This window comes from Natrinema salifodinae, assembly GCF_900110455.1.
GTDB lineage: Archaea > Halobacteriota > Halobacteria > Halobacteriales > Natrialbaceae > Natrinema > Natrinema salifodinae.
The window spans coordinates 592,309-814,594 of the sequence record NZ_FOIS01000003.1 but is presented as its reverse complement, the minus strand read 5'-3'; the positions used below and the strand labels follow the sequence as shown (position 1 = coordinate 814,594).

The 222,286-nt window shown below is 65.3% G+C and carries 223 protein-coding genes, 1 tRNA gene and 3 pseudogenes (1 of these 227 cut by a window edge); 110 read left to right on the top strand and 117 right to left on the bottom strand.

All coding sequences use genetic code 11. The annotated features are described in order from the left end of the window. Nucleotides 1-361: 361 nt before the first annotated feature. The 9 genes from BMY29_RS20660 to BMY29_RS20650 form a co-directional block, all read right to left on the bottom strand. A complete protein-coding gene (locus tag BMY29_RS20660) occupies nt 362-1,459 on the bottom strand; it encodes a hypothetical protein (protein WP_143067706.1) in 1,098 nt (365 codons plus the stop codon). A 19-nt stretch (nt 1,460-1,478) separates the two neighbouring features. Beyond that, on the bottom strand, nt 1,479-1,922 hold the full coding sequence (locus BMY29_RS14000) for a hypothetical protein (RefSeq protein WP_049990956.1): 444 nt from the start codon (nt 1,920-1,922) through the stop codon (nt 1,479-1,481). After that, nucleotides 1,915-3,639, bottom strand: coding sequence for an SbcC/MukB-like Walker B domain-containing protein (locus BMY29_RS13995; protein WP_049990955.1), 1,725 nt, complete (start codon nt 3,637-3,639; stop codon nt 1,915-1,917). The genes BMY29_RS14000 and BMY29_RS13995 overlap by 8 nt, the downstream gene beginning before the upstream one ends. Then, a complete protein-coding gene (locus BMY29_RS13990) occupies nt 3,626-4,141 on the bottom strand; it encodes a hypothetical protein (protein WP_049990954.1) in 516 nt (171 codons plus the stop codon). The genes BMY29_RS13995 and BMY29_RS13990 overlap by 14 nt, the downstream gene beginning before the upstream one ends. Before the next feature lie 551 nt (nt 4,142-4,692). Continuing rightward, complete coding sequence (locus BMY29_RS13985) at nt 4,693-5,004, bottom strand: hypothetical protein (protein WP_143067705.1); 312 nt, start codon at nt 5,002-5,004, stop codon at nt 4,693-4,695. A 482-nt stretch (nt 5,005-5,486) separates the two neighbouring features. Continuing rightward, on the bottom strand, nt 5,487-5,756 hold the full coding sequence (locus tag BMY29_RS20655) for a DUF2080 family transposase-associated protein (RefSeq protein WP_143067713.1): 270 nt from the start codon (nt 5,754-5,756) through the stop codon (nt 5,487-5,489). Nucleotides 5,757-5,787: 31 nt separating this feature from the next. After that, on the bottom strand, nt 5,788-6,870 hold the full coding sequence (locus tag BMY29_RS13980; protein ID WP_081985485.1) for a type I restriction enzyme HsdR N-terminal domain-containing protein: 1,083 nt from the start codon (nt 6,868-6,870) through the stop codon (nt 5,788-5,790). Nucleotides 6,871-7,038: 168 nt separating this feature from the next. Beyond that, entirely contained in the window at nt 7,039-8,439 is a 1,401-nt protein-coding gene (locus BMY29_RS13975; RefSeq protein WP_049990951.1) for a hypothetical protein, read from the bottom strand. 169 nt (nt 8,440-8,608) lie between these two features. Beyond that, nucleotides 8,609-9,040 carry a hypothetical protein gene (locus BMY29_RS20650; RefSeq protein WP_143067704.1) on the bottom strand — a complete coding sequence of 144 codons (432 nt, stop codon included), beginning with the start codon at nt 9,038-9,040 and terminating at the stop codon, nt 8,609-8,611. A 138-nt stretch (nt 9,041-9,178) separates the two neighbouring features. Here BMY29_RS20650 and BMY29_RS13965 point away from each other — a divergent pair, with 138 nt between their 5' ends. Further along, nucleotides 9,179-9,715, top strand: coding sequence for a hypothetical protein (locus BMY29_RS13965; RefSeq protein ID WP_143067703.1), 537 nt, complete (start codon nt 9,179-9,181; stop codon nt 9,713-9,715). Here BMY29_RS13965 and BMY29_RS13960 read toward each other — a convergent pair. After that, nucleotides 9,712-10,188 (bottom strand): hypothetical protein, encoded by a 477-nt coding sequence (locus BMY29_RS13960; protein ID WP_049990948.1) that lies wholly within the window; start codon nt 10,186-10,188, stop codon nt 9,712-9,714. The two genes, BMY29_RS13965 and BMY29_RS13960, sit on opposite strands and share 4 nt — an antisense overlap. A 995-nt stretch (nt 10,189-11,183) precedes the next feature. Between BMY29_RS13960 and BMY29_RS13950 the strand changes: the two genes are divergently transcribed. The 3 genes and pseudogenes from BMY29_RS13950 (at nt 11,184) to BMY29_RS20430 (ending at nt 14,477) form a co-directional block, all read left to right on the top strand. Then, nucleotides 11,184-11,924, top strand: a complete 741-nt coding sequence (locus BMY29_RS13950) for a chlorite dismutase family protein (protein ID WP_081985484.1) — start codon at nt 11,184-11,186, stop codon at nt 11,922-11,924. A gap of 434 nt (nt 11,925-12,358) precedes the next feature. Further along, complete coding sequence (locus BMY29_RS13945) at nt 12,359-13,450, top strand: glycolaldehyde reductase (protein ID WP_074854795.1); 1,092 nt, start codon at nt 12,359-12,361, stop codon at nt 13,448-13,450. Nucleotides 13,451-13,769: 319 nt separating this feature from the next. Beyond that, nucleotides 13,770-14,477 (top strand): annotated as a pseudogene (locus BMY29_RS20430) (IS6 family transposase). Here BMY29_RS20430 and BMY29_RS13930 read toward each other — a convergent pair. Together BMY29_RS13930 and BMY29_RS13925 are read right to left on the bottom strand one after the other, a co-directional pair. Beyond that, nucleotides 14,432-16,222: an ArnT family glycosyltransferase gene (locus BMY29_RS13930; protein WP_143067702.1), complete on the bottom strand. Its 1,791-nt coding sequence runs from the start codon at nt 16,220-16,222 to the stop codon at nt 14,432-14,434. The pseudogene BMY29_RS20430 and the gene BMY29_RS13930 overlap by 46 nt on opposite strands. A 377-nt stretch (nt 16,223-16,599) precedes the next feature. Continuing rightward, nucleotides 16,600-18,369, bottom strand: a complete 1,770-nt coding sequence (locus BMY29_RS13925; RefSeq protein ID WP_173424929.1) for a Na+/H+ antiporter NhaC family protein — start codon at nt 18,367-18,369, stop codon at nt 16,600-16,602. A gap of 719 nt (nt 18,370-19,088) precedes the next feature. Between BMY29_RS13925 and BMY29_RS21335 the strand changes: the two are divergent. Together BMY29_RS21335 and BMY29_RS13915 are read left to right on the top strand one after the other, a co-directional pair. Continuing rightward, nucleotides 19,089-20,157: pseudogene (locus BMY29_RS21335) on the top strand (RNA-guided endonuclease InsQ/TnpB family protein). 995 nt (nt 20,158-21,152) lie between these two features. Continuing rightward, on the top strand, nt 21,153-21,560 hold the full coding sequence (locus tag BMY29_RS13915) for a DUF5518 domain-containing protein (RefSeq protein ID WP_049990942.1): 408 nt from the start codon (nt 21,153-21,155) through the stop codon (nt 21,558-21,560). A gap of 42 nt (nt 21,561-21,602) precedes the next feature. Here the strand turns inward: BMY29_RS13915 and BMY29_RS13910 are convergent, their stop codons facing one another. Then, nucleotides 21,603-22,580 carry an LEA/WHy family protein gene (locus BMY29_RS13910; protein ID WP_049990941.1) on the bottom strand — a complete coding sequence of 326 codons (978 nt, stop codon included), beginning with the start codon at nt 22,578-22,580 and terminating at the stop codon, nt 21,603-21,605. Between the two features lie 373 nt (nt 22,581-22,953). Between BMY29_RS13910 and BMY29_RS13905 the strand changes: the two genes are divergently transcribed. From BMY29_RS13905 to BMY29_RS13895, 3 genes are all read left to right on the top strand, one after another. Continuing rightward, entirely contained in the window at nt 22,954-24,345 is a 1,392-nt protein-coding gene (locus BMY29_RS13905; RefSeq protein WP_049990940.1) for a sodium:calcium antiporter, read from the top strand. A gap of 12 nt (nt 24,346-24,357) precedes the next feature. Then, entirely contained in the window at nt 24,358-25,101 is a 744-nt protein-coding gene (locus tag BMY29_RS13900; protein WP_049990939.1) for a hypothetical protein, read from the top strand. Between the two features lie 94 nt (nt 25,102-25,195). Then, nucleotides 25,196-25,663, top strand: coding sequence for a DUF2391 family protein (locus BMY29_RS13895; RefSeq protein ID WP_049990938.1), 468 nt, complete (start codon nt 25,196-25,198; stop codon nt 25,661-25,663). Here the strand turns inward: BMY29_RS13895 and BMY29_RS13890 are convergent. The 3 genes from BMY29_RS13890 to BMY29_RS13880 form a co-directional block, all read right to left on the bottom strand. Then, nucleotides 25,660-26,481, bottom strand: coding sequence for a GNAT family N-acetyltransferase (locus BMY29_RS13890; protein WP_049990937.1), 822 nt, complete (start codon nt 26,479-26,481; stop codon nt 25,660-25,662). The genes BMY29_RS13895 and BMY29_RS13890 overlap by 4 nt on opposite strands. A 132-nt stretch (nt 26,482-26,613) precedes the next feature. Continuing rightward, entirely contained in the window at nt 26,614-27,033 is a 420-nt protein-coding gene (locus BMY29_RS13885; protein ID WP_049990936.1) for a universal stress protein, read from the bottom strand. Between the two features lie 155 nt (nt 27,034-27,188). Continuing rightward, nucleotides 27,189-27,422, bottom strand: coding sequence for a hypothetical protein (locus tag BMY29_RS13880; RefSeq protein WP_049990935.1), 234 nt, complete (start codon nt 27,420-27,422; stop codon nt 27,189-27,191). A 143-nt stretch (nt 27,423-27,565) separates the two neighbouring features. Between BMY29_RS13880 and BMY29_RS13875 the strand changes: the two genes are divergently transcribed. Together BMY29_RS13875 and BMY29_RS13870 are read left to right on the top strand one after the other, a co-directional pair. Further along, entirely contained in the window at nt 27,566-28,117 is a 552-nt protein-coding gene (locus tag BMY29_RS13875; protein ID WP_049990934.1) for a Rieske (2Fe-2S) protein, read from the top strand. An 87-nt stretch (nt 28,118-28,204) separates the two neighbouring features. Beyond that, entirely contained in the window at nt 28,205-28,660 is a 456-nt protein-coding gene (locus BMY29_RS13870) for a response regulator (RefSeq protein ID WP_049990933.1), read from the top strand. A 51-nt stretch (nt 28,661-28,711) separates the two neighbouring features. On the opposite strand, the gene BMY29_RS13865 is transcribed toward BMY29_RS13870, so the two are convergent. Together BMY29_RS13865 and BMY29_RS13860 are read right to left on the bottom strand one after the other, a co-directional pair. Then, complete coding sequence (locus BMY29_RS13865) at nt 28,712-29,593, bottom strand: TIGR01548 family HAD-type hydrolase (RefSeq protein WP_049990932.1); 882 nt, start codon at nt 29,591-29,593, stop codon at nt 28,712-28,714. A gap of 96 nt (nt 29,594-29,689) precedes the next feature. Then, on the bottom strand, nt 29,690-30,094 hold the full coding sequence (locus BMY29_RS13860) for a UPF0146 family protein (protein WP_173424928.1): 405 nt from the start codon (nt 30,092-30,094) through the stop codon (nt 29,690-29,692). A 39-nt stretch (nt 30,095-30,133) separates the two neighbouring features. Between BMY29_RS13860 and BMY29_RS13855 the strand changes: the two genes are divergently transcribed. Further along, the gene (locus tag BMY29_RS13855) at nt 30,134-30,655 is read left to right on the top strand and encodes an archaemetzincin family Zn-dependent metalloprotease (RefSeq protein ID WP_049990931.1); all 522 of its coding nucleotides are present in this window, start codon (nt 30,134-30,136) and stop codon (nt 30,653-30,655) included. Nucleotides 30,656-30,797: 142 nt separating this feature from the next. Here BMY29_RS13855 and BMY29_RS13850 read toward each other — a convergent pair whose 3' ends face one another. The 5 genes from BMY29_RS13850 to BMY29_RS13830 all read right to left on the bottom strand — a co-directional run bounded on the left by BMY29_RS13850 (nt 30,798) and on the right by BMY29_RS13830 (nt 37,782). After that, nucleotides 30,798-32,612, bottom strand: coding sequence for a ribosome biogenesis/translation initiation ATPase RLI (locus BMY29_RS13850; RefSeq protein ID WP_049990930.1), 1,815 nt, complete (start codon nt 32,610-32,612; stop codon nt 30,798-30,800). 1 nt (nt 32,613) lies between these two features. After that, a complete protein-coding gene (locus BMY29_RS13845) occupies nt 32,614-32,931 on the bottom strand; it encodes an EMC6-like membrane protein (protein ID WP_049990929.1) in 318 nt (105 codons plus the stop codon). A 109-nt stretch (nt 32,932-33,040) separates the two neighbouring features. After that, a complete protein-coding gene (locus BMY29_RS13840; RefSeq protein ID WP_160290110.1) occupies nt 33,041-33,865 on the bottom strand; it encodes a hypothetical protein in 825 nt (274 codons plus the stop codon). A 4-nt stretch (nt 33,866-33,869) separates the two neighbouring features. Then, nucleotides 33,870-34,442, bottom strand: a complete 573-nt coding sequence (locus tag BMY29_RS13835) for a DUF7344 domain-containing protein (RefSeq protein ID WP_049990927.1) — start codon at nt 34,440-34,442, stop codon at nt 33,870-33,872. 238 nt (nt 34,443-34,680) lie between these two features. Then, on the bottom strand, nt 34,681-37,782 hold the full coding sequence (locus tag BMY29_RS13830) for a DUF7289 family protein (RefSeq protein ID WP_241471306.1): 3,102 nt from the start codon (nt 37,780-37,782) through the stop codon (nt 34,681-34,683). A 443-nt stretch (nt 37,783-38,225) separates the two neighbouring features. Between BMY29_RS13830 and BMY29_RS13825 the strand changes: the two genes are divergently transcribed. The 6 genes from BMY29_RS13825 (at nt 38,226) to BMY29_RS13800 (ending at nt 43,867) form a co-directional block, all read left to right on the top strand. Further along, a complete protein-coding gene (locus BMY29_RS13825) occupies nt 38,226-38,861 on the top strand; it encodes a hypothetical protein (RefSeq protein ID WP_143067700.1) in 636 nt (211 codons plus the stop codon). Nucleotides 38,862-38,909: 48 nt separating this feature from the next. After that, complete coding sequence (locus tag BMY29_RS13820; RefSeq protein ID WP_049990925.1) at nt 38,910-40,052, top strand: CARDB domain-containing protein; 1,143 nt, start codon at nt 38,910-38,912, stop codon at nt 40,050-40,052. Between the two features lie 111 nt (nt 40,053-40,163). Beyond that, a complete protein-coding gene (locus BMY29_RS13815) occupies nt 40,164-41,357 on the top strand; it encodes a signal peptidase I (RefSeq protein ID WP_049990977.1) in 1,194 nt (397 codons plus the stop codon). A 157-nt stretch (nt 41,358-41,514) separates the two neighbouring features. After that, a complete protein-coding gene (locus BMY29_RS13810) occupies nt 41,515-42,699 on the top strand; it encodes a DUF5305 domain-containing protein (RefSeq protein WP_049990924.1) in 1,185 nt (394 codons plus the stop codon). Between the two features lie 387 nt (nt 42,700-43,086). After that, the gene (locus BMY29_RS13805) at nt 43,087-43,386 is read left to right on the top strand and encodes a MarR family transcriptional regulator (protein WP_049990923.1); all 300 of its coding nucleotides are present in this window, start codon (nt 43,087-43,089) and stop codon (nt 43,384-43,386) included. A 70-nt stretch (nt 43,387-43,456) separates the two neighbouring features. After that, nucleotides 43,457-43,867 carry a hypothetical protein gene (locus BMY29_RS13800; RefSeq protein ID WP_049990922.1) on the top strand — a complete coding sequence of 137 codons (411 nt, stop codon included), beginning with the start codon at nt 43,457-43,459 and terminating at the stop codon, nt 43,865-43,867. A 116-nt stretch (nt 43,868-43,983) separates the two neighbouring features. On the opposite strand, the gene BMY29_RS13795 is transcribed toward BMY29_RS13800, so the two are convergent. Next, nucleotides 43,984-44,901, bottom strand: a complete 918-nt coding sequence (locus tag BMY29_RS13795; RefSeq protein ID WP_049990921.1) for an NAD+ synthase — start codon at nt 44,899-44,901, stop codon at nt 43,984-43,986. Between the two features lie 192 nt (nt 44,902-45,093). Further along, nucleotides 45,094-46,974 carry a PINc/VapC family ATPase gene (locus BMY29_RS13790; RefSeq protein WP_049990920.1) on the bottom strand — a complete coding sequence of 627 codons (1,881 nt, stop codon included), beginning with the start codon at nt 46,972-46,974 and terminating at the stop codon, nt 45,094-45,096. Nucleotides 46,975-47,121: 147 nt separating this feature from the next. On the opposite strand from BMY29_RS13790, the gene BMY29_RS13785 reads away from it, so the two are divergent. Then, the gene (locus tag BMY29_RS13785; protein WP_049990976.1) at nt 47,122-48,243 is read left to right on the top strand and encodes a M20 family metallopeptidase; all 1,122 of its coding nucleotides are present in this window, start codon (nt 47,122-47,124) and stop codon (nt 48,241-48,243) included. 52 nt (nt 48,244-48,295) lie between these two features. On the opposite strand, the gene BMY29_RS13780 is transcribed toward BMY29_RS13785, so the two are convergent. Next, complete coding sequence (locus BMY29_RS13780) at nt 48,296-48,664, bottom strand: hypothetical protein (protein WP_049990919.1); 369 nt, start codon at nt 48,662-48,664, stop codon at nt 48,296-48,298. 322 nt (nt 48,665-48,986) lie between these two features. Between BMY29_RS13780 and BMY29_RS13770 the strand changes: the two genes are divergently transcribed. The 5 genes from BMY29_RS13770 (at nt 48,987) to BMY29_RS13750 (ending at nt 53,362) form a co-directional block, all read left to right on the top strand. Next, nucleotides 48,987-50,519, top strand: a complete 1,533-nt coding sequence (locus tag BMY29_RS13770; RefSeq protein WP_049990917.1) for a carboxypeptidase M32 — start codon at nt 48,987-48,989, stop codon at nt 50,517-50,519. A 114-nt stretch (nt 50,520-50,633) separates the two neighbouring features. After that, nucleotides 50,634-51,377, top strand: coding sequence for an SDR family oxidoreductase (locus BMY29_RS13765; protein ID WP_049990916.1), 744 nt, complete (start codon nt 50,634-50,636; stop codon nt 51,375-51,377). Nucleotides 51,378-51,496: 119 nt separating this feature from the next. Beyond that, the gene (locus tag BMY29_RS13760; protein ID WP_049990915.1) at nt 51,497-52,021 is read left to right on the top strand and encodes a hypothetical protein; all 525 of its coding nucleotides are present in this window, start codon (nt 51,497-51,499) and stop codon (nt 52,019-52,021) included. A 137-nt stretch (nt 52,022-52,158) separates the two neighbouring features. Then, on the top strand, nt 52,159-53,031 hold the full coding sequence (gene truA / locus BMY29_RS13755; RefSeq protein WP_049990914.1) for a tRNA pseudouridine(38-40) synthase TruA: 873 nt from the start codon (nt 52,159-52,161) through the stop codon (nt 53,029-53,031). Between the two features lie 94 nt (nt 53,032-53,125). Continuing rightward, complete coding sequence (locus tag BMY29_RS13750; RefSeq protein ID WP_049990913.1) at nt 53,126-53,362, top strand: hypothetical protein; 237 nt, start codon at nt 53,126-53,128, stop codon at nt 53,360-53,362. A gap of 17 nt (nt 53,363-53,379) precedes the next feature. Here the strand turns inward: BMY29_RS13750 and BMY29_RS13745 are convergent, their stop codons facing one another. Beyond that, on the bottom strand, nt 53,380-54,792 hold the full coding sequence (locus tag BMY29_RS13745; protein WP_049990912.1) for a M28 family metallopeptidase: 1,413 nt from the start codon (nt 54,790-54,792) through the stop codon (nt 53,380-53,382). 79 nt (nt 54,793-54,871) lie between these two features. Beyond that, nucleotides 54,872-55,987: an oxidoreductase gene (locus BMY29_RS13740; protein WP_049990911.1), complete on the bottom strand. Its 1,116-nt coding sequence runs from the start codon at nt 55,985-55,987 to the stop codon at nt 54,872-54,874. A gap of 201 nt (nt 55,988-56,188) precedes the next feature. Between BMY29_RS13740 and pepF the strand changes: the two genes are divergently transcribed. The 4 genes from pepF (at nt 56,189) to BMY29_RS13720 (ending at nt 60,467) form a co-directional block, all read left to right on the top strand. Further along, nucleotides 56,189-57,982: an oligoendopeptidase F gene (gene pepF / locus BMY29_RS13735; RefSeq protein WP_049990910.1), complete on the top strand. Its 1,794-nt coding sequence runs from the start codon at nt 56,189-56,191 to the stop codon at nt 57,980-57,982. Nucleotides 57,983-58,168: 186 nt separating this feature from the next. Next, complete coding sequence (pan2, locus tag BMY29_RS13730; protein WP_074854765.1) at nt 58,169-59,401, top strand: proteasome-activating nucleotidase Pan2; 1,233 nt, start codon at nt 58,169-58,171, stop codon at nt 59,399-59,401. A 99-nt stretch (nt 59,402-59,500) separates the two neighbouring features. After that, a complete protein-coding gene (locus BMY29_RS13725) occupies nt 59,501-59,980 on the top strand; it encodes a pyruvoyl-dependent arginine decarboxylase (protein ID WP_049991367.1) in 480 nt (159 codons plus the stop codon). A gap of 91 nt (nt 59,981-60,071) precedes the next feature. Beyond that, the gene (locus tag BMY29_RS13720) at nt 60,072-60,467 is read left to right on the top strand and encodes a DUF5811 family protein (protein WP_049991366.1); all 396 of its coding nucleotides are present in this window, start codon (nt 60,072-60,074) and stop codon (nt 60,465-60,467) included. Nucleotides 60,468-60,557: 90 nt separating this feature from the next. On the opposite strand, the gene BMY29_RS13715 is transcribed toward BMY29_RS13720, so the two are convergent. From BMY29_RS13715 to BMY29_RS13705, 3 genes are all read right to left on the bottom strand, one after another. After that, nucleotides 60,558-61,004, bottom strand: a complete 447-nt coding sequence (locus tag BMY29_RS13715; RefSeq protein ID WP_049991365.1) for a DUF6276 family protein — start codon at nt 61,002-61,004, stop codon at nt 60,558-60,560. 39 nt (nt 61,005-61,043) lie between these two features. Further along, on the bottom strand, nt 61,044-61,793 hold the full coding sequence (locus tag BMY29_RS13710; RefSeq protein WP_049991364.1) for a V-type ATP synthase subunit D: 750 nt from the start codon (nt 61,791-61,793) through the stop codon (nt 61,044-61,046). A 162-nt stretch (nt 61,794-61,955) separates the two neighbouring features. Further along, nucleotides 61,956-62,159, bottom strand: coding sequence for a zinc ribbon domain-containing protein (locus tag BMY29_RS13705; RefSeq protein ID WP_049991363.1), 204 nt, complete (start codon nt 62,157-62,159; stop codon nt 61,956-61,958). A 62-nt stretch (nt 62,160-62,221) separates the two neighbouring features. On the opposite strand from BMY29_RS13705, the gene BMY29_RS13700 reads away from it, so the two are divergent. Next, the gene (locus BMY29_RS13700) at nt 62,222-62,512 is read left to right on the top strand and encodes a DUF8143 family protein (protein ID WP_049991362.1); all 291 of its coding nucleotides are present in this window, start codon (nt 62,222-62,224) and stop codon (nt 62,510-62,512) included. 19 nt (nt 62,513-62,531) lie between these two features. On the opposite strand, the gene BMY29_RS13695 is transcribed toward BMY29_RS13700, so the two are convergent. The 9 genes from BMY29_RS13695 to ahaH form a co-directional block, all read right to left on the bottom strand. After that, nucleotides 62,532-64,190: a long-chain-fatty-acid--CoA ligase gene (locus BMY29_RS13695; RefSeq protein ID WP_049991361.1), complete on the bottom strand. Its 1,659-nt coding sequence runs from the start codon at nt 64,188-64,190 to the stop codon at nt 62,532-62,534. A gap of 249 nt (nt 64,191-64,439) precedes the next feature. Then, the gene (locus tag BMY29_RS13690; RefSeq protein WP_049991360.1) at nt 64,440-65,858 is read right to left on the bottom strand and encodes an ATP synthase subunit B; all 1,419 of its coding nucleotides are present in this window, start codon (nt 65,856-65,858) and stop codon (nt 64,440-64,442) included. Between the two features lie 7 nt (nt 65,859-65,865). Beyond that, nucleotides 65,866-67,629: an ATP synthase subunit A gene (locus BMY29_RS13685; RefSeq protein WP_049991359.1), complete on the bottom strand. Its 1,764-nt coding sequence runs from the start codon at nt 67,627-67,629 to the stop codon at nt 65,866-65,868. Between the two features lie 4 nt (nt 67,630-67,633). Beyond that, nucleotides 67,634-67,966 carry a V-type ATP synthase subunit F gene (locus tag BMY29_RS13680; RefSeq protein WP_049991358.1) on the bottom strand — a complete coding sequence of 111 codons (333 nt, stop codon included), beginning with the start codon at nt 67,964-67,966 and terminating at the stop codon, nt 67,634-67,636. After that, the gene (locus BMY29_RS13675; RefSeq protein WP_049991357.1) at nt 67,963-69,015 is read right to left on the bottom strand and encodes a V-type ATP synthase subunit C; all 1,053 of its coding nucleotides are present in this window, start codon (nt 69,013-69,015) and stop codon (nt 67,963-67,965) included. The genes BMY29_RS13680 and BMY29_RS13675 overlap by 4 nt, the downstream gene beginning before the upstream one ends. After that, nucleotides 69,012-69,593 (bottom strand): V-type ATP synthase subunit E, encoded by a 582-nt coding sequence (locus tag BMY29_RS13670; protein WP_049991356.1) that lies wholly within the window; start codon nt 69,591-69,593, stop codon nt 69,012-69,014. Before BMY29_RS13670 ends, BMY29_RS13675 begins: the two co-directional genes overlap by 4 nt. Before the next feature lie 21 nt (nt 69,594-69,614). After that, entirely contained in the window at nt 69,615-69,884 is a 270-nt protein-coding gene (locus BMY29_RS13665) for an ATP synthase subunit K (protein ID WP_049991355.1), read from the bottom strand. Then, complete coding sequence (locus BMY29_RS13660) at nt 69,884-72,154, bottom strand: V-type ATP synthase subunit I (RefSeq protein ID WP_049991354.1); 2,271 nt, start codon at nt 72,152-72,154, stop codon at nt 69,884-69,886. Before BMY29_RS13660 ends, BMY29_RS13665 begins: the two co-directional genes overlap by 1 nt. Next, nucleotides 72,141-72,473, bottom strand: a complete 333-nt coding sequence (gene ahaH / locus BMY29_RS13655) for an ATP synthase archaeal subunit H (protein ID WP_049991353.1) — start codon at nt 72,471-72,473, stop codon at nt 72,141-72,143. Before ahaH ends, BMY29_RS13660 begins: the two co-directional genes overlap by 14 nt. A 159-nt stretch (nt 72,474-72,632) precedes the next feature. Between ahaH and BMY29_RS13650 the strand changes: the two genes are divergently transcribed. Then, nucleotides 72,633-73,256, top strand: a complete 624-nt coding sequence (locus BMY29_RS13650; RefSeq protein ID WP_049991352.1) for a methyltransferase domain-containing protein — start codon at nt 72,633-72,635, stop codon at nt 73,254-73,256. A 41-nt stretch (nt 73,257-73,297) separates the two neighbouring features. Here the strand turns inward: BMY29_RS13650 and BMY29_RS13645 are convergent, their stop codons facing one another. Together BMY29_RS13645 and BMY29_RS13640 are read right to left on the bottom strand one after the other, a co-directional pair. Continuing rightward, on the bottom strand, nt 73,298-73,801 hold the full coding sequence (locus BMY29_RS13645; RefSeq protein ID WP_049991351.1) for a type IV pilin domain-containing protein: 504 nt from the start codon (nt 73,799-73,801) through the stop codon (nt 73,298-73,300). Between the two features lie 109 nt (nt 73,802-73,910). Further along, nucleotides 73,911-75,125: a DUF7096 domain-containing protein gene (locus BMY29_RS13640; RefSeq protein ID WP_049991350.1), complete on the bottom strand. Its 1,215-nt coding sequence runs from the start codon at nt 75,123-75,125 to the stop codon at nt 73,911-73,913. A 361-nt stretch (nt 75,126-75,486) separates the two neighbouring features. On the opposite strand from BMY29_RS13640, the gene BMY29_RS13635 reads away from it, so the two are divergent. Beyond that, a complete protein-coding gene (locus BMY29_RS13635) occupies nt 75,487-76,635 on the top strand; it encodes a helix-turn-helix transcriptional regulator (protein WP_049991373.1) in 1,149 nt (382 codons plus the stop codon). A 44-nt stretch (nt 76,636-76,679) separates the two neighbouring features. Here the strand turns inward: BMY29_RS13635 and BMY29_RS13630 are convergent, their stop codons facing one another. Together BMY29_RS13630 and BMY29_RS13625 are read right to left on the bottom strand one after the other, a co-directional pair. Beyond that, nucleotides 76,680-77,447: a hypothetical protein gene (locus BMY29_RS13630; protein ID WP_049991349.1), complete on the bottom strand. Its 768-nt coding sequence runs from the start codon at nt 77,445-77,447 to the stop codon at nt 76,680-76,682. A 277-nt stretch (nt 77,448-77,724) separates the two neighbouring features. Beyond that, entirely contained in the window at nt 77,725-78,720 is a 996-nt protein-coding gene (locus tag BMY29_RS13625) for a radical SAM protein (RefSeq protein ID WP_049991372.1), read from the bottom strand. A 183-nt stretch (nt 78,721-78,903) separates the two neighbouring features. Here BMY29_RS13625 and BMY29_RS13620 point away from each other — a divergent pair, with 183 nt between their 5' ends. Next, nucleotides 78,904-80,025: a DUF373 family protein gene (locus BMY29_RS13620; RefSeq protein ID WP_049991348.1), complete on the top strand. Its 1,122-nt coding sequence runs from the start codon at nt 78,904-78,906 to the stop codon at nt 80,023-80,025. Nucleotides 80,026-80,095: 70 nt separating this feature from the next. Next, entirely contained in the window at nt 80,096-81,208 is a 1,113-nt protein-coding gene (locus tag BMY29_RS13615; RefSeq protein WP_049991347.1) for an NAD(P)-dependent alcohol dehydrogenase, read from the top strand. Nucleotides 81,209-81,232: 24 nt separating this feature from the next. Here BMY29_RS13615 and BMY29_RS13610 read toward each other — a convergent pair whose 3' ends face one another. From BMY29_RS13610 to BMY29_RS13590, 5 genes are all read right to left on the bottom strand, one after another. Continuing rightward, nucleotides 81,233-82,075 carry a polyprenyl synthetase family protein gene (locus BMY29_RS13610; protein ID WP_049991346.1) on the bottom strand — a complete coding sequence of 281 codons (843 nt, stop codon included), beginning with the start codon at nt 82,073-82,075 and terminating at the stop codon, nt 81,233-81,235. Nucleotides 82,076-82,143: 68 nt separating this feature from the next. Continuing rightward, nucleotides 82,144-84,822 carry a methyl-accepting chemotaxis protein gene (locus tag BMY29_RS13605; protein WP_049991345.1) on the bottom strand — a complete coding sequence of 893 codons (2,679 nt, stop codon included), beginning with the start codon at nt 84,820-84,822 and terminating at the stop codon, nt 82,144-82,146. Beyond that, nucleotides 84,822-86,090 carry an ABC transporter substrate-binding protein gene (locus BMY29_RS13600; protein WP_049991344.1) on the bottom strand — a complete coding sequence of 423 codons (1,269 nt, stop codon included), beginning with the start codon at nt 86,088-86,090 and terminating at the stop codon, nt 84,822-84,824. Before BMY29_RS13600 ends, BMY29_RS13605 begins: the two co-directional genes overlap by 1 nt. Nucleotides 86,091-86,510: 420 nt before the next feature. Beyond that, nucleotides 86,511-87,467, bottom strand: coding sequence for an electron transfer flavoprotein subunit alpha/FixB family protein (locus BMY29_RS13595; RefSeq protein WP_049991343.1), 957 nt, complete (start codon nt 87,465-87,467; stop codon nt 86,511-86,513). Beyond that, on the bottom strand, nt 87,464-88,255 hold the full coding sequence (locus tag BMY29_RS13590; RefSeq protein ID WP_049991371.1) for an electron transfer flavoprotein subunit beta/FixA family protein: 792 nt from the start codon (nt 88,253-88,255) through the stop codon (nt 87,464-87,466). The genes BMY29_RS13595 and BMY29_RS13590 overlap by 4 nt, the downstream gene beginning before the upstream one ends. Before the next feature lie 206 nt (nt 88,256-88,461). Here BMY29_RS13590 and BMY29_RS13585 point away from each other — a divergent pair, with 206 nt between their 5' ends. The 6 genes from BMY29_RS13585 to BMY29_RS13560 all read left to right on the top strand — a co-directional run bounded on the left by BMY29_RS13585 (nt 88,462) and on the right by BMY29_RS13560 (nt 93,212). After that, nucleotides 88,462-88,929, top strand: coding sequence for a TRAM domain-containing protein (locus tag BMY29_RS13585; RefSeq protein WP_049991342.1), 468 nt, complete (start codon nt 88,462-88,464; stop codon nt 88,927-88,929). An 81-nt stretch (nt 88,930-89,010) separates the two neighbouring features. Then, entirely contained in the window at nt 89,011-90,003 is a 993-nt protein-coding gene (locus tag BMY29_RS13580) for an MBL fold metallo-hydrolase (RefSeq protein WP_049991341.1), read from the top strand. A 122-nt stretch (nt 90,004-90,125) separates the two neighbouring features. Further along, nucleotides 90,126-90,494, top strand: coding sequence for a hypothetical protein (locus BMY29_RS13575; protein WP_049991340.1), 369 nt, complete (start codon nt 90,126-90,128; stop codon nt 90,492-90,494). A 278-nt stretch (nt 90,495-90,772) separates the two neighbouring features. Beyond that, nucleotides 90,773-91,249 carry a Tfx family DNA-binding protein gene (locus BMY29_RS13570; protein WP_049991339.1) on the top strand — a complete coding sequence of 159 codons (477 nt, stop codon included), beginning with the start codon at nt 90,773-90,775 and terminating at the stop codon, nt 91,247-91,249. A gap of 97 nt (nt 91,250-91,346) precedes the next feature. Further along, the gene (locus tag BMY29_RS13565; protein WP_049991338.1) at nt 91,347-92,132 is read left to right on the top strand and encodes an SDR family oxidoreductase; all 786 of its coding nucleotides are present in this window, start codon (nt 91,347-91,349) and stop codon (nt 92,130-92,132) included. Nucleotides 92,133-92,246: 114 nt separating this feature from the next. Continuing rightward, the gene (locus tag BMY29_RS13560; protein WP_049991337.1) at nt 92,247-93,212 is read left to right on the top strand and encodes a hypothetical protein; all 966 of its coding nucleotides are present in this window, start codon (nt 92,247-92,249) and stop codon (nt 93,210-93,212) included. 14 nt (nt 93,213-93,226) lie between these two features. On the opposite strand, the gene ubaA is transcribed toward BMY29_RS13560, so the two are convergent. After that, nucleotides 93,227-94,063, bottom strand: coding sequence for an SAMP-activating enzyme E1 (ubaA, locus tag BMY29_RS13555; RefSeq protein ID WP_049991336.1), 837 nt, complete (start codon nt 94,061-94,063; stop codon nt 93,227-93,229). 143 nt (nt 94,064-94,206) lie between these two features. Between ubaA and BMY29_RS13550 the strand changes: the two genes are divergently transcribed. The 4 genes from BMY29_RS13550 to BMY29_RS13540 all read left to right on the top strand — a co-directional run bounded on the left by BMY29_RS13550 (nt 94,207) and on the right by BMY29_RS13540 (nt 97,969). After that, the gene (locus BMY29_RS13550) at nt 94,207-94,392 is read left to right on the top strand and encodes an HVO_0416 family zinc finger protein (protein ID WP_074854763.1); all 186 of its coding nucleotides are present in this window, start codon (nt 94,207-94,209) and stop codon (nt 94,390-94,392) included. A gap of 143 nt (nt 94,393-94,535) precedes the next feature. Beyond that, nucleotides 94,536-94,694: a DUF7563 family protein gene (locus tag BMY29_RS21790; protein WP_449289544.1), complete on the top strand. Its 159-nt coding sequence runs from the start codon at nt 94,536-94,538 to the stop codon at nt 94,692-94,694. 129 nt (nt 94,695-94,823) lie between these two features. Further along, nucleotides 94,824-96,704: a UvrD-helicase domain-containing protein gene (locus BMY29_RS13545; protein WP_049991335.1), complete on the top strand. Its 1,881-nt coding sequence runs from the start codon at nt 94,824-94,826 to the stop codon at nt 96,702-96,704. Further along, on the top strand, nt 96,701-97,969 hold the full coding sequence (locus tag BMY29_RS13540) for a M24 family metallopeptidase (RefSeq protein WP_394297066.1): 1,269 nt from the start codon (nt 96,701-96,703) through the stop codon (nt 97,967-97,969). The genes BMY29_RS13545 and BMY29_RS13540 overlap by 4 nt, the downstream gene beginning before the upstream one ends. A 2-nt stretch (nt 97,970-97,971) precedes the next feature. On the opposite strand, the gene BMY29_RS13535 is transcribed toward BMY29_RS13540, so the two are convergent. The 3 genes from BMY29_RS13535 to BMY29_RS13525 all read right to left on the bottom strand — a co-directional run bounded on the left by BMY29_RS13535 (nt 97,972) and on the right by BMY29_RS13525 (nt 99,741). Further along, complete coding sequence (locus BMY29_RS13535) at nt 97,972-99,066, bottom strand: DUF7972 family membrane protein (protein WP_049991334.1); 1,095 nt, start codon at nt 99,064-99,066, stop codon at nt 97,972-97,974. A gap of 115 nt (nt 99,067-99,181) precedes the next feature. Continuing rightward, complete coding sequence (locus tag BMY29_RS13530; RefSeq protein WP_049991333.1) at nt 99,182-99,361, bottom strand: hypothetical protein; 180 nt, start codon at nt 99,359-99,361, stop codon at nt 99,182-99,184. Between the two features lie 119 nt (nt 99,362-99,480). Then, nucleotides 99,481-99,741 carry a DUF7533 family protein gene (locus tag BMY29_RS13525; protein WP_049991332.1) on the bottom strand — a complete coding sequence of 87 codons (261 nt, stop codon included), beginning with the start codon at nt 99,739-99,741 and terminating at the stop codon, nt 99,481-99,483. A gap of 141 nt (nt 99,742-99,882) precedes the next feature. Between BMY29_RS13525 and BMY29_RS13520 the strand changes: the two genes are divergently transcribed. Beyond that, nucleotides 99,883-100,488 (top strand): riboflavin synthase, encoded by a 606-nt coding sequence (locus tag BMY29_RS13520; RefSeq protein ID WP_049991331.1) that lies wholly within the window; start codon nt 99,883-99,885, stop codon nt 100,486-100,488. Nucleotides 100,489-100,642: 154 nt separating this feature from the next. Here the strand turns inward: BMY29_RS13520 and BMY29_RS13515 are convergent, their stop codons facing one another. Together BMY29_RS13515 and BMY29_RS13510 are read right to left on the bottom strand one after the other, a co-directional pair. Beyond that, the gene (locus BMY29_RS13515; protein ID WP_049991330.1) at nt 100,643-101,665 is read right to left on the bottom strand and encodes a PrsW family intramembrane metalloprotease; all 1,023 of its coding nucleotides are present in this window, start codon (nt 101,663-101,665) and stop codon (nt 100,643-100,645) included. 81 nt (nt 101,666-101,746) lie between these two features. Further along, complete coding sequence (locus BMY29_RS13510; protein ID WP_049991329.1) at nt 101,747-103,054, bottom strand: dicarboxylate/amino acid:cation symporter; 1,308 nt, start codon at nt 103,052-103,054, stop codon at nt 101,747-101,749. Between the two features lie 361 nt (nt 103,055-103,415). On the opposite strand from BMY29_RS13510, the gene BMY29_RS13505 reads away from it, so the two are divergent. Continuing rightward, nucleotides 103,416-103,841 carry a DUF7532 family protein gene (locus tag BMY29_RS13505; protein WP_049991369.1) on the top strand — a complete coding sequence of 142 codons (426 nt, stop codon included), beginning with the start codon at nt 103,416-103,418 and terminating at the stop codon, nt 103,839-103,841. Between the two features lie 112 nt (nt 103,842-103,953). Next, a complete protein-coding gene (locus tag BMY29_RS13500) occupies nt 103,954-105,408 on the top strand; it encodes a ribonuclease FAU-1 family protein (protein WP_049991328.1) in 1,455 nt (484 codons plus the stop codon). A 68-nt stretch (nt 105,409-105,476) separates the two neighbouring features. Here the strand turns inward: BMY29_RS13500 and BMY29_RS13495 are convergent, their stop codons facing one another. The 4 genes from BMY29_RS13495 to BMY29_RS13480 all read right to left on the bottom strand — a co-directional run bounded on the left by BMY29_RS13495 (nt 105,477) and on the right by BMY29_RS13480 (nt 108,757). Beyond that, the gene (locus BMY29_RS13495; protein WP_049991327.1) at nt 105,477-106,478 is read right to left on the bottom strand and encodes a formate/nitrite transporter family protein; all 1,002 of its coding nucleotides are present in this window, start codon (nt 106,476-106,478) and stop codon (nt 105,477-105,479) included. A 265-nt stretch (nt 106,479-106,743) separates the two neighbouring features. Then, nucleotides 106,744-107,016, bottom strand: a complete 273-nt coding sequence (locus BMY29_RS13490; protein WP_049991326.1) for a hypothetical protein — start codon at nt 107,014-107,016, stop codon at nt 106,744-106,746. 151 nt (nt 107,017-107,167) lie between these two features. Then, nucleotides 107,168-107,635: an NUDIX hydrolase gene (locus tag BMY29_RS13485; protein WP_049991325.1), complete on the bottom strand. Its 468-nt coding sequence runs from the start codon at nt 107,633-107,635 to the stop codon at nt 107,168-107,170. 132 nt (nt 107,636-107,767) lie between these two features. Continuing rightward, nucleotides 107,768-108,757: a bile acid:sodium symporter family protein gene (locus tag BMY29_RS13480; RefSeq protein WP_049991368.1), complete on the bottom strand. Its 990-nt coding sequence runs from the start codon at nt 108,755-108,757 to the stop codon at nt 107,768-107,770. 151 nt (nt 108,758-108,908) lie between these two features. Between BMY29_RS13480 and BMY29_RS21460 the strand changes: the two are divergent. Both BMY29_RS21460 and BMY29_RS13470 read left to right on the top strand, forming a co-directional pair. Then, nucleotides 108,909-109,099: pseudogene (locus tag BMY29_RS21460) on the top strand (DUF7521 family protein). A gap of 102 nt (nt 109,100-109,201) precedes the next feature. Beyond that, nucleotides 109,202-109,471, top strand: a complete 270-nt coding sequence (locus BMY29_RS13470; RefSeq protein WP_049991324.1) for a hypothetical protein — start codon at nt 109,202-109,204, stop codon at nt 109,469-109,471. Nucleotides 109,472-109,568: 97 nt separating this feature from the next. Here BMY29_RS13470 and BMY29_RS13465 read toward each other — a convergent pair whose 3' ends face one another. Beyond that, nucleotides 109,569-110,720, bottom strand: a complete 1,152-nt coding sequence (locus BMY29_RS13465) for an aldo/keto reductase (protein ID WP_049991323.1) — start codon at nt 110,718-110,720, stop codon at nt 109,569-109,571. A 151-nt stretch (nt 110,721-110,871) separates the two neighbouring features. Between BMY29_RS13465 and BMY29_RS13460 the strand changes: the two genes are divergently transcribed. The 4 genes from BMY29_RS13460 (at nt 110,872) to BMY29_RS13445 (ending at nt 113,816) form a co-directional block, all read left to right on the top strand. Continuing rightward, entirely contained in the window at nt 110,872-111,081 is a 210-nt protein-coding gene (locus tag BMY29_RS13460) for a hypothetical protein (protein ID WP_049991322.1), read from the top strand. An 848-nt stretch (nt 111,082-111,929) separates the two neighbouring features. Next, on the top strand, nt 111,930-112,829 hold the full coding sequence (locus BMY29_RS13455) for an acyltransferase (protein WP_049991321.1): 900 nt from the start codon (nt 111,930-111,932) through the stop codon (nt 112,827-112,829). 104 nt (nt 112,830-112,933) lie between these two features. After that, nucleotides 112,934-113,266, top strand: coding sequence for a DUF7577 domain-containing protein (locus BMY29_RS13450; protein ID WP_049991320.1), 333 nt, complete (start codon nt 112,934-112,936; stop codon nt 113,264-113,266). A 235-nt stretch (nt 113,267-113,501) separates the two neighbouring features. Next, entirely contained in the window at nt 113,502-113,816 is a 315-nt protein-coding gene (locus tag BMY29_RS13445; RefSeq protein WP_049991319.1) for a HalOD1 output domain-containing protein, read from the top strand. Nucleotides 113,817-113,884: 68 nt separating this feature from the next. Here the strand turns inward: BMY29_RS13445 and BMY29_RS13440 are convergent, their stop codons facing one another. Further along, nucleotides 113,885-114,736 carry a TraB/GumN family protein gene (locus BMY29_RS13440; RefSeq protein ID WP_049991318.1) on the bottom strand — a complete coding sequence of 284 codons (852 nt, stop codon included), beginning with the start codon at nt 114,734-114,736 and terminating at the stop codon, nt 113,885-113,887. Nucleotides 114,737-115,150: 414 nt separating this feature from the next. On the opposite strand from BMY29_RS13440, the gene thsB reads away from it, so the two are divergent. Beyond that, entirely contained in the window at nt 115,151-116,815 is a 1,665-nt protein-coding gene (gene thsB / locus BMY29_RS13435; RefSeq protein ID WP_049991317.1) for a thermosome subunit beta, read from the top strand. A 217-nt stretch (nt 116,816-117,032) separates the two neighbouring features. Further along, complete coding sequence (locus BMY29_RS21135; protein ID WP_173424935.1) at nt 117,033-117,173, top strand: hypothetical protein; 141 nt, start codon at nt 117,033-117,035, stop codon at nt 117,171-117,173. A gap of 183 nt (nt 117,174-117,356) precedes the next feature. On the opposite strand, the gene lrp is transcribed toward BMY29_RS21135, so the two are convergent. Continuing rightward, a complete protein-coding gene (gene lrp, locus BMY29_RS13430) occupies nt 117,357-117,818 on the bottom strand; it encodes an HTH-type transcriptional regulator Lrp (protein WP_049991316.1) in 462 nt (153 codons plus the stop codon). A gap of 126 nt (nt 117,819-117,944) precedes the next feature. Between lrp and glnA the strand changes: the two genes are divergently transcribed. Further along, a complete protein-coding gene (glnA, locus tag BMY29_RS13425; RefSeq protein ID WP_074854761.1) occupies nt 117,945-119,300 on the top strand; it encodes a type I glutamate--ammonia ligase in 1,356 nt (451 codons plus the stop codon). Nucleotides 119,301-119,378: 78 nt separating this feature from the next. On the opposite strand, the gene BMY29_RS13420 is transcribed toward glnA, so the two are convergent. Further along, nucleotides 119,379-120,038 (bottom strand): metallophosphoesterase family protein, encoded by a 660-nt coding sequence (locus BMY29_RS13420; protein ID WP_049992092.1) that lies wholly within the window; start codon nt 120,036-120,038, stop codon nt 119,379-119,381. A gap of 155 nt (nt 120,039-120,193) precedes the next feature. On the opposite strand from BMY29_RS13420, the gene BMY29_RS13415 reads away from it, so the two are divergent. Beyond that, nucleotides 120,194-120,463: a hypothetical protein gene (locus BMY29_RS13415; RefSeq protein WP_049992093.1), complete on the top strand. Its 270-nt coding sequence runs from the start codon at nt 120,194-120,196 to the stop codon at nt 120,461-120,463. Nucleotides 120,464-120,584: 121 nt separating this feature from the next. Next, nucleotides 120,585-121,103, top strand: coding sequence for a gamma carbonic anhydrase family protein (locus BMY29_RS13410; protein ID WP_049992094.1), 519 nt, complete (start codon nt 120,585-120,587; stop codon nt 121,101-121,103). A gap of 43 nt (nt 121,104-121,146) precedes the next feature. Here the strand turns inward: BMY29_RS13410 and BMY29_RS13405 are convergent, their stop codons facing one another. From BMY29_RS13405 to BMY29_RS13390, 4 genes are all read right to left on the bottom strand, one after another. Continuing rightward, on the bottom strand, nt 121,147-121,635 hold the full coding sequence (locus BMY29_RS13405; RefSeq protein WP_049992095.1) for a hypothetical protein: 489 nt from the start codon (nt 121,633-121,635) through the stop codon (nt 121,147-121,149). Nucleotides 121,636-121,712: 77 nt separating this feature from the next. Beyond that, complete coding sequence (gene pdhA / locus BMY29_RS13400) at nt 121,713-122,867, bottom strand: pyruvate dehydrogenase (acetyl-transferring) E1 component subunit alpha (RefSeq protein ID WP_049992096.1); 1,155 nt, start codon at nt 122,865-122,867, stop codon at nt 121,713-121,715. 112 nt (nt 122,868-122,979) lie between these two features. Then, nucleotides 122,980-124,071 (bottom strand): CAF17-like 4Fe-4S cluster assembly/insertion protein YgfZ, encoded by a 1,092-nt coding sequence (ygfZ, locus tag BMY29_RS13395; RefSeq protein ID WP_049992097.1) that lies wholly within the window; start codon nt 124,069-124,071, stop codon nt 122,980-122,982. Nucleotides 124,072-124,110: 39 nt separating this feature from the next. Then, the gene (locus BMY29_RS13390; protein ID WP_049992098.1) at nt 124,111-124,407 is read right to left on the bottom strand and encodes a DUF6432 family protein; all 297 of its coding nucleotides are present in this window, start codon (nt 124,405-124,407) and stop codon (nt 124,111-124,113) included. Nucleotides 124,408-124,583: 176 nt separating this feature from the next. On the opposite strand from BMY29_RS13390, the gene BMY29_RS13385 reads away from it, so the two are divergent. The 4 genes from BMY29_RS13385 (at nt 124,584) to BMY29_RS21130 (ending at nt 128,373) form a co-directional block, all read left to right on the top strand. Continuing rightward, nucleotides 124,584-125,627 carry a DUF7093 family protein gene (locus BMY29_RS13385; RefSeq protein ID WP_049992099.1) on the top strand — a complete coding sequence of 348 codons (1,044 nt, stop codon included), beginning with the start codon at nt 124,584-124,586 and terminating at the stop codon, nt 125,625-125,627. Nucleotides 125,628-125,751: 124 nt separating this feature from the next. Further along, entirely contained in the window at nt 125,752-126,135 is a 384-nt protein-coding gene (locus BMY29_RS13380; RefSeq protein WP_049992100.1) for a DUF5611 family protein, read from the top strand. A gap of 322 nt (nt 126,136-126,457) precedes the next feature. Further along, complete coding sequence (locus tag BMY29_RS13375) at nt 126,458-128,128, top strand: S8 family serine peptidase (RefSeq protein ID WP_049992101.1); 1,671 nt, start codon at nt 126,458-126,460, stop codon at nt 128,126-128,128. A 68-nt stretch (nt 128,129-128,196) separates the two neighbouring features. Next, a complete protein-coding gene (locus tag BMY29_RS21130) occupies nt 128,197-128,373 on the top strand; it encodes a hypothetical protein (RefSeq protein WP_173424954.1) in 177 nt (58 codons plus the stop codon). Nucleotides 128,374-128,376: 3 nt separating this feature from the next. Here the strand turns inward: BMY29_RS21130 and BMY29_RS13370 are convergent, their stop codons facing one another. Beyond that, on the bottom strand, nt 128,377-129,702 hold the full coding sequence (locus BMY29_RS13370; protein ID WP_049992102.1) for a dicarboxylate/amino acid:cation symporter: 1,326 nt from the start codon (nt 129,700-129,702) through the stop codon (nt 128,377-128,379). Between the two features lie 88 nt (nt 129,703-129,790). Then, complete coding sequence (locus BMY29_RS13365; protein ID WP_049992103.1) at nt 129,791-131,353, bottom strand: heme-binding protein; 1,563 nt, start codon at nt 131,351-131,353, stop codon at nt 129,791-129,793. 164 nt (nt 131,354-131,517) lie between these two features. On the opposite strand from BMY29_RS13365, the gene BMY29_RS13360 reads away from it, so the two are divergent. Then, nucleotides 131,518-132,042 (top strand): PadR family transcriptional regulator, encoded by a 525-nt coding sequence (locus tag BMY29_RS13360; protein ID WP_049992104.1) that lies wholly within the window; start codon nt 131,518-131,520, stop codon nt 132,040-132,042. A 64-nt stretch (nt 132,043-132,106) separates the two neighbouring features. Here BMY29_RS13360 and BMY29_RS13355 read toward each other — a convergent pair whose 3' ends face one another. The 4 genes from BMY29_RS13355 to BMY29_RS13340 all read right to left on the bottom strand — a co-directional run bounded on the left by BMY29_RS13355 (nt 132,107) and on the right by BMY29_RS13340 (nt 137,626). After that, on the bottom strand, nt 132,107-133,945 hold the full coding sequence (locus tag BMY29_RS13355) for a site-2 protease family protein (protein ID WP_049992105.1): 1,839 nt from the start codon (nt 133,943-133,945) through the stop codon (nt 132,107-132,109). Nucleotides 133,946-134,031: 86 nt separating this feature from the next. After that, nucleotides 134,032-135,735, bottom strand: coding sequence for a lysine--tRNA ligase (lysS, locus tag BMY29_RS13350; protein ID WP_049992106.1), 1,704 nt, complete (start codon nt 135,733-135,735; stop codon nt 134,032-134,034). After that, nucleotides 135,732-136,457, bottom strand: coding sequence for a UMP kinase (pyrH, locus tag BMY29_RS13345; protein WP_049992107.1), 726 nt, complete (start codon nt 136,455-136,457; stop codon nt 135,732-135,734). Before pyrH ends, lysS begins: the two co-directional genes overlap by 4 nt. A 140-nt stretch (nt 136,458-136,597) precedes the next feature. Then, nucleotides 136,598-137,626, bottom strand: coding sequence for a CapA family protein (locus BMY29_RS13340; protein WP_049992108.1), 1,029 nt, complete (start codon nt 137,624-137,626; stop codon nt 136,598-136,600). A 162-nt stretch (nt 137,627-137,788) separates the two neighbouring features. On the opposite strand from BMY29_RS13340, the gene BMY29_RS13335 reads away from it, so the two are divergent. From BMY29_RS13335 to BMY29_RS13325, 3 genes are all read left to right on the top strand, one after another. Continuing rightward, nucleotides 137,789-138,622: a molybdopterin synthase gene (locus BMY29_RS13335; RefSeq protein WP_049992109.1), complete on the top strand. Its 834-nt coding sequence runs from the start codon at nt 137,789-137,791 to the stop codon at nt 138,620-138,622. Nucleotides 138,623-138,878: 256 nt separating this feature from the next. Then, nucleotides 138,879-139,118: a DUF7123 family protein gene (locus BMY29_RS13330; protein ID WP_049992110.1), complete on the top strand. Its 240-nt coding sequence runs from the start codon at nt 138,879-138,881 to the stop codon at nt 139,116-139,118. A 252-nt stretch (nt 139,119-139,370) separates the two neighbouring features. Then, nucleotides 139,371-140,528 carry a site-2 protease family protein gene (locus BMY29_RS13325; protein ID WP_049992111.1) on the top strand — a complete coding sequence of 386 codons (1,158 nt, stop codon included), beginning with the start codon at nt 139,371-139,373 and terminating at the stop codon, nt 140,526-140,528. Nucleotides 140,529-140,588: 60 nt separating this feature from the next. On the opposite strand, the gene thiL is transcribed toward BMY29_RS13325, so the two are convergent. Further along, complete coding sequence (gene thiL, locus BMY29_RS13320; protein ID WP_049992112.1) at nt 140,589-141,473, bottom strand: thiamine-phosphate kinase; 885 nt, start codon at nt 141,471-141,473, stop codon at nt 140,589-140,591. Between the two features lie 98 nt (nt 141,474-141,571). Between thiL and BMY29_RS13315 the strand changes: the two genes are divergently transcribed. From BMY29_RS13315 to hisS, 4 genes are all read left to right on the top strand, one after another. Further along, nucleotides 141,572-142,027, top strand: a complete 456-nt coding sequence (locus BMY29_RS13315) for a 30S ribosomal protein S19e (protein ID WP_049992113.1) — start codon at nt 141,572-141,574, stop codon at nt 142,025-142,027. Between the two features lie 105 nt (nt 142,028-142,132). Next, entirely contained in the window at nt 142,133-142,483 is a 351-nt protein-coding gene (locus tag BMY29_RS13310; protein WP_049992114.1) for a DNA-binding protein, read from the top strand. Beyond that, nucleotides 142,483-143,073, top strand: a complete 591-nt coding sequence (locus BMY29_RS13305; RefSeq protein ID WP_074854759.1) for a DUF7411 family protein — start codon at nt 142,483-142,485, stop codon at nt 143,071-143,073. Before BMY29_RS13310 ends, BMY29_RS13305 begins: the two co-directional genes overlap by 1 nt. Before the next feature lie 110 nt (nt 143,074-143,183). Beyond that, the gene (gene hisS, locus BMY29_RS13300) at nt 143,184-144,482 is read left to right on the top strand and encodes a histidine--tRNA ligase (protein WP_049992192.1); all 1,299 of its coding nucleotides are present in this window, start codon (nt 143,184-143,186) and stop codon (nt 144,480-144,482) included. 168 nt (nt 144,483-144,650) lie between these two features. Here the strand turns inward: hisS and BMY29_RS13295 are convergent, their stop codons facing one another. Beyond that, nucleotides 144,651-144,923 (bottom strand): hypothetical protein, encoded by a 273-nt coding sequence (locus BMY29_RS13295; protein WP_049992193.1) that lies wholly within the window; start codon nt 144,921-144,923, stop codon nt 144,651-144,653. 107 nt (nt 144,924-145,030) lie between these two features. Between BMY29_RS13295 and BMY29_RS13290 the strand changes: the two genes are divergently transcribed. From BMY29_RS13290 to BMY29_RS13280, 3 genes are all read left to right on the top strand, one after another. Further along, entirely contained in the window at nt 145,031-146,518 is a 1,488-nt protein-coding gene (locus BMY29_RS13290; RefSeq protein WP_049992194.1) for a sulfatase family protein, read from the top strand. A 297-nt stretch (nt 146,519-146,815) separates the two neighbouring features. Further along, nucleotides 146,816-147,232 carry a DoxX family protein gene (locus tag BMY29_RS13285; protein ID WP_049992195.1) on the top strand — a complete coding sequence of 139 codons (417 nt, stop codon included), beginning with the start codon at nt 146,816-146,818 and terminating at the stop codon, nt 147,230-147,232. 170 nt (nt 147,233-147,402) lie between these two features. After that, nucleotides 147,403-147,849, top strand: a complete 447-nt coding sequence (locus BMY29_RS13280; protein WP_049992196.1) for a hypothetical protein — start codon at nt 147,403-147,405, stop codon at nt 147,847-147,849. A 15-nt stretch (nt 147,850-147,864) separates the two neighbouring features. Here the strand turns inward: BMY29_RS13280 and BMY29_RS13275 are convergent, their stop codons facing one another. From BMY29_RS13275 to BMY29_RS13265, 3 genes are all read right to left on the bottom strand, one after another. Next, nucleotides 147,865-148,389 carry a desampylase gene (locus BMY29_RS13275; RefSeq protein WP_049992197.1) on the bottom strand — a complete coding sequence of 175 codons (525 nt, stop codon included), beginning with the start codon at nt 148,387-148,389 and terminating at the stop codon, nt 147,865-147,867. 2 nt (nt 148,390-148,391) lie between these two features. Then, nucleotides 148,392-149,375, bottom strand: a complete 984-nt coding sequence (locus tag BMY29_RS13270; protein WP_049992198.1) for a cobalamin-binding protein — start codon at nt 149,373-149,375, stop codon at nt 148,392-148,394. Between the two features lie 73 nt (nt 149,376-149,448). Further along, the gene (locus BMY29_RS13265; RefSeq protein WP_049992199.1) at nt 149,449-151,314 is read right to left on the bottom strand and encodes a molybdopterin biosynthesis protein; all 1,866 of its coding nucleotides are present in this window, start codon (nt 151,312-151,314) and stop codon (nt 149,449-149,451) included. Nucleotides 151,315-151,418: 104 nt separating this feature from the next. On the opposite strand from BMY29_RS13265, the gene BMY29_RS13260 reads away from it, so the two are divergent. Further along, nucleotides 151,419-152,546, top strand: coding sequence for a serine hydrolase domain-containing protein (locus BMY29_RS13260; protein WP_049992200.1), 1,128 nt, complete (start codon nt 151,419-151,421; stop codon nt 152,544-152,546). 66 nt (nt 152,547-152,612) lie between these two features. Here BMY29_RS13260 and BMY29_RS13255 read toward each other — a convergent pair whose 3' ends face one another. Beyond that, complete coding sequence (locus BMY29_RS13255; RefSeq protein WP_049992201.1) at nt 152,613-152,807, bottom strand: hypothetical protein; 195 nt, start codon at nt 152,805-152,807, stop codon at nt 152,613-152,615. Nucleotides 152,808-152,948: 141 nt separating this feature from the next. Between BMY29_RS13255 and BMY29_RS13250 the strand changes: the two genes are divergently transcribed. The 3 genes from BMY29_RS13250 (at nt 152,949) to BMY29_RS13240 (ending at nt 155,676) form a co-directional block, all read left to right on the top strand. Beyond that, nucleotides 152,949-153,362 carry a hypothetical protein gene (locus tag BMY29_RS13250; protein WP_049992207.1) on the top strand — a complete coding sequence of 138 codons (414 nt, stop codon included), beginning with the start codon at nt 152,949-152,951 and terminating at the stop codon, nt 153,360-153,362. Nucleotides 153,363-153,442: 80 nt separating this feature from the next. After that, entirely contained in the window at nt 153,443-154,789 is a 1,347-nt protein-coding gene (locus BMY29_RS13245; protein ID WP_049992202.1) for a TIGR00341 family protein, read from the top strand. A 323-nt stretch (nt 154,790-155,112) separates the two neighbouring features. Next, entirely contained in the window at nt 155,113-155,676 is a 564-nt protein-coding gene (locus BMY29_RS13240) for a DUF8173 domain-containing protein (RefSeq protein ID WP_049992203.1), read from the top strand. A gap of 10 nt (nt 155,677-155,686) precedes the next feature. Here the strand turns inward: BMY29_RS13240 and BMY29_RS13235 are convergent, their stop codons facing one another. Next, nucleotides 155,687-156,772: a geranylgeranyl reductase family protein gene (locus BMY29_RS13235; RefSeq protein ID WP_049992204.1), complete on the bottom strand. Its 1,086-nt coding sequence runs from the start codon at nt 156,770-156,772 to the stop codon at nt 155,687-155,689. 87 nt (nt 156,773-156,859) lie between these two features. Between BMY29_RS13235 and BMY29_RS20645 the strand changes: the two genes are divergently transcribed. Together BMY29_RS20645 and BMY29_RS13230 are read left to right on the top strand one after the other, a co-directional pair. Continuing rightward, entirely contained in the window at nt 156,860-157,096 is a 237-nt protein-coding gene (locus tag BMY29_RS20645; protein ID WP_143067699.1) for a hypothetical protein, read from the top strand. Then, nucleotides 157,093-158,088, top strand: a complete 996-nt coding sequence (locus BMY29_RS13230; RefSeq protein ID WP_049992205.1) for a fumarylacetoacetate hydrolase family protein — start codon at nt 157,093-157,095, stop codon at nt 158,086-158,088. Before BMY29_RS20645 ends, BMY29_RS13230 begins: the two co-directional genes overlap by 4 nt. 48 nt (nt 158,089-158,136) lie before the next feature. On the opposite strand, the gene BMY29_RS13225 is transcribed toward BMY29_RS13230, so the two are convergent. After that, nucleotides 158,137-158,874 (bottom strand): DUF5828 family protein, encoded by a 738-nt coding sequence (locus tag BMY29_RS13225; protein ID WP_049992206.1) that lies wholly within the window; start codon nt 158,872-158,874, stop codon nt 158,137-158,139. A gap of 415 nt (nt 158,875-159,289) precedes the next feature. Between BMY29_RS13225 and BMY29_RS21125 the strand changes: the two genes are divergently transcribed. Continuing rightward, nucleotides 159,290-159,460, top strand: coding sequence for a hypothetical protein (locus BMY29_RS21125; RefSeq protein WP_173424938.1), 171 nt, complete (start codon nt 159,290-159,292; stop codon nt 159,458-159,460). Between the two features lie 135 nt (nt 159,461-159,595). On the opposite strand, the gene BMY29_RS13220 is transcribed toward BMY29_RS21125, so the two are convergent. The 5 genes from BMY29_RS13220 to BMY29_RS13200 are packed head-to-tail and all read right to left on the bottom strand — an operon-like array spanning nt 159,596 to nt 162,621. Further along, complete coding sequence (locus BMY29_RS13220) at nt 159,596-160,198, bottom strand: GTP-dependent dephospho-CoA kinase family protein (RefSeq protein ID WP_049991374.1); 603 nt, start codon at nt 160,196-160,198, stop codon at nt 159,596-159,598. Nucleotides 160,199-160,203: 5 nt separating this feature from the next. Continuing rightward, complete coding sequence (spt4, locus tag BMY29_RS13215; protein WP_049991375.1) at nt 160,204-160,401, bottom strand: transcription elongation factor subunit Spt4; 198 nt, start codon at nt 160,399-160,401, stop codon at nt 160,204-160,206. Between the two features lie 2 nt (nt 160,402-160,403). Next, complete coding sequence (locus tag BMY29_RS13210; protein ID WP_049991376.1) at nt 160,404-160,973, bottom strand: DNA-directed RNA polymerase; 570 nt, start codon at nt 160,971-160,973, stop codon at nt 160,404-160,406. Then, nucleotides 160,974-161,363, bottom strand: a complete 390-nt coding sequence (locus tag BMY29_RS13205) for a type II toxin-antitoxin system VapC family toxin (protein ID WP_049991377.1) — start codon at nt 161,361-161,363, stop codon at nt 160,974-160,976. It abuts the gene before it with no gap. A gap of 28 nt (nt 161,364-161,391) precedes the next feature. Continuing rightward, entirely contained in the window at nt 161,392-162,621 is a 1,230-nt protein-coding gene (locus tag BMY29_RS13200) for a translation initiation factor IF-2 subunit gamma (RefSeq protein ID WP_049991378.1), read from the bottom strand. A 248-nt stretch (nt 162,622-162,869) separates the two neighbouring features. Here BMY29_RS13200 and BMY29_RS13195 point away from each other — a divergent pair, with 248 nt between their 5' ends. The 3 genes from BMY29_RS13195 to BMY29_RS13185 all read left to right on the top strand — a co-directional run bounded on the left by BMY29_RS13195 (nt 162,870) and on the right by BMY29_RS13185 (nt 165,324). Further along, a complete protein-coding gene (locus BMY29_RS13195; protein WP_049991379.1) occupies nt 162,870-163,778 on the top strand; it encodes a winged helix-turn-helix domain-containing protein in 909 nt (302 codons plus the stop codon). A 202-nt stretch (nt 163,779-163,980) separates the two neighbouring features. Continuing rightward, nucleotides 163,981-164,268 carry a hypothetical protein gene (locus BMY29_RS13190; protein WP_049991380.1) on the top strand — a complete coding sequence of 96 codons (288 nt, stop codon included), beginning with the start codon at nt 163,981-163,983 and terminating at the stop codon, nt 164,266-164,268. 39 nt (nt 164,269-164,307) lie between these two features. After that, the gene (locus tag BMY29_RS13185; protein WP_049991381.1) at nt 164,308-165,324 is read left to right on the top strand and encodes a DUF5787 family protein; all 1,017 of its coding nucleotides are present in this window, start codon (nt 164,308-164,310) and stop codon (nt 165,322-165,324) included. A gap of 33 nt (nt 165,325-165,357) precedes the next feature. Here BMY29_RS13185 and BMY29_RS13180 read toward each other — a convergent pair whose 3' ends face one another. From BMY29_RS13180 to BMY29_RS13160, 5 genes are all read right to left on the bottom strand, one after another. Beyond that, complete coding sequence (locus BMY29_RS13180; RefSeq protein WP_049991382.1) at nt 165,358-166,182, bottom strand: MBL fold metallo-hydrolase; 825 nt, start codon at nt 166,180-166,182, stop codon at nt 165,358-165,360. 36 nt (nt 166,183-166,218) lie between these two features. Continuing rightward, a complete protein-coding gene (locus BMY29_RS13175; RefSeq protein WP_049991383.1) occupies nt 166,219-166,566 on the bottom strand; it encodes a hypothetical protein in 348 nt (115 codons plus the stop codon). Between the two features lie 63 nt (nt 166,567-166,629). Further along, nucleotides 166,630-167,073 carry a DUF2237 family protein gene (locus tag BMY29_RS13170; protein WP_049991384.1) on the bottom strand — a complete coding sequence of 148 codons (444 nt, stop codon included), beginning with the start codon at nt 167,071-167,073 and terminating at the stop codon, nt 166,630-166,632. An 81-nt stretch (nt 167,074-167,154) separates the two neighbouring features. Continuing rightward, a complete protein-coding gene (locus BMY29_RS13165; RefSeq protein ID WP_049991385.1) occupies nt 167,155-168,165 on the bottom strand; it encodes an SDR family oxidoreductase in 1,011 nt (336 codons plus the stop codon). Between the two features lie 176 nt (nt 168,166-168,341). Next, nucleotides 168,342-169,793, bottom strand: a complete 1,452-nt coding sequence (locus BMY29_RS13160; RefSeq protein ID WP_049991386.1) for an ATP-binding protein — start codon at nt 169,791-169,793, stop codon at nt 168,342-168,344. A 189-nt stretch (nt 169,794-169,982) separates the two neighbouring features. Between BMY29_RS13160 and BMY29_RS13155 the strand changes: the two genes are divergently transcribed. Beyond that, nucleotides 169,983-170,354 carry a universal stress protein gene (locus BMY29_RS13155; RefSeq protein ID WP_049991387.1) on the top strand — a complete coding sequence of 124 codons (372 nt, stop codon included), beginning with the start codon at nt 169,983-169,985 and terminating at the stop codon, nt 170,352-170,354. A 2-nt stretch (nt 170,355-170,356) separates the two neighbouring features. Next, on the top strand, nt 170,357-170,932 hold the full coding sequence (locus BMY29_RS13150; RefSeq protein ID WP_049991388.1) for a GNAT family N-acetyltransferase: 576 nt from the start codon (nt 170,357-170,359) through the stop codon (nt 170,930-170,932). A gap of 46 nt (nt 170,933-170,978) precedes the next feature. On the opposite strand, the gene BMY29_RS13145 is transcribed toward BMY29_RS13150, so the two are convergent. Then, nucleotides 170,979-171,437, bottom strand: a complete 459-nt coding sequence (locus BMY29_RS13145) for a universal stress protein (RefSeq protein ID WP_049991389.1) — start codon at nt 171,435-171,437, stop codon at nt 170,979-170,981. Nucleotides 171,438-171,559: 122 nt separating this feature from the next. On the opposite strand from BMY29_RS13145, the gene BMY29_RS13140 reads away from it, so the two are divergent. Both BMY29_RS13140 and BMY29_RS13135 read left to right on the top strand, forming a co-directional pair. Next, nucleotides 171,560-172,036, top strand: coding sequence for a universal stress protein (locus BMY29_RS13140; protein WP_049991390.1), 477 nt, complete (start codon nt 171,560-171,562; stop codon nt 172,034-172,036). A 95-nt stretch (nt 172,037-172,131) separates the two neighbouring features. Next, on the top strand, nt 172,132-173,379 hold the full coding sequence (locus tag BMY29_RS13135; protein WP_049991391.1) for a DHH family phosphoesterase: 1,248 nt from the start codon (nt 172,132-172,134) through the stop codon (nt 173,377-173,379). 46 nt (nt 173,380-173,425) lie between these two features. Here BMY29_RS13135 and BMY29_RS13130 read toward each other — a convergent pair whose 3' ends face one another. From BMY29_RS13130 to BMY29_RS13115, 4 genes are all read right to left on the bottom strand, one after another. Next, nucleotides 173,426-174,121: a hypothetical protein gene (locus BMY29_RS13130; protein WP_049991392.1), complete on the bottom strand. Its 696-nt coding sequence runs from the start codon at nt 174,119-174,121 to the stop codon at nt 173,426-173,428. Between the two features lie 84 nt (nt 174,122-174,205). Beyond that, nucleotides 174,206-174,634 carry a DUF5807 family protein gene (locus tag BMY29_RS13125; RefSeq protein ID WP_049991393.1) on the bottom strand — a complete coding sequence of 143 codons (429 nt, stop codon included), beginning with the start codon at nt 174,632-174,634 and terminating at the stop codon, nt 174,206-174,208. Nucleotides 174,635-174,890: 256 nt separating this feature from the next. After that, nucleotides 174,891-175,328 (bottom strand): DUF7112 family protein, encoded by a 438-nt coding sequence (locus tag BMY29_RS13120; protein WP_049991394.1) that lies wholly within the window; start codon nt 175,326-175,328, stop codon nt 174,891-174,893. Between the two features lie 37 nt (nt 175,329-175,365). Further along, nucleotides 175,366-175,761: a 30S ribosomal protein S6e gene (locus BMY29_RS13115; RefSeq protein ID WP_049991395.1), complete on the bottom strand. Its 396-nt coding sequence runs from the start codon at nt 175,759-175,761 to the stop codon at nt 175,366-175,368. Nucleotides 175,762-175,955: 194 nt separating this feature from the next. Here BMY29_RS13115 and BMY29_RS13110 point away from each other — a divergent pair, with 194 nt between their 5' ends. The 6 genes from BMY29_RS13110 (at nt 175,956) to BMY29_RS13085 (ending at nt 181,741) form a co-directional block, all read left to right on the top strand. Next, nucleotides 175,956-176,234 carry a WNWW family protein gene (locus tag BMY29_RS13110; RefSeq protein WP_049991396.1) on the top strand — a complete coding sequence of 93 codons (279 nt, stop codon included), beginning with the start codon at nt 175,956-175,958 and terminating at the stop codon, nt 176,232-176,234. 53 nt (nt 176,235-176,287) lie between these two features. After that, nucleotides 176,288-176,632 carry a hypothetical protein gene (locus tag BMY29_RS13105; RefSeq protein ID WP_049991397.1) on the top strand — a complete coding sequence of 115 codons (345 nt, stop codon included), beginning with the start codon at nt 176,288-176,290 and terminating at the stop codon, nt 176,630-176,632. Between the two features lie 110 nt (nt 176,633-176,742). After that, nucleotides 176,743-177,177: an SHOCT domain-containing protein gene (locus BMY29_RS13100; RefSeq protein ID WP_049991398.1), complete on the top strand. Its 435-nt coding sequence runs from the start codon at nt 176,743-176,745 to the stop codon at nt 177,175-177,177. Between the two features lie 112 nt (nt 177,178-177,289). Beyond that, nucleotides 177,290-178,528 (top strand): MBL fold metallo-hydrolase, encoded by a 1,239-nt coding sequence (locus BMY29_RS13095; protein ID WP_049991399.1) that lies wholly within the window; start codon nt 177,290-177,292, stop codon nt 178,526-178,528. A gap of 188 nt (nt 178,529-178,716) precedes the next feature. Beyond that, nucleotides 178,717-181,227 (top strand): cation:proton antiporter domain-containing protein, encoded by a 2,511-nt coding sequence (locus BMY29_RS13090; RefSeq protein WP_074854757.1) that lies wholly within the window; start codon nt 178,717-178,719, stop codon nt 181,225-181,227. An 82-nt stretch (nt 181,228-181,309) separates the two neighbouring features. Further along, a complete protein-coding gene (locus BMY29_RS13085) occupies nt 181,310-181,741 on the top strand; it encodes a hypothetical protein (RefSeq protein WP_049991400.1) in 432 nt (143 codons plus the stop codon). A 74-nt stretch (nt 181,742-181,815) separates the two neighbouring features. Here BMY29_RS13085 and BMY29_RS13080 read toward each other — a convergent pair whose 3' ends face one another. Continuing rightward, complete coding sequence (locus BMY29_RS13080; protein ID WP_049991401.1) at nt 181,816-182,736, bottom strand: TIGR03571 family LLM class oxidoreductase; 921 nt, start codon at nt 182,734-182,736, stop codon at nt 181,816-181,818. Between the two features lie 272 nt (nt 182,737-183,008). Continuing rightward, nucleotides 183,009-184,982: an aconitate hydratase gene (locus BMY29_RS13075; protein ID WP_049991402.1), complete on the bottom strand. Its 1,974-nt coding sequence runs from the start codon at nt 184,980-184,982 to the stop codon at nt 183,009-183,011. A gap of 261 nt (nt 184,983-185,243) precedes the next feature. Here BMY29_RS13075 and BMY29_RS13070 point away from each other — a divergent pair, with 261 nt between their 5' ends. From BMY29_RS13070 to BMY29_RS13030, 9 genes are all read left to right on the top strand, one after another. Next, on the top strand, nt 185,244-185,726 hold the full coding sequence (locus BMY29_RS13070; protein ID WP_049991403.1) for a deoxyuridine 5'-triphosphate nucleotidohydrolase: 483 nt from the start codon (nt 185,244-185,246) through the stop codon (nt 185,724-185,726). 93 nt (nt 185,727-185,819) lie between these two features. Continuing rightward, nucleotides 185,820-186,374 carry a hypothetical protein gene (locus tag BMY29_RS13065; protein ID WP_049991404.1) on the top strand — a complete coding sequence of 185 codons (555 nt, stop codon included), beginning with the start codon at nt 185,820-185,822 and terminating at the stop codon, nt 186,372-186,374. Between the two features lie 100 nt (nt 186,375-186,474). Further along, on the top strand, nt 186,475-186,939 hold the full coding sequence (locus BMY29_RS13060) for a hypothetical protein (protein ID WP_049991405.1): 465 nt from the start codon (nt 186,475-186,477) through the stop codon (nt 186,937-186,939). Between the two features lie 83 nt (nt 186,940-187,022). Then, the gene (locus BMY29_RS13055) at nt 187,023-187,457 is read left to right on the top strand and encodes a hypothetical protein (protein WP_074854755.1); all 435 of its coding nucleotides are present in this window, start codon (nt 187,023-187,025) and stop codon (nt 187,455-187,457) included. Nucleotides 187,458-187,605: 148 nt separating this feature from the next. Beyond that, nucleotides 187,606-188,505 carry a phosphogluconate dehydrogenase (NAD(+)-dependent, decarboxylating) gene (gnd, locus tag BMY29_RS13050; RefSeq protein ID WP_049991407.1) on the top strand — a complete coding sequence of 300 codons (900 nt, stop codon included), beginning with the start codon at nt 187,606-187,608 and terminating at the stop codon, nt 188,503-188,505. A 169-nt stretch (nt 188,506-188,674) separates the two neighbouring features. Next, entirely contained in the window at nt 188,675-188,983 is a 309-nt protein-coding gene (locus BMY29_RS13045) for a HalOD1 output domain-containing protein (protein WP_074854752.1), read from the top strand. Between the two features lie 118 nt (nt 188,984-189,101). After that, nucleotides 189,102-189,174, top strand: a tRNA-Arg gene (locus BMY29_RS13040). A gap of 683 nt (nt 189,175-189,857) precedes the next feature. Then, nucleotides 189,858-191,084: an orc1/cdc6 family replication initiation protein gene (locus tag BMY29_RS13035; protein WP_049991408.1), complete on the top strand. Its 1,227-nt coding sequence runs from the start codon at nt 189,858-189,860 to the stop codon at nt 191,082-191,084. Between the two features lie 327 nt (nt 191,085-191,411). Continuing rightward, nucleotides 191,412-192,863: an HNH endonuclease gene (locus BMY29_RS13030; protein ID WP_049991409.1), complete on the top strand. Its 1,452-nt coding sequence runs from the start codon at nt 191,412-191,414 to the stop codon at nt 192,861-192,863. Nucleotides 192,864-192,973: 110 nt separating this feature from the next. Here BMY29_RS13030 and BMY29_RS13025 read toward each other — a convergent pair whose 3' ends face one another. Continuing rightward, nucleotides 192,974-193,417 (bottom strand): hypothetical protein, encoded by a 444-nt coding sequence (locus BMY29_RS13025; protein ID WP_049991410.1) that lies wholly within the window; start codon nt 193,415-193,417, stop codon nt 192,974-192,976. A gap of 277 nt (nt 193,418-193,694) precedes the next feature. Here BMY29_RS13025 and BMY29_RS13020 point away from each other — a divergent pair, with 277 nt between their 5' ends. Next, entirely contained in the window at nt 193,695-193,934 is a 240-nt protein-coding gene (locus tag BMY29_RS13020) for a helix-turn-helix domain-containing protein (protein ID WP_241471310.1), read from the top strand. 386 nt (nt 193,935-194,320) lie between these two features. Here the strand turns inward: BMY29_RS13020 and BMY29_RS13015 are convergent, their stop codons facing one another. The 3 genes from BMY29_RS13015 to BMY29_RS13005 all read right to left on the bottom strand — a co-directional run bounded on the left by BMY29_RS13015 (nt 194,321) and on the right by BMY29_RS13005 (nt 197,238). Further along, complete coding sequence (locus BMY29_RS13015; protein ID WP_049991412.1) at nt 194,321-195,586, bottom strand: hypothetical protein; 1,266 nt, start codon at nt 195,584-195,586, stop codon at nt 194,321-194,323. Nucleotides 195,587-195,695: 109 nt separating this feature from the next. Further along, nucleotides 195,696-196,931, bottom strand: a complete 1,236-nt coding sequence (locus tag BMY29_RS13010) for an ABC transporter substrate-binding protein (RefSeq protein ID WP_160290114.1) — start codon at nt 196,929-196,931, stop codon at nt 195,696-195,698. Nucleotides 196,932-197,043: 112 nt separating this feature from the next. Continuing rightward, a complete protein-coding gene (locus BMY29_RS13005; RefSeq protein WP_049991414.1) occupies nt 197,044-197,238 on the bottom strand; it encodes a hypothetical protein in 195 nt (64 codons plus the stop codon). Nucleotides 197,239-197,347: 109 nt separating this feature from the next. Between BMY29_RS13005 and BMY29_RS13000 the strand changes: the two genes are divergently transcribed. Continuing rightward, nucleotides 197,348-197,734 (top strand): DCC1-like thiol-disulfide oxidoreductase family protein, encoded by a 387-nt coding sequence (locus BMY29_RS13000; protein ID WP_049991415.1) that lies wholly within the window; start codon nt 197,348-197,350, stop codon nt 197,732-197,734. Nucleotides 197,735-197,759: 25 nt separating this feature from the next. Here the strand turns inward: BMY29_RS13000 and BMY29_RS12995 are convergent, their stop codons facing one another. Both BMY29_RS12995 and BMY29_RS12990 read right to left on the bottom strand, forming a co-directional pair. Continuing rightward, nucleotides 197,760-199,220, bottom strand: coding sequence for a lipase maturation factor family protein (locus tag BMY29_RS12995; RefSeq protein WP_049991416.1), 1,461 nt, complete (start codon nt 199,218-199,220; stop codon nt 197,760-197,762). A gap of 57 nt (nt 199,221-199,277) precedes the next feature. Beyond that, entirely contained in the window at nt 199,278-200,546 is a 1,269-nt protein-coding gene (locus BMY29_RS12990) for an MFS transporter (RefSeq protein ID WP_049991429.1), read from the bottom strand. Between the two features lie 167 nt (nt 200,547-200,713). Here BMY29_RS12990 and BMY29_RS12985 point away from each other — a divergent pair, with 167 nt between their 5' ends. Then, complete coding sequence (locus tag BMY29_RS12985; protein WP_049991417.1) at nt 200,714-201,259, top strand: TIGR03668 family PPOX class F420-dependent oxidoreductase; 546 nt, start codon at nt 200,714-200,716, stop codon at nt 201,257-201,259. Between the two features lie 14 nt (nt 201,260-201,273). Here BMY29_RS12985 and BMY29_RS12980 read toward each other — a convergent pair whose 3' ends face one another. From BMY29_RS12980 to BMY29_RS12955, 6 genes are all read right to left on the bottom strand, one after another. Beyond that, nucleotides 201,274-203,850, bottom strand: a complete 2,577-nt coding sequence (locus BMY29_RS12980) for a heavy metal translocating P-type ATPase (RefSeq protein WP_049991418.1) — start codon at nt 203,848-203,850, stop codon at nt 201,274-201,276. Between the two features lie 124 nt (nt 203,851-203,974). Beyond that, a complete protein-coding gene (locus tag BMY29_RS12975) occupies nt 203,975-205,135 on the bottom strand; it encodes a GNAT family N-acetyltransferase (protein ID WP_049991419.1) in 1,161 nt (386 codons plus the stop codon). A gap of 187 nt (nt 205,136-205,322) precedes the next feature. Beyond that, nucleotides 205,323-206,867: a WD40/YVTN/BNR-like repeat-containing protein gene (locus BMY29_RS12970; protein WP_049991420.1), complete on the bottom strand. Its 1,545-nt coding sequence runs from the start codon at nt 206,865-206,867 to the stop codon at nt 205,323-205,325. Between the two features lie 88 nt (nt 206,868-206,955). Continuing rightward, on the bottom strand, nt 206,956-207,243 hold the full coding sequence (locus BMY29_RS12965) for a hypothetical protein (protein ID WP_049991421.1): 288 nt from the start codon (nt 207,241-207,243) through the stop codon (nt 206,956-206,958). A gap of 204 nt (nt 207,244-207,447) precedes the next feature. Then, on the bottom strand, nt 207,448-207,762 hold the full coding sequence (locus BMY29_RS12960; RefSeq protein WP_049991430.1) for an Hsp20/alpha crystallin family protein: 315 nt from the start codon (nt 207,760-207,762) through the stop codon (nt 207,448-207,450). Between the two features lie 84 nt (nt 207,763-207,846). Continuing rightward, entirely contained in the window at nt 207,847-209,424 is a 1,578-nt protein-coding gene (locus BMY29_RS12955; RefSeq protein ID WP_049991422.1) for a sulfatase family protein, read from the bottom strand. 330 nt (nt 209,425-209,754) lie between these two features. On the opposite strand from BMY29_RS12955, the gene BMY29_RS12950 reads away from it, so the two are divergent. Continuing rightward, nucleotides 209,755-210,510 (top strand): prolipoprotein diacylglyceryl transferase, encoded by a 756-nt coding sequence (locus BMY29_RS12950; protein ID WP_049991423.1) that lies wholly within the window; start codon nt 209,755-209,757, stop codon nt 210,508-210,510. 120 nt (nt 210,511-210,630) lie between these two features. Here the strand turns inward: BMY29_RS12950 and BMY29_RS12945 are convergent, their stop codons facing one another. Beyond that, entirely contained in the window at nt 210,631-211,575 is a 945-nt protein-coding gene (locus BMY29_RS12945) for a phosphatase PAP2 family protein (protein ID WP_049991424.1), read from the bottom strand. A gap of 529 nt (nt 211,576-212,104) precedes the next feature. On the opposite strand from BMY29_RS12945, the gene BMY29_RS12940 reads away from it, so the two are divergent. From BMY29_RS12940 to BMY29_RS12930, 3 genes are all read left to right on the top strand, one after another. Beyond that, nucleotides 212,105-213,109 (top strand): eCIS core domain-containing protein, encoded by a 1,005-nt coding sequence (locus tag BMY29_RS12940; RefSeq protein ID WP_241471311.1) that lies wholly within the window; start codon nt 212,105-212,107, stop codon nt 213,107-213,109. A gap of 86 nt (nt 213,110-213,195) precedes the next feature. Beyond that, nucleotides 213,196-214,077 (top strand): DUF7958 family protein, encoded by an 882-nt coding sequence (locus tag BMY29_RS12935; RefSeq protein WP_241471312.1) that lies wholly within the window; start codon nt 213,196-213,198, stop codon nt 214,075-214,077. 615 nt (nt 214,078-214,692) lie between these two features. After that, entirely contained in the window at nt 214,693-216,384 is a 1,692-nt protein-coding gene (locus BMY29_RS12930; RefSeq protein ID WP_049991426.1) for an NADH-quinone oxidoreductase subunit D, read from the top strand. A 56-nt stretch (nt 216,385-216,440) separates the two neighbouring features. Here the strand turns inward: BMY29_RS12930 and BMY29_RS12925 are convergent, their stop codons facing one another. Beyond that, nucleotides 216,441-216,785 (bottom strand): DUF7553 family protein, encoded by a 345-nt coding sequence (locus BMY29_RS12925; protein WP_241471313.1) that lies wholly within the window; start codon nt 216,783-216,785, stop codon nt 216,441-216,443. 140 nt (nt 216,786-216,925) lie between these two features. On the opposite strand from BMY29_RS12925, the gene trpB reads away from it, so the two are divergent. After that, nucleotides 216,926-218,077: a tryptophan synthase subunit beta gene (trpB, locus tag BMY29_RS12920; RefSeq protein WP_074854751.1), complete on the top strand. Its 1,152-nt coding sequence runs from the start codon at nt 216,926-216,928 to the stop codon at nt 218,075-218,077. Between the two features lie 255 nt (nt 218,078-218,332). On the opposite strand, the gene BMY29_RS21120 is transcribed toward trpB, so the two are convergent. Then, nucleotides 218,333-218,509, bottom strand: a complete 177-nt coding sequence (locus BMY29_RS21120) for a hypothetical protein (RefSeq protein WP_173424962.1) — start codon at nt 218,507-218,509, stop codon at nt 218,333-218,335. Between the two features lie 107 nt (nt 218,510-218,616). Between BMY29_RS21120 and BMY29_RS12915 the strand changes: the two genes are divergently transcribed. After that, complete coding sequence (locus BMY29_RS12915; RefSeq protein WP_049992315.1) at nt 218,617-219,015, top strand: hypothetical protein; 399 nt, start codon at nt 218,617-218,619, stop codon at nt 219,013-219,015. Between the two features lie 338 nt (nt 219,016-219,353). Here the strand turns inward: BMY29_RS12915 and BMY29_RS12910 are convergent, their stop codons facing one another. The 4 genes in view from BMY29_RS12910 to BMY29_RS12895 are tightly spaced (at most 9 nt apart) and all read right to left on the bottom strand, a layout consistent with a single transcriptional unit that may run on beyond the window. Beyond that, entirely contained in the window at nt 219,354-220,400 is a 1,047-nt protein-coding gene (locus BMY29_RS12910) for a cytochrome b/b6 domain-containing protein (protein WP_049992316.1), read from the bottom strand. Continuing rightward, on the bottom strand, nt 220,397-220,807 hold the full coding sequence (locus BMY29_RS12905; protein WP_049992317.1) for a hypothetical protein: 411 nt from the start codon (nt 220,805-220,807) through the stop codon (nt 220,397-220,399). Before BMY29_RS12905 ends, BMY29_RS12910 begins: the two co-directional genes overlap by 4 nt. Then, nucleotides 220,804-221,478, bottom strand: coding sequence for a 4Fe-4S dicluster domain-containing protein (locus BMY29_RS12900; protein WP_049992318.1), 675 nt, complete (start codon nt 221,476-221,478; stop codon nt 220,804-220,806). Before BMY29_RS12900 ends, BMY29_RS12905 begins: the two co-directional genes overlap by 4 nt. Nucleotides 221,479-221,487: 9 nt before the next feature. Continuing rightward, on the bottom strand, nt 221,488-222,286 hold the 3' end of the coding sequence (locus BMY29_RS12895) for a molybdopterin oxidoreductase family protein (RefSeq protein ID WP_074854749.1). It continues 2,432 nt past the right edge of the window; 799 of the gene's 3,231 nt are visible here — the last part of the coding sequence; the start codon falls outside the window, past its right edge — the gene reads right to left on this strand; its stop codon occupies nt 221,488-221,490.

The following is a 222,286-nucleotide window of genomic DNA, read 5'->3' as shown; positions in this document are numbered from 1 at the left end:
GCCTCGTAATTAACCTTAGATATTTCGTAAGAAACGCCGATTCGGGCAAAACACGGTGCAAATTACCGGTTTCGCGTACGATTGCATTATTACAACGCGTGTGGTCTATTGTCATTGTGCGATGGCTCGGAGTTAGGGCCGATTTCGCGGTCTATGTCACCATAGGCCACGAATCCAACATTGGTTATCTCCCATTGACGGTATATCATTGTCTGATTACTAGCTGCTGATCACAACGCCGTATGCCACCCCATCACACGGCCAGCACAAAAATACTACCGGGAGAGGTTGATCCCAGAACTTCGAGCTGTTTCGTAGCCGGTTAAGTAGTACCACGTGACGGGGGTTCCAGAAAGAGCTGTTAGCGTTCTTTTCCGCACTCGGTACACACTGTTGTGAATCCGAGTTCCTCCCAGACATGGTCACACTTGGGGCGTCCGTCGTCTGGAGTAGCATCTACTGCGTGGTCAATTACGACACGGTCTAGCTCAAGCGTTATTGTTGCCTCGCACCCCGACCACGAACATGTACACCACTCTTCTTGCCTCCCATTGTAGTTCACTCGCCAGTCATGGCTGTGGATCGACGGCTCTTCGCCTCGTTCTTCAATTCGCCGAGGTGAAACTGGTTCTTCCACAGACTCTAAATCATAGAGGAGCTCCGCATCTGTCTCGGCTTCTGAGTGCGGTTTTGGTCGATAGAATTGCTGTCGCTGTGGATCAAACACTCGGTTCTCAGTGCAGAGATCACACCGGATACATCGCCGTCTTCCTCCTATGTCCACAAATGCGTGCGAACAGTCTGGAACTGGATCTTCCCGCGTAAATTGTGGTCGCTCCTTCCCATAGCTAATTTTGCCCGTCTGGTCCCTACTGGTGAGCGATGGCGGTTCATCTTGATACGGTGAATATGCGTCTTCATTCCCGGTGTTGAACGCTTCCTCCAGCTGGTCAATTAGAAATCGATCGTTCTGGAAATCATCCGGTGTTGCCCAGTACACGCTGAAGTTCTGCGAGAGATAGTCGTGAGTGGTCGCCTGTACGTCCTTTCCCTCGTTCCGGTACTGGACCTCAACGATTATTCCTCGGCCGAAGAACCGGTTTTCTTCGGTGAACTCGAGGAAAGCGTCGGCCTGCCGCTGCTCCGGCGCAGTCTCTGTCTGGCTAACGTCTATCGCAGCCTCTGGCACGCACCGCGTGTACTGACCGTCGTATTTCTGGCGAAGTGCGGACACCGCGAGTGATTTCAATTTTCGATGGGTGTCCGATTCACCCCCGGAAACACCGTTACAGTCGCCTGCATCGCTGCCCGCCAGATGGTAGAAGTGACGTGCCGTCCCATTCTCGAACGGTCCTCGTGCCCGCATTTGCTCAGAACAGGACGGGCAGATAACATCCTCACCATCACCCACCTCCTCTGGGATTACAGTCCGGTCGTCCTTTCGAGCGATGAACGGCATTTAATCGGATAGAATCAGACTACTTCAGGTCCTTCCGGAACGGATTATCTTTTGCTTCCTGGATGTTCTCCTCTTGGACCATCTCGTTTGCGCTCTTTTCACCGTGTTTTTTCACAGTCTCTGCTATCCGCTTCTTTGTTTGTCGGAACGTTTCATCAAGCCGCATCTTAGTTCGCTCGTACCCGCTCATATACCGCTCGCCTTTCTCCGTTTGGCGAATTTCGTGTGGTTCATCCTCTTCATCTACTTCGACGTGTCCCAAATCGATATACCGCTGCATCGCCTGAGACAGCCCTGGATCATATGGACCCCGTTCCTCCCTTACAAATGATAACTCTGAGTCCTCAGCTTCCTCATCGACGTAATTGTAGAGCAGTTTGTGGTACTTCGCCCGTCCTTCGATTTCCCCATCCGCTTCGTCTAATAGTAAGAGTCGCGGATGGTGGGCTTCGTCATCAGTCATCCGCAATCAACTCCTCCATATCGTCAAACGTGTATTGAACCTGAATCCGATCTAAGGATTTGACCTGCTGCGGATTGAAGTGAGACTCCAGATCCTCGTTTGAGGTCATGATGATAAACTGAATATCAGAATCGCGGATGTACTCGAGTGTCTCCTCTCGAATGTCTTCATCGATGTTTGCAAAGGGCTCGTCAAGAACGAGGATCTCCCAGTTGTGCCCGGCGTCCTCGGTTTCGGTTGCTTGTTCTGCTAGCGTATATGCAAACGACAAGTTCAGAAGCCAGATTTCTCCTGTACTTAGCTCATCATACTCCCGGGCCCCTTCATTTCCTGGAAGAATAATTGTTCCATCAGATTCTATGTCAATTTCGACAGCCAACTCAGGAGCCATTGCTTGGTAGTTCTCCGACCATGCGTCTCGGAACGATTGTATAATCTCTTCAAAGCTCTCCTGAGAGAGTTCGTCTATACGGTCATTTGTAGCGGTGAGTTCATCATCCAGATCAGCAAGTGTAGCCTCAACCTCTACAATTTCCGTCTCAAGCCGGTCTTTGCGTTCTCGCAATTTCTCAACATGCTCTCGGTGTTGATCCAGTTCCACTTGTGTTCGTTCTGCTACTGCATCGATGTCGTAGTCGTTATCCTCAAGCGTATGTTGCGTGAGATCGTTCAGGTCAGACAAATCCGGGACGGAATCTTGTAGTGACTCAATCTCGTCCTCGAGTTGGCCTTTCTCTTCTTGGAGTTCTTCGATTTCCGTTTCCAGCGCCTCGACATCATCATCCGCGCGTTCAACTTTGGAGCTGAGGTGGCTTTTCAACTCGTCCAAGTCACGCTTCCGACCACATTGCGGACAGCGGCCATTTTGGAGGCGTTGTTTTGCCGTTTCTTCGACGACGATCTGATCGCAAACGGCACAGGTCAATTCCTGGATTGCGTCGACAATGATGTTGTTGACCTGTTGCGTGTAGCGCTGTGCTTCTCGTAGTTGACGTCGTTTTTTCCGAAGTTCTTGGGTGACTACCCGTTTCCTACTGGTGAGTTCGTTCAGTTCCTCACGGATCTCCTCGTTATCCAAAAGCCGTTGTTTGATGGTTTCAATCCGTCCAGAGTCGATGAGCGATTGAAGATGTTCGATTTTCTCCAGTCGGCGTTCATACTGTCCGATGTTGATATCGTCCAGGTCTTCTTTCCGTGGTTGGAGTTCTGTCCGCTGAATTCGTTCAATCTCATACTCTAATTCTTCTCGTTGTTCGCGGAGTGCCTCGATTTCGTCTTGGAGATCGGTATCCCCAACACGCCGAATCACTGATAGCCGATCATCCCCCGAAAGCCGTGCAAGCGGTAACTCGTCCTTCTCCGAATGAAGGAACTGAAGGGTTACGAGTTCCGCTGGACCAATTCTCTCTTCGATTTTCTGATCTGCTTCTCCCTTTTCGTAGGTCCCGTCGCCATGCGAGTATTTTCGACCTCCACCTCCGCGTTCGACGATGTCATCATCGTCGAAATGGAATCGGACTGTGCTTTTGCGCCCCGGTGAAACCCCAAAGGTCGCTTGTGGACCGTATAGGCCGTATAGAAGCGCGTTGAATGTGAGGGTCTTGCCGGATCGATTGCCTCCCTTAATGAGGAGGTCATCACTGGACACATCGTCCTTAGTGAACTCGGGGAATTCGTCTCGTGCGAACTTCTCGATGTGGAGTCTACTGATTTTCATATTTTGCTTTGTATGGTTCGGCGATGTCCCGTGCCAGGGTGTTCATCTGGTCGATCGATCGACGGCTCAGCCACTGCACTGCACAGATTGCGATAACGAAACCAACTCCAGCGCCAGTGAGGTCGTGGAGGTAGAAGCCAAGAAATGGGGCTGTTACGGCGATGATGAAGCCGGTGAGGATAGAGATATTGTTTTGGTATGCGCGACGATCGAAGTCATCAACACTTGACTGAATATTCTCGTTCGCGGCGTGATAGAAATGGTCGTCCTCTGTGAATGTGTGTATATACTCGGTAGCGCGTTTGAGTTCGCCGCCTGCCCAAAAATCGACAAGGGTGGTACTGTACTGTTCTGCAAGAAACATTACAAGGAGAGTCGGTAAGACTGCAAACGATTTGTAGACATGGTTCTCGGGGAAAATCTGATGGATCGCGAGGAGAGTGTATATGGAGAGAAAGACAGCACCCCATCCGCTATCCCAGATTTTTATCGGAATCTGCATATCTGGTAAGGGTACCGAATGTTCCCACCAGGATAACATAAAAGCTAGGGATCAAATCAGGCTGATATGGCTGAAGAGCTAAAGAGAAGACCCATCACTCCTCGTCACCATTCCTTTAATCTTAGAAGTAATATCTCGGACTGTATGAAATATCATACTCAGCGCGCTTGTTGTCCCATATTCACACTCCGTGCAAACCCACAGATGGCCTTGCTCGAGGAACGGTCCTGAGAAGAACATTTCTGTGGGCTTCGGCATGACCGGGTAGACCCAATACACTTCGTTTAAATCTCTTCCTCATCAGTGTAGTCCATCATCTACCACCTGCTTCAGCGTTCTTTCCCTCTTTCTGTCCAAAGCCCTCTATCGCTCCGTAGATCACACCGGTAAGGCCGCCTGCTACATATGTCGATGAAATCAAACCTAATAGCCAGGCCGTGGATGCAAGTGGGTCTAAGCGGTTTGCGAATGAGTTGGTGATAAGGAAGTAAGCCATTGCCGCTGCCCATCCCGCAGCGACACACTGCATTCCGATGAAAAAGTTATCCCTGTTAATCACCACCACCCTTCTCTGAATTCTGAATATAGTCTAGGAAGTATCGGTCAGAGACCTCCTTTGCATCCTCAAGAACAGTTCGCCCGATCGTCAGTACCAGCAGCCCGTACACGAACACGAAACCAAAGAACGAGCCAACCAGTTTTTCCACCGTTAGATCACCCGTGATGCGGAACATGGATGACATGGCTCCGAAGAAGAACCCTAATACGAACCAGAAGGACATCATCCGCCGAAGCTCTTCGTGAATATCAGCCCATACTTCGGCAAGTCCCGTGATGTATGCTCTAACCCCCACCGGCACCACCGTTCTGGACGATTTCTTCGAGGGCAAAATCGGCGACTATCAGAATAGTTCCGATAACTCCTGGTATTCCGGCCAAGTTCCAATGGCCGTTATTAGCCATATGTGCCGCAATCGTCAGGAAAAACACTCCTGGTAGTACTCCGATTTTCATGAAGAGTCACCTGCTGCCTCAGCATTCTGGACGAAAACTCGGATAGTCACGGTAGCTCACCATGATACCGGGTCACGACACATGCTCGACGGATTTTTCCGGAAAATTTACCGCGTCTCCATCAGCGCAGGCCACCCATTCGAACGTTTCCCCTGTCCGTCCATCTTCACATCTGAACGTGTATGCGGTATCATAGCCATCCTTGAAGCAGTCTGGTCCAAAGGAAGTTCCATTGATCGTTTCTGTATAACGATCCAGCTGGGATTCATCTACCCTGACCGTAGTACAGCCAGCTAGCACGATTCCAGCGACCAACGCCCCGATCAGTATCTTATTCATCGTTCTCACCCTCTGAGGCAGGGTTCTGTTGCTCATCTCCGACCAGCTCTACGCGGAACGTTTTGCCACGGAATCGCTTCGGTACTAAGATGTGGGCGCTGTTGCCGCAGGCTTTGGCTTCCCGTGTTTCACGCCACTCCTCTTCTTCTGCTACCAGTTCTGCATGGAACGTTTTGCCGCGGAACCGTTTCGGCACCCGGATGTGAGCGCTGTTTCCGCATCGTTCTCCGTTTCGGGTCTCCACCCACTGCTCCGTCGCCATGAGTACATACTATGTAAGAATATTTAAATATCTAATCAGTGTCCGCCCATTCGCCTTCAAACTCTGCATCTAAGCCGCAAAAACCAGCGAATCGCTCCACATACCTCTTCTTGGAAATCTGGTTGAGCGCCACATACAGATAATAATCACCAGAGAGTTCGCGATACAACCGCATCTCTTCCCCAGACGGATGCCGCGGCTCTGAATTTAAAATCGCGTTCTTCTCTCCAGGCACGTACGGAAGCGGCGCTAACTCATCAATCAAATCAAATTCCTGGATGAGGAAGTCGATCGCATCGGCCATCGCATCTGCCTGCTGATCATCCGTGAAGACGTGGAATGTGTCCCCGTCCTCTAAAAGCGTGATTTTGTACCCCTCGTCAGCATCCACTTCCACGGGTTCGTTCGATTCCGATGCTGGTTCCGCAAGACGGACATCAGCCTCTCGATCCGTACCAAGTGATTCAATCAAACTGTCTACGAACTCTTTCGACTCCGCTTCGATTTCCTGAGCCAACGTATCACCGACTTCGTTTACAAGAACTTCGGCTACGCGCTCGGAGATATCCTCCTTCCCATTCTGCAGGATACGGACTGCCTGTTTTCGTGCCTCGATCCGCTGAGCGATCGTATCTGCCTCCCCCGACTGAACAAGGTCCTTTGATAGGAGGCGTATCACCGACCAGTTCTCATCCAACTCCTCGAGGTCGAATTGACCTAACGAGACCTCTTCTGGTCGATCGCTATCGGTCCGGCGTTTGAAGACTTCGAACTGCTTTCCATTGGTGAGAAGCCCCCAGTCCACACCTTTTTGCCGCATATAGCTTGCAAGCTGGCTTCGATCAGTGTCACTCAGCGAGGAATCGCTTCCTTTCGCCTCAATAAACACAACCGGCGCACCTTCCACCTGAAGTGCGTAGTCCGCCCGCGCACTTCCCTGCCCAATCTGCATCGGATACTCCAGATCAACCTCAGAGGAATAGACTTCCCATCCAAGAAGTTCGATCAGAGGCTGGATGATCTTCACTTTCGTGTTCTCTTCCCCCATCTGCGGAGAATCCTCGAGAAGCGACTGGGACCGTTCGATATACTCCGTGAGATCAGCCTCGTCCATTCCTATAGGGAAGCATAAGCAAGAGAGTACCAAATAATGATATGACTCAGTGAGAGAAAACGATATTCAGACCCCACTTCGGCGAACACTCTGTAGTCTTCTTAATTCAGAGCGCCCTCGACAGGCGGCGCGACCAATCCTGATAGTTTATCTCTGTTAAAAGAAGATTCATTCATCGTCAGATGTGAGAATATCCTTCCAATCAACGTCGATATCTTGTTCTATTTCATCCATCCAATGTGACGGGTCAGTTAAATCACTTGAAAACTCTTCCACAAAATTTCGGAAGAAGATCAGCTTCTTTGCAGAGTTGACTTCTGTATTGAAATCAGAGGAGTTGCCATGGAGGATCGGATTTCGTTCTTCAAATAACTCATTGGCGAAATACTCAACAACATCGCTGTACAGATGTTGATTCAATGCTGTTTGCGAGACCAATTGCTTTACACTATTGACGACCATCTCGTTCCCGTTCTCGTTGTATGCTGTGATCTCGTCATAGTCACGTGGATTGAAGTTCCAAAACCCGTCCTCTGAGACATCGATATCGACAAAGATCTCTTCAATACCTTTTTCGTCCAAGAACGCAGCATATACCCAGGTGAACGCTTCGATCTGCGGGAACAACACGCAGATTGAGGATGCATACCGGCCTTCTTTATGATTTTCTGCGGCTTCTTCGATAAAATCGGAGCGATCCTGGAAGAAGGGTAATTTCAGGGCTTCGTCGACAATAGCATTGAGATACTCCTCCGTGATCGGTTCGGTTAAGACAGAATCATCTAACGCATCATTTTTGAACTGTCTATAGTAATAGCGATGCTCGTACGTCGTGAGATGTGACATCCACCGAAGCGGGTATTCCTGGAACTCCGGTTCGTACGCAAAGATGCGCGTGTGATACTCTGGATCGCAGATCATCACTGCATAGTGCTTCTGATAGAAATGCTCATCGCCACTCACTGCCCCAAAATCCTCGTTGATCTCTCGAATGTCTTCGACGGTATACGGAAACTCATCTACCCGGTCTTTCCACCCCTCCAAGCGGTCGATCTCTTCGAACAGCTCATCGTTCTCTTCATTTTCTCGGAAAGGCTCTTTGATCGACTCAATAATCTCTTCCTTGTCCTCCTTTTCCGATTCTTGGATCTCGTGTATGTCCTCGAGAGTATCGCCGTATATCTTCCGTTTACGCATCTCGATAAGATCGTCGATTTTCTCGTGTACGGGTTCGGCTGCAGCAGCATGGTGAGCGACTAACTCGTCAGAGACGCGCTCCTCTTCAAAATCTTCGAGGACCTTCTGATACACGTCCGACGCGACCTCATTGTGCTCGATAAAATAATCGAGTTCGCTGAGCGAGACAACAGAAATCAGGTATAATGACCGCATGAGCGGTTCGACGAATTTCGGGTCGGATTCGACCAAATCCTGCGCTGCAGCATGTTTCAATGCCGAATTCAGCGATTCCTTGAGAATTGGCTGCTCCTCTGCCAGTTCCAAGAAGGCTTCCCATAGCTCTTCGGGATCAGCTCCCTCGAAATCCTCGGAGAACTCGTCTTCAGCCATGGACTACATTTGAGGGATCAATACAAGAACTCCTGGGTAGTTCGACGTCATCGACCTCACCCAATATCTGAAAACATTGCATTATGTCAATTTATTATCGATGGGTTAGTGCTAAGGCATCGGCGTTGGCTGATAGTAGAACCCTTTCGTATCAGGATCTTTGACATTACTACCAGGCCTTGACCGTCTTCCACTTTAACGAATCTAACGCCTTCTGTGAATACTCCGCGAAGTTATCTGCCAACTGGCTGTTATCGAGGCTCGTCGGATTATCACCTGCTCCATGAGAAATATAGCTAAACTGGTTTTCCACTTTGTCGATCTTCTTCCTCTGACCATCGCTCAAAAGATATGATGCTTCAAGACGTGCCTGCTTCAGCGCTTCCTCGAGCCTACGCAGATCGTCGTCCGACATCTCTGAATGACCATTATCCGCGTCCTCGAGTTGGTACTTGGATATACCACGTATCTCTTTCAGTACGGATCGGAGTCGGTCCAAGTGACGTTTCCGTCGACGGAGAAACGCCCATCCCTGGGCAACAGTACCACCGAAGATTCCACCAAGAAAACCAAGAACCGGAGCCGAACTCAAGTCTATCATAAAATTTCGTCGTCCTACCTTACAGATAAGTCTAACCGGTATCGGTTTTCTCGGAGTGCCTCGACAGGTGGTGCGATACTACCGCTATCCGGCGGCTGCTGCAGAAAACTGATAGGGTTTCCGAACAGTCATCCCAACATGGGTTTCCTCCAATCAATCCTCGGAACGCCTACGCCGCCAGAAGAACCGGATTCAGAACCAACGATCGACCTCCCGGAAGACGAATACGCTGTTGCATATCCCGTGTCAGTCCGTCAGTCACAGCTCAAAGCATTTCAATCCGTAATCGACGCTGAACGGGAAACACCGCATCTCGACGGTCCTGGCGCAGATCTCGTCAAAGATGCTCTCAAAGACACCTGGGAAGAGACGACGCCCGGTGACGAAACATTGGAGGAGAGTATCAAGGAAACACGATCCCGTGCAGAGAATCTCATCGCAGCGTGGCAGGAAACCCACTCTGGAGAACACGACGTGATTTTCCTGCCCGCCAGCGTTACCTTCCGACTCAGAGGTTTCCTCGTGAGCTGTGAAACCAGAGCAGATAACGATGAAGATCCATTTACACTGCCGGACGAGTTCGTTGACGCGGTTTCACTGCTCAAGACACTCCGTAAAGCGGAGGAGGAGAAAGATCCAGTTTTCGTCCACAAAGACCAGCTCCCTGAACGCTAGTCTTCCGTATTCTCAGTGGTCAGCTTCCAGCCCCAGCCGGGTTCGTACTCAACCTGGTCCTTACCGGCCATAACATACAATCCGCTCTCGATCTCTTTCCGTACTCGGTTATCTAATACACCACACTCCACGACCTCCTGCAAAATCTCGGGTAACGTCTTATACGTCTCTTCCAGGAACAACTCGATGTACTCTGGGTCGCTCAATTCCTTGCGGAAACGCGGCTTCCCCTGCTCGTTCTCAAGTCTCCGTTTCATCGCTTCGACCTGCGCCTCTAACTCCTCGATGCGTTCCTCACTGCTCCGATCGGCGAACACGCCGTGTTGCCGGTACGCCCGAGCTTCCTGGATCAGGATGTAGAGATATTTGGAACGGCTGCTGAACCCCTCCTTGGCAGCCTCTTTACTCCACATCTCACGCTCCTTCTTGCTACACGTGAGCGTGATCTGTGTCGATCCCTCTGCCAATCCCATCGATTCTTCCCATTGCGGTCGATCGGTCATCATACGCTATCTAGCGTGGCTAGACCTTGTATCAGTCATGCGAGTGACCATCGTATCGGTGATCCACTACAGGCGTGGTGATCAACTACCCCTATGCCGATCTACCATGAATGTGTCATCTAATGTTAATTTCGCGCGGTATGAATGCCGAGGCCCCATTACAACTCCGATTTGCGTAAAATCAATATTCTTCTTGAGATATAACTGTTTAACTGGAAAATATCGGACATTGGGCCCGGTATTTTATTTGATTGTAGCATTTCCGTGCTATAGCTGATATCAGTTCCGTGGCCTCGGCCACCCAAGGCCATATTCGTTCGCCGGCAGTCACGCTTGCAACTCATGATCTGATTAATGATCGCTTCTATGTGACAATCACTCGCACACCCAGCACAAAAATACGACCGGGAATCCGATCCGATCTTCTCCACCGCTCACTTCTTCGGGGATCACAGTTCAGTCGTCTTTCTGAGCGATGAACGCATATGGCTGGATAGAGCTAAACTACTTCAGGTCCTTCCGGAACGGATTCTCCTTCGCTTCCTGGATGCTCTCCTCTTGGACCATCCCATTGCGCTCTTGTCGCCGTGCTTTTTGACAGTCTCTGCTATCCGCTCCTTTGTTTGTCGGAAAGTTTCGTCAAGTCGCAGCTTGGTTCGCTCGTATCCGCTCATATACCGCTCGCCCTTCTCCGTCTGGCGGATTTCGTGTGGTTCGTCTTCGTCATCTACTTCAACATGTCCCAGATCGATATATCGTTGCATTGCCTGAGACAATCCCAGATCATACACATCGACGTCGCTGATTTCGGTCGCTGACGGAGCGCAGTTCGACGAGGACTTCTGAAGCCATTATCGTCCTGTAACCCTGCCAATACAGGGAAATCTGTCCCCTCGAGGGAGGCCGATCGGACCGACCCGAGGACCTCCACCAACGGTTTGTCCGTCGCCGTCGTGACACGAATCATGTCCAGTCACGGTGCACCGATGCTCGAGGAAACGGGCGTGTTCGGCGTGTTCGCCGCGTTCGCGCTCGACCCGACGTGGAGGAGCGGGCGGGCGGAATCACCGACGAAGGTTTCGGATGAGATCGCGGATCTCCTCGCCGACTACGAGGATCGAGTTCTCGTAGACGCCTACGTGACCGAGGGACTGACGAGCGGGACCGACTACCTGCTGCGGGTCCACGCTCGCGAACTGGCGACCGCGCAGGCGTTTCTGCGGACGTTTCGCCGGACGGCGCTCGGCGCGCACTCCCGGCGAACGTTTTGCTTCATCGGAATCGTCCGAGAGCCCGTGTACACGCCGGACGCGCCCGACCTCGAGGCGAAACTGGAGGCGGCGACGTACGACGGTCCAGAACCGCCGCAGTACGCGATCGTCATTCCGGCCCGGAAGACCGCCGACTGGTGGACGCTGTCGGACGAGGACCGGCTCGAACTGATGCGCGATCACGTCGAGCCGACGCTCGAGTACCTCGACCGCGTTCGGCGCCAGCTCTACCACGCCAGCGGCGTGGACGACGCGGATTTCATCACCTACTTCGAGACGGACGATCTCGTCTCGTTCACGGAGCTCTTTCGCGAACTGCAGTCGATTCCCGAGTATCAGTACGTTCGGTACGGCGACCCGACGCTGGTCGGCCGTATCCGCGAACCGATTACGGCGGTCGAACGACTGATCGGCCACCCGGTGGAGGAGACGTAACGGCGCCGCGGCGTATCGACTCCCCTCAATTCCTCCGGCCTCTGCAACCCGATATCATAGAGACAACTCAATCAGTCATACCTATGGCGATCGGCCACGGTCGTGACCGATAGTCAGGAACGTAACAACTAACCTTAGTTTCGTGTTTTCTGAGTGCCGAGGCCATCGGTTAACACGTACTATAGCTTGCTCTCTGTCGGTATATAAGCCAGGTAGCTGCAACAAATTCTGGCGTGAATGGTGAGCGGCCGCTACTAGCTCAGCCCCTTCGACATCCACTCTGAGTTCATAGACCAACCAGTAACAGGGAAAATTAGCTCCTTAAACTTTCAAATTGGCCGCACTGAAAACTGAGTGTACTGGGATCAAGAGCGTCGAACCGGGGTGTACTCTGCAAGCAGGCGCTTTTCCTCTTGGCAGGGAAAGGAGAAACCGTGATTCGATCGTTCAAATCCCCGATGGAGTACGTGCAAGGACGCGACGCACTGAGCCAGCTCGGCGACCGAGTCGCGCCGATCGCGGAGACGGCGCTGGTGCTCGGCGATTCGGACGTCCTCGAAATCGTCGGCGACCAGGCCGAAGCGAGCCTCGAGGGGAGCGACGTCGACGCGACGCTCGAGGAGTTCGGCGGGGAATCGTCCGAGACGGAGATCGATCGGATAACGGCGGTCGCCCGGGAGGTCGATGCGGACGTGATCGTCGGTGCTGGCGGCGGGAAAGCGCTCGATACGGCGAAAGCCGTCCGAGAGAACGTGGGTGGGGCGATGGTTTCGATGCCGACGATCGCCTCGACCGATTCGCCGACATCGAGCCTTTCCGTGATCTACTCCGATGACGGCGAATTCGAGCGGTACCGGTTCTACGAATCGCATCCGGACCTGGTTCTCGTCGACACGTCGATTATCGCCGGCGCTCCCGTTCGGTTCTTTGCGTCGGGGATCGGCGACGCGATGGCGACGTGGTTCGAGGCCGACGCGGTTCACAGAACCGACGGCGAGAACTTCTTCGACGAGGACCCCACCTATGCCGCACACTCGCTCTCGAGTCTCTGCTACGACCTCTTGCGGGATCACGGCGTGTCGTCGATACGGGCCGTCGAAAACGGCATCGTCACCGAGAGCGTCGAAGCGGTCACCGAGGCGAACACCCTTCTGAGCGGACTCGGGTTCGAAAACGGCGGCCTCGCGGCCGCACACTCGATCCACAACGGGCTTACGCAACTCGAGGAGACTCACCACGCGACCCACGGCGAGAAGGTGAACTTCGGGACGCTCACGCAACTCGTCCTCGAGGGGCGAAGCAACGCCTTCATCGCGGACGTGATCGACTTCTCGGTAGACGTCGGTCTTCCCGTGACGCTCGCCGGGCTCGGCGTCGAGGACCCCTCGCACGACGATCTCGACCGGGTCGCGCAGGCGACGGTCGCCGACGAGGAGACGATTCACAACGCGTTCGACGTCAGCAGTGACGAGGTCCGCGACGCGATGATCGCGGCCGACGAACTCGGTTCCGAACGGCTGTCGTAGTCCGGGTATGGAGAGCCGCTCGACCGGTTTCCTCAGTCACCGATGCGCTCGATCGTCACGTCAACGTCGAGTCGGCGTTCCGTGCGGCCACCATCGATAACTTCTCGCAGGCGAAGTAGCGCCCGGCCCGAGGCGGTTCGGATCCCGCAACTTCGATAGATTCCTGCACTGTGCGGCTTCTCAAACCAGACGCAGTTCCTCCCTATCTAAAATATGGCTAATATCCAGACCAATAATACAGCCGTCACAATAGGACGATCGGCACTGTCTAGTTAAGCCAGTTTGAGAAGTGAGCAGGTCGTGAAGTTGGATTGGATTGATGCTCGCAGACCTGCTCAGCGGGGGCTATACGGAGGATTTAGAAGAGTCTTGGAAGAACGAGCGGACGGCGACACCCGTCAGGGCGTTCGCCGTCCACCTCCATCAGACCGGTTGTTCACTTCGGGAGACAACAACGATTCTCGCTGAATTAGGCGTTGAACGCTCTCATGGAGCAGTTTGGAATTGGGTTCATCGGCTGGCTGGCAGCGGACGCGACCCGCCGACGTCCACGAGAGCGAAGCTCTCGTGCGGCCCATCAGAACGCTTCGCGTTCTGAGGACGGCGACGCCGTCGCGGGTCGCTGTCGACGACACTGCTGTCAAGATCAATGGCGAGTGGTCTTGTCTGCATGATACAATATAATTCGAGACAAAGTTGATTCTCGACGTTTTATTATTTAGTCGGCATGTTACTGATCCGTCGTCTGCGTTTCTGCAGAAAATCTGTGAGAGACACGATCTCTCCGAGGCTGAGTTTCTCGTTGATCAGTTCGGCTATCTGACTTCCCTCTCTCGGGTAGGACTGAACGGTCGGGTCAACTATACCAACCGAAACCTCATCGAAAAGCGGTTTCACACCCACAAAATGCGAATCGACCGCTTCCATAATTCATGGGTGGGCAGTCGGCGAGCGTCCAAGGGGGCTTGAACTGTTCGTGCATTACTCCAACCATCTGCCGTCGGGCGGCCCCAACTCGAGTACGTAGTACGTCTCGTCCTCGTCGTGGAGTGTGGCGACGACGCGGCGCTCCCGATCGAGGTCGGCTGCCGCTTCCTGGTGGACGAACAGATACCTGATTCGATCGTTCGATTCGGCCCGCGTCTCCTCGACCGGCTCGATCGACCGGTTAGAGTAGAACACCAGCGAGTGAAACCCACCAGCCCGCGTGGATTCGGGGACGACGAAGATCGTCGCGTCCGGGGGCGTCTGGTGGTCGATCAGCGTCCCCGCGGCTTCCTGTTGCTCGTCCAACGCCGAGCCGCCCATTTCGACCGGTGCGGCGGTTGTAGACACCAGAAGGAGCGCAAGGGCTACGAACGCGACGGTCCGAAGCCGCGAGACGTCGACGTCGCGCCACCGCCGCCGCAGCGTCGAGTCGAGCGGACGCTCGGCGATAACCGCGATCGCAGCGACGACGAGGACGAGCGCGAACGCGACGCCGCCGGGAACGTGGTCCTGCAGTCGGTACCGGACGAGTGAGGTCACGTCGAGTCGAAACGTAAAGACCAGCGTGAGGACACAGCCCGTGACGACGCCGCCGACCGCGAGGGAGCGGTCGATCGATCGGGGCGACGCGACCAGCGAGACCAGGCGACCGGCCAGCAGCCCCGCCGGCACGTACAGCGGCAGGATGTACCAGGCCTGGTTCCCGGTGACCGAAAAGAAGCTGAAGACGCTCGCGGCCCACCACAGCAGGAACGTCGTATCGCGCAGCGGTTGCGAGCGCCCCTCCGTAACCCGAACGCGAACCGCGACGACGGCGACGACGCCGACCGCCGGGAGCAGGAAGTACAGCCACGGATCGAAGTACGAGGGAAGGTACCGGAAGTACGGATAGGATATGAATCCGAACGTCGTCTCGTGGAACGGTGGGAACGAGCCGCCCGCCCGATTGATCACGTGCTTGAAAACGAGTTCCTCGAGGAACAGGTCACCGTGGCGGAGCCAGGCGAGGATCGGCCACGGCAACGCCAGTACGAGCGTTACCGTCGCGCCGATCGCCGCCTCTCGCGAGAGGAGCCGTCGACGCCCGAGCAGATCGAAGGGGACGAGCGCGAGGAGCGCCAGCGGGAAGGTACCGGCCGCCAGTCCCTTGACGAGGAGTGCGCCCGCCGCCGGGAACCCCGCGTACGCGAGGTATCGTCGATCGTCGGCGATGCCCTTCCAGACGAGGTAGACGAACAGGGTGCCGAAGAACACGAGCGCGGTGTCGGTTCCGCCGTTCCGACCGCCGTTCATCCCCGCGAACACCTGCGGCGTCGTCAGCCAGACCAGCCCGGCCACGAACCCCGCCCTGCGGTCGAAGAGGTCCCGGCCGAAAACGTAGGCGAGCACGCCGGTCGCGATCGCGAACGTCGCCGACGGAAAGCGGGCGCCGAACGCGGTGGCACCGAAGACGCGCATCGAGATCGCCTGCAGCCAGAACGCACCCGGGGGCTTTTGCAGGAAGAGCATCTCGGCGACGACGGCCCCGTCGGCGGCCCAGTCGACGCGAGGGACGAACCATGATCCGCCGCGGATCAGCCCCCGCGCGATCGACGCGTAGATCGCTTCGTCGTAGGACTGGAGCGTCGACCCGCCGAGGTCGACGTAGTAGACGTACACGCCGGCGGCGAGGAGGACGGTGATCGCGGTTCGGTCCCGATCGGTCGGGCGGAGGGTTCCGACCGAGTCGATCAGCATCGCTGCGGCGGTTCGAAGTCCGGTCCGCGCTCGAGTCGGTATCCTCACTTGCCGATAATCGCGATTCGATCGGAAAGACCCTGTCCCGGCCTATTCTCGGTCGTATCTCATGCTAGTTGTTCGCATATGCAGTATAATACTCTTCGTGCGATCACGAATATCGGAGAGAAGAGTGTCTGCCCGTAGCAGTAGTAGATCCTGAATTTGTGCCCGACCGAACTGTAGACGACGTTATGGTTTCCGAAAGTCGAGCGATCTATCACAGTTATTTGACTGCCAGATCATCGACGTGAGTAAGCCGGCCCCGTCGATGGACACCGACGGGTCCGAATGCTGATCGTGCGTAGTCTCGATTCTCGATGTGGCGATCCACCTGAGTTAGCGAACCCGAGTCCGAAACGGAGCGGACCGGAACGCGACGCCGTTCAGAAGCCGAGCGTCACGAACGCGAACACGAGACAGAGGTACGCGAGAACGACGCCGACCGCGATCAGGGGAATCGACGCGACGTAGTCGTACGTGCCGTTGATCCGCGACCCGTCGGTGGCGGTCCCGTTCTCGACCGCATCGACGTCGATCTCACCGTTGTCGATGGCGTCGGCGGTCGGCATGACTTCCGGGAGGCTCTTGCGACGAGCGTCCAGCTTGTTCAGCGCGACGACGGCGACCGCAGTGAGGACGATCGACAGCGGAAGCAACACCGCCGCCGACGTGATCCCGACCGCGTACAGGAGCAGCGCCAGCACCGTCACGCCGGCCGCGGTCATTGCGAACGGGGCCTGCGTCGTCACGTGGTCGATGTGGTCCGAGCCGGCGAAGATTGAAGACATGACGGTGGTATCGCTGATCGGCGAGACGTGATCGCCCCAGATCGCCCCGCCGAACAGAACGCCCATGAGGACCGGCAGGATCGACAGTCCGGACAGTTCGTAGCCCAGCGGAATCGCGAGCGGCGTCAGGATCGCCATGGTCCCCCAGGACGTCCCCGTCGTGAACGCGATGAACATCGCCGCGAGGAAGATGAGAAGCGGCAGGAACGAGCCGGGAATTCCGCTGTTGACCATGACGTCGACGATGTACTCGGCGGTCCCGACCTGCTCGGCGGCGTGGCCGATGCTCCAGGCGAGGACGATGATCGCGGCCGCGATCATCATCGTCTTGAAGCCGCTGATGACGGTGTCGCTCGCCTCCTCGAGATCCATCGTTCCGAAGCCGACGGCACCGAGCATCCCGACGGCCATGAACGCAAACGATCCGTACAGGAGCCCGAGCGCGACGTCGGTCTCCTGGAACGCGGTCGCGACGTCGACGCCAGGCTGGTGGCCGCCTCCGAGCCACCACATCGAGACGATCCCGACGACGAGCAGCGTCAGAATCGGCGCGAAGAAGTTGACCAGCGTCGGATTCTTCTCACTCGGCTCGCCGACGTCGGTCGTGATGTCAGAGAGCGGCGTCGCGTCGTCCCGGTGGGTCTTCTTCTCCTTGCGCGAGCGCCACTCAGCGTCTAGCATCGGGCCGTAGAACCGCTGCGTGATCGAAATGAACCCGACCATGAAAAACGCCAGGAAGCAGTAGATGTTCCACGGAATGCTCTGTAAGAAGAGCCCGAACGCGGTGATGCCGACTTCGTCGGCGGTGAACCGAGCGGCCTCGAAGCCGACGATGATCATCGACACCTGATAGCCGATCCAGTTCGAGACGGGACCGAACGTCGTGACCGGCGAGGTCGTCGAGTCAAGCACGTACGCGTGCATTTCGCGGGACGTGTTGTTCTTCTGGGAGAGCTCCCGGGTCGCGTTCCCGGTCACGATGGTGCTCGTGTACGAGTCGAAGAAGATGAAGATCCCGATGAGCCAGGTCAAGATCTGCGAGTCGCGGGCGGTGGTCACCCGATGGCCGATCCAGTTCTGGAGCGCGATGATCCCACCCGACTTGTAGATGAACGCGGCGCCGGCGCCCATGAACATGATCAGGATGAGGAACTTGGTATCGAACGGCGACCTGACGACTTCGACGATCCAGTCTAACGACAGCGCCGTCGCGGCGATCGGATTCCAGTCGGCGATCAGCAGCGCGCCGATCCAGACGCCGGCGAACAACGACACTAACACCTGCCGCGTGTACATCGCGAGCGCGATCGCGAGCAGCGGCGGTGCCAGCGAGAGCGCTGCGAACGGCAACGATTCGTATGACATCTATTCACTATCCAGTCCGATAACCCTATTTCAAACTTCTGGATATGGCTGGAGAAAAACAGTCATCTGCGATCGGCCAGCGCAGTTTACTGCCGGATGTTCAATACGAACGTCGATGAGGTCTCCGGATAGTACATTATCGAGGAACGGACTGGACCCCACAGTCGCCGACCGACCGCCGACCAACCGCCGACCGACCGCCGACGCGGTCACACCAGGCCTTACAAATCGAACTCCGGTTCGAAATCGGGGGCGACCAGGCGAAGAGTATCGGGGAACTCGTGGTGGGACGGCGTCGTCGATCCCGTCAGTGGTCGATGAGAATTTTTCGCGGTCGTCAAATAGCGCACCGATTACAGGTCTACCGGTGTAAATGACGCCGCGTCACCGACTAGATAGCTATCTTTCTGCGAGGAGAGAATCCCGCCGTTTACGGCGGGAGTGAATCCGACAACGCGGACACAAACCACCGTCGATGGCAGGTTGGACATTCAATGTCAATCCACACCATTACGTAGGTTTGTCTACATAGGCTATGTATGACGATTGAGGTCATTTGCACCTACGTTGGTTCCATCCAGAACCACCAACAGGTGTGTGATGGCCTCGATTCGCTCGGAGACTCCGCCTCAAAAATCTGGAACGCCGCACGCTAGACAGCCGACCGCATCTGGGACGCAACCGGCGAAATTCCAGATGAAGGCCCGCTGAAATCGTATATGACGAACCAGTCGTGCTGGAAAGACTTGAACGCGCAATCCAGTCAGAAAGTCATTGAAGAACTTTCTGACGCTTTCCAGTCGTGGTTCGACTTGCGACAGAAAGACCCGAAGGCGAATCCGCCCGGATACCGCAAACACGGCGACACCCGACCGCGTTCCACGGTGACGTTCAAAGCAGACGGATTCAAACACGACCCCGAGAACAACCGCGTCCGACTCAGCAAAGGCTCGAACCTCAAAGAATCGTGGTCAGACTTCATCCTCTGTGAGTACCAAACCCGCCCGGACGTTGACCTCGGTGAGGTCAACAAGGTGCAGAACGTTCGTGCGATTTGGAACGGGAATGAGTGGGAACTGCACTTCGTCTGCAAAGTCGAACTCGAAACCAACGACTCAGCAGGCGACGAAGTGGCAGGCATCGACCTCGGCATCACGAACATCGCCACGGTCGCGTTCCCCGACGAATACGTTCTGTACCCCGACAACTCGCTCAAGCAGGACAAGCACTACTTCACCCACACAGAGTACGACACGGAAGGCGAGAACGGCCCCTCGGAGAAGTCGATGTGGGCACGTCGAAAACTCGCAGACCGTGAAACCCACTTCTACCACGTTCTCACGGACACCATCATCACCGAGTGTGTTGAACGGTGTTAGCACGCTCGCGGTGAGTTGGCCTGAAGACGTGCGAGAATCTGACTGGGGCAAAACCGGCAACAAGAAGTTGCACTCGTGGGCGTTTGACCGCATCTACCAGTACCTCGAATACAAAGGAGAGATACGCGGTGTTGAAGTGCTGAAGGAGAACGAGTGGGACACCAGTAAGACCTGCTCACGGTGTGGTGACGACACGAAGTCGAACCGTGTCGAACGTGGCCTGTACGTTTGCTCGTCGTGCGAGTTGGTTGGGAACGCGGATTGTAACGGGGCGGAGAACATGCGACAGAAGATAACTCCGAGTCCTCATGGCGAGGATAGGAGTAACGGCTGTGTGGCACAGCCATCGGTACACCTGTTCGACCGCGAGAGCGGGGTGTTTCGCACGAGAGAACAGGTCGTGTCGTAGACCGGCAAATATCCCACCTGCGGTACGGGAAGCCCCGCTGTTTACGGCGGGGAGGATGTCACTTGCGTGTTAGCCGTCAATTCCATTATCCGCGGAGGGGGCCCGAATTCGCGAACGAGTGCCCCGATGCGGCTCTCAGAACGGAGCGTGAAGATCGTCATCCCGCTGACGACTGAACGGTCGACGCTCCCCTGTTGTACCGGTCTCCGTGGTCCTCTCAAAAACTAGTTCAAGTAGTATATGCGGTAGTTCGAGCCGGCGTTCGAATACGAATCGAGCCGTCGAATCCGAGGACCAGGCGAGGGCCGATTTGTCGATAGCTGGTCGCTAGCTCGTACCCTGCTCGATGCAAGTGAGATAAACTACTGGTAGAGGGGCTGAAGGCGTGCAACCCGGTAGAAGAGCTGTTCGTTCCCTTCACAGCTAGAAATTCGTTCGTGATCGATGAGTATGGGTGCGTAGAATCGGATGACATCGATTTCGCCGGTTCGTCGCTCGGTCAGCGCGTTCGTCGTCGACCGCTCGTCCACCGGGTCGAGCAGTCTGCTGCACGGTGCTCCTCCGAGAATACCTAGTATAAAAGAAATATACCCTACTATCAGATACTGTATGATATCTGTTCGGCCATCAACTCGATGCTGACCGGTCGCTTTCCAAGCGACCGGGTGATCGCGTACGGCCGCGTTCGTCCGACCAACTTCGTCCGAGCGTCGCGGTTCCGTCAGTGAGTCGTATCCCCGATCTGCAGGCCTCCCGAACACGTATTGCGGCAGGGACGACTACTCGTCCCTGTGCGCTCGGTGCGTCGGATCGATACGTGCAGTCCCATTCGGTTCGGGCGTTTCACTGACGAAATCGAGTGGACGCGTTCCGTGTGAGAACTACGCGACGAGAACGTTGCGTACAGCCGAACTCGTCATTAGCGCCGCCGATCGTCTCGCAGAAAACCAGAGGGATACCAATTATTTTCACTATTGTCTTAGTATGTCTCCGACATGGTCCCCGACACTGCTCCGACCGCGACGGTCGATTCCAAGCGGACGGCATCCGGCTCTCGTCGCCTCGTCAACGCGCTGCTCGGCGGAGGCGCCGGCATCATCCTCTCGTTTATCCCGCTGTCGACGCTGCTCGGCGGTGCTGTGGCGGGCTACCTCGAGGACGGGGCACCCGGAGACGGACTAAAAGTCGGGGCGATCGCCGGGTTCGTCATGCTCGTCCCGTTCCTGTTCTTCGGCCTGGCTGTCGCGTCGTTCTTCCCGTTCTTCCGCGGCGGCGGTGCCGGCGGGCCGGTCTTCGCGTTCGGTATGATGGGCCTCTTCGTACTGATCGGTAGCATCCTCTATACCGTCGGTGCAAGCGCCGTCGGGGGATATCTCGGTGTCTACGTCAGAAACGAGCTCTGAGAGTCACGACGCCGCCGACGCGGTCCCCTTCGCTCGGAGCGGTCAGGCCGCCAGCTCCGGGCTGTCGTTCGTTCCGTCTTCGACCGAATCGGTCGCGTTCGATCCCGCTCCGATCAGGTCCGTCTGGAACGTCCGCTCGTACGAGAGCACGTCCAGCGGCACTTCTCGCTCGACCCCGCCGTATTCGACGGTCGCCGTGAACGCAACCGACAGCGTCGACGTCTCGTTGTTTCGGACGTGTGTGGGCCACCACTCGTCGAGTTTTTCGGTATCGATCGCCGCATTGGCTTCGATCGTTCGGGTCTCGTCGGGCGGGAGCACGATCTGCTCCCCGGCGACGCCCTGACCGACGACGCGGTCGTTCAGCCGAACCGTGTAGCCGATTTCGGTGATCGGGATCGGAAGCGACGTCGGGTTGGTAACCGTCGCCGACGCGTCGATCGGCGTTCGATTCGGCGTGGCGTTACCCCATTGTGCGTCCGTTTCCTCGACGACGAACAGCGTCCGGCCGGCCGCCCGGTACTCTCGACTCCGATTCTCCTGCAACGGCGCGAGGAGGTCCGTCTGTACGGTTCCGGTCCGCGTCACTCCGTCCGCCGGAAGCCGAACGCCCGCGTACCTGACAGTGATGTCCGGATCGATCCGTACCGTGGTCGTCTCGCCGTTGTCGACGTGGGTCGCCCACCAGGCCGGAATCTCGTCGTTGTCGACCCACGTCGATACGGTGACGGTCCCGTCGTCGAACTGTGCCCGATTCTCGGTCTCCGTCGCGATCTCGACGTCGTTGAGCGAGACCGAGTACGAGACGTCCGCCGCGGCGTCGCCGACTCGGAGGAGGAACGGATCCTCGACGCCGATCCGCGTTTCGACCTCCGTCCGCTCGCTCGTGACGGTCCCCCACTCGCTGTCGACGGACTCGACCCGCGGACGGTCGATCGCGATGACGCCGTACGCTGCGGTCGCGACGATCAGAACGATCGCGACGAGGAGCACCGTTGCGGCTCGGCGGCCAGGCGGCATCTATCGAACGGGGGTCACGACCGTAGTTCGTCGCTCGCGTTACATGCACAGGCCGTTGATATCGTCGGCCGGCGGTCGCCGATATAATCGGCGCGAGAGTCTACGATAAATAACTATTTGACGGGGGCCGCCCAACGAAAGCGGGAGAGCAGACTGGGGCTTCGAGTACCGCGCCCGTCGACGAATTCGTCAGCGCGAACGAACCGAACGCGGCCGATAACTCCGTTCCGATCGCGCGTACCGGCCTGGCGGGGTCGTCGGCCGGCGGTTCGCGGAGCGCGGGCCGCGGTCCCGGTAGCAGTAGCAGGCACTACCCCCATCTCGACACGCCATCTATGATCCTTCAATCGGACTTTCGTCCACGACGATTCGCATGAGACGACGAGCACTCGGCGCGATTTCGGCCGCGGTCGCACTGACCCTCCCCTGGGTCGCCGTCTGGGGAGCCATCGACCTCCTTCCCTGGCTCACGACGGCCATCCTCCCGGGGCCGGTGTACGAAGCGCCGGCTGCGCTCCACGGGCTGTCGACGCTCGCGACGGTGATCGTGACCGGCCTGGCCGTCCTCGGGGCCGCGTTCCTGCTGGCGTGGGCCGCCGAGACCGCGGAGAAGGACGTCCCCCAGGCGTTCGCGATCGCGGTGCTCGCCGTTCTGGCGGTCGCGCCCGAGTACGCCGTCGACGCGCTCTACGCCTGGAACGCGGGCCAGTTCGCGGGGACGCCGCGCGGGGCCGAGGCGGGGAACCTGGCCGTCGCCAACATGACCGGCGCGAACCGCATCCTCATCGGTATCGGCTGGGCCGGCGTCGCCCTCTTTACGATCTTTCGGGCGGGCTCGTCGACGGATCCGGCAGTCGAGCGCCGGTCCGGATTCCTCTCCGACGTCGTCATCCTCGACCGAGAGATCGGACTCGAGGTCGTGTTCCTGCTGATCGCGACCCTCTGGGCGTTCCTCGTGCCGCTCAACGGCGGCATCGACCTCTTCGACATGCTGTTTCTGGTCGGGCTGTACGTCTGCTACATCGCGGTGATCCTCCGCGGCGAAGTGGAACCGGACATGGATCACGTCGGCGTGCCGGCATACCTCCAGAGCTTCTCGAAGTCTCGCCGGATCGCCACCGTCGTCCTGTTGTTCGCCTTCTCCGGCGCGATGATCTTCACGGCCGTCGAGCCGTTCGCTCACGGGCTCGAAGATCTGGGCGAGAGCGTCGGCATTCCCTCCTTCTTCATGATCCAGTGGATCGCGCCGCTGGCCTCCGAGGCACCGGAACTCATCGTCGTCGTCTACCTGGTGAACAAGGCGCGCTCGACGGCGGGCTTTAACGCGCTCATCTCCTCGAAGCTCAACCAGTGGACGCTGCTGATCGGGACGCTCGTGGTCGTTCACTCGCTCGCGCTGGGACGGTACGGCGTGCTCGCGTTCGACTTCAAGCAGTCGGCCGAGATCTGGCTGACCGCCGCCCAGTCCTTTTTCGCCATCGCCCTACTGATCCGGTTCGAGATCTCCGTGAAGGAAGCCGTGACGCTGCTTACGCTGTTTACCTCGCAAGTCTTCCTGGAGTTTCTCATCATCCGGGAGCTCGTCGCATTGCCGCTCTCGAGCACCGACATCCTGCTCGCCTACAGCGTGATCTACATCGTCCTGGGAACGGCGTTGTTCGTCCGCCGCCGCCGCGCGTTCGCCCGGCTCATCCGCCGGACGGCGGGGACGGTCGGCGACGCGATGCCGATCGGCGGTGACCGACCGCACAGCGTCGACGACTGAATTTGTCGCCGTATGCTCTCGATCGGCCCCGTCCCCGACACAGTGCTCCGCACCGCGCTCGCGCTCGGCCTGGCGCTGGCGCACCTCTTCGCGGGCCGTCTGGGCGTCGGCGGTCGGATCCCCCGGAGCCGGTGGCTGTCCGCCGCCGGCGGTACCTCGGTCGCGTACGTGTTCGTCCACCTTCTCCCCGAGGTCCACGAGGCCGCGACGACGCTCGAACGCCACGGGGCGGCGCTGGCCTTCGCCGACCGCCACGGCTATCTGATCGCCCTCCTCGGGTTCGTCGTCTTCTACGGTCTCGAGCAACTCGCCAGGCGGTCCGCGACGGATCCCCGCGACGTCGAGCGGGACGACTCGGCCGGGACCGCGGTCTTCTGGGTCCACGTCGGCGCGTTCGCCTTCTACAACGGGATCGTCGGATACCTCCTGTGGGACCGCGCGCTCGGCGGCCTGGTCACCTTCGCCGCCGCGATGGCGTTGCACTTCGTCGTCACCGACGACGGCCTCCGCGAGCACCACGGTCGGGTCTACCACCGGAGGGGGCGGTGGGTGCTGTCGGCCGCCGTGCTCGCCGGCTTCGGGAGCGGCTACGCGGTCGCGGACACCGAACTCCTCGTTGCGGTGTTCGTGCCGTTTCTGGCCGGCGGCGTCATCCTCAACGTAATCAAGGAGGAGTTGCCGTCCGACCGCGAGAGTCGGTTCTGGGCGTTCGCCGCCGGCGCGGCGGGCTACGCCGCGCTCTTGCTGTTCGTATGACGCCGCCTTCGAAACCGCCCGATCCGAGCGGGGACGCGAGCGATGCCGGTCGCTCGAACGGGAGCGTTTTATCGATCGACCGTAATCACCAGCCATGAAACTTCGGCGCCCGCGCCGGCCGCGGCAGTTTCGGCTCGCGGACTCGGCACAGCAGATCGTCGGCGGGTTCCTCCTCGCGGGCCCGTTCGTAGTCACCGAAGAAGTCTGGACGCTCGCGGGTAACATGAGCGACTGGCAAGCGCTCGGGACGGTAATCGTGGTGTTCGGCATCGGCTACGGGGCGCTGTACGCGGCGGACGCGACCCGCGATGCGGAGGACGAACAGGACGTCGCCGGCGTCCCGGTGCGCTTTATCTCGCTGATGATCGTCTCCTTCGGCTCCGTGGCGTTGCTCGCGCTGTTGTTGGACGCTCCCGATACCTTCCTCGGGGACGATCAGACGACTCGGACGGTCGCCGAGACCACGTTCAGGGCCGTGAGCGTGGGGTCGGTGTTCAGCGTCGTCGGCGCGGCGACGGCGGACAGCCTCTTCGCGAAGAACGGAGCGAGTAACGGCGATTAGAGGTACGAGTCGTCGTAGGATTCCCCGGAGCGGGACGCGTGGGAGTTCCCGCAGTCCCCGCACTCGATCCGGTCCATGTTGCCCAGTGAGGTGTCGAGCGAGCCGCAGTTCGCGCAGTAGAACCCGAACTGATCCGCATGGTCCTCGTCCTCGTAGGCGGTGTAGAACGACGCCGCGGTGCCAGACTCCTCCTCGTCGCGAGCGATGTAGACCGTCTCGCCGTCGTCCGTCGTCGCCGTTAGCTGTCCGTCCGTCGTCTCCGTTTCGGGGAACTCGTCCTCGTCGGCATCCTCCGCGGTCGACTCGTTCGGGAGGTCCGCGTCGACGTCCGGTTCCGTGTAGACGTACTTCACGAACGACTCCTCGGCGATCTCGACGCGCCGATCGCCGTCGTGCTCGAAGCCGAACCGCTCGACGAACTGGTGGCCCTCGGTGTTGGCTTCGAGGACGGTGACGCAGACGTGCTCGGCCCCCTGATCGCGGAGGGCCTCGGTCCCGGCCTCGTACAGTTCCGTTCCGATGCCGTGACCCCGGTGTTCCGGATCGACGAACAGCCAGGCGACCTCGCCCCAGTCACCCGCGAGTCGGCCCTCGACGAACCCGGCGACGGCGTCGCCCTCGATGTCTTCGCCCGTCTCGGCGACGAGCAGGAGCGTCTCGTCGTCGTCGATCTTCTCGGTGACGGTCTCCTCGCCCAACTGTTCGTCCGTGATCGCGTCGATCTGGCCCGGACTGAGCCTGAACGAAGTCGTCATCGAACTGTCGACGACCTCCTGGATCCGCGCGGCCTCGTCGGGTTCCGGTTCCCGGATCTCCATGCTCGAATATGCGGTCGCAACTCGGATAAGAAGGCTGCCGGCGCGAACAAGCGGCCGGCGGCCGGCCGCTACGCGTCGACCCCGTCCCGCCAGGCGAGTCGAGCAGTTCACGTCCCGCGGTCGCCGCTGCCGTTAGCTCTCGCTGCCGGTAACGACGACCGGACGCTCGGAGGTGAGAATGATGCCCTGGGTGACGCTGCCGAAGATCGCCTTCCCGACGGGCGAGCGCTTTCGGCCGCCGAGGACGATCGAATCGACGTCGTAGGCCGCGGCCTCGTCGAGGATGTCCACCTCGGTGTCGCCGCTGTCCTCGAGGACTGTCACCTCGACACCGGCCTCCTCGAGCCGTTCCGCGGCGCGGCGGACGGACGCGATCCGCGAGGCCGATTTGAACGTCTCGAACTCCTGCGGGAGGTCCTCACTGTCCTCGGTGAAGACGAACAGGACGTACGCTTCGACCGCGTCGGCGGCGTCGGGCAGCGACGCGACGTACTCGGCCTGGGCCAGCGCGCGGTCTTCCTCGGTGTCGACGGGCATCAACACGCGGTACATAGACACGCGTTCGCATGGACGGACAATAAAACCGACTCCGGGTCAGCCGTCTCCACGACGGGGCGACGGAACACCGGCCCGCGAGACGTCGAAACGAGAATATCGGAATACTCCGATCTCTACGCCGCGGTTCGAGGGATCGATCGAGGCGGCGGTTACTCTTCCGTATCCTCGTCTTCGTCCGTCGCTTCGTCGTCTCCGCTCGCCGCCTCCGCCTCTTCCTCCTCACCTTCGACTTCGACTTCCGCCTCGACTTCGATGGTCAGTCCGGGGGCCTCGAGTTCGCCCTCGAACTCGCGCTCGTCGCCGACCTCGATCTCGAGTTCGTCGGAGTCCACTTCGACTTCGACCTCGACGTCGACGGTGACTTCGGATTCGGAGTCAGTCATGGCCGATCGTTCGCCTGGCATCCCTAAAGGAGTACTGCGCGATTTCGCGGGGTGGGTTCGGCACGTCGGCCCGACGTCGCCTCTCGACCGTCGCCGCCGCGACGTCCGCAACGCATTTTTAGGCTGGCCGAAAAGGGTGGCTGATGACCGATCCCGTCCGCGTGACTCTCGAGGGGGACGACGACGCCGCGTCCGTTCGCGTCTACGACGACGAGGGCGACGTCTCGACCGGCGACGCGACCTTCCGGTTCAGCGTCGGCGGCGGCGACGGCGAGCGCGATTCGCACACCGACCGCGACGAAGACAACCGTGACCCCGACTCTCGCTGTATCGCCCCGCTTGCGGACGTCCCCACCGACGGAACGCTTCGGTGCGAAGCCCTGCGCGACCGCCGCGGAACCGAACTGATCCTCCATCGGGAGGGCGATGCAGTGTACGCCTGGCGAAACTCGTGTCCGCACGAACCCGACGTCCGGCTCGACCCCGGACCGGGCGCGATCATCCGCGACGGGCAGTTGGTGTGTCACGAACACGGCGCGCGCTTCGAGTGCGATGACGGGGCCGGCGTCTGTACGGCCGGGCCGTGTCGCGGCGACGCGCTCGAGCAGATCGCGGTCGCCGTCCGCGACGGGGTCGTTTACCTGATCGATGATCGGTTCGAGTCGTGCCGTCGCTTGGACGAGCCGACCGCGTGACGGCCGTGACTCGATATCGGGACGCGACTTCGGCCGTCTCCCCGCGATAACCGTGCGGTACTTCTACTACTCGCTCCAATCAGCGGTATGTCACCCCCGATCGAGGACGCCGTCACCATCCTGCTGGTCGAACCCAACCCGGGCGACGCGCGGCTGTTCTCCGAGTCGTTCGACGACGCGAGCATCGCGAGCGAGATCCACACCGCCACCGACGGCGAGGCGGCGCTCGACTTCGTCCACCAGCGCGGCGACCACGCGGACAGCCCGCGACCGGACATGATCCTGCTCGACTTCCAACTGCCCGGGGTCAGCGGCGCCGACGTCCTCTCGGAACTCAAGTCCGAACCGGTGTTGCGGTCGATCCCCGTGATCGTGATGACGAGTTCGGCCTCGGAGGAGGACATCGCCAAGTCCTACGAGCTCCACGCGAACGCGTACGTCCAGAAACCGGTCGAGCCCGACGAGTTCATCGAGCTCTGCCAGTCGTTCGAGGACTTCTGGCTGACGTTCGTCCGCCTGCCTCGTCCGGAGTCGGAATCGTAACGAACCGCTCGAAAAGCGACCTGCAACTCCCGCGGCGCGGCGACCGCCAGCTTACGAATCGAGCAGGTCGGGCACCGCGTTGACCGACTCGCAGACCGCCGCTGCGCCTTCGTTCTCGTACTTCCGGCGTCCCTCCTCGCCGGTCAGTCCGCCGGTCAGGACGCCGATGCCGTGATACTCCCTGTCGGAATCGGCCTCGGCGGCGTTGACCGCCGTCCGAATGTCGTCTAACGTGTCGCCGACGAAGGCGACCGCGTCGGCGTCGAACCGCTCCGCGAGCGTCGTCAGCGCCCGCGGGTGGGGTTTGCCCTCCTCCCAGTCGTCCATCGTGAAGCGGCGGTCGACGGGAATCGCGTCGTCGAGTCCGACGCGATCGAGGGCGATCTCGGCCTCGGCTTCCGGCCGGCCGGTCAGGATTCCCACGTCGTACGCCTCGAGCAGCCGGTCCCGGGCGTCGGCCGCGAGCAACACCGGCTCGTCGTGGATGAACCCGCGCGGCTCGCGGTCGACGTCCGGCTCGCCGCCCTCGAGCCCTCGGTAGAGTTCGTCGCCCAGATACAGCTGCTGGAAGACGTCCCGAAGCCGCTCGCGGTCCCACCGCTCTCGCACGCGCTGGGTCGCCTGCGCGCCGATCGCCTGGCGGACGACGGTCTCGGCCGCCTCGAGCCCGCCGCCCGCCGCGGCGATCTCGTCGGTGAACGCCGCGATCGAGTCGCCGTAGCCCTCCTCGGTCGCCAGCACGTAGAGCGCGGCCGCGTACGTTAGTTCCCAGTCGTTGTTGAACCCGCCCGCGTCCTTGAACTGCTGAATGTCGTCCGCGCGGATCGTCCGTTCGTAGACGTACTCGACGGATTCGACGATCGCCCGCCGGTAGGAGTCGGCGACGTCGACGAGCACTCCGTCGACGTCCAGCACGACGGCGTCTGCGTTCATACCCGTTCCCACGGGTCGATAGGGATAAAGCCGTCCGGATTCGGTCGCTCGGTCGACTCCGGCCCGCGCGACGAGCGGAAGCCACGCCGACTCCGGTCACTCCGGCCGCGACCGAGCGAGATACAGCGTCCCCGTTTCGACCGTCCGCTGTTCGACCGGAATCGCCGGCTGATCGCCACCTAGCGTCGTAAACAGGAAGTCTGCCGCGGCCTCGCGAGCGGTCTCGAGTGCCGGCCGGTGGAGCTCCGGCGGCAGATTCCGCGCGTAGATCGCGTCCGCATCGGCGTAGACCGATGGGTCGGGGTCGACGATATCGTCACGGACGAACCGCACGCCATCGGGAACGTCGCGCTCGTGAACGTCCGTCGCAGTGACGGACACCCCTCGATCGACGAGCGCGCTCGCCAGGCCGGTTCGGCGACCGATGCCGACCTCGACGATCCGTTCGTACTCGGTAAGGTAATCGATTATTACATCGGGATTCCGGTGTGAGCGGGCCACGGCGGGACGTTTATGCCACCCGCGGCCATAGCACTTGCTATGCTCGTGGATATCGTGCCGGTCGGCAACGTGCCCGCTAACGTCAAGCGGGCGGCCTCCGCCGCGTTGCGATCGGTCTACGACTGCGACGTGTCGATCACCGACTCGCAGTCGGTCCCCAACGGCGCTTACGACTCCGACCGGAACCAGTACTCCGCCGAAACGTTCATTCAACTCGCCGAGCGGGTCGGTCGCGGCGACAAGAACATCGCGATCACGCCGCACGATCTCTTCTACCGACGACGCAACTACGTCTTCGGCCTGGCCTACCTCGACGGCAGCGGCAGCGTCGTCTCCACCTACCGGCTCCAGACCTCGAGCGACGGCGGCTTCTCGAACCAGAGTGCGACCGACATCTTCGAGGACCGGGTCCGCAAGGAGATCGTCCACGAGATCGGCCACACCTACGGGCTCGAACACTGTGACAACAACCGCTGCGTGATGAACTTCTCGCCGACGGTCCGTGAGGTCGACATCAAGGAAGAGAACCTCTGTGGGACCTGCCAACGGATGATCTGTTAACGGCGTCTCGGACGCGGTTCGTTCCCCTCACTGCTCGGCGCTCGGACGTTCGAAAAACGACACGGACGGCCGCGTGAACTGCGGTCGCAGATCGGGTTTCGTCGCGTCTAGGGGATGCCTCGGGGCTCGACCCCGAGGCGATTCACGGCGCGTAGTAATATTCGCCCTCGCTCTTCTGCTGGCGGTCCAGCTGCGAGTCGGGCTTGTTGATCCGCGGACGCGCGGTGCGCTCGTCCCGGCGGAAGGTCACGTCCAAGTTCGCGAGGAACTCGTTCATGCCGTCGCGCATCGACTGGGGCTGTCCGGCGTGTCCCTCGACCGCGGGTTCGCCGTCGAAGACCATCAGCCGGTCCGCGAGCAGGTCGATCATGTAGATGTCGTGGTCGATGACCATCACGGTCGCGTCCTGCTGTTCGGCGTAGCGCCGGATCGCGCTGGTGGCCTGCACCCGCTGTTCGACGTCCAGGTGGGCGGAGGGTTCGTCGAGCAGGTACAGATCCGCCGAGTCGGAGAGACAGGCCGCGATGGCGACCCGCTGGCGCTCGCCGCCCGACAGGTCCGAGAGGTTCTGTTCCATGATCCGCTCGAGTTGGAGCGGCTGGGCGATCTCGGTGTTCCAGTACGAGGAGCCGAACTGGTCGGTGATCGACGAGAGGAACGCGTCGACCCGCATGTGCTGGTCGATGGTGACGTACTGGGGCTTGTAGGAGATGTCCAGATCGAGGTCGGCGTCACCCTCGTCCGGTTCGAGGTTGCCGGTCAGGAGCTTCGCGAAGGTGGACTTCCCGATCCCGTTGGGACCGACGATACCCAGCACCTCGTTCTCGTGGATCTCGCCGCCCTCGACCTCGAGGGAGAACTCGCCGTCGCCGTAGCTCTTGGTGAGGTCCGGGTACTCGACGAGCGTGTCGCCGTGGGTTGCGGCCCGCGGCGCGTGCTCCTCGAACTGGATGGGATCCGGCCGGATCCGCATGTTCTCGTTTTCGAGGTAGCCCGAGAGGTACTCGTTGATCCCGTTTCGGACCGACTTCGGCGCGGTGATGACACCGTAGGCGCCTGGCTCACCGTAGGCGACGTGCAGCGTGTCCGCCAGCAGGTCGAGGATCGCCAGGTCGTGCTCGACGACGAGCATCGACTTGTCCTCCTCCTCGGCGAGTTCACGGATCAGTCGCGCCGCGGTCACGCGCTGGCCGATGTCCAGGTACGGCGTGATCTCGTCGAGGAAGTAGAAGTCCGTGTCCCGCGCCAGGGTCGCCGCGAGCGCGACCCGCTGGAGCTCCCCGCCCGAGAGGTCGTCGATGGCTTGGTCCATGACGGGTTCGATCGAGAGGCGCTCGACCAGATCGTCGAGCGCGCCGCGCTCGTTGGTTCGTTCGAGCAGCTGGCGAGTGTTGCCGTCGAAGCTGTTCGGAATCTGGTCGACGTACTGGGGCTTGCGCGCGACCGTGACGTCGCCGTCTCGGACGTCCGCGATGTAGTCCTGCAGTTCCGTGCCGCGGTAGGCCTCGAGGACATCGTCCCAGTCGACGTCCTCCTCGTGGCGCCCGAGGTTGGGTTCGAGTTCGCCCGCGAGAATGCGGACGGCGGTCGTCTTCCCAATCCCGTTGGGGCCGAGAATACCGGTGACCTGGCCCTCCTGCGGTGCGGGCAGTCCGTACAGCGAGAAGGCGTTCTCGCCGTAACGGTGAGCGGGGTCGTCCTGCAGTTCCTTCGGGAGGTTGATGATCTCGATGGCGTCGAAGGGACACTTCTCGACGCAGATACCGCAGCTCTCGCCCAGACAGATCTCCTCGGAGATGTGGATCTGCTCGGGTTGGCCCTCGTCGGCCTCCTCGCCGCGGAGGGTGATACACTCCTTCCCGGTGCGGTTCGGCGGGCAGTAGTTCTTGCACTCGTAGCTACACCGATCCGGCTGGCACCGGTCTAAGTCTACGACGGCGATGCTGTCGTCGGCCATGTTAGCCCGACGCCTCCGCGGTCAGTAGGATCCCCCACGTCACGAACCACAGCGAGAAGGTCATGAACGCGACGAACAGGTAGTGTTTCGTCCCGAACTCGTCCTCGCCGTAGATCCCCGAGACGTTGATGAGGATGTATTGGACGAGGATCGCGCCGAGCACGAACGTGAGTGCCTGCGTGTTCTGGGCCGCCGCATTGGACACCCCGACCCAGGTCGCGGAGGCCACCGCCGCGCCGACGCCCAGCAGCGCGGACATGGCGGTCACGCTGACCGAGCGGATGTGCTCGCGCCGGTCACTGATCGATTCGGTCGACATAGAAAGAGATCCGTCGTCGGATGTGAAAAGGGGTTCGGGTTTCGATCAGACGCGACCAGGCGAAGCGGACGGTACTCGCATCACGAGTACCCATGGGACGTCGAGTCCGTTAGCCGCAATCGAACCCCCCATCGGAGAGGCTGATGAACTCATCGTTTTGGCTCACCTCCCCGACGCAGCGTTCGATTTCGGAGCCATCGTCCGGATCAGAGGCAGTAACATCCACCTGAACCGGGTTGGTATTTCCGTTCCAACTGATGGTGCGCGCGTATTCCTGCCGGGGTTCAACGCCGGTGACCGTTTCCGATCCGAGCTCACCGCTACCGTCGGACGCCCGAATAGCGACGTCGACGGTCTGCGTCGTCTCAAACGTCACACCGACCTCTTTGATGTTGCCCTGGCCCGCTTCGGCTTCGAGCCGTTCGAAGACGGCTGAATCGCTCGGTTCCGTCGTACCGCCGTCCTCACAGTCGAATACGAGTTCCATCTCCGCGTCCCGAACTCCGACGCCGGGGCCTGCGGCTTCGGTGATCGCGACGGTCATCGTTACCATATTGCTCTCTCTTTGGCCGCTACTCGCGCAGTCTAGCTCGATCTCTTTGAAAGTGGAAATCGTCGTCGTACCGGTGAGCTCACCGTAGCTTTCGTCGCCGTCGAATCGCAATCCGACCGCGGTATCGCTGACAGAAATAGTGTAGTCGACCGTTACGTCCCCGTCGATATTATTTTCGACCGAAGCGGCCGTTACAAACTCGTTATTCGGAAATTCCGCCGGACTCTCATCCATCAGTGCGATGAGAGCGTTGTTATTTTCAGCGATTGAAACCGTGGTACCTCGATCGCTCGCGACGGAACTGAATCCGAACGTCGGAGCTCCGGATACCGCTACTCCGACGACGATGAACGCAACTGCGAATTTGGTGAGTGTACGCATGAATTCACGGTGGTCGTTCCAGTTCCCCGAGTCGCATCCGTCGAGTTTGGACATCGTGGACGACTGCAGAAACGGCGAACAGCGCGAACACCAGCGTCGCCCACCCGAGTTCCGGAATCACCTCGGTCGGGACCGCTTCGAGCCACACGCCCGCCATCACAATCGTCCCGACGCCGGTCAACCCCAGATAATAGGTACTCCACGGGATCGTGTCTGCGGGCACGATATCGAGATACACGTCGAGTTCCGTCGCCTCACTGGTCAGTTCGATCGTTCGATCGTCGAACTCGATCACGTCGGCTCGCTCGAGCGTCGGGACGTGCGTTTGCTGTAGCGAGGTGTAGACCCGTTTTCGTTCGGCTGCGGTGATCTCTTCGACCTCCTTGTCGAGTTCCCAGGCGGCGACGTGTTCGGCGAGATCGCCCAGCGTGACCGGTTCGCCCTCTCGTTTGCAGTAGTGGATGGCATAGCGACGACGCCGGTTGCTCAGCAGGTCGAAAATCTCGCCCTGTCTCGATTGGTCGTCCTGACGCGTTGTCCCCTCCGTGGCTGATTGGCTCTCAGTGGTCGTTGCCATTCCCCTAGTTAGTGTGAATAACATCACTATTGATAGATAACACTTGTTGCCGAGCGAGACGGATCGCATCTTCGGGAGCGGGAAGAGACTCCGACCGCAACGGGATTCCCGCTCTTTCGGTTACCCGTACCGCCATCTCGGGTAGTGGCGTCGCGAGAGCCGTTCGAGTTTCGGCTCGTCAGCGCGTCAATTCAGTCGAAATACCACAGTGAACCGCGACGGTACCGGAGATCGAGTATTATCCGATCACGATGTGATCCGTGTCGATGTCGATTCCGGTATCGACGGTCACGTCCTCCGCTCTGGTCCCGTCAGACTCGCCGGTTCCGAGACTTGGCGCGTTCCCTTCGTCAGTGCCCCCTTCGAGTTCCGGGCTCACGTCACTGCCACCGCCCGTGTTCTGACCGAACCCGTGCCCGACATCGGTCGAATCGCCGCCGCCAGGCTGGATCGTAATGCTGGGTGTTTTCGGATCGACACCCGCTCGTTCGACCTGAACGTAGACGACCAAATCGTTAAAGTTCGGGTCGTGAGTCCGGTCCGGATTTCGTTCATAGGTGTTGATTGCGTTGTTCCAGAGCGCGTCGATATCGTCGGGGTCACACCCCACGCTCCCACAGTCTTCAGTATTCTCGAAGAGAAACACGAACTCACCCGGTCCGAGATCGAGTTCGTCCCCGTCGGCCGTCACGAGTCCCCGTTCCTCGAGGGTTTCCGTCGCGCTGAGCTGTTGCTCGGTCCCCGCGGGAAGCGCCGGAATCGTATCGTTTTCGGCGCTCCGGACTCGAACGTTCTGCAGGTTTTGGTCTTGTGACGCGTCGATCGGCCCGAACGCGGTATCGCTCGGGACGTTATTACACCAGACGAAGTCCTGATCGGTCGGACCCGAATAGTGCGGGAGATCGTTCGGATCAGTGCGTTCGTCCGCACAGGTCGAAAAGCGCCCCCAGAACCTCGAATCAGTCGATGAGTATCTCGTATTCCGTAAAGTCAGCTCCGTTTCGTCCTTTACCGTGAATTCGTACCGGTAGCTATCGTCGTTCTTGTCCTGCCACGACGGACCGATATTGATGTTATCTCCACCGTTCGGGTTTCGGAAGGAGTGTTGCGTTTCGCTGTTCGCGACGACGTCGAGCGTCATCGGGGCGAGTTGGTGATCGCCGTTGAGTCTGTTTCCGGAGACCTGCGAACCGACGACTTCGACGGTCACGTTCGCGTCTTCGACGTCACCGAGGCCGACGCGACCCGGATCGAGTCCGGCGGTGACGGCGAACGTCGTCGTCACCGACTCGTCCGCCGTCCGGATCGTCGCCTCGTACTCTCCGTCGAGGAGATTGCTCTCGTTGAGCTCCAGTTCGACGGCGTCCGACGCGCCGAACGATCGGTCGATCTCCTGCTCGAAGATCGCTCCATACGGATTCTCGTCTTTGAGTTCGGGCGGCATATCATCTTGGTATTCCAGCTCGAGTGCCACATCTTGGGAGCCGTTTTTGACGCCGGTATTCGCCAAGTCGGCAGCGATCACCACACTGTCGTCGGTGACGGTCGCAGTCTCGTTCGACAGGTCGAAGTACGTCCCGTGTTTGCCGACGTAGAACGATCCGGTTTCGCTCAGGCCGTCGCCGTCGGCGACAATGTCGTACTCGTAGACCCTACCGGCGTCGAACCCATCGTCGGGATCGAGTTCGAACGCGACCGTCTCACGTCCGCCACTGTCGAGCGTCACCGACTCGGTCTCGGAAACGCCGGTGTCCGGAATCTGCAACTTGATTTCGCCCGTGACACCGTCACGAGCGTAGGTGCTCGCGATTTCACCTTCGACGGTGAACGGACCGTCATCGGTGACGAGCTGGTCACCTCCGACGCCCTTGTCTTCGACGACCACGAAAGTCTCTTCGCCGCTTCCCTGACCAACGACGGTTCCGTGTGCACTTTCATCGTCGGTTTCCGTTTCGATCGTAAACCCGGTGGGACTCGACGGCAGGGCGCTCTCGTTGACCGTCCAGTTGACCGTCCCGGTCGCGCCGTAGTCGAGCGTGACCGTCTCGGTTGCACTAACGTCGAGTTCCTCGAAGTCGATAGTTACCTGCTGCGTCCCGGGTTGGACCCCCTGATTCCGGACCGCAGCGCTGATGGTAACGTTCCCGTCACCGGTCGGTTCAGTTTTGATGTCGTCGTCGGTTATGTTGAAGTGGTCGCCTGATTTACCGAGATAGAACTCTCCTGGTTTGTCGAGTGTATCGTCGACCTGTCCGGAATCATTGAGCGTCTGGATCGTGTACTCATACGTTCGTCCGGGGGTGAGTACCTCTTTGTACGAGTCGATCTTGACCGATCGCTGTTTCGTCTTCTCGGCGGGAACGGCCGCACTGCCGCTGTCCTCTCCTTGTATTGTTCCGCCATCGATAACGACACGCATCGTCGGTGGTTTGACCGTGTCGCCACCAGTGTTGTTCAGTGTTGCTTGGAATCGGAGGTTATCCCCGAATTCGACTCGTTGGTCGCTCGAACCGACTGTCTTTTTGATGCCATCATCGGATTCGATGAGTAACGTCGCTTCTTCAGTAGGTTCTCTGATACCTTCGATCCGAACTTCGACGGATTCGTTCGTCGGGTCGGACTTAACGTCGACGTTGTCATAGTCGTCCTCGCCGACAGCATCCTCGAGATATCGATGCCACCCGTCGTAGTATGTACTCTCGTTAATCCGGAGTTCAACATCGGTCGCGTCGGGACAGCGATTCGCAGCGTCGTTGATCTCCCCGGTCAGTGCCGACGCCTTGCCGTGGTCGGCTCGCGCGACCGGTTCGGCCGCGTTGAAATCCCCCTCTTCGAGTTGAAGGATCTGTAATTGGAGCGATTCACCGTCGTACCCGATATTGGGCTCCGAGATGACGGACGTCGTCCCGTCATTGTACTCCCAGATTCCACCGCCTTGATGGGCGACCGTCCGATCCTCGAGTTCGAATTCGAGCGCGCGGAGCGTGCCGTTGGCGGAACAGTGACTGCCGGTCGTCTCGTTGTACCAGGCGACTTCGATTCGACCGTCGTCTACCACTGTCACCTGTGCCGCTGACAGTTCGTCGATCGGGAGCGGCTGCTCCTGGCCCGTCTCTGTAACCGTCGCGATTCTGTGATCGGTTTCGCTTACGAATTGCCTGGTCTGTTCTCGATTAGCCTCCGATTCGAGCGCATCGAACATCGACGAACCGACGGCGAATACCAGCAGTGCTCCGACCATAACGAGCGCGAAGAGAATGACGAGCCCGATAACCGGACTCGCACCCCGCGTCTCGCTATCGCCCGTCTGCTGTCGCAGATCTATTTCTTTACCGGCCATTGAACGTCGGTACTCAAGAATGACTATAAAAACATGCACGGCCGTACATACATATCTGATGCCCGATAATCGGCTCAAGTAACCCTTGATGGCCGTCGTACGCGCCTCTCTTCGGGAATAGCTATCTGACGAACACTATGAATTCCGGGATCGTTGTATTGCTACGTCGGGAATCTGGTCTCTGCGGAGTCAGAAGTGAATGGCTCGCTCGCCTGGTTCGCCTCAGTGGCGAGCCAGCGACCGCGAACGCGATTTCAGCGACCACTTGCGCGTTCTGACGGCCGACGAACTGCCTTCAAGACCGTCTTGAACGGCCGTATGGCCGGTCTTTCAGCGGTTCTGGCTACTCAATACAAAGTGGGTGACGGTCGTGAAGACGAGTAAGAACTGCGTTCCGGACCCGTCGCGGACCGGTGCTGGAACGCGGTACGGAGATTACAATCATGAGACTGAATCGACGCAACGTGGTGCTTGGACTCGGGACGATCGTCGCGGGCGGTGGAACCGCACTCGGGACGGGCGCGTTTAGTACCGTGGAAGCCGATCGGACGATCACCGTTTCGACGGCCGGTGACGCAAGCGCACTCCTCTCGCTCGACGACACCGCTAGCGGATACGCGTCCAGCTCGAACGGAACGATAACGATCAATTTGGATGGCTCCGCCGGAACGGGGAACGCCGACGGGCTGAACATAGACGCCACGACGGTCATCGATCCGCTGATCAACGTCGCAAACGAGGGAGACGCCGGCGTCGGCCTGTACGTTAGTTCGCCCGACATCGGGGACTCCGTCACGAGTGCTACCGATTCCGACGGTGATCAGGTTCTCCGGGTGGACGTCACGACGAGTGATAACACCTCCGCTGGGACGGTAGACCTGAAGTTCTTCGGCGGCACCACTAGCAGTATCGTTGACGACGAAACCAGCGCTCCGCCACACACCAGTATCGGTAGCGGGAGTAACGAGGACATCGGACTGGAGATCGACACGACGAGCGTCGACGGGTCCGCGGGAGACATTTCCGCTTACAGCGTCGACATCGATAGCGTCACGTTCGTTGCGGAGTCGTCGCTGTAACGATCGGCTTTCGACGGACACGAAGCATATCGGCTCGAGGACCCCACGATGTCGTCTACGCCACTGCTCACTGCGACCGGTGTTTGCTTTCTCGTCGTCCTTGTCGTTCCGACAGCGGCAGTGACGTTCGGCGAAGACGAGGTCGTCCACGGCGAAGATGGGGTCGTCCTCAAACCGACCGATACCCGATACGCGACGGTCGACGACGAACTCCGACTCGACCTCGAGTCCCTCAACGACCGCGCGATCACGCGCGTAGATAACGTCTTCACGATCGTGGTCACCGGCTCCGATGTCGACCGCGTTTGGATCGATCACGACGTCGCCGGGATCGCGTTCTACCGGGGTGACGATCCGTCCGCCACGATCAGCGAATCGAATCCCCTCGAGCTGTCCGCCGGCGATACCGCGACTGTCGGCGTCGCGGTCGATACTCACGTCGCCCAGAACCGACCGGAGACGTTCTCGGTCGTCGCACGATACGAAGACGGGTCGAACGATCGCAGCGCTCCCTCGTCGGCAATCCAGCGTTCGGAGTTGAACGTCTCGCCGACGACGGTCGAAACTGGAGAGACGGTGACGGCGACCGCGACGTACCGAAATTACGGCAAAGCCCCGGGCGAGACGACCGCCTCGCTGACCGTCGACGGCATCGTCGTCGACCAGCGGACGGTCGCGGTCGAACCAGGCGAGACGGAATCGGTCACGTTCGAGCGGCCAATGGAGTGGCCGGGGACGTACGCGGTCGGGATCGACGGGGATGCGAGCGAACCGGTGACCGTCGATGGACCGCCGATCGACGTCGTCGATGCGACGGTCGACGACGCGACAATCACCGCCGGCGAGTCGACCACCGTCCGGGCGACGGTTCGAAATCCGTCCGACGAGGGAGTCGAGCGCACGCTCGAACTCGCGGTCGACGGCATCGTCGTCGACAGTCGGGCCGTCTCGGTCCCGGCGAACGGCGAGCGGATGGTGACGTTCGAGCGGACGTTCGACGAGCCAGGAACTTCCGACGTCGCTGTCAGCGGGGTGCCCGCGGGGACGGTGTCGGTCGACGAGCCGGGCGCGTTCTCGATCCGGGACCGCGAACTCGCGGCGTCGACGGCCGCAGCGCTGGCACCACCGGCGACGGCGGGCCTGGTAGCGCTGCTGGTCGCCGCGAATCGCCGGCGGGTGGTCGTTCGATGACCGGCCCCTCGAGTCCGCGTCTCGTCTCTTCTCCCGATCGGCATCCCATTGGCTCCGAAATAGCGGCCGTCCGAACTGGTACCCGACTATGATTCACCCACTCACGTGCCGATGACGACTGCCGCGCTCGCTAAGCGAGGTCTCGGATTCGGTGTCGCGCTGGCGATCATCCTGCTGCTCGTCGGCCAGGCGCTCGGCCAACCGATTTTGCTCGGCTACGTCGCGACCGGCAGCATGGAGCCGACGATCGACGCCGGCGACGGGTTCGTCGCGATTCCCGATCTCGTGGCCGGCGACGTCGAGGAGGGCGACGTCGTCGTCTACCAGGCCAGGGACCTCCACGACGGCGGGCTGACGACCCACCGCGTAGTCGACGAGACCGAGGAGGGGTACGTGACGAAGGGCGACGCGAACCCGTTTACCGACCAGGACGGCGGGGAACCCCACGTCACGGACGGCCAGATCGTCGCCGAGGCCTGGCGGGTCGACGGCGAGGTCGTGACGATCCCCCACCTCGGCACCGCGGTGATGGGCATTCAGGGGCTCGCCGAGCGGGCGTCCGGGACCGCCGCGTCGATCGTCGGCGTGACGACGACGGCGTCCGCGGACGACCTCGGTGCGCTGCTGGTCGCGATCGGCGTCGCCACGCTCGGGTTCGGCACCGTCCTCGATCGACTCGGTCCCGCCAGGCGCGAGACGACCAGGTCCCGCTCGCGCGAGAACGTGATCGCGTTCCGGACCGCGCTCGGACTCGTCTTGCTCGTGTTCGTCACGTTCGCGACCGCGGCGATGGTAGTTCCGTCGGGCACCTACGAGTACGAACTCGTCAGCGCCGAGTCGCCGAGCGACGATCCGCAGGTCGTCGCGCCTGGCGGGCGAACGGAACTTACCCGCACCGTCGACAACGCCGGGTACCTGCCCGTCGTCGTCGTTCACGAGGCCGAGAGCGGCGGTATCGACCCCAGTTCAGAGTGGCAGATGATCGGCATCCGTGACAGCAGTGAGACGTCGGTGACGCTGTCCGCGCCCGACGAGACGGGCGAGTACACGCGTCACCTCGGGGAGTATCGCTACCTCGCCGTGTTGCCGCCGCCCGTGCTCGTCTGGCTACACGGCGTCACCCCGCTGGCCGCCATCGCGGCGGTCAATGGGGTTATCGTCGTGATTGCGATCACGACCGTGCTCGCGGCCGTCGGCACGGGGGACGTCCGCTTCCGGACTGCGGGCGATCACGTTCCGTTGTCGACCCGGTGGAACCGGACGCTGCGGAAGTGGCGTCGGGACCGAGAGCGTGATCGTGAGTAGCTCGCGCACGCGGTGTGGCCACTATCCTTATGTGAGTACATTCTGTTCGGTTGTACATGAATCGTCCCGATTTCCAACCAGTTCCGGATCGAACTGATCGAGTCACTGGGACGTTCGAATCGGTGTGGGTGGCGGACCGATCGGGGGATGTTGACGGATGATCGGCAATCCGCGGATCGATCTGTTGCTCGCGGAACACGGCCGCTCGATCGCGATCGCACTGGCCGTTCTCGGCGTGCTCTCGATCGGCGCGACCGGCTGGGCCGTCGCGAATCCGGAGACGACGACCGCACCGCAGTTCGGCGAGGAGCGGGTCAAGTCCCAAGCGCATACGAGCGCCGTCGTCACCGAGAACGGGACGCTCTGGACGGAGGGCGACCGGATCACCGACAGCTCCGTCTACTTGCTCGACGCCTCGCCGGCGCTGACGGTCGAACCCGAGACGCGCCTGCGAAACGAGACCGGGGAAACGCTGATCGAAGACGGGGATGTCACGCACGAACTCGTGCTCCGGTTCGAGGCGGTCCGCGACGGGGCCGCGTTCTGGAACGAGACCCACCGGGTCCTGCGCGAGTCGCCGACCGTCGAGAACGGGGTCGCGACGTCGGCAGCGACGATCGACGTCGAGGCCCACCGCGAGCGCCAGCGGGAACTCGAGCGCGAGATCGCCGGCGTCGGTTCGGTCGACCTGGTGATGGAACTCCGGACCGAGTACGATACCGGACACCATCAGGGAACGATCACGACCGAAACACCGGTGGTGATAACGGACGAGGCCTACTGGTTCGAGGGATCGCTCTCCGAGTCGGCCCTTCACAGCCACCGGAGCGGCACGGCGCGAACGACCGAGTCCCGGAGCCCGGCGCTGATCGGCGGCCTGTCGCTGTTGGGGACGCTCTCGCTCGCCGGCGCGGCCCTCGTCGCCCGCCGCTCGCCGACCGACGCCGACGCCGCTCGTCGGCGAGTCCACGAACAGCGGTACGCCGAGTGGATCTCGGAGGGCTCGATCCCGATGTGGATCGGCGACTACCACGTCTCGCTGGACACGCTGGAGGACGTCGTCGACGTCGCGATCGACACGAACGAGCGCGTCGTCCACGACCGACAACGCGGCCTGTTCGCGGTCGTCAACGACAGCGTCGTCTACTACTACAGCGACCGCGGCCGCTGGGCGGAGACCGCCTGGCCGGAACTGGATCTGGAGGATCAGTCGGCAGTCGTCGACGCCGGCGGAACGCTGTCCGCCGACGAACTCTCGGAACTCGACGGGAGCGACGAGTTCGCGGCCCCCGACGATCCGGACGGGTTCGAGGACGACGAGGAGGTCTGGGAACAGCTGTGAACTGTGACGGTGCCCGCAGTCTCTCACGGTCGCGGACGACCGACTGCGAGGGCAGCACTCAGATGCCGGAAGTTGTCGGCACCACAGCTTTGAGCGCGGCGCTCGGAGCAAGCGACGAGTGACCGTCAGCGTGCCGGCCGCGGGACGAGCGGCCACCGATCCGACCGTCGTGTCCGATAGCCGTCGGCTTCGACGGCCGCCGACCGACGCCGGTGACGTGTTCGCTGCCGCGACTGTATCCGCGGGCCAACCTGTTCGGCACGCTGCTCATATCCCGCCGTTCGATGCCGCTGCCAGCACTTTGTCGTGGAAAGTCCATTGCAATCTTTTATGATCGCTCCTCGTAAGGCTCAACTTTTATACTGCTGGGGCCTTTCGATTCGTAATATGGCAGAGACCGACGGGGAGGAGATCGAAGACTTGCCACCGAGCGCGAAACTCGTCTTCAAGGTCCTCGAGTACGACGGGCCGCTGACGCAGAAGCAGATCGTCGAGGAATCGATGCTTTCGGCCCGGACGGTTCGGTACGCGCTCGAGCGCCTCGAAGAGATCGGTATCGTCGACGAGGACATCTACTTCGCTGACGCCCGTCAGAGCCTCTATCGGCTGGAAGAACCGGTCGCGGCCGACGGCAACGGCGTCGACGAATCCCAGACCCCGAAGAAAGACGCCTGCTGTGCGGAATAACGGCTTCTCGAGAGACTAGCAGAAGCGAAGAGAACGGCACTATTATTTTCCAGCGGTGAGCGTCCTCAGCATGGACAGAGAGCGGTTACCGCGATGGGGCTGGCTGCTGGTCGGCCTCTTTGTGGCTGCGTTGAGCGCGAACCTGCTCAATCTGGTTCTGGTGCCCACGGTTCTTCCCGACGCGTACCGAACGATCACGGTCATCACCGCGATGGCCCCGGTGTTGATCTACATCGGCGTCTGGTACGACGAGGACCGCCGACACTACTGGGAGCAGTCGCGGGCGCGCATCGTCGGTGACGTCCTGTACGTGGTGTCGGGCGCCGCGCTCGGCTCCGCGCTCGCGCTCGTCGCGGTCGTCGACCTGGGAATTTCGCAGTTCCTTCAGGAGGTCACCGCGATGGCCACCGGCTTCCTGCTGGCCTGGGGGCTGTTCTGGTGGCGCAATCCGGACATGTACGGCGAGACGGTCGAGCGCTGACGCCGAGTCGGGGCGGACACGTGTAGTACCGTCGCCACCGCGGCCACGGCCAGGCGACGCCGAGACCGACTCCGGATCGGTCGCCGCTGCACTGACGGGGCCGCTACGGCCGCCGATCAATCGAGCGAATCGGCGCCGTCGACGGCGGTTCCACCGTCGCGCCCGCCGATCCCCGGCGTCGGCGGGAGCGCACGTTTGTGCGCGGTATCGGCGTGCAGCGACGCGATCTCGACGGCCGTCTCGCGATCGAGTCGCAACTCGGCGACGGCGTCGTCGATCGACCGGTCCTCGTCGACGAGTCGGGACAGCAGCGGGTCGATGACGTCGTACCGCGCGCCGAGCTCGTCGGCATCAGTCTGGGTGGCCCAGAAGCCCGCCGTCGGTTCCTTGCTGACGATCCGGCGGGGCAGCCCCATCTGCTTCGCGAGCGCCCGGACCTCCGTCTTGTAGAGGTCCCCGATCGGATAGGCGTCGGCCGCGCCATCCCCGTGTTTGGTGATGTAGCCGAGCAACAGCTCCGACCGGTTCGCGGTGCCGAGCACGACCCGCGCCTGGCGGTTGGCCGCGTAGTAGGCCGCAACCATTCGGAGCCGCGCGGTGACGTTTCCGATCTCACGGTTCCGCTCGATCGGCCGCTCGTCGGCGTCCGGTTCCGGTTCGAGCGCGGTTGCGACGGTGTCCTCGAAGGCGTCGAGGATCGGTCGTAATTGGATCTCCTCGAAGTCGATTCCCAGTCCCGCCGCGATCGTGCGGGCGTCACTGACGTCCGCCTGGTCGGTCTTGTGAGAGGGGAGGCCGAGCCCGAGCACGCTGTCGGCGCCGACAGCCTCGACCGCCAAAGCTGCCGTCAGCGTCGAGTCGATGCCGCCGCTCATCGCGACGACGACGCCGTCCGCGTCCGCGTCGGCGACGGTCGCCCGAACGTCGGCGACGATCCGCTCGCGGACCGCCGCGAGCGAGTGCTGGTCAGTGAAAAACGGCCCGTTCGTATGTTCGATGCTCTCGTAGACGAACGTTTTGCTATCTGCGCCCATATGTTCGGATCACTTCGTGTTGGCTGGTTTGACCGGACGATTGTCTCGCATATCAAGCTAGTCCTTAAACAACTAGTAGACGTGGCCGTGGTTCGAATCCGCACAGGAGGTCTGTTGAATAATTACTGACTGTTCGTCCAATTATGCCCCTCGAAAAAAGTTCTTCCCGCCCGTTCGTTCCGGTTCGGCGCCCTACGACGGCACGATCGTGATCGGATCCGTCCGATCGATCGCCCGCTCGAGTTCCTCCGCGATCGCGCTCCCGCGCGAAACCTGAATCTCGCCGCCGCGGCTCACCGTCGCCGTAAAGAGGTAGTCGCCGGCGGCCTGCACCTCGACGGTCTCGCCGTGGTTCCCGTCTACCGGGATGACGATGTGCCGGGAGGTGATTTCGGGCTGGACGATCTGGCCGGCCTGGCCGCCGGTACCGCCGCCGCCGTTCGCGCTGGTGCCGCCGGGACCGGCGCCGCCCGCGCCGTAGTTGGGATTCTCGTCGTGGGTGCGGACGTCGATGTCGATCCCCAGGCGGTTCTCGATGTCGGTGATGCGACCGCCGCCCTTGCCGATGACGCTCGAGATGTCGTCCTCCTCGACGTAGGCGACCGCCTTGTCCTGGCTCTTGAGTTGGACGTCGACGTAGCCGCGGGCGACCGAGCGGATCTCGCGCTCGATCTCCTGTTTGGCGATGCGGTCGACGCCGGACTCGTTGGCCGGGCCGCCCTCCTCGTCTTTGAGCGGAACGGTGACGACCTGGCGGTTGAACGTGTAGATCTCGTACTCGGGTTCGTCGGTCCGGAAGTTCGTGACCTGGATGACCGGACGGGCCAGGTCCTCCTCGGTGAGTCCCGCGGGGACCTTGACCTCGGTTTTGACGTCGTAGACGGTCTCGACCTCCCCGGCCTCGATGTAGACGACGGTGTCGACGACCTGCGGAATCATCCCGAGTTCGACCCGGCCGACCAGGCGCTGGAGCGCGTCGATCGGGCGGGTCGCGTGGACGACGCCGATCATGCCGACGCCGGCCAGGCGCATGTCCGCGAAGACCTCGAAGTCGTCGGTCTTGCGGACCTCGTCGTAGATGGTGTAGTCCGGCCGGACCATCAGCAGGGCGTCGGCGGTGTTGGCCATCTCGCCTGCCAGTTCCGTGTACTGGGTGATGTCCGGGCCGACCTGAAGGTCGCGGGGCTTCTCCATGGTCTTGACCGAGTAGTCGTGATCGGAGATGTAGCGGGCGACCGCCTGGGCGAACGTCGACTTCCCGGCCCCGGGCGCGCCCGAGATGAGGACGCCGCGCTGGCGCTCGAGTAGTCGTTCCTTGAGTTCGTCGGCGTGCTCGTAGTCTTCGATGTCGGTCTGGGCGATCGGCCGGACGGCGGTGATCTCGATGCCGTCGGAAAAGGGCGGGCGACCGATCGCGATCCGGTAGTCTCGGAACTGGACGATCTTCATCCCGGGCTCGGAGAGTTCGATGAAGCCGCCCGACGCCTCCTTGGCGGCGTCGACGATCTCGCGGGCGTACTCGTCCATCGTCGCCTCGTCGAGGGGTTCGTCGGCGATCGCCTCGTAGCGCATCTCGCCGAGGTCGCCGCGCTTGGCCTTCGGGACCGCGTCCGTCTTGAGGTGGACGCTCATCGTGCTCTCGTCGAAGTAGTTCTCGACGGTGAGTGTCCCCACCTCGCGCGTCTCGGGGGAGACGTGCTCGACGTCGAGGCCCTTCGCCCGGGCGACCTCCGCCTGGACGACGTCGCTCGTGAGGAACGTGGCCCCGAGGTCCTCCGCGAGGTCGCGGATCAGGGCGTCGATTTCGCCCTCGGAGGCGTGGCCCCGCTCGATGGCGTTGGGCCGCTCGCCGACGTACTCGAGTTCGATGACGCCCTCGTCGGCGAGGTCGGCGAGACGCTGGAGTTCCTCCAGTCCGTCCCAGCCGGTGTCGATCCCGTCGTTGGCCTGCGCTTCGAGTTCCGCGACGACGGCTTCCGGCACCGAAATCGTCGCTCCCTCGAACTGCCCGTCGTCGACTGTCGCCGAGACGCGGCCGTCGATGACCACGCTCGTATCCGGCACGACGTTCATACCGGGGCTTGGGTCCCCGCGCCATTAAGGATGTCCTCGCAATGGCAGCCGTCGCGGGCTCGCGGTTCGCGCTCGACGCCGCGGGTCCCGCCCTCGGCGACGACCCACACCGGTGGGATCAACACCCTGCCGCTCGAAGTCGCCGCCATGTCCGTCGTCGAACTGACGCGCGACCTGGTCTCGATCCCGAGCCACGAGGACGAGACCGCCGCCGGCGATTTCGTCGAGGCCTGGCTTCGCCGTGAGACCGACGCCGAGGTACGCCGGGACGAGGCAGGGAACGTGATCGCTCGCAAGGGAACGGGAGCGGACGCAGAGACGCTCGCGCTCGTAGGCCACCACGATGTCGTCGAGCCGGCCGAGTCACAGGTCGTCAACGCGGGCGATGACGCGGCCAGGACCGGCGACGGCGCGACCGAGTACGTCGTCGCGGAACGCGACGGCCGCCTCTACGGGCGCGGCGCGGCGGACATGAAAGGGGCGCTGGCGGCCGCCATGCTCGCGTTCCGCGACGCGACCCCTGCGGGAGAACTCGTCTTCGCGAGCTTCGTGGGCGAGGAGGTCGGCGGCGTCGGCGCGCGACACGCGATCGAATCGGGATTCGCGCCCGACTACGCCGTCGTCGGCGAGGGATCGACCAACTACTCGGGGCCGGACGTCACCGACGTCGCCGTCGCGCACAAGGGTCGTCGGGGGAGCACGATCACCGCCCGCGGCCAGGCGGCCCACGCCAGCGAGGCCGACGCCGGGGAGAACGCCATCTACCGCGCCACCGCGGCCGTTGACCTGGTTCGCGACCTCGAGCCGCCGTCGGTCAAGGTGGCCGGTGAGCGACTCGACGGCCGGCTCACCGTCACGGAGATCGAGGGCGGCTCGGCGATGAACGTCGTTCCCGCCCGGTGCGAGTTCACCGTCGACGAGCGGACGGTTCCGGGCGAGCGGGCGCCGCTCGGGCGCGTCGAGGAACTCGAGGACGTCGAGTGGCGTGTCGATCAGGATCTGCCGCCGATGCGTTGTGACGACCGAGCGTTCGCCGAAGCCGTGTTGGCGGCCGCCGACGGCGCGCAGGACGGCGAGCCCGAACTGGTGACGAAACCCCACGCAACCGACGCGGGCTGGCTCGCCGAGGCCGGGACGGAGTGCGTGATCTACGGCCCCTCCGAGCCGGGCGAGGCCCACACCGACGACGAGAGCGTCTCGATCGCCGTTCTCGAGCGGTGTCGCGAGACCTACCGGCGGGTCGCGGAAGAATGGCCGACGGCGCGGTAACGCCGCCGCGGTGTGCTCGATCTCGACCGGTTCGTCGGTTGATTCCAGTGCGTCAGACGCCCGGCACGCCGACCGCACCGAAGCTCGTAATTCCGAGCGCGGCTATGGCGTACAGCACGATCAGGACGGTGACCCAGGCGACCAGGCCGATCATCGCCGCGGCGGTCCAGTCGCCGGGGTACCGGAAATTGATCACCGCGATGTAGGCGAGCAGGGCTAGTAACGGCCCTACGAGCGGGATCCAGCCGACGACGAAACCGACGATTGCCCAGACGATCGCCCCGATCAACGCGGTGACGATGGCGTGGTCGTAGTCCGCTCGGCCGACGATGACGCGTGCGCCGATGTAGATACCGAGCGCACCGATCAGTAGGCTCACGACGAACACGATGGCTGACGCGATTGGTGATGCAACGGCCATTGTAGTTGTCTATTCGTCAGCTTGGCCGAACAGCCCGTTGCTTGCAAGTTCTACACGGCGAGGACGGCGTTTCGGTATCGCCTGGTACGGACGCGGACGCCGGGACCGAGCCGGCGGATGGATCGTCTCCGAACTCGACAGATACAGCGATCGCTATCGGGATCGGCTCCGCGATACGGCATTACCATCGGGATCGCGGCGCCGTTCGACCGGTCGCGAGCGACGCAGCCGTACGCCCACACATCTGCGCAACCGGGGCCCGGCCGCGTTCGAAATGCCCGGAACCCGGACGTTGATACCGCTTCCGAGCGAACGGTCGGCCATGGCGACCGATCAGGCCCGGAGCGACGCCGACGAGGCCGACACGTACGACCGGCTCGAACGGCGAGTCGAACGGATCTCGAACGTCGGCAACGCCGCCGGCATCCTCCAGTGGGACCAGGAAGTCGTAATGCCCGACGAAGGGACGCCCGCCCGCGCACAGCAGCTCTCGACGCTGTCATCGATCAGTCACGAGCTTCTGACAGCCGACGAGACGGGCGACCTCCTCGACGAACTCGAAGAAGGCGAGTTAGCGGACGACCAGGCCGCGGTCGTCCGGGAGCTCCGCCGGCAGTACGACCGCGAGACGAGCGTCCCGCAGGAACTCGTCGAGGAAATCTCCGCGACGGCGTCGAACGCCCATCCGAAGTGGAAGCGGGCCAAGGAGGAGGACGACTTCGAGCGCTTCGCGCCGACGCTCGAGAAGCTGGTCGAACTCCGACGGGAGTACGCCGAACAGATCGATCCCGACGCCGAGCCCTACGCCGTGCTCTTCTCGGAGTACGAGCCCTACATCGATCTCGAGACCGCGGAGCGAGTTCTCGAGCGGCTCCGCGAGGAACTCGTCCCGCTGATCGACGCGATCCAGGAGAGCGACGCCGACCTCGAGACGGACGCCTTCGCGGGCGAGTTCGAGGACGACGATCAGGAGGCGCTGGCCCGCGACGTCCTCGACTCGCTGGGTTACGACTGGGATCGTGGCCGCCTGGATACGGCTCCCCATCCGTTCTCCTCGGGGACGCAGTTCGACGCCCGCGTGACGACCAGATTCGAGGAGGACGACCTGCTGGGCTCGATCACCTCGACGATCCACGAGTTCGGCCACGCCAACTACACGCTCGGGCTGCCCGACGACGGCTACGGCACGCCGCTGGGCGAGGCGCGGGACCTCTCGGTCCACGAGTCCCAGTCCCGGCTCTGGGAGAACCACGTCGGCCGTTCGCGGCCCTTCTGGGAGCATTTCCTGCCGATCGCCCGCGAGCGGTTCCCCGAACTCGCAGACGTCTCTCCCGAGGCGGCCTACGAGGCGGCCAACCAGGTCTACGACGACAACCTCATTCGGGTCGAGGCGGACGAGCTCACCTACCACCTCCACATCGTGATCCGCTTCGAGATCGAGCGCGCCCTGATCAACGGCGAGCTCGAGGTCTCCGAGGTGCCCGAGGTCTGGAACGACAAGTACGAGGCGTACCTCGGCGTGCGCCCCGAGACGGACGCGGAAGGCTGTCTCCAGGACATCCACTGGTCCCACGGTGACTTCGGCTACTTCCCGACCTACTCGCTGGGCTCGGTGCTCGCGGCCCAGCTGTACGCCGCCGCGGCGGACGACCTCGGGGAATTCGACGCGCAGATCCGCGAGGGCGAGTTCGACGAACTCAACGGTTGGCTCCGCGAGAACGTGCATCGGCACGGCAAGCGCTACGTCACGCCCGACCTGATCGAGCGCGCCACCGGCGAGGGGCTGACCGCCGATCACTTCCTCGAGTACGTCACGTCGAAGTACGGCGACCTGTACGACCTCGAGGACTACTGACCGCGACCCCGTTTTCCCGTCTCCCGCGCGACGACCACGCCGGCCGCCGGCGATCGCCGTCGATACCGCCGCGACCCCCGTTTTTAGGGTCGCGGCTCGCCTACCCTTCGGACGATGTCCGACGCACTCGATCAGCAGACGGCGATCGTAACCGGTGCGAGTTCCGGCATCGGCGCAGCGACCTGCCGCGAACTCGCGGCCGCCGGCGCGAACGTCGTCCTCGCGGCCCGCAGCGAGGACCGACTGACAGAGCTTGCGGACGAGATCGAGACGACCCACGAAGTCGAGACGCTGGTTGTCCCGACGAACGTCCGCGAGGAGGACGACGTCGACGCGCTCATCGAGGCCGCCGTCGACGAGTTCGGCGGCATCGACGTGCTGGTGAACAACGCGGGCCTGGCCCGCGGCGGCGAGGTCGAATCGCTGTCGACCGAGGCGTACGAGACGATGCAGGAGACCAACGTCGACGGCGTCTTCTACGCCTCCCAGGCAGCGATTCCCCACGTCCGAGAGCGCAACGGCCACCTGATCTTCGTCGCTAGTTTCGCCGGTCGACACCCGCGACCGGCCAATCCGGTTTACGCCGCCTCGAAGTGGTGGGTTCGCGGGTTCGCCAAGAGCCTGGCGGCCCAGATCGGCGACGGCGGCGTCGGCGTCACGATCGTCAATCCGGCCGAGGTCCGCACCGAGTTCGAGACGCCGGACGGCGAGACCTTCGCCAAGCGCTACGACGAGGACGAGGCCAGCGCCCCCTCGGAGGTCGCCGCGGCGATCCGCTTCGCCGCGAGTCAGGACCATTCGAGCGTGAGCGAACTCGACATCAACCGGCGGGACAAGTTCGCCGACACCTTCAACTGACGGCGGTGGGGCCGGCTGCGGGAGACGGGTCACCCGGCGCAACCGCGGCTAGTGCCCTATAAAACCGGGTTGGCACTGCCGGGTGTAGACTCACCCGTCCCTGACCCCCTCGCTCGAATATGCGACTCTCGATTCCGGGCGTTCCCGGCGTCTACTTCGACACCGACGCGGAGTCAACGGCGATCAACGTCGCCCTGACCGCCGCCGGCCGGCGCGCACCGAAACCCCAGGGGTACGCCATCCAACTGCTGCCGTACCTCTGGTCGTTCGATGTCGACCTGCAGGAAGTCCCGAACGAGCACCCGATCCAGTACCTCCATCCGGAGGGCGCCAAGAGCCTTGGCGAGCTCTCGCCTCAGCGCGGCGTCCGCGAGGTCGGCACCGAACTCGAGTCAGTACTGCGATTCGTCTGGTCGGTCAACGAGGAACTCGAGTCGACGACGACCAGGCTGCTCGCCGGACGCGATCCCGACGAGGGTGTCACGATCGAGATCGAGGACGGCGCCGTCAGCGTCGACGGGTCGGAACTCGAGACCGACGAGTTCGACATCGACGGCGACGCCGACCGCGTCGGGCCCGGGACCGACGAGTTCGATTTCGACGAGTCCGACCCCGATCGGTTCGATACCGGCGACGAGTTCTGAGGGACCCGGTTCCGGTCGGCGCGCGACGCCTGGTTTCGTTCTCGGGTTCAGCTCTGGTTCCGACCCCGATCCAGATTGATCCGAGTCGCGGTCGATACCCCTAACACCTTCGACCCGCTGGATCGACTCGAGAACCGATGGAACGCCGCGCGTTTCGGATCGCCTACGACGGGACGGAGTATCACGGCTTCCAGCGCCAGCCCGACGTTCCGACCGTCGAGGACGCCATTTTCGACGCCCTTCGCGGCCACAGGATTCTCGCTCCCGACGCCGATAAGCCCGCGGGCTACGCCGCCGCCGGCCGCACCGATGCGGGCGTCTCGGCGCTCGCTCAAACAGTCGCCTTCGATGCGCCCGACTGGCTCTCGCCGCGGGCGCTGAACGCCGAACTCCCCGCCGACGTCCGCGCCTGGTCGGCCGCAGACGCGCCGGCCGAATTCCACGCGACCCACCACGCGAGCCGCCGGGAGTACGCGTATCACCTGTACGCGCCGCCCGCGGCCTCGTCCGATCCAGGGTCGGACGCGTCGGATCGGAACCGAGCCGGCGCCGCGCCGACCGTCGACGACGACCGCTTCCACGCGGCCTGTCGGGCGCTGTCAGGTACGCACGACTTCCACAACCTGACGCCGGACGACCGCAACACCGAGCGCTCGCCGACGCTCGAAACGACCCGCGACGGCGACTACCTCGTCGTCACCGTCAGCGCGGGCGGCTTCGCGCGCGAACTCGTCCGTCGCCTGGTCTCGCTGGCTCGCGCGATCGGCGCCGGGGACGCGCCCCGCGAGAAGATCGACCGCGCGCTCGGGTCCGAGCCGCTGCCTGGTCACGAGGGCATCGCCCCCGCGCCGCCGGAGCCGCTGGTCCTAACCGACGTGGCCTATCCCGACCTCACGTTCGAGGTCGACGAGGAAGCGGCCGAGCGGGCGCGAGCGATCTTCGAGCGTCGCCGCATCGACCGGCGGACGGGCGCGCGGGTCGCCGGCCGGGTGGCCGACGGGCTACGGTGACGAGCGGATCGGCCTGATCCGTGCGGCGCGGGTCGCAGTCCGCGGTTCGGAGCGTGTACGAGCGTTTTTCACGGCCGAGCACACACGTCGGCGCATGGAACTGTCGCCGGAAGAGTACGGCGCCTACTGGCGCGCGTCGATTCGGGTCGCCGCGGGCGGTCTCGTGGCCTTCTTCGGTATCCGCCTTACGGCGGCGCTGCGGACCCATCCTGAAATCGGCGCCTCCGCGCTAGGTGTCATCCTGCTCATCGTACTCGTGCTCGTCGGAACGTTCGTCGCGATGCTGGGCCTGGCCCGCGTCGTCCGGACCGCAGTCGACGCGGAGACGTAGCGATCCTCGGCCGTCGCTCACGACCAGGCGTCGGGCCAAATCTCGGCCGCGCGCATACCGGGTTCGTAGTCCTGCTCCTGCAGCCGATCGCGGAGGTCGTCCGTTTCGATCCGCGGGACGTCCCGCTCGGCGAGTTCACGGACGAGCAGCGCCGTCAGAATCGCGTGCTCCCGGAGATTGCGGGGATCGACCTTGTCGCGGGTGTCCGCCGCCGTGTGTCCCCAGCCGCGGCCGCGCTCGCCGCCCTCGGACGGCTCGCTGTGGAGCTGCAGCGCCGGCACGCCGGCCCGCAGGAACGGCCAGTGATCGCTAAACGGGTGCGGCTCCGGGACGTGGACGACCGGCTGGCCGACCGCGTCGGTCACGTCGTCGGCCAGGTCCGCGAGCGGGTCCGAGCCGTGGGACAGCGCCCGCAGGTTCCGGAACCGCCCCGCGCCGTCGACGTTGACGACCGCGCGGATCGATTCGAGGGATAGGTCGTCAGCCAGCGCCTCGGCGCCCAAGAGCCCCAACTCCTCGGAGCCGACGCCGACGATCCGGACCGTGCACTCGAGTTCGTCTTCGATCGCCGCCAAAATTCCAGTCGCGCCGACGACGGTCGCGATCCCGCAGCCGTTGTCCAGCGCGCCCTCGGCGAGGTCGTGGGCGTCGTAGTGTGCGAGAACGAGCACCGCCTCGTCCGCGTCCGGGCCGAGGGTTCCGGAGACGTTTTGACTCGATCCGTCGCGGGTCGTCGCGTCGACGCGGAGTCTCGCCCGCGCGCTGCGGTCGGCGTACTCCGTCAGCCAGTCGCGGGTCTCGGCGCTGACGCCGACGCCAGGTACGGCCGCTTCGCCGTCGAACCGGAGCGCGCCGGTCGGCGGCAGTTGCCCGGGAACGTGGTTGCCGAAGACGAACGCATCCGCGCCCGCCGCAACGGCGTGGCCGAACTTCTCCATCCGGTGGACGAACCGCTGGCCGGGCGGTGTCGTCGTGCTCGCGACGGCGATCGCGCCCTGTAGGTCTGCGTTCGCGTCCTCGATTTCGGCGGGCGTGCCGTACCCGACGTCGACCAGCGGTCCTTCGACGTCGCCTGGCGGCGAATAGGGCAGCGCGATCGCGTCGAAGAAGCGGTCGATTCGCTCGGCGCCGGCCGTCGCTCCCTCGTCTCGTCCCCGTCGCGTTTCGGGCTCGCCCTCGAGGACCGCGAGCTCGGTCGTCCCCCGCTCCCAGTACTGCATCGGGAACGACTCGATTCGGGCGTTCTCGAGGCCCGCGTCCGTGAGACGCTCTCGGACGATCTCGGCGGCGCGGCGCTCGCCGCCGGAGCCGCCCATCCGGTGGGGGAGTTCGGTCAGTCGGGTCAGCAGCTCCCAGGGTCGGTCGTCGGACCAGGCGCGGCCGATCGCGCGCTCGAGGGCGACGTCCGGGTCCGGAGCACCGTCTTCCATACGCTCCTTTCCGGGGCGATCGAGAAAAGAGACGGGGCGCCACCGGTCGCGAGTCGTCGAATCGGCGTCCGTGCCGCGCTCAGTCGTCCGCGGGTTCCGGCACTTCGGTCTCGTCGATGCTGGCGTCCGGCTGGAGGATTCGCTGGAAGTCGAAGTCGTCGAGCGGACGGCCCTCGGCGACGCGTTGTGGCCAGTCGGGGTTGGCGAGCGCGCCCTTCGCGAGCGTGATCAGGTCCGCGCCCGCCGCGACGGTCGCACGCGCCGTGTCGGGGTCCTCGAGCGCGCCGTTGGCGATCACGGGCGCGTCGCCGTATCGGTCGGCGAGTTCCGTCAGCGTCGGCCCCGATTCGAACGCGGGCGTCGTGACGTCCTCCTCGGTAACGTGGAGGTAGTCCGCCCCGGCGTCGGTGAGCGTCTCGAAGATCACTTCGGCGTCGTCCTCGCCGCCGGGCCAGCGGTAGTCGGGGTCGTTGACCTTGCTCTGGGAGATCCTGATCCCGACGACGAAGTCCTCGGGCGTCGCGGCCTGCACCGCCTCGAGGACCTCCGCGGCCAGGCGGACTCGATTCTCGACGTCGCCGCCGTACTCGTCGTCGCGCTGATTCGTGTACGTCGTGAGGAACTGGTCGAGCAGGTAGCCGTTCGCGCCGTGAACCTCGACGCCGTCGAAGTCCGCCTCGACCGCGCGCTCGGCGGCGGCGACGAACCCGTCGATCGCGTCGTCGATCTCGTCGGTCGTCAGCGCCTTCGGCTCGGGGAACTCACCCTCGCCGCCGTACATCTCGAGTTGTTCGCCCTTCGGTCGGACGACCGAGGGGGCGCCCGTCTCGTCGGCGTAGCGGTTCCCCTGGGAGAGCGCGCCGGCGTGCATCAACTGGGCGACGATCGGCGCGCCTTCCTCGTGGACGGCGTCGGTCACCCGCCGCCACGCGTCGACGTGGTCGTCGTTCGCGAGGCCGGGCTGCTGGTCGTACCCCTGACTGTACGCCTCGTCCGGGTAGGTGCCCTCGGTGATGAGGAAGGAGAAGCCGCCGCTGGCGAACTTCGCGTAGTACCGGGCCATCTCGGCCGTCGCGCGGCCGTCCTCGGCGGCGCTGGTTCGCGTCATCGGCGCGAGCCCGACGCGGTTCGCCAGGCGTTCGTCGCCGAGGTCGACCGAGTCGAATAGGACGTCGTCGGCGTCGGAGTCCGTCATCGGCGACGCTAGTCCGCCGATCGGTAAAAGCGGCGAGCGGTCATGTGCCCGCCGCGAACTACCGATCATAAATTCATACAAATCGGTCGTCTGCGAACTATCGTCCGGAATCGAATTCGCCACCGCCGGCTCGATACGCCCGAGATGCCCGAGATGCGAGCAAAGACAAGCCTTACCTCCGGGGATCGCCTCGTACGGAGTATGAGTTCGGTATCCGAGCGCTCGGAGATAGACACCGAGTACAAGTGGGATCTCGAGAGTATCTACGCGACCGACGACGACTGGGAGGCGGCCTACGAGGCCGTCGCCGAGCGCGTCGACGAACTCGAGGCCTACGAGGGGCGGGTTGCCGACGACGCCGGGACCCTCCTCGAAGTGCTCGAACTGCGCGACGAGCTTCTACGCGAGGTCTCGACGGTCACGGCCTACGCCCGGATGCGCCGAGACGAGGACACGACCGACCAGTACTATCAGGGGCTGACCGCCCGCGCGCAGTCGCTGGCGGCCGACGCCCAGTCCGCGGCTTCCTTCATCGACCCCGAAATCCAGGAGTTGACTCGCGACGAGTTCGACGAGATGGTCGCCGAGGAATCCGAGTTGGAGACCTACGACCACTACGTCGACGACGTCCTCCGGATGAAACCCCACACGCGCTCGGCCGAGGTCGAGGCGCTGCTTGCGGATCTGAGCGAGGTGACCGGCGCGACGGGCGAGGTCTACAACATGCTCTCGAACGCGGACATGGCGTTTCCCACCGTCGAGGATCCCGACGGCGAGGCCGTCGAGATCACCCAGAGCAATTTCACGAATCTGCTCAAGCGCCCCGATCGAGACTTCCGCCGGCGCGTCTACGAGGGCTACTTCGACGAGTGGGAATCCGTCCGGAACACCGTCGCGTCCGCCTACAAGAACAGCGTCAAGGCCGACGTCAAGACCGCCCGCGCGCGAAACTACGACACCGCACGCCAGGCCGCTCTCGACGGCCCGAACGTCCCCGTCGAGGTCTACGATACCCTCGTCGACACCGTCCGCGACAACCTCGACAACCTCCACCGCCACGCCGAACTCAAACGACAGGCGTTAGACGTCGAGGAGCTTCAGATGTGGGACCTCTACATGCCGCTGACCGGCGACGAGGGCCCCGATCTGGCGTACGACCGGGCAACCGAGTACGTCGTCGACGCGCTCACACCGCTGGGCGAGGAGTACCAGTCTCGGGTTCAGGAGGGACTGGACTCCCGCTGGGTCGACGTCTACGAGAACGAGGGGAAACAGTCCGGCGCCTACTCTGGCGGGACCTACGACACCCAGCCGTTCATCCTGCTGAACTACCAGCAGGACATCGCCTCGATGTACACGCTGGCCCACGAGCTCGGCCACTCGATGCACTCCGAACTCACCACGGAGGAACAGCCGTTCGTCTACTCGGGCTACGAGATCTTCGTGGCCGAGGTCGCCAGCACGGTCAACGAGGCGTTGCTGACCCACCACTTGCTCGAGACGGTCGACGACCCCGAGTTCCGGAAGCACGTCTTAAACGAATTCCTCGAACGCGTCCGCTCGACGCTGTACCGACAGACCCTCTTCGCGGAGTTCGAGCACGAGGCCCACCGCCTCGAGGAGGAGAGCGAGCCGCTCACGGCCGACCGCCTGGACGAGCTCTACCGCGGGCTGAAGGCCGACTACTACGAGCCCGCCGTGATCGACGACCGCATCGCCCGCGAATGGATGCGCATTCCGCACTTCTACCGCGCGTTCTACGTCTACCAGTACGCGACCGGTATCTCCGCCGCCCTGGCGATCGTCGACGACGTGCTCGAGCGGGGGCAACCCGCCGCCGAGGACTACCTCGACTTCCTCCGGCGGGGCTCCCGGGAGTACCCCCTCGAACTGCTGCGGATCGCCGGCGTTGACATGAGTTCCTCGGCTCCCATCGACCGCGCGCTCGAGACGTACGGCCAGCGCCTCGACGAATTCGAGTCACTGCTCGACTAACCGACCCGGCCGTCGGCTGGCGATTCGTCTTTTCGGCGCGACCGCGGGTCTGCGAGCCGAGCGAAATTCGCGGTCCGATCCGGCCGCCCCCATCAGTCGCAGGGCGTGCATTGATAGCTCGTGACAGAAATCCCTCCGGGACCCAAAGGCACATTTACTGTCGAAATCTTATCGGCGTACGTCAGGATGTCTCGAAGCCCCTCTATTCCCGACCGACCTCACCGCGATATCGATCCGGATCTTCCCGACGACGAGCGGCTCGAGGCGCTCCGCGGTCACTACGAAGATCTCGTCGACGTCAACGACCAGCTGTCCGACCAGCTCGACGAGGCCGAGGACCGCCGCCAGCGCCTCCAGGAGAAAGTCGACCGCGTCGAACGCGAAAACGAGTCGCTGAAGAGTTCGTCGCTGTACATCGCGACCGTCGAGGACGTCCTCGACGACGAGGAAGTCGTCGTCAAGCAACACGGCAACAACCAGGAGGTCCTCACCGAGGTTTCCTCGCGAATGGTCGACCGCGTCGAGGCCGGCGACCGCGTCGCCGTCAACGACTCCTTCGCGATCCAGACGGTGCTCGACGCCGAGACCGACGCGCGGGCCCAGTCGATGGAGATCACCGAGAAGCCCGCAGTCAGCTACGAGGACATCGGCGGCATCGACGAGCAGGTCCGCGAGGTCCGCGAGGCCGTCGAACAGCCCCTAGCTGAGCCCGAACTGTTCGACGAGGTCGGGATCGAGCCCCCGAGCGGCGTCCTGCTGTACGGGCCGCCGGGCACCGGCAAGACGATGCTGGCGAAGGCCGTTGCCAACCACACCGACGCCACCTTCATCAAGATGGCCGGCTCCGAACTCGTCCGCAAGTTCATCGGCGAGGGGTCCCGGCTCGTCCGCGACCTCTTCGAGATGGCCCGCGAGCGCGAACCCGCCATCATCTTCATCGACGAGATCGACGCCATCGCGACCCGACGCACCGAGTCCAAGACCTCCGGCGACGCCGAGGTCCAGCGGACGATGATGCAGCTCCTCTCGGAGATGGACGGCTTCGAAGCCCGCGGCGAGATCCGCATTATCGCCGCGACCAACCGCTTCGACATGCTCGACCGCGCCATCCTCCGTCCCGGTCGGTTCGACCGCCTCATCGAGGTCCCCGAACCCAACGAGGAGGGCCGCGAGCAGATCCTCGAGATCCACACCCGCGGTATGAACGTCTCGGACGGTGTCGACTTCGCCGACCTGGCGGCCGAGACCGACGGCTACTCCGGCGCCGACATCGAGAGCCTGGCCACCGAGGCCGGCATGTTCGCGATCCGAAACGACCGCGACGAGGTCTCCCACCAGGACTTCGTAAACGCCTTCGAGAAGATCGAGAACGACGACTCCAGCGACGTCGTCTCGTCGCCAGGCTACTTTTACCAGTAACGGACTGGTTTCTCCGGTTTCGCTCACTCTCACACTTGCCCGTCTCCCGATCGGTTTCGGATCGCAAGTCCTTACGCCGCTCATCCCCGAAGGGCGAGTATGAGCACGATTCGAGTCGTCTGGGGGTCCGCATCGGCGCCCACGGCGATGGCCTCCTACGACGCCGCGCTCGCCGAGGCCGGCATCGAGAACTACAATCTGGTCTCGGTCTCCTCCGTGATTCCCGCAGAGACGCCCGTCGAAGCTGTCGGCACCGCGCCCGACCTCGGCCCCGCCGGCGAGCGTCTGACCGTCGTCGAAGCGCGCGCCACCGCCGCCGGACCGGGGCGCGTGAGCGCGGCCCTGGCGTGGAACCAGTCCGTCGACGACGGCCCGGGCCTGTTCTACGAGACCGCGGGCGAGACTGACCGCGAAGACGTCGAACGCCGCGTCCGAGAAGGCCTGGCCGCGGGCCAGGACCTCCGGGACTGGGAGTTTACGGAGCCGGGAGTCGCCGTCGAGAGCCACCAGGCCGATCCGGGCCAGTACACGTCGGCGGTCGTGCTCGCGGTCTACGGGGAGAGCGATCCGATTCTGTAGATCCGTTGCTCACGACGCGGTCGGAGTCGAGGAGTGACCGAAAGCGAACCCTTTTCACCGGTCGGCCCATTGCTACGGGCACACACTTCTCATGAACGGAAATACGCCGTACGCAGGGCTACCGGGCGAGACTGGAGCTGGGCAACGTGCCGCGGCGGACGTTCCGGATCTCTCGAGCGCACAGAAACGACTGCTCCACCGCGACGTCTCGCGGATCGCCGCCCGGACGCGCGAGTTCCTCCCCGACGAGTACGTCGTCGACGCCGACGTCTCGAGCGGCATCTCCGGCCCGCAGGTCACCGTTGCGGTCCGCCCGCCGGTCGGCCACGCCGTCAGCGCCGGCTTCACGCCCGAACTCGAGGAGGCGGCCGCCGAAGAGGTCATCACCGCCGATGAGCGCGACGAGGTCGCGCGCGGCCTGGCCGCCAGCGCCGCCCTGCAGGTCAAACAGGCGATCAGCAACAACGTGCGACCGACCGGGAAGTAAGCCTCCGCGGTCGTCGCTCACAGCAGTCTTCGGTTCGTCTCGTCGGAGGGACGAAAACGGATGTTCTCGTTTCGACGGCTCGTAACCCGATTAGTACAACAGCTGCTCGAGTTGCCGCCGTCGGCGGTCGAGGTCGATCGCTGGCTCGACCGACGGGTCTGCGACGAGCCGATCGAGTACCAATAGCGGATCCGTCCCGGCCCGTTCGACGTCCCGAAGAAGCGACTCGATCGCCGACCGGTTCGTTGCGAGCGACGAGCAGAGACCCAGCGCGAGCGCGAGGGGAATCGCCCGCTCGGGTCGCGTCGGGAACGCGTCGCTGACGCGTGTGAAGTCCGGTTCGGTCGTCGCGGTATCTGCGTCGGTGGTAGAAGCGGTATCGATAGCGCCGTCTTCCTCGTCCTCGTCCGTAGCCGGTTCGAGCGTCAGACAGCGCGGACAGAACGACGTGAGCTCGGATGCCGACGGCGCGTGCTCGCGGTACTCCTCAGGGACCGAAAACGAAATCGTCGAGGAACCGCACTCGGAACAGGCCATCGAAAGTGAGGGTTGCGGGGCCGTCGGGGCGACGGACGCTTACTGGTTGGCCGCGGGGGACTGCGCGGCGGTGTCCGGCTGTACGTCCTCGAGTTCGTCCTGTTTCTCCTCGGCTTCTTCCGCCTCGGCTTCCTCGGCTTCTTTCCGCTCTTCTTCCTTCTCCTCGGCTTCCTTCTTGTCCTTGATTTTCTTCAGGCGGAACGTCTCCTCGCGTTCCTGTTCTTCGAGCTTCTGCTCGATGTACTCCTGGCTGTCGCGCAGTTCGGGCAGGAGCTTGAATTCGAGGGCGTTGACGCGGCGCTTGGTGGTCTCGATCTCGCGGAGCATCTTCTTCATCGCCGTCTCGACCTCGGCGGCGAGGATGATGCTCTCCAGTAGGTCCTCGTAGGCCTCGGCGGCCTCGTCGATGCGGGCGGAGGTGCCCATGATCCCGTAGCCGCGCTGATCGAGGCTCTTGGAGACTCGCGAGGACTCGATCTGCGGGACGACCACGCCCATGATGTTCTTTGACTCGGTCGTGATCTCGGGGTGTTCCTGCAGCGCCGCCGCGGCACCGCGGACCGCGACGTCGCCCTCCATGGCGCGGGCCATGTTGATCTTCTTCTGGGCGTCCTCGTAGTCGTCAGCGAGGTCGCCACGGACGTCCTGGGCCTTGTCCAGAATGTCCATGAACTCCATGATCAGCCCGTCGCGTTTCTTCTCGAGCGTCCCGTGGCCCCGCTCCGAGAGCTCGATGCGATCCTCGATCGCCATCAAGTTCTTGCGGGTGGGCTTGACGTCCTTGGCCATCTTGTGGGTGGCTTACGTCCCCAGTCGGATAACTGTTTACAGTTTCTTTGCCCGGTATCGCCGCTGCGAGAGGCTATCGGCTCGAAGTCTGAGACATTGTGACGTATCGAGCGCTTCGCGCGTGCGACCTACCGAGTTCGTTGTGAGGCCGGCTGGGACGACTCAGCCCAGGAACAGATCGACCATATCGCCCGACGATTGGCCCTTGTAGAGCTCCGAGTAGCCGCAGTTCGTGCAGCTCACGACCATGAATCTCCTGTTCTGGATATCGAACATCTTCGAGAGTCCACTTCCGGTCGTCGAGATTTCATCGATCTCCGTCTCCGTGTGGTCGCACTTCGGGCAGCCGCGGTCGTCCGACTTCATATCACCCCATTAGTATAAGTCGATAAAACCTTTGTGCCACGCGTCCGCAGATACCCGCACGGATGTCTCTCGTCGTCGGCCTGGTCCTGCTGTTCGCCATCGCGGTCCCGCTCGTTCTCTGGCTGGGGATTAGCCGAGAAACGTCGGACCCAACCGTCGTCGACCGCGCGGAGGCCGAACGGATCGCGAAAGAACGCGGTGGTCTCGATCCGACCCGGTCGCGGTCCCCCGACGGTCAGGATACCACCGCACTCGAATCCGAGTGCGACGGTTGGGGCGGGCGACCAGGCGACGGCACCGATACCGGAGACGCCGGCTGGCGGACTCGCGACGAAGACGAGCGGACCGAGTAGCGACGACAACGCCGAGCGACTATCCTTGCCCGACCATCTGGTCTTCCTCGTCCCACTCCGCCTGGCGGAGTTCGTACTTCTGGATCTTGCCGGTGGCGGTCGTCGGCAGTTCCGCGACGAACTCGACCCGCCGGACGGCCTTGTAGCTCGCCAGGTTGTCCCGCGTGAAGTCGACGAGTTCGTCGGCCGTCACGCCGGGTTCGTCCGGATCGCCGCTTGCCGGCACGACGAACGCCTTCGGCGTCTCGCCCCACTCCTCGCTGGGGGCTGGGATGACCGCCACGTCCGACACTTCGGGGTGGTCGAACAGCGCGTCCTCGAGTTCGATCGAGGAGATGTTCTCGCCGCCGGAGATGATGATGTCCTTCTTGCGGTCCTGAATCGAGATCATCCCGTTCTCGTCGACGGTTGCCAGATCGCCCGTGTGGTAGTAGCCCTCGACGCGGTCGTTGAACGCCTCCTCGGTCTCCTCGGGCTTGTTCCAGTACTTCTCCATGATCTGGTTACCGCGGACGACGATCTCGCCGATCGAGGCGTCGTCGCGGGCGACGTCGTTGCCGTCCTCGTCGACGACACGGATCTCGGTGCCGAGATAGCCCAGGCCCTGCCGTTTCTTGATCGCGAACCGGTCTGCATCGTCGTCGTCGAACTTCCGGCGCGCGTCGGAGGTCGTGATCAGCGGCCCGGTCTCGGTTGCACCGTAAACGTGCTTGAGGTACCAGCCGAACTCGTCCTCGACGGTCCGGATGGTGGCTTCCGGCGGCGCCGAGCCGGCGGTCGCGATCCGGACGTCGTTCGCGCCCATGGTTTCGGGCGCTTCGGCGGTTCCACTACCTTCGCCTGGCTGCCCCTCCGGCGCAGCGCGCTCCTCGTAGTAGTCGATGAGCATGTTCAGCACCGTCGGCGCGCCACAGAGGTACGAGACGTCCTCCTCGCGGACGGCCTCGAAGATGTCCCCCGCGTCGACGCCGCGGGTGCAGACGTGTTTCGCGCCCATGCCAGTGATCGCGTAAATGTGGCCCCAGCCGTTGACGTGGAACATCGGCAGCGTCCAGAGGTAGACGTCGTCGTCTCCGATCTCTTGGTGGGCGGAGACCAGATACGCGTGCAGCGTCTCACTGCGGTGGGTGCGACAGACGCCCTTCGGATCGCCGGTCGTCCCCGAGGTGTAGTTGATCGTGACGAGTTCGTCCTCACTCATCTCGGGGCGGTCGTATTCGGTGCCCGCGTCCTCGAGCACTTCGTCGAAGCTCTCCCAGTCGCCGTCCACGCTCTCGACGTCGTTCGTGATGAACGTCTCCGTCGGCACCTCGTCGCGGATCGGCTCGATCTTGTGAGCGTACTCGTAGTCGGCGTAGATCGCATCGACGCCGGCGTCTTCGAGCATGTAGGAGAAGTCGTCGGGCGTGAGCCGGTAGTTCAGCGGCGTGTGGACGGCCCCGATTTGCATGATCCCGTACGCTGCTTCGAGGTGGTAGTGGGTGTTCGGGTCGAGCACCGCGACGCGATCGCCCTTCTCGATCCCCCGTTCCTGCAACGCCGCCGCGAACCGGTCGGCCCGCTCCCCCAGTTCGTCGTACGTGAACCGCTCCCCCGTCGTGGCGACCACCGCCTCGTCGTCGCCGTAGTGTCTCCGCGCCCGGTCGAGGAAATCCGTCACGAGCAGTGGTTTGCGCATACGTGGCGTACTTCATTAACGATAGTGAAGATAATTTCGGTTTGCCGCTTTCGTCGGGCGATTCCTCGCGCGCTCACGCGGACGCCAGGCCGACCGGCAGTGGCAGTTACTCACCACTCGCTGCGTCCGCAGGCCAACCGCAGCGATACCCGGCAACGAACCGCGAGAGCCGTCGCTTTCGAACGACGGTCGAGAAAACGAATCGGCAAATCAAAACTGCGAACCGAAACCGCGAATCGACCGCGCCGATCAGTCGTCGGCCGTGACTTCGGCCGCTTCCGTCTCGTCGTCGCGGTAGTGTTCCTCGATGAGTTCCTCGTCGATGCGGTTGAGTTCCTCCTTCGGGAGTTCCGAGAGGAGGTCCCAGCCGACCTCGAGGGTTTCCTCGATCGAGCGGTTGGTGTCGTACCCCTGCTGGACGAACTCTTCCTCGAAGCGGTCGGCGAAGTCGAGGAACTTGTTGTCCCGCTCGGAGAGGGCCTCGCGACCGACGATGTTCACGAGGTCGCGCAGGTCCTCACCCTCCGCGTACGCGGCGTACATCTGGTCGGAGACGTCGCCGTGGTCTTCGCGGGTCAGGCCCTCGCCGATCCCGTCGTCCATCAGCCGCGAGAGGCTCGGGAGGACGTTGATCGGCGGCTCGACGCCCTGGCTGTTCAGGTCCCGGTCCATCATGATCTGGCCCTCGGTAATGTAGCCAGTCAGGTCCGGGATCGGGTGCGTGTCGTCGTCGCCAGGCATCGTCAGGATCGGGATCTGCGTGACCGACCCGTCCTGGCCCTCGATCCGACCCGCGCGCTCGTAGAGCTGCGCCAGGTCGGTGTACATGTACCCGGGGTAGCCACGACGGCCGGGGACCTCCTCGCGTGCGGCGCCGATCTCGCGCAGCGCCTCACAGTAGTTGGTCATGTCCGTCAGGATGACCAGCACGTGGTAGTCCTTCTCGAAGGCCAGGTACTCGGCCGTCGTCAGGGCGAGCCGCGGGGTGACCTGCCGCTCGACTGCGGGGTCGTCCGCGAGGTTCATGAAGACGACCGAGCGTTCGAGCGCACCCGTGCGCTCGAAGTCGTCCATGAACTCGTTGGCCTCTTCCTGGGTGATCCCCATCGCGCCGAAGATGACTGCGAACTCGGAGCCGTCGCCGTCGCCTTCCTCTTCTTCGGGGACGGTCGCCTGGCGGGCGATCTGGAGCGCGAGTTCGTTGTGGGGCAGTCCCGAGCCGGAGAAGATCGGGAGCTTCTGGCCCCGGACCAGCGTGTTCATGCCGTCGATGGCGGAGACGCCGGTCTGGATGAACTCCTCGGGGTACTCCCGGGAGAAGGGGTTGATTGCTTCGCCGACGATGTCGTGTCGCTCGTCGGGGACGATCTCCGGTCCGCCGTCGATCGGGTTCCCGGAGCCGTCGAGCACTCGCCCGAGGAGGTCCTCGGTGACGGGCATCTTCATCGTCTCGCCCAGGAAGCGAACGGAGGCGTTGCGGTCGATGCCGCCCGTGCCTTCGAACACCTGGATGGAGACGATCCCCTGACTCGATTCCAGCACCTGTCCGCGCAGGGTCTCGCCCTGTGGCGTCTCGATCTCGACGATCTCGTCGTACCCGACGGGCTCGTCGACCTCGGCGAACACCAGCGGACCGCTGATTTCCGTGATAGTCTGGTACTCTTTCATCGTTACGTTAGTACAGTGCTCGGAGTTGTTCCGTGAGGTCGCTCTCGATCTCGTCGATGAACTCCTCCCACTCCTCGGAGGTGCCCATCCGGTTGAGCCGCGGTGCGGCGTCGACGTCCGTGATCTCTTCGACCGGGACGCCGGCTTCCAGCGCCTCGAAGGCTTCGTCGTTAAACGTCTTGATCGCCGTCAGCATCCGGTAGGTCTTCTCGGGTTCGCAGTAGGTGTCGACGTCGTGGAGCGCGTTCTGCTGGAGCCAGGCCTCACGCAGGTAGCGTGCGACCTCCAGCGTCAGCTGCTGGTCCTCCGGCAGCGCGTCCTTCCCGACGAGCTGGACGATCTCCTGAAGCTCGTCTTCCTCGTCTAGCACGTCGACCGCCCACTGGCGGATGTCCGACCAGTCGTCGGCGACGTTGCCTTCCCACCACGGGTCGAGCTGGTCCTTGTACAGCGAGTAGGACTCGTTCCAGTTGATCGACGGGAAGTGACGCCGCTCCGCGAGGTCGGCGTCCAGCGCCCAGAACGTCTTGACGATACGCAGCGTGTTCTGGGTGACGGGCTCGGAGAAGTCACCGCCTGGCGGGGAGACCGCACCGACGACCGAAATCGAGCCCTCGCCGCCGTTGATCAGCTGGAACTTGCCGGCACGCTCGTAGAACTCCGAGAGTGCAGCCGCCAGGTACGCGGGGTAGCCCTCTTCGCCGGGCATCTCCTCGAGTCGGCTGGAGATTTCGCGCATGGCCTCTGCCCACCGCGAGGTGGAGTCGGCCATCAGCGCGACGTCGTAGCCCATGTCACGGTAGTACTCCGCGATGGTGATCCCGGTGTAAATGCAGGACTCGCGGGCCGCGACGGGCATGTTCGACGTGTTAGCGATGAGGCAGGTCCGGGCCATCAGCGGGTTCCCGGTCTGCGGGTCCGGCAGTTCCGGAAAGTCCTCGATGACCTCGGTCATCTCGTTGCCACGCTCACCACAGCCGATGTAGACGACGATGTCCGCGTCGGACCACTTGGCGAGTTGCTGCTGAGTGACGGTCTTCCCGGAGCCGAACGGACCGGGAATCGCGGCGGTCCCGCCCTTCGCGAGCGGGAACAGGCCGTCCTGAACGCGCTGGCCCGTTACGAGGGGCTCGGTCGGCGTCTCCTTGGTACCAGCGGGACGGGCCTCGCGGACCGGCCACTCCTGGTGCATCTGGATTTCCTCGCCGCTGGAGAGTTCGACGACGGTCTCCTCGACCGTGAACTCGCCGCTCTCGATCGACGTGACTTCGCCGCCCTCGTAGTCCGGCGGCACCATGACCTTGTGATCGATGGTGACCGTCTCGGGGACGACCCCGACGACGTCGCCGGGTTCGACCTCGTCACCTTCCTCGACTTCGGGCGTGAACTCCCACTGCTTCTCGAGGTCGATTCCGGGGGCGTCGACCCCGCGGTCGAGGAACGCCGTTCCCATCTTCTCCTCGAGGACGTCGAGCGGACGCTGGACGCCGTCGTAGATGGAGTCCAGCATCCCCGGTCCGAGGTCGACGCTCAGGGGCTCGCCCGTGTTCTCGACGGGCTCACCCGGGCCGACGCCGGACGTCTCCTCGTACACCTGAATGGTGGTCAGGTTCCCTTCGATCTCGATGACCTCGCCCATCAATCCTTCGTCGCCGACGTAGACGACGTCGTTCATCCGGGCATCGAGGTCCGTGGCGGTCACGACGGGACCGCTCACGCTTTCGATTACACCGTCTTCGTCGACGGTCTGGGTTTCTTCTGCCTGGCTCATAGTGTTACTCGCTGTCTTCCTCGTCCATCAGGTCGATACCGATCGCACGTTTGATCTGGTCGCGCAGCCCGCCGCCACCGGTGCCGCTGCCGATGGTGACGACGACCGGCTCGACGCTCGTCTCGACCGCCTGGCGAACGTTGCGCGACAGGTGTTCGAGGTCGTCGTCGTGCATGACGACGATCCCGACGCCTTCGTCCTCGAGAACGTCCGTGACCGCGTCGTCTAAGTCCGCGTCCTTCTCGTCGTCCGGGACGTTCTCGAACCGCCTGACGCCCGCGAGGCGGAAACCGGTGGTAAACTCCGGGCTGCCGACGACTGCGATTTCCTGGCTCATAGGATCACCAGCTCTTCTTCGATCTCGTTCTCGTCGAGTCCGACCTCGCGACCTCGCGCGATCGCACGGATGTTCTCGACCTCGCGTTCCTTCGCGAGGATGTACGACAACACGGCCGAAACGGACACCGGATGGATGCTCGAGAGGGTGTCCGCGTACTCGAGCAACGCAGCGTCTAGTGCGTGCTCGAACTGGATAAGGCTGTCAGCTTCGCGCAGCCGAGAGAGCGCCTCCGAGAGCCGATCACCGTAGCGGCGGTTGTCGGCGATGTGATCGACGAGCTCGTCGTAATCGTTGACGAGTCGACTCAGTTCGTTCTGGTCGAACAGCACGCCGCCCTCGATGTAGTAGGTCGCCGGATCGAGGTCGGCGCCGCTGCGCGCCAGCCGCAAGGCGTTGCGCGCGTTCCGGAAGTCGATCTCCGCTTCGAGGAACTCGACGTACTTCGCTTCCGGCCCCTCGGCTGGGGCCCCGAGGTCCTCCAGTAGGTGCTCGTAGAACGCCCGGTCGAGGGCGTTCTCGAGCGGAACGAGCGCACCGCTCTCCTCGAACTGTTCGTAGGCCGAAGAGAGGGACTCGTAGTAGATCGTTCCCGACAGGACTTCGACCGCGTCCTCGATCGCATCGACTTCGAGGAGGCGATCGATTGTCCGGTCGTCGAGCTCTCCGGCGCGAATGAGGTCCGTCCGCATCTCTTCAGGATCGGTGTCGGTGTAGATCCCACGGACGATCGTCTTCACGTTCCAGACGTCGAACTTCCGGAGGTACCGGGCGATCAGGTCGTAGAGCCGTCCCTCCGACCAGTCGAGCAGATCGTCGAAGTGCTTGGCGAGATTGCGGTTCAAGGCGTGTTCGACGAGGTCGACGCCCGAGAACCGCGTGCCGAGCTCGTTGATCTCGCGTTCGTACTCCGTCTCCTCCATGAACCGCGCGATCTCGCTCGGCCCCATCCGGATCAGCTTGCGGTAGTCTTCGTCCGCGAACAGCGACGCTCGACGGGACCGAACGCGAGCGTTCACGTATTCCGGATTCGAGGCACCTGCGCTCATTGCTCGAAGAGGCGGTTGCTGATCTCCTGGAGGTTGTCTTCCCACACGTCTTCGAGCACCGAGTCGAACGTGTTGTTGACCCGAACGCGGGACTGGTCGCTCTCGACGACGACGCCGCCGAGGCAGTCGTACTCGCCGGCGTACTCGTAGCCGTCGTAGTCCTCGAGGATCGACTCGAGCAGCGCCTGATCGTCGGCGCGACCGTAGACGCTGACGTCGTCGCCCTCGTCGAACTCCGAACTCGCTGCCTCGAGTAGCTCCCGCGTCAGTTCCTCGCGGGAGTCGCCCTCGAGGGCGGCGAGCTCGGCCTCGACCTCCTCGCGGACCTCGCCGAGGACGTCACGTCGGGCCTCGAGGCGCTTTTGCTTGGCCTCCAGCTTCGCACTGGAGAGGCGCTGCTCGCGAAGCTGCTCGATCTCGCGCTCGACCTCGGCCTCCGCCTCGGTGACGATCTCCTCGGCATCTGCCTCGGCGGCCGATTCGATCTCCTCGGCGCGCGTTTCGCCCTCGGCGCGGATGTCCTCCGCACGCGCGTTGGCCTCTTCTCGAATGTCTTCTACGACTGTGTCCAAACTCATTGGTGAGAGAAGGGGATGTGGTTATCCGACGATGAAGACGACGACCAGCGCCAGGATCACGAGCGTCTCCGGAAGGACGGTCATGATAAGCCCCGGCACGAACAGGTCGTCGTCCTCAGCGAGCGCGCCGACTGCGGCCGCGCCGATCCCGCGCTCGGCGTAGCCCGCTGCGAGGGCGGCCAGGCCGACTGCGATCGCTGCAGCCGCATTCGCTTCGAGGAACGGTGCCGCTGCGCTTTCTCCATTCTGCTGCAGTACGACGTTCGCGAGGTCTGCTGCGTTTTCAATCATTATTGTTGTTGAATGTCCTCACCGTAGGTTCGATCGTGTCCGAACGGTTCGTAGTTCTCCCCACCGCCTTCATAAAACTTGTTAAAGAATTCGACGTACTCGAGGCGCACAGCCTGTAAGCCGGCGCTTGTCACGCCAAGCGCTAGCACGAGCAGGTGCCCGAGTACGAGGATGGCGATCCCACCGATGAAGGCGGCGGTGCCCGAGTGCATCAGGCCGCTGAAGATGAGCTCGGCTTCGCCGCCGTAGTGCTCGGCGACGTAGGCCGGCTCGTGGCTCCGCAGGAAGTGGAAGCTGCCGTGTGGGTCCTCGTACCCGCCGAAGAACAGCAGGTTGACCACGAAGGCCATGCCGGCCTTCGCGAGCAACACCGCTGCCATCCGGGTGTACGAGAAGACGTTCACGACGACGTCCAGCGCCTCGACGGCCTCGATTGCGTCTCCTGCGATCAGGAGCACGAGTCCGGTGAGAGCGATCAGGAGCGGAAGCGTGAAGAGCATGTCCGTTCCCGGAATCGTGAACAGCCCCATTTCCGGGAAGCCCTCGAAGCCGATCGGCAGCGGTCCCTCCGAGCTGAACGTCTCGAACAGGAACGCCGGCTTCGTGCTCTCCTCGGGGTTCTGGGCATCGTAGCCCTGGACCGAGAAGATCCAGATCCAGACGCCGTTGAGCAGCAGGAGCCACGAGCCGCTATGCGTGACGGCGTCTTTGACGCCGTGGCTGAGGTTCTCGTAGAAGTCCAGGATGTAGCCGATGTTCAGGTGGAAGATCCCGGCCAGGACGCTGATGACCATCCAGCCGAGCGCGAAGTCACCGGCCGCCGGCTCGAGACCCTTGGCTAACGGCAGGAGCTCGATGTGGAAGACGTCCTCCCAGAGCACCTCTCCGAGCACGTGCAGGCCGAATATCTCGCCGTACAGCGCGCCGAAGAGGATCGTGAACAAGCCTGCCCAGATCGCAACGCCGCCGAGGCTGCGGATCCCGTCGCTGTCGAAGCTTGAGTACATGTAGTACCCGATCGCGACGTACAGGATCCCGTACCCGACGTCTCCGATCATGAACCCGAAGAAGGCCGGGAACGTTAGGAACAGGAAGATCGTCGGATCCAGTTCGCTGTACTTCGGTCGGTTGACCGCCTGGACCAGCACCTCGAACGGCCTGGCCGGTCCGGGGTTGTCCTGGATCACCGGCGGTTCGTCGTTCATCGTGACCGTCGACCCGCCGTCGGTCACCGCCTTCTGCGGTTCCTCGTCGGCCTCGGCGGCGCTCTCGTCGTCCTCGTCGGCCGCCGACGCCGTTCCCTTCTGGACCTCTTCCGTGTGGGCGTGGGCGCCGTGGCGGTCGTAGTCCGCCCGTTCGAGTTCTTCGATCTCGACGCTGTCGCCGACGGCGTCACTCAGGTCGGCGACGAGCCGATCGTACTCCTCGGTCGGGATCCAGCCCTCCGCGACGAACGCGTGCTCGGACGTCGCGAACTGCAGCGGGGCTTCCGCCTGCTGGACCTCGATCGTCAGCTTCTCTTCGACCCGTAGGAGGAAGTCGCCTTCCGTCCGCTTGATCTCCGCAAGCTCCGCGTCGATGTCCTCGAGTTGCGACTCGAGGTCGCGCTTTCGCTCCTCGAGGTCAGCGACGTAGTCCGCCGGGCTCTGCTCGGTGTCGGGCACCTCGTGGCGGGTGACGTCGACGCCGACCAGCGCGTCGTCGATCGGATTCTCGTCGCCACCCTCGGCGGGTGCGGCGACGATCGCCACGACGTCGCCACCGGTGAACGTCTCGAACGCCCGGATGTCGTCGGCCGCGGCGACCGCGTCTTCGATCGCGTCGACACGACCCTCGACGACGGCCACGTCGACCGTCTCGTACCCCGACAGCAGGTCGAGGTCGATGCCCAGTTCCGCGAAGGGCTCGACGCGGTCGATCCGCTCGTCGGCTTCCCGCAGTTCGGTGTTGACCTCTCCGCGGCGGTCGTCGAGTTCGTTGATCCGCGTTCGGATCTCCTCGAGTCGCTGTTCCCAGCCCTCGTCGAGCGTCCCCGGCCCGGCCTCGTCGGCCGATAGTTCCAGGGTGCTCTCGAGGGCCCGGACCGTCACCAACTTCTCGGAGGCCTGGTCGGCGCCCTCGATGGGGTTGCCGTTGTCGAAGCCCTCCCAGGAGCCGTCGTAGTCCGAGAGGTGCACCAGGTTCAGCTCGTGGACCGTCTCGATGACCGTGGGCATGATGCCCTTTGATCCGGTCACCGAGACCTTGCTCATCCGCTCAGGTCTGAGCATGGACGTCCTCCTGGAACAGTTCGACGACGTGGTCGGTCACTTCGTCGACCCGATCCCGGGCGCGCTCGGCGAGTTCCTCGCGCTCCTGCTCGCCCTCTTCGAGGACGCGCTCACACTCGGCGTCGATCTCCTCGCGCGCTTCCGCCAGGCGGCGCTCCTTCAACTCCTGCGCCTCCTGTTCCGCTTCCGTGCGAATTTCCTCGGCACGTTCCCGGGCCTCGGTGATTCGCTCGTCGCGGTCGTTCTCTGCCAATGCGACGATCTCGTCGGCCTCGTCCTCCGCCGACTTAATTCGTTCGAGAACCTCTGGCCTCGGCATACTCTAAGCAGTCGGACGTTTGCGAGAGCGCGTATATGGTAGTTGCGAAAGTCCCTCAGTACGTCCGGCATCGAACCGCCGCTAATCGAGTGTTACCCGCGGTTCGTCCGACGGCGCGGAACAGTAGACATATGCCGGCCGGACCGAAACTCATCCCCAATGGGAGTTCTCGAGAACAAGGCCCGGGCTCGACTGTTCTACAAGTACCTCTCGCGGGTCTACGACTGGGTCAATCCGTTCATCTGGACCGAAGACATGCGTACCGAGGCCCTCTCCCTGCTCGATTTCGAGGAGGACATGACGGTGCTCGACCTCGGCTGTGGCACCGGCTTCGCGACCGAAGGCCTCCTCGAGCACGTCGACGAGGTCTACGCGCTCGACCAGAGCGAACATCAACTCGACCAGGCCTACGAGAAGTTCGGCAAACGCGCACCCCCGGTCCACTTCCACCGCGGCGACGCCGAGCGGCTGCCCTTCGCGACCGACACCTTCGACGTCGTCTGGTCGTCGGGCTCGATCGAGTATTGGCCGAATCCGATCCTCGCGCTCCGGGAGATCCGGCGCGTCCTGAAACCGGGCGGCCAGTTCCTGGTCGTCGGCCCGAACTACCCCGACAACCCGATCACCCAGCGTCTGGCCGACGCGATCATGCTCTTCTACGACGAGTACGAGGCCGATCGGATGTTCAAGGCCGCCGGCTTCGAGGACGTCAAACACGCATTCATGGGTCCGTCGTACAATCCCGACGTCGCGATCACCACGATCGGCCGCGCTCCCGAGTGAGCAGCTACCCGAGTGCGCCTGGCGACTCAGCGCCCGCCACGTCAGGTCGCCACCGTCTCGAGTTCGGCAATCCGCCGTCCCTCGACGGCGAGCGTGACGGTAACCGAATCACCCGCGGTCAGGTCCGGCTCGTTCGTCGTGGCGAGAGTCACGCCGGCCCGCTCTCCCGCAGTCCATTTTGACTCCGTTTTGCCGTTGAACGGCCCTTTCGGTGCGCCGTCGAATCCCTTCGCACCGACGAACGGCACTGGCGGCTGTTCGGCTACCGTCGTTCCGTCGATCGCGATCGTCACCGACAGCGTCTCGACGTCGACGTCGTCTCCGGCGACGTGGTCGATCGTGATCGCCGACCGATCGCTGTCGGCCGCGAGTTCAAAGGTTGCCCTCGGTCCGGGTTCGTCGAGCGACCAGGCGCCGACGCCGACCGCGACGACGGCGGCCAGGCAGACGGTGAGTGCGAGGAGAATAACGACGCCGATGGTCGGAGTGACGGCGCGCGGAGTTAGACGTGGCTGGTGTCTACAGTGGGTCGACCCTGCGTTCACGTGGCCCTCTGGCCGCGTCTCCGCGTATAAACTTCAACCCGATACAGTAGCGATCAATCACTAGCCAAACAGCCGGCGCTCACGAAATCGAGTTCCAGGTATCCCGGAACTACTCCGTTATTATCGCCTCGACGGTCCCATTCGCCGTCTCCGCTTTAAGTTCGTGCGTGCCGACTGGCCGGTTCACCCAGATCGTTCCATCCTCATCGGTTTCGCCGAGTTCGAAGCCATCGATCGTGATCGTTGCCGTCTCTGGCTCGTCCGTTTCTACATCGGTGGTGGTGACTTTGATCGGTCCGTTTGGCAGTGTTTTGTTTACAGTCATATTCACACTGTTATTGGACCAGGGTCCGTGGTCGTTCGAAGGAAGCGAGGGCGAAGAGAGTTCTTGCACCTCGCGGTAGATATCTCCGGCGCCACCGTCGAGGTAGACTTCGAGTCGTCCGTGATCGTGACTGATTTCGGTCCAATAATGGTCGGGGCTGTTGTCCTGGAAGTGCGGATTGCCGTGCTCGTCAGTCCACGGATACAGTTCCAACGTACGGTCGTACGCTTCGCGATCTTCAAACTGGTTGGGTGCCGTCTTATTTCGGTTATCGAACCTTGTCGTCTCGATGATGTACCGACTTCCCTCCATCATTGAGAGGCTGTACCCGTTCTGCGACGTCGAGACGACTACATCGTGAGAATCATCGGCTGCAGTCTCGGATACCTGTTCGAGGTTCTTTCGGACCGGGGTCCGGTGTACATCGAAAATTTTCTCGTCGGCGCGTTTCGTGGTGAGCGAATAACCCGGCACGTGAGCAGCGCGTGCATCTAACTCCTCGAGCGTCTCGGAGAGCTTTGCCGCCTCATTGTGGTTCCGCAAGAGCGTCTGTAGCAATTCGTCGGTCGAGCGGTCACCGGACGCGTGGTCAGCTACCGCTTCGCGTTCGCGTTGTTCGAGGGTATCGGCCCGGTCCATGAGCCGCTCGTATGCAGTCTGGATAAGGATCTCCCGTTCCTCGGTGGTCGCAGTCTCAAATTCGTCGTCGACGATGGTGTACTGCTCCTGGTCGATCCGAAGTTCGTCGTCGGCACTGGCGAGGGCGACTCCAAGGTCCGGGCTGTAACTCTTGTACTCACTTGTAACGTCCCCGGTAAGTCTGAGGCGGTTCGTTGTATTTTCAATTTCAGTCGGTGCCGTTTGTACCGCCGGAGATCGCTGCAGGGACATGTCGGATTCGCGGCTGTTCCCACCGTCAGGGCTTGCCGCGACGACGGGCATCGCGGGCAGCGAGAGGACGAGAAGGAACGCGAGGAGGGCGGGCGTCGCGTTATTCATCAGAACACCGTACGGGCTCCTGATACAAAAACTGGTCGTCTACCGATGAGAGACGAGACGAGCAGCTAACACGACTACTGAGCCGATTCACAGTCGACGGTAACGGTTTATTTTTCGATGGAAAGTGTTTTTTCCCCCGGGAAACCACCCGTTGGTACGCATGCGGATTTCCACTGCCGCCACACTCGCCCTCACAATCCTCCTCGCCACGTCCGGTCTGGGGGCAGTGGCCGCCACATCGTCAAGTCACGCCCCGACGACCGTCGAGCGGTCCCCCTCAGCGTCACCCTCTGCCCCGGCCCCAGCCCTCGAACAGCAACACTCCGTCTCGTCGGTTTCGTCACAATCAGCCGGCGAACCGCTGGAACGGCCCGACACCTGGCAGGTAATCCGGATCGGGATCACGGATACCGGAGACGCGGAATGGACGATCGAAAGCCGGTTTCTCGTGACTAACGAAACCGAGGCCGAAGTCTTCGACGAATACGCCACCGAGGTCGCTTCGGGAACACGGGATTCCTCGTTGAATCCGAGTCTATTCGCACGGTATGCGTCGCTCGCTTCCGAATCGACCGATCGCGAGATGACGATCGAGAACGCCGGCTGGGACGATGGACGGATCGAGTCGCTCGAGACTGATCGCCAGGCCTCGATCGAAGGCGAAGCTGAAAGTGATGTTCGCGTCGGCGTCATCTCCTATTCGTTTACGTGGACGAACTTCGCGACGGTCGACGGCGATCGAATTCGCGTCAGTGATGGTCTTCAGACGGATAATGGACCCTTAATCAGCACGCTGACGGAGGGCCAACGCTTCGTCATCGAACCGCCGGCTAACTACGCGTTCGTCGATTCGCCGACGGGAACCGAAAACGGTGCGCTCGTCTGGGAGGGGCCACACGAGTTTAGTGAAGAAGGCCTCGAGATCACGATCGTCCGAAGCGCCAATGAAAGGCCGCTGTTCTCGAGAAGTGGCTGGTTGCTCGTTGGCTTCATCGGACTCACGATCCTCGTCGGTATCGGCAGCTACCTCCTCGCGCGACGCCACGACGACGGTCTTCCGATCCCGTCCGATCGGGTACCAGCGGACGCCGCCGAGTCGCTCGGACTCTCCCAGTGGTTCGGCCGTGGGAGTACTCAGGACGGACCTGAGCCCGCCCCAGCTGCCGGAAACGATGGCGGCGAGTCGATCACCGATGCGGGTGTACCGTCGTCCACGTCGGAGGGCCCCGGGTCCAGACCCGCGTCAGGAACCGAACTCGAGTTCGAAGAGGATATCGACGACGCGATCGATCCCGAACTGCTGAGCGACGAGGAACGCGTCCTTCGGCTGCTCAGACGAAACAACGGACGAATGAAGCAGGCCTCCATCGTCAAGGAGACCGGCTGGTCGAACGCCAAAGTCTCGCAGTTGCTCTCCCAGATGGACGAGGACGGAGAGATCGAAAAGCTTCGGATCGGCCGCGAGAATCTGATTACGCTGCCGGAAGTCGACCCGACCGCGCTCGACTGATCGGCTCGTCGACGGCGACCGCGGTCGATCGCCGGTTGCTCGCGTTACTGGTCGCTCGATTCCGTCTCGTCGGCGTCGTCGGTCTCCGACGCTGACTCCGTCTCGGTTTCCGTCTCAGTTTCGGTCTCCGACTCTGTCTCCGGATTGAAGTGGATATCCTCCCCGACGGCGTCGTAGATGTCGTCCCAGTCTTTGTCCTCGTCCATCAGGAAGACCTCGACGGTCAGCGACCGCTCGCCGAACTCCTCGATGCCGGCCGGTCGAACGTCGATGTTGTACGTGCCGTTTTCGTCCATCTGGACCTGGCCGGTGCGCTCGACGATCTTTCGCTCGCCCTCTCCCTCGTTGATCTTGACGAAGAAATACGGTTCGCCGATCACGTCGCCGTGTTCCGGCGGATCGACGTTCTCCATGCTTGTGTTGGCGGTGACTTCGAGGTTGAAGTTCGAGTAGCCCTCGCCGTTTTCCGCGGGCTCTTTGTCGACGAACTCGACGCTTTCGATGCGGTCTTCGCGCTTATCCTCCAACGGCCGGTTCGGTTCCTCGGGCGGATGCCACTCCGCGTCGGCCGTGTCGTCTCCACCGTCTCCACCGCCGTCCGTGTCGGTCTCCGTGCCAGTACTCTCCGTATTCGAATCCGTAGCGCCGTTCGAATCGACGTCATCGCCGAGATCTTCGGTTCCCGGCTCCTCCGTGTCGTCTTCTGTCGTGTCATTCGACTGCGCACCCGTCTGTGACCCGCCGAGGGCACTGCAGCCCGAGAGGGCCACGAGCAGTGCAACCGCGACGATAGCGAGTTTTCTAAACTGCATCGTAGCCGCCCGTTCTCGATGGGGTCCCATTATTACATCCCAGATAAGCGACAGTGGCTCGTTCGGCGATGAACGGGTCCGTCTCGGCTCGAGACGCTCGGTTCCGCAGCGTTGACCGCCGCGGAACGATCGTTATACTGTGCCCAATACCGCACAGCCCAGTCCGTACGCGCCGCGCAGCCCTGAAATGCTGCATTCGACGGCTGGTCACCGTAGCCGCCGCTCGTACCTCGCAAGGACACGGACACGAACCGTCGTCTCGTTCTCGCGTTCGCAGTCAGGCCAGCGGCGTCCGCTCGACGACCTGGCCGTCGTAGGTCGGATACTGTTCGACGATCTCACCCTCCTCGAGGTCGCCCTCTTCGATCATTTCCTCGAGGAGCCACCAGGCGACCTCGACGTGGTTCGTTTTGACGGTGTAGAACTCCTCGGGGACGCCGAGCGCCTCGAAGCGTTCGGCCTCGGCGTACGTTTTCCCGTAGACGAGGGTGCCATCGTCGGTGACGTCGTCGAACTCGCGGCGGACGTTCCGGGCCATGCGTTTCAGGCGGCGGCGGTGCTGGGCGGCGTCCTTGAAGACGGACGTACAGAAGTAGACCTTTTCGTGGTCGCCCATCGCTTCGAGGATATCCTCGCGGGAGCCGTCGACAGCGCTCATGTGGTCGTCCTTGAGTTCGAAGCCCTGTTCCTGCATCCGGCGGTAGTTGCCTTGGGACATCTCGAACTCGTTGACGTTGCAGAACTCGGCGGCGCCCTCGTCCAAGAACTCGAGGAACTCCTCCTCGGCGCGGATACCGGGGATTTCGAAGGCGGGTGTGAGGCCTTCTTCGCGAGCGATGTAGAGGATGTCCTCCCATTCGGTGCCGTGGAGGTCACCCCACTGCTCGTACGGCGGGTGGAAGCGAATCTCGTCGAGACCGGCCTCCGAGAGCCGGCGCATGTTCTCCCGACCGCCTGTGATGCCGGTGTAGAGGTGAGTGTGGTGGTCCTCGCCGAATTCGTCTTTCAGGAGTTCGAGGTAGTGGCAGGTCCGGTCGAGGGCCTCCTGGGGCTCGCCGCCGGTGATCGAGGTGCCGAGTGCGTCCATCCGGGTGGCTTCCGTGATGACGTCTTCGTCGCTCTCGACGAGCCGTTCGTTAGCGTACACGTCGGTGACGTTCTTGCGGTTCTCGCCGAGTGGGCAGTAGAAGCAGTCGCGCTGATCGCAATACCCGTAGACGAACAGCACCATTTTGCCGCCTTTCGCGCACTGCTCACAGCCCTTCGAGATCATTCGATGGTCCATAGCCGTCCGAGCCTCAAAAGCCGTGCGAAACTGACCGGATCCGAGCCGCAGTACCGGCCGCCTTCGCGACGGGTATTCGGATCGACCGCCGCGGCCGGGACGTCCGCCCTCCGTGCGATCGGTTAGATCGTCCCAGAAGAGGGAAATACCGCGGCGTGCAACCACGACCCGATGCTGTTGGTTCTGTGCGTCGACCTCGACGACGACCTCGGCCGCAAGACCGGATTTATGACGCCGGTCATCGGTCGCGAGCCCGTCGAGGAGGCGGCCGTCGCCCTCGCGACCGCGGATCCGGAGGACTCGGACGTCAACGTCATCTTTCAGGGGTTGCACGTTTACGACGACCTGGCCGACCGCGACGAGAGCGTCGAGGTCGCGGTCGTCACCGGCAACGATCAGGGCGACGTCAGCGCCAACCGCGAAGTCGGCGACGAGGTCGATACCGTTCTCGCGAGCCTCTCCACCGCCGAAGACGTCACCGCACTCGTGGTCACCGACGGCGCGCAAGACGAGTCCGTCATCCCGATCATCCGCTCGCGCGTCCCGATCGACGGCGTCCGCCGAGTCGTCGTCCGCCAGGCCCAGAACCTCGAGTCGATGTACTACACGATCAAGCAGGTGTTAGACGACCCCGAGACGCGCGGAACGCTCCTCATTCCGCTGGGAATCCTCCTGTTGATCTATCCGCTCGCGCTGATCGGAACGCTACTCGAGCTTCCGGGATTCGTTCTGGGGACGACGTCGGCCCTGCTCGGTCTCTATCTCATCTCGCGGGGCCTGGGACTGGGCGACCGACTCGACGCGGCGGTCGAACGTGCCCGTCGGTCGCTGTACGCCGGTCGGACGACGCTGCTGGCGTACGTCGTCGCGGCCGCGCTGTTCGCGCTGGGCTGTGTCAACGGATTCGACACGCTCGAGGCGGTCCGGGAGTCGGCCGTCGGCGACGCCGAACTCCCGGTTCTGCTCGCCGCCTTCGTGAACGGGTCGGTCCACTGGATCGCCGCTGCGGGGGTTACCACCAGTCTCGGCCAGATCACCGACGAGTACATCGCCGGCACGCTGGAGTGGCGCTACCTCAACGCGCCGTTCTACGTGCTCTCGATCGCGATCGTCCTCCACGCCGTGAGCGCGTTCTTCCTCGACCGAGTGGAGATCACGTACTTCGCGGCGGCCCTGACGGCGGGCACGCTGCTCGGGATCGTGAGCACGCTGACCTTCGCCGTCGCGGAGTCGCGCTTCTCGGATACCGACGACGCCGGTGACTCCGGCGCGCGCAAAGCGGACCGCGCCTGACGCCTGACTGCGGCCCCGTTGCCAGTCCGTGCACAACGTTCATTGCTTGGTATTCAGTACCAAGACACGCATGGAGATCGAAGCTGCCGTGGTCAACGAGGAGGGCGGTTCCTTCGACATCGAGACCGTCGACCTCGAGGACCCACAAGGAAACGAAGTACTCGTCCGCGTCGTCGGCGTCGGCGTCTGCCACACCGATATGATCGTGCGCGATCAGCTGTACCCGACGCCGCTACCGGCGGTGTTGGGCCACGAAGGGTCCGGCGTGGTTGAATCGGTCGGCTCGAACGTAACGGCCGTCGACCCGGGCGACCGGGTGGTTCTGAGCTTCGATTACGACGAGAGCTGTCACAGCTGTCGTGACGGTCATCCGGCCTACTGCGAGGGCTTCTTCGAGCACAATTTCAGCGGACAGCGTCCGGAGGACGGGACGTCCCCGCTCTCGCGGGATGGTGAACGGCTCAGCGGCCGGTTCTTCGGTCAATCGTCGTTCGCGACCCACGCTATCGCGACCGAACGGAACGTCGTCCCCGTTGAGGACGACGTTCCGCTGGAACTGCTCGGCCCGCTCGGGTGTGGCATCCAAACCGGTGCCGGTGCCGTCATCAATTCGCTTGACCCCCAGGCCGGCTCCTCGATCGCGATCTTCGGCGCCGGCTCGGTCGGGCTCTCGGCGATCATGGCCGCCGATATCAAGGGCTGTACGGAGATCGTCGCGGTCGACATGCAGGAGTCCCGTCTGGAACGGGCCGCCGACCTCGGTGCGACCGAGACGGTCGATCCCGATTCGGTCGACGACGTGATCGAAACCGTTCGGGGACTGACCGACGGCGGCGCTGATTACGCCGTCGAATCAACCGGCGTCGCAGATGTCGCCGAACAGGCGGTCGAGACGCTCACCCAGCGAGGGACGGTGGGTCTCGTCGGCGCGCCGCCGCTGGGTACCGAGGCGAGCTACGACGTCAACGAACTCATCCTCAACGGGCGGTCGATCACCGGCATCGTCGAAGGCGATTCGGATCCACAGGAGTTCATTCCGGATCTCGTGGACCTGTACCAACAGGGGAAGTTCCCCTTCGACGAACTCGTCACCTACTACGACTTCGAGGAGATCGACCAGGCCGTCGAGGATTCGGAGACCGGCGAGACGATCAAGCCGGTGCTTCGGGTCGGCGAGAGCTGACCCCGGACCGGTCGTGACGCGACGTTAGCGCTCTCGCTCGACTACGAACTCGGCCAGGTCGGCTAAGTAGCCTCTGGCCTCGGGATCGGCGATCTCGACCCGATCGAGGGCGTCGATCGCGCGGTCGGCCTCGGTGCGGGCGCGATCGTTGGCTTCCGAGGGCGTGAGGTCGGTCACCTGAACGACCGACGGCCGCTCGAGGGCGGCGTCGTGGCCGGTCGGTTTGCCAAGTTCCTCGACGTCGGCGACGGCGTCTAACACATCGTCTCGGATCTGAAAGGCGATGCCGACCCGTTCGGCGTACTCGCCGAGTGCCTCGACGGTGACGGGGTCCGAATCGGCGGCGATTGCGCCGAGTTCGGCCGCGGCACGGAACAGCGCGCCGGTCTTGCGCCGGGCTAAGGTCATGTATTCGTCCTCGTTGGCGGGCTGGGCCGAGAGTTCGGTCGCCTCGCCGATACCGAGTTCGACCATCGCGTCGGCGACGACGCGGGTGGCGTCGGGATCGGTCGAAAAGAGCGCGAACGCCTCGCCGAGCAGGCCGTCGCTGGTGATGATCGCCGGCCCGTGGCCGAACTCGGCCCAGGCGCTGGTCGTCCCGCGGCGCAGCTCCGAGCGATCGATGATGTCGTCGACGACCAGCGACGCCGTGTGGACGAGCTCGATGCCGACGCCGAATTCGACGGCGTCCTCGGCCCGGCCGCCGACCGTCTCGCAGGCCAGCAGCGTCACCATCGGTCGGACGCGCTTCCCTCCGGAGAGCGCGACGTGACGAACTTCCTCGGTGAGCGTCTCGGGTTCGACCCCTTCGACTACCTCGACGAGACGCTCCTCGATCAGCGCCCGTCGGCGCTCCAGCAATTCCATCACACGCGCTTAGAACGGGGGTGAAAAGTACGTGACGGTTTAGCGGAAGGCCGCCGATCGGGGTCCGGCTACTCGTCTTCGAGCCGGCTGAACGTGAACTCGCCCTCGTCGTCCGACGGCTCGTCACCGGCGGACGTCTCGTCGTCAGTCGACTCCGACTCCGAGTCCGAGCCCGAATCTTCGTCGGCCATCGCTTCGGTTTCGCCCGACTCGTCGGCAGCCGCATCGGCCTCGATCGCGTCGCCGTCGGCTGCATCGATCGGCGACTCGCCAGCCAGGCCGCTCGAACCGGCAGCGGCGGCGGTCTCGACGTCGGTGTCGACGTCCGCCATCGCTCCGTCACCGTCCGCGCCGGGGCCGGTCGTGCTCGCGTCCGTGATCCCGTCGCCTGGTTCGATCGCACCCTGGTCGTCGGCGCGCTCGCCTGGTTCGACGTCGCCGACGCCGTCGACGTCCGTCTCGTCGAACGCGAAGGTCTCGCGCTCGTAATCGGTACTGTACTCGTCGACCGACACGTCCGCCACCTCGTCGGTCTCGAAGTGATCGAGCGTCTCGCTCAGATGGGCCGCCTGGTCGGCGAGCGAACTTGCGCTCTCGGACACTTCCGAGAGGGCGGAGGTCTGTTCCTCTGCAGCCGCCGCGACGCGCTGGGCCTCGGAAGCCGTGGAGTCGGAGATCTCGGTCGCCGACGAGACCATCGCGACGACCTCCTGGGTGGAGGCCGCCTGCTCTTCGGTCGCCGCGGAGATTTCCTGAACGCCGTCGTTGGTCCGGTCGGCGTAATCGGCAATCTCGTCGAGCGCCTCGGCGGCGTTCTCGACGGAGTCGACGTGTGCCGCGATCCGGTCGGCGGTCCGCTGGACCTCCGTCGCGGTCTCGGTGGTCTGCTCGTTGATGCGCTCCAGTCGCTGTTCGATGTCCTCGGCGGTCGATTTGGTGTCCGCGGCCAGTTCCTTGACCTGCGTCGCGACGGCGCCGAAGCCGGAGCCCTCGCCGTCACCGCCCCGCGAGGCCTCGATGTTCGCGTTCAGCGCGAGCATGTTCGTCTCGCGGGCGACCTCGGTGATGAACTCGACCAGTTCGTCGATCTGAGCCATTTCCTCCTCGAGTTCCTGGATGGCCTCGACGGCCTCGGTCGACTCCGATTCGATCTCGTGCATCCCCTCGATGGCCCCCTGGGCCGCCTCGCGGCCGAGCCGACCGGTTTCGGCCGTTTGTTCGGCGATGTCGGCGACGTTGTTCGAGGAGGCAGCGATCTCTTCGGTCGTCGTCGAGAGGCCGCTCATCTCCTGGTTGACCGACTGCAGATTCTGGTTCTGGCGATCCGCGCCGTCGGAGATCTCCTGGATCGACTCGGAAACCTGCTGGGAGGCCGAGCGGACCTCTTCGCTGGACGCGGTCACCTGTTCGCTGGCCGCCGCGACCTCGTCGGCGAAGGCCTTGACGTCGGCGGTCGTCTCCTCGAGGTCCGCGATCATCTCGTTGAATGCCTTGGCGATGTCGGTCATCGCCTCGCTCTCGCTCTCGGGGTCGAGCCGCCTGGTCAGGTCGCCGTCGGCGCAGTCGTCCATCACGGCGCTGAACGCCTCGGCTTTAGCCTCCAAGTGGCGGTTCATCGACTCGGTCTCGGCGCGGGCTGTTTCGGCCTCCTCGCGGGCGGATTCGGCGGCCTCGATCTGGTTGCGTAGCGAATTGCGCATGCTGTCGAAGCCGTCGTACAGCCGCCCGATCTCGTCGACGCGGTCCGTTTCGAGATCGACGTCGAGGTTCCCTGATTCCATCTTCGTCGTTCGGTCACGAAGCCTGGCTAGCGGGACGACCGTCTGTCGACCGAGGACGACGCCGACGATACCGAGCGCGACCAGGCTCGCCAGCACCATCGCGATGACGTTCGTTCCGACGTCGGACGCGACGCCGTAGGCCTGGTCGGTCGGGACGCTGGTGACGGCGACCCACTGGGTGTTGCCGACGGGGACGTACGCTCGCACGACGTCGCCGTCTTGGATGCGGGTCAGTCGCCCGCCGAGGGCGGCCGCCATCGCTTCGTCGTCGATCGAGGCAGCGTCGATCGACGCCGATTCGGCCTGGAACACCGCGGAGCCGTCGCTGTCGATGATGGCCGTCGAAGCCGACGTGTTCTCCTGGTGGAGCTGGTCGACCTGGTACTCGAGCGTCCCGATGATGACGACGGCCCGATCCTCGCGTTCGGTGACCGGGCTAGCGAAGGCCATCACCTGGTCGTCGAGGGTCGGCGATTCGTAGGACGTCGGGGAGTGCCAGACGGACTCGTCGAGTCCGAGGTTGTCCTCGAAGCCGTCGGCGGCCCACGGTTCCTCGAGCGCCGCGAACGACTCGCCGCGGTAGGCGGCGTTCGTGCTCGTGACGATCTCGTCGTTCTCGGTGTCGACGTAGTGGATCGCGCGCACGTCGACGTCCATCCGGGCCTGCTCCTCGACGAGTTGGCCCTGAACTTCCTGCGGATCGCCCTCCTGAAGAATCGGCGAGTCGGAGGCCGTCCGGGTCTGGACGCGCATCGTCTCGACCCAGTTGCTGATCGCGTCGGCCTGCATTTCGGCGGTCGATTCGAGCTGCTCGTTCGAGTCCGTCCGGACCGTGTTGTCGATATCGGCGTAGCTGACCGCTCCGACGGCGCCGATGACGAGCACGACCGCCAGGATCGATACCACGAACTTCACGAGGTACCGCCGCCTGACGAACGACGGCACCAGGGATGCGAGCGACACCATTACGAGGTCACCCGTTCGAGTTCGGCGGTGCCGCCGGCAGCGCGTTCGTCGAACTCCCAGTACTCGAAGATCGTGTCGACCATGTCGCCGTTCCCGTCGAAGCCGACCGAACTCGAAGCGCCCTGATACGTGACGGGGTCACCGTGGGCCGCGAGGTCGATCCCCTCGGCGAGCGTCTCCGGCGTGATCTCCTCGCCGTCACCGGTGGTGACCGCCTGCATGGCGTTTCTGATGGCGGTCCCGTCATTCTGCCCGGCGTAGGCGTTCGCGAGCAGTAAGACGGCGCTCGCGTCGTAGGAATGGGGCGTAAAGACGCCGGGTTCGGCGTCGTATTCGTCCTTGAACAGCTCCGTGAACGTCTGGGTACCCGGCCCGTCGACGAGCGGTGCGGTACCGCGGATTCCGTCGAGCGAGTAGTCGACCTCGTCGTGGAGGTCGCCGTCCTGTAACCCGTCGGTGACGAGGATGTCCTCTTCGGCGTCGGCCCCCAGGTCGGAGAGCACCTGGCCCCCGGTTTCCGGGTAGCCGATCACGACGAGCAGTTCCGGATCGTCTTCCCTGACCCGTCGGATGGCCGCGCGATAGCTCCCTTGTCCCTCCTCCAGCGGCACCTGAGACGAGACCGTCCCGCCGTGATCGGTCCGGAACGAGCGCGCGAACGCCTGGCTCAGCTGCCAGCCGTAGTCGTTGTTCGCGTAGAGGGTCGCGGCGCTGTCGTGGCCGAGGTCGTTCGCCGCACGGTCGGCCAGCACGACCGCCTGCAGCGAGTCGGAGACTGCAGTTCGGAAGACCAGGCCGGCGTCGTTGAGCGAGGTGATCGTCGGCGAGGTCGCGCCGGGCGAACAGCAGACGGTTCGGTAGGGGATGAGCACCTGCTGGGTCGCCTGCAGCGTTACGTCGGATGCCGCCGGGCCGTTGACCATCGGATAGTCCTGAGCGACCAGGTCGGCTGCGCCCTGCACGCCCGCAGACGGCGAGGTCTCCGTGTCGGCGACTTCGTACTCGATATCGAGTGGGATGTCGTCTTCGACCTGCCTGATGGGCAGCTCAGCGGCGTTTCGCATCGGTTTTCCGACCGTCTCGAGGTCGCCGCTCAGCGGCTGCATGATGCCGAGTCTGAGCGTTCGGTCGGTTCCACCGACGTCGCTCCCGTCCTCGACGTCGGTCGAGTCGAATCCGGGAACCGAACTGAGACAGCCGGCGAGGCCGCCGAGACCGGCGGCGCAGAGACCGGACAGTAGTTTTCGACGATTCGTTTGCACGGACATATCTGCGCATTTCACTCGTGGCATATAACTTCACTGTCTGGTTATCGTGAATGGTCAGAAAATAACCATTCCCAATTGGTGGCGCAAACGTTCGACACGGCGGATTTCAGCCCACTCACGCCGTATTTGGATCGAACTTGTGTGTTATCCCCGTGGGTGACGATATCGAACCTCTCTCCGAGAGGGTAGTATAATAAAACTGGTTATTAGTTGATAGAGACGGGTCTCGGTGAGGGGTGGCACCCAGTCGCGTATAAAACGGCGTCTCGCTCGTGTCTATCGCAACGACCCGTCCGGTGTGGGACCGAAATCGCGACGTGGCGCGTCTCGTTCGGCCGCCTGGTCGGCCGCACGCGTCGCAGTCTTTGAGAGAAACGGAGCGCAAACGCCGCGAACGCGACGACCGTCCGGGACGACTACTTAGCCTTCGAACTCCTCGATGAGGGCCGGAACGACGTCGAAGAGGTCGTCGACGATCGCGTAGTCGGCGATGTCCATGATCGGCGCGTTGGGGTCGGTGTTGATCGCAATGATCGTGTCCGAGCCCTTCATCCCGGCGACGTGCTGGACGGCTCCGGAGATGCCGATCGCGATGTAGACGTCCGGCGTGACGACCTTCCCGGACTGGCCGACCTGCCGGTTCTTGGGTAGCCAGCCGTTGTCGACGATCGGGCGCGAGGACGACAGCGTCGCGTCGAGCGTGTCGACCAGGTCCCGGATCAGATCGAGGTTCTCCTCTTCTTCGATGCCGCGGCCGATCGAGACCAGCAGCTCGGCCTCGCTGATGTCGACGTCGCCGCCGGCGACTTCCTCGAAGCCGGTGACGGTGGAGCCGAGCGCGTCCTCGTCGATCTCGGCGTCGAACGTCTCGATGGCGGCGTCGCCGGTGCCCTCCGCGGCGGGCCATTCGGCGCCGCGGATGGTGACGACGGCGTCGCCGTCGAGTTCGGTGGTGGTCTCGACCTTGCCGCCGTACATCTCGCGGGTGGCGGTCAGGGTTTCGCCGTCGGTGTCGAGGGCGATCGTGTCGGTGACGATCGGCAGGTCGAGTTCGTTGGCGACCGCGGGCGCGTAGTCGAGGCCGTTGACGCTGTTGGGCGTCAGGACGTACTGGGGCGCGACCGCGTCGTAGAGTTGAGTGATCGACTGCGTGTAGACGTCGTGGTTGAACTCCTCGCCGTGGTCGACGGTGTGGACGACGTCGACCCCCTCGCGGTTGAGTTTCTCCGCGAACTTGTCGACGGTGCCGCTGATGACCGTCAGGTGGAGGTCGCCGCCGGTCTCGTCGGCGAGTTTCCGTCCTGCGGTGATGAGCTCGTAGCTGACGTCGCGCAGTTCGCCACGGCGGTGGTCGGCAACCGCCAGAACGTCCGTCATTGTGCCACCCCCTTGTCGCGAAGCAGGGCAGCCAACTGGCCGGCCGTCTCCTCCGAGCTGCCCTCCCAGGTCGTGACGTCGCTTTCGCTTTCAGGCTCGTACATGTCCGTCAGCTTGAGGGCGGAGTCCGCGGCGCTCTCGTCGACGCCGAGGTCGGCCAGGCGCTGAACGTCCAGTTCCTTGCGCTGGGCCTGACGGATGCCTCGCAGGCTGGCGTAGCGGGGCTCGTTGATCCCCGTCTGGATGGTCAGGACGGCGGGAAGCTCGACGTCGGTGAGCTCCTCGACGCCGCCCTCGAGTTCGCGCCGCACCGAGGCGACGTCGTCGTCGAACTCGTGGTCGAGGTGGTTGACGACGGCGCCCCACTGGTAGCCGACCTCCTCGGCCAGGGAGACGCCGGTCGCGCCGAAGCTGTCGTCGCCGGCCTGGACGCCGGTCAACACGAGGTCGGGGTCCTCTTCCTCGACGACGGCGCTGAGAATCTCGGTCTTCGCGCCGACGTCGAGCAGGTCGACGTCCGCGAGGGCATCGTCCCAGACGCGGACGGCGCGGTCGGCGCCTTTCGCGAGCGCCTGGCGGATGGTCTGCTCGCAGTCCTCCGGACCGATGGTGACCGTCACGACCTCGTCGGCGATCCCGGCTTCCTGGAGCTGGACGGCCTCCTCGATGGCGTAGTCGTCCCACTCGTTCAAGTCGGCGCCGAGGTACTGATCGGCGATCGCGGTCCCCTCGATCTCGAACTCGTCTTCGACGGTTGCCACCTCTTTGACCGTAACGAGAATTTTCATCATCTATCACTGCTACGTCCATACCGTAAACCTTTTCGAAACCGCACCTCATGCAGTAGCCGTTTGGTTAACATATCTTCGCGAATGTGTACCTGTTATTATCTCTGCTGTCGTTTTGCCGCTCTACAGCTACCACCGTTTCGTGAGAAACGGCGGCCGATCTGCAAGACGGAAACGGTTTAACGCCGCCGCTGGTAGTACTGCTCATGGCAGACTGTCCACTCGCCGACGACTGCCCGAGTTTCTCGGAGCGGATCTCGGGAATGGGGTGTCAACACTACGGCGACCGGGGTGGCAAGGAGTGGTGTAACCACTACAACCAACCCATCGAAGACCTCAAGACGCAACCGGTCAAGGCGGGCGAGGAGGTCGTCATCGACGTCGTCGATATGCACGAGAGCGGTGCCGGGGTCGGCCGAACCGAGGACGGGTTCATCGTTATGGTCGACGGCATCCTCCCGGAGGCCAGAGCGCGCGTCGAGATCACCCAGGTTCACAGCAATCACGCACGCGCGGAGGAACTCGAATTGCTCCCGATGGACGACGAGGACGCCGCGGACGATGAGGCAGACGACGAACGCGACGCGGTCGAGGACGCCGCGGATGATGAGGCGGACGACGGCAAACCGGCCCGGGAACGGCTCGGCAGCCGCGAGAACTTCTGGGGCTCCTAACGGCCTCGAGTGGACAGTCGACGGCGCTTGCGACGGACCGCTTCGCACAACGCTTTTTCGGGCGCTCTGTGATGTGAGCGCATGGAACGACTTTCGTTATCGAACTCGGCGTTCGAAGGCGACAACAACGCCTACCTCTTCGCCGACGGCCCCGAGACGGCACTGATCGACACCGGCGACTGGACGACGACGACCCGCGAGCAACTCGTCGCGGCGCTGGCCGACCGCGGGCTCGAGTTCGCCGATATCGATCGCGTCTTCCTCACGCACTGGCACCACGACCACTGCGGCCTGGCCGGCGAGATTCAGGCCGAAAGCGGCGCCGAGGTGTGCGTCCACCGCGACGACGCCGCGCTGGTCGAGGGCGACGAGGACGCCTGGTCGGCGATGCGCGACCGACAGGAGCGGTACTTCGAGAAGTGGGGGATGCCCGAGCCGAAACGGGAGGTGCTCCGTGACCGCATCGCGGGCGCCGGGACGACCGACGAGACGCCGACCGTCACGACGTTCGCGGACGGGGACGCGTTCTCGGTCAACGGGACCGAACTCGAAGTCGTCCACGCCTCCGGGCACGCGGCCGGTCTCTGCATGTTCGAGGCAGACCTCGAGGACGGTCGCGAAGTCTTCTCCGGCGATGCGCTGTTGCCCGTCTACACGCCCAACGTCGGCGGGGCGGACGTCCGGGTCGAGCACCCGCTGGAGAAGTACCTCCGCGCACTCCGGCGGATCGTCGAGGCCGACTACGCCCGCGCCTGGCCGGGCCACCGCGACCCGATCGACGACCCCGCGGGCCGCGCACAGCACATCATCGACCATCACGAGGAGCGCGCCTGGCGCGTCCTCGATGCCCTCGACCGGCGCGGCCCCTGTGACACCTGGACGGTCAGCGCCGAGTTGTTCGGCGACCTCGAGGGGATTCACGTCCTCCACGGCCCGGGCGAGGTCGACGCCCACCTGGACCACCTCGAACAGGCGGGCGCGGTCGTCCGCGAGGAAACCGAGTATCGCCTGGCCGACGGCGTCGCCGACGACCTCGCTGCGACCGAGGCTGAGCGGTGGGAGTTAGCGTTCTAAGCGGATTCTCCGCTCGTACACCGAACTGTTAATATGCGGTGTCTCTCACGGATACCGTATTTTTAGCCGAGCCGACGCTCGGATCTAATACCGAGAAGTATTTACTCGTCCCCGAGTTAGGAATGAGTATGATGTGGCAAGACCTTGTCTTCCTGGCCGGGAGCGTCCTCTCGATCGTCTTCCTCGCACCCACCGTCCGCGACGTGACGGCGCGGATCCCGCTGGGTTCGAGCGTCCCCTCGATGACCATCGGTGCGATCTACGCGGCGACGTACGCGACCATGGGCATGTCGTTCTCGGCGCTTGGCTCGTTCGGCGTCGCGACGATGTGGTCGCTGATCGTCTGTTACCGCTCGCCCGGACCACACGACGGTCCTGCGAACGTCGCTCGGTTCGCCGTCTCGCTGCTCCGGCAAGCGCACGAGACCGTGACCGGCGTGTCGACGCCCGCCGAAGACGAGCCCGTCGCGTCCGGGCAGTCGGCCGACTAAGTCCGTCGCGTCCATCCGATGCGGCGCAGTTCCGACCTCGATGCTGACCGCGACCATTTCGTTCTCTTCTGACCGTGCACCCGTAGACGCCCAGCAGCGGCATCGATCGCGATTCCGATCGACCGGTCGACCGATCGGCCGCTGCTACCCAGCGACGACCGAACTCGCGCGGCTGCGGTGCCCGAGACCACACCCGGACCGTGGAAGCTTTGATCCCGCCGCTGGCTAGCTACCGGTATGACCGCGCGAGCCGCCGGCACGCAGGGGAGGGAAGCACCGTGATCGACGACACCGACGACCTCCTCGCGGAGATCGGCTTCGACCCCGAGACCAGCGTCTTGACCCACCGCCAGGCGCAGGTGCTCGCGCTGCGCGAACGCGGCGTCTCCCAGGCCGACATCGCCGACGAGCTGGGCACCTCGCGGGCGAACGTCTCCTCGATCGAGTCCAGCGCCCGCGAGAACGTCGAGAAGGCCCGCGAGACGGTTGCCTTCGCGGAGGCGCTCCGCGCGCCGGTCCGGGTCCGCGTTCCCGAGGGGACCGACCTCTACGACGTGCCCCAACTGGTCTACGAGGCCTGCGACGAGGCCGGGGTCAAGGTCGACCACACCGCGCCGGACCTGATGAAGGTCGTCAGCGACGCCGCGGGGCCGGCCGTCACCGGCCGCCAGGTGTCGACGCCGCTGATCGTCGGGGTCACCTCCGAGGGGATGGTTCGCGTTCGCCATCAGGACAACTCCGCCGCCGGTCGGTGACCCGTCGCGTCGACGTCGCCGGGGCGATCTTCGACAGCGAGATCTGCCGACTGCCGACTTCCCGAGACATTTGTAGACCGCCGCCGTCGGGTCGCGTATGGACTTCGACCTCGACGGCAACAGCGCACTGGTGACCGCCTCCTCGAGCGGTCTGGGCTTTGCGAGCGCGCAGGCGCTCGCCGCGGAGGGCGCGAACGTCACGATCTGCGGTCGCGATGAGGAGCGGCTCGAAACGGCCCGCGAGGAGCTCGAAGAGACGGCGGAGGGAGACGTGCTCGCCGTCCAGACGGACCTCACGGATCCCGACGCCGTCTCCCACCTCGTCAGCGAGACCGTCGACGCCTTCGGCGGGCTCGATCACCTGGTCACCTCCTCGGGCGGCCCGCCGAGCACCACCTTCCTCGAGACCGACGAGCAGGACTGGTACCAGGCCTACGACCTGCTAGTGATGAGCGTCGTCTGGACGATCGAGTCGGCCTACGACCACCTGCTCGATTCGGAGTACGGGACGATCACCTGCATCACCTCGCGGACGGTCCGGGAGGTCGCCGACGGCCTCCTGCTCTCGAACTCGGTCCGTCGGGGCGTGATCGGCCTCGTCAAGACCGTCTCGCGGGAGTTCGCGCCCGAGATCCGGGCCAACGCGGTCCTCCCGGGGACGATCGAGACGGCCAGAATCGAGGAGCTCATCGAGGCCGGAATCGAGCGCGGCACCTACGACGACTACGAGGCGGGCTTCGCCGAGATGGCGAGCGACATTCCGATGGACCGCCTCGGCGAGCCCGAGGAGCTCGGCGAGGTCGTCGCCTTCCTCTCGAGTCCGCGCGCGAGCTTCGTCAACGGGGCCGAGGTGCCGATCGACGGCGGCCTGCTGCGGAGTTAACGGCGTTTCGTGGGCCGTTTTCGCCGTCCCGTCGTCGCCGGTCGCCGCGACCAGATAGCCGTCCGGTAATTCTCGAATCGTAACCCTCTCCGTTCCCCTCGGGAGACTGCGGGTGTGTACGGTCCGATTCAGTTCGCCGGATACGTTGCGTTGCTGGTGACGCCCGCCGCCCTGCTCCTCGCTACCGTTCGCGCGCCGCCCGAACTTCCGACCGGCGTCGCCGGTATCCAGCTCGGCATCGCCCTCGCCGTGACCGTCGTCGCCGCGACGGAACGGCGACGCCTCTCGATCACGGGCTTCGACGCGGTCGGGTTCGATCGATCCGACGCCGTCGATGCCCTCGCGGTCGCGGCCGCGGCCGTCGTTACCTACGACCTCAGCGTTCACGCCGGCCTCGGGCCGGTGCTCGCAGCCGCACTCGTCGGCCTGATCGTCGGCGTCGGCTTACCCCGGATCGACGGGCCGGCCTACTGCGGGACGTTCGTCGGGATGACCTCGCCGGCGGTGTTCGCGTCGGTCGACCAGGTCGGCCTGGCGGGCCTCGTCGCCGGCCTGGCGTTCGTCGCGACGACGGAGTCGTTCGGCGGGTTCGGCGGGAAGTACGGAACGCTCGCCCTCTTTGGCTGCGTCACGACGGTGGCGCTGACCGGCGTCGACTACGCCGCCGGGAGCGCGCTCGCCTGGCGCCTCGCGCCCGTGATCGTTCCGGTCGCGGTCATCGCCGCGGTCGCGACCGTGCTCCTCCGGACGCACGGCGAGACGAGTGCGGTCGTCGCCTCTGCGGTCGTGGGAGTCGTCGCCGGCGTCGCGTTCCCGCCGCTCGTCCCGGAGCTCGGATCGACCCTGGCCGCGGTCGCCTTCTGTGCCTCGTTCGTCGGGATGTCGGGAACGGATCGGCTCGAAACGACGGAACGGATCGCGGCTGCGGGGCTCCTCTGCGGTGTCGTCTACCTCGCGGTCTCGCCGGCCTTCGCCGGTGCGGGCGGAAAACTCGGAACGACCGCGTTCGTCTCGTGTCTCGCGCTCCGCGGTGCGCTCGACGTCGGTGAGCTCGTCGGCTCCGACCTCGCGCTCTCCTGAGAACGGGTCGACGGTCAGTCGGCCGAAATCTCGCAGGTTCCCTCGTAGGCCACGTCCGAGACTGATTCGATCTCCGGGTTGTCTCCGCAGACCGGGCACGCCGGGTTCGACTGCATCGGGACCTCCTCGAAGCTCATGTCCATCGCGTCGTACATCAGTAGGCGGCCCTCGAGCAGTTCGCCCTTCCCGAGCAGGTACTTGACGACCTCCGTAGCCTGAATGCAGCCCACCGTTCCGGGGAGGACCCCGAGCACGCCCGTCGTGGCGCAGTCGGGAACGGTCCCCGGCTCGGGCGCTTCAGGGAAGATACACCGGTAACACGGCGGGTCGTCGTCCCCACTGCGCTCGTTCGTGAAGGTCGTGACCTGACCCTCGAACCGGTAGATCGCGCCGTGGGACAGCGGCGTCTCCGTGAGGACACAGTGGTCGTTGAGCAGGTACCTGGTGGCGAAGTTGTCGCTGGCGTCGAGGATCACGTCGTAGCCCGCGACGAGGTCGGCGACGTTGTCGGCGGTGACGCGGGTCTCGTGGGTCTCGACGTCGATGTCGGGGTTTAGGGCCGCGACGTAGTCAGCCGCGCTCTCGACTTTCGGCCGGCCGACGTCGTCGTCGCCGTGGACGATCTGGCGCTGCAGGTTCGAGCGCTCGACGACGTCGTCGTCGACGACGCCCAGGCGGCCGACGCCGGCGGCGGCGAGGTACTGGATCGCCGGCGAGCCAAGGCCGCCCGCACCGACGACTAATACGGAGCTCTCGAGGAGGCGTTGCTGGCCCTCGGGGCCGATCTCGTCCATGATGACGTGTCGCGAGTAGCGGTCGAGTTGGGTCGCGTCGAGGCGCAGGTCGCTCATACGGTGACGTTGGCGAGAGAGCGAGAAAAGTCCGCGGGTCAGTCCTGACGGTGAGCACCCGGGACGGGATTCACTCGACGCTGAATGTGGCAGGACCTTCGGTAACCGAACCGTTTAAGACTGTGGTAACCATTCACACTATTATGGCAACCTCACCCAACGATGCCGGTGACGACGTCATCGATCAATTCCTCGCGGATCGCGGTCACACGGTAGAACCAGTCGGGTGGGAGCAGGAGTATAACAAGAAGCAATGTCCCGAATGCGGCGGACTCCACGACACGTCCGCCAACTCCTGCAGCGTCTGTGGGTGGGAGCCGGCCGCGTAATCCCCCGCACCGTCCCGTTTCCTCTTCGCCGTCTCGGCGTGCAGACGCCGTCTCGCACCGTTACCCTACCGACGCCGTTTTTATCATGCCGTATCCGACACAATTATAACCAGTTACTGACGATAGGTTATTCGAGAATCACTATGCCGGAATGCCAGAACTGCGGCGCGTTCGTCACGGACGCGTACGCTCGGGTGTTCACCCCGCGTGACGTCGACGATCCGCGCGTTTGTCCGGACTGTCAGGACAGGATTCGCGACGGTGCCGACGTGCGAGAGGCCCGTTCCCCCCGCGATCCGTAGCGTCGTCGTCGATCGAGCCTGAGTTCGAGTCGAGTCCGAGCTTGCATCCGATCTCGCGCCGGTTCGTTACGGGCTGTTGTCGCCGAAAACCCACGTGACTTATGGGTATTGCGACCCTGTACAGCTACAATGGCTACAACGGATACGACGGTTACCCGCCTGTTCGGCGGTCCGGGAAGCGGGAAAACGACCGCGCTTCTCGACCACGTCGAAGAGATCCTCGAACAGGACGGCGTTACGTTCCGAGATATTCTCGTCGTCTCGTACACGCGCGCTGCAGCTCAGGAGGTTCGCGAACGACTCGCCGAGCGGCTCGGCGAGAGCCCACGGGCGCTGCAGGGGAACGTCTGTACTATGCACGCCAAGGCCTACGAACTGCTCGACCTCTCCCGCAGCGATGTCATCGGCGAGTCCGACAAGGAGGAGTTCTGCGAGGAGTACGGCCTCGAGTACGAGGACGAGTACAGCGGCGCCGGCCGTCGTACCGCCCGGTCGACGACGATCGGAAACAAGGTCATCGCGACGAGCCAGTGGCTCCAGCGGACCAGCCGCGACGTCTCCGACTGGTACGACGTCCCCTTCCAGTGGGACGAGGAGGAAGTCCGCCTGCCCCCCGAGATCGACCCCAACGCCCAGGAAGGTAACAAGTACACGCCGACCTGGCCCAGCGACGACGACCGGATCGACGTCCCCGAAGCGATCCGCGCCTGGCGCTCCTACAAGGGCGAGGAGGGCAAGATCGGCTTCGCCGATATGCTCGAACGGGTCAAACAGCGCTCCCTGCTTCCTAGCGTCGACTACCTGGTGATCGACGAGTTTCAGGACATTACCACGCTCCAGTACGACGTCTACGACGAGTGGAAACCCCACATGGAGCAGGTCCTGATCGCCGGCGACGACGACCAGGTCGTCTACTCCTGGCAGGGCGCCGATCCCGCCCTCCTGCTCGAGGAAGAGGTCGACGATGACGTCATTCTGCCGAACTCCTATCGCCTGCCGTCGAACGTCCTCAACGCGGTCAACCAGGAGATCCGCCACATCGAGAAGCGCCAGGACAAGGACCTCAAGCCGCGCAAGGAAGGCGGTGCCGTCGAGGCGCGCACGAACGCGTCGATGCTGGACCTGGTCCGGATGGTTCGGCGCACGCTCGTCGGGGGCGACGGCACCATCATGGTGCTGTTCCGGGCGCGCTACCAGATGTTCCAGTTCATCGACGAGTTCATCACCGAGGGGGTCCCCTTCACCTCGCTGACCGACCAGCGGATGTGGACCGATCGGCTGACTCAGTACGTCCGCGCGGTCGAAGCTATCGACCGCGGCGATGACGTCACCGGGCTGCAGGCCCGCCGACTCGCCGACATGCTTCAGGAATCGGCGTTCGGCACCAACGAGCGCGACGACCTTTTCGACGAGATCGACGACCGTCAGGAGGAGGCCGGCATCGACGACCTCGAACAACTCATGATCCCCGCCGAGGTCATCGAGGACCACGCACCGTTCATGCCCGGTCCCGCCTCGGCGGCCGACATGGTCCGTAAGGTCACGAACTTCCAGAAGAAGAGTATCCGGTCGTACTTCGCGATCGGCGAGTATCAGGGGATGGACACCGACCGCGTCCGCCTCGGCACGATCCACTCCGCGAAGGGTCGCGAGGCCGACCACGTCTTCGTCGGTACCGACCTCACCGAGAAGGTCGTCGAACAGATGGTCGCCACCGTCGACGACCCGACCGACGTGCCCGGCTGCGAGGAGTTCACCAAGACCACCTCGCCGGTCCCCGTCCTCACCGACAACGAGCGCCGCGTCTTCTACGTCGGCATGTCCCGGGCCCGCGAACGCCTGGTCCTGCTGGAGAATCTGGTCGACGGCGCGCCGACGCTGCCGATCGACGTCCTGCTCCACGACCAACTGACCGATTCGACCCTCGAAGAGCTGATCGAGCAGGCCCAGGAGCCGAGCGAATCGGACGCTGCCACGGCGGAAGACGAGGTCGAAGCCGAAGCGCCGTGACCGGTGGGACTGACGGCGATAGCGACGGCACCGGCGTCCGCGAGGACGACCGTCGGTTAGAGTCCGGTAGTGACATCGCCGATGACGCTGCCGATTTCGCGAGCGAGCGACGCCACCACGCGACCGAGACCGTTCGATCGACACTCGCAGAGCGCGACGCGGCGGCGTTCGTTCACGTCGGCACCGAACGCGATCCAGGGCTTCGGTACGTCACTCGGCGGTCCCCGCAGCCCTCGAGCGGGGTCACCGCCGTTGCGTACGATGGCGTCGCCGAGGAGTGGCTCGTCCGCGCAACAGAACGGGACGAGACCGGCGATCATCCCGCAGCGCGACTCGCATCCGAGCTCGCCGATCGCGGGCTCGAGGGACCGGTCCTGTCACCCGCCCGGATTCCCCACGACGCCGCGCTCTATCTCGAGCGGGCCGGGTTCGATCTGGCCTCGACGGCCGTCCTCGAGCGTGCACGGGCACGGAAGACGCCTGGCGAACGCGATCAGATCGCGACCGCACAGCGAGCGGCGAGCGCCGGGATTCGACGCGCGGCGTCGCTGCTGGCCAACGCGGCGGTCGTCGACGGGCGGCTCGCGGTCGCCGACGATGAGGCGGCCGCCGACGGCGGCGAGACTGGCCTCGGATCCGGACCTGAATCCGAATTCTTGACGCCCGCTCGACTACGGACCGCCATCGACCAGGCGATCGTCGGCGCGGGTGCCTTCCCGGACGGGAACACCGCCGTCAACCCCGGGCTCCCGTCCGCCGGCGAGGTCGACGACCCGCTCCGGCCGGGCGACCCGATCGTCGTCGAAACCGCGCCGCGGGGACTGGCCGGCTACTACGGCGGGCTCGTCCGGACGCTCGTCGTCGACAGCGACGGCGGTCGGGAGCGGCGGGTCCACGTCGCCGTCACCCAGTCGTTTCGCTCGGCGCGGTCGATGCTGACCGCCGGACCGGAGTCGGTCGCGGCCGTCGAGGCCGACCTCGAGGCGGAGGTGCGCTCGTTCGGCCTCGACGATCGCGACGAGATCGAGGCCAGCGTCTCCGGCGTCGGCCTCGAACCCCGCGAACGGCCCGTCGACGGCGGCGAGTCCGTCGGTCCCGGAACCGTGGTTCGACTCGACGTCTCCGCGCGGGTCGACGACGACCACCGGCTCCGGATCGCCGATATCGTGGCGGTCAACGAGGAGGGCGAGCGACCGGCCCGGTTCGCGGCCCCATCGCACTCGCTTTCCCCGGCGGCGCTGCTCGAAGACTCGCGGAAGCGGTAGCGTTAGTCGTCGTCCCCGCTCGCACTCGTTTTCGTCTCCGTTCCCGCGTCGTAGCGCGTCTCGCGCGCCGCGTCGAGCACGAACGGCCCCTCTTCCGGCGTCCGCTTCGTTACGGTCGCGGCCCGGAGGACGTACGACGTCAGGACGGCGTAGGGCGCGAGCGCGATGGTGTACGCCAGACTGATGAAGACGGTCAGGGGCGTGTAGCCGAGGACGGTGGCGTCCGGGAACAGTCCGGAATCGAGCGCGAGCAGCACGTACGTGATGAAGACGATCGCCGGGAGCGAGACGGTCAGCAGCGTCATCGAGAGGTCAGAAAGCTCGAGCTTGTAGTACAGCGTCTTGAAGTACTCCCGGCAGACCATGAGCTTCCGTAGCGTATCCATGATGTCCTCGATGACCCGTCGCTCGGCCGCGGTAAGCTGCTCGCCGTACTCCGTGAGGATGCGCCGCGCCTGGTAGAGCTGCCACGAGGAGTCGTAGTTCAATCCGGTGAGCAGCTCGTCCGTCGAGCCGTTCGGGACCCGCGAGAGGGTCGTCAGCACCTCCTCCGTGTTCGCCTGGATGTCAGCCTGGAGGCGGTCGACCTCGTTGCGGTACTCCCGCCCGGCGTCGCCGTCGATGCGCTGGAGTTCGGTCGCTCGCTCCTTGATCCACCGGAGGACGACGGCGGTGAACTGGCCCGGCCTGGCCGGGCTCACGTCGACGATGTCGCGCTCTTCGATCCCGCTCTGGAAGTCGATCACCGTGTCGACGCGCTCGGACTGGTCGCCCAGCGAGGTGAGTTCCTGCGAGATGCCGACGGCGGCGATGGAGACGACGATCGAGACCAGCAGAATGGTGCCGGACAGCAACGTGTTGAACACCGTCTGGACCATCGTCGTCTTGCTCAAGAGTTCTTGATACTCGATCGGCCAGATCCCGCCCAGAACGAGCAACGTGGCGAAGACGGCGGCGAGCAGCGCGGTCGCGACCCGCTCGCGGCTCCCGTCGAACAGGAGCCACCGCTTGACGCGGTTCTCGCTCGATCGGTCGATCCGCCTCGACGTCCGGACGCGGTCACGGACGGAGTGAAACACTGAGTCGCCGTCGATCATCGGCGCTATCCGACAGTCCCGACGGATAAATAGCCACCACCGGTCTGCGGGTCCATCGCGGTGGCCCGAGCCGATCGAACGGATCGGGGAACCGGGCGACCCGCTGCCCGCGTCCTCACGGCGTCCACTCGCAGACCGCGCCGGTAGCCAGGCCCTCGTCCTCGATGTACGCCGCCAGGCAGGCGTAGTTGCAGAACCGGCCCGCCCGGTCGGCGCTGTCGTCGTCGCCCTCGGTCACGGAGACGGGATCGTGTCGCTCGACGTCGCTGCCGCAGTAGGTGCACGCGGTTCCCATATCGGCGAGTAGGTGCCGACGCCGGGAATGCGTTGTGCCGGTCGCCGGCTCGCGTTCGTCGCGTCGGTTCGGACTCGGCGGACGGACCGACCTCCACCTGCGAAACGGCGGGTGCTGTCCTACCGCTCGTCCTCGGGCTCGGAGTCCGGCTCCGGCTCTTTCACGACCGCGCCCAGAACGCGCTTGGCCAGGAGTTCCGGGACGTCCGTCGGCAGCGTCAGCCAGTGCTGGACGACCACGAGCCCGACCGCCAGGCCGATGAGGCCCGCACCGACGGTCGGCTGTCCGCGGACGAGGAGGAGTTCGAGGCCCGCGAGCGCGGCGGGCAGGGCGAGCACGAGGGTGCCCGCGAGTTTGATCGTGTCGATGATACCGGCCATTAGGGTGGCGTAGCAGGGGAACCGGCAAAAGCGCGACGACCGATCGCGACGCAACTCGGCGCGAGCGTCGCCGCTATTTCACGGAATTGGAACGCATACCGGATTCAGAACGCCTTTACCCGTCGACTGGTATCTCGGAGTATGTTCACGGGAATCGTCGAGGAGACCGGCGAGATCGTCGCCCGGGAGCGGACCGACGACGGCCTCCGGCTGCGCATCGGGGCCGACGAGGTCGCGACGGGGCTCGAGCACGGCCAGAGTATCAGCGTCAGCGGCGCCTGCCTCACCGTCGAGGCGTTCGCCGCAGGCGAGTGGTTCGAGGTCTTCCTAGCGACCGAGACCGTCGAGCGGACCTACCTGGGCGACCTCGCCGAGGGCGACGCGGTCAACCTCGAACGGGCGATGCCGGCCGACGGCCGGTTCGACGGCCACGTCGTGCAGGGCCACGTCGACGCGGTCGCGACGATTACGAACGTCGAGTCCGTCGACGAGGACTGGTTCTTCGAGTTCGAACTGCCCGCGGGCTACGACCGGTACGTCGTCGAGAAGGGATCGATCACGCTCGACGGGATCAGCCTCACCGTCGCGGATCTCGACGCCGAAAACGGGCACGTGACCGTCGCGATTATCCCGACAACCTACGAGCTGACGACGCTCTCCGAGAAGGAACCGGGCGACTCGGTCCACCTCGAAGTCGACGTTCTTTCGAAGTACGTCGAGCGGCTGCTCGAAGTGAGGTTCGAGTGACGCCTCCGAGTCGCGGTCGCCGTTACTACCCGCCGGCCCATCGTTTCGTGGCCGTCCGTGAGACCGCCGCTATGCCCGATTCAGGGGCGCGAACGCGGCCCCGGAGTTTGACCACGACCTCGAGACCACGATCGTTACGGCCCCAATCGGCGGCTCAGCGCTGTGGCGGTTCGAACTCGGTCAGCTCCGACCCCCTGACGGCATCTGCGTCGTCCCTGACCGCACGGTACGCGCGGCGGTAGCGGGAAATCTTTCGGTAGAGGTAGTAGCCGATCGCCAGGTCGTAGACGATCACGTAGCCGACGAACGCCAGGCCGAAGCCGACCGGGAACACCTGCGTGACGAGTTCGGGGACGATTCCAACGGTCACGTTGTACGTTCCGTGGACGAACGCGGCGACGAGCAGCCCCTTGAGGACGATCGGGCCGGCGTTGTCGCGGTTGAACTTCGCCAGGCCGAGGTAGTAGCCGGCGATCGCGGAGTAGATGACGTGGCCGGGGCCGGCCAGGGCCCGAACCGTCGCGATCCCGCCGGCGGTGACGAGCACGCTGGCCTCGGGTTCGGCCTCGCCGACGACCCGGCCGATGTAGATCGCGTTCTCGATCGCGGCGAAGCCGAGGCCGGCGACGGCCCCGTAGACCGCGCCGTCGATGACGGCGTTGAAGCTCTCGCTCCGGTAGGCGAAGACCTGGACGGCCAGCAGTTTCACCGTCTCTTCGACAGGGCCGACGACCAGGTAGAAGAAGACGACGCTCCCGACGGCGCCGACGCCGAGCATCGATCGGCCCAGTGAGTTGATGACGGCCGCGAACGTCGCGAACAGCACCGCCAGCAGGAACGTCGCGACGAGCAGCCGCAGCGGTTCGCTCGTCGTGATATCGGCGTACCAGATGTAGGCCGCGAGCAGCCCCGCAGGGACGACCGAGAGCGCGAAGAAGATGCCGACGAACGGGTCCTCGATGACGATCGCGGCGGGGGAGACGAGCAGCGCCAGGGTGATCGCGATCGCGACCAGTAGGACGAGTGCCCGAAAGCCGTAGCTGACCGCGTTGTAGAGCGTGTACGCGAACAGATCGACGATCGAGCGCGGCTCCCACCTTGCGACGTCGTAGAGGTCGGTCGACCCGTCGCCGGACCGCTCCTCGGCGCGTTCGACCGGGTCTCGCCTGCGTTGCATAGGCGTGCGTACAACTGCCATCTGGGTATAGGTTCGGCAATCGGACACGGTCTGCCGCCGTTCGGCAGTCGACGGGCGCCTTCAGTCGTCGCCCGCGACCGGACTCGTCGCGTCCGTCTCCGTCCAGATGGTGCTCGTGCGGTCGATCTTGTCGTTCCAGTCGGCGACGAGCGTCGTGACCGCGAGGTCGCCGGTCACGTTGTTCATCGTCCGCAGGCGGTCGAGGATCGGGTCGACGCCCGCTACCATTCCGACGACCTCGAGCGGGAGGCCGAGCTGGGTGAGGATCATGGTCAGCATGATCAGGCCGCTCCCGGGGACGCCGGCGGTCCCGACGCTCGCGAGGAGGGCCGTCGTGATGACCGTCAGTTGCTCGCCGATAGTTAGCGTCTGTCCGACCATGTTGGCGGCGAAGATCGCCGCGACGCCCTGGTACATCGCCGTCCCGTCCATGTTGATCGTCGCGCCCAGCGGCAGCGAGAAGCTGTAGACCTCCTCGTCGACGCCGAAGTTCTCGTCGGCGTCGTTCATCGTCACCGGTAGCGTGCCGCTGCTCGACCGGATCGAGAGGGCGGTCACGATCGCTTCCTTGGCGCCACGCAGGAAGTCCATCGGCGACTCTCGGAGCAGCCCCCACTGGATGATCAGGAGGTACGTGAATCCGACGTGGAGGACGACCGCGAGGGTGAGCGCGCCGATGAGTTTGGCGAACGGCGCGATCGCGTCGACGCCCGCGTCCCCGAACGTCGTCGCCATCAGGGCGAACACGCCGATCACGCCGTACTCCATGACGCCCCAGACGATCTTGAACATCGCCTCCGCGCCGGTTTCGGCGAGTTCGAACGCGGTCTCGACGCCCTCGTGGACGGTGGTGCCGACGTCGTACTCGTCCTGTAGGTAGGCCAGCGCGAGCCCGAACGCGATGGTGAAGAAAATCGTCGGGAGGACCTCGCCGTCGGCCATCGCACCGATCGGGTTCGTCGGAACGATGTCCATGAAGACCTCGACGATGTCGGGCGCCTCTCTGGTCTCGACGCTCGCGTCGGCAACCTCGAGCCCGGACCCGGGGTTGATCAGATTCGCGACGAACAACCCGACGCCGATCGCGATCGCGGTCGTGACCAGATAGAGCGCCACGACCTGGCCGCCGATCTTCCCGAGACTCGAGGGTGAGAGCCGTTTGGCCCCCATGAGCAGGGTGAAGATGATGATCGGGATCACGATCATCTGGAGCAGCCGCACGAAAAGGTCACCGAGCGGTTCGAGCCGCGTCGCCGGCTCGCCAACGGCCAGGCCGAGGACCGAGCCGAGAACGAACGCGACGCCGATCCGATAGATGATCGGCACGGACCGATAGCGATCGTAGAATTGGCGGACAGATCTCGCCATAGTCTCTGTCTAAATACTTGAACGATAAAATCACCGATGTCGAAACATTCAGAGACTAAGTATGACTTTAGATTGAGTATATGGATATCGTATCGCTATCGATATCGTTCGGGACGATTATTTATGGAATCAAAATCTCCGCCGGAGAGACTGTACGGATGTGACTCTCTCACTCGACCGGGGCCGTCCTGACAGCGCACCACCTCGCCTGGTCGTGCGATAGCGGTGGCCCGCTGATCGGCGGATGCCGGTGGCCGCAAACGCGAGACCGACCGGATCCCCGTTTCGATCGGCCGCAATCGGCCGCGATCGGCCGCTCGGACTCGGAATCATCAAAGGCCTGCCGGCCCAACCGGCGCGTATGCATTTCGACCAGCGAACCCAGCAGGCGCTTCGCGACGTCGGCCTCGAGACGGAGGACATCCAGGACGCCTCCGAGGCGGTCGTCGAGGCCGTCGAGACGGACGCAGCGGCGCTCGAGGCGTTCTTCGACGAGCACGACACCGTCTACTCGGACATGGACATGGCGCACTCGAGTTCCGACTACCCGGAACACGCGGTCGACTACGCCGACATCACGACCCACGCCGACGAGATGCGCGGGTGGCTCCGGTTCGACACCTGGGGCGTCTACGTCGAGGACGGGCGCATTCTCGACGGCGTTTCCAAGTCCGAGGACTCGGAAGCTCATCAGACGTGGGCCGACGTTGACTACGTCGAACTGACGCTCGGGCCGACGATCAACGACCGGGTGCGGTTCGCCGCCGACCGCGAGCAACTACGGTGATCGCCGTGTTCGGCGCACAGCCCGAATCGCTCGCGCGCGGTTCGCGACGCGGAATCGACGGACAGCCGTCCGCAGAAACGGAGGTAGCACCGGCGGCTTCGGAGGGGCAGCGATGACGACGGCTCGCGTCCGCGGCATCTACACCACGGCGCTCACGCGGCTCCTGAGCGAGGCCGGCGTCGAGGTCGTCCAGGCCTCCGAACCGATCCGGGAGCGCTTCGACCGATCCTTCGAGACCGAACCGGCGGACGCGTCCCTCGAGACGACCCGCGACCGCCAGGCCGTCGAGATCTCGGGCGAGCCGGACGCGGTCGAGACGGTCGCTGACGAACTCGCCGGCCTGGCGATCGATACCTTCCGGTGGGAGGCCGACGCGCCCCGCGGGGCGGTCTTCGACGCGGCGGTGATCGAGGCCGGCGGCGGGAGCGGCGCCGTCGTCGACCTCGGCGACGGCCGGCGCGGCTACCTCAAATACGACGACGTCGACGGCTACGTTGACGCCGGGAACCGCTATCGGGTCCAGGTCCGCGAGCCCGCGCCGCCGTGGGACGACGACCGCCCGCTCGTGGCGCCGACCCTCGCGGTCGAGGACGGGCTCTGTACGCTCTCGAGGGACCGCAGCGGCGTTTCCGCGGCGCTGCGCGGCGAGCGCGCGGACGAACTCGTCGGCATGACCGACCTGCTCTCGGTCGACGTCCCCGAGGGCTGGGGGCTGCGCTGGCAGCAAGCGGCCGCCGACGCGAATCTCGAGGCGATGGGAACCGCGCTCGAACGCGCCGTTGACCGCGTCCGCGCGCTCGAGGATGCGCTGGCGGACGCGCCGGACGAACCGGGCGAGCCCGGTCTCCACGCCGCGCCGCGGACGACGGCCTGGTGCTGGTTCGGCCGCGAGTCCAGGTTTGCCTTAGACGACTACCGGCGGCGCGTCGAGACGACGATGCCGGGCCACCACCGGACGAAGGCCGCCGATCGGGCCGCGAGCGCGGCGGTCGACTTCGCAGAGGCGATCTGCGAGTCGACCGGAGCCGGTGCGATAGGCGGCGACGAGTCCGGCGACGACGACCGGTTTCCCTTCGCCGCCGTCGCCCGACAGTTCGGCCCCGTCCGGGGCGACCGCCTCGAAATCGGCCACGGCAAACCCGACGGCCGTCGCATCTCGCTCGGCCGCGGCGAGGTGACCGACTGGGACCCCGAGGGGGCGCTGACGCTCGAGCGCTCGATGCGCGGCGGCGGCACCTACGACGCACTCGGCGTCTCGAAGGAGGAGGGCGACGTCGCCGTGACGAAGTTCCGCGAGGGACGCTGGTGGTACCCGACGACATACAAGGCCGCCGACGGGACCGCGAAGGGCACCTACGTCAACGTCTGTACGCCCGTCGAACTGTTCCCCGAAACGATCCGGTACGTCGATCTCTACGTCGACGTGATTCGCGGGGCCGACGGGACCGTCGAGATCGTCGACGCCGACGAACTGGACGCGGCGGTCGACGACGGCCTGGTCTCGGCGAGCCTGGCCGAGAAGGCGACGTCCGTGGCGGAAGCCGTCGAGCGCGCGCTCTCGAAGTGAGGTCGGCGGGCCGCGGGTTCGTCGCCGCGGCGGCGCGGCGGCTCAGGAGGGCTCGAGAGCGCGGCCCGTCACTCGTCGCGGTCCTCCCGAAGTTCCGCTCTCGACTCGGATTCCCCATCGTCGGACTGCAGGCCTGGCGACGGCGCTCTTACCTTGCCGCCGCGCCAACTGAAGAGCAGTTCCCGCGCGTCGAGCACCCGAATGCCGGGGAAGCGCTGCTGTTCGATCTGCGCGTAATTCACCAGCGTGACGAGGAACACGCCGCCGATTGTGTTTCCGAGGAATACCGGAAGCCAGAACTCGTAGACGACGGTCACCGAGCCGTCGGTGACGAACAGGTAGTAGAACACCTCGCACGCTGCCGTGATCACGTGGTAGAGATCCGCCGCGGCGATCATGTAGAAGATGACGTAGATCAGGAGCAGTCGCGAGACCGTATCGCGGGCCGCGTGGTTGAGCCACACGACGCCGGCGACCAGCCAGCCCGCGAAGAGGGCCCTATTGAACACGGTCCACCAGCCGTGCTCGAGTCCGACGGCGGCGAACTCGGCTCCCGCCGCCATCGCGGCCGGCGAGAGCACCTCACCGTGCGCGAGGAGGTACGCGCCCAGGCCCGCGCCGATCACGTTACCGATCACGACGATCCCCCAGACGCGAAACAGCAGCGGCAGGCTGGCGAGCCTGGCCAACACCAGGGCGACCGGCGGTAGCGTCTCCTCCGTGTACAGTTGGTAGTTCCCCAGGATGATGTAGATGAAGCCGACCGGATACAGGATTGCGCTGAGGAACTGATTGTCGGGGAACGTCGCCACACCGACCGCGTGGCCGAGGAACGTGAGGACGATCGCGAATCCCGCGGCCAGGCCGCTGAAAAACAGCCGCTGTTTGCCGATGGCGATCTCTTCGGCGGCGCTCGCGAGGACCCGCTCGAAGATCTCGTCCGCCGAAAAGCGATCGCGGATGGCCCAGCCGGCCGCGGGCGCGCCCGACGCGGCTCGATCGATCGATTCGCGGAGTTCCTCGCCCGTGCCCTCCCCGGTTCCGTTCTCAGTTCCGTCCTCGTCACTCATTTCGATCCCCCGTCGGTCGTTGCGCGGCTGACCGGTTAGCCCGCTCCCGTCGTCGCCGCTCGCTCGTCGCGTTCTCGGCCCGTCCGGTGAGGATCACGTGGCTCCTTCACTGTCGGGAGGAAAGACCGTGTGGCTTGCTATCGACGAACTCTGGCCGACAACAAAGAATTGCATCGAAGCGGGAGCTTCCGGCGCGGTGGGAAAGCGGCCAGCGTCGGACGGACGAATCGGATCCGCGGTCAGAGAAATCCGCCGTCGCCGATCCTCACTCCGCCTGATCCGCTCGATCCGTCCGATCCGCCGGGATGTGAAGCTCGTCGTCGAGGACGATCTCCAGTCGATCGTCGGCGAACAGACGGTCGATCTGGCCGTGCGTGAACTTCCCGTCGCAGTCTTCGCCGACGAAGGTGACGATGCGGTCGGTCCGTTCGACGACGGTAGCGAGCGAACTGCCGGTGCGATAGTAGTAGCGAACGGTCGTACCCGGATGGAGCGCCTCGGCCGTGACGCTGAGATAGGTCCGCCGATGGAGGGACATACCCGGGAACACGCCGAAATCGACATAGCTCTTGTGGCCGGCGGGCGCGGCGTCGCCGTCGGGCGTGTCGGCGGCTCGGACCGGCGGCTACCAGACGACTGACGGGTGACGAGCGGCGGACGCGGAACGGGTGGGCGGGTGGGCGGGTGACTCAGTCCGTCACGCTCGCGACGTCCCCGTCTCCGGGCCCGCTGACGGACGGCAGCAGGTCAACGTAATCGTCGAGATCGAGCGCGAACGCCCGGTCGGTAGTCGCCGGATGGACCCACCAGAAGTCGAACTCGGCGCCGTGTTCCTGGCCGCCGTCGGTGACGGTGTGGGTCCACCGATCGCGGGGTTCGTGAACCGTCGCGTGGAAGAAGTGGCGGACGTACCGCTTCGGCGGGTGCTCGCGACGGGTCCAGACGTCGGTCGCGAGATGGCGCGTCGCGTTCAGCGTTCCGAGCCCGCTCTCCTCGCGGATCTCCCGGAACAGCGCCGTCCGCGGGGACTCGCCCGGCTCGAGCGTTCCTTTCGGGATCTGGAGCCCATCGTGACCGGGCCCCTCGAAGACCAACAGCTCGTCCGTCCCGCGGGTGATGTAGGCGCACGCCTTCGGGACGTAGGTGACGTCGTTCATGCTGCACGATCGCACACCGACGCGGCGTAAAAGCCTATCCCACGAACACTGCCTGGAATCGAAGGACGTTGCGTGGTCAGTTAATAGCTGGTTACCGATCTCCGACCGACGGCAGCGCTGACGAAACCGCGATTAATCAGAGGCGACGGCCGTCGGCTCCTCCGCGACCGAATCCTCGTCGTCGAGTTGCGTGAACAGCGTCGCCAGCGCCGGCCCGGAGACGTTGTGCCAGACGCTGAACAGCGCCGGAATCAATGCGGCGCTGGGGCTGAAGTGCAGCGTGGCGAGCGTCGCCGCCAGGCCGCTGTTCTGGAGGCCAACCTCGAACGCACACGCTCGCGCTCGGCCCTCGGGCATTCCGGTCGCGTGGCCGACGGCGTAGCCCGCCCCCAGACCGAGGCCGTTGTGGAGGATCACGGCGAGGAAGACGAGCACGCCGGCGCCGAGGATCGTCCCGACGTTGAGTCCCACGACGGCCGCGACGATGGCGACGATGGCGACCACGCTGACCGCGGGGAAGATCGACAGGCCGACCTGCGCGACGAGCGGCGCGTACCGATCGAGCAGATAGCGCAGGACTAGACCGCCGACGACCGGAAGTAGGACGACCTGGACGATCGACTCGGCCAGATCGGCGAACCCGACCGAGAGCGATTCGCCCGCCAGCGCGACGACCCAGGCGGGCATCACGAGCGGCGCGGCGATCGTCGTTACCGTGGTGATCGTCACCGACAGCGCGACGTCGCCGCGCCCGAGGTAGGTCATCACGTTCGAGGCGGTGCCGCCAGGCGCCGCGCCGACGAGGAGCAGGCCGAGTCCGATCTCCGTCGGAAGGCCGAGCACGGCGACGAGGAGGTATGCGAACGCCGGCATCAGGAGCCACTGGCTCATCGCGCCGACGAATACGTCCCGCGGGCGCTCGACGATCCGACGGAAGTCATCGGGAGTCAACGTCAGTCCCATCCCGAGCATGATGATCCCCAGCAGCGGCGTGATGTAGTCCGCGATGGGGGTGAACGTCCCCGGCGAGTACAGCGCTACGGGGGCGATGATCAGCACCCAGATGACGAAGTACTTGCTCGTGACCGCACCGATCCGCTCGAGGGTGGATTGCCAACGCATCTCTCTCGTCGTCGGTAGGTATCGGTAATCAATACTGTGACTTCCGTGTTCGATTGTCGAGTCCGATCTCCGGTGCTCCGTCGGTTTCGCGCCGTCTCGCCGACTCGGCCCGGTCGCGACGTTCGTCCAGACGACCGACGGCCGGGGCGCGCTGCTCGGTCCGTTCATCGCCTACCAGGCCTACCGCGGCTACCGCCGTAACGACAGCCGACCGATGCTGGTGATCGCCGTCGGGTTCGCGTTCGCGCTCGCGGTGCCGTTCCTGCTCGTGGTGCTCTACGTGGCGTCCCCTTCCTCTTGGGGCTGCTCGCGATCCGGTACGCGCTCCGGATGCCGGCCTGAGACCGCTCCCGATGTCCTCTTCGGGCCGATCGAGGGTCGCTACGGGCCGTGAGATGCCGGATAAATCGTTAAGGTTTGGTGGGTGCTAGCATTACCACGGCAATGAGTTCCCTTCACGACGAGATGGCCGACGTGCGGTCGGAGGTCGACGACGTGCGATCACGCCTCCGGGAGGAGATTCCGGACCTCTTCGAGTTCGATGTCGCGGTCGGCAACATCTCGTACAACGCCAACAGCAACAGCGTCTCGGTCACCGTCGAACCGAGTTCGGGAGCACGCGATCAACTCTCGGAGAAGTTCGGCGGCGTGAACGTGAAAACGGACGGCATGCTGGAACTCGAGTTCCGGTTTACGGAGTCTCCGGACGAGTAGCCCGCGGTATCGGCTCCCCCTCGAACCGAGTCTGGGCTCGAATCTGAACCCGAACCGGAACGCAATCGCCGATCAGCCGGTCGGCCGTCCGCGCCGATCAGTCGGCTGCGAGCTTGTCCAGGCCCGCCGCCTCGATGTCCTCGCCGTCGACGGACGTACGCAGCGAGTCCATCCCGTCGTCGCGGTCGATGCCGAAGTCGTCCTCGTAGAGTTCCTCGACGCGGGCCAGCTCCTCCGCGGAGAGCTTCGGCACGTCGCTGGCGGCCGCCCACTCGTCGATGTCGTCTTTCGTCCGGAAGGTTGGGGTGACGGTCGCGACCGGCTCGTGAGAAAGCAACCAGGCGATCGACGCCTGGCCCATCGTGCGCTCGCCGTCGCGCTCTCGCGGGCCGCGAGACGGCGTTGCCGTCTCGTTCGAGGCGGTCTCATCGCCTCGCAGCCCGCTCGAACCGTCCGCGGACCGTGGCTCCGCGCGCTCGAGGAAGCGCAGCTTTTCGAGTTTCTCCCAGCCGGTCTCGTACCACTCGTCGGGGCGGAAGCCGCGGTGATCGCCCTCGCCGAGTTCGGTGTCGGGCGTGACCTGCTCGTTGAGGATCCCCGAGGAGTGGGGGACGCGGGGGATCAGGCTCGTCGCGGAGCCCGTCTCTTCGATCGTCTCGAGGAAGTGGTTGCCGACCTCCTGTTCGAGCATATTCCAGACGAGCTGGACGGAGTCGAACTCCTCCTCGATCGCGAAGTCGCCCTCGGCGAGCCAGCCGATGGACGGCCCGAGCGCGACGCCGCGGGCGTCGATCTTCCCCTCCTCCTCGAGTTCGTCCAGCAGTTCGAGGACGTCCGGCGTGATCTCTTCGACGTCGGCGTTGTGAAGCTGAAGGACGTCGACGGAGTCCACGCCGAGCCGATCGAGGCTCTCCTCGACGGCCTCGCGGAGGTACGCCGGCTCCATCTCCTTGGGGAGTTCGCCGTGGCCGGCCTGCGGGTTGTTGTAGAAGTCGTAGCCGACCTTGGTCGCGATCGTGACCTCGTCGCGGACTTCGGACAGCGCCTGGCCGACCAGTTCCTCGCTGCGGCCGTGGCCGTAGACGTCGCCCGTGTCGAAGTAGGTGATACCCTGGTCGACGGCGTACTGGAGCATCTCGATCGCGTCCTCCTCGGAGCGGTCCCCCCACCAGTCGGTTCCGACTGTCCAGGCGCCGAAGCCGACCTCGCTGACCTCGACTCCCGAGTCGCCCAGTTCGCTGTATTGCATACGCGGCCCTTCGTAGCGGGGGAACTTATGGTGAACGGAACGCCCGGTCGGTTGATGCGAACGGGTTCGGTGCTGGACGAGGAGTCACTGCATCGGCGGTACCGACGGGAGGAGTCGAATCGTTCTTGGGCAGGCGCTACGGATACTGAATATGGATAGCGTCTATCGCACGACCACTAGCCGGGCGCTTCTCGGCGTCGTACTCGCCATGGTTGTGCTTCTGCCGCTTGCCGCGACCAAACTCGAGGTCAGCCCGCATCGAGTGACGACGGGAACGATCGTGGTTGCCGGGCTCCTTTTGATCGGTGCCCTGTCGCTTCCGGCGTTGATTCTCGTCAAGTGGCACGCCAGCGACGAATGAGAACTCTCGATAACGGCAGGTCACGGGCAACTCTCTCCTCGGACGGAGTTCGGCTCTTGGAAACGTCGCTTGAGATGGTTCGACGTCTCCCTGCTACCGATTTGAGATCGATTCATTTCACGTCTCACGTGGGACAAGACTGAATCGTTCGACGGATTCGAACGCGGATCGATTTCCCCGTGTCGTTTCTGCAACTACGCGGTCAATAGTTTTGGTAATATCTCATACATATAGATTACTATCGGGGAAAATTATTCTTTATCTACCAGTACTACATTTATTACTGTCAACTATCTGTATGCAATGTCGAAACGATTGAATCGACGTTCCGTCCTGAAGAAAGGTGCAGTAACGACTCTAGCCGGCGCGGGTATTCTCGGTGCATCGGGAACTGCCGCAGCAAATAACGACTACATGCTTACCATCGAAAACACCGGTAACATGCTGGATAAAGTCGAGTTCTACGTCGAACGAGGGACTGTAGTAGCACCTCCATCGGGCACCGCGAGGGCGAGATCGTCTACTTCGAAGTCGACGACGACGGCGTCCAATTCGACGGCCAACTCGACAGCGGAGAAAAAGCAGTTTACGAGGTCGAATGTTACGAGTTCCCGTCGAACAATACCAGCGGCGACAACATCGAAATTTCGATCGATTGGTAACAGCGTAGCCCGGCGAAGCGGTCATCGGGTTCACATTCACGGATTTATTGCTGAGATGTGTGTCTTCTAGCGTATACACCGGTAGTAGATGCGGTCGGAATGACGATTATTCACCGGTAAACCGTCCAATTTGTAGTCGAGCCCATAGCAGAACCACTATCAGGTCCGGGGCAGTATGCACCGGGTATGACAAAGCGGTACGTCTCGCTCCCCGACGAGGCGGAGGCGGGAATGCGCGAGTTCATCGACGAGGTCGATCGACGCCTCTCGAGCGACGAGGACACCTGTTCGGTCGTCGAGGACGTCCTGATCGACCTCTCGGGCGACCGTGAAGCTTACGAGCGCTGGCAGAACGGGGACTCGGTCTCGACGGCCGAGCGCGTCCGCCTGCAGAGCTACGACCCCTGTAACACGACCCTCGAAAGCGAGTACTACGCCGAGAAGGACGAAGAGCGGTTCCGCCGCTCGAAGCACCTCCAGTGGCTCTGGCGGCAGTTCGACAGCCTGCCGATCGCGGACAACGTCGAGTTCGCGCTCCGATTCCGCCGGATGCTCGCCGATCACCTCTTCGAGGAGTGCGGTGACAATTGCCGCTTCTTCAAGGGGATCTCCTTCACCTACGGCCACAACATCACGATCGGGGACAACACCGTCGTCCACGACGATGTCCACCTCGACGACCGCGGGAAACTCACCATCGGCGACCGCGTTTCGATCTCCGACGGCGTCCACGTCTACAGCCACGACCACGACGTCGTCGACCAGACCGAGGTCCGAAACTACCACACGACCGTCGAGGACGACGTCCGCCTCACCTACGATTCGATGGTTCAGGCGGGCAACAAGGTCGGCGAGAACTCCATCGTCGGGGCCCGCGGCGTCGTCCAGCACGACATCCCGGCCCACCACATCGCGGTCGGTATGCCCGCCAAAAGCGTCAAGATCAAGCCCGGCTGGGAGGACGTCGCCACACCGATCGAGGAGGCGGGTATCAACCGTCAGGAAGAGCGCCACATCAAGTACGATCTGCCCGACGATCTCGACGTCTTCGACGAATTCGGTCGCGACCTCCAGCCGCCCCGCTGACTCCCGCTCGCCGCTGACGGGTATCGGACACGTTCCCCTCCCTGATTGTCACCGCGACGTAAGTCGGGGAATATCCAAGTGGTTCGAGAACGTATCACACGGTGATGGAGCTCTGGGGCTGGCTCATCGGGTACGTGGCGCTGTTCGCGCTCCTTCATCTGTTACTGTACTACCTGTACGCCCGGCGCGACGAGGACGGAGAGCGCGCGCCGTCGCTCGCCGATCCCAACCGCGCCGGCATTCAGTCGTCGCCTGGCCCCGACCGCTATCCCCGCGCGTCCGACGACCTCGGCGACGCCGACCAGGCGGAGGCGGACGACGATCACGACCTGGAGTTCGATGGGGAGACGATGCGATGTCCCCACTGCGGCGTGCGAAACGAGGCCGACCAGACGTTTACGTACTGTTGGAACTGTATCTCGACGCTACGGCGGTGACGGGCGCGTGAACGCGCAAGACGGCTCTCCGCAGACATCGACACACGGAGAGGGTTCCGGCGCGGGTCAGCGTCGGTGATACGGCCGCGCGGCTGACCGACGACGTCGCGTTCCGTCCGCGTCGAGACGACTTTCGCCGATTTCGTCGGTATAGTCGCTCGATCCGACGGATCGACCGGTAACCAACGATTACGTTTTTGGTCTTCAAACAGAGAGTGAGAGGAGACGAACAGCTATGAACGGACACCCGCCCCGCGCTTCGCAGTCTCGCTCTCCACCCCTGTATCGCGCCGCTCACGATCCCGACGGACCGGCCGCGCTCAGTACGACCGTGATCCACGCGCTGGCCGACTGTATGGGCGTCGACGTGACAGATAGCCGCGTCTCGCTGTACGACACCGTCGATCCCGAGGCGCTGGACGCGCTCTTTCGGCCGCGCCACGACGGCACACCCCGTAGCGGCGGCACGCTCTCGTTCGTCGTCAACGATCACTACGTGCGGATCAGGGGCGACGGCGAGATCCTGATCGAACCGCCCGCTCGCCGCTGACGGCACAATAGCGCCTCCGATACTGGCGATGCCGGATCTTGTTCTCCGCTATCGCCGAAAAATCGGTCTTACGCCGCTTCCGCATCCACGTCCGTTTTCGCTTCTGCATCCGGTTCCGCTTCCGCGTCCGTTTCCACGACAGGTTCCGCTTCCGCGTCCGGGTTCGCTTTCGATTCCGAGAGACCCGTCGCGAGCCGCTCTAAGTGGTCGATACCGACGACCGCGACGACGTCGCCCGGCTCCGATCGAAGCGCCTCGAGGCGATCGATCATACACCGCTCGCGCGTCTCGTCCCGGTAGGCCAGGGCGCTATCGTCCGTACCGACGCTGCCGAGCAGCGCCTGCACGCCGGCGACGTGGGACCGCTCGTGGGCCGCCTGGCGCGTCGGCGGATCGGCGGGGTCGCAGTCGTACTCGATCGGGTCGTCGCAGGCGACGGTCATCGAGGTCGCGTGGGTCAAGGTCGCGGCCACGCGGCAGGTCAGGGCTTCGCGGGTTGCCCCGCCGAGGCCCGAGAGGACGCGCCTGGCCGTCGCGGGTGAGACGCGATCGCCGATCAGTCGGGTCACGAGCCGACGGCAGAACGACCAGTTCGGGGCGTCGATGCCGACGATGTCGGCGTCGGAAGCGGCGCGGATTGCGGCGCTCATCTCGCCGCCGAACCGCGGCGGCGCGTCGCCCGCGTCGCCGTCGCGAGCGTAGGCCCGGTACAGCGGGACGGCGGCGGTCGGAAGTTCGAGCGCGAGGGCGTCCGGGTCGATGCGGTCGAGGACGCGTTCGACGCGCGCGACGCTGGCGGGGTGGTCGTGGACGACGCCAAGGAGGATCAGATCGCCGGCCGGGTTCGGAAGTCGGCGGCAGAACTGGCGAGTGATACGGGGGTCATCGAACGAGTCAGCGAAGGGCGGGGACTCGGCCATCGATCGAGTGGTAATACGCGACTAACGGCATAACCCTTCCGCTATGTTGACTCGGAACCGAGTCACAAGTCTTCCGACCCGTCGGCGGCGCGACGGGATCCGTTTCGGTCGCGCAAATCGTCTATTACCAGGATCGATCGAGGCTATCCCCGGTCCGATCGAGGCGGTTGTGAGCGCGCTCGAGGCCGATAGTCGGTCGTGACGAGAGAACCGATCACATTGCCCATCGATATAAAACCTCCGTCCCGATGGGCACCTGAAGCGGATTCCCGAGCCAATTCGAGTGCGCGAGACGCGAGTAATCGTTCCGCACTACGGTGGTTTTCGCCGGCGACTCGATCCGCGAGGCGACCGCGTCGACCGAGCCGATCGCGAAAGATTTATGTAGAATCACAATCAATCAATCGCTCGACTATGAGCCAGCGAATGCAGCAGGGGCAGCCGATGATCGTAATGAGCGAGGACTCCCAGCGCGTCAAGGACAAGGACGCGCAGGACTACAACATCAGTGCCGCTCGCGCGGTCGCCGAGGCCGTCCGCTCGACGCTCGGCCCGAAGGGGATGGACAAGATGCTCGTCGACTCCATGGGGTCGGTGACGATCACCAACGACGGCGTCACCATCCTCAAAGAGATGGACATCGACAACCCGACGGCCGAGATGATCATCGAGGTCGCCGAAACCCAGGAGGACGAAGCGGGTGACGGTACCACGACGGCCGTCGCGATCGCCGGCGAACTCCTCAAGAATGCCGAGGACCTCCTCGAGCAGGACATCCACCCGACGGCGATCATCAAGGGCTTCCACATGGCCTCCGAGCAGGCCCGTGAGGAAATCGACGACATCGCGACCGACGTCGACACCGACGACGAGGAACTCCTCCGTAAGACCGCCGAGACGTCGATGACCGGCAAGGGCACCGAGGTCAACAAGGAGTACCTCGCGGAACTCATCGTCGAGGCCATCCGCCAGGTCACCGTCGTAGACGAGGAAGGCGAGAACGTCGTCGACCTCGAGTTCCTCAACATCGAGACCCAGACCGGCGACAGCGCCGGCGAGTCCGAACTGCTCGAAGGCGGCATCGTGGACAAGGATCCCGTCCACGACAACATGCCCAGCTCGGTCGAGGACGCCGACATTCTGCTGCTGAACGAGGCCATCGAGGTCGAGGAGACCGACATCGACACCGAGGTTTCCGTCACGGACCCGGACCAGCTCCAGCAGTTCCTCGACCGCGAGGAGAAGCAGCTCCGCGAGAAGGTCGACCACATCGCCGACCTCGGCGCGGACGTCGTCTTCTGTCAGAAGGGCATCGACGACCTCGCCCAGCACTACCTGGCCAAGGAGGGCATCCTCGCCATCCGCCGCGCCAAGAAGTCCGACCTCGAGTTCCTGCAGGAGGTCGTCGGCGCGAACGTCGTTTCCGACCTCGGGAGTGCGACCGAGGCGGACCTCGGCTTCGGTGACGTCACCCGCGACGAGGAAGACGAACTGTTCTACGTCGAGGGCGAGGACGCCCACGGCGTCACCCTCCTGCTTCGGGGCTCGACCGATCACGTCGTCGACGAACTCGAGCGCGGCGTCAATGACGCGCTCGACGTCGTCGCCCAGACCGTCTCCGACGGCCGCGTGCTGGCCGGCGGCGGCGCGATTGAAGTCGAACTTGCCTCGCGCCTGCGTGACTACGCCGACTCCGTCTCCGGCCGCGAGCAGCTGGCCGTCGAGGCCTTCGCCGACTCCCTCGAGCTCGTCCCGCGCGTGCTCGCCGAGAACGCGGGTCTGGACTCCATCGACACGCTGGTCGACCTGCGCTCCGCCCACGACGACGGCGACGTCAAGGCCGGCCTGAACGTCTTCTCCGGTGACGTCGAGGACACCTTCGAGGCTGGCGTCGTCGAGCCCGCTCACGCGAAGGAGCAGGCCGTCACCTCCGCTGCCGAGGCCGCGAACCTGGTCCTCAAGATCGACGACATCATCTCCGCCGGCGACCTGTCGACCGACAAGGGCGGCGACGAGGAAGGCGCCCCCGGCGCCGGCGGCATGGGCGGCATGGGCGGCGGCATGGGCGGCATGATGTGAAGTCGGCTCCGCGCCACTCACACCACCCCCAGCCGCTTCCGTCATAGCGTCCGAGTCGCACCGTCGTCCGATCGACCGCGCGTTCGAGTTCGCTCGTTTTTTCGACCGGACATCTGTCGAGTACCGACCGTAGCGATCGCTTCGTCTCGGTCGAATCCCGTCGCCCCGCGGTGGTGGCAAGCCAGTGACCTTTTACGCTGGACGTCATGGACCGCCTATGAGTACCCAAACGACCATTGGCTGGTCGCTGTTCACGTCCGGCGTCGTCACGCTCCTCCTCAAGCTCCTCCCGGGCGACTCGCTATGGTGGGGCCTGCTGCTCCTCGCGCTCGGCGCGATCATCATGTACAGCCGATAGCGTCGGCGGATAGTCACCGCTGACGGAGGTGGTTACGATCCGCCGGAGTTCGAAATCGAGCCCAGCGAGACAATCACGGCGGTCGCGACGCGGCGCTCGTCGATGACGACCGACGCCGCGTCCCCTCAATCGAGCGGCGACGCGAAAAGCAACCGGCTGCGATCAAACGGTCGACTGGTCGACTCAGGACTCGGAAACGTCGAGTTCGAACTGCTCGTTCTCGCTTACGGCGTTGAGAACGACGCTGGTGTTCGAGGCCTTGATGTCCGGATCGGTCAACAGCTGTTTGATCTGCTCGTTCATCCCGTCCGTATCCTCGAACTTGCCGATGGCGATGACGTCGTAGTCTCCGGTGACCTCGTAGACCGAGATCATCTGGCGGTGGTCGCTCAGCGTATCGGTGACGTCGGGAAGGGCGTTCCCCTCGACCTGGAGCTGGATGACTGCAGTGACGTCGTAGCCGACGGCGTCGTAGTCCACCCGCGGCGTGTACCCCTCGATCACGCCTTCCTCTTCGAGATCAGAGAGGTGGTTCGAAACGGTCGTCACGGAGACGTCGAGCTCCTCGGCCAGGCTGCGCAGGCTCGCGCGTCCGTCGCCCAGAAGTGCATTCACTAGTTTTGCATCGAGATTTTCGTACGTCATCACATCCAACCTCTCACTGGAGCCTTTAGAACTTTACGAATATACAGTTTCATGTGGGTGAGCGAAGATTTGCTCGGAACAGTAGTGTTTTAGTAGCAGAGTTACGAGGATACGACGACGAGAAAGATGACAAGCGGAAACCTCACGGACGTCGAACAGGCGGTATTGGACGAGATCGAGGAACAGGACGTTGATTTCCTCCGTCTCCAGTTTACCGACATTCTGGGCACTGTCAAGAACGTCTCCGTTCCGGCTCGCCAGGCGGAAAAGGCGTTCACCGAGGGTATCTACTTCGACGGTTCTTCTATCGAGGGCTTCGTTCGCATTCAGGAGTCGGACATGCGTCTCAAGCCGGATCCGGAAACGTTCGCGATCCTCCCGTGGCGCCAGAAGGAGGAGAGCGCCGCCGCCCGGATGATCTGTGACGTCTACGATACCTCCACGGGCGAGCCCTTCGAGGGCGACCCGCGCCGCGTCCTCAAGAATGCCCTCGAGCGCGCCGAGGAGATGGGCTACACGGTCAACGCCGCACCCGAACCGGAGTTCTTCCTCTTCGAGGAGGACGAGGACGGCCGCGCGACGACCACGACCAACGACGCCGGCGGCTACTTCGACCTCGCGCCGAAGGACCTCGCCTCCGACGTCCGCCGCGACATCATCTACGGCCTCGAGGACATGGGCTTCGAAGTCGAGGCCAGCCACCACGAGGTCGCCGAAGGCCAACACGAGATCAACTTCACCTACGACGACGCGCTCACGACGGCCGACAACGTTGCCACGTTCCGGACGGTCGTCCGCGCGATCGCCGCCCAGCACGATCTCCACGCGACGTTCATGCCCAAGCCGATCCCGCGGATCAACGGCTCGGGGATGCACACCCACCTCTCGCTGTTCACCGAGGACGGGCAGAACGCCTTCCACGACGAGGACGACGAGTTCAACTTGAGCGAGGAGGCTCACGCCTTCACCGCCGGGATCCTCGAGCACGCCCCCGCGATCACCGCCATCGCCAACCCCACCGTCAACAGCTACAAGCGCCTGGTGCCCGGCTACGAAGCGCCCGTCTACGTCGCCTGGTCGGACCGGAACCGCTCGGCGCTGATCCGCAAGCCCGCGGCCCGAACCCCCGCGGCGTCGCGCGTCGAACTGCGCTCGCCGGACCCGTCCTGTAACCCCTACCTCGCACTCGCCGTCATGATCCACGCTGGCCTGGACGGCATCGAGAACGACCTCGACTGTCCCGATCCGGTCCGGGAGAACATCTACGAGTTCGACGAGCAGAAACGCGAGGAGTACGGCATCGACACCCTCCCGTCGAACCTCGGCGAGGCCGTCGACGCCCTCGAGGCGGACGAAGCGGTCTACAGCGCGTTAGGCGAGCACGTCGGAGACAAGTTCGTCGAGGCCAAGCGCCAGGAGTTCGAGGACTACCTGGTCGACGTCTCCGAGTGGGAGCTCGACCGCTACCTCGAGACGTTCTAAACGGTTCGCGCTTCGCCGCCGGTCGCCGGTTTTCCGCTCCGTTTTCCGCTTCTTCGCTCGGTTCCGATTTTCCGTCCGTCAGTCGTCCGTAGCCAACTCGTGGTCGTGCGCTTCGAGTGTGAGCGTCTCCGGATCGAGCGTGTAGTAGCGCTCCCACGCCGGTGCGAGACTTACGACTCTGGTATCCGCGAATTCGGCCTCGCGATGGCGGTGGTGGTGGCCGACCAGGCAGAGGTCGGGCGAAATCGCCTCGAGCAGGTCGTCGACGTGCTCGCAGCCGGGATCGTAGCCGTACGACAGCAGTCCGGTCGGGGCCTCGTGGGTGAGGAAGACGTCGATATCCTCCAGGTCGGCGGCTCGCTCGACGTCCTCGTGCGTGAAGTGGCGGCGGCGTTCGCCGCTGAGTTCGTCGCGCGATAGATCGTACTTCGTGGGGGCGAAGTTTCCCGAGAGCCCGGCAACCCGCAGGCCGTCAACCGTCGCGGCCGTACTCGCGAGGAGGTGGACGTTGCGGACGTCGGTCTCGGCAGGCGGGTCTCGGTCCTCGCCGGCGCGCAGCGCCTCGATGACGTCAAAGTCCTCGTTGTTCCCCGCGACGAACCAGGTGGGCGCCGGCAGGTCGTACCGCTGGAGGTCGCCGACTTGAAGGACGCGGTCGGGCTCGAGCGTGCGGTAGATGCCGAGCAGCGTTTCAGACCGGTCCGGCTCGGACGCGTGGGCGTCACCGAGGACGAGCATACGCGAGCTACGGGCACGATCGAAATAGTGCCGGTGCCGAGTACTGCCGGTCCGAGGAGCGCCGTCTCGCGGATCGGGGACGAACGGCGCTGCCGTGCGGACACTGGGCACATTCAGGGACGTTCTTTAGACGTTCCGGCGACGGAGGATCGAGTATGGCCGATACTCCCGACATCGAGAAAGTGGAAACTGAGGACGACTACATTCACGTCCGATTTCGCGATCCCGACCGGTACGACGAGATTCGAACGCCCGACTGGGCGAAGCAACCGGCCGAGTCGGTCTCGGAGGGGAGCGAGGTCCGCACCGGGAAGGTCGAGGGCGAGGACGACTGGGAGGTCACGAGCGTCCTGATCGAAAAACACGTCGGCGAGGACAAAGCGAGGGACCAGGCCCGTGAGATCGTCGAGAAGATCGAGTCCTGACCCCCGCCGTTGCGCGGCCGGACGATCACCATCCCGTACAGCGGCCGAGACAGTCAGCGCCGACTGACGATCACGCTCGCCACGATCCGGTATTATAGCCACTATCGTGGTGTGTTCACGCATGCCCGATAGCAGAGACTACGAGTTCGAAGGGGTTCGACCGACGATCGACGAGAGTGCGCGGGTGAGTCAAGAGGCGACGCTCGTCGGCGACGTCACGATCGAGGCGGACGCGAGCGTCTGGCCAGGCGTCGTCCTCCGGGGCGACGTCGATCCCGTCCACATCGGTCGGGCGACCCACGTCGGGGACAACGCGACGCTGCACGCCGCGCGGCTCTCGGACGAGGTGATGATCGGCCACGGGGCCGTCCTCAACGAGACGATCGTCGAGGAGCAGGCGCTGGTCGGATTCAACGCGACGATCAACAGCGACGTCACGATCGGCAGCGGGAGCATCGTCGCCGCGGGGACCGTCGTCCCCGACGAGTACTCGATTCCGCCGGAGTCGTTCGTCCGCGGTGTCCCGGCGGAGATCACGCCGCTCGAAGAGACCGGCATCGACGCGCGGGAGATCTTCGAATCGTACTCGTCGGGCGAGTACACGGACCTGGCCCAGCGCCACGAGGAACTGTTCGAGTGATCCGCGCGGAACCCGGCGCAGCTTCCGGTTCGAGCGTCCCGACCTATCGGTTCGCGTCGAACTCGAAGATTTCGCGGTAGAGGCTCGTCGCCAGCCGATCCAGGTTCGACTCCGCCTCGCTGGCCGACATCGTGTCGCCGATTCCCCGCCACTCGACGGCTAATTGAGCGATCGGAACCAGCGCGATCCCGCCGATGACGATCTCGCCGTCGGGAGTGTGCACTCGCCACTCCGTCTGCATGCCGTTCGACGACCTGGTGACGTCCTCGACCTCCCCGCCGGCCGCGACCCAGCGTTCGACCAGGCCGTCGGTGATCCGCCGGAGTTGCCGTTCGCCGAGCAGGTGGAGCGCGCCGCCGCCGGCCGCCAGGATCGCGAAGGCGACCCCCGCCAGCGGCAGTCCGCCGTAGGGGACGTTGATCGACGCCGCCAGGCCGGCCGTCAGAACGATCAGTCCGAGGACGCGCGCGTCGACCGCGCTCGGTACCGTTCCGTCCCAACTGGTCTCTCGGGACGGCTGCTCGAGTTGCATGTCGAGCGCATCTCGCGGCGTCGACCCGGTAGTCGTTGCCCTGTCCTGATGTCGGCTTTATACACGTGCCGAAGAAATTACTCGTCTCCGAGTAATTTCTCGTCGCCGTGACTGTCGCGCAGATCGTCGAGGTACGCTCGCTGTTCCTCGAGTCGCGGGGTCGGCTCCGCGTAGGTGTGCTCGAACAGTTCGGCGGGGTCGCCGTCGACGTCCTCGGCGCGGTCGACCAGCGTCGCGAGCGTCTCGTCGATCTCGGACTCGATCGCTTCGATCCGCTCGTCGTCGAGGACGTCCCGGTCGCGGAGGTAGGCCTCGAATCGGTCGATCGGGTCCTTCTCGCGCCAGCGCTCGACTTCCGCGTCGTCGCGGTAGACCGACGGATCGTCGGCCGTGGTGTGGGCGCCGTAGCGGTACTGGACGGCCTCGATGAGCGTCGGCCGTAACCGATCACCGTCCCCGCCCCCGTCGCCGTTCGGTTCGAGGGCCTTCTCCCGGGCCGCCGCTGTGACGACGTAGGTCGCGAGCGGGTCCATCCCGTCGACCTGGACGCCCGCGAAGCCGTAGGCCTCGGCCTTTTGCGCGATGGTCGCGCTGGCGGTCTGGCGCTCGCGCGGGATCGAGATGGCCCATTGATTGTTGTTACAGAAGAAAACCGTCGGCGTGTCGAACACGCCGGCGAAGTTCATCGCTTCGTGGAAGTCCCCCTCCGACGTGGCGCCGTCGCCGAAGTGGACGACGCTCGCGCGCTCGTCGCCGTTCAGTTTCGCTGCCCACGACCAGCCCACCGCGTGGGGGAGGTGGCCGGCGATCGAGATGTTCAGCGGAAAGACGTCGAGTTCGGCGAGGGCGGCGTTGCCGTCCTCGTGGCCCATCCAGTACAGCAGGTACTCCCAGGGGAGCCCTCGTGCGACCAGCGCGCCGTGTTCCCGGTACTGGAACGAAAGCATGTCGTCGTCCGCGAGCGCGTAGGTCGACCCGATCTGGGATCCCTCCTGACCGGCCAGCGAGGCGTAGGTCCCCAGGCGACCCTGGCGCTGGAGGTTGATCATGCGTTCGTCGAACCGTCGGGAGAACCGCATGTCCCGGTACATCGACCGCAGCGTCTCGGTCTCGAGGACCGGTTCCAGCTCGGGCGCGACGACGGTCCCGTCGGCGTCGAGCACTCGGATCCGATCGTCCGGTTCCCGGTCGAGTAGATGGAACAGGTCGCGCTCGAGGACGTCCCCTGACATGGCTACGGCTCGACCGTTGGGTTCGGACAATATAAGAATAGCTCCAGGGTCGAGCCCCGCTGGGATCGGGAGCGGAACCGTCTCGCGAGCCGCTTGTTTGCGACCGGGACCGCTACTGATACTCGGGCAGCCGGTCGGATAGGTCCGACCCGTCGACGAACGGGAGATCGGTTCGGGTCGCGGCTACTTCTTCGCCGCCGACGCGGACCGTTAGCTCGTCGCTCTCGAGGTCGTAGTCGACGATCGCGAGCGCGAGCACCTCCTCGAGCAGCGGGCTCTCGCCGGCGCGGGTCACTTCGCCGACCGACGCGTCGCCGTCGAAGACGGCCGCGCCGCCCTCGGGGACGGCGTCGCCCTCGAGCGTGAGCCCGACGAGTTTCCGGCTGGGCTGGCCGCGATTCTCGACGCGGGAGACGACCTCCTGACCGACGTAACACCCCTTATCGAAGTCCAGAGCCGTTCGCAGGCCGAGCACGTTCGGGAGCGTCCCCTCGAGTTCGGTGTGAAAGAGCGGCGATCCGGCCTCGAGCGCGAGGTTCTCGAACGTCCGGTAGCCGAAGGGAGCGGCGTTGAGCCCCTGGTTGAGCAGCGTATCGTAGACGGCCTCGGCGTCGTCGGCAGCGCAGATCACTTCGTAGCTCTCCTCGCCAGTGAGCGCGTCAGTGCGGATGACGGTGACGCCCTCGTCGCCCATCGTCCCGCGGACGAAGGAGTAGCGTTCGTCGGGCGAGGCGGCCCCGTTGAGGACGCTCGCAACCTTCTCGGTCGCCTGCGGGCCGTGGATCCCGAAGGTCGCGTAGTCGTCGGTCGCGACCCGGATGTCGACGTCCTGGATGAACACCTTCTCGGACCACTCCTCGGCGAGGGGTTCGGCGGTCTCGGGCTGGGTGAAGAGGAGCAGTCGCTCGCCCGCGTTGTAGACGTAGAGTTCCACCTCGATGCCGCCCTGGGGATCGAGGACGAGCGCGTAACAGCCCCGACCGTCCTCCGCGGGAACCCGGTTCGACACAACGTTGTCGACGTACTCGATCCGGTCGTCGCCCTCCACGACGATCACGCCGTAGGCCAACTCGAGCAGCCCGACGCCGTTGCGGACCGCCCGCTGCGTGCGCTCCGGCCGGCCGTAGTGTTCGACGATTGTTCGACCGGCGCGCTCGCCGAACGTGGCCCCGTGGTCCGCGTGGATGGACTCGATGACGCTCATACATCCGTCCTGGGGCCTGAGCGTATCAGGCGTTTCGATTCAAAAAGGAATTCGTTCGCGGAGCCAGTCCCCGATCGACCGTTCGTCGTCCTCGTCGGTCGGCTCGTCGGGGACGACCCGATCCGCGGGTTTGATCACCGTCTCGTTGCCGGATTCGACGACGATCAGGTCGTCATCCTTGAGCGTCGAGAGGGCCTCTTCGAGCTCGTCGATGTCGACCTCGACGGCCGCCCGGAGTTCGAAGACGGTCATTCCGTCGTCCGCGCGGTCGACCAGTTCGTCGAGGATCGCCACCTCCGTTCCCTCTCGGTTCCGGAACTCCCGCTTTGCTCTCATCCGTTTCCTTATTCGACGACCCGGGATTTGACGTTTGTCGTTCCGACGATGTCCGCTGCCGCTCGCGCGACTGCCCGTCCGTCGACCCGACGAGACGGCTCGGGTCGGCTAACTGTCACGGAACAGTGACGTTCAGGCAGTACGTTTTTTATGGACTGGGTCGGTACGGTGGGACAATGGTCCTGCGATGTTCGCTGCTCGGACACGACTTCGGCGAGGCCGAGGTCGAACGCGAGCGCGAAGAACGGGGCAGCGAGGTCGTCGTTACCGTCCAGGAGTACGAAGAGTGTTCCCGCTGTGGCGATCGCAACGTCATCAGCGAAAACACCGAGGTGACGAGCCTCTCCGCCGGAACGACCGCCGACCCACGCCCCGACGAACCTACCAGTGAACCGACAGACGCGCCGCTCGACCCCGACGCTACCGAGGAGACGGCTCCCGGTACCGAGACGGACGCCGAATTCATCGACGCCGACGCGCCCGCCGACGACGCCGAACTCGTCGATGCCGATAGCGCCGAGTCGGCTGCCCACGCGACCGGTCCCGCCGCGAACGCGAACGCGACCGACGCGCCTGGCGAGACGGCCGACGCCGTCGATGCCGATGAGGACGAGATTGCACTTCCGACCGACGACAACGGCGAGCCCGTCACCGACGACGGGGAAATTCTCGACGATGACGACGAGCCGACCGGCGCCCCCGATCGCGACCGCGACCACGGCGAGTGGCCCGACTCCGACGACGTCGGGCCGCCGGTCGGCGAGGACTCGGAACCGGCCGCCTGGCCGGACGACGGACCGGGTGCGGACGCCGGTTCCGAGACCGGGGCCGATACCGGAGTCGGAATCGAGGACGATATCGATCCGGCCGCGATCGAAGACGACGCGGTACTCCTCGAGAACGACGCATCGACGGACGAGCTCGGCGCTGCCGACGACCCCGCCGGGACCGACGCCCGAACGGTGACGGCAGAGCCGCCGACGGCGGACCGCGACGAGCCCGAGTCCGAGGCTGCGACCGATTCAGGAACCGGAATCGAACGGGCCAACTCGGCCCCGACGCCGGCCGAAAGCGACGGCGGGCCGGCCGACGGCGTGCCGACGGAGTTCTACTGTCCGAGGTGTGACTTCGTCGCCAACGGCGACCGCGCCTCGCTGCGCGCGGGGGACATCTGTCCCGACTGCCGAAAGGGGTACCTCAGCGAGCGCGAGCGTCAGTAGCCAGTCGCGACTGTCCGTCCGGTACAGCCGCTCCGGCGGTCGCTTCCAGCTTCGCAAACAGTTCAGGCGTCCGAAACGTCGGCTATGAAAAGAGGTAAACGCCCCGCCGTGTTTCTCCCAATCCATGAAGGAGTACAAGATGCGTCGCGGTGAATATCTCGAGGAGCGAATCCCCGACATGGAGTCGACCGTCGAGGAATACTTCGGCCCCATCACGGAGACCGAGGAGTACAAGGGCAGCGACCTTTACGTGATCGGGGAGCCGGATAATCCCGTCTTCGAGAAAATCGTCGTCGGGACCGTTGAATACTCCGGCAAGAAGGACAAACTCGGCGTCGAGTTCTACGAGCGCGATCCCACGGAACTCGGCCCGGAGGAACTCGAAGCGGCCGGCGAGGCGGTCGATCTGAAGAACGACTTCCTGCTTGAGGCGACCGGTCGGGACGCAAAGGCCCGCCGCGACTCGATGAAACGCTCCGTCGAGGACGACCCGGACCACGACTTCTAGGCTCGCTTGTTCACCGTTCCAGAGTCCACTCCGTCGCGTCGAGCGACGCGACCAAACCGGCCACCAGCCCTGCGATCGTCGGGGACGAGACGGCCGAAACTGGGCGCTCCGAGCCGATAGTTTCGTCTCACAGTCGAGGCACTCGTCCGTCCGAACGAACGGGCGCACCCGGCCGCTGACGGGGCCGCCTGGCGGACCGGGCCTCGCTTCCTTCGGCTAACGGTTCGTCGACCGAACCGATCGTCTCGCTATCAATAATTCATCACTCGCTGAAAGTCACTATTACTATTAACTATTACCTTCGGATACTATCCGTCGAGAGATGTCACGAGACGATTCCCTCGATCGGGGTCGGCGCACAGTGCTCAAAGGGGCCGGTGCTCTCGGCGCGTTGCTCGGCGCGGGACCGGTCGGCGGTACGGACCGAGGTCTGAACCCCGAACGGAAACGGGGGCGGGGACCGAAACGGAATCCGGGACGGGAGCGAGGACCGGAAACGGAGGAGGTGCTGGTCGGCGTCCATTCTGACGTCGCCGACGTGCACGGGCGGGTCCGCGGAATCACGCCCAACGTCGCGAGCGTCGCACGCGCGAACGATTCGCTCAAGTACGCGACGGTGGAGTTCCCGCCGCAGGTCTCGGACCAGGTACGCCGGAACTTCTCGAAAACGGTCGCGGCGGCCGAGGGTCTCTCGTACGTCGAGGAAAACGCCGCGCTCCAGCAGTTCTATACGCCGAACGACCCCTACTACGACGACCAGTACGCACCCCAGCAGGTCAACTGCGAGGCCGCCTGGGAGACGACGCTCGGCGACGACGACGTCGTCGTCTCCGTCGTCGATCAAGGTATCCAGTACGACCACCCCGACCTCGAGCCGACCATGGACGCCCGCATCGGCGAGGACTTCGTCGGCGACGACGGCGATCCGTACCCGGTCAACGCCGGCGAGAACCACGGCACGCACGTCGGCGGCATCGCCGTCGGAGCGACGGACAACGGAACCGGACACGCGGGGATCAGTAACTGCTCGGCGCTGAGCGCCCGCGCGCTCGACGACGCCGGTTCGGGGTCGGTCGCCGACATCGCTGACGCGATCCAGTGGTCGGCCGACGCCGGGGCGGACGTCATCACCCTCTCGCTGGGCAGCCCGACGCACTCGGAGACGCTCGCGAACGCCTGCGAGTACGCCGCCGCCCGGGGATCGCTCCTCGTCGGCGCGGCGGGCAACGACTTCGGCGGGAACGTCGCCTACCCCGCCGCGTACAACGAGGTGCTGGCCGTCTCCTCGCTCGACGAGAGCGAGTCCCTCTCCGAGTTCTCCAACACCGGCCCGGAGATCGACCTCGCCGCGCCCGGGAGCGGCGTCCTCTCGGCGGTCCCGTTCGACGAGTACGGGCGGCTCTCGGGGACGTCCATGGCGGCCCCCGTCGTCGCCGGCGTCGCCGGCCTGGTGCGCTCGGCCTATCCCGATGTCTCGGCCGACCGCCTGCGCGAGCACCTCCGGGCGACGGCCGTCGACGTCGGCCTCGCTGCGGAACAGCAGGGCGCTGGGCGCGTCGACGCGGCGGCCGCCGTGAACACGCCGCCTGGCGAGACGACGGGCGATGAGACGGATGGAACCGACGAGACGGACGAGACCGACGAGCCACTGTCCGGAGCGTGCGGTGACGAGGCGGTCAGCGCCAGGGTCGACGGCTACCTCACCAGCGGCGGCTGGAGCGACGCCGACGCGTACCGCTACTCGCTGCACACGGCCGATCCGTGTGCCGCGACCGTGGCCCTCGACGGCCCGGCGGACGCGACGTTCGACCTCTACCTGACTCGCGACGGACGGCGCCCCTCTCGGTGGGACTACGACGAGGCTTCGGCGGGCGCCGGCAGCGACGAGGAGATCTCGGTCTCGCTGTCGGGCGGTGAGGAACTCGGAATCCTCGTCGTCGCCGAGTCGGGTAGCGGCGACTACGCGCTGACGATCGACGAACTCGGTCGGTGACGCGGTTTCGGAGGCCGACCGACTCGGCTCCGTAACGGCTTTGATCACCTCGCGGAATCACACGAACGATGGAACTCCAGGCGTTTCTCGCCGCCCACGTGGGCTTTGCGATCCTCGTAACCGCTCACGCGGTCACCACCGGCCGGGATCCCGGGAAGTGGCCGTTCGTCACGCTGGCGTTCGGCCTGGCCGGGATCGCCGCGTACGTCTTCTACGACGAGCCGACGGAGTCCGGCCGGATCTGAGTCTCAGTCGTCGGCCGTGACGCTCTCGTCGCCGCTGGGGGCGGGCGCGTCGGCCCAGACTCCGCTCGAGAGGTCGATCGCATCGGTCCACTTGCCGACGACCGACGCGACGGCGAGGTCCCCGGTGACGTTGTTCGTCGTCGCGATCCGACCGAGGATCGGATCGACGCCGGCGACGAAGCCGACGATCTCCAGCGGGAGGCCGACGGCGTTCAGGATGACGGTGAGCATGATCAGTCCCGCGCCGGGGACGCCGGCGGTCCCGATGCTGATCAGGATCACGGTCGCGAGGATCAGCACCTGATCACCCAGACCGAGCGAGACGCCGACCATGTTGGCGGCGAATACTGCCGTAACAGCCTGCCGAATCGCCGCGCCATCCATGTTGATCGTCGCGCCCAGCGGCAGCCCGAAGCCGTAGATCGATTCGTCAATCCGGAGATTCTCCTCGGCGTCGGCGATCGTCACCGGTAGCGTGCCGCTCGAGGAGCGGATCGTAAACGCCGTCACCATGGCGTCTTTCGCGCCCCGCAGGAACGCGAGCGGGGACTGACCGAGGATCCCGATGGTCATCACGCCGAGGTACGTCACCGTCATGTGAATCGCAATCCCGACCGCGATGACGGCCACGAGCGCGCCGAGCTGGACGATCGTGCCCAGCCCCTCGGTCCCGATCGAGGCGGCCATCAGCGCGAAGACGCCGATCACGCCGTACTCCATGACGCCCCAGACGATCTTGAACAGGGCCCGGGTGCCGGCGTCGACGAACGCGAAGAAGCCGTCGATCGCGTCCGCGACGGGTTCCTCGGTCGTCGATTCGCGGACCATCGTCAGGGCCAGGCCGAAGACGACGACGACGAAGATCGTTCCGAGGATGTCGCCTTCGACCATCGCAGCCAGCGGATTCTCGGGGACGATTCCGAGGACGACTTCGGAGACGGTCGGCGGTTCGGCTTCCTGTGCCTCGCCGCCCGTGAACTCGACGCCCGCCCCGGGATCGAAGAGGTTCGCGACGGCGAGGCCGATCGCGGCCGCGATCGTCGTCGTCGCGGCGTAGAGCGCGACGGTCAGTCCGCCGACTTTCCCGAGCCGTGACGGCGTTAGCTTGCGCATCCCGCCCAGAAGCGTGAAGACGATCAACGGAACGATCAACATCTCGAGCAGCCGCAGGAAGAGATCGCCCAGCGGACTGAGGACGGCGGCCCGTTCGCCGACGAATGCACCGACAGCCGTTCCGATAACGAACGCGACCGCGATACGATAGATGATCGGAATCGAGCGATACCGGGTCCAGACTCGTCGGGGCAACGACTCGTCGGTCGTACTCATTGGGCCGCCCTACGAACCTGACACACCAACCCGTGTCGATTCCGGTGAGACTAGCCCGGTCCTGTGACGAACCGGTGACCGCAGGCCGTCAGGCCAGGAAGACGTGTCGCGGCCGGTCCGCCAGGACGTCGCGGCCGAACTCGACGGCCTCCGAGAAGGCGTCGCTGCGGAAGAACTGCATGGCGTCCTCGCGGGAGTCCCAGCGGCTCGCGATGAACATGTCGTTCTCGTCCTCGCGGTTGACCAGCAGGTCGGTCTTGCGGTGGCCGTCCATGTCCGCCAAGAGGTCGGCGGCGTCGTCGAAGACCCCGACGAAGTCCGAGCGGTGGTCGGGCTTGACGGTGTAGAACATCCCCATCGTGCCCCAGGAATCGTCGTCGTCATCGCCCGCCTGGCGAACGATGTCCGGCAGGTCTGCTAGGAAGCCGGCGGCCGTGTTCGCGGCGCGTTCGGTCTCCCAGAGGCTGATGACCGCGGCCTCGCCGTCGTCGGCCGTCGTCTCGTCGGGTTCGTACACCGCGGTCTTCACGTGGGTGTCGTAGTGATCGAAGTTCCCGCGGAGACCGTCGACCTCCTCGAACAGTTCGTCGGCGTCAGCGTCGGAGTACAGCACCACCGCGTGGACGTCCTCGCCGTGGGGCTGGCCCGCGTAGACGCCCATATCCTCGAGTTCGCTGCGGAGGGCTTCGTCCTCGTCGCCGTCGTCGCCGTGGGGGTGGCCGCCCGATCCGGACCCGGAGCCGCCGTGGTGGCCGCCGCTCGAATCGCCGTGCGGATGTCCGCCCGCTCCCCCGTCGGAACCGCCGTGGGAGTGGCCCCCGGACTCGCCGTGATGATGTCCGTGGCCGTGGTCGCGATCCCCTTCGGCGGGAACCGGCTCGCCAGCGAGGAACGCGCCGAGGTCCTCCGGCGGGAACCGCCTGGCCGAGAGGAAGCGGCCGAACTCGGCGAAGCGGGAGCTCGAGGGGTCGAAGCGCATCTCGTAGAGCAGTTCCTTCACGTCGGTCGGGTCGTCGCCGAACAGGGTCACGCCCCACTCGAAGTCGTCGAGGCCGATGCTGCCGGAGATGATCTGGGTGACGCGGCCGGCGTAGTCCCGGCCGATGTCGCCGTGGGCGGAGAGGTGGTCGGCCCGCTCGTCGAAGGGGAGGTCGTACCAGTTGTCCTCCGGCCCGCGGCGCTTGCTCATCGGGTAGAAGCTCAGGAACTCGCTGTCCGGAATCTCGGGTTTGAGCCGCGACTCGATGTAGCGGGCGATCCCGGAGTCTTCGACCTCGGCGTCCTCGTCGAAGTAGTCCTGGGACATGTACCCCGAGACCTCCGTCACCGAGAGGTAAGAGTCGGCCCGCTCGGTGAACTCGGCGAGGGCGGTGTGTTCGAACCGCCGCTCTACGGCGTCGATGTCGGCGAGCGTCGGCCGCAGGTGGAGCACGAGCAGGTCCGCCTTGTGGCCCAGCACCGCAAACGTCGCCGACTCGCCCTCGTCAGCGTCGTCGACGGCCTCGGCGGCGGCGAGGTAGTCGATCCCCTCCTCGATCGCCCGCGACCGCCGGCGCTCGGGCGCCGATCGCCAGGCGTCCCAGTCGATCGACCGGAAATCGTGCAGGACGTACCAGCCCTCTTCCGTCTGTGGTGGTCGCCGTCGTTCCATGGACGCGGGTTAGGACGGGACCGCTAAGAAGGGCCGGGTTTCGGCCGGATCAACGCGGATCGATGCAGACCTGAATCCCGTTATTTGACGGGCATTCGACCGTCCGTACCCGAATCGGACGTGACCGAAACCCTTTACGTCCGCCCGTTTTACCCTCGGCGTATATGCGGAAAAGTGGGCCGCCGAAAGGACTTATCGCCTATCTCGTGCTCGAGCTTCTCGAAGAGAAACCGCGGTACGGTTACGAGATTCTCAAGGAGATTAGGGATATCAGCGGCGGTCACTGGGAGCCGTCCTACGGCTCGGTCTATCCGATCCTCTACAAGTTCGAAGAGAAGGGATGGGCCGAGCGGATCGAACGCGAGGACGAGCCCGACCGGAAGTACTTCGAACTCACCGAGGACGGGGCCGCGGAACTCGAAGACCGCCGCGAAAGCGGCGCCGAGAAGGCCCAGGACTTCGCGGACGTCATCCTCGGATTCTTCCACGTCTACGCGGCCTTCTCGACGGACGATCGGTTCGAGATTCCCGAGATGGACGGCGAGTGGCGGTTCGACGAGGAGTTCAGTCAGTGGATCGTCGAACAGGTCGTCCGCCACCACGAACACTACTTCGACACCGACTTCGAGCGCGTCGACGAGACGCCCGAGGAGTTCTACGAGCGCCACGGCATCGACGGCGGCGAGTAAGACGAGTACGCGAAACGAGAACGGAAGCGAGTGACGATCGAAAGCGCCGCGTGACGACTCGTTTTTATCCCAGCAGCTGCGGTCCGAACAGCAACATCAGGAAGCTCACCAGCATCGTTACCCCGACCGTCGTCGTCACCAGGCGGACCATCCCGCGGGTCGCGTTGACCGGGAGCCGCGAGACGATGGCTTCCGTGCTCGTCCGGAGGATGTGGCCCCCGTCGAGCGGGAATGCCGGGATGCAGTTGAAAAAGCCAAGCTGGACGTTGATCCAGCCGGTCCAGAACAGCAGATTCGCCAGTAGGAAGACCCCTCCGTCGCCGAACGCGCCGAGAGCGCCTTGGGCCTCGTAGAAGTTCTGGATGCCGCCGGTGAAACCGGCGAAGTTGAAGGGCATCGCGCCGCTGACGGCGACGACCGGCAGCAGGAGTGCGATCCCCATCTTGCCGAGGAAGGTATCCGAGATCGGCCCGAACCGCGTCTCTCCGTCGCCGCCGAGCAGCGCCAGGTACTCGTCGGCGGGGTAGAGCTGGACGCCGATGTCGCTAACCGAGACGCCGGCGGTCCCCTGGTGCGGCTGGATGCCGAGGAAACCGGTGTCGGCCTGCGGATGCTCGTCGAGGGTCACCTCGTAGGTCTCTCGCTCGTCGCCGAAGTACCCCGTGACGGTGGCTTCCTGGCCCGGATCGCTGTCGTCAAGCAGGTCGGCCAGATCCTGATAGTCGTGGATCCGCTCGCCGTCGAAGCGGGTGATGACGAAGGTTTCGTCGGTCGAGCCGGCTTCGTTCTCGAGCGGCCCGTCGGCGGCGATCGAGACCGCGGCGCCGATCGAGACGTCGCGCTCGACGCGCTCGTCGCCGTCGGCGGGTTCGATCGTCAGCGTCACCCGCTCGTCGTCGCCGACGGCCTCGAAGAAGCCGCGTTCGGTCGCGACCGACTGCCCGTCGACTGCGCGGATTTCGTCACCGGCGGACAGTCCCGTCGGGCCGTTTTCCATCGCCGCGGTCACGAGCAGCGACCGGTCCACGGTCACCGTCTCCTCGCCGTTGAGTTCGACGGCTACCTGCTCGCCCTCGGCGGCCTCGAGCCGATCGGGAAGGTCGTCGTTGCCCTCGACCGCGGTACCGTTGATCGCCGTGATGCGATCGTTAGGTTCGATGCCGGCGTTCGCCGCGGGCGAGTCGTCCGCGACGCCCCCGACAGCCGCACCCGGTGCGACGGAGATCGCGCCGACGACCGGGCCGAACAGCAGGGCGAAGGCGACCAGCGTGATCGCGAAGTTGTTCGTGACGCCGGCGGCGAACATCCGCGTCTGGCCGCCGCGGGAGGCGTCCTTGCTGCTCTCCTGATCGGGCTCGACGAACGCGCCGACGGGGAGAATCGCCAGCATCGCGACCCCCATCGAGTCGATATCGATATCCTCGACGCGACAGAGCAGCCCGTGGCCGCCCTCGTGGACGACCAGGCCGACGAGCAGCCCGAAGACGATACCCGGCGTGGCCGCCAGCGGCAGGAAGTCGTTGACGCCGGGGATGACGAGGACGTTGCGCGGCTGGCGGACGGCGGACGTCGCCGGCTGCGGGGTCGAAAGCGCGACCATGGCCCCGCGCAGTAGGAACAGGAACATGCTGACCATCACGACCAGCGCGATGCCGACGCCGACGTTCGACCAGGCGCGCCAGAACCGCTTCGGTTGGGCGAGCCGGTCGAGCAGCGCTCGTCCGCGCTTCGTGTGGAAGGTGAGAATCGGCCCCTGAGTGCCGATGTAGTCGGGCAGGTAGCCCCCGTTCCGGAGCGCGATCACCGCGGCCCAGTAGAGGCCCAGCCCGACTACAACCCAAGTGAGAAGCTCGGAGCCGTAGAGCGCGGGCGGCGAGACGAAGGCGAGAGAGCCGTAGTCCATCGATAGTATCTCCGAGCGGCGTTCTCAAAGGGCTTTTGTCTGTCAGACGGGAGCCGGCGACGGGCCGTCTGCGGGGCCGGCCGCGCTTACCGTTCCCGGCGCAGCCTAGCGACGACGAACTCTCGGTCGACCTTCGCGAGGAAAGGGCCGAGCTTCGGGCCCTGGTCCTCGTCGAAGAACAGCCGGTAGCCCGCGCCGAAGAAGTCGCCGATGTCGACGTCGTGGCGCTTGGCGGTCTCGTAGATCTCGCCCTGAATCTCGTCGGGTTCGTGGCCCTCCGCGATGTAGTCGGCGAGTTCCTCGAGGGCGTCTTCGGTCGCCCCGTCGAAGTCGTGGTCGGGAATCTCCGCGCGCTTGAGTTCGTAGTCGAACTCGTTTTCGGTCCGGCGCGCCCAGTTTCGGGCCCGCTCGACGCGCGCGAGGGCGTCCTCGACGGCCCATTCGGGGGCGTCGTCGGGGATGTGGCCCTCGCGGCGGGCGATCTCCTCGCGCAGGTCGGGGTCGTCGGTCATCCCCAGCACCGCGGCGAAGGTGTAGGGGAGCCGGAGCCGCTCCTCGCGAGGCTCCTCGACCACGAACGGGTAGACGCGCTCGGCGAACGCTTTCTCGTCCTCGCTGGCTTCGATTTCGCCGAAGTAGATCCGCTCGAACCGGTCGAACTCGTCGACGAGCTGGTCGAGGCGCTCGATGCTGAAGTCCCGGGCCTTCGAGGGGTCCTTCGCGAAGAAGTACCGGAGGACCTCGGGTTCGAGCAGCTCGAGGACATCCGAGACCAGAATGACGTTGCCCTCGGAGGAGGAAAACGGCTCGCCGTCGAGGGTGAACCACTCGTAGACCATCGGGACCGGCGGCTCGATCTCTAAGACGTTCCGTGCGACGTCCTGGCCGCTAGGCCAGGAGCCCTCGGCGTGGTCCTTCCCGAAGGGCTCGAAGTCGACGCCCAGAATCTGCCACTGGCCTGGCCACTCGAAACGCCAGGGGAGCTTGCCCTCGCGCAGCGTCGCGGTGCCCTCGTGGCCGCAGCCCTCGACGGTCCGGTCGCCGGCGTCCATGTCGGTACACTCGTAGTCGACGGTCGGCGTCTCGCCTTCGAGATCGACGCTCGTCACCGTCTCGGTGATCTTGCCGCAGTTCTCGCAGATCGGATTGAACGGGACGTACTCCTCGTCGACCTTGTCCTGGTACTCCGAGAGGACCTCGCGGGCGCGGTCCTGATGCTCGAGGACGTATCGGGTGACGTTCTCGAACTCGCCAGTTTCGTACAGCTCCGTGTTCGAGATCATGTCGATCGGCACGTCGACGGCGTCGGCGCTGTCCTGAATGATGGTCGAGAAGTGGTCGCCGTAGGAGTCACAGCAGCCGAAGGGGTCGGGGATATCGGTGTAGGGCGCTCCGAGGTTCCGTCCGAGCGCACCCGCGTCCACGTCGCCCAGATCGACGAGGTTCCCATCGAGGTCACAGAGCGTACGCGGAAGCTTCCGGAGCGGGTCGCGGTCGTCGGCGGTGAAGACCTGGCGGACCTCGTACCCCCGGTCGCGCAGCACCTCGGCGACGAAGTAGCCGCGCATGATCTCGTTGACGTTGCCGAGGTGGGGAACGCCCGAGGGCGAGATGCCGCCCTTGATGACGATCGGCTCTTCGGGATTCCGTTCTTCCACGCGGTCTGCGACCGTGTCCGCCCAGAACGCGTGGCGCGTCTCCCCGGCCTCCTCGCGCTGGAGGGTGTAGGGGCTGATCGCAGCCGAGTCCGCAGTCGCGTCGTCGGCGTCGCTGTCGCCGTCGGCGCTCATTGCTCGTCGCTCGCCCAGTAGGTCGGTTCCGCGCCGGCACCGTCGGGAATGATGTCGGTACCGCCGTGTTCGCCGTGCCGGACCGCGCGGGCGATCCGGTCGGGGTCGGTGCCGTCGAGGACGATGGTGCGCATGCCCGAGCGCTCGATGATCTTCGCTGCCAGCAGGTCGACGGGCGCCGAGGCCCCGGCGTTCATCTCGAGGCCGGCGATGACGTCGACCAGCTCCGTGGCCGAGAGCTCGTCGTACTTGATCGCGTCGTCGTCCTCGTTAGGGTCGTCGCTGTAGACGCCGGGGACGCTCGTCGCGTAGACGAGCAGGTCGGCGTCGATGTACTCCGCGAGGGCGGCCCCGACCGCGTCGGTCGTTTGGGCCGGCGCGACACCGCCCATGATGCAGATGTCGTCCCGTCGAAGCGCCTCGCTCGCGTCCTCGTAGTCGAGGGCGGGTGCGGTCACCGACCCCTCGCTCAGCGCGGCGATGAGCAGCCTGGCGTTGAGTCTGGTGACGTCGATTCCCAGCTGGTCGAGTTCGATTTCGTTGGCCCCGAGGTCGCGGGCGGCCGAGATGTACTCGCGCGCGACGCCGCCGCCGCCGACGACGGCACCGATCCGACAGCCGTCCGCCACGAGGTCTTCGATGACGGCAGCGTGCTCGGCGACCCGGTCCGCGCCGGGTTCCGGGACGAGGACGCTTCCGCCGATAGAGACGACCACTTTCATACTACACCGGTGTAGCGGAGTTGCTATCTTAAGGGTTGCCAACTCCCCGGACGACACGGTGACACACCGCTCGACGGCCGACGCTCGCCCGTCGCCGAACGGCTCCCGTCAGCCGGGCCGCCCGGCCGTCCCTTCCTCCCCTACTCGTCCTCGAGCGAAAGGACCAGGCCGGCTCCCGATCGCTCGAATTCGGTTCCGAACGGTTCGGACAGCTCGCGCATCCGCTCGCGGGACCAGGCGGCCGCTGCCGGTCCGGCCTCGTGGACCGCATAGCCGTCGATCTCGGTCGGATGCAATCGGAGTTCGCGGAGCCGACACCCGCCATCACCGTCGGGCGTCACCGCCAGTACGAACAGAAAGCTCCGGTCGTTGTGCAACGCGTCGTCGACCGCGTAGTCGTCGACGAAGTCGCCCGCGTCGTAGACGATTGGCCGCCCGTCGTGGACCTCGATCCCTTGAAAGACGTGGGCGCTGTGGCCGTGAACGACGTCGACGCCTTCGTCGACCAGCCAGCGGCCGAACGCCCGGAAGGACTCGGGCGGCTCCGTCACCATGTTCGGCCCCCAGTGCAGCGAGGCGACGACCAAGTCAGGGTTCGTTTCGCGTGCGCGCCGAAGCGCCTCGCGAACGCGCCGGCGGGTCTCCGCGTCGTCGATGTCGATCTCGATCCGCGCCGTGCCCGGCGCATTCTCGTCTGCGGCGTATTCGGGGGTGTTGTCGGTGAACGAGACGACCGCCAGGTCGAGTTCGATCGGTTCGTCCGGGCCACCGATCGTCCGCACCGCCGGGTCGAGGGCTTCGTCGATCGTTTCCCCGGCGCCCGTGCGGGCGATATCGGCTTCGTCGAGGGACATAAGAGTGTCCCGCAACGCCACCTCCTCGTAGTCGAGCACGTGGTTGTTCGCCAGCGCACAGACGTCGACGCCGGCGCGTTCGAGCGCCGGAACCGCCCAGTCCGGATCGGCCCGGAAGTGAAACGGCCGGTGTGTGCGCCGCCACTCTCGGCCCCGCGTCGAGAGGCAACACTCGAGGTTGATCACCAGGCCGTCTATCGCGCGCAGGCGTTCGAGCACGTTCCCCCACACCGCGTCGACCGAACGGCGGCGCTGGCGGTCGTCGACGAGCCGCCCGAGCATGACGTCGCCCGTGAAGCCGATTCGGAGGGGCATGCTCGAGCGTTCATCGCGCAGGTGCAAAGTCCCGCAGCCCGTCCGCCGGGATACTCGATTACCGGTCGCCGAGGGTATCGGCCAGAGCCGAATCCAACCGCAATAGCCGCTTCTGCGGCATGCGTCGACAGCTACAAAGTCCGACCGATCCATAGCACGACTATGCACGTACTCGGTGTTCGCGACGAGGGGGCCGGCTCCGAGACCGTCGAGTCGGTGGTCGATCGCCTCGTCGACCGGCTCTCGGAACGCGGCCGCGTCGGCGTCGTCAGGTACGACGCGACGATCGCCGACGGCACGCACGCGGGCGAATCGCTCACGGTCGGCGGCGACGTCACCTACGACCTCGGCGCCGACGGCGACTGGACCGCCTCGGGCACGGGCTTGTCCGTCGGCGAGGCGCTCGACCGCCTGGTGACCGATTGCGACTACGCGATCGTCGTCGGCGTGTCGTCGCTCCGGTACCCGTCGGTCGCCGTCGGCGCGGTCGACGCCGCGGATGAAGACGAGTCCGTTCTCGCAAGCGTCGAGCGCCCCGGCGACCTCGATCTCGACGGTCTGGTGGCCGCCCTCGAGTCGACCGAGCCCTACGAGACCCTCGAGTCGTTAGTGGCCCGCGTCAAGCGATCGCCGAACGCCGGGCGGGCGGGCGCGATCGCGACGTTCACCGGCCGGGTCAGAGGGAAAGACAGCGCGGACGATGCGCGCACGCAGTACCTCGAGTTCGAGAAGTACGAGGGCGTGGCGGACGAGCGGATGGCTGCCCTGAAAACGGATCTCGAGGCGCGAGACGGCGTCTTCGACGTGGAGCTCTACCACCGGACGGGCGTCGTCGAGGACGGCGAGGACATCGTCTTCGTCGTCGTGCTCGCCGGTCACCGCGAAGAGGCGTTTCGGACCGTTGAGGACGGAATCAACCGCCTGAAGGACGAAGTTCCCCTGTTCAAGAAGGAGGTGACGGTCGAGGACGAGTTCTGGGTTCACGAGCGATCCTAACAGTTATATTCGTTCGGCGAGTGGGCTGAAATAGGAAAACGGTCGGGAATGGAAACATTGTCCTGCCCATTGCAGTCAGTCCCGATATAATAAGTTAGAGGCGGTTATAAAACGTCTCGGCGGCGCTAAGGCCATTGTAAATAGTCATGCCCAAAGGAATAAAACGTCTCTTACCCACCGGATAACTGAACACAATCGAAACGCCGCTAACCATCCACCCTTTATAACATCTTGCCATCGGAAGGGACGAGTGTCGATGAGCACGACAGCCCAACCCTCCACGGAAAGCAAGGAACGCCGACTGAAACGCTACCTGCGCGAACGCGCCGAAGACGGCGAACTGTACTTTAAAGGGAAGTTTATCGCAGACGATGTCGGCATGTCCCCCAAGGAGATCGGCGCGCTGATGGTCAAGCTCTCCGATTCGGTCAACGACCTCGAGATCGAGAAGTGGTCGTACACGAGCGCGACCACCTGGCGCGTCGCTCCCGCCTGATCGTCCCCCGTGCTCGAAGAAAGCGATCGCACCGCCCGCCGACTATCCCCGCATCCCTCTCCCGTGTCGGCGCGTCACTGCCATCGGTACTGACGCCATCCGGCACAGCCGCCCTGAACCGTCACGCGGTTCCACCCCGCTATTTTCGCCGCTCGGCCGCGTCATTAGCTGCGGGTCGACCCGCGACCGCGAGAAACGGCTGACCCTGCCGACGACACTCCATTTATACCGAGTGGTAGCGAAACACGGCTGATGGACGACGTCGATCGGTCCGGTTTCGACGGGCCGGGACGCGGCGCGCGGTCGCTCGACGACGGGCCGTCGATCGATCGCATCGAATCGGTGTTCGCGGTCTACGAGATCCAACGCGAGGACGACCGATTAGTGTACTATGGGGATCCGTTGGCCCACCCCGAACGGGTGGTCCGCGAACTGTGGCCGGACTTCCGGGACCACGGCTACGACGCGAACCTCGAGCGACGCCACGGCGAGTACGCCCTCGTCGCTGAACCAACGTCCGTCGGCGTCGACGGAATTCCGTGGACGAACATCGTCTTGCTCCTGTTGACGGTCGGCTCGACGCTGTTCGCGGGCTCGTTCTGGTATCAGATCGATCCGTTCACCGATCCGACTGCGATCCTGCAGGCCTGGCCGTTCACGGTCGCGATCCTCGGCGTGCTCGGCGTCCACGAGATGGGCCACTACGTCATGAGCCGCTACCACCAGGTCGACGCCTCGCTGCCCTACTTCATCCCGGTGCCGACGCTCATCGGGACGATGGGCGCGGTCATCAAGATGAAAGGTCGGATGCCCGACCGGAAGGCGCTGTTCGACATCGGCGTCGCCGGGCCACTAGCCGGCCTGGTGGCGACGGTCGTCGTGACGGTGGTCGGGCTCCACATGCCGCCAGTAACCGTCGATCCCGCGGTGCTTCAGAGTCCCGACGCGGTCCAGATCGAGTTGGGCTATCCCCTGCTACTCGAGTGGCTCGCGGCCGGTTTCGATCAGTCGCTGTACCGCGAGGACCCGACGATGGGCGTGAACCCGGTCGTCATCGGTGCGTGGGTCGGGATGTTCGTCACCTTTCTCAATCTGATCCCGGTCGGCCAGCTCGACGGCGGCCACATCCTGCGGGCGATGACCGGCGAACTTCAGGAGACGATCGCGGCGCTGGTACCAGGCGTGCTGTTCGCGCTCGCGGGTTACCTCTACTACGTACAGAATTACGACGTGAACACGGTCTTCGTCTGGATCCTCTGGGGACTGTTGACGACGGTGCTCGCGTCGATGGGGCCGGCGACGCCGATCCGCGATGAGCCGCTCGGACGCGGGCGATTCGTCCTCGGAATCGCCACGTTCGGGCTCGGCTTCCTCTGTTTCATGCCGGTGCCGGTCGTGATCGTCGGCTGATCCCGTTCCGGTTTCGTCTCGGTCTCGATTTCGTTCCCGTTCCCGCTCTCGGTTCCGTCCTCAGCCGTGCGTGTAGCCTCGATCCGGAAGCGACTCGCCGTCCATGGTGACGCGCTCGCCCTCGTCGGCGTCGCGGACCGTCCCGATCACGGACAGCGACACGTCCGTCGCGTTCCGTACGGCCGCGACCGAGCGGTCCGGTACCGTCGCGACGAGTTCGAAGTCCTCGCCGAAGGTCGTCGCGAGCTCGAGCGCCTGGTCGTCGTTCGCGGCGACCTCACAGACTGCGTCGGCGATCGGAACCGATTCGGACTCGATCGCGAACCCGCAGTCGCTGGCCTCGGCGAGCTGATGGAGCGACCTGGCGAGCCCGTCGCTCGAGTCCATCAGCGCGGTCGCGTGAGGTGCCAGCGCCCGCCCGGTCGCGACGCGGGGGTCGAACCGAAAGAGGTCGTTGGCGCGCTCCGCATCACCACGTTCGAACAGGCGGAGCGCCGCAGCGCTCCGACCGAACGTCCCGGTGACACAGACGAGGTCGCCTGGTCGCGCTCCGCTGCGCGGGACGGGGTCGTCGGTCCGACCGATCGCGGTCGTCGAGACGGTGAACTCCTCGTGGCCGTCCAGATCGCCGCCGACGTACTCGGCGTCGACGCGCTCGCAGACGTCGCGTGCACCGCGGACGAAGTCCAGTAGCTCTCCGCGGTCGAACGACGGCGCGGCGTAGGCGGCGACCGCGGCCGTCGCGTCGGCGCCCATCGCCGCTACGTCCGACAGGGACGCCCCGACGGCGCGCCAGCCGGCGGTGTAGCGGCTCGTCCCCGCCGGGAAGTCCGTCCGCTCGTGGAGCATGTCCGTGGTCACGACCAGGCCGTCGACGGCGGCCGCGTCGTCGCCGGCCGCCGCGAGTTCGTCCGACAGGAGCCGCAGGGCGGCGCGTTCGTCCATACCACCCGTTTCGACTCGAAGGCGAAAAACGGTCCGGGCCGACCGACCGTTGCCGAGATACGATGCTCTTAAATGCCGGGGACGGAAACCACACGCCAATGGCTACGATGTACGACGTTCCGGCGGACGACCTCATCGAGGCGCTCGCCGACGATCTCGCGGACCGACTCGAGGAACCGGACTGGGGCAAGTTCGCTAAGACCGGCGCCGACCGGGAGCTCCCGCCCGAACAGGAGGACTTCTGGGCGACTCGCGCCGCGAGCCTCCTGCGCAAGGTCGCCGACCGCGGTCCCGTCGGCGTCGAGCGACTCTCGACCGAGTACGGCGGCTCGAACGGCGGCTCGAACCGCTACCGCGTCGCGCCGGCCCACCGTGCCGACGGCTCGAAGAACCTGATCCGCACGATCCTCCAGCAGCTCGAAGACGAAGGCCTCGTCGAGACCGCCGAGGGCGAGGGTCGCCGCGTCACCGCCGAGGGACAGAGCCTGCTCGACGACACCGCCGGCAACGTCCTCGAGGAACTCGACCGTCCGGAACTCGAACGGTACGCGTAACGCTCGAATTCGTTTTCGCGCCGGTTTCACCGCGGAGAGCCGTGTGTACCGGTCGTCCGGGTCCGTAATCATTTTCCCGCGTGCAGACAACAGTAAGATATAGCCATGAGTGGATCACCTGACGACGAGCGACTCGAAGAGCTCCGACAGAAGAAGATGGAGCAGCTTCAGGATCGCGCCGAGTCCGGCCAGGGCGACGAGGCCCAGGAAGCGGCCCAGCAACAGGCCGAGGCCCAGAAGAACGCGCTCCTGCGCCAGCACCTGACCGACGACGCCCGCAAGCGGCTCAACACCGTCAAGATGAGCAAGCCCCAGTTCGGCGAGCAGGTCGAGCGCCAGGTCGTCAGCCTGGCCCGTAGCGGCCGAATTCAGGGGAAGATCGACGACGACAAGATGAAACAGCTCCTCAAGGAGCTCAAGCCCGACTCGCAGAGCTTCGACATCCAGCGGCGCTGATGGAGCTCGGACTGCTATACAGCGGCGGGAAGGACTCGACACTCGCCGCGCTCTTGCTCGAGGAGTTCTACGACGTCACGCTTGTGACGGCCCACTTCGGCGTCACCGACGACTGGAAACACGCCCGTGAGACGGCCGACACCGTCGGCTTCGCGTTCGAACGACTCGAGTGCGACCTCGACGTGGCCCGCGAGGCCGTCGAGCGAATCCGCGAGGACGGCTTCCCGCGAAACGGCATCCAGCACGTCCACCAGCACGCCCTCGAACGGCTCGCGGCCCGCGAGTTCGATGCGATCGCCGACGGCACCCGCCGCGACGATCGCGTCCCGACGGTCTCCCGCGCCCAGGCCCAGAGCCTCGAGGACCGCCACGGCGTCGACTACATCGCGCCGCTGTCGGGCTTCGGCCGCGCGGCTGTCGACCGTCTGGTCGACGCGCGATTGGACGTGACCGTCGGTCCGAGCGAGGAGATCGACAGGGCCGATTACGAGGCGGAGCTGCGAGCGGTGATCGCCGAGCAAGAGGGTCCCGCGGCGATTGCGGAGTACTTCCCCGATCACAATCAGACGTACGTGACGAACGTTCGCTGACCGCCGATGCGGACGTGGCCGTCCTGACGCAACGTCCGACGCGGTACATGCCGGAGCCGGGACGTCCCCGAACGGAAGGATAGAAGTTCGCCGTCCCCGAACGACGTAGCATGTACGACCGGATCAAGGGCTTTCGTGACTTCTATCCCGGCGAGATGGCCGCCAGGCGGGCGACCATCGACGGTTTAGAGGACGCGGCCCGCGAGTACGGCTTCCGCGAGATCGGAACGCCGGCGTTAGAACGGGCTGCGATGTGGACGGACAAGAGCGGCGACGACATCGTCGACGAACTCTACTCGTTCGAGGACCAGAGCGGCCGCCACGTTGCGATGACCCCCGAGCTGACGCCGACCGTCGCTCGGATGGTCGTCGCGAAGCAACAGGAGCTGTCGAAGCCGATCAAGTGGTTCTCGACGCGCCCGTTCTGGCGCTACGAGCAGGTCCAGCAGGGCCGATACCGGGAGTTCTACCAGACCAACGTCGACATCTTCGGCTCTTCGGCGCCCGAGGCCGACGCCGAGATTCTCGCCTGGGCGGCCGACGCGCTGACCGGCCTCGGCCTCACCGGCGAGCACTTCGAGTTCCGGATCTCCCACCGGGACATCCTCGGGGGCGTCGTCGAGAGCTACGAGGCCGACGTCGACACCGAGGCGGCGATCCGGGCGGTCGACAAATCCGATAAGCTCTCGCAGGCCGAGTACCACGACCTGCTGATCGACGCCGGATTGACGGCCGACCAGGCCGCCGAGTTCGACGACCTCATCGCGAGCGGCGACTTGGACGAGGTCAAGGCGTTCGCTGACACCGAGCGCGTGACGGCGGCCGTCGAGAACCTCCAGAACGTGCTCGCGGCCGCGGAGGACTTCGGCGCCCGCGAGTACTGCACCATCTCGCTGGAGACGGCCCGCGGGCTCGACTACTACACCGGCGTCGTCTTCGAGTGCTTCGACTCGGCCGGGGAAGTTTCGCGGTCGATCTTCGGCGGCGGCCGCTACGACGACCTCATCGAGCAGTTCGGCGGGCAGCCGACGCCCGCGGTCGGCGTCGCGCCGGGTCACGCCACGCTGTCGCTGTTGCTGCAGCGGGCCGGCGTCTGGCCGGCGGAAGAAGTGACAACCGACTACTACGTCCTCCAGATCGGCGACACGCGAGCCGAGGCGTCCCGGATCGTCCGCGACCTGCGCGAGCGGGGCCACGTCGTCGAGACGGACGTCGCCGGCCGGTCGTTCGGCGCGCAACTCGATTACGCCGACTCGATCAACGCCGAGACGGTCGTCATCGTCGGCGAGCAGGACCTCGCGAACGACGAGGTGACGATCAAGGATATGGCGTCGGGCGACCAGATTCAGGTCCCGGTCGACGAGTTCCCGGGCAACCGCGAGCGGCCGACCTACGACGATCTCGCGTAAGCGGCTCCATCGGAGCCCGTTCTCGCCGTCTTCGTCATTTTCCCGAACCGACGTTCTCGCTTCTCGGGTGCGCTCTCTCGTCCAATCCGCTATCGTGCGGCCATCTCGACCCGGTTCCTGCGAATCGGCGACTGCGAGCGCGCTTCCCGTCCGGTCGCGTCGATCCGGTTACCGCTCTCGGCGTCTCGCCGTCGTCGACTCGGTCGGTTTCTCGCGGGAGCGTTCGAGCGACTCGCCGGCCCGCGCCTGGTCGCTCCGCTCGCTGTCCGCATCGCTCGCGAGCCGATCGTCGGCGTCGCACCGCTCGACCGGCGAGTGACCGGTTTCGACGAAGTGATCGATCATCGCTCGACTGAGTTCCTTCGCGCGGTCTTCGTCCCCGTCCCCGTCTCCATCGACCCGATACTGCCACTCGCACTCACCGCAGTACGCTCCCGGCACGCGTGGTCCGTCGAACGGACCGGTAATGAACGGTGGGGTTTACACCGTGGCGGCTTATTTGCCACGCAGGTCCCATCATTAACTACGGCGGCGGTGTACGTCGCCTGATGGCCGACACCCGCCCGAACGTCCTGTTCGTGCTCACCGACCAGGAGCGGTACGACTGCAGCGCGCCCGAGGGACCGCCGGTCGAGACGCCAGCGATGGACCGGCTCTCGAACGGGGGCATGCGCTTCGAGCGGGCCTTCACGCCGATCAGCATCTGCTCCAGCGCACGCGCGTCGCTGCTGACCGGCCGCTTTCCCCACGGCCACGGGATGCTAAACAACTGCCACGAACCGGACGCGATTCGAGCGAACCTGCCCGAGGACCTCTCGACGTTCTCCGAGGAACTCGTCGCCGCCGGCTACGACCTCTCCTACACGGGAAAGTGGCACGCCGGCCGCGACCAGACGCCCGCCGACTTCGGGTTCTCCTATCTCGGCGGCAGCGACACACACCACGACGACATCGACCAGGCGTTCCGCGAGTACCGCGAGGAGCGGGGCACGCCCGTCGGTACGGTCGACCTCGAGGAGGCGATCTACACCGGCGACGACCCGCGCGACGGCGACGAGGGAACCTTCGTCGCCGCGAAGACGCCGATCGACGTCGAGGAGACGCGGGCGTTCTTCCTCGCCGAGCGGACGATCAACGCGATCGAGGACCACGCCGACGGCGACCGCGGGGACGGCCCCTTCTTCCACCGCGCGGACTTCTACGGCCCTCATCACCCCTACGTCGTCCCCGAGCCGTACGCCTCGATGTACGATCCCGACGAGATCGAACCCCCCGACACCTACGCCGAGACCTACGACGGGAAACCGCAGGTTCACGAGAACTACCTCGACTACCGCGGCGTGGCCGACTTCGACTGGGACCTCTGGGCCGAAGCGATCGCGAAGTACTGGGGGTTCGTCACCCTGATCGATCACCAGCTCGATCGGATCCTCGAGGCCCTCGAGGAGACCGGCCTGGCCGACGAGACGGTCGTCGTCCACGCCTCGGACCACGGTGATTTCGCCGGGAGCCACCGCCAGTTCAACAAGGGGCCGCTGATGTACGACGACACCTACCGCATCCCGCTGCAGATCCGCTGGCCCGGCGTCGCCGATTCGGGCGAGCGCTGCGAGGCGCCGGTTCACCTCCACGACCTGGCGGCTACCTTCCTCGACCTCGCGGACGTCCCCATCCCCGACGGCTTCGACTCGCGGAGCCTAGTGCCGGTGCTCGAGAACGGCGGCGACCCGCCGGCCGACGTCGCCTGGCGGGAGTCGACGTTCGCCCAGTACCACGGCGACGAGTTCGGTCTCTACAGCCAGCGGATGGTCCGCACGGACCGATACAAGTACGTCTACAACGGGCCCGACGTCGACGAACTGTACGATCTCGACGCAGATCCGGCGGAGTTGCAAAACCTGATCGATCATCCCGAGTACGACGACGCCCGTCGGGAGATGCGGGGGCGATTGATCGAGTGGATGGACGAGACCGACGATCCGAACCGCGCGTGGGTCCCGGACGCGCTGGGCGATTCGGAGGTAGATCTCGCTTGAGTAGGGGTCGTCGGTGGCGCGCCGTAGAGCGGTGACCGACGAGCAAGCGCGGCTCGAATTTCGGTTCGCCGGCGCGGGACGAGCGTCGGTACGTTATGCGGACGCACGGCCGCAACGGGTACTCATGATGAACGAATTAACTCTCAGTAACACTGATGTCCACTACTATCACTAATGTCTAAAAACACATATGTCGTTCTCGTTCCGAGTGGGTCACGTGATGAAACTGAACGTCACTCACCGATTCGCACTGTCGTCCCGTGATCAGCCCGGCCGTTCCCAGGAGGTGAGCCGATAATGGCCGTCACCGGAATCGAGGGTATCATCCTTCTCGTCGGACGTATCGTCTTCGGCGGCGTCATCGCGTTTACGGGCCTGAACCACTTCATGCAGACCGAGCAGATGACCGGCTACGCCGAGCACAAGGGGCTTCCAGCCCCCAAACTGGGAGTCATCGGCTCCGGTATCGTCCTCGTCCTCGGTGGGCTCAGCGTCATACTCGGCGTCTTCCCCATCGTTGCGACGATCGTCATCGCCGGCTTCCTGATCGTCGCCGGCGTCGTCTTCCACGACTTCTGGGCCGTTCCCGAAGAGCAACAGCAGACGGAAATGACGCAGTTCCTGAAGAACGTCGCCATGGCCGGCGGCGCCCTCGTTATCGCGGCGGTCGGCCCGCAGCAGTGGGCCTACAGCCTCGACCTCTCGCTTTTCTAACCGCGACCTCGCGCTGCGGTCCTCGCCGCCCCAATCCGACGACCGGTAGCCGGGCGTGACGGCGGCGCGGAAGCGTACGTTTACGGTCCCGAAGCGGCTACCATCCCGTATATGATCGCCGACATCGACACCCGTCCCCGAACGGTGGACTCGGGGGGTGACCGAGGCCGATGAGCGCGGCCGACGATCCGGACGAGCGAGCCGCCGCGCTCCGCGAGGAGGCCGCCGAGTACGAGGAGTTGGCCGACGCCCTCGAGGACCTGGCGACGGAACTCCGCGACGAACCGGTCAAGGAGACTCGACTCGAGGGGCTGTTCGACGAAGCGAGCACGAGCAACCCCCAGATCTGGAACATCGTCACCGCCTTCATCGACGTCGAGGACGGTCAGGCGGTGGTCACCGACGAGTCGAAGCTGGCGCAGGGCAGTTGGGCGCCTGAAATCGTCGAGGGCTGCGATACGATGGTCACGCTCGACATCGACTACGGCATGATGCCCGACGAGTTCAAATATCGCGTCAGCAAGAAACTGAGCCAGCAGATCGAGGACTTCCGCGACCAGGCGGCCGAGGCGCGCGAGGAGGCCGCAGAACTCGAAGAGGCGGCGGACGGCGCCTGATTCCGCTTCCGGCCGTCAGTCGACGACGACTCGTTCTCGTTCGAACCGACCGCCGGGAGCCTCGCGCTCGTCATCGGCGTCACCGCCGTCACCGTCGTCGCTCTCCGTCCGCCAGCGCCACGAACCGACTGCGAACGGCTCCACCGAGACGATCAGGTACGAGCGGTCGGGCCAGGCCGCCTGCGCGGCGTCGGTTTCGCTCGGGCGGGCCGGACCGCGCGGATGGGAGTGGTAGAAGCCCACGATCTCCTCGCCGCGGTCCGCAAGCCGGTCGAAGATCGCGAGCTGTTCCTCGGGGTCGATCTCGTAGCGCGTCCGCGGCGTCTCGGCGACGTTTTCAGCGGGGTACTGCGAGCGCACGCGGCTCCGTCCGTCGGGCGCGAACTCGCCGCCGAAGACGCCGCAGATCTCGCGGGGCCGCCCCTCGCGGGCGCGCTCGAGGACGGCCTCGCGAACGGAGTCCGGGACGACGAGTTCGGGAGCGGATTCTCCGTCGGGGGCGCGGTCGGTCGCGTCGGACTCGGAATCGAATTCGCTCACGGTCAGGGCTCCGGTTCGAGTTCCGCCTGGTCATCCGTCTCACGTCCATCTCCGAGCGCGTCGAAGGGGACCGCGATCTTCTCGAGCGGTGCGGACGCGAGTGTCTCGGCCGCGTCGAACAGATTCGGTCGGACGATCGGTGCCAGTGCTTCCAGCGTGTCCACCAGGCGCGGCCCGGGCCGATTGAGGTAGTGGTCGCCGTCGAGCGCCCAGACGCGGCCCTCTTCGACCGCGGTGAGGTCGTCCCAGCCCTCGCGCTCGGTGAGGTCCGTCCGATTGCGTGCGATCTGCTCGAGGTCGAACCCGCAGGGCGCGACGACGACGATTTCGGGGTCGTACGCGCGGATCTCCTCCCACTCGCGAGGCCGGGAGGCCTCGCCGACGTCGGCCAGGCCGTACTCGCCGCCGGCCCACGCGACGAGTTCGGCGGTCCAGTGGCCCGCCGTCATCACGGGATCGGTCCAGTCGAAGACGGCTACGCGCGGGCGATCGTCGGCGTCGATGTCGGCGGTCCGGTTCCGAATCGCTTCGATTCGAAATTCCAGATCGGCGCGGACCTCGCGAGCGCGTTCCTCGCGGTCGATCGCCTGGCCGATCCGTTCGACGTCGTCGAGCACGTCGCCGACGGTGTGAGGGTCGGTCGTGACGATGTCGGGAGCCGCGTCGATCCGGTCGACGGCGTCCGCGACGACGATTTCGTCGACCGCACAGACGTCGCACATGCCCTGAGTGATGATCGCGTCGGGATCGAGGGCGTCGAGCGTCTCGACGTCGACGTCGTAGACGCCGCCCTCGGTATCGGCGGACTCGAGGACCTGCTGGTCGATCTCGGCACTCGAGCCCGAGGCGTCGATTGTCGAGCGGGTGACGGCGGGCGCGTCCGCGGCGCCAGGCGGGTAGTCGCACTCGTGGGAGACGCCGACAGGTTCGCACCCGAGCGCGGCGACGATCTCGGTCGCCGAGGGCAGCGTCGTGACGGTTCGCATAGCTGTGTTTACGGGACGCGCGACCAAAAACGGCGGCCTCGGACGACGGGTATTCGGTCGGTGTCGATCCGTGCTATCGCCGCTCGGCCGACACGTCCGACAGCGCGTCTTCGAGGTCGCGAACGCCCGCCTTGTCCGTTCGGTTGGGGTTCGCGAGGACCCGCACCGGCTGCTCGCCGACGGGGACGAAGCCCAGGTCCAGCCGGTCTGCGGTCTCGCGCAGACCCAGGCCGACGTCGGCGTCCCCGTCGATGACCTTCCGGGCCGGGCTCTCGTGGGCGCGCAGGCCCAGTTCGTAGCCGTCGATGGCCTCGGTCAGTTCGCGGCGAGTCGTCCCCCGGTCGTCCGCGAGGTCACCGATCGCGGCGTCGAGACTCGACCGCAGCCCGGAGTCGGTCGTCCGATTGACAAAGCGCAGGTCGCGGTCGATCAGATCGGCCAGGCCGTCGATCTCCGCGGGGTTCCCGGCGCGGACGACCAGGCCCCACTCGCGCTCCCAGCGGCCGAGTTCGGTCGCGTCGAGGTCGCGGTCAAGCGGTCCCGCGGCGACGGCGACGTCGGGGACGCCCTCGCGGAGCCGCCGCAGGCCGGGCCTGGTGCCGACCGAGAGGTACCGCGGGTTCTCGAGGCCGTCGAGCAGCCGGTTCAGGGTCGGGTCGTCCTCGCCGACCCCGAGCAGCGCCGGCGGGCGAACGTTCGGCGAAAACAGCCGGACCGTGACGGACTCGCCTTCCTCGAGGTAGTCTGTCTCGGGACCGACCTCCACCAGGCCGTCGGCGTCGGCCAGGCTGGTCGTCGCGCCGCTGCCCTTGTCGACGGGGTAGACGAGCGTCTCGCCGTCGCTGTCGGTCACGAGGCCGACCGGCATGAGCCGGTGGCGCCCCTCCGCGTAGCGCTCCTGGCGGGCCAGGCGACCGGTGACCGTCGCGGCCGCGGGTTCGGGGAGGCCGGCGGCTTCGCGGATCGCCGGGGCGACGAAGGTCCGGAAGACCATCATCGCGGAGACGGGGTAGCCTGGCAGGCCGACGTAGGCGGAGTCGTTCAGCCGGCCGATCAGCATCGGTTTGCCGGGCTTGATACTCACGCCGTGGAGCAGGAGCTCTCCCTGCTCCTCGATGACCCGGTAGATGACGTCGACCGCGCTCGCGCTGGTCGAGCCGGAGGAGAGCACCAGGTCGCACTCGTCGGCGGCCTCGCGGAGGATCCGCTCCATCTCGTCTTGCTCGTCGCCGGCGTGGGGGTAGAGGACGGGGTCGCCGCCCGCGTCCTCGACGCCCGCGGCGATGGTGTAGCTGTTGACGTCGTAGATCTCGCCGCGCTCGCTCGCGAGGTCCTCGCCTGGTCGCACGAGTTCGTCGCCCGTCGAGACGATGCCGACGCGCGGTCGCGCGCGGACCGGCACCTCGTCGACCCCGAGCGCGGACAGCAGGCCGATGTCGCGGGGCGTGATCTCGGTTCCGGGACCGAGCGCGCGCTCGCCGGCGGCCACGTCCGCGCCCGCGAACATGACGTTATCACCGGGGGCGACGGCGGTTCGGATCAGGACCTCGTCGCCGTCCGCGTCCGTGTCTGTTCGCTCGACCGGCACCATCGCGTCGGCCCCGTCGGGCATCACCGCCCCGGTCGAGATCTCGGCCGCCTGGCCGGCCTCGAGTTCGACGTCGGGCTCCGTGCCGGCGTGGACCTCCCCGACTACGTCGAGACGTGCGGGATCGGCCTCGTCGGCGCCGAACGTGTCTTTCGCCCGGAGGGCGTAGCCGTCCAGGCTCGCCCGATCGAAGCCGGGCACGTCGAGTTCGGCGTCGAGCCGCGCCACGAGCACCCGGCCCCGCGCGTCCTCGAGGGGGACGCGCTCGATACCGCCTTCCAGCGACAGCGAGTCGATCGCGTCGCGCGCCTCGTCGGGCGCGGCGAGATCGCGAAACTCCTTGCGGTTCATAGCGGTCCTTCGGGTGCCGAGGCTAAAAACGTCGGTCGAGTTGCCGCATTGTTGTCCGTTTACACACGACAACGATTAACCGTCCGCCCGAAGTGGTCCGAGCTATGTCACGGCTCGCCGAAACGGACCGCGAGCGCATCGCCGCCCTCTTCGATCGCCACCTCGAAGTCGGGCTCCACCACGGGGCCCAGTTGGCCATCTACGTCGACGGCGAGCCCGAAATCGACCTCGCGGGCGGCGCGACGGGACCGGACGGCGAGGAAGAGACGCCCGAGACGCGCCACATCCTCTTCTCCAGTACGAAGCCTTACGCCGCGGTGACGCTGCACTCCCTCGTCGAGGACGGCGACCTCGAGTATGACGACCGCGTCGTCGACCACTGGCCCGAGTTCGCCGACGAGGGGACGGAGAAGGCCGCGATCACGGTCCGCCAGGTACTCAGCCACACGTCGGGGCTCACCGAGGGCGAGATCGACGACCGGCCGGACCTGTGGACCGACTGGGACGCCGTCGTCGAGCAACTCGAGGAGATGGAGCCGGTCTACTCGCCAGGCGAGGTCCCGGCCTACCACCCGCTCACCTTCGGCTGGCTGGTCGGGGAACTCGTCCGCCGGATCTCGGGCGCGCCGATCGAGGCGGCCGCCGCCGAGCGCGTCTTCGAGCCGCTCGGAATGGACGACACCGGAATCGGGCTGCGGGAGGACGAGGACGACGACGTGGCGACGCTCGTCGCGTTCGAGGAGTTCGACCGCTGTCGCGACCCCGGCGAGGGACTGGGCGACCACACCGAGGTCGCGGCCCCGTTCAACTCCGAAGAGATCCACCGCGCCGTGATCCCCGCCGCCAACGGCATCGGGACCGCCCGGGACATGGCCAGATTCTACGCTTGCCTCGCGAACGGCGGCGAACTCGACGGGACGCGGCTGCTTTCGACCGAGACCGTCGACCGGATGACGACGCTCGAGGCCGAGACGGAGGCCGACGGCACGCTCGGCCGCGAAGCGCGGTTCGCACTGGGCTTCTGGAAGGGCGGTACGACGGTCGCGCCCTACGGCTCGCTCTCCCCCGAGCGCGCGTTCGGCCACGCCGGCCTCGGGAGCAGCGTCGGCTGGGCCGACCCCGAGGAAAACATCGGCTTCTCGTACGTGACAAACGGAGTCCGCGACGGCTCCTACGAGCACGTCGCGCGGGTGAACGCCGTCGCCGACGCGGTTCGCCAGGCGCTGCGATAGGTGTCCGGTTCCCGGTGGTCGGTGCTCGGCCGCAGTCGTCGAGTGCACCGGCGAAAAATCGGTCGGCTATCGGAGCCGCCGGACGAGCCGAAGGAACAGCGATACCGCCGTCCCGATGCCGGGGATCCGGGACGATAGCGCGGCCGCGCCGAGCAACAGGAGTCCGCTCTTTCGCCGGCCGCGGCGGAACTCCATTGCGCTGTCGATCAACGTCGAGACGATGCTCAGTTTGTTCGCCGACCGCTTGTTGAGAGTTGTCATTGCCGGTCGGCGTTCGCCTGCACCGGGTAAAGTGATCCTCGTTGCGAGGGCAAGGCGGCCGGCTTGATCGGCCGCCTCGTGTTCGACCCGCTGGAACTGGCCGGCCACAGCGTGAAGGACGACGACCGCCGAACAGGGCGTATGACTGCGCGGCTCGACCCCGAGACGGACTTCGAGGAACTGACCGCCCGCGTCCGCACGCAGTCACAGCAGGCGCCGGGCTCGGACACCGAACGGGTGACGATCCGCTCGCTCGACGGCGTCTCGTCGGACGCGCTCTCGAATCTGCTCGAGGCCGCCGAGAGCGAGCACCTCGATCCAGGGGACCTCGTGTTCGTCCTCTCGCGGGCCAACGCCGAACTCCTCCTCGAACGGGAGTACGAGATCGACGACGTCGGCGACCTCGAGGACGTGCTCGGCCGGGACGTTCGCGTCGAGGACGAGATGCCCGACGACACGATCCTCCTGTTGCATCCGGAGGCCGTCGACGGCGAGGACCTGGTCGAACCCGAGGCGATCGCCTGCGGGATCGTTGGAGCTGACGACGAAACCTGACGGCGAACGCCGGCGGCAACCGACGGTTACCCGTCCACTGCTGCCCCGAGTACTAACCGAGCCTCGATCGTGGCCTCGGTATGCGCTACCTGGAGATTACGGTGCCCGAGGGGAAGCGACGCACCGTTCTCGACATCCTCGACGAGGAGGGCATCGACTACGTCGTCAGCGACGAGACCAGCGGCAGGGGGTACGCCGCGGTCGTCCGCTTTCCGATCCCGACCCGAGCCGTCGAACCGCTGCTCGATCGGTTGCAGCGGGCCGGCATCGGCGACGAAGCCAGCGTCGTCGTGATCGACGCCGAGACGGTCGTCTCGGAGCAGTTCGCGACGCTCCGGAACCGGTACAGTCGCGGCGGCCAGGTCGGCTCTCGCACCTCGAGACAGGTGTTGCGCACGAAGGCCGACGAACTCACGCCGCCGTTTTCCATCTACGCAGTCATGTTGCTCATCAGCGCCGTCGTCGCCACCGCCGGGCTGCTGGCCGATTCGCCGGCGGTCGTGATCGGCGCGATGGTCATCGCGCCGCTGCTCGGGCCCGCCCTCGCCGCCAACGTCGGCATCGTCACCGGCGACGAGCGACTCAAGTCGACCGGCTTCACCTACCAGGCCGTCGGCGTGACGACGGTCGTCGTCGCCTCGATCGGCCTGGCCGCGCTCGCCCGCCTGGCCGGGCTCGAACCCGCGGGGGTCGACATCGTCGTCGCCACCGAACTCGAGGAGCGGGTCGCGCCCAACCTCTTCTCGCTCGCGGTCGCCCTCGGTGCAGGGATCGCCGGGATTCTGAGCCTCACCCGCGGGTTCTCGGAGGCCATCGTCGGCGTCATGATCGCCGCGGCGCTGATTCCGCCCTCCGCCGCGGTCGGGATCACGGTTGCCTGGGGGATGTCCGGCGCGGCGATCGGCGCCGCCGTCCTCGTGATCGTGAACCTCCTGTCGATCAACCTCGCCGCGCTGGCGACGCTGTGGGTCGCCGGCTACCGTCCGCAAGGGCCGTTCGAGGTGTCTCCGACCCGGACGCCGACCTACACCTACGCGGCGATCTTCGGCGTCGGGCTGCTGGTGCTCGCCGCGCCGCTGGCTGGCGTCACGCTGCTTGACTTCCACACGACGGAACTCGAATCGTCGGCCGAGGACGAGGTCGATGCGGTGCTCGCGGAGCGGCAGTACGACGGACTCGAGAGCGAGGACGTCGCGGTCGAACTCGACGGCGACTACCCGATCCAGTCGGTCGAACGGGTCGTCGTTACGATCTCCGGACGAGAGCCCGGCCCGGAGCCGGGCCTGGCGGACCGACTTTACGAGGAGATCGGCGCCCACGGCGACGGGTCGCTGGTCGTGGAGGTCCAGTACGTCGTCGCCGAGGAGCGAGGGAGCGACGCCGACGCCGAGCGACGGGTGACGCTCCGGACCGCGAGCGGGTCGTAAGTCACTCCCCCGCGCAGTCCGGCACTGAGCCCGGCACCCATCGCGACTTCCACGGGGAGCCACGGCGACAGGTCGTCCGTCGCGATGCCGATCGCGGTGCCGATCCCCAGTCCGATCGCGATCCTGGGGTATGCTTGCTCGGACCGTCTCGCCCGCCACGGTCACCGGCGACCCAGTCGAACTCCGCGCACGGTACCGACGGCCCGCTTCGGTCGACCGATCGACGGAACCGCGAGGGTGGCCCGCTGACGTCGATAGGGTGCACAGCCGACAATCATCTAGTATACTATACTTATTTATCCCACCCATGTGTCGGCCGGAATATGCTCTTCAGATCCCTGCGTCCCCGTGCCGTCGCCCTCGCGACAGTAGCGTTCCTCGCGACCGGCCCGGTAACGGCGCTCGCGCAACGCGCCCCCGACGAGGTCAGGACCGGCGTCGAGACGGCGACCGGCTACCCGTGGTACGTCGACGGAATCGCCCCTGCCCTGATCACGCTCGTCGTCGGCGGGCTCCTGATCGTCGCCTCGCCGGACGGAACGCGACGCCAAACGGACCGCGCGCTCGAATCACCCGGCGCGGCGTTCGTCTACGGGCTCTTGAGCCTGATCGTCGTCGTCGGCGCATCGTTTCTACTGGCGATTACGATGATCGGGATCGTCCTCGCGATCCCGCTGCTCCTCGGCTACGCCATCGCCCTGATCGTCGCCGGCGAATTCGGCTATCTCGCGGTCGGGCGGCTTGCGGCCGACGCCTGGCCGGCCGCCTTGGCCGTCGCGATCGCCGTCTCCGCGCTGACCGGACTCGTTCCCGTCCTCGGGTCGCTGGTCGGCTTCGTAATCGGCATGATCGGGGCCGGGACGGTCGTCATGGAGATCGTGGACTGACGCCTCCACTTCACGCCCGCGAGAGCAGCGCCTTGAGGTGATCGAGCGAGACCAGCGACGTCGGCCGGTCCATGTGGACGCCGATCTCGCCCGACAGCGCCCCCAGGCCGATCCGCTGGACGGGTTCAGGTAGCGAGTAGGCCCGCCGAATCCAGTGGCCCAGTTCCTGTTCGCGCGTCAGGTCCTCGCGCCAGGCGCGTTCGTACGCCGCGAGCGTCGCCGGCCGCTCGGGGTCGATCTCGCGGGCGGCGTGGTCGGCGCTGGTCATGCCGTAGAGGATGCCGCCGCCGGTGAAGGGCTTGGTCTGGGCGGCCGCGTCGCCGATAAGGAAGGCCCGACGGGAGGTTACGCGGTCCGGCGGGCCGATCGGGATTGCGCCCGAACAGCGGTGCGAGACGTCGATTTCGTAGCCGTCGATAAGCTCCTCGAAGTGTTTGGTCACCTGAACGCCCGGCGGCGCGGCCAGGCCGTACTCGACGCCGGCCTCGCCGCGGGGGATCCGCCAGGCGAAGAAGGTCGGCGGCGTGAGGTGGACGTCGACGAAGTCCTGGTGGTCGTCCTCCTCGGAGAACGCGAGCACGCCGTGGAGCAACTCCTCGGGTTGGGGGAGGTCGAGTTCGTCGCGGACCCGCGAGCGCGGGCCGTCGCAGCCGGCGAGCATCTTCGCCTCGAACTCGACGATGCCGTCGGGGCCGCTGGCGACGATCTCGACGCGGTCCCGGTGTTCGGTGACGCCGGTGACGGTGTGTTCCTCGCGGACGTCCGCGCCCGCTTCACGGGCGAGGTCGGCGAGGTGGCGGTCTAGTCCGACGCGGTCGATAACGTTCGAGGCCACCTCACGCTTGTAGAAGGGATAGGCGTCGCTGCGGGGGCCGCCGACGTGGAACCGCGCGCCGTAGATCTCGTTCTGGAACAGTTCCTCGCGGGCGCCGTCGCCCGTAAAGTTCCAGATGTCGGTGCTGACGTGACCGGAGCAGGCGAGCGGGTCGCCGATGCGGCCCTTCTCGAGGGCGAGCACGTCGTATCCCTGGTCGGCGGCCCGGCGGGCGAAGCGCGCGCCGGGCGGACCGACGCCCACGACGACGAAATCGTACATGTCGGGCACGTTCACGGCGGTCGGTAAATAGTTTCTCGAGACAGTCTCGGAGTCACAACTAACTGGGTCCCGATAGTCGTGGATCCTATGAGTAGTATGTGTGATTCGGTATCGGCCAACGATGCTACGCTGATCGACCTCGGCATCGGCCGCGGGGGCGGCGTCGCAAGCGAACCCACGCAACCGACGATCGACGCCTGCGACCACCTCGAAGACGGGGTGCGCGCTGGGTGCGACCGGTCGCGAGTCTCGAGGGTGACGCGAGAGGCGAGGACGGCACCGGTCCCGACAAGGGACGAGGGACGAGGAGGTGACCGCGCGTGAAACTCGCGACCGTCGAAGTCGACACTCCGATCGGGCCCGTCGAACGCATCGGCGCGGTCGCCGAAGTCACGGAACCCGAGAACGCGGCCGCCGGCCAGGCGACCGTCGTGGACCTCACCGCCGCCTACGGCGCCGCGCTCGAGGCCGAGGGCGAACCCGCGCCCGCCGACCTGGCCCGCGCCCACGTCCCACCCGAGATGATCGCCTTCTTAGAGCGTGGCGACCAGGCGATCGCCGATGCGCGGGAGGCCCTCGAGTACGCGGCCGAAACCGACGCGGAACGCGGCCCCGGCGGCGCCAAACTCCGGTACGAGCCCGACGAGTACCGGCTGCTCGCGCCGCTACCGCGTCCTAACTCGCTTCGGGACTGCATGGCCATCGAGGAACACGTCGAGAACAGCATGGACGGGGAGATCCCGGACGCTTGGTACGACATGCCGGTCTACTACAAGGGCAACGCCGACAGCGTGGTCGCGCCAGGCGAGACGATCCGGTGGCCCGACTACTCCGAGCTCATGGACTACGAACTCGAGATCGCGGCGGTGATCGGCGAGCGCGGGCGGGACGTTCCGGTCGACGAGGCCGAGGAGCACATCGCCGGCTACACGATCTTCAACGACTTCAGCGCCCGCGATATCCAGGGCGAGGAGATGGCGGCGCGACTCGGTCCGGCCAAGGGCAAGGACTTCGCGAACGGGCTCGGTCCCTACCTGGTTCCTCGCGCGGCCGTCGACGTCCTCGAGGCGCCGATGACGGCTCGGATCGACGCCGAGGTCTGGTCTGAGGGTACCGTCGACGAGATGTACCACTCCTTCGCGGAGATCGTCGCGCACATCTCTCAGTCGGAGACGCTTCACCCCGGCGACGTTATCGGCAGCGGCACCGTCGGCGAGGGCTGCGGCCTCGAACTGGGGCAGTGGCTCGAAGACGGCGACACCGTCGCGCTCGAGATAGAAGGGATCGGGACGCTCGAGCACACCGTCGTCGAGTGACGGGGACCGGACGCCGACCGGACCCGAGAATCGGAGACGACTGCGGCGTCAGGTCGTCGTCGGACGCGACTGATCGCCGAGTTCCGGCGGCAGTTCCACGCCTTCGACCGTTTTGAGGGCGTCGGTGTTCTTCTCGGTGTCGACGTGCCAGCGATCGATCTCGTCTTCGTATTGCGCGAGCGTCTCCGAAACCTCCGCTTTGAGGACGTCATCGTTGATGTTTACTTCGAAGCCGAACTGGTCGCCGTTCTCCTGGACCGACTGCTGGACGTTGGCGCTGACGAGTTCGTTATCGAAGTAACACGGCGAGAGCTGCGTCATAACGTGTTGGTAGACGCTCTTCTCGACGGCTCGCACCGCCGTCCGGCTCGCGGTGTCGGCCGCGCGCGTCGCGCGGTCGAGCGCCTCGCTGCTCGTTTCGACCGCTCCGTCGAGATCGCCGTTCTCGAGCGCGTCGTACGACTCCGAGAGCTTCTCGCCGGCGGCGGACAGGTCCTCCTCCGGTTCGGCGCCGTTCTCCTCGCCCTCGCCTTCGCTCACGCTCGCCTGGTCGGCGGTCTTCTCCTTGACGTCCTCGTCGTAGGTCTCGTGGGCCTTGGGGCGCCACTCGTCCCACTCGTCGAGCGCGGCCGCGAATTCGTCGGGATACTCGGATTCAGACTCGGCGTCGGCGTCGCCGTCACCGTCTACGCCGAGCTCTCGAAGCGCCCGGGTGATCCGTTCCCCGTGCTCGACGACGTCACCCCAGCTACCAACAACTTTGAATCCAGAGATACGTTCTTCCATCGAGTGAGATACGCGCTCACGGGGTATCTCCCCGTCGCCCGGCAGGTGCCTGCCGGAGCGCGGTCCGTCGTCGTGCGGAGGATCCGTCGTCGATTCGGCCGGACGCTTCGAGCGGTCCCGGCCGCCGACTCACTCGCCGGTCTATTTCCCGCCTCTAGCAGTAGATATAAGTCACTAAAAGTCAACAATCAGAACGGAAGTTGCTCTCCAGCCGTCGCAGGGGGCATACGCCGAAATGTCCCGGGTGCAGCAACACCCGAGAGCCGGCTTCCAACCCTTCACAGGGGATTCGAAGCCATGATTGCGTACATTCTACCGGGATATAAACGTCCCGCACGACACTGGAATCAACGCCGACGACCAGCGGCGGCGGTGACGGCGCCATCATTCTCGCGACCGGCGGCCGGGAGTGACGATGAGCGATAATCGCGAGCGACGTGACGGCGAATCGACCGCGCAACCTGCCTGTCCGGCGTGCGGCCGGCCGGTAACGATCGTCACCGTCGTCGGCCCGACAGAGGGGGTCGCCGCCCCCTGCGGCTGTCGCGTGCCGCCTGGCGCGCTCGCCGATTCGGACTGCGAGTGACGGTCTAGTCCCGTCTCTGTTGACGTGTCGCCGGGTAGTGCAGCTACCGGACGGCGGGTAGTAATCCGGAGAAAGACACCGCTCGCATCGAATTTTTCGCAAAGACACGACGAACCGAACGCGTTCGGCGTCGGGTCAGTCGTCGTCGCTCTCGCTCTCGAGGAGGTCCCAGAATCGATCGACGTCGCCCTCGAAGCGCTCGAGCAGATCGCGCATCTCAGCGCGGTGGTCGTCGGTGACTTTGACGTGGACCATCCCCTCGCCAGGCTGGCCGTAAACCACGCTCGCGCCCTCGGGCGCGGCGACGATCGCCGGGAGTGCGACCAGGTCCTCTTCGCCCTCGACGAGGACCGTCGTCGGCTCGTCGGCCGCGAGCGCCCGCCGGAGTGCGCGGACGACGGGCGCGGAGAGCTCGGCCGGGGGGTTCCGAACCTCGATGCTCGCTCCGGTGGTGACCGCCTGGCGGATCTCCTCGTCGACGGCCTCGCGTTCGGTCCGTTCGTCGACGAGCGCGACGGCGGGACGGTGGCCCGCCTGCAGGAGGTGGTAGGTGACGACGTCGCCGACGGCGATTACGGGACCCTCGACTTCGGCGAGGAGCCGGTCGGCTTCGGTCTCGATCGGGCCCATCGGCTCCTTGAGCTCGTGGCGGAGGTCGTCAGGCAAAACCAGTAGCTGCTCGTCGCCGTCGGCGTTCCCGTTCTCGGTGTCGGTGTCTCGTGCGTCGTCGCGAGTCACGGCCGTCAGCGAACCTTCAGCGCGTACGCGCCCGGTTCGGTGATCTGCATTTCGGTCGCGATCTGGCTGTCCTCGGGATGGGCGATGATGACGTAGCCCGCCCAGTCCTCGGTCAGCGAGGAGGAGTTACAGGCGTCGCAGGTCTCCTGGTCGGGTTCGTTGACCCGGTGACACTCGCGACAGACGAGACGATCGGATGCCATTGTTATTCACCTGCCGCCGCTTCGCGTTTTTCGCGCTCGTCCTCGAGCCACTGGTGTTTGCCCAGGCCCGGCTGTTTCGCGGTGAGGCCGATCTTCGAGTCCCGCGGGTTGCGCTCGTCGATGCTCTTGGTGACGATCCGAGCCCGGACGGCGTCGTCGACGCTGAGAGTCCGGTTGGACTCGTTCGAGGAGAGCTGTTGGTTCTCGCCGTCAAAGGCCAGGTACTCGTCGCTGATCTGCGAGACGTGCAGTAGACCGTCGACCGGCCCGATGCCGACGAAGGCGCCGAATTCGACGACTTCGACGACGGTGCCGTCGACGACTTCCTGCATCTGCGGATCGAAGGTGACGGCGTCGAACTCGGCCTCGTAGTAGACGCCCGGTCGGTTCGGCAGGACCGTCCCCTCGCCGATGTCGTGGACGTTGGTGACGGAGACGACGCTGCCGACCTCCTCGTCCATGCGCCCCTCGAGTTTGTCCTGGAGCAGTCGCTTGACCAGCCCCGGCGAAACGTCGCCGAGCTCTTCCGGCGGTACCTCTACCGTGTCCTTCAGTCTAACCCGTTTGTACATCTATGGTTGAGTGATGGCTAACTTGTTCCTCCCGCGTAATGCAATTACCGGTCTGCTCGCTTCGAGCACCCGGTCGCGCAGCGGGCGGTCGTTCGTGACGACGTAGTCGACCGCGCCCTCGCGGGCGAGTTCGACCAGTGCGTCGTCGGCGTACGATGCCTCCGTGTCGACGACGAAACAGCGCTCGGTCGCTAAGTCGTGGCCGACGTTGGCGGCCGTTCCCTCCCGGCCGCCCTTCTCGGACAGCCGGCGGAGTTCTTCGAGGACGGCCTGGGGAATCGTCGGCTCGTACGAGTCCAGAAGCCGGTCGAGCTCGTCGAACAGACGGACGTCGAGTTCGACCGGCATCATCAGTGCACTCGTATCGAGAGCGACCCGCGGCGTGTCCATTGACGTAATCGAAATCGTAGTCGTCGTCTCAGTCCGTGAGCGTTCCCAGCCCGATCAGCCGCCACCGCGCACCGATACGGCGGTTGATCGCGATCTTCGTCCCCGGATCGGCGGCGACGGGTCGCTTGAGACGGACCTCGCACTCGCCGCTGCGCGCGCTGGTGACCGAACCGACGGTCGTCGCCGTGCCGACGGTCATCATCAGCGGCTCGCCGGTGCTGATCTCGTCGACTTCCCCGCCGTCGCTGCCGACGACGCGGTCAAGCAGGTCGACGTCCATGGTGAACTGCTCCCAGGTCGGCGGGAGCGTGCCCGGCGGACCGGCCATCCGGCCCGCGAGGGCGTCGCCCTTCGTCAGCGAGGGATCGAGCCCGGTCCCAACGCCGAGCAGCCCGCCTGGCGTGACGGTGTCGACGGTCTCGCCGCCGGCCTGCAGCGAGCGGATGGTCGTCTCGATCGGGACGTACTCGGTCCGACCGCCCTCCTCGACCTCGCGGCCGGGCCGGATCTCGATCTCGTCGTCGACCTCGAGTTCGCCCTGTACGAGGCTGCCACCGAGGACGCCGCCGGTGAGCTGATCGGCGGTCGTCCCGGGCTTGTTGATGTCGAAGCTGCGGGCGACGTGCATCCGCGGGTTGGTTTCGGGATCGCGCTCGGGCGTGGGGATCTCCTCCTCGATGGCCTGAATGAGCAGGTCGAGGTTGACCTCCTGGCCGGCCGAGATGGGGACGATGGGTGCGCCCTCCGCGACCGTGCCCTCGACGAACTCCTGAATCTGCTGGTAGTTGTCGCGGGCGGTGTCGGCGTCGACCAGGTCGACCTTGTTCTGGGCGATGACGATGTTGTCGATGCCGATGATGTCGAGCGCCATCAGGTGCTCTTCGGTCTGGGGCTGTGGGACGGGCTCGTTGGCGCTGACGACCAACACGGCGCCGTCCATCAGCGAGGCCCCTGACAGCATCGTCGCCATCAGGGTCTCGTGACCCGGCGCGTCGACGAACGAGACGGTCCGCAGCGGCTCGCTCGGCGAGCCGTCCGGACACTCCTCCTCGACGGTGTAACACTCGGGTTCGTCGAGACCATCGCAGTAACGGAACGTCGTGTCGGCGTAGCCGAGCCTGATGGAGATGCCGCGTTTCATCTCCTCTGAGTGCTGGTCCGTCCACGAGCCGCTGAGGGCTTGCACCAGCGTCGTCTTGCCGTGGTCGACGTGGCCGACGAGCCCGATGTTCACCTCCGGTTGTCGATTTCCTGCCATAAGACGATGAGTAATCTTGGATATGCCTACCCCCGTGCGCTTGATAAACCTACTGTTCTACCGCCGAATCGACCGACGGGCGCTAACCCGTTCCGTCTCCGACACCGGTGGAATCGCGTCGGTACGAGCCGTCGCCGGCCCGACGGCGGCGACTCGACACGGTCGTCGGTCCGTACCGTCCGTTTCACGCCGCTTACAGAAATCCCGTTGAGGGAACAGTTTTGACACTTGCTGGCATACGCGCCACCATGAGTAGCTCAGACGTCTCGAGCGACCGAGAGGGGCCGCTCGAGTGCACGGAGTGTCTCGACCCCGCCGACGCGTTCGCGCTCGTCGGCAACGAGACGCGCCTGGCGATCCTCGAAGCGCTGTGGGCGGCCGACGAGCGGCCGGTCTCGTTCTCCGACCTGCGCCGCGAAGTCGGCATGCGCGATTCGGCGCAGTTCAACTACCACCTGCAGAAGCTGACGGGTCACTTCGTCGCGCGGGTCGAGGACGGCTACACGTTCAAACACGCCGGGGAGAAGGTCGTCCGCTCGGTGATCGCCGGCTCGTTCAACGAGCGCCCGACGGTCGATCCCTTCCCCGTCGAAGGGGCCTGTTTCGCCTGCGACGGCTCGCTTCGGGTCGTCTACGAGGACGAGCGATTAACTGTCGAGTGTCTCGACTGCGGGCAGGAACACGGCGAGTACGCCTTCCCGCCAGGCGGGCTGAACGACCGCACCCGCGAGGAGGTCGCCGACGCGTTCGACCAGCGGGTCCGCCACCTGCACTGCCTGGCCGCCGACGGCGTCTGCCCGGAGTGCAGCGGACGCATGCGGACCGGCGTCGTCGAGGACGGCTCGTGCTGCCTCGGCGTCGGCGTCAGGGTCGATCACGAGTGCGCCCAGTGCGGCCACACCCTCTGCTCGGCCGCCGGGCTTCGCCTCCTCGACCACTCCGCGGTCGTCGGGTTCCACCGCGAGCGCGGCGTCTCCATAGACGAGCGACCGTACTGGACGCTCCCGTGGTGCGTCTCCGACGAGTACACCCGGATCCTCGAGCGCGATCCCTACCGCCTCGAGGTTCGCATCCCGTTGGCGGGCGACGAACTCCGCGCGACGCTCGACGACGACCTCGACGTGGTCGACGTGCGGGTCGAATCGGCGCCGCGCTGATCGGCGCGAGTCCGCACAGCGACGATCCGACGGCCCGATGCGCCGTAGCGTAGCGTCGGCGATTGCTTCGGTTCTCCGCCGCGAGTACGGTTACCTCTCTCCTACTCGATCGCTTCCTGGAACGAATTTCAGTAATTCTCCCCACAGAAATATAATTCAGATTACACCTATGGTCGGCTGGGCCCTCGGTTTACGTGAACCGATGTTCGCACCTCTTCCCCCGCAACCGACCCCGTTCGTCAGCGATCAAAGCGTCCTCGAAACCGCGATCGTCGCCGTCGGCGCGACGGTCGCGCTCGTTCTGACGGCCCTCTCCGCGTTCGTCGCGGCATCGCTCGTCGGCGACGACACCGTCGTCGGTCTCTCGGTCTCGCTGTTCGTCGGCCTGGCGACGCTCGTCGCGATCGTCGTCGGCGCGAGAGCGATCGGCCGGCGGCTCGCTCGACGGCTCGACCGCCGCCGGCGGTCCGCCCGCGTCGCGAACCGCTGAACCCGGCTCTTTTTCCCGGCCGCGCCCCTCTCCGGGACCGTGTCTTCGTCCGCGTCCGCCTCGGAGTTCGCGTTCGAACTCGAACTGTGCGCCCGCCTCGAGGAGCGGCGCGCGGGCGTCGTGGCGCGCCAACTCGGCGCGGCCGTCGCCGATCCCGGCGGCCGGGTGCTCGACGTGATCTGCGTCGATCCCGGCCCCGAGTTCGACGATCGCGTCTCGATTACGAGCGAGGCGATCCCCGACGCCGCCATCGAGTCCGCCGTCGGCACCGGCCAGGCGCGCTACTGGAAGGACGCCTTCGACTGCCATCCCGACCGCGCCAGGCGGGCCGTCGAGCGCGCCGTCGAGATCGACTTCTTCGAACGCGACCCCGCCAAGAGCGCGGCGTCGGGCCGCGAGTATGTCCGCCAGGTCGCTCGCTACCCCGACTGGTACGACCGCATCGTCGGGATCGAGAACAAGCCCGACCTGGGCCGGCCGGGCGACCTCGAAGCGCAACTGCGGACGGACGTCAGCCTGGCGCTGGTCGACGAGGCCGTGCTCGCGACGGAGAGTTACGTGACCCGCGCGCACCTGAATCGCATCCCCGAGGAAGTCGGCGTCTGGCGGGTGCACCGCGACGGAGCCGACTCAGACGAGCCGCTCGAGATCGAGGTAATCCGCGACCCTGAGCCGCTGCCCGTCGACGAACCGGGCATCGAACCGCTCGAATTCCACCCGGGCCGGACCGACGTCGGCGTCGTCTCGGCCGACGCGAAGGCCCGCACCAGGCGTCGGCTCGCCGAGCGGGCCTACGGCAAGGGGTGGCGGACCTACGACTTCCCCGAGTGTGCGGCCTGCGGTCCGGACGACGCGAGCGGCGCGACGCTGCCCCGCTGTGCGTGGAAGGGACGGGTCGTCGACGCGGCCGCGGAGTGCGGCCCCTCGTGTCCGGGCTACGAGGCCGCGTCGGCGCCGGACACGGATCTCGAAGCCGAACGCGAGCGCCGGACCGCCTGGGAGGCCGACCCGTCGGGGAAGCGACGGCGACAGTCCGGACTCGACCAGTTCGGCTGAGCCCGAGGCCGACGTTGGCGCCGACGGCGAGTCTTACAGTACGTACCGCTCGCCGTCGACCGCCAGCGGCTCCTCGAACGCCTCGTCGGCGGGATAGAAGTGTGCGACGTGGACCAGGCGCGTCCGCTCGGCGCCCAACTCCTCGGCCAGCGCGAGCGCCCCCTCGCGGGTCATGTGCTTCGTCCCGAACGTCCGCGAGACGCCCGCGGCGTCCTCGTGACGGCCGCCGATCGGGTGGTGTTCGCAGAGGCTCGCCGGCACGATCGCGTCGGCCAGCAGCAGATCGGGGTCGGCCAGAACGGTCCGCGACTCGTCGGGAACGTCGTAGCTCGTGTCGCCGGTGATCGAGAGTTTCGTGCCCGTCTCGGGGTCCTCGACGGCCAGGCCGTAACAGACCAGCGGCGGGTGGTCGACCGGGATTAGGGTCACGTCCAGCCCGCAGATCCGGACCGGCTCCAGCGGCGTCGTCGGGCGGACCTCGAGCGGGTCGAGGTAGTCGTACTGGTCGGCGACGGTCTCGGCGACGCTCTCGCCGGTCGCGGGATCGGTCTCGTCGGCCGCGTAGACGGGCAGCGAGTCGAAGACGCGGAAGGCGTTGCCCAGGCCGTGGAGGTGATCGAAGTGGATGTGCGTGATCACGGCGGCGTCGGGCAGCGAGACCGCGTCACGCAGGAACTGCTGGCGGAAGTCGGGGCTGAAGTCGATCAGCAGCGACTCACCCGTGCGTTCGTTTTCGACGTGGACCGAGAACCTGGTGCGCTCGACGCCGCGCTCGCGGGCGGCCGCACAGGTATCGCAGTCGCAGCCGACGGTCGGCGTCCCGGTCGTGTCGCCGGCGCCGAGCAGCGTCACCCGCATCGGTCGGTCGGTCCTCCGGTCGCCGCCGCGCGTCGCTCACACATACGACTGCCCTTCCTCGAGCGCCGTTCGGACGAGCGGGTGATCCCGCTGTGACTCGAATCGATCCGCCGGCAGGGCGTGGACGGTGAAGACGACGTCGTGCTCGAGTCCGACGCTGTCCGCGAGCCGTTCGAGTCGCTGCTCGCGGGCCTCGTCTTCCGCCGCGAGGACCAACAGCACCTCGACTTCGGCGTGGACGCCGCGATCGTCGCCCCGCACCGCGTCGCCGAAGACGACGAGCCGTTCGATCGCCTCGCCGTGCTCGGCCTGCGCTCGCCTGGCGAACGTCGCGGCGGCGTCGGCGTCGCCGTTGCCGTCTCCCTGTCGCGCGCCATCGCTCATGGGCGTGTGATTCGCAGCCGTCGCATAAAGGGTATTCCCCATCTTCGGGCGCCGCGTCGCTCGTTACTTCGTCTCGGGCCCGGTATCCGTCCCGGAACCGGAACTGGAACTGGAATCGCCGTCCGAACCGGCGTCCGCGCGCCCGTCGTACTCGTGTTCCCGGAGCAGGTCCGGCTCGACGTCGCGCAGGACCGCCTCGTGGGTCGCCTCGAGCACTACCGGCGGGGCGCAGTCGGCCTCCTCCGCCTCGAGCCAGCGGGCCAGGCAGAGACACCACCGGTCGCCTGGTTCGAGTCCCGGGAACTCGAACGCCGGCTCGGGCGAGGTGAGGTCGTTGCCGCGGGCCTTGCTGAACTGCAGGAACTCCTCGGTCATCACCGCACAGAGCTCGTGACGACCGCGGTCTGACTCGACGCGGCGACAGCAGCCGTCCCGCACGAACCCCGTCATCGGGTCGGTGCTACAGGGCTGCAGTTCGGTACCGTAGACGTTCCGATCGTCGGGCATGTCCGGCGAAACGAGCGGTGGGCGGAAAAGGGTGGGTCACTTCTCGGCGACGAGCGGCCGGCCATGGCGTTCAGTCGAGGGTCACCGACCGCGGATCGCCTTGTACCCCGCGTACACCGCGGTCGCCGCGAGTCCGACGACGACCGCGTTCGAGGCCCGCCCCTGGCGGAGCCTGGTGTAGAGACTCGACTCGGCGACGTGACCCTCGTAACCGCCGCGTTCCGCGAGGTCGGCGGTCGGTTCCTCGAGCCCGTCGTCCTCGCTCGGCGGGCGATCTTTCCGCTGTTGGTCGTAGAACACCGTCTCCATGAGCCGATCCATCAGCCTCGAGAGGGTCCGACCGAGCACGATCATGTTCTTGCCGCCGGCACCGACGGTGAGCTCGCGCTCCGGCTCTGCCGCGGCTTGGAGGATCGTCCGTGCGACCGTCTCGGGTGCGTAGACGGGCGCCGGGAGCGACGCCTCCCGCTCCATGTGGTTTTTCGCGTGCTCCGCGAACGGCGTGTCGATCGCGCTCGGCTTGACGAGCGTCACGGAGACGGGTGCGTCCTCCCGCTCCAGTTCCATCCGCAGGGAGTCGGTAAAGCCCTTGACGGCGTGTTTCGAGGCCGAGTAGCTGCCCTGCAGGATGATCGCCCGATCGGAGACGATGCTCCCGATATTGATAATCGCGCCGCCCCCGTTCCCTTGCATGCGCTCGGCGGCCTCGAGCGAGCCGTACAGCAGCCCCCAGACGTTGACCTCGAACTGCTCGCGCATGTCCTCGACCGGAACGTCCGTCAGCTTCCCGTAGATGGAGACGGCCGCCCCGTTGACCCACGTGTCGAACCCGCCGTAGGTCTCCTCGGCGACGTCGGCGATCTCGCGAACGGCGTCCCGGTCGCTCACGTCGGCGACGACGTATTCGGCCTCGCCGCCCGTCGCTTTGATCTCCTCGGTCGCCTCCCGCAACGCGTCCTCGCTGCGGGCGGCGAGGACGACCGACGCGCCGCGGTCGGCCGCCATCCGCGCGGTCGTCAGTCCGATCCCCGACGACGCGCCGGTGATCACGATCACCTGATCCTCGACGGCTTTCAGCGTCGGCGCACTCATAGGTACGCTCAGTACCGGCCCGACACGGTGCTACTTGTCGCCTGAAGTAGCATGGGGCGGCGCGTCCGTGCGGTTAGCCGGCCAGCGTTCCGTTCGCAAAATCAAATGCGGCGTGACGTCGTATGGTTCGTTCCGATCGACGCGGGTCGGAGCCAAATCTGACGCGGTCGCGGCCGTCAGTGATCGTGACTGTGGTCGTGGTCGTGATCGTGCGAATGGCCGCCGTCGCTGGCCGCGCTCTCGATGTCGCCGCCGGCCACGAGCGCGTCGTGGTCGCCCTCGATCATGTCCATGTTCTTCAGGTTGTCCCGCTCCTCGAACTCCTCGACAGCGTTGAGCAGGTCCTCCTGGGTCAGCCGCGTCCGGTCTTCGGTCAGCGCTTCCAGAACCGCCTCGCGGAGCACCATCCGCAGGTCGCTGCCGGTCAGCCCCTCCGTGACCTCCGCGATGAGGTGGGGATCGAACTCGTCGATCTTCATCTGGCGGGTGATGACCTGGAGGATGTCCGCCCGCATCCCGGAGTCGGGCTTGGGGAAGTTGATGATCTCGTCGAAGCGCCGCCAGGCGGCATCGTCGAGCTGATCGGGGTGGTTGGTCGCGCCGATGAGCAGGACGTCGTCCTCGATGAGCGAGACGTTGTCGATGCTCTTCAGCAGGGTGTTGACGGCGCGCTTGAGCGCGGCGTGTTCGTCGCTGCGGCGAGTTTTGGCGACGAAGTCGAACTCGTCGATAAAGAGGATACAGGGGGAGAGTCGCTTGGCGACCTCGAAGGTCTTATCGACGTTCTTGGCCGTCTCGCCGAGATACTGGCTCGTGATCATCGAGAGCTTGACCTCGACGAACGGGAGGTCCATGTCCCGGGCCAGCGCCTGGGCGGTCGAGGTCTTGCCGGTCCCCGGCGGGCCGACGAACAGCAGTTTGCCGATCTCGCGCAGGCCGATGTTCGAGAGGTAGTCGCGGTGTTCGATCGCCTTCGCGATCTTGTCGAGTTCGTTCTGCTGGTCGTCGGTGAGGACGAGGTCGTCGAGGGTGATGTCGACCTCCTCGGGCGCGCGGACCTCCACGAGGTCGAGCATCTCCTCGTCGTCCTCCTCGTCGAAGTACTCGTCGAGGAGGGCGTCGATCCAGACGCGGTCGGCCTGAATCGGGCGGTTGCGGTCGCGGGCTTCCTCGTGGGTGACGTCGAAGTTGTACTCCTCGCGGTCCGCGAAGTGTTTCGCCAGGGTCGGGTTCTCGAGCAGCCGCTCCTCGTCGGCGCGTTCGGCGAACCACTTCTCGGCCATCCCCTGCTGGGCGAGGGTGATCGTGCCGGAGAACTCGTCGCGCTCGGTGAACATCAGCTCGGAGACGGCCTCCCACGGGCGGTCGACGCCGGTCGCCTCGCGGGCGGTGGTGGTCGTGACCGAGAGCGGGCGGCTGATTCCGGCGGGTCTGCGGGACGGTCCCCTGCTGCCGCTGCTCCCGCTCCCGCTTTCGCCGTCCCCGTTCTCGCCGTCGTCGTCGACCCCGCCGGTCCAGTAGACCCGGCGGAACGACGGCGGGAGGTCGTTCTCGTCTAGCGTCCGGTCGTCCGAATACACGCTCGCCGTGAGCAGAAACTCAACGACATCGAGCGCCGCGTCACTCATTCGGTCAACGTACTCACTACACGCTCTTAACAGCGTCGTCCCGCGCAACGTATGCGACCGCCTTCCACCCGAACGACGCTCCTACGCCGCGCTCCACCGCGATACGCTCCGCCCGGTAGCTCGCGCTCCCGTCCCCTCCGCTCTCGGGACGGCACAACCGTTTTCGTGTATCGGCTCACACGCACGTGTATGAACGTGTTGCTGGGTCTCGGCGGCAGCGACGAGTCGGTGAAGACGCTCCGACGGACCATCGATCGAACGACGGCGGTCGGCGACGACCTCACCGTCGTCGTCGTCGACAAGCCCGAGGCGAAACGCTCGCAGGACGAGATGTACGACCAGGCGGTCGACGCGCTCGAGGAGGCCGGCCTCGACGACGTCACGGTCGAGACGCTCGAGGGCGATCCGGGCAGCGCCCTCGTCGATTACGCCGAACAGGGCGAGTACGACCAACTGGTCATCGGCGGGGGGACCCTGAGCCCGATGGGCAAGATCCAGCTCGGACCGATCACCGAGTTCGTCCTGCTGAACGCGCCCACGACGGTCAAACTGGTGCGATAACGATGGTGGGAGCGCGTCAGTATCCGGACGAGCCGTCCGGCCCGTTCCCCTCGCCGCCGACGGCGTTCGAGGATCGGGAGGGGCGGTCGATCGAGGTCCGCGCACCGGACGATTTCGCCGACGCGATCGACGATATCGTCGCGATGTACGTCGAGTTCGACCCCTCCGACCGGGCCCAGGGGATCCCGCCGACCGGCGAGGACCGCATCCGCAACTGGCTCGAGACGATCGGCGAGGACAGCGTCAACGTCGTCGCCCGCCACGAGGGCGACACCGTCGGCCACGCGATGCTCGTCCCGGACGTCGACGATCCGTCGACGATCGAGCGGGGAGACGACACCGAGTGGGAGCTGGCGATCTTCGTCCTGCAGGCCTACCAACGGGCCGGCATCGGGACGGTACTGCTCGAGAACCTGCTGGGCCACGCCGCCGACGTCGACACCCGGCGCGTGTGGCTGACCGTCGAGCGCTGGAACAACCCGGCGATCGCCCTCTACGAACGAGTGGGGTTCGAGGCGACCGGCACCGAGAGCTTCGAACAGGAGATGGCCATTCTGCTCGACGGCGACGACGAGTGAGGCCGACGCTCTCGGCCGCCAGTCTCGGCCGTCCGGCTACCCGCGGTTACACCGAGAGGACGGGCTGGCTCGCGTACGAGAGAACGTACTCAGCAGCCTTTTCGAGGACCTCCGCCTCGGCTTCCGTCACGGGTTCCCGCGGAAGCACGATGAAGTCGGCGTCGATCGTGTCCGCGGTGTCGAGGACGACGTTGCCCGGATGTCGAGTCTTCCGCGTCTGCGAGAAGCCGTCGTCGACCGAGGTCGCGAGCGACACGTCGGCGTCCGCGGCGATTGACCGGATCTCGTCGAAAAAGCCCTGCGTGCCCTCCGCGACGGCGGTTTCGTCGACGGTGCCCGCCTCGAGGCCGTGAACGACGCCGTGCCCGAGGACGAACAGGGCGTGGACGGTGGCGTCGTAGCGGTCGGCAACGGCGACGGCGTACTCGACGGCGGTAGCTGACTCGTCGCTCCCGTCGACCGGCGCGAGGACGGTGTCGGCGGTAAACGGCTCGCTGGCGTCCATACGCGGCAGTGGGTGGCCCGTCACAAAAAAGCCACCCCAGCGCCACCGGCTGCGGCCGGCCAGGCGTCGTCGCGACTGCCCGAACGGGGACGTTTAAGCGACCGCGAGCGAAACCTCCGTGTATGTTCGATACGGTCGTGGTCGCCACCGACGGTTCCGAGAGCGTCAAGCGGGCCGTCGACGTCGCGCTCGATCTCGCTGACCGGTTCGACGCCGACGTCCACGCCCTGTCGGTGGTCGACGCCAGCGAGGTCGACGCCTCACCCCAACAGCTCCGGGAGGAACTCCGCACCGCCCTCGAGACGACCGCCGACGCGGCGCTCGCCACCGTCGAGGACCGGGCGGACGGGGAGGTAACGACCGCGATTCGCGAGGGCCGGCCCGCCGCCGAGATCTGCGAGTACGTTCGCGAGGTCGACGCGGACGTGGTCGCGACCGGCACCCGCGGTCGCCACGGCGAGAACCGCCTCCTGCTGGGTAGCGTCGCCGAACGCATCGTCCGCACCTCGCCCGTCCCCGTCCTGTCCGTGCGCCAGCTCGAACCGACGGGCGAGACCGAAACCGATGTCGACGGCGACGACTCGGCCGCCGAGGTCTGATCGGCCGCCCGCCGCCGTCGACGGCTTCCCGCCGCCCGCACGCCGCGAACCGCGAGACCGGCGATTACTTCCCGGCCGGTCACGCAGGGCGTACCATGTACGACGAACTCATCGCGAGCGGCGACCTGCCGCTCGCCCGCAAGTCCGTCCTCCCGGGAACCGGCTTCTTCCTGCCTGATACCCTCGAGGAGGACCTCGAAGACCAGCAGATCGAGGCCGCGCTCGAGGGCGCCGAGGTCGCGGTCATCGCCGACCCCGACGCCGACGGCCTGGCCTGCGTCGCACTCATCCGCGAAGCCTACGGCGACGTACAGAACATTCCCGAACCCGAGGACGACGAGGACGCGGCCGACGCGACGGACGACGCCGACGAGGAGAACGTCGTCATCGAGGCCGGCGACGCCGACGATCCGTTAGAGGAACCCGAACCGACGCCGCACAACGTCGCGCTCGTCCCCGCCAGCCCCCACGACGTCGAGGACGCCCTGGCCCGCGTCGCCGAGTACGGCGACGAAGGGATCGATCTCTTCGTCTGCGACCTCGCACCCGACCGCTACGAGTACGTCGAGGACGAACTCGCGGCCGCGCTCGAGACCGCCGATCGGGTCGCCTGGTACGATCACCACCAGTGGGGCGACGACGTCGCGCAGTCCGTTCGCGACGCCGGCGTCGACCTGGTCGTCGGCGACTCCGACGAGGAGTGCAGCGCCGACGTCGTCTACCGGTCGCTCGACTACGAGTTCGACGAGCGGTACGAGGACCTGGCGGCGGTCACCCGCGATCACGACCTCTGGCTGCGGGAGGACCCGCGCAGCGACGACCTGGCGGACTACGCCTACTGGACCGACCCCGCGGAGTACGTCGAGGTAGTCCGCGAGTACGGCGTCGACCTGCCCGACTGGGTCGAGGAGTACATCGCCGAGCGCCGGGTCGAGAAGGAGGCGCTGATCGATCGCGCGATCGCCCGCGCGGAGTACCGCGAGATCGGCGGCTACACCGTCGGCGTCACATACGGCCGCTGTTCGCAAAACGAGGTCGCCGAAGCGATGCGCGAGGAGGGCGCCGACGCCTCGGTGGTCGTCAAGCCGGCCGGCTCGGCCTCCATTCGCGGGACCGACGCGTTCGACCGCTGTCACGAGGTCGCGGGGAAGGTCAACGGTGGCGGCCATCCCAAGGCCGCGGGCTGCAAGCCCGACATCTACGACGACATGCTCGACTTTGCGAACCACTGGACCTCCCGCGGCGCCGTGACGAAACAGGTCATCCTCGATGCGTTCCGCGAGGTCGTCGCGGACGAGGCCGACGAAGCGGACGCGACGGAAGACGAGACGACGGACGCGTAACCGCTTGCGTTACTGCGCGTGTAACTGTTCCAGCTTCCACGCACCGTTACTGTCGCGACGCGAGGTACCGCATCACCAGCTGGAGGACGTGTACGAAGACCCCGGCGACAGCGATGTAGACGCCGATCGTCTGGAGCGCGACCGACGCGGTCCGCTCGTCGCGCACCTTCCAGATCTCCCACCCCAGTCGCAGCAGGAACCCGAGGAAGATGAGCGCGAAGCCGGCGAGCAACACCGGCGCGTAGAACGTGCCGACGAGGATCGCCACGAGCCCGCCGATGAACGCGTAGTTCGCGTACGAGCCCCAGTGCTCGAACGTCGTCGACCTGGCGTAGACGTAGGCGGTGATGAGGGCGGTCAGTACGGCGACGACGACCGCCGTCAGCCCGAGGATCGTCGGCTGCGCCGCCCGCGGCGCGAACCGGAGCACGCCCGCGCCGAAGATTCCGAACGCCAACTGCAGGACGACCATCCCGACGAACGCGATTCCCAGGTCACCGCCCGTGACCCCGCGCTCGGCGATTCGCTGTCCGGCCATGATCGCGACCCCGTAGGCGATCGCGCCGACGATCGGAAACCTAAACAGGTACTCGTTGACGGTCGCAAGCGGCGTCACGACCAGAGCGTACATCACCGCGACGTTGATCGCCATCAGCAGGCTCGCGCCGCCGATTACGCGTGCGTCTCGGCTGGAGAGCCCGAATCCGCGCTCGGTCTCCCGCCCCGTTTCGAAGGAACTCATGTCTCGAAAGTAGTCGATTCGGCCGCAAAAGCGTGCACCTTACAGCTGAAACGGCGAGACTCCCGCTTCCGGTCTGCGGTACGCCTAGGCCTCGGACGCGTTCCACCGGTCCGAGAACGCCGTCCCGCACGTACACTGGGCGTAGGCGTGGATGACGTCGCCCTCGGCGTAGATGCCGCCGACCTCCTCGTTTTGCTCCTCCGCGAACGCGAAGACGAACTGCACCGCGTGGTCCTCGTCGCCTGGCGCCTCCGGACACTGCCCGCCCGTGAGGTCGTCGTCGATGATCCCTTCGAGGTTCATCGCCGACTTGGCGAACTCCATCGCACCGGTACCGGTCGCCGCCTGGAAGGCGCTCCGTCCGCGCTCGCCGTCGACGACGATCAGTGTGCCGTCGTCGACTCGGTCGCCGAACTGCTCGAGGCGTTCGTCGGAGACGTACGAGTCGGCCAGGAACAGCGCGACGTCCTCGGGCCGTTCGCCGGCGAGGAACTCCTCGCGTGGATCACTCATGGCCGCGGCTTCGCGCTGGAGGTGGAAAAAGGGCGGTATTCACGGTTCGGACGGTCCCCGCGGTCACAGTTTGATTTTCACCGTTCCGAGATCAGACGGACTCGACTCGCACAGCCGGGAGGAAACGAGTTGACACGGACGGATGCTCGGCTACACGCTTCGAGATCCGGCCGAGTCGCGTCTCGCCGACTTTGATTCCGATCCGGTTTCGCGCTCGATCTCGAACCGAGGTCCGGTCCGGACGACCGCGATCGGGCTACTGGTCCTCGAACTGCTCTGCGATATCGCTCAGGCTCTCGGTTGGCGGCTCGCGGGCGTCGTAGTACGCCGTTTCGCCGGGCGCGCGCAGTCCGTAGAGGAACTCGGGCTCGACGATGTCGATCAGGACCGAACCGTCGACCGGCACGTCGTGGTCGTCGATCCACTCCGTGAGCCGATCGGTCGCGCCGCTGGGGTCGCGAGCCTGGTCGGGCGTCTCGTAGACGCCGGGGATCGCCAGATCGTCGCCGGTCAGTGCCCGGTCGATCCGCGCGAACAGTTCGTCGCCGTCGAGGACGACGCGGACGACCTCGTCGGTCGGAAACGCGTCGCGGTCGTCGGCCGGAATCTCGAGTTTGACGCCGGTCGCGGTCTCCGTACAGGACGACCGGACCGTCTGGACTGATGGGTGATCGCTCGCAATTCTGTCTGCCATTGAAGAACGATAAGGTGCGGGACGGGAAGTCGACGAGTTACTCGTCGTCCTCGCCGCCGAGGAGTTCGTCGACGTCTGCGCTGCCGCGGTCGACGATCGAGGCGTTGATCTGTGCGACGGCGTCGGAGACCTCGCGGCCGCGGACGGTGACCCGGCGGCGCTCGCCGTCACGGGACGGCTTGTAGCCGGTCTGGCGGCCTTCCATCAGGACTTCCTTGAGGTTCGGGCCCGCGACCTCCTCGTTGAGCGGGCGCCCGGCCTCGTCGGAGCCGCCGGTGATCGTGAGCGTGTAGCCGTCGAGTCCGACTGCGCTACCGTCGACTTCTTCGCCGATCGACTTGCCGACGAATCGGTTCGCGTCCTGTTCCTCCGCCTCGAGCTGGTAGGACGACCCGGAGTCGGGGTCGCCGACGACGACAGTGAAACTTGCCATGCCCGACGGAAGACGGCGGTCGCTCAAAAGAACATCGATCCAACCGAACGTTCGCTATCCGGCCGCGGCTGGGCCGCACCCTCGACAAATCTTCAAAAGAGCGTAGAGCGCTCTTTTGGACAGCGGGGGATCTTCGTCCCGCGAGCAGTCGGCCCGCTCGAACAGTCAAGTACGTTCGTGTCCTACGACCGCTCGTGTTCATCGATCCGGAGCGACTCGAGGCTCGCCTGCGCGACGAGTTCGGCGGGACGCCAGGCCAGGCGCGCGTCGTGGTTCGCCAGGCGGTCGACCTCGCGGACGCCGGGCAGTACGAGGCCGACGTGGGGGCGACGCTGACGACCGACGTCGTTATCGACGAGTTGTCAGACGCGCCCGCGGGAACGCCGCCGGAGCGGTGGAACTGGTGGATCGGCTCGCTCGAGCTCGCGTACGGCGATTACGGTCGGTTCGGGATCCAACGGTATCGGAAATGACCGATCGGAGCAGAGGGAAACACCGATTGTCTTCCGCGACGTACGCCCGGTCGATGAGTCCGCTCTCGCGACCGGTCTGGCCGGCGTACCCGCTGTCGGTTCTCGTCGCCGGCCTCGGCCACTGTTATCTCGGGCGGTGGAAACGCGGGGCGATCTGGTTCGCGCTCTACGGCCTGGCGCTCGTGTTCCTGAGCGCGCGGACGATCGCGGGCGCGCTCTCCCCCGACGAACCGTTCGTGGTGACGGCGCTGCAGTTCGACGCGGTGAGTTACACCGACGTGGCCGTCCCGCTTGCCATCCTGCTGGTCTGTCTGCTCGACGTCTACCTCATCGGGTTGACCGAGCGGACCGCCGCGGGGGCGCCCGGGGCGGACGAGTTCCGTTCGAACAGTTCCTAATTTCCTCGACTGCGCCTCTGAAGACGGTTTCCGACCGCCCCCTCTCGCGAGCGCGCCGTCCCGAACGGACCCCGCGTGCGATTTTTGTGTGCCGTTCCCGAACGACGCGTATGGGACGGCTCGGCACAATCTTGCTCAAGGGACTCGGCGTGCTCGCGCTCGCGCTCGTCGTCCTGAGCGTCGTCGGGACGATCGTCGGCATCGTGCTGTCCGTCGTCGCGGCCGTCGTCTCGACCCTCGTGATCCTCACCGTCCTGGGGATCGTCGCGCTGGCGATCGTCGGACTGTTCTCGCTTCTCGGTGACGGGTCGAGGGCCGACGCGACCGCGGCCGCTCGGACGGCCGACCGCGACCGGACCGATTCGAGCACGGACCCCGAGGAACGGCTCCGATCGAAGTACGTCAGCGGCGAACTCAGCGACGCGGAGTTCGAGCGAGAACTCGAGCGGGTGCTCGAATCGGATCGGTCGGGCGGTCGGAGCGGACCGGACCGCTCGTCGGCGCGCGACGGGCACGCGGATCGGCGGCGACTGCGAGACCGATAGCCGTGAGCGGACTGCGAATTTTCGAGCCGCGAGCGGATCATTCGGGGCCGGAGCCGGCGCCCGCCGATCGGAACCAACGGAGGCAAACCGCTCGAGCGCCGACGGGGACGTAATGGACGTACGGTTGCTGGGCGGCGCCCGCGAGATCGGGCGGAGCGCGCTCTACATCGACGAAACGCTCCTGCTCGATTTCGGAATGGACTCGGGGAACCCGCCGGCGTTCCCGGTCGACGACGTTGACCCCGAAGCGGTCGTCGTCAGCCACGGGCACCTCGATCACGTCGGCTCGCTCCCCGCGCTCCTGTCGGGCGACGCGCGGCCGTCGATCCACTGGACGCCGCCGACCTACGACCTCGCGATGGTGCTCGCCCGCGACACGCTGAAGCTCCACGGCGGAACCTACGACTGTCCGTTCACCGAGGCCGAACTCGCCCGCGTCGCGGAGGTCTCGGAGACCCACGGCTACCGCGAGTCCTTCGAGGCCGCCGGCTACGAGATCACCTTCTTCGACGCCGGCCACGTCCCCGGCAGCGCCCACGTGTTGATCGACGACGGCGACACCCGCCTGCTCTACACCGGCGACTTCCACACCGAAGACCAGCGATTGCTCTCGGGGACGACCGCGCGACCGGACGCCGACGTCGTCCTCTGTGAGAGCACCTACTCGGACACGACCAGGCCGCCCCGCGAGGAGATCGAGCGCGAGTTCGCCGAGAGCCTCCGGACGACGGTCTGGGAGGGCGGCACCGTCGTCGTCCCCGCCTTCGCCATCGGCCGCACGCAGGAGGTGCTCTGCATCTGCGAACGACACGACCTCGACTGCTACGTCGACGGCATGGGCAAGCGCGTCACCGAACTGTTCCTCCGCGAGGGGAACCGCGAGTTCCTGCGCGATCCCGACCTCTTGCGCCGCGCGAAGGGCAACGCGAGGTTCGTCGACGGCCGCGACGGCCAGCGAAAGCGGATCGCCGATCAGAACACTGTCATCGTCACCACCAGCGGGATGCTCCACGGCGGCCCCGCGATGACCTACGTGCCCGCGATCCGCTCGCATCCGACGAACAAGATCGCCATGACCGGCCATCAGGTCGAGGGGACGCCGGGCCACGAGTTGCTCGAGACCGGCAGCGCCGAACTCGACGGCCGGATGCTGCGGGTCAGCGCCCAAGTCGAGCAGTACGACTTCTCCGCGCACGCGGATCGGGAGGGGGTTCGCTCGTTCCTCGAGTCCTACGAGGACGCGCGGGTGCTGGTCAACCACGGGGATCGCTGCGAGGCGTTCGCCGCGGCCCTCCGCACGGACGGCTACGATGCCAGTGCACCCGAACTGGGCCAGCGCCTGACCGTCTGAATATCGCAGTCTGCGGCCCGTGATCCGTCGTTTGCGTTCGATATCGACCGTCGGCCGTCGACTGCAACCGTCTACCGACGGCTCGCGGCTCCCGCCGCGACCGATCTTTTTTGACTTCGGGTCCGTAGGTGGTCTCGGCTGACCGTCTCGACCGACGTCGACCGGTCGGGTTTCCTCGTCACTACACCATGCCAGTCGCAGCCTCACCGATCGATCCCTCACTGCTCGCCGGGTCGGCCCTGACCGCCGCCCCGCCGCTTCAGGCGAACGTCCCGGATCCGCTCGAGACCGGCGAACTGCTGTGGGTGTTTCTCATGCTCACGATATTGCTCGTGACCGCGCGGGCGCTGGGCGAACTCGCCAAGCGCTTCGACCTACCCGCCGTCGTCGGCGAGCTCTCCGCCGGAATTTTGCTCGGCCCCTCGGTGATCGACAGCGTCGCCGTCGTCACCGAAGCGGTCAATTGGGTCGAGGGCTACCCCGTCGGACCGCAACTCGAACTCGTCGAGGTGATCGCCTGGATCGGCCTGCTGATGCTGATCATCCTCACCGGGCTCGAGACGGACCTCGATCTCATCGTCTCGAAAGCGACGGAATCGACGCTCGTCGCCCTCGCGAGCATCGTCGTCCCCTTCGCCGCTGGCTTCGCGTTCGCCTGGTTGCTCCCCGAGCAGTTCCTGGCGGCCGACGGCGCGCGCCTCGAGTTCGCGCTGTTCATGGCGGTCGCGATGAGCATCTCGGCGATTCCGGTGATCGCGAAGATTCTCATGGATATGGGCCACGTGAGGCGGAACTTCGGCCAGATCACGCTCGCGGCGGGGATGATCAACGACACGATCGGCTGGATCCTGCTGGCGCTGGTCGCCGGCCTGGCGGAGGCTGGGTCCGTCGAGCTGACCGAGACCGGACAGACGCTGCTGTGGCTGGCGGCCTTCCTCGGCGTCGGCTTCACGGTCGGACTCCGTGCCGTCCGCCGGATTTTCATCTGGGTCGACAACGTCGTCGGTGGTCAGGTCGCGAAGATCACGACGTTGATGGTGCTGGCGCTGGGCGTCGGCTCGTTCACCCACGCGCTCCACCTCGAGGCGGTGCTGGGCGCGTTCGTCGTCGGGATTCTCGTAGGGCAGGTCAACCGGTTCGATTACGAGACCGAACACACCTTCGAGGTCGTCACGATAGGCGTGTTCGCGCCAATCTTCTTCGCGATCGCGGGGCTTCGCGTCAATCTGGGGACGCTGGTCGAGCCGCTGGTGTTTGCGGTCGCCGTCGCCGCGCTGGCGATCGCCGTCACGGGGAAGTTCGTCGGGGCGTACGTCGGCGCGAAGGCCGCCGGGCTCTCGAACTGGGAGGGCGTCACGATGGGGGCCGGGCTCAACGCCCGCGGCGCGATGGAGATCATCGTCGCCACGATCGGCTACGGGATGAACGTGCTGACGATCGAGATGTACTCGATCGTCGTGATGATCGCCATCGTCACCTCGCTGATGGCCCCGCCGATGCTGCGCTGGGCGCTGCCGAAAGTCGAGATGAGCGAGGAAGAGCGCGAGCGCATCGCGCGCGAAGAGCGCCTGCGCGAGAGCTTCGTCGCCAACATCAGCCGCGTGCTCCAGCCGACCCGCGGCGGCGCCGACTCCCAGTACGCCGCGCGGCTGCTCGGCCCGCTCGTTCGCGACACCGAGATCGAGCTGACGACGATGTACGTCGCCATCGAGGGAGACGGAGGCGGAACCGGGACCGATCCTCGGGGCGGCCGCTGGTTCGCGAACGCGCTCGACCGCCTGCGCGGGACCGACCCGGAGTCGAACGATTCCTCGGGAATGCGAGCAGCCCCAGCGACGGACGACGACAGCGAGTTCGTCCAGCCGGCGGACCGAGCGGGCGCGGCGGTCCGAAGCGACCGGCGAACGGAGGCGGATTCGGACGCGGGCACGGGGACGACCGACGAGGAGACGGAGCTCTTCGATCGCCTGGCCGACGAACAGAGCGGCGTCGCCGCGGAGGCGTTCGACCTGATCGAGCGCCGGCTCGGCCCTCAGAACCGATCGCCCCGGACCGTGACCCGCGAGGTGGTCGGCAGCGTCGCCGAGACGATTCTCGACGAGGCCGCGGAGGGATACGACCTGCTCGTCCTCGGCGAAGCCGGCCGGGGGAACGATCCCGACGAGCCGCTGTTCAGCGAGACCGTCGACTACGTCATCCAGCACACACCCTGTCCGACGATGGTCGTCAGCACCCCCTACTCCGGCGAGACCGCCCTCGAGCGGACGGACACGACGTTGCGACGGATTCTCCTGCCGACCGCGGGGACGGAGTACAACCGTCACGCCGCCGAGATCGCGTTCGCGATCGCCGCCGAGGAGAACGCCATCGTCGAGATCGTCCACGTCGTCAACGAACCTCAGGTCGACGACCGGTTCGCCGAAGAGCCCGACCTCTCGAAGGCGATCGAGATCGGCGAGGAGATCGTCGATCGCGAGGCCGAACTGGGTCGCCAGTTGGGCGCCGAAGTGTTGACGACGGTCGAAGTCAGCCAACGGCCGGAGGCAACGATGATCGACCTCGCGGACCAGGACGACGTCGATCTCATCGTCATGGGCACCGAGATGCGACCGGTCAGCAAGCGTGCGTTCTACGGCCACCGCGTCGAGTACGTCATCCAGAACGCCGACTGTCCGGTCGGGATCGTCAGTTCGATCTGAGGGGACGGCTGTCCGCGGGACGCGCCCCGATCCGGCAGACTCAACGCGTACGGTTTTCTTCGGTGTCAGCATTGTGGCGTGCGTGACTGATTCCGACTCGAACGCCGGTCCCGAGGCGGACGACGACGATCTCTCGTTGAGCGACGCCGAACGAACGGCGCTTCACGAACTCCAGTTGAGTATCGAGCACGTCCACCGGGCCTACGGCACCTTGCTCGAGTTCCATCACGAACTCGGCCACGCGATGGATCGGATGAGCGACGCCGAGGAGCGGCTTCGCGAGGCCGGCCACGAAGACTGGGCGGACGAACTCCGAGACGATCACCTGCCGTCGGGCGCGATCAGCGACCAGTGGACGTTCGAACTCGTCGAGGAGTTCTCGAACGAGTTCCTCGAAGAGGTCGACGCCTTCGATGAAACCGTCAGAGACGAACTCGCGGACGGCATCGACCACGTCACCGAACGCCGGCAGAAGCGACAGTTACGCGAGCGCGCGAGAGACGGCGAAGACTGAGTCCTCGACGCGAACTGGGCTCCGAGACAGGTACGGAGACGAGTCCGGATCGAACCCGACGGCGTGCTCCCGTCTCAGATCGCGTCGATGACCTCGTCCGCGAACGTCGACAGCGCCTGCTCGGAGTTTTCGTTTTCGACCCCGACGATCACGTGATCGACGCCCAACTGCTCGAGCTCCGCGAAGTAGTCGCGGAACCACTCGACGCCGGCGCGATACCCCAGGTGGAGCTGGTCGGGCTCCGCCGCCGGATCGTCGGCCAGTTCGACGCGGACCGCCATCGCGAACGGCTTCTCGCCCGCGTCGTCGCGCCAGGCGTCGACGTAATCCTCGAGGGTCCGTTCGGGGAGATGGTAGAACAGCCAGCCGTCGCCGTGCTCGGCGATCCACTCGCGGGACTGGCGCGCGTTCCCGGTCGGGAGGAGCGGAATCGTCTCGGCGGTCGGCTTCGGCACGACGTCGAGTTGCCCCTGGAGGGAGCCCCACTGCCCCTCGAGTTCGGGGAACTCCTCGCGCCAGACCGTTCGGAGGGCGGCGACGTGCTCGCGGAACAGTGCGCCGCGCTCGTCGCGGTCGACGCCGAAGGCGGGGTACTCGGGGTCGCGGTCGCCGGAGGCGACGCCGAGGACGAGTCTGCCGCCCGAGAGGCGGTCGACGGTCGCGGCGGCCGTCGCGACGTGCAGCGGGTGGCGCAGCGTGAGGACGATACTCGACGTCCCGAGTGCGATGTCGTCGGTGTGGGCCGCGACGTGGGAGAGCCACGGGAAGGTATCGAACGTCTGGCCGGCGTCGCCGAACTTCGGCCAGTAGGTCGGCACGTCGCGGGCCCAGAGCCCGTCGAAACCGACGGCTTCGGCGTGGGCCGCGAGGTGGAGCTCCGCCTCGATCGAGGGCCGCGAGCGGTTCGCGCCCGTCAGCGGGAATCCGGCGCCGAACGTCAGCCCGTCCGCGTCGAACAGTCGTCGATAACCGGCGTTCTCGTATCCGTCTGGCATGCCTGATCGTCCGTGCTATCGGCCGCTGACCAATGACGGTGACGCTGTGCGGAGTCGGCTGCCGGTAGTCGCCGTCGCTCTCGGTTTCGATTCGTCAGCTTGTCACGCTCGGGCCGGACCGCGGGCGCGCCAGGCGCGGCGACGCGCGGCGGGTAACACGCGACACGCGAGACGCGACGCTGACGGGCGAGACGCTGACAGGCGACGGACGGCCGAAAAAAGTCGAAATTCGGATGTGGACGCAGCCGAATGCCGAGTAGCTGATCAGGCGATCAGTCGTCGGCGGGCGCCCCGGCGCCGCTCTCTTCGGCCTGCTCCTTCGTCCAGGAGAGCTTGCCGCCGGCCGCGAGGATGGCGCGCTCGCGCTCGGAGGCGTCGAGCGTGGCCGTGTACTCGTCCTCGCCGTTGACGCGGACGGTGAACTCTTCCTGGCCGGCAGTGACGGCGTCGTAGACGTCGTCGACGATTTCGACTTCGTCGCCCTGCTCGATGTTCTCGTAGGTGTCCTCGTCGATCGTCAGCGGGACGATGCCGAAGTTGAAGAGGTTCGCGCGGTGGATGCGCGCGAAGCTCTGTGCGAGGACGCCCTCGATGCCGAGGTACATCGGACACATCGCGGCGTGTTCGCGCGAGGAGCCCTGGCCGTAGTTCTCGCCGGCGACGAGGAAGCCGCCGTCGGCCTCGAGCGCGCGCTCGGCGAAGGTGTCGTCGACGCGGCTGAGGGTGAACTCGGAGAGCTTCTCGATGTTCGACCGGTACATCAGGATGTCCTGGGTCGCAGGGATGATGTGGTCGGTCGTGATGTTGTCCTCCATCTTCAGGAGGGCCTCACCCGCGATGTCGGAGCCGAGCTGGTCCTTCAGCGGAACGTCGCCGATGTTGGGGCCCTTGACGAGTTCGTCGTCGACGGCCTCGTCGGGCGTGATGAGGTCCGTCTTCGAACCGGTATACTCGTCGGGGAGTTCGATACCGGGGGCCTCGAGGTCGCCGAGCTCGTCGGCGAGGTCCCGCGGATCGACGATCTCGCCGGCGATCGCCGCGGCGGCGGCGACTTCCGGCGAGCAGAGGAAGACGTTGTCGTCCTCGATACCCGAGCGGCCCTCGAAGTTGCGGTTGAACGTACGCAGCGAGACCGAGTCGGAGGCGGGGACGTGGCCGATGCCGATACAGGCACCGCAGGTCGCCTCGGAGAAGTTGACGCCGGCGGCCATCATCTCAGCGACCCAGCCCTGACGGGCGAGCATCTCGGAGGCCTGCTTGGAACCGGGTGCGACGATCATGTCCGTCTTCCGGTCGACTTCGCGCCCTTCGAGCATCTTCGCGGCCGGGAGGATGTCCTCGTAGCCGCCGTTGGTACAGGATCCGACGATGACCTGATCGACGTCCTGGCCCTCGACCTCGCGGACGGGGACGACGTTGTCGGGCATCGACGGCTGGGCGATCAGCGGTTCGAGGTCCGAGAGGTCGACGACGATCTCGTCGTCGTACTCGGCGTCCTCGTCGGGCTGGAGCTCGACGTACTCGTCGCCGCGACCGACGCGCTCGAGGTAGTCTTCGGTCTGCTCGTCGGTCGGGAAGATCGACGAGGTCGCACCGAGCTCAGTCCCCATGTTGGTGATGGTCATCCGCTCGGGTGCGGTCAGCGTCTCGACGCCAGGCCCCGTGTACTCGAGGATCTTGCCGACGCCGCCCTTGACGGAGAGGCGACGGAGGAGCTCGAGGATGACGTCCTTGGCGGTCGCCCACTCGGGGAGTTCGCCCTCGAGGCGGACGTTGACGACTTCGGGCATCTCGATGTAGTACGGTGCGCCGCCCATGGCGACGGTGACGTCGATCCCGCCGGCGCCGATAGCGAGTTCACCGAGCCCGCCAGGCGTGGGCGTGTGGCTGTCCGATCCCAGCAGGGTCTTGCCGGGTGCCGCGAAGTTCTCGCGGTGGACGTTGTGGCAGATGCCGTTGCCGGGACGAGAGAAGTAAGCGCCGTATTTACCGGCCGCAGAACGCAGGAAACGGTGGTCGTCGGTGTTCTTAAAGTCGAACTGGTAGGTCTGGTGGTCGCAGTACTGAGCTGCGATCTCGGTCTGGACTTCGTCCAGCCCCATCGCTTCGAACTGGAGCCAGACCATCGTCCCAGTCGTGTCCTGAGTAAGTACCTGATCGATCTCGATCCCGATTTCCTCGCCGGTCTCGAGTTCGCCCTCGACGAGGTGATCGCCGAGAATCTTCTCGGTGAGAGTCTGTCCCATAGCATGCGGAAGTCGGCTTTCCGTCCTGATAAATCCCGCTGTTTCTATTGCGGATGCGCGTTACGAATGCGTTCGCAATCGGTATTGTTCGCGTAAGTATTGCCAGCCAAGTGGACGTTCGTGAGTCGATACGCGATTCCCCCTCAGATCAGATCGCTCGCGAGCGGAGCGAACGGCGGTCCCGTGTTCGGTGATACCGAACGGTCGGGTCGCTACGAACGGACACGCTTTTCTCGCCGCCGGGGCGTTTCGACAACAAGGATGTTCCGTTCCGGTGCCTTCGTCGCCGACCACGTCTCGCCGACGACCGACGCGCAGATTCAGCCGAACGGCGTGGATCTCACCGCCGACGTCGTCTTCGAGCAACTGGAGCCTGGTCGCATCGGCCGGGACGGCAAACAGATCGGGGACCGCGTCGCCCGGCCGCTCGAGGAACTCGAACAGAAGACCCCCGACACCTACTACCTGCCCGAGGGGGCCTACATCGTCCGCTACGGCGAGCGCATCGAGATTCCCGAGGGCCACATCGGCTTCGTCTACCCCCGGTCGTCGCTCATGCGCAACTCTTGTATGCTCAACACCGCCGTCTGGGACGCGGGCTACGAGGGTCGCGGCGAGGGGCTGTTGCAGGTCCACCACGACGTCGAGATCGAGCGCGGCGCCCGAATCGCGCAGTTGGTCTTCGCCGAAGCCGATCACGACGACGTCTACGACGGCAGCTACCAGAACGAGAACCTCGACTGAGACGTCGGGACCGGACCCGGTAGGTACCGAGCCTCGACTGCCGATTCGCGTACCGTTTTGCCGCTCCTCTGCGTAGTCTCGTCCGACTCCGGCATGATGGCGACCACCCACGTGTTCACCGGGCTCGCGGTCGTCGCGCCGATCGCGTACGTCCTCCCCGAGTTCGCGGTCGCGCTCGCGGTCGGCGCGATCCTCGGCGGGCTCGTCCCCGATTTCGATCTCGTCTTCGCCCACCGGCGGACGCTGCACTTTCCCGTCGCCGGGCTCGCGGTCGCCGTCCCCGCGGTCACCGTCGCCGCCGTTTTCCCTTCAGCAATCACCCTCTTCCTGGCCGCCTTCGCCGGCACCGCCTGGCTGCACGCCGCGAGCGATTCGATCGGCGGCGGCCCCGAGATGGACCCGTGGAACCACCGGTCCGACCGCGCGGTCTACGATCACGTCCGCGGGCGATGGCTCCGCCCGCGGCACTGGATTCGCTACGACGGCGCGCCCGAAGACGCCGCCCTCGCGGTCGCACTCGCAACGCCGGCGCTGTTCGTCTTCGACGGCTGGCTCGCCGCCGTCGTCGTCGTGGGCGTCGCGGTCTCCCTGGGCTACGCGCTCCTCCGGCGTCGCCTGGTGGCGTGGACGCCCGACTGGCTCGAGTGACTCGAACGGAGATATCGCCCGTCGAGACGGTCAGCCGACGGCGACCGTCCCGCAGTCTGAAGTCGGAACGCTGATACGCCCGCTCGCCGACCGATCCCGTATGATCGACGTTCTCGCCGCCAGGACGACGCACCTGGTTTTCGCCGCTCTCTGGGCCGGCAGCGTCTGTTTCGTCGCCGCCGTCGTTCTCCCGCTGGCACGCGACGGCGCGTTCAACACGACCCATCCGCTCGAGGTCATCTCCGGAAAGCTCACGACGGTCTCGCGGGTGAGCTCGCTCGTCCTCCTGCTCTCGGGCGGTCACCTGGCGGGGTCGCTCTACACGACCGAGACCCTGTTCGGGACGACGAACGGGCACCTGGTGCTCTCGATGGTCGCGCTCTGGCTCGCGCTGACCGCGCTCGTCGAGATCGGTGCGAAGCGCTTCGAGGCGGGACTCACCGGGAAGAAGATCCGCGAACCGGCCCGTGACGCGCTCCCGGTGTTTCGGGCGGCAGCCGTCGCGGCCATCGGCCTGCTAGTGGTTGCAGGGCTGCTCTCGACCAATGTCAGTACCTTCTTCTAGCGCACCTGCCTTTCAACCTGAAAGTCTTGGTAATGAACATTCTTGCGAAAGATACTTAGTCAGTTACTGTAAGGTACTCGATAATGATCAGGGGTAAAGACATGGCCCTCTCGCTGGTCGCGGTGGGGACGGCCGCTGTGGCCGGCTACGTCTTGCGGTCGGAACGGTCGGACGTCGGTGCATCGCGTTCGAAGGCCGACCTCGGCGCACGTATCATCGATCCCGACGAGATACCGCCCGACGCGACGGTCGTCGACGCGTCCGCGAACCGACTCGGCGAGATTCCCGGGGCGCGGCGCGCGCTCGATCGGGCCGTCCGCAACGGCGCACGCGAGGAGTGGGAACACGTCACAATCGACCGCGACGGAGCCTGGTCCGTCGTCGACCGAATCCGGGAGTCGCTGCCCTATTACGACGCCGACGGGCGCGCGTACAACGGCGTTTACGTCCGGTACAACGACCAGGTCGTCGTGCTCGACGCGATCGGCTGGGCGCGTCTCGAGGATCCGATCCAGTAGCTGATTCTCCGTCTCTCGTTTTCCACTCGTTTCGGCGTTCACGACGGCCGTAGCCGGTAGTCGAAGCGACTCGGTCGGGCCGACACCGATTCCCGGGCCGAGAGTCGGAACCGCAATCACTACCATACCGGCCGGCCGACCCCTACCCATGCAACTGGGCCTGATCGGACTCGGGCGTATGGGACAGATCGTCGTCGAGCGCACGCTCGCGGCGGGCCACGACGTCGTCGCCTTCGACTTGGACGAGGCGGCCGTCGCGACGGCCGCCGAAGCCGGCGCCGACCCCGCCGACTCGATCGACGACCTGACCAACCAGCTGGGCGCGGACAAGCGCATCTGGCTGATGGTCCCCGCCGGCGAGGCGGTCGACGTCACCCTCGAGGAACTCGAGTCGCACCTGGACGGCGACGACGTCGTCGTCGACGGCGGCAACTCCTACTTCGAGGACTCCGTCCGGCGCGCCGAGTCCTGTCCCGCGGCGTACCTCGACTGCGGGACCTCCGGCGGCCCCGCCGGCGCGGAACTCGGCTTCTCCCTGATGGTGGGCGGCCCCGAGTGGGCCTACGAGGAACTCGAACCGGTCTTCGACGCCGTCGCGACCGGGCCGGACGGCCACGAGCGGATGGGTCCCGCTGGCTCGGGCCACTACGTCAAGATGATCCACAACGGCGTCGAGTACGCCCTGATGCAGGCCTACGGCGAGGGGTTCGAACTGCTCCACGAGGGCCGGTACGACCTCGACCTCGAGTCGGTGGCGTCGGTCTGGAACAACGGCGCGGTCATCCGCTCGTGGCTGCTCGAACTCTGCGAGGAGGCCTTCCGCGAGGAAGGCTCCGATCTGGGGACCGTAGCCGACCGCGTCGAAGGCGGCTCGACCGGCACCTGGACCGTCCAGGAGGGGCTCGAACAGGAAGTTCCCCTGCCGCTGATCTACACCGCCCTGGCCGAACGGTTCGGCTCGCGGGCCGACGACGGCCGGTTCTCGCGCCGGCTCGCGAACCGCCTCCGGTACGGCTTCGGCCGCCACGCGGTCCCGCGTCGAGAGTAGCCCGGCGCACCGTCTCGAGGGATCGTAACACGTATATCTCACTTCGGAATACTCGGTTGCAGTCGCTTTTCACCCCGATAGTGGGGCCTACTGAACCGTTCTTTTCTCCGACTGTGTCGGGATGAAATATTGGAACATATTCTTTACTCCCGGTCCCGCACCACTGGTTATGAATTCGTTCGAGTCCACATCCGTCCCCACCGAGACGTCGCTCAGCATGACCGTCATCAACCTCGTCGCCGACGCTGACGACACCGATCCGGTCGAACTCGCCCCGCTGTACGACACGATCGATCCCGACCTCCTCGACTCGCTCGTCGACTCGCCTGGCTTCTCCAGCCTCGAATTCACCTATCACGGCTACACCGTCGCCGTCGGCGAAGTAAACGGCGAGATCGAAGTCGAAATCGCGGACGCGAACGCTCCGATCGACGACGCCGCCGAGCCCGACCTCGTCGACACCGAATCCTCGACGTAAGCCCGAAATCCTTCGTCCTCCTGATCTCGACGGCCGCTCGAAGTCCGCGCCGAAGCTCGCCGGCCTGGCGAGACAAAAAGGGAACCGTTATGTCTTCGTTCCCGCTAGCCGTTCGTGAGGGCGCGTAGCTCAGTGGACAGAGTTCTTGGTTCCGGACCAAGATGTCGGGGGTTCAAATCCCTCCGCGCCCGTACAGCGGGAAACGGAGCGACGAGCGAACCGGCAATAGGTTAGAAAGAGACCGGCGAGGATCGAGCTGTTCGCAGGGTTCGAATCCCACCGCCTGTTGCACTCTCAGTTTCTGCCGACTCCGATCCAGTAGCTTGCGGTGATCGTTTTACGAAGCAGCGGTGAGAAACGCCGAATCCTGCGTTCTCGGACGGTCTGAGAACTGCCGGAAGACACGTTCACCCCTGACTGCTGCAAAGAGTATTACCCCGGATTTTCGATCCACTTGCGTTCCACGAGTCGACGTTAAAGAACCGGTCGATTGGACGGGGACTAGGATCGTGGTCGGAGCGACTAGCCGGGCGAGTCCCGTCGTGGATCGCGGTTCGGTGCTCCGGTTCGGGCGGATCGCGTCCCGCGGACAGAGACCCACCACGTTTGCAAGTGAAGCCGGAGCGAAGGGTGGGGGAGGGGGGTCGATCGATGGAGACCGGTGGGGGAGAATTAGCGTCGCCTCGCGACGGGCTCTACCCAGGAAACGGGGTCCGTCTCAGCCGGTGACATGTAACCGCTTTAGATGAAATCGTGGACTGTTCCAGTTCGTAGTTCCATCGAACATGGATTCACGTGAAACGGTGGTGTGTCTGAGTTCACTTGCATCAGATGAAAAAGTGGTTTTAAATACCGCTTCTCGCTTGGTAGGGACATGCCTCGGTTCGAGCGGAAGCAGAACATCTTCCGGAACAAGGACGCACTGGGGGAGTCGTACCAACCCGAACGGATCGAAGAACGGGACGAAGAGATCGAGGCCTACATGGACGCGCTCCAGCCCATCATCGATGGCTGGGAGCCAAACAACGTCTTCCTCTACGGGAACACGGGCGTCGGGAAGACCGCAGTCACCGAGTACCTCCTCGACGTGCTCCAGGAGGACGTCACTGAGTACGACGACGTCGACCTCTCGGTACTGAGCGTCAACTGCAAGACGCTCAACTCGTCGTACCAGGTCGCGATCGAACTGGTCAACACGCTCCGCCCCGACGGGGCTGAGATCAGCACGACCGGCTACCCCCAACAGACCGTCTTCAAGAAGCTCTACAGCGAACTCGAGGCGCTGGGCGGGACGGTCGTTATCGTCCTCGACGAGATCGATTCGATCGGCGACCGCGACGAGTTGCTGTACGAACTGCCACGGGCTCGATCGAACGGCTATCTGGAGTCGACGAAGGTCGGCCTCATCGGGATCAGCAACGACTTCAAGTTCCGCGAACAGCTCGATCCGCGCGTCCAGGACACGCTCTGCGAACGCGAACTGCAGTTTCCGCCGTACGAGGCGTCCGAACTCACCAACATCCTCGAGTCTCGAGCCGAGGTCGCGATCGCGGACGGCAGCTACGAGACCGGCGTCCTGAACCTCTGTGCCGCGCTCGCCGCTCGCGACAGCGGGAGCGCCCGCCAGGCGCTGGACTTGCTCCGACTCGCCGGCGAAGTAGCGGAGAACAACGACGACGACGTCATCCAGGAGGACCACGTCGATCGGGCGCGGTCGAAACTCGAACAGGAGCGGGTCGAGGAAGGGATGCGAGAACTAACGACCCACGGCCGGCTCGCCCTGCTGGCGGTCGTCTCGAAGGCGGCCAAGGAGTCGACGCCCTGCCGGACGCGGGAGCTCTATCAGGAGTACCAGGCGCTCTGTGAGTCGTCGGGGACTGACTCGCTCGCCCAGCGGTCGGTGCACAACCACCTCTCGGATCTCCGGATGCTGGGGATCCTCTCGGCGAAGGAAAACCGCAGCGGTTCCCGGGGCAACTACTACAGTTACGAACTGGACGTTCCCTTCACGAGCGCCGTGGACGCGATGTCGGACGTGCTCTACCTCGACGAGGAGATCGAGACGATCCGCGACATCGCTCGGATGAACGGTGTCGTTTGAGTCTCCGCTCGGCCCGCTCCACCCCCACACCACCTTTGCGAGTGAACACCGTGGGTATCGACGCCACTCGCCCGTTCACTTGCAACAGTGGTGTCTCACCGCATCGTTCGGTTCCTTCCGATGGACGAGTCCGCTCGCCGAACCACCGGCGGAGCCCGAACGGCGCGACGATAGCCGGCGTTCACGTGAAACCGTGGTGTGTCTCTGTGACACTTCACTTGCAACGGTGGTGTGTCCCCGGTCAGGGTAACTACGAACGATCGGCCGGAACGTGCCACGTGTTTTATATCACCGTCCGCACAACGCCAGGAGTGTTGTACATCAGCGATGGGAGGGGAGAAACTCAATATCGCAGTTCGGTTCTTCGGGGGCGCAGGGAATTACACGAGCGTTCTCGAGCGGTTGTGCAAATACATCCTCGCTGAAAACCCGTCCGAAACGGCGGTCATCGACTGGATTAAATCGAATACTCGCGCGACGAGCGACGACGGGATTCGGCGTCGGCTGACCTTCCTCGAGCGGATCGAACTCCTCGCGTTCGAACCGGATCGCGTTCGGCTCACCCGATCGGGGATGGCGTGGCTGTCGGAGACGGATTCGGCGGTGCTCTACGAACTGCTCTCGACTACTGTTCGCGGGTTCGATACGATGCTCGAAGCGCTCCTCGACGGGCCGAAAACGGACGCCGAGTTAGGCGACGTTATCGAATCCGAACACTCCGAGTTCGGCTGGAACGACGCCTCGGGTCCCGCACAACACCGCGGGTGGTTACAGAGCCTCGGATACGTTACGCGATCCGACGGCGTGAACTCGCTCACTGATCGCGGACGGGAACTGGCTCGACGCCGGACGTCGGGGTATCCGGCTCTCGAACGCGGCGAGCGCTATACGCAGACCGAACTCGAGACGGAACTCGACACTAACTTCGGCGCGTATATCAAGGGCATCAATCCTCGCACGGACGAAGACGGGGACCTCGAGTTCGTCGTCGTCAAAGCTCACGAAGACGGCCCGTACGCCGACGAACTCGACGCGGAGCGGTTCACCTATATCGGCGAGGGTCTTCCCGAAAAGGGAGATCAGCGACGAACGGCCGCGAACAACGCCCTCGTCAAACAGGCCGATCGCTCGACCGTCCCGGTGTACTTCTTCTATCAGCCGGCGGATAGCGACGAACTCCGATACGAGGGCCTGGTCGACGTCGTCGACTCGGAGTACGTCTCGCGGGGCGGCCGAATGGTCTATCAATTCACGTTGGAACGGCTCGAACTCGCCCGTCCGGCGGAGTTCGAGACGCTCACGGAGTCGGTCACCCAGAGCGCAGACGGCGGTGACCCCGGTGACGACGAACCGCCCCTGACCGACGATACGGAGGAGTTCACGCCGGTCCAGCGACGAGTCCGTTCGAGCGCGTTCCGAACGGCGGTTACGTCTGCTTACGAATATCGATGTGCCATCTGCGGTAAATCACGCGAGTCGCCGAACGGGACGCTCGATATCGAGGCCGCCCACATCTATCCGAAACGCGAGAACGGGCGCGATGACGTCCGGAACGGGCTCGCTCTCTGTCGGCTCCACCACTGGGCGTTCGATACCGGCTGGCTGGCGGTTTCAGACGACTATCGGATTCTGGTCGCCGACCAGCCCGACCTCGACGGCTACGAGGAATTCGAGCCCCTCGAGAACGAACGGCTCACGCTGCCCGACGACGAGGAACGGCGTCCACACGCGACGTTTCTCGCCGCGCATCGAGAGCGACACGGATTCGAATCGCCGTAACGGGTCGGATTACCACGGACGCGGTCTCGCTTTCGAATTACCGGATTCCCATCGTCCCCTACTCGTACGTGTGCGATCGCCGCGATGCACGGCGGGGCCGTCTCGTTCGGTCAGGGCTCATCGGCGTCTTCGCGTCGGCGCTCGCGGTCGCGCTCGAACGCCCCCGGATCCGGTCCGAGATAGGTCGTCGCGAGCGATCCGTCGCGGGCGAGTATCGTCGCCTCCGACTCGGCACCGTCGGCGGGGCGGTACGGCATCGTCGCCTCCGGACCGATCAACACGAGTCCGACGCGGCTGGCCTCCGCCCTGATCTCCCGAAGGCGGCGCCTGGCCTCGCGGCGCGCGTCCGGATCCAGCGGACCGACCTCGTCGCGACTTTCGCCGGGCCGGACGTCCGCGAGCAGCGTGCGCGTGACTCGATCGATCCGCGCCAGGCGCTCGCGGACGGTGCCGTGGATCGGACGAGAGTCGCCGTCCGGGTAGTCTCGAGCAGTCGAACTCGATTCGTCGAATCGGTCGGAACCGTCACGGCTCCGAAAGTCATCGTCTGACATGGGTTTCGGCTCACGGATACGGGAGCGTCTGCGCCTCAGCGCCGAGACCGGCTCCGTCTGCGAGTAGATTACCTATCTCTGCAGAGCTACCGTCACTTCCGTCCACATTTCATTCCGAACCCTCTTCACTTAATAACTTTGTATATACGAATGTCCAGATACTCGTCTGCGTATATAGGGCTCTAAGAATTCGTTCTCGGATATGATTTCAGTCCCATGAGCGGGTTCTATTGCCACGTAGAACGCGGGGCCCGGTATGCGAGAACGCGCTGACTGGATGGTCCCGACTGACGATGCGATTCTGGAGTATGTGCGGGATGCCGGCGAAGTTCCGCCGGCGGTTATCGGACGGAATATTGATTCTCATCCGAATTACACCGGTCAGCGCTGTCGCGTGCTCGCCGACCAGGGACTGCTCGACCGAGAAAGCGACGGATATTATTCGCTCACCGATCTGGGGAACCGATACCTCAACGAGGATCTCGAACCGGGCGAACTGGATAGTAACTCAAAATAGCTCGTCCCCGATCAGGTTCTGCTCTCCTGTGATCGCAGTTATCGCTATCGTCCAACCGCTGTAGAGTCATTTCCGTCGTTTAGAACACGCTTTCCGTCCTCTTTTATAATATTCGGGTCTAAAAGCAGCGTATGGAACGCGGTGTTCGCCGTCGCCTCGATGCTCTTATCGCTCTCGGAGCGAGTCTGCTCGGGATCGTCCTTACGTATCTGCTTTTGAGTTCAGAGGCTGACCCTCTGTTCTTCGTTTTCTCCTTTTTTGCCGCAGTTGTGATCGGCATATCGGCGTTATGGTACGTAGAAGGGTGACTCACACCGGTCGCCTCTCCGAGATGAACCCGACGCCGTTGTCTAGTCCGTAAGTGCCCGAATCGGGCCAATTCACGTTCACACAGGTTCGCGAAGCGCCCAGACGTCCTCGGTCGGATCGAGCCGGTGCGGTTCCGTCCCGCGGTCGGTCAGAATCCCGGTGTGATACAGCATCGCCTTCAACTGGAAGACCGTCGGCGAGTGATAGACCGATCCGTCCTCGAGTTCGGACCGCCGGAGGTCGCCGTCCTCGGTCAGTACGCGGCTCCGGACCCCGTCGTCACCCCGGACGAACAGCTCGACGGTGAACGACGGGTGGAGTTCGTGCAGATACGTGACCAGGTCCACCAGCGACGGCTCGGCGATCCCGTCCGCGTACATGTGTTGGAGCTCCCGGACGAGCAACTCCGTCGCCCGGTAGTCGAAGACCACGCGCCTGGCCAACTGGCCCCATTCGGGCGCGAGGTCGACGAACCGCTTTCGCGACCGGTACCAGTTCTCGAACTCGGCGAGCGCCGCCTCCGCGGAGCCGTACCGCGATTTCGCGAACCGAACGACTTCCTCGCCGAGCGCGGTCAGCTCGACGGTCACGTCGTCCTCGATCAGCCCGAGGAACGCGGCGCCGCGCCTGGCGTCCGTGACCGCGCCGACGACCTTGTATTTGGACAGTAGGTCGGCGGTGTCGCCGTCGGCGTAGTGGGCAAGCGGATAGCCGAGGTAGTTCTTCGGGTGGTTCAGGCCGAACGACGTGTCCGCGACTCCCTGGGCGCTGGCCTGGAATCGCAGCGCCGTCGCCTCGGTGGTCGTCCGGTTGCCGACGACCCGCGGGGCCTCGAGCACCGCGACTTCCCCCGCGGAATCGACGCCGAGGACGCCGACGTTCAGCTCCGTCGCGAGCGTGCGGTCGGTCTCCGAGATCGCGTCGACGGGCGCGGCGAGGTAGGCCGCGTTCGCCTCGTTGAGCCGATCGTAAGCCTGGACGATCCCCCGCTGCGTGTCGACGCCGCCGCTCGCATACCCCTTCGCCTCGATAGCGATCAGCGGCGGCTCGTCGCCGAGGCGGTCGACGGCCAGCAGGTCGGAGTCGAGGTCGCGAACGCCGATCAGGTCGGGATAGCCGCCGCCGATTCGAACGTGGTTGAACGGCGCCAGGCGATCGCGGATCTCGGGAGCGATCGGCTGGCCGGGGAGCCACTCCGCCTGCGAGAACTGCGTGTCGGCCACCGCGTAGCCCCGCTGTGCGGGGTCGTCGCCGTCGTCCGTGCCGTCCGGAAAGAGCCGCCGCTTGGTGTGAGCCAACACCTGCGGTTCCGAGAGCGATCCGACGCCGGCCGCGCTGCTCATGCGCCCCGATTAGACGGGACTCGCAATAATGTTTCGACCGCTCGACATGGAAACGGCCGAGTCGCGAGCGCGACGTCACTCGCTCGTTCGGGTCGATCCGTCTCCGCCGTCAGATGTCCCACTCGTCGGAGTCGAAGCCGCTGAGTTCGTCCGAGAGGAACTCCTCCTGGAGCCGGTACTCCCCGTCGGGGTAGTAGTCCGGTGTGCCGGTCTCGAACCCGCTGAACACCACCCGCTTCCGGTCGAGTTCGCCCCACTCGGTGTACCGGATCGGCTCGGCGAACAGCGTGTCGAGTTCGACGGTTCCCATTGCGTCGGCGACCGCGACGGGGTCTGCCTCGCCGGCGTCTTCGATCGCCGTCGCGATCAACTGCGCCGCGACGTAGCCGAGCGAGGCGAGGACGCCGAACTCCTCGCCGGTCGATTCGTGGTACCGCTGTCCGATTTCGTCGTAGTCGTCGGTGTACGGGTACGGTTGGTGGGTTGCAAGGTAGCCGTCCGTCGCCGCCTCGCCGAGCGCGTCCCAGGCCGGTTTCGCCTCGGAGACGCCCAACGTGTATTCGGTCTCTATGTCGAGCTCCTGTTGCTGTCTGAAAATGCTGTACGCCCCGGTGGGATGGGAGGTCGCGATCAGCGCGTCGAACTCGTCGGGGAAGTCCCGGAGGTAGGCGGTGAAATCGGATTCCATGAACGGCGCCACCGCCAGCTCGAAGTCGAGGTCGTCGGGAAAGACCCGTTCCATCGCCGTCTCGAAGGCGCGACCGTACTCATAATCCGCGACGATCGCCCGGACGGTGGTCAGCTCCTGGCCGTCGATGAAGTTCGCGATCGCCTGCGCCAGCGTCGGCGCCGGGAGCAGCCCCAACCGATAGGTGTACCGTGAGTCGCGGGAGATGGCCGCGTGACTCCCCACCTGATTGAACACGACGGGCACCTCGTGTTCCTCGGCGACGTCGGCGATTCGGATGCCGACGTCGCTCGAGACCGGTCCGGTCAGCGCGACGGCGTCATCGCGCTCGATGAACTGCGTCGCGGCGGTCACCGCCTCGCTGGCGTTCATCTCCGTGTCGACCCCGTCGTGAACGAGATCGCGGTCGAGCATGCCGCCGTCGTCGTTGACCTCTTCGAGGCCGAACTCGAACCCCCGTTCGAACTCCTGTGCGACCAGGGCGAACCCGCCCGTATACGGATGGACGCCACCGATCAGCAGCTCATCGTCGTCGCCCCCGCCGCCGATCAGACACCCCGCGAGCGCGCTCGCCCCGACGCCGGCGCCGGTTAGCGAGAGAAACCGACGCCGCTGCACGCCGGAACTGTGATAATTGCTACCCTGTGGCAAAGTCATAGTTGTGTGATACTGACGACAAGAAATATAATTAACTACCATTCGCATGGGTGCGAGTGGCGACCGAAACGACGCTGGCCGACCGTGGTGGTCGCGAACGGGACGGCCCGATTCACTCCCCACCGACGGCGAACGCACCGGACTCGAGTTCGCGCACGATTCCGGCGACGTTGGCCCCCGCTCCGAGTAGGGCGAGCGCGACGCCGGCGAGCCAGTCCGCGGACCAGGCCTCGGCGACCGCGACGAGCCAGAGCGCGCCGACGAGGACGACGCCGCCGGCGACGATCAACTGGACGAACCGCTCCATAGCGCTTGCTACGTCCGCCTGGCCCAAATAGCCCGCTACTGGCCCGTCCTCGGATCGGCTTCGATCACACTGAGAACAAGCGTTTGTATCTCCGGCCCGTAAGCGAGGTATGAACGAGCCGACGCTCGTCTACGACGACGACTGCGGCTTCTGTACGTGGTGGGCCGACTTCTTCGACGAGCGGACGGACCTCCGCATCGTCGGGTTCAGCGACCTCACCGACGACCTGCGCGAGCGACTGCCTGACAACTACGAGGACTGCTCGCACCTGATGACCGACGACGGCGTCTACTCCTGTGGGGCCTCGATCGAGGAGGCGCTCGTCCGCACCGACGTCGCCGAGCCCGCGGGGGACGTCGTCGGGTTCCTCCGACAGTTCAGGGATTACGAACAGTTCCGCGAGCAGTCCTACCGCTGGGTCGCCGACAACCGCGACCGGTGGGGACAGCTTCTCTCGAAGACGCCGCCGGCGCGACAGGAGTCCGACGAGGACTGAGCCGCCGAACGGCGCTCGCCGTCGCTCACCGCAACTGGGGCTCACGAATCCGTAACTCCTCGATCGAGACCGGTCCCACGTACGTCCCGACGCGCTCGCGAGACCACCACCGGCCGGTCTCGTCGCGCTCCTCGGGCGTCGTGTACCGGTAGCGGTACCGGACCGCGCGGACGTGTGTCGGCCGCTCGCCGTCGAACGGATCATCGGCGAGCAAGGCGAGCGTATCCTCGTCGGCCTCGAGGAGCTTTCCCAGCAGCCGGAAGAACCACGGATGCCGGCGCGGCGTCGGCGACATGGCGGCGAACCAGAGCTGCCAGTCGAGTCGGAGGTGGGACGGTGCGACCTGCGGCGGTCGGCGCCCGGGATCGGTCGGCTTCCCCTCGAACCGATACGGCCGCCACTCCGTGTCCGCGGTGATCTCCTCGTCGGTCGTCCCCTCGACGACGACCTCGTAACGGTCCCGCGTCACCGAGCCGAACGCGCCGTAGGTGTTGACCAGGTGGAGCGGATCGAACGCAGTATTCATCAGCTGGGTCTCCGAGAGCATGTTCCGCGCCGGGCGGACGCTCAGGCCGACGACGAGCACGGCTACGATGACCGCCAACACCTCGAGATACAGCGGCGTCGACGCGGTCGCGGGCGCAGCGATCGGCAGCACGGCCGCGAGCGCCCCGTCGCTGAATGTCGGGATCGCCAGGACGATCGTGAGCGCGTTCAGCCAGGCGAAGTTACCCGTGAGCATGAGCCAGCCCTGGAAGCCGATCGTCGCCGCGCCGGCCAGCGCCGAGAGCGGCTGGGGCGCGAAGTAGAGGAACGGGATCAGGAGTTCGACGACGTGATTGCCGAACGTCTCGATCCGATGGAAGCGGTCCGGCAGGTGGTGGGCGTACCAGGAAAGCGGGTTCGGGATCGGCTGGGTCTCGTAGTGGTAGTCCATGCAGGTCAGGTCGCGCCAGCAGTCGTCGCCGCGGAGCTTGATCAGGCCGGCGCCGAACATGTTGCGAAAGAGCACCCACTGGAGCAACAGGAGGACGACGAACGGCGGCGCGGCCGACCCCGCGCCCAGGAAGATCGCGAGGAAGCCGGTCTCGCAGAGCATCGACTCCCAGCCGTAGCCGTAGAACGTCTGGCCCGCGTTCGCGAAGGAGAGATAGAGTACCCACAGCACCGCCCACAGGAGCATCGACGCGGGCGTTGCGTACCCCTCCGGCAGCCAGTACGGTACTGCGAGCACCACCATCGCCGACAGCGCGACGCCCGACCAGGCCGCGATCCCGATCGCGCGGTCAGTCGGAACGAGATAGAAGAGGCTCGGCCGCTCGCGAAACGAGACGCCGTCGACGTACCACTCGATGGGCAACAGGCCGTCCTCGCCCGCCAGCGGGCGGAACTGATACGCGGCGACCAGAAAGGCCAGCAGATACAGCAGCGCCAGGCCCCGCTGGAAGGCGAACCGGACGAGCCAGTACTCGTCCCCGAACCACATGTCCGACCGTGACTCCGCGGACGGCCAAAGGCGTGACGCGTGCGGTCGCGGCCCGCCCTAGCCGTCGCCGTCCCGAGACCGCAACGCGGTACCGGCGGCCGCCACAACGAGGCCCCCGAGGGCCAAGATGGCCAGGCCAGGCGCGTACGAGCCGGTGACGTCGTGGAGCGTGCCGACGAGTACGGGACCGAGGAAGCCGCCGATCTCGCCGACGGCGAAGATGAAGCCCACGGCGGTCCCGGTCAGCCGCGCGCCGATCCCCTCTAAGTCCGGCGGAATCGCCCGGATGAGCGGCGAGAGGCCGCCGTAACCGAACCCGGTGACGAGGACGCTGCCGACGAGCAGGAGGCCGATATCGGTCGCGAGCACGCCCGTAACGCCGAGGCTCGCGATGATCCCGCAGACGATCAGGGCGGTCCGGCGAGCGCCCACGCGGTCGGCCACCGCGGGGACGGTGAGCACGCCGACGACGTTGGCCGCGACGAGTAGGCTCGTCGTCCGGCCCGCCTGGTCCGGTGAGACGCCGCGGGCCTCGAGCACCGCCGGGAGCCAGCTCTGCAGCCCGTGGGCGAGCAGCAGGTACATCGTCCCGATGACGACCACGAGCTGTAGCTCGCGGTGGGTGAGGACGAGTTCGAAGTCGTGGCGGATCGTCGCGAGCGTGCGCGACGAGCCGTCGCCGTCTGCCGCCGCGTCGGCGTTCGCGGCCGCGCCGTTGGCCGCGCGGTTGTGCGCGTCGATCCGCAGCCGACGCGCGACGACGGCCCACGTCAGGCCGTAGCCGATCGCGACGACTCCGCTCCAGAAGAACAGCGCGCGCCAGCCGCCCAGCGCGGGGCCGAGGATCGGCCGGCCGACGGCGAAGGCGCTCGCCGTCCCCGTCGACGCGCCGACGAGGTAGATCGAGGACGGGACCCCGGTCTCGCTCGGCGGGAACAGGACGGAGACGAGCTTCGGCAGGCCGAACGTGACGGCGGTCGCGCCGACGCCGAGCAGCAGCGTCGCCGCGAGCAGCGAGGGGAATCCGGTCGCGAAGCTTCGGACCAGTTGGGCGACGCCGTAGACGAGGACGCCCGCCGCCAGGCTCCGGCCTGGCCCGATCCGGTCGATCGCCATCCCGGTAAAGAGCGCGATCGGGATGTAGGTCAGCGGGACCGCGCCCGCGACGACGCCGGCCTGGGTGTTCGAGAGCCCGAGGTCGCCGATGATCACCGGGAGGTACGCTGGCAGCGAGAACCAGACGAACATCAGGAACGTGTAGCTGAGCGTCGCGACGACGACGGCGCCGTACGCGCGACGACGGTCCATCCGCATCCGGTCGGTCATCCGACCGAGGATGGGGGACGGCGGTCCGAGTAGTTTGGCCTCGCGGTACGTCTGCCCGGAATCCGTCTCACCGCCGATCGGCCGACCTGTCGACCGGTCGAGCGGCGAACGCCCGAGCACCTGAACATCCGTGCGGTTCTTTCCGTCCGCGCGTCGTCCGTCGTCCTATGACGCCCGCCGAGTACGCCTTCCTCGACCGGGCTCGCGTCGGCCGCCTGGCGACGGTCGACGACGCGGGCCGACCGCACGCGGTGCCGATCTGTTACGCGATCCTCGAGCCGGACGCCGCGGCCGCCGCTTCCGCGGGCCGGGCGAGCACGAACGATGAGAACCGCGACGAGGACGAACCCGACGTTCGAATCGTCTCCGCGATCGACGAGAAGCCCAAAGAAACGCGAGACCTCCGGCGCGTTCGGAACGTCCGGGCGAATCCGCGGGTGTGCCTCCTCATCGACCGCTACCGCGAGGACTGGGCGCGCCTGGCCTGGGTGCAGGTCCGCGGCCGGGCCCGCGTCCGCGACCCCGATTCCGATTCCAACGCCGCGACGTCGATCCACGCTGCTGCCGTCCGCGCGCTCGAGACCAAGTACGACCAGTACGAGACCCACGACCTCGGCGAGCGACCGATCATCTCGATCCGCGTCGGTCGGACCGTCTCGTGGGGCGCGCTCGACGCGGAATCCGACGAATCCGACGGAAGGAAAGACGGCTGACCGCCGGTCGGCCGTTACTCGGGAAGGAGCGACCGCTCGGCGTTCCCGACGATGAGGAGCGTCCCGACGGCGATCGCGACGGTCGTCACCAGCGGGTTCACGAGGCCGAGCGCGGCGGCGGGGACGGCGATGGCGTTGTAGGCGAACGCCAGGCCCAGGTTCTGTCGGATGCGATCGCGCGCGGTCTGGGCCAGCGCGAACGCGCGCTCGACCGCGGCCAGGTCGTCGTCGACGATCGCCAGGTCGGCCGCGTCGGCCGCGAGCGCGGTGCCGCTACCCAGCGAGATCCCCAGGTCGGCCGCGGCCAGCGCCGGCGCGTCGTTCGTCCCGTCGCCGACCATCGCCACGCGTCGATCGGCCGTCAGTCGGCGGATCGCGGCCGCCTTCCCGTTCGGGGGGACGCCGGCGAAGACGCGATCGACGCCGGAGTGGCGGTCGAAGGCGTCGGCCGACGCTCCCTCGTCGCCGGTCAGGACGACAACGTCGATCCCGTCCTCGTCCAGCGCCGCGACTGTCTCCTCCCACGCCTGGCGGGGCTCGTCGCCGACGACGACGATCCCTTCGGCGGCGCCGTCACGGCCGACGACGACCGGAAGGCGGCCGGCATCTCGCGCGTCCGCGATCCGCCCTTCGAGGGCGCTCGAGAGTTCCCAGCCCCGCTCCCGGAAGAGGTCGGGGTGCCCGACCAGAACCGTCTGGCCGTCGACGGTTCCCTCGACGCCGGTCGCGTGTGTCCGGAAGTCCCGAACGTCGCCGACGTCCCGGCCGCCGGCGGTAGCGGACCCGCCGTCCGCGTGCGTCGACGTATCGGCGGCAGCGTCGTCGTCGTCACCGTCGAACGCCCGTGCGATGGCCGCCGCGGCCGGATGGGCCGCGCGCTGCTCGAGGGCCGCGGCGGCGGCCAGGAGGTCCGCGGGTGCGTCGGCCTCGCGGACGGTCATCTCGCCGGTCGTGAGCGTGCCGGTCTTGTCGAAGACGACGACGTCGACCGACCGCAGGCGCTCGAAGACCGTCTCGTCGAAGACGACGATCCCGCGGTCGAGCGCCGCCTGGAGGCTCCTGGCGACCGAGTAGGGCGTCGCGAAGCCCAGCGCCCACGGGCTCGCGACCATGAGGGTCATGAGGACGGAAAGCGAGACGGTAATTTCGTCCGCGCCGATCAACAGCGCGCTCGTGCCGACGACGAGCGCGGCCGCAAAGACGAGCGGGGTGAGGACTGCGGCGAGTTCGTCGGCCCGGTGGGTGACGCCGTGGTCGGCGCTCTGGACGTTCCAGACGACCCGCGTAAGCCGCTCGATGCTGCTGGTCGTCTGGTCGCCAACGTCGACGACCGCCGCGTCGGTCGTCACGACCGAGCCGCCGACGACCTCGTCGCCCTCCCGCTTGGTCACCGGCAGCGACTCGCCGGTGACGACTGCCTCGTCGACCGCACACTCTCCTTCGGCCAGGCGTCCGTCGACGGGGATCCGCTCGCCCTCGCGGACGAGCACGCGGTCGCCCGACTCGAGGTCCCCGACGGGAACCTCCGTCGTCGACCCGTCGGCCGCGTACAGCCTGGCCGTGTCGACCTGGGAGACGGTGAGGTCGGTCAGCCGGTCGGTCGCGCGGCGCTTGACCGTCGTCTCGTAGTAGGTCGCGCCCATCACGAGCGACGCGACGACGATCGTGAGGTCGAAGTAGATGTCCGTCCGGCCGAGGCCGGAGGCGATCGCCGCGTAGACGTAGGCGCTCAGAATCGTCAGCGCGGCTAGCAGGTCCGTGGTCGGCCGCCGGAGCTTCAGGCTGACGTAGGCGCCCCGCAGGAGCGGCCCGCCGGTCAGGTAGACGATCGCGCCCGTCATCACGAGGAACAGCGGGAGGTACATCGGCCCGCTGAAGCCGGTGAAGACGTCCTCGAAGTGCGCGATCGCCCCCCAGTTGGTGAGCTCCGTGAGGTACATCGGGTAGAACACCGCGACGAACGGCAACAGGAGGAACGAGCCGAAGACGATGCCCACCACGTAGCGCATCTCGAGCATGTCGTCCGCCCGGCGCTTCCGGAGGCCGGTCATCTCGCGGGCGCGCCTGGTGGCGCCGGTGTCGTCGTCGGCGGTCGCCTCCTCGCGCAGGTAGGCCGTGTAGCCGACGGTGCTCAGCGCGTCCTCGAGGTCGGCCGCAGCGATCCGGTCGGGGTCGTGATCGACGCGGATCGTCTCGGTGACGTAGCTCGCTTCGGCGTCGGTCACGCCGTCCCGTCCCTCGGCGACGGCCTCGAGGAACGCCTCGCAGGTCGCCGAGTGCATCCCGTCGATCCGGAGGAAGGTGCGGACGGCGTCTTTCTCGTCTCGATTTGCGCCCGAGTCACGGCTCCGATCCCGCTTCCGGTCCCCGGCGCCGCCGCTCCGTTCGGACGGCGCGGCCGCCCCGTCGCTCTCGCTCGGTCCGAACTCGGCGGCGACGTCGCGACAGCCGGTCGAACAGAAGCCGCTCGCCGCCGGCTCACCGTCGGTCGCCGGTAGCGGCGTCCCGCAGAGCCGACAGCGGTCGCGCTCGCGTCGGTCGCCCCTCGCGCCGTCCCCGTTCGCGTCCGTGCCCGCGCGTCGATCGCTCACGGTAGTCGCTGCGGGCTCGACGGCTATAACAGTGGCCGATCACGCCGGTCGCCGAGCCCGTCCGACAGCCCGATCGCGCGCGTCTCGCCCTCGCCGGGCGCGAGTACGACCGCACTCGGCCCTGCTAGGTCGTGTCCAGATCGAGCCGCGAGAACGACCAGGCGTCGATCGCGCTCGATTCGAGCTCGAGCCCGTCCTCGAGATCGCGCGCGAACAGCGTCCTGGCCGCGGGTTGCAGGAGGGCCGAAAGCGGGAAGCGGGTATCCGGATAGAACCGGAAGCGCAGCGGCGCCGGCAGCGTCGCGCCGAACGCTTCGAGATAGCCCCGGTCGGCGTAGTCGTCGAGCGCCGCCACGAGCAGACGGTCGAGCGCCGCCCGCTCGGACTCGACCGCTCGCGGGACCGTCTCGACGATCCGCGCGTGGTCGCCGACGCCCGAGACGACGAGTGCGGCGACCGGCTCGTCGTCCCGCCTGGCGACGTACGTCGTGTACGACTGGGCGGGGTTGGCGAACCGCCAGCGGTAGAAGTCGGCGGTCCGGTTCGTGTGGATCGCGTCGGGGACCGCACGGCGGTAGACCGCCGCGAGGGTGTCGGCCGGCGGCGTCTCGTACCGTTCGATCGCGAGGTCGGAGTCGGAGTCAGCGAGCAGCCGGTCGCCGGCCCGATGGGAGGTCGCGACCGCGTTTTCGATGGTATCCGTTACGGTAGCGGTGGCGGCGGCCGCCTGCTCGTCGAACGACTGCGGCTCGGTCCCGCCGGCCTCGGACCCGTCTCCGGTCGGGGTCGGGACGATATCGGTCACTCGCTCGAGCGCGCCGAGCGGGTTTTGCGGCCGGTAGTAGGCCGGAACCGTCCCGATCTCCCGCCAGCCGTGCTTCTCGTTCCCCCGCTTCGAGTGCTCGTTGGGGAAGTTGAAGAAGAACGACGGCGCCCCGTCGGCGTAGCGCTCGACGGCACGGGTGTTCATCCGGTCGAACAGTCCGCGTCCGCGGTGCTCCGGGTGGACCATCGTGTCGCAGGGTTGGAACGCGGGCAGGACGGTCTCGCCGGCGCGCATCTCCTGTGCGAACAACGACCGGAAGCCGACGGGCTCACCGTCCGCGGTCGCCACGACGATCGGGACGTGATCGACGTACGGGTTCTCGCGGAACTTCCAGCGGAACCACTCGGCGCTCCTGTCTCGGCCGAACACGCTATCGTACAGCGACAGGAACGTCTCTCGGTCGCCGGGCTCGAACGTGCGGACGGTGTATCGCGTCGCCGTTCGGGTTTGGGGGCTCATGGTCGGGGCGCGTCACGCCGGCAACGGGGCGGTCGAAGACGCCCCGCTATCCGATCGCGACGACTGCAACTCCGTCCGGGAGCGAAAAGCCGATTCGGCCTGAATATGCCAATTTTGACAGGTCAACAAATCGGTTGACGCGGTCGTCTGTCGCCGCGGGCGACCGTCCGCCGTCGTTGCTCGTCCGTCAGCCGCCTCCACGTCGCTCGACCGCGGTCCCGTCCTCGCCGACCGCGACCGCCAGGCTGCCCTCGGGAGCCAGCGAGACGGCGAGCAGCGATCCGGGCGCGTCGGCGTCGACCCGCTCCCAGGCGGTCGCGCCGCGGCGTTCGTAGATCTCCCCGCCTGCGCCGCAGGCGATCGTCTCACCGTCGCGGTCGCCGCCATCGCCGTCGTCTCCGGTCCGCCTGGCGAGGCCCGACAGCGCGCCGTCGGAGACCCGTTCGGGCGTCCACGTCGACCCGTCGTAGCGGTGAACGACGCCGTCGTCCGCGCTGACGAGGCAGTCGCTCCGGCCGGCCGTCGCGACGCCCGACAGCGTTCCGTCGGCGCCGTCGATCCCGACCCGGGCAAACGAGTCGCCGCCGTCGGTTGTCTCGAAGACGCCGTCGTTCGTGTCGCAGCAGTAGCCGACCGACGCGTCGGCCAGGGCGACCCCGCTCAGGCTCGAGCCGCTGCCCGGTTTCACGGGGTCGTCCCACGAGGGCTCGCCGTCGCGGTAGCGCCCGCGGCAGACCGCCCCGGAGCCGTTTATCAGCAGCACCGTCTCGTCGCCGCTCGGGCCGCCGACCGCGACTCCGAGCCAGTTGTCGGTGATGTCATCGGGCGCCGTGTAGTCGGTGTGACGGCCGGTTTCGGTCTCGATCCGGCCGACCGCGCCGCTGTCGCCCGCGACCCAGACGACCTCGCCGTCCGCCGTCGCGTCGACGCCTCGGAGGTCCGATCCGGCGGCGCCCGGGCCATCTGCGAGGACGACCGTCCAGTCGTCGCTGCCGTCGCCGCCAACGGTCCTCCCGCCACCGCGATCGGCGGCGATGACGACGCCGCCGTCACCGACCGCGTACGGGCCCGTTTTCGTAACGCTGACGTCGCGAAGCGTCGCCTCGGTCGGGGTATCGACGGGGTGCCAGCCGACGGGTTCGGTTCGATCGCCGTCGCCGCTCTCGCCTTCCCCTTCGGATTCGCTTTCGTCCGGTCGCGCACCCGTACTCGTGCTCTCGTCGGTCTCGCTGAGCCCTGCCGTCGCGTCAGTAGCGGTCGTTCCGGCGGTTTCGGCGGTCTCGGCGGTTTGGGCGGATTTAACCGGCTCGTCGGTTCCAGCCGGTTCGTCGCGTTCGCCGGTCTCGGTGGCGGCCGCCGCCCGGTCGGGTGCCGCGGGTTCCGTCTCGGTTCCCGGTTTCGGTTCCCGGTCTACGTCTCTCGCCGGGTCGCGAGCACCGACCGCTTCCGACTCGCGCCCGGTCGGTTCCCGATCCGTTCGGTCGGTCGAGGCCGCTGCGTCCTCGTCGCCGGCTCGATCGCGAGCGGACCGCGCCTGGCGGAGGTACAGCACGACCGGCGGCACGACGTACGAGGCCAGCGCGAGGACGACGAACCAGCGGTGAACGATGGTCAGCGTCCCGAACGCGGTCAGCCCGGCCGTCGCGACCGCGTGGATCCAGGTCTTAGTGTAGCGGCGGAAGAAGGGGACGAAGCCGTCGCCGGAGCCGGAATCGTTGGTAGAGGTGGCCATTGGCGAACCGTTGACTCGACTTTCGCTAGCGGACTGTCGATCAAAAGCGTGCTGCAGGCGGTTCGGGTCCCGTCCCGACCGCTCGCGATTAGAAGCCGTGCGACTCGTCGATCAACACGAGTTGGGTCCGGTCGTCGACCCGCTCGCGTTCGAGCGAGCCGAGTTTGCCGACGGTGCTCCTGCCTATGGAGCTCCCCTGCCTGTAGACCTCCTGTGTGCGGGCGTCCTCGAGCGGATAGGCGTACTCGCGGACGCGCTCGACCGCCGTCTCCCAGTCCTCGACGATCTTGTTCGTGCTGCCGATGAGAACAGGCTCTCGGCGATCGCGTTGACGCCGTCGACGAAGACGCGGACATCGATATTCGGTCTTCGACATTCGAGACGACCGTCTCGATCATCTCGTCGTCCGGGCCCCGGTCGAAGCACGACTCGCCGACGTCGCGGTTGTCCACGAAATCGCCCTTCGTGTAGTAGTCGTCGCTCATCGCGGTGGGAACGCTTCGTCGCCGCGGGAATCAACGTGGAGCAAGCGAATACCGGCACCGGCGCTCGATCGTTCGAACCGAGCAGAAGGCCGCCGCTATCGTCCCCGAGGCCGTGGCCGTGGCCGCGGTCGCGTCCCGAGCGAGACGCTGAGCACGCCGTTGTTGTAGATGGCCTGGCGCTCGTCGCCGAAGGCCAGGCCGGGCGGGAGCGGCGTGAGGGTCCGTTCGGTGACGGCCCCGCCGCGCTCGACCGCGATCCGAAGGCGGCGCGAGTCGGCTTCGACGGTCACGTCGTCGAGGGGCGCGGGGGCAAGGTCGACGGCGACGCGAAGTCGGTCGGCCGGCCCGTCGTACACGACCTGCGTCGGAAACGGGAACGGCGCCGTTTCGGAGGGTGGAGTAGCGGACATACTCGCCGTTTCGGCGAGCGCCGGAAACGTCCCCGCGTGCATCGATGTACGCTTAATGTGCCGTCGTGACACGGGTGGCCGCGATCAGAGGTAGCCGAGGTCCGCCAGGCGCTCTTTCGTCCCGTCGCGCATCTCGACCTCCTCGACGATGCCGGCGTCGGCGAGCGGTTCGAACTGCTCCTCGATCCGCCGCCGGAGGCGCCGGACTGTCTCGGGTTCCTCGTCGCTGACGTCGGTGCGCTCGAACGGGTCGGTCCGGACGTGGTGGAGGCGCTCGAAGCCGTCGTCGCCGCGGACGTACTTGTACTCGGGCGTGCGAATCGCCCGCAGCCGGCGGTCGTACTGCCGGACGCGGTCGGGAATGTCGCCGAAGCGGGCCTCGAGCCGGTCGATCGAGGGTTGGGGTGCGACGTACTCGGCGAAGACGGCGTCGCGGGCGTCGTCGCTCGAGCCGGGGTGGAGCGACCGGCTCGACCACTGCTCGCGCAGTTCGGGGTCGTCGATCCCGGCTGTCTCGAGCAGCGTCGCGGGGAGGTCGAGCAGTTGGACTAACTCGTTGCGGCGGCCGCCGTCGGTGAAGGGGCCGCCGTGGAAGACAAGCGGGACGTTGAGCAGCGTGTCGTAGAGATTGTACTGGTGGCCGAAGAAGCCGTGTTCGCCGATGTGCTCGCCGTGGTCGCCGCAGACGACGAGGAGCGTGTCCTCCCACTCGTCGTGGGCCACGAGCGCCTCGCGGAGTTGGCCGAGCTGGTGGTCGACGTAGGCCAGTTCGGCCCGGTAGAGCCCGCGCAGCATGGCGAACTCGCGGTCGGAAATGTCGTAGTCCTCGCAGTCGTAGGCGCGGGGGTCCTGCCTAACCGCGGTCGCCTCCTCGTAGCTGGCGCCTTCGGGAAGGAACCGCTCGGCGTACTCGCGGGGCGGGTCGTACTCGACGTGGGGCTCAATGAAGTTACAGAACAGGAAGAACGGGCGGTCGTCGGTCCGACTGCCCAGCCAGTCGTCGATCCAATCGGTCGACCGGTTGGAGCCATCGTCGCCCGCGGGCTGGAAGACTTCGCTATAGAGGATATTAGCGGCGTTAACGAGCGGGTTGCCGTCGAAGAGACGGTTTCGCGTCGCGATGAGCTTCTCCCGGAGGTCCTCGCCGCGGACGACCGCGCCCATGTCGGCGTCGGACTGGATGTACTGCCAGCCCTTGCGAAGGTCCTCGAAGCCGCGGTCGAAGCCGAACTCCTCGGTGATCCAGGTGTTGTTCGAGACGCCGATCGTCTGGTAGCCCGCGTCGGCGAAGGCCTCGGGGAGCGTCCGGAGGTCGTCGTCGAGGTAGGTGTGATTGCCGTGGGTCCCGTGTTCGGAGGGATAGGTGCCAGTGAAAAACGACGCGTGGGAGGGCAGCGTCCAGGGGGCGGTCGCGAACGCGTTGTCGAACGCGGTTCCCTCGTCGGCGAGCCGCGTCAGCGTCGGCGTCGGGTGCGCACCCACCGAATCGTCGCCCGATCCGGCCCAGCCGCCGGACGCGGCGGGGTCGGTGCCGACCGTATCCTCGTCGTCCGGGAACGGTTGCATGCCAACGCTCTTCGCTCGAGCCGTATCGAGAACAACGAGAACCACGTTCCGAATAGTACTATGTGACTCGTCGTCACGTCCGTTGCGGTCCGACATATACACGTTCTCCGCGGCACGCAGGGAAGGTCACCAGCCCGGAGTATGCAGGGCCGTAATCGCTTATATCGGCCGCTCCCCGGGTAGATGCGCCCGATTCCGGTAATATCCGATTCTGACCGGAGACTTCCGGGCGGCCCGCACCGTCGCGGCGCAGAGTATTCATCTGCCGGTCGAATCTTCATCCGGTCGGAACCCGTAGACTCGGTGAGCGGACGCCGGCGGCGCCGCCGAGCCGGGAGTCGACGACTATCGACTCGTATCGAACCAGGCGAGTCGAGCCTCGGTTCGTCTGCGGCGCCGCCAGGCCCGTCGCTCGGAGGCTTTCCGATGAGTGAACCCCACGATCACGACGCGGCGACGGACGTGTCGATAGACGAAATCGGCGACCTCGAGGAGTTCGAGGAACTGACGGAATTGGAGGGACCGACCGGCCGAGTCGCTTCGATGGTGACTCCCGCGCTGTCGAGCGGTACAGGCCCGATGGTCGCCGGCGGACTCCTGCTGGCGGCCGCGATCCGGGCGCTGGCAGCGAATCGATCGCGAGCAATCCCGCTCGGCATCGCCGGCACCGGCCTGTTCGGCTACGGACTGTATACCAGGCGATCGAGCGACGACGCGGCGAGCGGCGTCCCGGACGTCGAGGGCGGAACCGAGGGCAAGGAGTCCTCGGACGAAGCGAGCACCGCCACCGGATCCGACGACGAGGTCGCGGGCGGACCCGACGCCGGCGACGACGACGCGGAGTCCGTCGAGCAGATCGAGTTCATCGAGACGGACGACGAGCCCAGGCAGAAGCCGGGCCTCGATTCCGACGAGGAGGAAGATCCACGGCGCGACACCGACGAGGACGTGGAGATCGACCTCTCGGACGCCGCGATGGCCGACGAGGCCAGCGAGGCGACCGGGCCAGATCCCGAACAGGCCCAGCCCGCACAGGTAGAGGACACCGAGCCGGACGAGAGCCCCACGGAAGACGCCTCCCACATGAAGGTCGATCCGTCGGAGGCGGACGAGTCCGAATCGGAGGCCGACGCGACCGACGAGCCGGCCGAGGACGACGAGTCGGACGAGAGCGAGGAATAACCAACCCGATCCGCCGTCACGACCGTCGTTACTCGACGGCACTCGTCTCCGTTCCGACCGAATTCGACGGCTCCCGTCTCCGTCCCGACCGAGAATCGAGTCGCGAACGACGGCGCAGCGTTACCGCGAGGCGGCGACCGCACGCCGGCCGAGACCGCGGACCCCGCCGTCGCAGCGGAGCAGGACCGGCGTCGCGACGAAGGCGGCGACGACTAGGCCGAGCGCTCCGCTCCCGGTAAGCAGCGGGGTAAAGTCGACCCAGCCGGCGGCGATCGCGGCGACGAGCGACGCGAGTGCGAGGACCGTCGCAACCGCCCTGGCGGCCAGCGGACGGCTGGTGCGGATCGGCCCCCGTCCCGTGTCCAGCGCTCGCGCGAGGACGGCGAGTTGCCAGCCGGCGAGCGCGCCGAGCGACGCGCCGGCCAACAACACGGCGTCGGGATCCGCATCGGTCGTGACGAGGGCGCCCCCGGCGACGGTGACCGCGAGCGCGAACCCGACCGTGCCGCGGTGGGATGGATACCGATCGAGCAGTCGCCAGGCGACCAGCAGGAAGGCCAGCCCGACGCCGGCACCGGCGACGACGTCGACGACGTAGTGGACGCCGAGTCCGACCCGAGAGAACGAGACGAGCGTCACGAGCCCGGCGGCGCCGACGTACCGCTGGCGGCGCGTGCCGACGGCGAGGTACTCGGCCAGGCTCAGGTAGACGATCGTCGTCATCATGGCGTGACCGCTGGGAAACCCGTAGCCAGTTGCCGTCGCGGTGGCGTAGTACAGCGGGTGGATCGCCTCCGGAAGCGCGCCCACCTCCGCGAGCACGCGTTCGGGCCGCGGGAGCGCGAAGACGTGTTTCAACCCGGCGATAAGCGAGAGGCCGGTCAGCGCCAGGCCGAGGACGGCGGCGGCCTCGTCTCGGCGCTCCGTCGCCACCCAGTAAACGACGCCGAGGAGCGCGCCGAGAAACCAGACGTCGCCGAGCTGGGTCACGAGCCCGAGGACGACGACGGCCCATTCGGGGACGAACTCTCGGAACATCTCATACCAGCCGATCCCGCGAGACATACCTCACGTTACGTCGGACGGACTACTTAAACGGTTCCGCCTGGCCGCGGCGGTCGGCTGATCGGTCGATGGTTTCGGCAAGGCGGATCGATCAGTCTCACGGCCGATCCACGACGTAACCGAGGCGTTGTCGTCAGCGGCGGTTTGTTGCTCGACAGCCATCGAGCCTGCGATTGCCTACTTCACTGGGCGGCCAGATTCGATCGTCGTTCGACAATCGTCAACCCAAGAGAAAATATTATGTTACCGCCACCAAAAGCGGAGAAAAATGCCTCAGCAGGAGAGAGCTGATCGTCCGGTCACCAGTCGAATCGAAACGGAGGGGCGGTAGATGGGCTCGAAGAAGCGGCGCGAACGAGCGACGGAGTCGTCGGCGACGAAGACGGAGACGACAACTGAGTCGACGACGGTCCAGCGGACGAGTCACGGGACGACTGCGGAGTCGCGGCCACGAGCGGCGAGTAGCGACCAGCCTGGCGTGGTGGACGTCCACGGACCGAACCCGGACGAGTTGTACGGCGGGAACCCGATGGCAGCGTGCGACATCGGCGGGACTGCGCCGGCACCGACGCCCAGCGAATACAACGTCCAGCGAGCCCTCAGTGGGACCGACACCACCCAGGGCGACGTTCCCGACACGGTCCTCGAGGTCCTCAGCGAGGGCGGCCGGTCGTTGGATCATCCGATCCAACGCGCCCTCGAAGAGCGTCTGGATGCGGATTTCTCGAACGTCTATATTCACACGGGCACGAAAGCCGCCGAAGCCGCCGACGCGATCGACGCGAAGGCGTTCACCTGCGGGAAGGACATCGTCTTCAATGCCGGCGAATACGATCCGGAAAGCCCGGAAGGGCAGTTCCTGCTGGCCCACGAGTTGGCCCACGTCCGTCAGCAGACCGGTACGGCGATCAGCATGATGCCGAAGTCGAATGCCGATCTCGAGATCGATCCTGACCCCCAGCTAGAGCGCGAGGCCGATGAAGCCGCGGCGAAAGCGCTGTCGGGTGACGAGCCGCTGGTGGTCAACCGACTGGGGACGGACGTGCACGTTCAGCGGATGGCTATTTCTGATCGTCTCCCCCTTATGAGCGGCAGCGAGGAGGAGTCCCGTGAACTGGTCGTGGACGAAGTCGAAGCTAAACCCGAGGCGCTAGCTGAAGAAGTTCGCACAATCAAGGAAAACCAGACGAGATTGTTCGCCGCAGTCAACACCGAGCGTGGGCCAGTCGACGTTCTCGGCGAAGCGGCCGGGCAAGGTATCGTCGGTGGAACTATCGGTCTTGGTGTCACTGCTGCGACTGCAAACCCGGTACTCGGGTCACTTGTCAGCGGTGCAATGTCTGATGTCGGAAAGACCCTTTATGGAAAACTTTGGGGGAAAGGTCGAGAGACGATCTCCAACACTGGCATCCCCGAAGTCAACCTCACTCAACTCGGTGGTGCCAAAGAGCGGATTGAAGATTTGATCGACGAAAAGCTGCGCCAGCGGTTCGGTGGAGCTGATTACGGTGGTGGATCACGGGGACTTAGTTAATTATGAAGGCAAAAATCACTGGCGAAGACGATCATCGAGTTGGACTTCATGTAATAGACAACAATGGGGAAAAACATCGAATCGAAATGGAGTTCGACGGCCAGATCAAGTTTCATCAATGTAACGAATATGATGACAAAGCAATATCTAGAACTCCAAAAGAAAACGAGTTCAATGAGCAAGCGCGCCGCTTCGCCCAATATTACGTCTATCTCGAGCGTGGCTACGATACGGTCCCTCCGCGTATCCATCCAGAGCGACTCAATGCCGTTCGCATCGCCATCGCTGGGCTCTCTGAGTCGGCGTTCGAGCAGTACTTCGGCGATCTCTACCAGCAACTCCGGAGTTACGAGGATGCGACCGTCGACCGCGTGATCGACGTTCCATCGGCGGCCTCGAGTTCCGAATCAGTTCTCTACCGCAAGCACGTCTATCTCGGTCTCGATCCCCTCGAAACTGCTCTCCACGAGGAGGCCGAAAATTTGGCCGGTCGATACGGCCTGGATCTCACCGAAACGCCAATCGAGACACGGTCGCTCGAGGAGCCGACGACAACTGATCTCGAAACGTGGGAACGGTTCTCTCAGGAGCTTATGGAACTCGCCGCCGATGAGAACGTAAGCCTCTCGGATGGACTCCAGCTCGGTGGCGTCTCATCGGTACACATGGCGTACATCGACGACGCTGGCGAAGAACACGTCACCGAATCTGTGGAACCGTTCGACCGTGAACCCGATACGCGCATCGAACTGCCCGTAATGGACATCGCCACGTTCGACGAGTTTCGAGACTATCTCAACCACAATCTGGCATGCCAGGTCCGTGACTGTTTCATCCGAATGGGGCTCGAACCCCCGGAACCGTTCCAGATCCTCGGATACGGTGATTTCGAAGCCGCAGAGCAATACAACCGACTCGAGATGTATCCGAATTATATCGATCCAACGGAGAAAACAGCCTTCATTTAAACCACATGGGGATGAGTGCGGACCCGCCCGAGCCGTTCCGTATGCTCGGGTCTGGTGACTACGACTTCGTCGAAAAGTACCGCCACTTCGACTGCTACGAGGATTATCACGACTGTAATAGCTCGATCCCGGGCTATCGATGATCGGTCTCCAGGCGACAACTTCGATGGGAGCAGCTGCCGTCTCGGTATGCGACCTGGCTCCGAACAAGTTACTGTACTCGTCGAGGAGGCGGCGATCCACGGGCGGTGCCAAAGCGGCAGTGTCGGCCGTCCCAGTTCCAGCCAGATGGAACCACGACCCGTCTCGCTAGACCAGTCGGACGTTGCGTACGCGCTGCCCAGCGTAGATAGTTGATTGAGATCCGAACCCGTTCGGGTATCGCTGCGGGCGACATCCAGCGTGCTCGAAAACCGGATGTGCGTAACTTCTCGGACGGCCGCATCCATACGGGCGCGAACGCTGCCGAAGCGACCGACGCGAAGGCGTTCACCTGTGACATCCGTAATGTTCCCGCTCGATAGAGGGTCACTGTAACCCGACAAAACCCTCATTTCCCCGTCAAGTGTAGCCTCTGGAAGCGACCGCCGTCGTCGGCGCGTCGAGGGGACCCCTATGAGTGAGACAACGGAGCCCGAGCCCGAACACGAGCGCATCGATCCGGAGTACGACCACCGCCGCGAGGAGGGCGTCAACGAGGCCGCACTCGAGGCCCTGCTCGATGAGTACGCGATCGGGCGGGACGATCACAAGAACGCGCCCGCCTTCGTGATTCGACCCGACGACGTTCAAGAGGTGTTGCGCCTGCTGCGCGACGAGGCGGGGTTCGACCACCTCTCGTGTATCACGCCCCAGCAGTACGAGGACCGCTACGAGTCGATCATCCACATGACGAAATACGACCGGCGGACCCACGAGGTGACGCTGGTCGTCCCGCTGCCGACGGCCGATCCCGTCTGCGAGAGCGCCGAACCCGTCTTCCGGACGGCCGACTGGCACGAGCGCGAGGCCTACGATCTGGTCGGCATCGAATACGAAGGCCACCCAAACCTCACCCGAATCCTCCTCCCCGAGTCATGGCAGGGGCACCCCCTCTCGCTCGATTACGACCAGAACAAGCCCCAGGTCGTCCAGTATACGAAACACGCGAACCCGCTCGAACAGAGCCACCGTACCCCCGAGTCGGAGACGATGATGATCAACATCGGGCCCCACCACCCGGCGACCCACGGCGTCCTCCACCTCGAGACGGTGTTGGACGGGGAGACGGTCGAAGACGTCGAGCCCGACGTCGGCTACCTCCACCGCTGCGAGGAGCAGATGTGCCAGCAGGGCACCTACCGCCACCAGATCATCCCGTACTCGAACCGCTGGGACTACACGGCGAACCTCCCTAACGAGTGGGCTGTCGCCCGCGCGATCGAAGACATCGCCGACATCGAAGTTCCCGAATACGCCCAGGTTCTGCGGACGATGTCGACCGAGTTCGGCCGGATGCTCGGCCACTTCCTCGCGCTCGGAACCTTCGCGCTCGACGTCTTCGGCGACTTCACCGCTATCTTCCAGTACGCCTTCCGCGACCGGGAGGTCATCCAGGACATCTTAGAGGACCTGACCGGCCAGCGGATGATGTTCTACTACTTCCGGCTGGGCGGAATCTCGTGGGACCTGCCCGAGCCCCGCGAGGAGTTCATCGAGAAGTGTCGGGACTTCCTCGACGCCCTCCCCGCGAAGATGGACGAGTACCACGCCCTGATCACGGGCAACGAGATCTTCCAGAAGCGGACGATCGACACCGGCTTCATAGCGCCGGCGGTCGCTAAAAACTACGGCTGTACAGGGCCGGTCGCCCGCGGCTCCGGGATCGACTACGACCTCCGCCGCGACGACCCCTACGGCTACTACGAGCACCTCGACTGGAACGTCGTCACCGAGGAGGGCTGCGACAACCACGCGCGGATGCTCGTCCGGATGCACGAGATCGAGGAGTCCGCGAAGATCATCGAGCAGTGTCTGGACCTCGTCGAGGACTGGCCCGAGGACGACCGGACGGTCCAGAGCAACGTCCCGCGGACGCTCAAGCCCGACCCGGGGACCGAGACCTACCGCGCCGTCGAGAGCGCGAAGGGCGAACTCGGGATCTACATCCGCGCGGACGGCTCGAACTCGCCGGCCCGGTTCAAGATTCGCAGCCCCTGCTTCCACAACCTCTCGGCGCTGCCCGAGATGGCCGAGGGCGAGTACGTCGCGGACCTGATCGCGTCGCTCGGCAGCTTAGACATCGTGCTTGGCAGCGTCGATCGCTGAGCGTCGCCGAGCGTCGACTCCATCCCGCCTTTCCCCGACCGAACCGCCCGCCCCGCTCACTCGCTTTCGTTCCGCGGCTGTTCGTCACCCCCGCCTTCCGCCAGATACGCCCGACAGTGCTCGCGCGCGGTCAGAATGTGGTCGCGCGTCTCGCCGGTGGCCTGGTCCGCTAGGCCGTCGAGTTTCTCGGCGACTTCGGCGATCCGATCCCGCTTCGGTCCCGGGTCGGGCTGGGTTAGGTGACCCTCCTGTTCCTCGAACACGCCCGCGGTGATCGAGTTTAGTTGCGACTCGACCGTCCGGTCCGCGGTGTCGGTTGCCTGCTGGAGCCCTTCGCGGACCCGCTTCAGATGGTCGTCGGGATCGTGATCGCGCTCGCGATCGGACGTCTCGTCTGCCATATCGGCATTCGACCGCCCGAACGGGTAGCGTCCGGGCCTGCCGTTGACGGTTCCGGCCGCCGACGCTCGCGGCGTCCGGGACGCCTCCGCGGGCGACCGCACCGAACCTATTTCAGGGTGTGAGCGCTATCCACCGGCGTATGTCTAACGGAGAGTTCGAGGGGTACGGCGGGCGACACGTGCCGGAACCGCTTCGCGAGCCGCTGGACCAGTTGGCGGCGGCCTACGACGACGTGGCCGACACCGAGGAATTCAGAACCGAACTGCGCGACCTGCTCGAGGAGTTCGCCGGCCGCCCGACGCCGCTGTACTACGCGCGCAACCTGAGCGATCGCTACGGCGCCGACATCTACCTCAAACGCGAGGACCTGCTCCACGGCGGCGCCCACAAGATCAACAACTGCCTCGGCCAGGCGCTGCTGGCCAAGCAGGCCGGCCGCGACCGACTCATCGCGGAGACCGGCGCTGGTCAGCACGGCACCGCGACCGCGATGGTCGGGGCCCTGCTCGACCTCGACACGGAGATCTACATGGGGCAGAAAGACGCCGAGCGCCAGGCGATGAACGTCTTCCGGATGCGGCTGATGGGCGCCGAGGTCAACGAGGTCACCCGCGGTGGCGAGGGCCTGGCCGACGCCGTCGACGCCGCGCTAGAGGACTTCGCCGAGAACGTCGAGGACACCCATTACCTGGTTGGTAGCGTCGTCGGTCCCGATCCGTTCCCGCGGATGGTCCGGGACTTCCAGAGCGTCATCGGCGAGGAGGCTCGCGAGCAGATCCGCGAGCGTACCGGCGACCTGCCCGACGCGGCGGTCGCCTGCGTCGGCGGCGGCTCGAACGCGATCGGACTCTTCCATGCGTTCCGCGACGACGAGGTCGACTTCTACGGCGCCGAAGGCGGCGGGGAAGGCGCCGACTCGAACCGCCACGCCGCCCCGCTCGCGGCGGGCAAAGACGACGTAATCCACGGGATGAAGACGCGGGTCATCGACGACGACGTCGACGTCCACTCCGTCTCCGCGGGCCTGGACTACCCCGGCGTCGGTCCCGAACACGCTATGTTCCGCGCCGTCGGTCGCTGCGAGTACCAGGCGATCACCGACGACGCGGCGCTGGCGGCCTTCCGCGAACTGAGCGAAACCGAGGGGATCGTCCCCGCGCTGGAGTCCAGCCACGCGGTCGCCCGCGCGATCGAACTGACCGAAGCTGGCGAACACGACACGATCCTCGTGAACCTCTCGGGGCGGGGCGATAAGGACATGGAGACGGCGGCCGCGAAGTTCGACCTCTGAGTCGGTCAGCGGCGGGTATGGCCGACGCCGCTCGCGACGGCGCGGACAACTGGTATCGTCGGCGATGTCGCCGACCCGGTGACGCTGTCGCCGTCGTATCGACGGGGGCATACCCATCCGCAACTCAATCAGCCGCGCAGAGAAGAATCCGTGGAGCATCTCGGGTCTCGTTTCGATGCCGATTCCAACAGAGAGCCGCCTTCCACCCTACGCTCGGAGCGCGGGTTCGACTCGCCGTAGTCCGCCGGCTTCGGCTTAGAAGACCGAGGTTCCGATCGTCGCGATCGCGAATCCGAGAACGACGGCCGCGAGGACCGCGTCGCCTTTCGTGCCGAAGCCGCCAGCGGTGTCTTTCGTCGTCGCCACCAGCGCGACCATACAGCCGATCAGCGAGAGTATGACGAGTGCGCTGTATGCCAGATAGGATGCCATATCCGGATACTGTGGGTATTTCCTACTAAAGCTTGGGAGTTTCCGGCGCGGCGCTGCGACCCTGCGACCGAACGATTATAATACGCTCGTTTGCTAGGTCGACTACCATGCGGATGGAACTGCGGGTCTGCAAGCACTGTTACAACGGCGAGCACGGCAATCCCCGGAAGACGGCGATTACGAAGGACATGGTCGCCTGCGCTCGGCGGATCCGGGAGTACAAAGACCTCATCGGGATCGACTCGCTGTACGTTTCGATGGTCGAGGAGGGGGACAACGGCGGTGCCGAGGCCCTGACGGTCTACGTCGCGAGCATCGAACAGGACCAGATCCAGATGAACGACACCCAGCTCGTCATGGAGGACGCCGACGGCAACATGCTGGTGTATCCGGATCCCGACGACGTCCTCGAAGTACTGACGCGGAACATCGACCAGATCGCCGACCAGACCAGGCAGGACGTCACGGTCGAACTGTCCTCGGAGAGCGCGGAACTGCTCTCCTGACGTCCGACGGTCGCGGTCGGGGAGGGTCGCTCTCAGTTCCTCGGCGGGTCCCGATTTCGGTTCCCCGGTACCGACGAGACGCGCGGTTCGGGCCCCTCTCGGGTTTTCGTGGCACGCTCTCGACGATATGCGATCGGTAGCGACGGGTCCGGGACGATAGCGTTCCCGAGCGCTATCCCGTCGAATGCAGTGATATGGGACGATACTCGCTCCTACTCGAAGGAGCAGGCGAATCGCGGAACGAACGCGAAAACGGATCGAAACGGTGAGAATACGACCGTCCGAACGTCGGCGGACGGCGGCTCGGTCAGCCGTCGGCGATCAGGGTCAGCAACCGACTACTCGTCGGTCGCCTGGCCGCCGTCGGCGGCGATCTTCTCGGCGTCGGGTTCGGGGTCGGCCTGGTCGGCCGGCTCGCGCTCGTCGCTCCGTTCGCGGAGTTGGCGCTCGTACCGGATCCGGAGGATGTTCCCGTACATCGAGAGCGCGAGCCCGATGAACAGGACCAGGACGCCGATGTTGATGGCGATCGTCCGGAAGATGTTCCCCTCGTTGAACACCAGCGTGTCGGGGACCGGGTAGCCGCCGTAGGTCATGCTGCCCGCGAGGACGCCGGCGATGCCGACGATGACCATCGCGCCGAAGATGTTCGTCGCCCACTTCCAGGTCGGCTTGAGCCGGAGGTTCTCGATCCCGGTCGTTTCGTGCTCGTCGGGATCACCGTGGAAGTTCGGCGTCGACTCCTTCGGGAGGAACGCCTTCATCTCCACCGGGTAGAAGGCGGGATGGCAGGCGTGTTCGAAGGTGTGGAACATCACGCCCATGAACATGATGACGCCTAGCAGCCCGTGGAAGGCGACGAAGCCCATGACGACCGACTGCGTGTTGTAGAACGTCATCAGCCAGGTCTTCTGCCAGATGAGCAGGCCCGAGATCATCAGCAGGACCAGCTCGACGGTGAAGATGGCGATGACACCCTTCCCGACGTACGACAGCAGCGGCACCTCGTCGGCCTTGTAGCCGGCGAACTGCTTGGCGTTGGGGTGGCGCTCGTCGGCGTAGCCAAGCGCGAACTTGACGTCCTGGATGAACGCGGCCAGATCCTTCTTGAGGTCCGGCAGGACGTCGCCGAAGTTCGAGCGGCTCGACGGGCGCAACAGCATGTACAGCACCCAGAAGACCGTCAACACGATCAGCATGAAGCCGGCCAGGCGGTGGACGGTCAGCACCCAGATGTTCCCGCCCATCAGCTCGACGAGCCACCATAGCTCGGCGTTGAAGGCGATGGAGTATCCCGTAAAGAACAGGAAGAACACCGTCAGCGCGAGCAACGAGTGGAAGACGGTGGTCACCCGGGAAAACTTCCCGTGATCGAGGTTCGTCATCGGGACTCACCTCCGTCGGTCGCGACCTCGGCGTCGCGGTCCGCGCTGGTCCCGGCGCTGGCCGGCGGCTGCATTCGGTCGGCGAGCCGTCGGAACGCCGCCCAGTGGATCACGACCATCAGGATGATGAAGATCCCCATGATCACGTCGGCGAAGTGGATTACGGTGAGCAACGCGTTGATGAGCGGCTCGGTGTTGCCGGCGACCCAGCCGGAGCCAACGCCGCCGCCGGCGACCGTCGGCCTGACTCGCAGAACGGTCTGGTAGACCGGGCCCTGGAAGAGCCAGACGCCGCCGACAGCGGCGGCGACACCTGCGATCGCAGAGACCCAGAACGCGGCGGTGTCGACGACCCCGCCGTCCGCTGCGTCCGCGTTCGTGTCCGAGTGTGCGCGTTCCTCGCTCATGATTCGAAGAGGTGGGCGTCGTCGCCGAAGATGACCTGCATCGCTTCGTCGTTGAAGAACGTGCCCCTGTCGCGCTTGTCGAGCTCGTCGGCGATCTCGCCGGGGGTCCCGACCAGCAGGGCGTTCGTCGCGCACTCGTCGACGCAGGCGGGGCCCTTGCCGGCCATCTGGCGTTCCTTACAGCCGGTACACTTGTCCATCGTGCCGCCGGTGCCGACGATCTGAGCCGCGCCCTCGTCGCTCTCGGGGAACTGCGGCGCGCCGAACGGACAACCAGATAGGCAGTACTGACAGCCGACGCAGAGGTCCTCCTGCAGGTCGACGAACCCGTCGTCGCTCTTCTGGAGCGCGTTGGTCGGGCAGACCGAGACGCAGGGCGCCTCCGCGCAGTGGTAACACTGCATCGGCAGGTTCGTCTCGCCGGGACTGGCGCCGTCGTCGAGCGCCGCGGTCTGCTGGCTGTTGTAGCCCTCGTCGGCCTCCTGGCCTTCGAGCATGTTCACGATGTCGATCCGCTCGCGGTCGGGACCGACGTCCCACGTTCGTTTGCAGGCGACGACGCAGCCGCCGCAGTCGATACACGCTTCCACGTCCGGGAAGAGCCGCATCCCCTCCCCGGTGGTCATCGTTCCGTCGCTGATTCGTGCGGTCTGAGATTCGTTTGTGGACATCGTTTCGTATCAGTCGTCTGCGAGCATGTCGTGCTCTCGCACGTCGTACTGTTTCTGGAGCCCGAGCCCTTCCTCGTCCTGCGGGAAGTCGATGAACTCCATGTCGAGCTCCTCGATCCGTTCGGGGGTTGCCTTCTCGACGCGGACCATTCCGACCTTCGTCTCCTGCATCTGGGTCTCGGCGTCGAAGCCGCTCGCGGTGATGAGGTTCACCGAGTCACCGATCGCGAGCGGCTTCATGCCCTCCGGCCAGTTGCCGGTCTTGTCCTTCCCGTGGACGACGCCGCCCCAGTGGTACGGCAGGAAGATCTCGTTCGGGTTCGGTCGGTAGTCGACCTTCGCTTTCACCAGGATCGATCCCTTGTCGTGGGAGGTGATGATTACGTCGTCCTCGCCGCCCGTGATGCCGAGTTCCTCCGCGCGGTCGGGGTGGATCTCGGCGTACATGTGCGGCTGGCGGTCTGCGGTGAGAGCGTTGTTCCGCGTCTCCGCGCCGCCGCCCTGGTGTTCGACCTGGCGACCCGAGGTGAGGATCGTGTCGAACTCCTGTTCGTGGACCCGCTGGGTGGCCTGCTGCTGGGTCGCGCCGTTGTTCTGGTCGAGCCGGTAGACGTTTTGCTGCTGGCCGTTAGCCGGCCACTCCTCGGCGAGATCGAGGTGCGGGCTCTGGATCGGTTCCCGGTGGACGGGCACCGTATCGAGGAAGTTCCACGCGACCGCGCGGGCCTTCCCGCGGCCCGTCGGCGGGTCGGGCTGCTCGTTGTCGTACTGCTCCCAGAACTCCATGTCGAGTTCGTGGCCGTGCTCC

Bases quoted from the DNA above. Each gene is read 5' to 3' on its own strand.
- BMY29_RS20660 (WP_143067706.1), bottom strand. From the start codon at position 1,459: ATGCCGTTCATCGCTCGAAAGGACGACCGGACTGTAATCCCAGAGGAG.
- BMY29_RS14000 (WP_049990956.1), bottom strand. From the start codon at position 1,922: ATGACTGATGACGAAGCCCACCATCCGCGACTCTTACTATTAGACGAA.
- BMY29_RS13995 (WP_049990955.1), bottom strand. From the start codon at position 3,639: ATGAAAATCAGTAGACTCCACATCGAGAAGTTCGCACGAGACGAATTC.
- BMY29_RS13990 (WP_049990954.1), bottom strand. From the start codon at position 4,141: ATGCAGATTCCGATAAAAATCTGGGATAGCGGATGGGGTGCTGTCTTT.
- BMY29_RS20655 (WP_143067713.1), bottom strand. From the start codon at position 5,756: ATGGCGACGGAGCAGTGGGTGGAGACCCGAAACGGAGAACGATGCGGA.
- BMY29_RS13980 (WP_081985485.1), bottom strand. From the start codon at position 6,870: ATGGACGAGGCTGATCTCACGGAGTATATCGAACGGTCCCAGTCGCTT.
- BMY29_RS13975 (WP_049990951.1), bottom strand. From the start codon at position 8,439: ATGGCTGAAGACGAGTTCTCCGAGGATTTCGAGGGAGCTGATCCCGAA.
- BMY29_RS20650 (WP_143067704.1), bottom strand. From the start codon at position 9,040: ATGATAGACTTGAGTTCGGCTCCGGTTCTTGGTTTTCTTGGTGGAATC.
- BMY29_RS13965 (WP_143067703.1), top strand. From the start codon at position 9,179: ATGGGTTTCCTCCAATCAATCCTCGGAACGCCTACGCCGCCAGAAGAA.
- BMY29_RS13960 (WP_049990948.1), bottom strand. From the start codon at position 10,188: ATGGGATTGGCAGAGGGATCGACACAGATCACGCTCACGTGTAGCAAG.
- BMY29_RS13950 (WP_081985484.1), top strand. From the start codon at position 11,184: ATGTCCAGTCACGGTGCACCGATGCTCGAGGAAACGGGCGTGTTCGGC.
- BMY29_RS13925 (WP_173424929.1), bottom strand. From the start codon at position 18,369: ATGTCATACGAATCGTTGCCGTTCGCAGCGCTCTCGCTGGCACCGCCG.
- BMY29_RS13915 (WP_049990942.1), top strand. From the start codon at position 21,153: ATGGTCCCCGACACTGCTCCGACCGCGACGGTCGATTCCAAGCGGACG.
- BMY29_RS13910 (WP_049990941.1), bottom strand. From the start codon at position 22,580: ATGCCGCCTGGCCGCCGAGCCGCAACGGTGCTCCTCGTCGCGATCGTT.
- BMY29_RS13905 (WP_049990940.1), top strand. From the start codon at position 22,954: ATGAGACGACGAGCACTCGGCGCGATTTCGGCCGCGGTCGCACTGACC.
- BMY29_RS13900 (WP_049990939.1), top strand. From the start codon at position 24,358: ATGCTCTCGATCGGCCCCGTCCCCGACACAGTGCTCCGCACCGCGCTC.
- BMY29_RS13895 (WP_049990938.1), top strand. From the start codon at position 25,196: ATGAAACTTCGGCGCCCGCGCCGGCCGCGGCAGTTTCGGCTCGCGGAC.
- BMY29_RS13890 (WP_049990937.1), bottom strand. From the start codon at position 26,481: ATGGAGATCCGGGAACCGGAACCCGACGAGGCCGCGCGGATCCAGGAG.
- BMY29_RS13885 (WP_049990936.1), bottom strand. From the start codon at position 27,033: ATGTACCGCGTGTTGATGCCCGTCGACACCGAGGAAGACCGCGCGCTG.
- BMY29_RS13880 (WP_049990935.1), bottom strand. From the start codon at position 27,422: ATGACTGACTCCGAATCCGAAGTCACCGTCGACGTCGAGGTCGAAGTC.
- BMY29_RS13875 (WP_049990934.1), top strand. From the start codon at position 27,566: ATGACCGATCCCGTCCGCGTGACTCTCGAGGGGGACGACGACGCCGCG.
- BMY29_RS13870 (WP_049990933.1), top strand. From the start codon at position 28,205: ATGTCACCCCCGATCGAGGACGCCGTCACCATCCTGCTGGTCGAACCC.
- BMY29_RS13865 (WP_049990932.1), bottom strand. From the start codon at position 29,593: ATGAACGCAGACGCCGTCGTGCTGGACGTCGACGGAGTGCTCGTCGAC.
- BMY29_RS13855 (WP_049990931.1), top strand. From the start codon at position 30,134: ATGCTCGTGGATATCGTGCCGGTCGGCAACGTGCCCGCTAACGTCAAG.
- BMY29_RS13850 (WP_049990930.1), bottom strand. From the start codon at position 32,612: ATGGCCGACGACAGCATCGCCGTCGTAGACTTAGACCGGTGCCAGCCG.
- BMY29_RS13845 (WP_049990929.1), bottom strand. From the start codon at position 32,931: ATGTCGACCGAATCGATCAGTGACCGGCGCGAGCACATCCGCTCGGTC.
- BMY29_RS13840 (WP_160290110.1), bottom strand. From the start codon at position 33,865: ATGCGTACACTCACCAAATTCGCAGTTGCGTTCATCGTCGTCGGAGTA.
- BMY29_RS13835 (WP_049990927.1), bottom strand. From the start codon at position 34,442: ATGGCAACGACCACTGAGAGCCAATCAGCCACGGAGGGGACAACGCGT.
- BMY29_RS13830 (WP_241471306.1), bottom strand. From the start codon at position 37,782: ATGGCCGGTAAAGAAATAGATCTGCGACAGCAGACGGGCGATAGCGAG.
- BMY29_RS13825 (WP_143067700.1), top strand. From the start codon at position 38,226: ATGAGACTGAATCGACGCAACGTGGTGCTTGGACTCGGGACGATCGTC.
- BMY29_RS13820 (WP_049990925.1), top strand. From the start codon at position 38,910: ATGTCGTCTACGCCACTGCTCACTGCGACCGGTGTTTGCTTTCTCGTC.
- BMY29_RS13815 (WP_049990977.1), top strand. From the start codon at position 40,164: ATGACGACTGCCGCGCTCGCTAAGCGAGGTCTCGGATTCGGTGTCGCG.
- BMY29_RS13810 (WP_049990924.1), top strand. From the start codon at position 41,515: ATGATCGGCAATCCGCGGATCGATCTGTTGCTCGCGGAACACGGCCGC.
- BMY29_RS13805 (WP_049990923.1), top strand. From the start codon at position 43,087: ATGGCAGAGACCGACGGGGAGGAGATCGAAGACTTGCCACCGAGCGCG.
- BMY29_RS13800 (WP_049990922.1), top strand. From the start codon at position 43,457: ATGGACAGAGAGCGGTTACCGCGATGGGGCTGGCTGCTGGTCGGCCTC.
- BMY29_RS13795 (WP_049990921.1), bottom strand. From the start codon at position 44,901: ATGGGCGCAGATAGCAAAACGTTCGTCTACGAGAGCATCGAACATACG.
- BMY29_RS13790 (WP_049990920.1), bottom strand. From the start codon at position 46,974: ATGAACGTCGTGCCGGATACGAGCGTGGTCATCGACGGCCGCGTCTCG.
- BMY29_RS13785 (WP_049990976.1), top strand. From the start codon at position 47,122: ATGTCCGTCGTCGAACTGACGCGCGACCTGGTCTCGATCCCGAGCCAC.
- BMY29_RS13780 (WP_049990919.1), bottom strand. From the start codon at position 48,664: ATGGCCGTTGCATCACCAATCGCGTCAGCCATCGTGTTCGTCGTGAGC.
- BMY29_RS13770 (WP_049990917.1), top strand. From the start codon at position 48,987: ATGGCGACCGATCAGGCCCGGAGCGACGCCGACGAGGCCGACACGTAC.
- BMY29_RS13765 (WP_049990916.1), top strand. From the start codon at position 50,634: ATGTCCGACGCACTCGATCAGCAGACGGCGATCGTAACCGGTGCGAGT.
- BMY29_RS13760 (WP_049990915.1), top strand. From the start codon at position 51,497: ATGCGACTCTCGATTCCGGGCGTTCCCGGCGTCTACTTCGACACCGAC.
- truA (WP_049990914.1), top strand. From the start codon at position 52,159: ATGGAACGCCGCGCGTTTCGGATCGCCTACGACGGGACGGAGTATCAC.
- BMY29_RS13750 (WP_049990913.1), top strand. From the start codon at position 53,126: ATGGAACTGTCGCCGGAAGAGTACGGCGCCTACTGGCGCGCGTCGATT.
- BMY29_RS13745 (WP_049990912.1), bottom strand. From the start codon at position 54,792: ATGGAAGACGGTGCTCCGGACCCGGACGTCGCCCTCGAGCGCGCGATC.
- BMY29_RS13740 (WP_049990911.1), bottom strand. From the start codon at position 55,987: ATGACGGACTCCGACGCCGACGACGTCCTATTCGACTCGGTCGACCTC.
- pepF (WP_049990910.1), top strand. From the start codon at position 56,189: ATGAGTTCGGTATCCGAGCGCTCGGAGATAGACACCGAGTACAAGTGG.
- pan2 (WP_074854765.1), top strand. From the start codon at position 58,169: ATGTCTCGAAGCCCCTCTATTCCCGACCGACCTCACCGCGATATCGAT.
- BMY29_RS13725 (WP_049991367.1), top strand. From the start codon at position 59,501: ATGAGCACGATTCGAGTCGTCTGGGGGTCCGCATCGGCGCCCACGGCG.
- BMY29_RS13720 (WP_049991366.1), top strand. From the start codon at position 60,072: ATGAACGGAAATACGCCGTACGCAGGGCTACCGGGCGAGACTGGAGCT.
- BMY29_RS13715 (WP_049991365.1), bottom strand. From the start codon at position 61,004: ATGGCCTGTTCCGAGTGCGGTTCCTCGACGATTTCGTTTTCGGTCCCT.
- BMY29_RS13710 (WP_049991364.1), bottom strand. From the start codon at position 61,793: ATGGCCAAGGACGTCAAGCCCACCCGCAAGAACTTGATGGCGATCGAG.
- BMY29_RS13705 (WP_049991363.1), bottom strand. From the start codon at position 62,159: ATGAAGTCGGACGACCGCGGCTGCCCGAAGTGCGACCACACGGAGACG.
- BMY29_RS13700 (WP_049991362.1), top strand. From the start codon at position 62,222: ATGTCTCTCGTCGTCGGCCTGGTCCTGCTGTTCGCCATCGCGGTCCCG.
- BMY29_RS13695 (WP_049991361.1), bottom strand. From the start codon at position 64,190: ATGCGCAAACCACTGCTCGTGACGGATTTCCTCGACCGGGCGCGGAGA.
- BMY29_RS13690 (WP_049991360.1), bottom strand. From the start codon at position 65,858: ATGAAAGAGTACCAGACTATCACGGAAATCAGCGGTCCGCTGGTGTTC.
- BMY29_RS13685 (WP_049991359.1), bottom strand. From the start codon at position 67,629: ATGAGCCAGGCAGAAGAAACCCAGACCGTCGACGAAGACGGTGTAATC.
- BMY29_RS13680 (WP_049991358.1), bottom strand. From the start codon at position 67,966: ATGAGCCAGGAAATCGCAGTCGTCGGCAGCCCGGAGTTTACCACCGGT.
- BMY29_RS13675 (WP_049991357.1), bottom strand. From the start codon at position 69,015: ATGAGCGCAGGTGCCTCGAATCCGGAATACGTGAACGCTCGCGTTCGG.
- BMY29_RS13670 (WP_049991356.1), bottom strand. From the start codon at position 69,593: ATGAGTTTGGACACAGTCGTAGAAGACATTCGAGAAGAGGCCAACGCG.
- BMY29_RS13665 (WP_049991355.1), bottom strand. From the start codon at position 69,884: ATGATTGAAAACGCAGCAGACCTCGCGAACGTCGTACTGCAGCAGAAT.
- BMY29_RS13660 (WP_049991354.1), bottom strand. From the start codon at position 72,154: ATGCTCAGACCTGAGCGGATGAGCAAGGTCTCGGTGACCGGATCAAAG.
- ahaH (WP_049991353.1), bottom strand. From the start codon at position 72,473: ATGCCGAGGCCAGAGGTTCTCGAACGAATTAAGTCGGCGGAGGACGAG.
- BMY29_RS13650 (WP_049991352.1), top strand. From the start codon at position 72,633: ATGGGAGTTCTCGAGAACAAGGCCCGGGCTCGACTGTTCTACAAGTAC.
- BMY29_RS13640 (WP_049991350.1), bottom strand. From the start codon at position 75,125: ATGAATAACGCGACGCCCGCCCTCCTCGCGTTCCTTCTCGTCCTCTCG.
- BMY29_RS13630 (WP_049991349.1), bottom strand. From the start codon at position 77,447: ATGCAGTTTAGAAAACTCGCTATCGTCGCGGTTGCACTGCTCGTGGCC.
- BMY29_RS13625 (WP_049991372.1), bottom strand. From the start codon at position 78,720: ATGATCTCGAAGGGCTGTGAGCAGTGCGCGAAAGGCGGCAAAATGGTG.
- BMY29_RS13620 (WP_049991348.1), top strand. From the start codon at position 78,904: ATGCTGTTGGTTCTGTGCGTCGACCTCGACGACGACCTCGGCCGCAAG.
- BMY29_RS13615 (WP_049991347.1), top strand. From the start codon at position 80,096: ATGGAGATCGAAGCTGCCGTGGTCAACGAGGAGGGCGGTTCCTTCGAC.
- BMY29_RS13610 (WP_049991346.1), bottom strand. From the start codon at position 82,075: ATGGAATTGCTGGAGCGCCGACGGGCGCTGATCGAGGAGCGTCTCGTC.
- BMY29_RS13605 (WP_049991345.1), bottom strand. From the start codon at position 84,822: ATGGTGTCGCTCGCATCCCTGGTGCCGTCGTTCGTCAGGCGGCGGTAC.
- BMY29_RS13600 (WP_049991344.1), bottom strand. From the start codon at position 86,090: ATGTCCGTGCAAACGAATCGTCGAAAACTACTGTCCGGTCTCTGCGCC.
- BMY29_RS13595 (WP_049991343.1), bottom strand. From the start codon at position 87,467: ATGACGGACGTTCTGGCGGTTGCCGACCACCGCCGTGGCGAACTGCGC.
- BMY29_RS13590 (WP_049991371.1), bottom strand. From the start codon at position 88,255: ATGAAAATTCTCGTTACGGTCAAAGAGGTGGCAACCGTCGAAGACGAG.
- BMY29_RS13585 (WP_049991342.1), top strand. From the start codon at position 88,462: ATGGCAGACTGTCCACTCGCCGACGACTGCCCGAGTTTCTCGGAGCGG.
- BMY29_RS13580 (WP_049991341.1), top strand. From the start codon at position 89,011: ATGGAACGACTTTCGTTATCGAACTCGGCGTTCGAAGGCGACAACAAC.
- BMY29_RS13575 (WP_049991340.1), top strand. From the start codon at position 90,126: ATGAGTATGATGTGGCAAGACCTTGTCTTCCTGGCCGGGAGCGTCCTC.
- BMY29_RS13565 (WP_049991338.1), top strand. From the start codon at position 91,347: ATGGACTTCGACCTCGACGGCAACAGCGCACTGGTGACCGCCTCCTCG.
- ubaA (WP_049991336.1), bottom strand. From the start codon at position 94,063: ATGAGCGACCTGCGCCTCGACGCGACCCAACTCGACCGCTACTCGCGA.
- BMY29_RS13550 (WP_074854763.1), top strand. From the start codon at position 94,207: ATGGCAACCTCACCCAACGATGCCGGTGACGACGTCATCGATCAATTC.
- BMY29_RS21790 (WP_449289544.1), top strand. From the start codon at position 94,536: ATGCCGGAATGCCAGAACTGCGGCGCGTTCGTCACGGACGCGTACGCT.
- BMY29_RS13545 (WP_049991335.1), top strand. From the start codon at position 94,824: ATGGCTACAACGGATACGACGGTTACCCGCCTGTTCGGCGGTCCGGGA.
- BMY29_RS13535 (WP_049991334.1), bottom strand. From the start codon at position 99,066: ATGATCGACGGCGACTCAGTGTTTCACTCCGTCCGTGACCGCGTCCGG.
- BMY29_RS13530 (WP_049991333.1), bottom strand. From the start codon at position 99,361: ATGGGAACCGCGTGCACCTACTGCGGCAGCGACGTCGAGCGACACGAT.
- BMY29_RS13525 (WP_049991332.1), bottom strand. From the start codon at position 99,741: ATGGCCGGTATCATCGACACGATCAAACTCGCGGGCACCCTCGTGCTC.
- BMY29_RS13520 (WP_049991331.1), top strand. From the start codon at position 99,883: ATGTTCACGGGAATCGTCGAGGAGACCGGCGAGATCGTCGCCCGGGAG.
- BMY29_RS13515 (WP_049991330.1), bottom strand. From the start codon at position 101,665: ATGCAACGCAGGCGAGACCCGGTCGAACGCGCCGAGGAGCGGTCCGGC.
- BMY29_RS13510 (WP_049991329.1), bottom strand. From the start codon at position 103,054: ATGGCGAGATCTGTCCGCCAATTCTACGATCGCTATCGGTCCGTGCCG.
- BMY29_RS13505 (WP_049991369.1), top strand. From the start codon at position 103,416: ATGCATTTCGACCAGCGAACCCAGCAGGCGCTTCGCGACGTCGGCCTC.
- BMY29_RS13500 (WP_049991328.1), top strand. From the start codon at position 103,954: ATGACGACGGCTCGCGTCCGCGGCATCTACACCACGGCGCTCACGCGG.
- BMY29_RS13495 (WP_049991327.1), bottom strand. From the start codon at position 106,478: ATGAGTGACGAGGACGGAACTGAGAACGGAACCGGGGAGGGCACGGGC.
- BMY29_RS13490 (WP_049991326.1), bottom strand. From the start codon at position 107,016: ATGTCCCTCCATCGGCGGACCTATCTCAGCGTCACGGCCGAGGCGCTC.
- BMY29_RS13485 (WP_049991325.1), bottom strand. From the start codon at position 107,635: ATGAACGACGTCACCTACGTCCCGAAGGCGTGCGCCTACATCACCCGC.
- BMY29_RS13480 (WP_049991368.1), bottom strand. From the start codon at position 108,757: ATGCGTTGGCAATCCACCCTCGAGCGGATCGGTGCGGTCACGAGCAAG.
- BMY29_RS13470 (WP_049991324.1), top strand. From the start codon at position 109,202: ATGAGTTCCCTTCACGACGAGATGGCCGACGTGCGGTCGGAGGTCGAC.
- BMY29_RS13465 (WP_049991323.1), bottom strand. From the start codon at position 110,720: ATGCAATACAGCGAACTGGGCGACTCGGGAGTCGAGGTCAGCGAGGTC.
- BMY29_RS13460 (WP_049991322.1), top strand. From the start codon at position 110,872: ATGGATAGCGTCTATCGCACGACCACTAGCCGGGCGCTTCTCGGCGTC.
- BMY29_RS13455 (WP_049991321.1), top strand. From the start codon at position 111,930: ATGACAAAGCGGTACGTCTCGCTCCCCGACGAGGCGGAGGCGGGAATG.
- BMY29_RS13450 (WP_049991320.1), top strand. From the start codon at position 112,934: ATGGAGCTCTGGGGCTGGCTCATCGGGTACGTGGCGCTGTTCGCGCTC.
- BMY29_RS13445 (WP_049991319.1), top strand. From the start codon at position 113,502: ATGAACGGACACCCGCCCCGCGCTTCGCAGTCTCGCTCTCCACCCCTG.
- BMY29_RS13440 (WP_049991318.1), bottom strand. From the start codon at position 114,736: ATGGCCGAGTCCCCGCCCTTCGCTGACTCGTTCGATGACCCCCGTATC.
- thsB (WP_049991317.1), top strand. From the start codon at position 115,151: ATGAGCCAGCGAATGCAGCAGGGGCAGCCGATGATCGTAATGAGCGAG.
- BMY29_RS21135 (WP_173424935.1), top strand. From the start codon at position 117,033: ATGAGTACCCAAACGACCATTGGCTGGTCGCTGTTCACGTCCGGCGTC.
- lrp (WP_049991316.1), bottom strand. From the start codon at position 117,818: ATGACGTACGAAAATCTCGATGCAAAACTAGTGAATGCACTTCTGGGC.
- glnA (WP_074854761.1), top strand. From the start codon at position 117,945: ATGACAAGCGGAAACCTCACGGACGTCGAACAGGCGGTATTGGACGAG.
- BMY29_RS13420 (WP_049992092.1), bottom strand. From the start codon at position 120,038: ATGCTCGTCCTCGGTGACGCCCACGCGTCCGAGCCGGACCGGTCTGAA.
- BMY29_RS13415 (WP_049992093.1), top strand. From the start codon at position 120,194: ATGGCCGATACTCCCGACATCGAGAAAGTGGAAACTGAGGACGACTAC.
- BMY29_RS13410 (WP_049992094.1), top strand. From the start codon at position 120,585: ATGCCCGATAGCAGAGACTACGAGTTCGAAGGGGTTCGACCGACGATC.
- BMY29_RS13405 (WP_049992095.1), bottom strand. From the start codon at position 121,635: ATGCAACTCGAGCAGCCGTCCCGAGAGACCAGTTGGGACGGAACGGTA.
- pdhA (WP_049992096.1), bottom strand. From the start codon at position 122,867: ATGTCAGGGGACGTCCTCGAGCGCGACCTGTTCCATCTACTCGACCGG.
- ygfZ (WP_049992097.1), bottom strand. From the start codon at position 124,071: ATGAGCGTCATCGAGTCCATCCACGCGGACCACGGGGCCACGTTCGGC.
- BMY29_RS13390 (WP_049992098.1), bottom strand. From the start codon at position 124,407: ATGAGAGCAAAGCGGGAGTTCCGGAACCGAGAGGGAACGGAGGTGGCG.
- BMY29_RS13385 (WP_049992099.1), top strand. From the start codon at position 124,584: ATGGTCCTGCGATGTTCGCTGCTCGGACACGACTTCGGCGAGGCCGAG.
- BMY29_RS13380 (WP_049992100.1), top strand. From the start codon at position 125,752: ATGAAGGAGTACAAGATGCGTCGCGGTGAATATCTCGAGGAGCGAATC.
- BMY29_RS13375 (WP_049992101.1), top strand. From the start codon at position 126,458: ATGTCACGAGACGATTCCCTCGATCGGGGTCGGCGCACAGTGCTCAAA.
- BMY29_RS21130 (WP_173424954.1), top strand. From the start codon at position 128,197: ATGGAACTCCAGGCGTTTCTCGCCGCCCACGTGGGCTTTGCGATCCTC.
- BMY29_RS13370 (WP_049992102.1), bottom strand. From the start codon at position 129,702: ATGAGTACGACCGACGAGTCGTTGCCCCGACGAGTCTGGACCCGGTAT.
- BMY29_RS13365 (WP_049992103.1), bottom strand. From the start codon at position 131,353: ATGGAACGACGGCGACCACCACAGACGGAAGAGGGCTGGTACGTCCTG.
- BMY29_RS13360 (WP_049992104.1), top strand. From the start codon at position 131,518: ATGCGGAAAAGTGGGCCGCCGAAAGGACTTATCGCCTATCTCGTGCTC.
- BMY29_RS13355 (WP_049992105.1), bottom strand. From the start codon at position 133,945: ATGGACTACGGCTCTCTCGCCTTCGTCTCGCCGCCCGCGCTCTACGGC.
- lysS (WP_049992106.1), bottom strand. From the start codon at position 135,735: ATGAGCGCCGACGGCGACAGCGACGCCGACGACGCGACTGCGGACTCG.
- pyrH (WP_049992107.1), bottom strand. From the start codon at position 136,457: ATGAAAGTGGTCGTCTCTATCGGCGGAAGCGTCCTCGTCCCGGAACCC.
- BMY29_RS13340 (WP_049992108.1), bottom strand. From the start codon at position 137,626: ATGCCCCTCCGAATCGGCTTCACGGGCGACGTCATGCTCGGGCGGCTC.
- BMY29_RS13335 (WP_049992109.1), top strand. From the start codon at position 137,789: ATGCACGTACTCGGTGTTCGCGACGAGGGGGCCGGCTCCGAGACCGTC.
- BMY29_RS13330 (WP_049992110.1), top strand. From the start codon at position 138,879: ATGAGCACGACAGCCCAACCCTCCACGGAAAGCAAGGAACGCCGACTG.
- BMY29_RS13325 (WP_049992111.1), top strand. From the start codon at position 139,371: ATGGACGACGTCGATCGGTCCGGTTTCGACGGGCCGGGACGCGGCGCG.
- thiL (WP_049992112.1), bottom strand. From the start codon at position 141,473: ATGGACGAACGCGCCGCCCTGCGGCTCCTGTCGGACGAACTCGCGGCG.
- BMY29_RS13315 (WP_049992113.1), top strand. From the start codon at position 141,572: ATGGCTACGATGTACGACGTTCCGGCGGACGACCTCATCGAGGCGCTC.
- BMY29_RS13310 (WP_049992114.1), top strand. From the start codon at position 142,133: ATGAGTGGATCACCTGACGACGAGCGACTCGAAGAGCTCCGACAGAAG.
- BMY29_RS13305 (WP_074854759.1), top strand. From the start codon at position 142,483: ATGGAGCTCGGACTGCTATACAGCGGCGGGAAGGACTCGACACTCGCC.
- hisS (WP_049992192.1), top strand. From the start codon at position 143,184: ATGTACGACCGGATCAAGGGCTTTCGTGACTTCTATCCCGGCGAGATG.
- BMY29_RS13290 (WP_049992194.1), top strand. From the start codon at position 145,031: ATGGCCGACACCCGCCCGAACGTCCTGTTCGTGCTCACCGACCAGGAG.
- BMY29_RS13285 (WP_049992195.1), top strand. From the start codon at position 146,816: ATGGCCGTCACCGGAATCGAGGGTATCATCCTTCTCGTCGGACGTATC.
- BMY29_RS13280 (WP_049992196.1), top strand. From the start codon at position 147,403: ATGAGCGCGGCCGACGATCCGGACGAGCGAGCCGCCGCGCTCCGCGAG.
- BMY29_RS13270 (WP_049992198.1), bottom strand. From the start codon at position 149,375: ATGCGAACCGTCACGACGCTGCCCTCGGCGACCGAGATCGTCGCCGCG.
- BMY29_RS13265 (WP_049992199.1), bottom strand. From the start codon at position 151,314: ATGAACCGCAAGGAGTTTCGCGATCTCGCCGCGCCCGACGAGGCGCGC.
- BMY29_RS13260 (WP_049992200.1), top strand. From the start codon at position 151,419: ATGTCACGGCTCGCCGAAACGGACCGCGAGCGCATCGCCGCCCTCTTC.
- BMY29_RS13255 (WP_049992201.1), bottom strand. From the start codon at position 152,807: ATGACAACTCTCAACAAGCGGTCGGCGAACAAACTGAGCATCGTCTCG.
- BMY29_RS13250 (WP_049992207.1), top strand. From the start codon at position 152,949: ATGACTGCGCGGCTCGACCCCGAGACGGACTTCGAGGAACTGACCGCC.
- BMY29_RS13245 (WP_049992202.1), top strand. From the start codon at position 153,443: ATGCGCTACCTGGAGATTACGGTGCCCGAGGGGAAGCGACGCACCGTT.
- BMY29_RS13240 (WP_049992203.1), top strand. From the start codon at position 155,113: ATGCTCTTCAGATCCCTGCGTCCCCGTGCCGTCGCCCTCGCGACAGTA.
- BMY29_RS13235 (WP_049992204.1), bottom strand. From the start codon at position 156,772: ATGTACGATTTCGTCGTCGTGGGCGTCGGTCCGCCCGGCGCGCGCTTC.
- BMY29_RS20645 (WP_143067699.1), top strand. From the start codon at position 156,860: ATGAGTAGTATGTGTGATTCGGTATCGGCCAACGATGCTACGCTGATC.
- BMY29_RS13225 (WP_049992206.1), bottom strand. From the start codon at position 158,874: ATGGAAGAACGTATCTCTGGATTCAAAGTTGTTGGTAGCTGGGGTGAC.
- BMY29_RS21125 (WP_173424938.1), top strand. From the start codon at position 159,290: ATGAGCGATAATCGCGAGCGACGTGACGGCGAATCGACCGCGCAACCT.
- spt4 (WP_049991375.1), bottom strand. From the start codon at position 160,401: ATGGCATCCGATCGTCTCGTCTGTCGCGAGTGTCACCGGGTCAACGAA.
- BMY29_RS13210 (WP_049991376.1), bottom strand. From the start codon at position 160,973: ATGTACAAACGGGTTAGACTGAAGGACACGGTAGAGGTACCGCCGGAA.
- BMY29_RS13205 (WP_049991377.1), bottom strand. From the start codon at position 161,363: ATGGACACGCCGCGGGTCGCTCTCGATACGAGTGCACTGATGATGCCG.
- BMY29_RS13200 (WP_049991378.1), bottom strand. From the start codon at position 162,621: ATGGCAGGAAATCGACAACCGGAGGTGAACATCGGGCTCGTCGGCCAC.
- BMY29_RS13195 (WP_049991379.1), top strand. From the start codon at position 162,870: ATGAGTAGCTCAGACGTCTCGAGCGACCGAGAGGGGCCGCTCGAGTGC.
- BMY29_RS13190 (WP_049991380.1), top strand. From the start codon at position 163,981: ATGTTCGCACCTCTTCCCCCGCAACCGACCCCGTTCGTCAGCGATCAA.
- BMY29_RS13180 (WP_049991382.1), bottom strand. From the start codon at position 166,182: ATGCGGGTGACGCTGCTCGGCGCCGGCGACACGACCGGGACGCCGACC.
- BMY29_RS13175 (WP_049991383.1), bottom strand. From the start codon at position 166,566: ATGAGCGATGGCGCGCGACAGGGAGACGGCAACGGCGACGCCGACGCC.
- BMY29_RS13170 (WP_049991384.1), bottom strand. From the start codon at position 167,073: ATGCCCGACGATCGGAACGTCTACGGTACCGAACTGCAGCCCTGTAGC.
- BMY29_RS13165 (WP_049991385.1), bottom strand. From the start codon at position 168,165: ATGAGTGCGCCGACGCTGAAAGCCGTCGAGGATCAGGTGATCGTGATC.
- BMY29_RS13160 (WP_049991386.1), bottom strand. From the start codon at position 169,793: ATGAGTGACGCGGCGCTCGATGTCGTTGAGTTTCTGCTCACGGCGAGC.
- BMY29_RS13155 (WP_049991387.1), top strand. From the start codon at position 169,983: ATGAACGTGTTGCTGGGTCTCGGCGGCAGCGACGAGTCGGTGAAGACG.
- BMY29_RS13150 (WP_049991388.1), top strand. From the start codon at position 170,357: ATGGTGGGAGCGCGTCAGTATCCGGACGAGCCGTCCGGCCCGTTCCCC.
- BMY29_RS13145 (WP_049991389.1), bottom strand. From the start codon at position 171,437: ATGGACGCCAGCGAGCCGTTTACCGCCGACACCGTCCTCGCGCCGGTC.
- BMY29_RS13140 (WP_049991390.1), top strand. From the start codon at position 171,560: ATGTTCGATACGGTCGTGGTCGCCACCGACGGTTCCGAGAGCGTCAAG.
- BMY29_RS13135 (WP_049991391.1), top strand. From the start codon at position 172,132: ATGTACGACGAACTCATCGCGAGCGGCGACCTGCCGCTCGCCCGCAAG.
- BMY29_RS13130 (WP_049991392.1), bottom strand. From the start codon at position 174,121: ATGAGTTCCTTCGAAACGGGGCGGGAGACCGAGCGCGGATTCGGGCTC.
- BMY29_RS13125 (WP_049991393.1), bottom strand. From the start codon at position 174,634: ATGAGTGATCCACGCGAGGAGTTCCTCGCCGGCGAACGGCCCGAGGAC.
- BMY29_RS13120 (WP_049991394.1), bottom strand. From the start codon at position 175,328: ATGGCAGACAGAATTGCGAGCGATCACCCATCAGTCCAGACGGTCCGG.
- BMY29_RS13115 (WP_049991395.1), bottom strand. From the start codon at position 175,761: ATGGCAAGTTTCACTGTCGTCGTCGGCGACCCCGACTCCGGGTCGTCC.
- BMY29_RS13105 (WP_049991397.1), top strand. From the start codon at position 176,288: ATGAGTCCGCTCTCGCGACCGGTCTGGCCGGCGTACCCGCTGTCGGTT.
- BMY29_RS13100 (WP_049991398.1), top strand. From the start codon at position 176,743: ATGGGACGGCTCGGCACAATCTTGCTCAAGGGACTCGGCGTGCTCGCG.
- BMY29_RS13095 (WP_049991399.1), top strand. From the start codon at position 177,290: ATGGACGTACGGTTGCTGGGCGGCGCCCGCGAGATCGGGCGGAGCGCG.
- BMY29_RS13090 (WP_074854757.1), top strand. From the start codon at position 178,717: ATGCCAGTCGCAGCCTCACCGATCGATCCCTCACTGCTCGCCGGGTCG.
- BMY29_RS13080 (WP_049991401.1), bottom strand. From the start codon at position 182,736: ATGCCAGACGGATACGAGAACGCCGGTTATCGACGACTGTTCGACGCG.
- BMY29_RS13075 (WP_049991402.1), bottom strand. From the start codon at position 184,982: ATGGGACAGACTCTCACCGAGAAGATTCTCGGCGATCACCTCGTCGAG.
- BMY29_RS13070 (WP_049991403.1), top strand. From the start codon at position 185,244: ATGTTCCGTTCCGGTGCCTTCGTCGCCGACCACGTCTCGCCGACGACC.
- BMY29_RS13065 (WP_049991404.1), top strand. From the start codon at position 185,820: ATGATGGCGACCACCCACGTGTTCACCGGGCTCGCGGTCGTCGCGCCG.
- BMY29_RS13060 (WP_049991405.1), top strand. From the start codon at position 186,475: ATGATCGACGTTCTCGCCGCCAGGACGACGCACCTGGTTTTCGCCGCT.
- BMY29_RS13055 (WP_074854755.1), top strand. From the start codon at position 187,023: ATGATCAGGGGTAAAGACATGGCCCTCTCGCTGGTCGCGGTGGGGACG.
- gnd (WP_049991407.1), top strand. From the start codon at position 187,606: ATGCAACTGGGCCTGATCGGACTCGGGCGTATGGGACAGATCGTCGTC.
- BMY29_RS13045 (WP_074854752.1), top strand. From the start codon at position 188,675: ATGAATTCGTTCGAGTCCACATCCGTCCCCACCGAGACGTCGCTCAGC.
- BMY29_RS13035 (WP_049991408.1), top strand. From the start codon at position 189,858: ATGCCTCGGTTCGAGCGGAAGCAGAACATCTTCCGGAACAAGGACGCA.
- BMY29_RS13030 (WP_049991409.1), top strand. From the start codon at position 191,412: ATGGGAGGGGAGAAACTCAATATCGCAGTTCGGTTCTTCGGGGGCGCA.
- BMY29_RS13025 (WP_049991410.1), bottom strand. From the start codon at position 193,417: ATGTCAGACGATGACTTTCGGAGCCGTGACGGTTCCGACCGATTCGAC.
- BMY29_RS13020 (WP_241471310.1), top strand. From the start codon at position 193,695: ATGGTCCCGACTGACGATGCGATTCTGGAGTATGTGCGGGATGCCGGC.
- BMY29_RS13015 (WP_049991412.1), bottom strand. From the start codon at position 195,586: ATGAGCAGCGCGGCCGGCGTCGGATCGCTCTCGGAACCGCAGGTGTTG.
- BMY29_RS13010 (WP_160290114.1), bottom strand. From the start codon at position 196,931: ATGACTTTGCCACAGGGTAGCAATTATCACAGTTCCGGCGTGCAGCGG.
- BMY29_RS13005 (WP_049991414.1), bottom strand. From the start codon at position 197,238: ATGGAGCGGTTCGTCCAGTTGATCGTCGCCGGCGGCGTCGTCCTCGTC.
- BMY29_RS13000 (WP_049991415.1), top strand. From the start codon at position 197,348: ATGAACGAGCCGACGCTCGTCTACGACGACGACTGCGGCTTCTGTACG.
- BMY29_RS12995 (WP_049991416.1), bottom strand. From the start codon at position 199,220: ATGTGGTTCGGGGACGAGTACTGGCTCGTCCGGTTCGCCTTCCAGCGG.
- BMY29_RS12990 (WP_049991429.1), bottom strand. From the start codon at position 200,546: ATGACCGACCGGATGCGGATGGACCGTCGTCGCGCGTACGGCGCCGTC.
- BMY29_RS12985 (WP_049991417.1), top strand. From the start codon at position 200,714: ATGACGCCCGCCGAGTACGCCTTCCTCGACCGGGCTCGCGTCGGCCGC.
- BMY29_RS12975 (WP_049991419.1), bottom strand. From the start codon at position 205,135: ATGAGCCCCCAAACCCGAACGGCGACGCGATACACCGTCCGCACGTTC.
- BMY29_RS12970 (WP_049991420.1), bottom strand. From the start codon at position 206,867: ATGGCCACCTCTACCAACGATTCCGGCTCCGGCGACGGCTTCGTCCCC.
- BMY29_RS12965 (WP_049991421.1), bottom strand. From the start codon at position 207,243: ATGTCGAAGACCGAATATCGATGTCCGCGTCTTCGTCGACGGCGTCAA.
- BMY29_RS12960 (WP_049991430.1), bottom strand. From the start codon at position 207,762: ATGTCCGCTACTCCACCCTCCGAAACGGCGCCGTTCCCGTTTCCGACG.
- BMY29_RS12955 (WP_049991422.1), bottom strand. From the start codon at position 209,424: ATGTCGGACCGCAACGGACGTGACGACGAGTCACATAGTACTATTCGG.
- BMY29_RS12950 (WP_049991423.1), top strand. From the start codon at position 209,755: ATGAGTGAACCCCACGATCACGACGCGGCGACGGACGTGTCGATAGAC.
- BMY29_RS12945 (WP_049991424.1), bottom strand. From the start codon at position 211,575: ATGTCTCGCGGGATCGGCTGGTATGAGATGTTCCGAGAGTTCGTCCCC.
- BMY29_RS12940 (WP_241471311.1), top strand. From the start codon at position 212,105: ATGGCAGCGTGCGACATCGGCGGGACTGCGCCGGCACCGACGCCCAGC.
- BMY29_RS12935 (WP_241471312.1), top strand. From the start codon at position 213,196: ATGGAGTTCGACGGCCAGATCAAGTTTCATCAATGTAACGAATATGAT.
- BMY29_RS12930 (WP_049991426.1), top strand. From the start codon at position 214,693: ATGAGTGAGACAACGGAGCCCGAGCCCGAACACGAGCGCATCGATCCG.
- BMY29_RS12925 (WP_241471313.1), bottom strand. From the start codon at position 216,785: ATGGCAGACGAGACGTCCGATCGCGAGCGCGATCACGATCCCGACGAC.
- trpB (WP_074854751.1), top strand. From the start codon at position 216,926: ATGTCTAACGGAGAGTTCGAGGGGTACGGCGGGCGACACGTGCCGGAA.
- BMY29_RS21120 (WP_173424962.1), bottom strand. From the start codon at position 218,509: ATGGCATCCTATCTGGCATACAGCGCACTCGTCATACTCTCGCTGATC.
- BMY29_RS12915 (WP_049992315.1), top strand. From the start codon at position 218,617: ATGCGGATGGAACTGCGGGTCTGCAAGCACTGTTACAACGGCGAGCAC.
- BMY29_RS12910 (WP_049992316.1), bottom strand. From the start codon at position 220,400: ATGACGAACCTCGATCACGGGAAGTTTTCCCGGGTGACCACCGTCTTC.
- BMY29_RS12905 (WP_049992317.1), bottom strand. From the start codon at position 220,807: ATGAGCGAGGAACGCGCACACTCGGACACGAACGCGGACGCAGCGGAC.
- BMY29_RS12900 (WP_049992318.1), bottom strand. From the start codon at position 221,478: ATGTCCACAAACGAATCTCAGACCGCACGAATCAGCGACGGAACGATG.